Genomic DNA, 221,022 nt, shown 5'->3' on the forward strand with positions numbered 1-221,022 from the left:
ACGGCGCGATCACCGCCGAGGTGCCGAACCGCTGAACCTTCCGCCACCGGCCCCTGTTGTCATTCCACCGCCGTTCCCGTCTGATGGCGGTGGAACGATCAACGGTGGAGAGGGTTCGATGCATCTCTGGCATGGCATCTGCGCAGGCGTGCTTCTCGCGACAGCGGCGACGACCCAGGTCGCCGCCCAGACCGCCCCGGCACCCGCGCCGCTCGCAAGCGCGCTCGACGGCACCTTCGCCCCGCATGCGATGCCGAAGCTCGGCGGCGGCATCGAGGGGTTCAACGTGGATCTGGCCGAGGAGATCGGCCGTCGCCTCGGCCGCCCGGTGACGATCGACGCGCTCGGCTTCGCGGGCCTCATCCCCGCGCTCAATGCCGGGCGCTTCGACTTCCTCGCCGCCCCCACGACCGTCACGGCGCAGCGGTCGGAGAACCTGCTGTTCAGCGAACCCTATCTCGACACCAACATGCAATTCGTCGTGCTTCGCGGAGCGACGCTCACAGCGCTCGAGCAGTTGCGCGGGCAGACCCTCTCGGTGAACAAGGGTTCCCTCTACGACACCTGGGCGCAGCAGAACGCGCAGCGCTACGGCTTCCGCGTCAACGCCTTCGACACGCAGTCCGACGCGATCCAGGACGTGATCGCACGCCGCTCCTTCGCAAATCTCGCCGGGAACACGGCGCTTGCGTTCGCGGTGCGGCGGCTGCCGGCCCTGCAGCTCGGCCTCGAGCTCGAGACGGGGCAGTACTGGTCGATCCCGGTCCGCCGCGACAACCGCGCGCTGCGCGACGACATCGACTGGGCGATCGAGTGCATGAAGCGCGACGGCGTGATCGCGCGCATCTACGAGAAGTGGTTCGGCATCGCACCGCGGCCGGGCACGGCGTCGGTCACGGTGTTCGCCGGTCGCGGCACGCCCGGGTTCGATGGCTACGATGCCACGCCGCAGACACGGCCCTGCACCTGACGGACGGGCTCCGCCCCCCCGTCGCGCGCCAGCAGCGCGCGGCCGGGGGCGGCCAGCGTCACCGCGCTGCCGGCGACCGTGACGAGGCCTGCGTCGAGCGAATCCTCCCAGACCGACAGGCGTGGGCAGGAGCTTCGCCAGGCCTCCATTGTCTCGGCATGGCTGCGCCCGTCCTCGCCGATCCAGGCGAGGAACTGCAGCATCAGCAGCGCGTGGGGATCATGTGAGATTTCGTGCATCGTCCGGCCCTCCGCGAGCCGTCACCTGGGTTCGCTGGCCTGATGCTACGACACGCGCATTTCGCGCGTGTTTCACCGGGGGAGGATCGTCGTGTTCGAAGGGTTCAGCCTGGCCGATGTCGGGCTCGAGACGGGCGTCACGCTCCGCGTCCGCAGCGGCGGGTCTGGCCCGCCGCTGCTGATGCTCCACGGCAACCCGCAGACGCATGCGATGTGGCATCGCGTGGCACCACGCCTCGCCGAGCGCTTCACCGTCATCTGCCCTGACCTTCGCGGCTACGGCGGCTCATCCAAGCCTTCTGCCTCCGCCGACCACGCGGCCTACGCCAAGCGGGCGATGGCAGCCGACATGGTGGCCCTGATGCGCAGCCTCGGGCATGACCGCTTCCTGCTCGCCGGCCACGACCGCGGCGGGCGCGTGGCCCACCGCCTCTGCCTCGATCACCCGGAGGCGGTGGAGAAGGCCGCGCTGCTCGACATCATCCCGACGCTGGAGCATTTCGAGCGCACCGACATGGAATTCGCCATGGGCTACTATCACTGGTTCTTCCTGGCCCAGCCCGCGCCCTTCCCCGAGACGATGATCGCGGCCGACCCGCGCTTCTGGCTGCTCAGCCACAGCGGCAAGCACGGCGTGCCGCCCGATTTCTTCTCCCCCGAGGCGCTGGCCGACTATCTCGCCGCCCTCGACCACCCCGGCACGATCACCGCGATCTGCGAGGACTATCGCGCAGCGGCCACGATCGACCTGGTGCATGACCGCGAGAGCCGTGCAGCGGGCACGCGAATCACTGCCCCGCTCGCCGTGCTATGGGGATCAAAGGGCCGCGTCGGCGGCTGGTACGATGTGCCCGCGATCTGGCAGGGCTACGCGACCGACCTCCGCCTCGCCGAGGCGGTGCCATCAGGCCACTACCTGGCCGAGGAGGCACCGGAGGCGGTGCTGGACGCGTTCACCCGCTTCTTCGGGTGACGCCCGAAGGCATCCCCTACTCGATGCGCTTCCACCAGTAGCCTTCGTCGACCGGCTCTCCCGTCGGGCGGATCGCGTAGCCGGGAATGACGCCCACGAAGGCCCAGCCGAGGGACCGCACGATCGTCTCCGCCGGCCCGCCGGGCCAGGTGCGGAGGACAAGGATGCGCCTTCCATGCGCGAGCGCCGCCTGGTCGATCCGCGCCATCAGCTCGCGTCCCACGCCACGGCGGCGGAACTCGGGGTGGACGAGCAGCTGCCGCACCTCGGCGCGGTGCGTCTGGTTCTCCGGCACGTCGAGGTCGAGCTGCAGGCACCCGCCGATCTCGCCATCCACCCAGGAGGCGAGGATCACGCGCTTGGCGGCCGCGACCTCGGAGCCGCGCTCGCGCCAGAAGGCGCGCGCCTTCTCGATCGGCAGCGGTGCCAGGAACCCGACGACGGCACCATCGTCGACGCACGCCTTCAGCACCTCGGCGAGCCTGCGCTCGGCCGAGACGGCGGCGGCGGGGTCGAGCACCTCGACGACCGTCCCGGTGATCGGCTTGGCGTAGCGGAACTCGAGCGAGCGGGAGCGGTCATCGAGCACGCGGATGGAGCCGGCGCGGACGTAGGAGTTCTTCTCATAGAACTTATGCGCCGCCTCGAAGCGCGTATCGGTCCAGAGCACCATGCGCTTGGCTCCCGCCGCGCGCGCATGCCCCTCGGCCTTCCGCAGCAGTTCGTTCGCCAGCCCCGTGCCGCGGTGGCTCTGCGCGACGTACATGCGCGAGATCTCCCACGCCTGGTCGTGGTTGAGCGGCACGGCGGCGATCATGCCGACGACAGCGCCCGAGACCTCGGCCGCCCAGAGCGCGCCGCCGCGGCCAGCGACGTGGGTGGCAAGCGCGCGAAGCTCCGGCGCCTCGTTGTCGACGTCGAGCACGCAGCCCGGATACTCGCCCCAGCACGCGCCGATGAGCGAGATGAAGCCGGCCGCGTCACTGTCGCGGCCGGGCCGGATCACCCCGGCGGTCGTCATGTCAAGCAAGGGAGCCGCAGAAGGCCTGGATGCGGCGACAGGCCTCGCGCAGCTGCTCGGTGCCGGTGGCGTAGGAGACGCGGAAATACGGGCTCATTCCGTATGCCCCGCCATGCACTGCCGCGACATGCTGTTCCTCCAATAATGCCATGACGAAATCGAAATCCGTGTCGATGCGCCTGCCGCCGGCGGACGTCTTGCCGAGGCATCCGGCGATGTTCGGATAGACGTAGAATGCCCCCTCGGGGCGGTGGCAGACAACGCCCTTCGCCTTGTTGAGCTCCACGACCACGAGCTCGCGGCGGGCGAGGTAGAGTGCTGCGCGCTCCTTCACCACATCCTGCGGCCCGTCGAGGGCGGCAACCGTCGCTGCCTGCGCGACCGTGCAGACGCCGCTGGTGAGCTGGCCCTGCATGTTGACCATGGCCTTGAGGAGCGCCTTCGGCCCGCCGCAGAAGCCGACGCGCCAGCCCGTCATCGCGTAGGTCTTCGACGCGCCGTTGACGGTCAGCACACGGTCCTTCAGGTCGGGGCAGACCTGGGCGAGGGTCGCGAAGGCGAAGTCGCCGTAGACCATGTGCTCGTACATGTCGTCCGACATCACCCACACATGCGGGTGCTTGGCGAGCACCGCGCCGATCCCGCGTATTTCATCGGCCGAGAGCGCGGCACCCGAGGGGTTGTTCGGGCTGTTGAGCACCAGCCATTTGGTGCGCGGGGTGATGGCGGCGTCGAGGTCCTCGGCGCGCAGCTTGAAGCCGTTGTTCTGCGGGCATGGCACGAACACGGGCTTGCCGCCGGCGAGCCTCGCCTGGTCGGCATAGCTGATCCAGTAGGGTGACGGAATCACCACCTCGTCGCCCTCGTCGATCGTCGCGAGAAAGGCGTTGATGATGATCTGCTTGCCGCCATTGGCGACCATGATCTCGTCGAGCGCGTAGTCGAGCCCGTTGTCGCGCTTGAACTTGCGCTGGATCGCGGCCTTCAGCGCGGGCGTGCCGTCCTGCGGCGGGTAGTGGGTGTCGCCCGCGAGGGCAGCGGCGTGCGCCGCCTCGACCGCATGCGTGGGCGTGTCGAAATCAGGCTCGCCCACGGCAAGGCTGATCACCGTATGCCCGGCCGCGGCGAGCGCGCGCGCCTTCGCGGTCATGGTGACCGAGGCGGCGATCTCGACGTCCTTGAGGCGTGCTGCGAGGGCGGGCGCGGTTGCGGCCATGATCGCTCGTTCTCCACACATGTCGATGCGCGGCCGACACGCGGCCGACGCGAGGGATGCGACTAACGCAGGCCTTCGCAGAAACGCTTGATCCGTGCACAGGCCTCGCGGAGGCTCTCGGTGTCGGTGGCGTAGCTGATGCGGAAATGGCCGGGTGCGACGAAGGCCGAGCCATGCACCGCGGCAACGCCCTCCTCCTCGAGCAGGGCGACGACGAAATCCTCGTCCGTCTCGATGCGCGCACCGCCGGCCGATGTCTTGCCGAGGCAGCCATGGATGCCCGCGAACACGTAGAACGCGCCTTCGGGCTTGCGGCAGATGATGCCGGGGCAGGCGTTCAGCGCGTCGACCACCAGGTCGCGCCGGGCCTTGTAGGCCTCGACCATGACCTTGATCGTGTCCTGCTGGCCGGTCAGCGCCTCGACGGCAGCGGCCTGGCTGACCGAGGAGGTCGAGGAGGTGGACTGGCTCTGCAGCTTGTCCATCGCCTTGATCAGCGCCTTCGGGCCACCGGCGAAGCCGATGCGCCAGCCGGTCATGGCATAGCCCTTGGAGCAGCCGTTCATCGTCAAGGTGCGGTCCTTCAACCGCGGCTCGACGCCGACGATCGTGGCGGGCTTGAACCCGTCATAGGCGAGGTGCTCGTAGATGTCGTCGGTGAAGATCCACACGTGCGGATGGCGCAGCAGCACGTCGGTGATGGCCTTCAGCTCCTCCGCCGAATAGGCCGCACCGGTCGGGTTGCAGGGGTTGTTCAGGATGAACCACTTGGTCTTCGGCGTGATCGCCGCCTCGAGGTCCTCGGCGCGCAGCTTGAAGCCGTTGTTCTGCGGGCAGGGCACGAAGACCGGCTTGCCCTCGGCAAGCTGCACGATGTCGGGGTAGCTGACCCAGCACGGGGTCGGGATGATCGCCTCGTCGCCCGCGTCCATCGTGGCCAGCATGGCGTTGAAGATCACCTGCTTGCCGCCGGTCGAGACGATGATCTCGTCCGGGGCGTAGTCGAGCCCGTTGTCGCGCTTGAACTTGAGGCTCACCGCCTCGCGCAGCGCCTTGGTGCCGGCGACATCGGTGTACTTCGTGTCACCCTTCTCGATCGCGGCGATGGCGGCGCGCTTGATGTTGTCGGGCGTGTCGAAATCGGGCTCGCCGGCGGAGAGGCTGATGATGTTCCGCCCCGTGGCCTGGAGTGCGCGCGCCTTCTGGCTGATCGCGATGGTCTGCGATGGGCTGATGCGGTCAAGCCGCTCGGCTGTCAGGGACATGTTTCTTCTCCGCGCAGCGCCCCGGCGCTGCCTCCGTTTTCCTAGACGCGTGCCGCGGCGCTTGCAACCCGCCCCAAACGCAGGGCGAGAAAGAGGGCCACGGTAACCAACGCGATGATGATTGTCGCCAATGCGAAGAGTTCGGGGGTGAGACCGAGTCTCATCGCAGAGAACACGACCATAGGAAGTGTCGTGGCACCAGGGCCGGACGTGAAGGAGGCGATCACCAGGTCGTCGAGCGAGAGGGTGAAGGCCAGCAGCCAGCCAGACGCCAGGGCCGGGGCGATCAGCGGCAGGGTGATGGTGCCGAACACCGTCCACGGCCGTGCGCCGAGGTCCATCGCCGCTTCCTCGAGGCTCTCGTCCACGTCGGCGAGGCGGGACTGCACCACCACCGCCACATAGGCCGCAGCGAAGGTGACGTGGGCGATGGTGATCGTCGTCACCCCACGCTCGCCAGGCCAGCCGACCGCTTCGGCGAGGGAGACGAACAGCAGCAGCAGCGACAGCCCGGTGATCACTTCCGGCATCACGAGGGGGGCGGCCACCATCGCGCCGAACAGCGCGCGGCCACGGAACAGGCCGAAGCGTGCGAGAACGAAGCCCGCGAGCGTGCCGAGCACCAGCGCACCCGTGGCACTGACCGTGGCGATGCGGAGCGAGAGCAGTGCCGCGCTGACGAGCGCATCGTTGTTCCAGAGTGCGACGTACCAGCGGAACGAAAACCCGGTCCAGCTCGTCACCAGCCGGCTGTCGTTGAACGACAGCAGCACAAGCAGCGCGATCGGCAGGTAGAGGAAAGCATAGCCCGCACCGAGTGCAAGCGAGAGCCACGGGAGCCGCCGCCTCATCGGCGCGCCGCCAGGTGCTGGAAGACGGCGATCGGGATCACGAGAACCAGCAGCAGGGCGACGGCAAGGGCGGAGGCCATCGGCCAGTCGCGGTTCTGGAAGAACTCGACCCAGAGCACGCGGCCGACCAGTTGCGCATCCGGCCCGCCGAGCAGCTCGGGGATCACGAACTCGCCGACGGCCGGGATGAACACCAGCATGAACCCCGCAACGATGCCCGGCAGGGAGAGTGGCAGCGTGACGGTGACGAAGGCCCGGAACGGCCGCGCGCCGAGATCGGCGGCGGCCTGGAGCAACACGGGGTCGAGCCGCGCGAGGGTGGCGTAGAGCGGCAGCACCATGAACGGCAGGTAGCAGTAGACGATGCCGACATAGACGGCGAAATCGGTATAGAGCAGCCGCAGCGGCTCATCGATCAGCCCGAGCGACAGCAGCGCGCCGTTCAGCACGCCCTGGTCCTGCAGGATGCCGATCCACGCCATGACGCGCAGCAGGAAGCTCGTCCAGAACGGCAGGATCACGAGCAGGAGGAGGAGGTTCCGCCGATGCGCGGGCGCGAGCGCGATCGCGTACGCCATCGGGTAGCCGAGGAGCAGGCAGAGCAGCGCCGACACGAACGCGACGTTCAGCGAGCGCAGGTAGGCATCGACGTAGAACGGATCGTCGAACAGCGTGGCGAAGCTGCCGAGGTTGAGAACGAGGGTGAGCACGTTCTCCTCGGTCCAGCGCAGCAGTGGCGCGTAGGGCGGGATGCCCAGCGCCGCTTCCGACAGGGCGATCCGCGCGACGATCAGGAAGGGCCCGAGGAAGAACAGCAGCAGCCACGCATAGGGCAGGGCAACGACAAGCCTGCGGCCGATGCGCTGCGTGCCGGTCATCGGGGCTGGTTCATTGCGCGAGGACAACGGTGGCGAAGTCCTGCCAGCGCACCGTCACCGCATCGTTCCACGTGATCGGCAGTTCCGTCATCCGCGTCTCGGTCGGGCGGCTGACGCGCACGAGCGAGCCATCCGGCAGTGCGACGACATACATCACGAAGTCGCCGTAATAGGCGATGTCGCGCACGAGGCCGCTGAGCGCGTTGGTGCCGTGCGCCGTGCCCTCGGCGGATTTCTCGATGCGCATCTTCTCCGGCCGCACCGCGACGAAGACGCGCCCGCCTTCGGGCTTAGGCGGATCGGTGTCGCTCGCAAAGAAGGCATCGAAGGCCGTGCTCTCGACCAGCGCGCCGGCCGCACCCACACCACTCCCCTGGGCACGCTTGACGATGCCCTCGAACACGTTGGCGGTGCCGAGGAATCCGGCGACGAAGCGACTCGCGGGATACTCGTACACCTCGGCAGGCGTTCCCACCTGCGCGAGGCGCCCATCCGTCATCACCGCGATGCGGGTGGCCATTGTCATCGCCTCCTCCTGGTCATGCGTGACCATGATGAAGGTCGTGCCGGTACGCTCCTGGATGTTCACGAGCTCGAACTGCGTCGCCTCGCGCAACGACTTGTCAAGCGCGCCGAGCGGTTCGTCGAGCAGCAGCAGCTTGGGCCGCTTGACCAGGCTGCGCGCGAGTGCGACGCGCTGGCGCTGCCCACCCGACAGCGCCTGCGGCCGCCGGGCGCCGAGGCCGCCGAGCTGCACGAGTTCGAGCATCTCCTCGACACGCCGCGCGATCTCGGCCCGCGCCACACCCTCGCGCCTGAGGCCATAGCCGATGTTGTCGGCAACGCTCATGTGCGGGAACAGCGCATAGGACTGGAACATCATGTTCACCGGCCGCTCATAGGGCGGCACGGGGGCAAGGTCCTGCCCCTCGAGCGTGATGCTCCCCTCGTCCGGCCGCTCGAAGCCCGCGAGCATGCGCAGCAGCGTCGACTTGCCCGAGCCCGATCCGCCCAGCAGCGCGAAGAGCTCACCCCGGTAGATGTCGAGGTCGATCGCATCGACCGCGACAACGTCGCCGAACCGGCGCGTCAGCCCACGCAGGCGGACATAGGGCTCGGCTTCCGGATCGCGCCAGGGCTCGGGTCCGCGCTCGGGCGCGCGTGGCCGTAGCCCTGGCGGCTGGGTCTGCATCGGCGGCCTGCGGGCGCGATCAGCGGCCCGCCTTGAACCTGGCCCAGGTGCGGTTGCGCGCGCGGTCTGCCGCCTGCGGCACGCCCGAGACGGTGAAGAACCGCGCGAAATCCTCCTCCGTCGGATAGACGTTGCGGTCCGACGTGATCGCCCGGTCGATCATTGGTTTCGAGGCAGGAACGGCGTTCGGGTAGCGCACCGCGTTGGTGATGGCGGCCATCACGTCGGGCTGCAGGATGAAGTTGATGAAGGCGTGCGCGTTCTCCGCGTTCGGCGCGTCGCGCGGGATGGCCATCACGTCGAACCAGAGCTGCGCGCCTTCCTTCGGCGCGACATACTGCACTGCCACGCCGCGATTGGCCTCGGCCGCGCGCACCTGTGCCTGGATCACGTCACCGGAATAGGTGAGCGCGAGGCATGCCTGGCCGGAGGCGAGCTGCTCGAGCGCGCCGCCCGAGGCGAAGCTGCGCACGGCGGGGCGGATGCCGAGCAGCGTCTGCTCGACGCGGCGGAGATCCTCGTTGTGGGTGCTGTTCTGGTTCAGGCCGAGATAGCGCAGCACCGTCGGCACCACGTCGGTCTGGCTGTCCATGATGGTGATGCCGCAGCGGGCGATGGCGCGGGCGTTCTCCGGCTTGAACAGCAGGTCCCAGCTGTCGAGCGGCGCGTTGGGCGCGAGCGCGCGGATGCGCTCGACGTTCAGCCCGAGGCCGATCGTGCCCCAGAGATAGATCAGCCCGTGGCGGTTGCCGGCGTCGGAACTGTCGAGGCGGCCCATCAGCGCCGGGTCGAGCCCGGCCGCATTCGGGATCCTCGACCGGTCGAGCGGCATCAGCGCACCCGCCGCGATCAGTCGCGAGAACGTCGGCTCCGAGGTCGGCACGATCACGTCATAGCCCGACCGCCCGGCCGACATCCTGGCTTCCAGCGTCTCGAGGCTGTCGAACACGTCATAGCGGACGCGGATGCCGGTCTCCGCCGTGAACCGCTCGACCACCTTGGGGTCGATGTAGTCGGTCCAGTTGAACACGTTCACCACCCGCTCCTGCGCCGCCGCGGGCATGGCGGCGAAGGCGCAGGCGAGCAGGGCGGCGCCAAGCTGGCGGAAACCCATGGGCATTGCGTGTCTCTCCTCGGCGATTTCGAACGCGGGGAGGACGGTAACACGCACGCGTATCGTGGCCAGCGCGGGTTGATGGCGCGCCGGCGCGTGCTGTGACGATTTTCCTTGACTATATTCCTACTACACGGCATCGTCCGTTCCGTCAGCGGGATGCGTGCGTCCGCCGCGCTGCACCCCGCTTCCGAGACACCCCTCCACCGCCTGCCCCACCCGCCCTGCGCATGCAGGGCGGTGGCGCAGCATGCGCGGAAAGGTCACCGCAACATGGCGTTCGATCCAAGGAACCTCGGCGTCCTCGCCTACGCCGCCGGTTTCTCGCTCTGGCAGTACCGAAGCCTCGTCGACAACGCCGCGACCATCGCGGGCCCCGGCCACATGGACCCCGTGGCTGCGATGCTCAGGCCCGATGACGTGATCCTCGCCACCGCGGCCGATCGCGGGCTGCTGCTCCGCGTCGTCTCGCTGAACGGGGGCAGCGTTACGCTCGCCGAACTCGGCTCCGGCACGGTGCAGCCGCCGAGCGTTCCCCTCACCGCCATTCTCGACATGGCCGACCAGCCGATCCTCGACGAGGCCGGCGCCTTCATCCTGCAGGAGTAGAGCGATGCCCCGTATCTCCAAGTACCCGGCCGCCGGCGCGGCAGCCGGAACGGACGAACTCGTCGCCAACCAGTCGGGCACGACCCGCAAGCTCACGGTCACGCAGCTGCGCAATGGCTTGCAGCCGTCATCGGGCGCGCTCACGGCACTGGCCGGCGTTACCGGCACGGGCGTGATGCGGCGCACGGGCGCCGACGCCTTCACCGCGGGCCCGCTGCCGCTCGGGCAGATCGAGCAGGGCGGGGCTGCGTCCGGCCAGGTGCTGAAGTGGAACGGCACCGCCTGGGCGCCCGCGGCCGATGCCACGGGCGGCGGCGGCTTCACCGGTGATTTCGGCGGCGGCCAGGCCTCGAACTATCTTGTCTCCGTGACGGAAAGTTCCGCCACCGCCATGACGCTGGCGGCGGGCCAGAGCGGCACGACGATGCGCCTGACCGCTGGCAGCACCGTGACGGTGACACTGCCGGCCGCGCTGCCCGTCGGGTTCAACGTCACCTTCATGCAGGCCGGAGCCGGCCAGGTGCAGTTCGTCACCGCCGCGGGGGCCACGCTCGTCAACCGCAGCGGCCATGTGCGCACGGCGGGCCAGCACGCGATGGTCTCGGTCATCGTCGGGGCGAACACGGGCGGCGCGGCTGCGATCTGGACGCTCTCCGGCGACACGGTGGCCTGATGCCAACCGCATACACGATGGGCGTGCGGGCACGGCGCTTCACCGTCGTCCCGCCGCAAGGCCCGGCCCAGGCGACGAGCCTTGCCTGGACCGTCGACAGCACGCTCACGGCAAGCGCTGCCGGCCTCGGCAACAACGAGATCAGCTACCGCGACGGGCTCTATGATTTCCGGGCGGACAACGACCTCCTGGTCACCACCGCGAACGGAGCCGTCTCGACACTTGCCTCCGGCCAGGGCTTCACCGGAACGCTGACGCAGGCGACCGCCGCGAACCAGCCAGCGCACAGCAGCGCGACCAGGACGATGAGCTTCGCGAGCGTCAGTGAAACCGACCTGGCGGCGGGAGACTGGCTCTCCCTGCCGCAGCTTGCCTCCTATGTCGGGACGAGCGGCAGCAACCGCCTCGGCGTCGCCTACATCCTGTTCCGCCGAACCGGCGCGTCGCACGCAACGACGCTACTGCGGGTTGGTGCCAACAACAGCACCTACGCAAGAGAGACCGCGCGTGCCTACCGCATCCGCATCGGCGGTACCAGCAACGTCACGCTGTCGCGCGAAGGCGACACCAGCGGCACGTATCTGGAGGCCGCGACGGCAAACAACCTCAGGACCGATGGCACCTGGTACGCGCTGGCGGCCGTGCTGAACGATGATCGCGACGAGAACGGTGCCCCCGACCAGGTCAGCCGCCTGTTCATCAAGGCATGGCCTGGCACCGACGTGAACTACCAGACGATGTTCATCGCGCAGACCGCGGCCACGACCAGCGTGACGAACCAGGCACAGGTCGCCGAAGTCAACCGCAGCCGCTGGAACAACAATGGCAGCGTGGCAGGCATCGGCACGAACCTCCAGGTGCACTCCTTCGGGTTCGACCGACTTCCGCCGATCACGAACGCCGGCATCGAGAACAACCTGGACAAGCTGCTCGCCCGGGTCTCGTCATGACCGCACGCTTCGGCAACGTCATGGTCGTCATCGGCGCGCAGTCGAAGGCGATCATGGCGCTGAGCGGTTCGGGCGAGACCGTGGACACGCCGATGCAATCTCTGCCAGCCGCCTCGCAGCGGCTGTTGTCGTTGCTGCAGGGCTTCATGCCGGCCGTTACCGTCGCCGTCGAAGGGCGGTCTGATGGCGGGCAGCCGGCGGGTGGCTGGACGGCGGTGAGCGATACCGCGGTCATGCGGTCGTACCAGTGGAGCTTCGGCAACGCATTCTGGCACGACACGAACAATGCGTTCGATGTCCACGGCGTCGCGACACGCGACTACCTGGTGGCACGGGCCAGTCCAAGCCGCCTCTGCATCTACGTGCACTACATGCCGAGCACGGACTTCGCCAACGCGAACACCAACTGGTCGGCGAGCCACTACGCCGACCATCTTGGTCGGTTCTACGACGCGCTCAACGCCGCCTGCGCGCCTGGCTTCGGCGAATTCCGCATCCTGCCCGTGCCGCAGGCAAGCCGCACCTCGGCCGATGCGCCACGCGTCGGCGAGGGCCGCGCGGCGATGGAGGCGCTCGCCGGCGGGCCGGCCTTCGCCGGCCTCGCCCGGCGGCCCTTCGTACTGAGGCCCGTGCATGTCGGCTCCGCCGTGCCGCGCGGCGGGTATGTCGAGGGCTCGAGCGACTTCCTGCACGACATCCGCTCATCCGCCTGGCGCGCGATGGCGCATGTCGCGGTCAGGATCGCGGGCCACAACGGCTTCGTGCCCGAGCAGATCGACCAGCCGCGCCTCGTCAGGGCGGTGCGGATCAACGCGACGACCGTCCGCGCGTTCATCGCGTCACCGCAGCGGCTGCCGATCGTCAGGCAGGGAACGAACCCTGGCTTCGACCTGACCCTCGGCACGGTGACCGCAGCCGCGGCCGTGGACAACAGCGCCGTTGCAACGACCGGCTACGCCACGGTCGACCTCGCCGTGTCGAGCCTCGCGGCGACGTCGCGGCTGCGCTATGCGGCCGGCGGCGGCCAGTACACGAGCTTCGCCAACGGGACGACGCCGCCTCGCGGCGTGCTCTCGCGGGCGATGTGGGCCAACCCGGGGCCCATCACGGCCATCACCGAGGCCGCGGAGGATGCGCTGAGCCCCGTTCCGGTCATGCACGTCGCGCCGCACGAGGCCGGCGTTCCCGTCGAACTCTAAGGAAGCAGATCCATGCCAAGCAACCTGACCACCGCCGGCGCGGCGGCGGCACTCGCTGCCGTCAGCGGCAGCTATTTCGTCGGCCTCGGCACCGGGCAGAGCCCATCCGGCCTCGTCGGCGAGGCGGCGAGCGGCGGCTATGCCCGCCAGCCCGCGACGCTGGTCCCGACAGGGACGACGGCGACCAACGGTGCGGCCGTCACCTTCGCCGGCTTCACCACGACGCTCGGCTCCTTCACCCATGCCGGGCTGTTCACCGCCGCGACCGGCGGCACGTGCCTCTGGGTGGGTTCGCTCACTGCCGCGGTGAACATCACGGCCGGGGGAAGCATCACCTTCCAGGCCGGCGACCTCGACACCGCGATCGCCACGGCCGCCTGAGCCGCACTGACGTTCTCTATCGCTCCACCTTCCCCCTGGTCCAAGGAACCGATCCGATGCCCTTCGACGTCCAGAAGCTCAGCGTGCTCGCCTATGCCAACGGCTTTACGCTCTGGCACTACCGCAACGACGCCGACAGCCGCGCGGCGATCCTCGCACCCGGCTATTTCGATTCGAGCGCGCACCTGCTTCGCCGCGGCGACATGCTACTGACGCGTTCGTCCGACAGCTTCGCGATCCTGCACGTGACGACGAACACCGGCACCTCGGTCAGCGTCTCGGCGATCGTCTGAGGCGCGGCCCCGACCAGGCGGCGGGGGGGACGGCAGCGGTGCCGCGCTTCCCCGCCGGTGCCGCGGCACAGGCCGGGGGTGCGCATGGTGCTGCTGGACAGGATTGAACTGTCGACCTCTCCCTTACCAAGGGAGTGCTCTACCACTGAGCTACAGCAGCGCCGCCGGGTTCCTGCCACAGCGGCGGCCGCCAGACAAGGCGCACGCAGCAAGGGGCGGCGCCCGGCCGCCAACGACGGATGCCATTGACGTCGCTGCCGGGACCAGCCAGGACCGTGCGATGCAGGACAGCGAAAGCCCCGGACGTCCCCGCGGGAAGCCCCCCTCCCCGGTATCCTCCCCAGCCCTCACCGAGGCGGGCCGCGAGGCCCGTGCAGCACGCGATGCCCGCAGTGCCGCGGCGCTGCGCGAGAACCTGATCCGCCGCAAGGCCCAGGCCCGCGCCCGCACCGGCCCCGCCGAGCCGCGGCAGGGCAGCTAGCCGCCCCGCGCCTGGCGGCGGTTGAGCCGCCCCACTCCCTCCGCTACATCCTCGGGCATTCCTGACACCGCCGTGGAGTCGCGCCCGATGGGCATCATGCCCGACCACTGGATCCGCCGCATGGCGACCGAGCGCGGGATGATCTCGCCCTTCGTCGAGAAGCAGACGCGTGACGGCGTGATCAGCTACGGCCTCTCCTCCTACGGCTACGACGCGCGCGTCGGCCCCGACTTCAAGCTCTTCACGAATGTCGAGAGCGCGGTGGTCGACCCCAAGAACTTCACGCCCACCTCCTTCGTCGACCGTACGACGGATGTCTGCGTGATCCCGCCCAACTCCTTCGCACTCGCTCACACGATCGAGTATTTCCGCATCCCGCGCGACGTGCTCGTGATCTGCCTCGGCAAATCAACCTATGCGCGCTGCGGCATCATCGTGAACGTCACCCCGCTCGAACCCGAGTGGGAGGGCCAGGTGACGATCGAGATCTCCAACACCACGCCGCTGCCCGCGCGCATCTACGCCAACGAGGGCATCTGCCAGTTCCTGTTCCTGCAGGGCACGGAGGTGTGCGAGACCTCCTACGCCGACAGGCGAGGCAAATACATGGGCCAGCGCGGCGTCGCGCTGCCGAAGCTCTAGAGGGGCGCGCGCGATGGACCGTATCCGCATCCAGGGCGGCCGGCCGCTCGAGGGCACCATCCGCATCGGCGGGGCCAAGAACGCCGCGCTGCCGCTGATGGCCGCGGGCCTCCTCACCGATGAGCGGCTGACGCTGACCAACGTGCCTGCCTTGGCGGACATCGCGACGATGGCCGCCCTGCTGCGCACCCTCGGCGTCGCGGTCGATCCTGTGGGGAATGACGGTCGCGTGCTTGCCATCGGCGGCGCGATCACCTCATCCGAGGCGCCCTACGACATCGTGCGCAAGATGCGCGCCTCGGTCCTCGTTCTCGGGCCGCTCGTCGCCCGCACCGGCGAGGCCCGCGTGTCGCTGCCCGGCGGCTGCGCCATCGGCACGCGGCCGATCGACCTGCACCTCAAGGCGCTCGAGGAACTCGGCGCCGAAATCACGCTCGAGGCAGGCTACGTCACCGCCACGGCCCGAAAGGGACTGAGGGGGGCCAACGTGATCTTCCCCTTCGTCTCGGTGGGTGCGACCGAGAACCTGCTGATGGCCGCCACCCTCGCCGAAGGCACGACGGTGATCGCCAATGCCGCGCGCGAGCCCGAGATCGGCGACCTTGCCGCCTGCCTCACCGCCATGGGCGCGCGCATCGAGGGCGTTGGCACCGACCGGCTGACCGTGCATGGCGTGACGAGCCTTCACGCCGCCACCCACCCCATCATCCCCGACCGCATCGAGACCGGCACCTATGCTTGTGCGGCCGCCATCACCGGTGGTTCCGTGCTCCTCGAAGGCGCCAAGCTCGAACATCTCGGCGCCGTCATGCGCACGCTGCGCGAGGCGGGCGTCGAGGTCGCGGAGGCTGCGGGCGGGCTCAGCGTGAAGCGGCTGAACGGGCTGCACGGGGCGGATGCGATGACGGAGCCGTATCCCGGTTTCCCCACCGACATGCAGGCGCAGTTCATGTCGCTGATGAGCGTCGCCGAGGGTGCGTCGATGGTGACGGAGACGATTTTCGAGAACCGCTTCATGCACGTGCCCGAGCTCTCGCGCATGGGGGCCAACATCGTCGTCCACGGCGCCTCGGCGATCGTCCGCGGCGTGCCAGCCCTCTCCGGCGCGCCGGTGATGGCGACAGACCTCCGCGCCTCCGTCTCTCTCGTGCTCGCAGGCCTCGCGGCGAAGGGCGAGACGATCGTCAACCGCGTCTACCACCTCGATCGCGGCTATGAGCGCGTCGAGGAGAAGCTCGCCGCCTGCGGGGCGGCGATCGAACGCATCCCCGGCTGAGAGCCCGATTGACAATGCTACTGTCACGGCCGCCTGGCTTTGGTGTCCTGCGCTTCCGGTGCTCACGGCCCTTGAGGCCGCTGCGCGCCGGTTCTCGGACACCGCGCCATCCGGCTCATGACAGCGCATTCTCAAACGGGCTTTGAGCCTGAAGCGGGACGATGCGCTCACTCGTCCGCACCAACCGCGACATCCGCGTCGATTTCTTCCGCGGCTTCGCGCTCTACTGCATCTTCGTCGGCCACATCCCCGACCATGCGCTCTGGGTGCTGACCCTGCAGGTGCTCGGGCCCTCCGACAGCACCGAGAGCTTCATCTTCCTCGCCGGCTACGCGGCCGCCTTCGCCTATGGCCGCGCCTATGAGCGGCATGGCTGGGCCTATGCGGCAGCGGCCGTCGTGCTGCGGGTCTGGTCGCTCTATGTCATGCACATCTTCATGTTCGTGGCGTTCGTGGCGCAGGTGTCGTGGTCGGCCGCGCGCTTCGCCAACCCTGCCTATATCGACGAGATCAACATCGGCGCGTTCCTCGACGAACCGCACATCGCCGTGCTCGATGCGCTGTCGCTGCGCTTCCAGCCGGCGTTCATGGACATCCTGCCCCTCTACATCGTCATCCTGCTGATCTTCGCGCTGATGCTGCCGCTGATCCGGCGTCCTCTCGTGCTGCTCTGCGTCTCCGGCGGGCTCTACCTGTTGATCAGGGTGACGCGCTTCAACCTCACGACCGCGCAGGGCGAGTGGTTCTTCAACCCGCTCGCCTGGCAGTTCTTGTTCGTGGGCGGTGCCGCCGTCGCGGTGATGCCTGATCGCGTGAAGGCCGCGCTGCAACGCGCCGGCCCCGTGCTGCTGCCGTTTGCGATCATGGGCGTGCTGGCGGGGTTGTTCATCAGCGCCGTCTGGCGCATCCCCGCGGTCTATGGCGCGCTGCCCGAGCCGGTCGCGGCGATGATCTACACGACGATCGACAAATCCGGGCTGCACCCGATCCGGCTGCTGCATTTTCTCTCGCTTGCCTACCTCGCCGCGCGGCTGGTGCCGCCGGGGGCGCGCTGGCTCACCTCCTGGGCGGCGCTGCCCTTCACAATGCCGGGCCAGCACGGGCTGGTGGTGTTCGCGCTTGGCGTATTCCTCTCCTTCCTCGGCCGACTGGTGATGCAGGAGTGGGACGCGACCTTCGCGACGCAGCTCGTCATCGCCATCGTCGGCTGGGCTGTCTGCGTCGCGATCTCGGCTTTCCAGGCCTGGTATGACGGCAAGGGCCGTGGCGGCCCGGGTACGAGGGAGAAGGCGACGCTGCCTTCTCCCTTGGCGCAACCATCGTCACCTGATAGCGGTGCTTCATGACCGGTTGCCGCAGGCTCTTCGCCGCGCTGGCCCTGCTGGCCATGGCCGCGCATCCTCTGCCCCTCGCCGCCTCGGTGACGGGGGACAGGTGCGCCGCGCCCGCCGAATTCACCGTCGCGAGCGGTGCCCTGCCCGCCACCGCCGCCGCGGTGCGTAACCGGCGCACCCTCCGCGTCCTCGTCGTCGGCACAGGGTCATCGACCAATGGCGGCACCTCCGGCCAGGGCAGTTCCTACCCCCAGCGGCTGGAGAAGGAGCTCGCCTCCGCGTTTCCAGGAATCACCGCCACGGTGCAGACGCGCGGCGGGCGCGGGCTGACGGCGGCCGACATGCTGCCGATGGTCATCGAAGGACTGGCCGAGTTCAGGCCTGATCTTCTCGTGTGGCAATCGGGCACGGTCGATGCCGTGCGAGGCCTCGACCCCGACGGCTACGGCGCGACGGTGGCCTCGGGCATCGAGAAGGCGGTGCGCCGTGGAGCCGACGCGGTGGTGATGGACATGCAGTTCAGCCGCTTCTCGCGCGCCACGCTGAACTATGGCCCGTTCCGGCATGCGCTCGAGACGGCGGCGGCGGCAACGCCGGGTGCCGCGATGTTCCAGCGCTACGAGCTGATGCGCTTCTGGGCCGCCGCCGGGCAGATCGACCTCGAACGCGCGCCCAGGCCGGAATGGCAGAGTGCGGCCGACCAGCTGCATGCCTGCATCGCGCGAAAGCTGGCCGAGCTCATCCGCGATGGTGTGCGCCAGACCACGCGCTGAGACGCGTGCGAGGCGCCTGCCGGCGGCTTGTTGCCCCTTCCCCCCGATGCTACCACCCGCGCCGTGAACGCGACCAGCACCACCGGCTTTTCCACCCCCACCCTCGCGCGCGCAGCCGCAGCACCACTCGTGCTCGCCCTGCCGAAGGGGCGGATCATGGCCGAGCTGTCGCCGCTGCTCGCCCGCGCCGGCGTCGTGCCCGACGCCGACTACGCCGACGAGGACAGCCGCCGCCTGCGGTTTGCCACTGCCGATGCCGGGCTCGACGTCGTCCGCGTGCGCCCCTTTGATGTCGCGACCTTCGTCGCCTTCGGGGCTGCCGCGATCGGCATCGTCGGCTCCGACGTGCTGGCCGAGTTCGACTATCCCGAGCTCTACGCCCCACTCGACCTCGGCCTCGGCCTCTGCCGCCTCTCGATCGCGGCCCCCGCGGCCGATGCGCATGGCGAGGGGACCTGGGCCGACGATCCCTCGCGCTGGAGCCAGGTGCGGGTGGCGACCAAGTATCCCAACACCGCCCGCCGTCACTTCGCCGCGCGCGGCGTCACGGCCGATGTCGTCCACCTGTCCGGCGCGATGGAGCTTGCACCCTCGCTCGGCCTGTCCCGGCTGATCCTCGACCTGGTGCAGACCGGCTCGACGCTCAGGGCCAACGGCCTGGTCGAGGTGGAGCATGTGGCCGACGTCTCCTCCCGCCTGATCGTCAACCGCGCTGCGCTCAAGACGCGCCCCGAACTGCTCGGCGGGTGGATCGCGCGGTTCCGCGCCGCCGCCGCCGCGGCATGAGCGACGTGCGCAGGCTCGCCACCACCGATCCCGGGTTCGAGGACGGCTTCGCCGCCCTGCTGGCCGACCGCGCCGAGGCGAACGTCGATGCCGAGGCCGCAGCCGCTGCGATCATCGCCGAGGTTCGCGCCCGCGGCGACGCGGCAATCGCCGCGTACACGCAGCGGTTCGACCGCGTGGCGATCACGCCCGACCGGTTCCGCGTGACGGAGGCCGAGATCGCAGCTGCCGATGCCGCGACCTCGCCGGCCCTTGCCGCCGCGCTCGACATGGCCGCTGCCCGGATCGCGGCATTCCACCGCGCGCAGATGCCCGCCGACCTTGCGACGCGCGATGCGTCGGGCGTTCACCTCGGCATGCGCTGGGGCGCTCTCGATGCCGTCGGCATCTACGTGCCTGGCGGCAAGGCGGCCTACCCCTCCTCGGTGCTGATGAATGCGATTCCCGCGCGCGTGGCGGGCGTGTCTCGCGTCGCCATGGTCGTTCCCGCACCCGATGGCGTGCTGAACCCGCTCGTGCTTGCCGCGGCGAGGCGGGCGGGGGTGAGCGAGATCTGGCGCATCGGGGGCGCGCAGGCCATCGCGGCACTTGCCTACGGCACCGAGACGATCGCGCCCGTCGACCGCATCGTCGGCCCCGGCAACGCCTATGTCGCGGCCGCCAAGCGCCAGGTGTTCGGCACGGTCGGCATCGACATGATCGCCGGTCCCTCAGAGGTCGTCGTGGTCGCCGATGGCCTGAACGACCCGCGCTGGATCGCCGTCGACCTGCTGGCCCAGGCGGAGCATGACGAGGCGGCACAGGCGATCCTGGTCACCGATGATGCCGGCTTCGCCGACCGCGTCGCCGCCGCGGTGCAGGATGAGCTCACCCTCAGCCCGCGCGCGGCGATCGCCGGCGCCTCCTGGCGCGACCATGGCGCCATCGTGGTGGTGCGCGACCTCGGCGAGGCGGCTGAGCTGGTGAACCGCCTCGCACCCGAGCATCTCGAGCTTGCGGTAGCGGAGCCGGCCGCCCTGTTCGGACGCATCCGCCATGCGGGGGCGGTGTTCCTCGGCCGCCACTGCCCCGAGGCGCTGGGCGACTACGTGGCGGGGCCGAACCACGTCCTGCCCACCTCGCGCACCGCCCGCTTCGCCTCTGGCCTCTCGGTGTTCGATTTCCTCAAGCGCACGACGTGGGTGTCGGCCGATGCCGCGGCACTGGCCGCGATCGGCGCAGCGGCGGTGGCCCTCGCGGAAGCCGAGGGGCTGCCGGCCCATGCCCGTTCCATCGCGCTCAGGCTTGGATAGGGCAAGGCGCGCGCCCGGCTCAGCTTGACCCGTCTTCCGGCGGGGATCATGTTCCCGCCGCAACACGGAACGCCCCCGCTCGGCGGGGCAAGATCACGGGGTTCGATGCCGAAAGAAGACATGATCGAGTTCGACGGCATGGTGACGGAGCTTCTGCCCAACGCCATGTTCCGCGTGAAACTCGACAACGACCACATCATCCTCGCCCACACCTCGGGCAAGATGCGCAAGAACCGCATCCGAGTTCTTGCCGGCGACAGGGTCAAGGTCGAGATGACCCCGTATGACCTGTCCAAGGGTCGCATCACCTTCCGGTTCAAGTAGCCGGCCAGGCGGCGTCCCGTGCGGCCGCCCCTCGTTCTCGCCTCCGCCTCGCCGCGGCGGCTGGACCTCCTGCGCCAGATCGGCCTGGTTCCCGACGCGGTCGACCCTGCCGCGATCGACGAGACGCCACGCCCCCGCGAGCTGCCGGCCCGGCTTGCCGCGAGGCTCGCCGCCGCCAAGGCGGACGCGGTCGCAGCGCGCCATCCAGGCGCCTTCGTGCTCGCCGCCGATACCGTCGTCGCCCTCGGCCGCCGCACACTCCCAAAGGCCGAGACGGAGGAGGAGGCGCTGGCCTGCCTCGCCGCCCTCTCGGGCCGGCGGCACAGCGTTCTCGGCGGCATCGCCCTGGTCGGCCCGGACGGGCGGCGGGCCGAGCGGCTGGTCACCACCGCCGTGCGGTTCCGCAGGCTCGACCGGCGCGAGATCGTGGCCTATCTCGCGCTGGGTGAGTGGCGCGGCAAGGCGGGTGGCTACGCCATCCAGGGCATGGCGGCGGCCTTCATCCCCTATCTCGGCGGCAGCCACAGCAACGTCGTCGGCCTTGCGCTGGCCGAGACGGCATCGCTGCTCGCCGGCCTCGGCTATCCCGGACCATGGGCGACGCCATGGACACCGACAGGCTCCTGATCGCAGCAAGTCCCGGTGAGCGGCGGCTCGCCCGCCTCCGCGCCGGGCGGCTCGTCGCCTACACGATCGAGCGGACCTCGCAGGCGGACCTCGTGGGCGCGCTCTGCCACGCCCGCGTGACTGCGGTCGCCCAGGCACTGGCGGGTGCGTTCATCGCCATCGGTGGTGGTGCCGTCGCCTTCCTCCCGGCAGACGAGGCCGACCCGGCACGGGCTGACGGCACGCCCGCACGCCCGATCGGCGCGATCGTCACGGTCGGACAGGCCCTCCCCGTCCGCATCACCCGGGCGCCGATGGGCGGCAAGGGGTCGCGAGCCAGCGCGCGCCTCGACGCGGCAGACCGCGAGGCAGCGCTGCGGGTTCCACCCCCCGCCCTCGTCTCGCCAGGCCCAGGTGCCGTCGCCCGCGCGCTGGCCGACCCGCCGGGCGCGATCGTGACCGATGACCCAGACCTCGCCGCGACCCTCCGCGCCGGCTTCCCAGCACTTGCCGGGCGGATCGCGACAGCCCCAGCCCCGCTGTTCGACGCGGCACTGGAGGAGGAGATCGAGGGGCTTGGAGCGCCCGAGGTACCGTTGCCGCGCGGCGGCAGGCTCGCGATCGCGATCACGGCGGCGGTGACGACGATCGACATCGACACGGGCAGTGGGGGCGGTGGCGGGGGGGGCGGCGCACGCGCCGTGCGCGAGGCGGCGAACCGCACGGGGCTTCTGGAGGCGGCGCGCCAGGTGGCGCTGCGCAGCCTCTCGGGCAACATCGTGATCGACCTCGCCGGGCTTCCCGGCGGCAAGGGCGGGCGCGCGGCGCTGCTTGCCGCCGCCGAAGCCGCCTTCGCCGCCACGGTGCCCGACGCGCGGGTGCTCGGCTTTTCCCGCCTCGGGCTGCTCGAGGTCGTTCGCCCACGCATCCATCCAGCCCTGGCCGAATTGCTGGGCACGCCAGCGTCTGGCGTGGTTCCCTCCCCGCTCAGCGAGGCGCTGGCTGCGTTCCGCGCGGCGCTTCGACTGGCGGCCGAGCCGGGTGCGGCACCAAGGCTCGTCGCCTCCCGTGCCGTGGTCGCCGCTGCACGGAGCGGTGAAGCGCTGGCGGCCTATGCTGCGAAGGCCGGTCGGCCGCTGGCCCTCGTGGAGGAGCCGGGCTTGCCCGACGCGGCCTGGCGTGTGGAGGATGGCCGCCGACGATGAATGCACCTCGACGCCAGCTCTGCCCGATCTGCCGCCGCCCGCTCAGCCCCGCACCCGAGGCAGCGCGGCTCCGGCCGTTCTGCAGCAAGCGCTGCGCTGACATCGACCTGCACCGCTGGCTCTCCGGTGGCTACCGCGTCGAGACCGACGAGACGACAGGCTCGACGGGGGATGACGGCGGCGATGAGCGCTGAACTCAAGCTCTGGTGCGGGGGGTGATGGACAGGTGCGGCGCGGTCTTGTATCACCGCCCGCCTCTGCTGGTGCCCAGGTAGCTCAGTTGGTAGAGCATGCGACTGAAAATCGCAGTGTCGCTGGTTCGATTCCGGCCCTGGGCACCATTTTATTCAAATGTCCCGGATCGAGCGCACCGGGTAGCGGTCCAGCGCGAAACGGGGAGCCGATCAGCCTGTCGCGTCATGAGGTTCTCCCGACCCATGACCTCATTCGCCACGGACGCGGGCTTGGCTGCCGTCGAGGCCGGCATGGCCCCGCCGCGCCGCCGCCGCAGCCCTGCCCCACAGCAGCGCGTAACCTGTCCGCCACCGACCGCGAAAGGATTGGGAACGTCCGGGAGCACGCGCATGGGTTCAGGGGTTGCCGGTGATCAATCGTCGCGTGGCTTTGCGCAACGCTCCGCCCCAGGCCCAGCAACAGCCGCTGTCTGGCCCAATGCCGCTTCGATTGAGAGGGACGGGGCGGCGCTCGCAGCGAAGGCTGCCTCGCAGCTTTGGTCGGCTGAGTGCGACATCGATTGGCGTCTCGCGCCGGTGCGGCCCTGGTGGCTGCCGCGGCGCAACCACGTGATGTTGGCCAGCCAGTTCCTGCATGGCGAACGGGCGGCACGATCGGCGTGCGAGGCTCTCCTACCGCTGCTGCCGGACGGCGCGCTGCGGCTTGCCCTGGCAACCCAGATCACGGACGAGGCACGGCATTGCGAGGCCTACGAACGCTATCTCGCTCGTCTCGGCGACATCAGCCCACGCCGGACGCTCCTGGCCGACGCGTTCAGCCGGATCGCCGACTGGAAGGGCCCAGCCGGGGGTCTGGTTCTCGCCACGCACGTGGTGCTGGAGAGCGAAGCGCTGGCAATCCAGCAGGACCTCGTGCGCGACTTTCCCTGCCCGATCCTCCAGCGCATCTGCCAGCTCGCCGGGCGTGACGAAAGTCGGCATCTCGCCCTGGGCCGCATTCTGCTGAAGGCAGCTGACCTGGCCGCCCGTCCGATCGATGAACGGCTGGCGCTGCATCATGCGTTGCATCGCTTGTGGCAGGACTGCGCACAGGCCGTCGTCGAGGACCACGGCGTGATCCTGTGGCGTGCTGTCCCACGCTCGCGGCTGGACGCCGGCTGGCGCCGCCTGCAGGTGACGTTCCGGCGGGTGGGGCTCATCGGCCACGGCGAGGCGCGGGCCTTCGGTGCCGCCGAGGCCGCGGTCCCTGCCGGATGATCTCGGTCGTCATCCCGGCATTGAACGAGGCCGCGCGGCTGCCGGGCTTGCTGGCGCAACTGCGCGCGGATGCACCGTTGCACGAAATCCTCGTCAGCGACGGCGGCAGCGTCGATGACACGGCTGCGGTCGCGGCTGCCAATGGCGCCCGTTGCATCGGTGGCACGCCCGGCCGTGGCGTGCAGCTGGCACGCGGGATTGCCGCATCGCGCGGCAGCGTCGTTCTGATGCTGCATGCCGATTCGCGCTTCCCGCATGGCGGCCTCGCCGCGATCGAGGCCGCCCTGTCGGCGCGGCCAGAGGCCCAGGGCGGCAATTTCCGCCTGCTGTTCGATGGCGATGATCCCTTCTCTCGCTGGCTAGAGGGGTTCTATGCGCGGCTGCGGCGGCACGGCGTTTATTACGGCGACAGCGGCATCTTCATCCGTCGTTCCGCCCTCGACGCGATCGGCGGGATCAGGCCGATCGCGCTGATGGAGGATTTCGATCTTGCCCGCCGCATGGAGCGTGCCGGCCCGACCGTCACCATAGCGCAACCCGCCCTGACCACGTCGTCGCGCCGTTTCGTCGGCCGCGGGCCACGGGCGATCGTGACGGGGTGGATAAGGCTGCACCTTCTGCATGCGCTCGGCGTGTCGCCCGATCAGCTCGCCCGGATCTACGATTCCGCTCGCGAGCGGGTGCGATGAGCACGCCGCGGCGGAGCCTGCCGGCGATGCTCGCGGCCCTCGCGATGCCACGTCCCGTGCACGCCGATACGACAGACCCGGCACGCGACCCCGCCGGGTGGCAGCGTCTCGACGTGCCGGGGCGCGCGCCGGTGCGGTTCTGCCTGCTGTCGGATGGGGTGGTCACGATCGACGCCGAACGCGCGGTCGGCTTCCTGCTGCGCCCGATCGCGCCGGGCGAAGTGCCGTCGCCCGGCTATCGCATGGTGTGGCGCTGGTGTGTCATGGCCACCCCGCCAGCCAGCGACGCGACGGCGATCGGCGCAGACGACCGACCGGCCAGCGTCCATCTGCTGTTCGCCGGCGCGGGAAGCGGCGGCGGGCTTGGTGCCGTGCTGCGGCGGGGCCTGAGACGCGGCCTGCTCGGCAGCGCCTTCTCCGGCCGCGCGCTGAGCTATGTGTGGGGCGGGCGGGCGCCAGCGGGAACCGTGATGCCCAACCCGCACCTCGCGCCTGACGGCATCCTCCTGGTCAGGAAGGGGCCTGACGCGCCGCTTGGCACCTGGTGTGACGAACGGGTGGACCCAGCTTCTGACTATCGCGCGGCGTTCGGCGATGCCGCACCGCCGCCGACGCACCTCGCGCTGTCAGCCGACACCGACGATCTCGGTGGGCGCGCCGCCGTCGCACTCCTGCCACCCCGGTTCGTGGCGGGCTGATCCCGCCGGGAGCCCGGGGGCGCTCGGCTCAGGCGAGCGTGCCGCGGATCGGGTAGTTCATCTCCTGGATGCGCTTCGCCCCACGCGCGATGCCGCCGAGGTCTGGGCGGGCGAAGGGCGCGTTGGAGATGTCGATCAGCTGCGCCTGGCCGGCGGGATTGATCAGGAACAGCCCGGGCTCGGCGAAGGGACGGTCGGTCTCCTGCGGCGAGCGCGGGTGCGAGATGTAGAGGCCCATCGCCTGCATCTGCGGCACGCTCAGCCCGTAGCCCAGCGGAAAGCGCCAGCCGAACTCGGCATGATCGGCCGCTGCCTTCTCCTCCGGATCGGCAGAGATGGCAGCGACCGCGACGCCGGCCGCGGCAAACTCATCGAGCAGTGAGTCGAGCGTGCCGAGATAGGGCTTGCAGAGCGGGCAGTGCTTGCCGCGATAGACCACGAGCAGCCGCCAGCCCTGCATCGTGGCGGGCGCGATCTCGCCGCCGCCCAGGCGCGGCACCGCGATGGCCGGGAATGCCTCGCCCGCGGCGAGCTTCGTCGATTGGGTCATGGTCGGCTCTCTCCCGTTCATGGTGATGTCGCGTCCTGATCCCGCCTGACACGCCGATGGGCGGACGAGGAGCATCGCCTCGCTCGCATCGTGCACGCCGGGTCTCCGTGCGCGTCCGCCGGTGCCGCGCCGGGTGATGTGGTCGCGGGCGTGCTCATGCGCCGAAGCAAGGGCTGCGCCGCGCCATGCCGCCGTGCAGGTCGAGCAGGCGTTCGCGCCAGACCAGCACGACGTCGCCCTCCTCCAGCAGCGACAGCGGGCTCGTGCTGCGCGCCCACATGAAGCTGCCGAACACGATGTAGTCGGCGTAGTCGGGCGCATCGCCGCCGAGGAATGGCCCGTGGGCGAGCGCCAGGCGCAACGGCTGCAGCGTGGCGCGGAAGGCCGGCAGCTTCTGCTCGCGGTCGGCGGTGACCTGGTCGAGCGTCATGCCGAACCGCTTCTCGCGGCTTGCCACGAAATAGCTCCGCTCCGCCTCGCGCAGCAGGGGCGGGATGTCGGAGACGATCAGCCGCGCGATGCCGGGCTGAAGAACCGCATCGTTCCACGCCGCGACGAAGCGATAGGGCTCTGGCCGCCCATGCAGCAGGCTCGGCCGGTCGGGATAGGCCTCGTCGAGGTAGCGCGCGATGGTCCAGGAATCGGCCACCGTCCGGTCGCCGTCCACCAGCACGGGCACCTTGGCATGCTGCGCGAAGGCGAGGCGGTCCGTCTCGGTGAAGCGCCAGGGGATGCTCTCGAAGTCGAGGCCCTTGTGCGCCAGTGCCATGCGGCTGCGCCAGCAGAACGGGCTGAACACGCGGTCCGGGTCGGCACCGCAGAGTTCGTAGAGGTGACGTGCCACGGTATCAGCGCCCCTTCACTGTCGTTGCGGTCTGGCCGAACAGCAGCGCTGCCGAGGCGGCGGTCACGGTCGGTTCCGTATTGACCTCGGTGGCGCGCGCATAGGCACGCGCCGTCGCTGGCCGCGCCGCGATGGCTGCGAACCACCGCGCGATGTGCGGGAAGTCGGCGAGGTCCTGGCCCTGGCGTGCGTGCGGCACGACCCATGGGTAGCAGGCCATGTCGGCGATCGAGTAGTCGGGGCCGGCGATGAACGCACGGTCGGACAGGCGCTTGTCGAGCACGCCGTACAGGCGCCCTGTTTCGTTCACGTACCGATTGATCGCGTAAGCGATCGGCTCGGGCGCGTAGTGCGCGAAATGGTGGTTCTGCCCGGCCATCGGGCCAAGCCCGCCCATCTGCCAGAACAGCCATTGCAGCACCTCCGCCTGCCCGCGGATGTCGGTAGGATGCGGCATGAAGCGGCCGGTCTTCGCCGCGAGGTAGAGCAGGATGGCGCCGCTCTCGAACAGCGGCACGGGCGCGCCGCCATCGGCCGGGGCATGATCGACGATGGCAGGGATCCGGTTGTTCGGCGCGATGGCGAGGAACTCGGGCTTGAACTGGTCGCCCCGCGAGATGTTCACCGGGATGATGCGGTAGGCGAGCTCCGCCTCCTCGAGGAACATCGTGACCTTGTGGCCATTGGGCGTGGTCCAGTAGTGCAGGTCGATCATGCGCGGTGCTCCGGGGCGGGGGGATCGAGGAGGGCAAGGGCCTGGCGCGCGGCACCGCGCAGCAGCGCGGCATCGGCCCTGGCGCGGGACAGCACGCGCAGGCCCATCACCGTGCACAGCAGAAGCCGCGAGAGGTCGTGCGCCGATGGCTGCGGCGCGATCGTGCCGTCGCGCTGGCCGGCCAGCACGCAGCGGCGGAAGAAGCCCTCCAGCTCGGCCAGCCGGGCCGCCACGACGGCGCCGATCGCCTGATCGTGCGGGCCGACTTCCAGCGCGGAATTGACCAGCAGGCACCCGCGCGGATCAGCCAGCGATCGCGTGACGATCTCGTTCAGGAAACAGGTGATCGCCGCGTGCGGTGGGCGTTCTCGCTCCAGCCGCGCGATCCTCTCCCGCATGTTCCGATCGAGGTAGCGATCGAGGCAGCGGGTGAACAGCGCATGCTTGTCGCCGAACGCGTTGTAGAGGCTCGCCGGCACCAACCCCATCGACCGGCCGAGGTCGCGCACCGACGTTCCGGCATAGCCATGCTGCCAGAACTGATCGGTGGCGGCGTCAAGCACCGCGATCTCGTCGAACGCACGCGGGCGCGCCATGCGGCCGCATCCCCTCGGCTGGAGGCATCACTTGTTTTAGAGCGACTGTTATAGAACATCCACAAGGCGTGGCAAGAGGCCGATCTCCTCATGTCAGGCGCGGGTTGCCTTCGCTATTGCAACGGCTGCGGCGCGCCACCCACCGCCCGTGATCGGCGGAGCGGATCGCAGCGTTCCGGAAACGGCGCGATGATGGAGATCGACGCCCTCAGCGCCGCGCCGTCACGATGGTCGTGCAGGCGCTCTCGAGCTTCGGCAGGTCACGCTGCGGCGCCATGCGGATCCGCAGCCGCCGGTCATCGCCGCGCACCACCGGGCAATAGGGGTCCGGCTCGTCCAGCGCCTCCATCAGCCGCCGGCGCCCCGCGCAGCCGCCGCCGCAGGTGGCGCGGTGCGCGCAGGGCTCGCAGGCAGGCGGCACCGATCGCGCGGCGACGAAGGGCGCGCTCTCCACGATCGCCTCTCCGGCACCGAGCAGCAAATCGAGCGGCGCGCCGCCGCCCGGCCAGTAGACGCAAGGCTGCACCGTGGCGCGCGGCGTCACCCGCACCGTCGCCACGCCGCAGCCGCCCTGGCGCGGCGGCAGCCCCGCCATGGCGCGCACCAGCGGCTCTCCCACGGCGATTGCGTCGGTCTCGGCGAACAGCCTGGCGAAGCCGTCCCAGTATTCGTCATAGGTGAGCGCGTAGCTGTCGCTGCGCACCGACTGGTACACGTTGAGGCGCAGCGGCGCGTCGAATGCGGCAGCGACCTCGGCGATCTCGGCGAGGCGCAGGTGGTTGCTGCGCATCATGACCGCGATGATCGTGACGCCAACGCCCATTTCCCGGCAGCGGCGCGCCTGGCGCTGGATCAGGTCCCAATTGCCGTCCCCGCGCTGGGCGTCCTGCTCCTCGCGTGTCGGGTAGTCGAGCGAGAATTCCACGTCGGCGAAGCTGCGCAGCTCGGCATCATCCAGCACCTCGATCGAATGGCCGTTGGAGGTGATGGTGAGCTTGACCGGCTGGCTGCGGAAATAGCCGAGCATGTCCCGGAACTCCGGGTGCATGCCGTTCTCGCCGGTGCCGAGGTTGACCGAGCGCACCGGCAGCCGGTCAAGCACCGACCGCACCTGGTCGAGGCCCAGGCGATCGGTCCGCGTCGGGTCGCGGTAGCAGAAGGCGCAGGCGAGGTTGCACTCGTTGGTCAGCCCGAGCCCGAGGGCGAAGCGCCGCTCCGTGGCGACCTGTCCCTCAACGGTCATGGTGTGCGCTCCCCGCCACGGCTACGCTTCGACGATGCATCCAACGTCCCCCTCCGCTCTGCCCACGCCGAGCTCCCCCGATCCTCGCATGCCCGAGGCCGTGCCGGCGACCCTCCAGCCCGACCAGGACGCCGCCCGCTGGGACCGGCATGCCGAAGCCTACGAAGCCGTGTTCGAAGGCCTCACCGATGCCTTCGCAACCGCAGCGCTCGATCTGCTCGAACCGCTCCGCGACGCGCGCCTGCTCGACCTCGCCGCCGGTGCGGGCGGCGCGGCCTTGCAGGCGGCCGCGCGCGGCGCCCACGTCACTGCATTCGATGCATCGGCCGCCATGGTTACACGCATCCGGCACCGTGGTGCCGGGGCTGCGATCCTGGCCGAGCAGGTTGATGCCCGGCTGCCCCTGCCGCGGCCGGATGGCGCCTTCGACCTGGCGCTGTCGTGCTTCGGCGTCGTGCTCCTGCCAGACCCCGTCCCGGCCTTGCGGGAGCTGCATCGGGTGCTGCGGCCCGGTGGGGTTCTGGCCGTGGTGACCTGGACCGAGCCTGGCCGCTACGAGCTCGCCGCGAGGCTCCGGTCAGCGGTCGAACGGGTCAGCGGGGCCCCGCCGCCGGCAGGGCCGATCCCAGCGCAACTCCGCTACACCGAGCCGGCGGCGCTGGTGGCGCTGCTCGACGCAGGCGGGTTCGGCGCCGCCAGGGTCATGCGGGTGGAGGCGACGCTGCACGCCGCCTCGGCCCGCGCGCTCGCCGCCGCGCTCGACTTCGCGCCGGGAATGGCAGCGCTGCTCGATGGCCTCGGACCCGACCGCACGGCGGTGGAAGCGGCCTTCGCCGAGGCGCTCGAGGCCGACCAGGGCGTCGGGCCGGTCGCGCTTGGCGCGGTCGCGCAGATCGGCGTCGCGATGCGGACGTAACCTTTCGTCGGGCGCTGGCGAAACCTTTCGATAATCGGGAGACAAGCATGCACAGCCGACGCCCCCTGCTCGCCCTGCTCGCCGGCAGCGCCATCGCACGCCCGGCGCTGGCGCCGCCAGCTGTGGCCCAGGCGCCGGCCCGCCTGGTGTTCACCGCAATCCCCGACCAGGACGAGACGCGCCTGGTCGAGCGTTTCCGGAGGGTCGTCGGCTATCTCGAGCGCGCGCTCGGCGTGCCGGTCCAGTATGCGGCGGTGAAGAGCTATGCGGCCGCGGTCACCGCCTTCACCAACAACCAGGTGCAGCTCGCCTGGTTCGGCGGGCTGACCAGCAGCCAGGCGCGCCGCGCCGTGCCGGGTGCCGAGGCGATCGTGCAGGGGGCCGAGGATGCGGCGTTCTTCAGCTACTTCATCGCCAATACCAGCACCGGGCTTGCCCGGTCTGACGCCTTCCCCGCGGGCATCGCCGGGCGAAGCTTCACCTTCGGCTCGCGCGCCTCGACCTCGGGGCGGGTGATGCCGGAACACTTCATCCGCCAGAATCTCGGCCGCGCGCCCGACCAGGTGTTCTCCCGCGTCGGCTTCTCGGGCGATCATTCGCGCACCATCCAGGTGGTGCAGTCCGGCGCCTTCGAGGTCGGCGCCGTCGACTTCACCGTCTTCGACCTCGAGAGCCGGCTCGGGCGGGTGGACCCGGCGAAGGTGCAGTTCATCTGGCAGACGCCGCGCTTCCCAAATTACAACTGGACCATCCGCGGCGACGTCGACCAGCGGTTCGGGCCTGGGTTCAAGGAGCGGGTCAGGGCAGCGCTGCTCGCCATCGAGGATCCGGCGATCCTCGAGATCTTCCCGCGCTCGCGGTTCATCCCGACATCCAACGCGGAATACGCCCCGATGGAAGCCGCCGCGCGGGCCCTCGGGGTGCTCGACTGAGCATGCCGGCACCGCTGCTCGACCTGCGGGACGCCACGGCGGGCTATGCCGGGCGGGCGGTGCTGCACGGGCTCGACCTGACCCTGCGCGCGGGCGAACACGTCGCCGTGCTCGGGCGGTCAGGCGCGGGCAAGTCGACCCTGCTGAGCCTGCTGCATGAGCGCCTGAGCGACCGCGCGGCGCTGATCCCGCAGGCGGCCGCGCTGGTCGGGACGCTCAGCGTGTTCCACAACGTCTACATGGGCCGGCTTGACCGTCATTCCGCCTGGCGCAACCTGCGGATGCTGGCTTTCCCCGTGCGCGCGGAAGTGGATGCGGTGCGCGGCGTCCTCGGCGGCGTGGGGATGGAGGAGTATGTGTTCCGCCGCGCCGGCGCGCTCTCGGGCGGGCAGCAGCAGCGCGTTTCGGTGGCGCGCGCACTCTACAACGGCCGGCCGGTGGTGATCGGTGACGAGCCTGTCTCGTCGCTCGACCGGCTCCAGGGTGCCGAGGTGCTGCGCCGCCTCGCCGCGCGGCACGAGACGATGGTGCTGGCGATGCACGACATCGGCCTCGCCCTCGCCCATGCGCACCGCATCCTGGTGCTCGATGACGGGCGCATCGTGCTCGACGCGCCGGCCGAGAGCCTGACGGTCGGCGACCTGCTGCCGTTCTATGGCTGAGCCGGCACGCCTCGGCTACGCCAGCGCGACACGCTGGTTCCTGCTGGCGGCGGTCGTCTCGCTGGTGGCAGCCGACATGGCGGTGGCAGCGCTCGATCCCTGGGCGGAGATGCGCCGGCTGCTCGCCGGCATCCTGTGGCCCGACTGGGCCGCCGTGGCGGGGCGCAGCGTGGTGCTGACGGTCGCGTTCGCGGTGCTGGGCGTCTCTCTCGGAGCCAGCGCGGGCCTGCTCTTGTCGCTCGTGTTCCACCGGTTCGGCGCGGTCCGCGCGCTGGCCGCGGCGCTGCGCTCGGTGCATGAGCTGTTCTGGGCGCTGCTGCTGATGCAGGTGGTGGGGATCTCGCCGGCCACCGGCATCCTCGCCATCGCCATCCCCTATGCCGGCATCTTCGCCAAGGTGTTCTCCGAGATCATCGAGGAGGCAGACCTCAGCGCCGACCGGGTGTTGCCCGCCGGCACGGGCGTCGTCTCGCGCTTCGCCTATGCGCGCATCCCGGTGCTGGCCGGGCCGTTCGGCACCTACCTGTTGTATCGCCTCGAATGCGGCATGCGCTCCACCCTGGTGCTCGGCTTCATCGGCCTGCCGACCATGGGGTTCGAGCTCGAGAGCTATTTCCGCCAGGGACGCTACGCGGAAGCCGCCGCCTTCGTCGCGGTGTTCTACGCGCTGATCGGCTCACGCCGGCTGTGGGTGCGGCCGGCGACGCTGCCCTTCCTCATCCTCGGCAGCATCCTGGCGCTCGGCTGGCTGACCGAGCCGCTGCTGGGCGACAGCCTGTGGCAGAACCTCGCGCGCTTCCTCGGCAACGACATCGTGCCGCGGCCGCTGCGCGGGGCCGATCTCGCCGCACCTTCCACCTGGAGCGCCCTGCTGGCCTGGCTGCTGCCGATCCTGCGTGACCAGGCGCTGCCGGGGCTGGTCAACACGCTGGTGCTCTCCCAGGTCGCGCTGGTGGCGAGCGGCATGCTCGCACTGGTGCTGTTCCCGCTGGTGTGCCGCCGCTTCGCCGGCGCCGCCGGCCGGCCGCTCGGGCGCGTGCTGCTCGTGGTGATGCGCTCGACCCCGGAATACATGCTGGCCTACGTCCTGCTGCAGACGCTTGGCCCCTCGATGCTGCCGGCCGCGATTGCGCTCGCGCTGCACAATGGCGGCATCATCGGCTACCTGCTCGGCCGCCACGCCGATGCATTGACCTACCGGGCGGATGCGCCGCACGGGCTGAACCTGTACCTGTACGAAACCGTGCCGCGGCTCTACGGCCAGTTCCTGGCCTATGCGCTCTACCGATGGGAGATCATCGTGCGGGAAAGCGCCATCTTCGGCATCCTTGGCGTGCTGACACTCGGCTATCACATCGATGCCGCGATCGCCGAGCTCCGGCTCGACACCGCCGTGGTGCTGATCGTCGTCACCGGCCTGCTCTCGCTCGGCATCGATGCGCTGTCGCGGACCTTGCGCCGCGGGCTCAGGATCGAGGATCGGCCGGTGCGCCTTTCGGTCGCGACGGTCGCCGTGAAAGGAGCGCGCGCATGCGCATGAATGCTGGCCCGGTGGTGAAGGACGTGGTGCTGGTCGGCGCCGGCCATGCGCATGTCGCGGTGTTGCGGAACTTCGGCATGACGCCGCTGCCCGGCGTGCGCCTCACCCTGATCACGCGCGAGGTCGACACGCCCTATTCCGGCATGCTGCCCGGCCACATCGCCGGCCACTACGCCGCGGACGAGATCCATATCGACACCGGCCCGCTGGCGCGCTTCGCCGGCGCGCGGCTCTACCAGGACGAGGTGGTCGGCCTCGATGTCGCGGGCCGTCGCGTGATCTGCCGTGACCGGCCGCCCGTGCCCTACGATATCGTCTCGCTCGACATCGGCTCGCGCCCCAACACCGCCGACATTCCCGGCGCGGCCGAGCATGCACTGCCGGTCAAGCCGATCGATGGCTTCCTGCCGCGCTTCGCTGCGCTGCGCGCGCGCGTGCTGGCGGGAACCTCACGCCATGTGCTGCTTGTCGGCGCCGGTGCGGGCGGGGTGGAACTGCTGCTCGCCACCGAGCACCGGCTGCGGCGCGAGGTGGCAGACCCGGCCGCGCTCCGCTTCACGCTCGTCGCCGGCAGCGGTGGCGTTCTGCCAGGCTTCCCGGCAGCCTTGCGCGCCCGGTTCCGCGCCGTGCTCGCCGCGCGCGGCATCGCGGTGGAGGCGGGAGCGCGCGTTGCTGCGGTGGAGGCTGGCGCGATCACCCTGTCCGACGGCCGCCGGATCGCGGCAGACGAGATCCTGTGGACGACGCAGGCGGCACCCGCGGCCTGGCTTGCCGAGACAGGGCTCGCCCTCGACGAACGTGGCTTCCTCCGCGTCGATGCGATGCTGCGCGCGACAGGGCGGGAGGATGTATTCGCCGCCGGCGACACCATCGCCTTCGATCCCGCGCCGATCCCGCGCTCCGGCGTCTATGCGGTGCGTGCCGGCCCTGTTCTCGCCGACAACATCCGCGCCACGCTGACCGGCGGGGCACTCCGCCCCTACAGGCCGCAGCGCGACGCGCTCTACCTCATCTCGACCGGTGACCCGCACGCGGTCGGCACCCGCAACGGCCTCGTCCTCGGCGGCAGGTGGGTCTGGCGGTGGAAGGACTGGATCGATCGCCGCTTCATGCGTCGCTTCCGCGACCTTCCGGCGATGCCGGGGGCTGCTTCCGGGCCCGCCGCCGGGCCTGCCTCGCCGCTCGCCGACAAGGCAGCACTGCGTGACATCTCGGCGATCGCGATGCGCTGCGGCGGCTGCGGCGCCAAGGTGGGCGCGACCGTGCTGTCGCGTGCGCTGGGCGCCATCGCGCCCTTCCCGCGCCCGGAGGTGCTGGTCGGCCTCGCCGCGCCGGACGATGCGGCGGTGGTCGATACCGGCGGGCCGCGGCTGTCGGTGCAGACGGTCGACTACTTCCGCGCCATCGTCGACGACCCGTGGCGCTTCGGCATGATCGCGGCGAACCACGCGCTTGGCGACATCTACGCCATGGGCGGCGAGCCGCAGACAGCGCTCGCAATCGCCACCGTTCCCTATGGGCTGGAAGCCAAGGTCGAGGCCGATCTGTCGGCCATGATGGACGGCGCCAACGCGGTGCTGCGCGAGGCCGGCTGCGCGCTGGTCGGCGGCCATACCAGCGAGGGCGCTGAACTCTCGCTTGGCTTCGCCGTCAACGGGCTGGTCGCGCGCGACGCCTTCCTGCGCAAGGGCGGGCTCAGGCCCGGCGATGCGCTGGTGCTGACCAAGCCGATCGGTACCGGAACGTTGCTTGCCGCCGACATGCGCGGACTGGCGCGCGCCCGCTGGGTGCAGGCGGCGATCAGGCACATGTGCGTCTCGAACCGCCGCGCCGCCGAGGTGCTCGCACACCACGACGTCAGTGCCGCGACCGACGTGACCGGCTTCGGCCTGCTCGGCCATCTCGTCGAGATGACGCGCGCGAGCGAGGTGGATGCGCGCCTCATCCTCGACCGCATCCCAGTGCTGGACGGCGCGCGGGAAAGCGTCGGGCGCGGGGTGTTCTCCTCGTTGCAGCCGCAGAACGTACGGCTGCGCCGCGCCGTGCGCGACCTCGACCGCGCGCAGGCGCTCTCCGACTACCCGCTGCTGTTCGACCCGCAGACCGCCGGCGGGCTGCTCGCGAGCGTGCCCGCCGCGCGCGCCGAGGCCTGCATCGCCGCACTGCACGAAGCGGGATACGCGGCCGCTTCGGTGATCGGCCATGTGCTGGCGCGCTCCGACGCGCTGGAGCCGATCGTGCTGGTGCCGAGCGAGCCCGCTGCCAGGCCGGCCGCGCGCGAGGCCGTGCCCGCATGACCTCACCGCTGCTCGACGCGAAGGATTTCGGCGCACCATCCGTATTCCAGCCGGCGGCGCTGCTGCGCGAGGCACGGCGGCAGAAGACCCTGCCCGAGATTGCCGTGCCGCCCGCCTGCCTGCTCGACCCGGACGGCGACATCGTAGCGCACCTGCTACGCACGGGGCGGGCGCGGCCGCATCCGGGCTGGGCCTGCTACCATACCGACCTGTTCACCTTCGATCTCCCCGGCGTCGCGCACCCGGTCGGCGTGATCGGGCGCGCGGTCGGCGCTCCCTTCGCGGTGCTGCTGGCCGAGCAGCTCTTTGCCAGCGGCTGCGCCACGCTGCTCAGCATCACGTCGTCAGGCCGTATCGCCAAGGATCTGCCCGCCGCACCGCATTTCCTGCTGATCGATCGTGCGCTGCGCGACGAGGGCACCAGCCACCACTACCTGCCGCCCAGCGCCTTCGCCGCCATGCCGGAACCCGCGCTGATCGAGGCGGCCGCCGTGCGCTTGGCCGCAGAGGCGCCGGGGATCACCGTGCTCCGCGGCGCGACATGGACGACCGACGCGCCGTTCCGCGAGACGGCAGCGGCGATCGCCACCGCGCGCGCCGCAGGCTGCCTAGCGGTCGAGATGGAAGCCGCTGCCCTCTACGCGTTCGCCACCGCCACGCGCCGCCGTGTCCTGTGCGTCGCTCACGTAACGAATGCCATGGGTCAGGACGAAGGAGATTTCGAGAAGGGCGAGGCGGACGGTGCGGCCGATGCGCTGCAATTGTTGTCGGTGTTGATCCGCACGGTCTTGCCATTGGCTGAGAACGGTACCTTGCCTGCCAACAGGGAGTGACTTCCGATGCGGACCAACCCCTTCACCGACACGTTCCAGTTCCTGATCGGCCAACAGCCCGACCAGCTGACCCTCGGCCTCTTCGGCTGGGTCTTCCTCGCGCTGTTCTGGGCTCTGCTGATCGGCAGCGTCGTGATCGCCGTGCGCAACTGGCAGGCCGATCCGGCGCAGCGCAGCGCGGCGCATCTCTGGACCTGGGTGGCGCGCACCATGATGGGAGCGATGTGGTTCCAGGGCGCGCTGTGGAAGCTGCCCTTTCCGCAATCGCCCGGCTTCTTCCACTGGACCAGTCAGATCGCCGAGCACGCAGCCTTCGGCTGGCACCGCGCTCTGGCAAGCGAGGTGATGCTGCCGCTGCTGCCGCTGTTCCAGGCGGTCGCTTTCTTCGGCGAGATGTTCTTCGCGATCAGCCTGATGCTCGGCCTCGCCGTCCGGCTGTCGAGCCTGCTGGCGATCGGCTTCGTGGTGCAACTCTGGCTCGGCCTCTACCGCGTCAGTTTCGAGTGGCCGTGGCTGTTCTGGTTCATGATCTTCACGCTCGGCTGGTTCATCGTGCACCGGGCGGGGCGCAGCCTTGGGCTCGATGCAGTGCTGCTGCGCGAGCGGCGCCTCTCGCCGCCGCTCGCACGCTGGCACGCGCTGGTCTCGTAGGGCCCGGTCAGCCGCGCCGCAGCGCGGCGGCCAGGCGCAGGAAGGTGGTGGCGATGCTCCAGCTCGCCGCCGCCACCGCGCGCGGATTGCCCGACACCTTCGAGACGCCACCGAACCGCCGCCGCTGCCCCACCGCGACCTCCTCGGAAGCAATGCCCGCCGCGGCGACGCGCATCAGCATCTCGAGGTTCCAGCCATAGGTCTCCTCGCGCATGCCGAGGCGCGCGAGCGCGTCACGGCGGATCGCGCGGAAGGGCGACATATCGGAGAAGCGCGCGCCATAGAACAGCCTCAGCAGCACCTGCGCGATGCGCCCGGCGGCCACCTGCTGGGGGGAGAGCGCGCCCGGTTCGCGTTCGCCCTTCACACGCGTGCCGTGCACGAAGTCGGCGCGGCCGGCCAGGATCGGCGTCAGCACATCGGGGATGCGTTCCGGCGGGTCACTGCCATCGCCATCGAGGAACAGCACGATCGCGGCATCCGGCGGCAGCGCGGCGATCCCCGATTGCACCGCGCGGCCGTAGCCGCGCCGCGTCTCCTCCACCACGGTCGCACCCGCCATGCGCGCCCGCGCCACGGTGGCATCGCGCGACCCGCCGTCCACCACGATCACGGTCGCGACCCCTTGCGCGCGCACCCCTGCCACCACCTGCCCGATCGCCGCTTCCTCATCCAGGCAGGGGATGATCGCGGCGACCGCGCCCATTTCAGGGCCCGTCAGAGGCTCCACCGCATCCCGCATCCCGCGCAGCTGCCGGGTGGTGTGTCGGAGAGGAGTGCGGTGCGGAAATCCTGGTAGGCCGCGCCGTTCCAGATCTCGCTGAGCGTCTGCTGCGTGGCGTCGCCCAGCGTGTAGTTCTCGTAGCCGCGCTGCGAGAACGGCGCGATGCAGCAGGGCAGCGCGCGGCCATTGGCGGTGAAGTACATCACCGACCACGGGCGCCGGCACAGCGACCATGGATTGGCGTCGGCCTCGCGCTTCAGGCTCATGCCCGGCTCGCTCGCGGCACCGGAGGCGCTGAAGTGCATGCCGAGCGCGGCCGCGACGTGAGCGGCCTCGTCGAGATGCACCGCCTCCTCGCGCGACATGCGCTCGAACAACGCCTGGTCGGGGCGGGCATGGCCGATCGCGTCGTCCTCGAAGAACACCAGCCGCTGCAGGTAGACCTCCTTCACCCCGGCCTCGTGCGCGACACGCACGAAGGCGGGCAGCTGCTCGATCGTCTCGCGCAGGCCCGTCAGCCACATCGAGACGCGCGGCTTCTCCAGCCCCTCGCGCGCCTGCATCTCGGTGAAGGCGCGCACGTTGCGCAGGATGCGCGCGAAGAAATCCTTGCCGCGGACCTCCCGGTACGTCGCGGCGTCGGCGGCATCGAGCGAGACACGAAGCTCGTCGAGCCCGGCCTCGGCGAGGTCGCGGCCCTTGCGCGGGGTCAGCAGCGTTCCGTTGGTGTTGAACAGCACATAGGCGCCGCGGTCCTTCAGGTAGCGCACCTGGCGCGGCAGGTCCTTCACCAGCATCGGCTCGCCGACGCCGTGCAGCACCACGCGGGCGATGTTCGGCACCTGGTCGACGATGCCGGTGAACATCTCCCAGCTCATGTCCGCCGGCGGCTCGAGCTCCTCATAGGTGCGCGGGCAGGTGGTGCAGAGGAGGTTGCAGCGGTTCGTCGTCTCGAGGTAGAGGCAGACGGGCGGGGCCTTTGCGACCGGCCCGTCGGGGCTGACCGCCTCGTGGTAGCGGCGCGGGTCGATGCGTGGCGGTTCGGCCACGGACGTGTTCGTCTGACCGGTGCTCATGGCGTGGCTCCTGAGGTGGCAAGCGTGTGGGCCGCACGGCGCCGGCGCAGCGCGAGCGGTAGTGTCGCAAGGATGGCGAGGTGCAGCGCCGTGTCGCGCAGCATGAAGTCCACCTCGAAGCCCTCGTCGATCACGTCGTAGAGCACGAAGGCACCGATCGTCGCCGCCCAGCCGGGAGCGAAGCCGGTCAGCGCCACGAAGGGCAGCAGGATCAACCAGTACCAGGGATAGTCCGGCGAGAGCAGGAAGACGAAGGCGAAGACCGCCCAGCAGAGGCGCGTCAGCACGGCCTCGGGCGTGCGGTCGGTGTGCAGCGCGACACGCAGCGCCAGCGCACCGACGATGCCGACCGCGAGCGCGAGATAGATCGGCGTCGCAAGGCGCAGAGGACCGAGCTGTGCCTTCAGCAGGGAGACCATCCAGAAGCCCTCGGCGGTGGCGATGCGTTCCTCGCCCAGATATCCCGGCAGGAAACCGAGCACGCCGGAGCCCACCGAGAGATACGGAAGGTACAGTGCCACCGCGACGGCGATGGCGAGAGCCGGCGCGCGCCAGTCCCAGGCGCGCCAGGTGACGGCCAGCGCGATCGCCGCCGGCGGCTTGACCAGCGCCGCAACCGCCAGCACCGCCGCCGCCAGCAGCCGCCGTCCCGCGACCAGCGCGATCCAGATCCCGCTCATCATCATCGCGATCATTGCCGCATCGAGATGGCCGCTGCCGGCGATCTCCCACACCGCCAGCGGATGCCACGCATAGGCCAGCACGCGCACGGCCGGCTGCCTGATACGCCGCAGAAGATCGAACAGCACCGCGACGATCACCACCTCGCACAGCACGAAGGCAAGACGCATCGCGAGCAGCGTGTCGCTGATCCGCGCGACCAGCTGGAACAGCATCTGCGCCGCTGGCGGATAGATGGTCGGCGCATAATCGGCGCGGTTGATGTTCGGGAAGATCGCCGCGTCGCGCAGCGCCTCCAGCGCGGGGTCGGTCGGAATGTAGCGATACGGGTTGATGCCGGCCGCCTGCACGCGGCCATCCCAGACATAGCGATAGGCGTCGGTCGACAGATGCGGATCGACCGGCAGCACGACGAGCCGCAACGCCACCGCGACGACGGCGATCACCGCCAGCGCCGGCCCCGGCGGGCAGCGCAGCGCGAGGCGCAGCGCCAGCAACACCATGAGCCCCTGTGCGACCGCAAGTGCCGAGAAGGCGATGTCGCCGATGCCGAGATGCAACGATTGGCCGACCCACGTCGTCGCGACCAGGACCAGCCCGATCGCGGCAAGCAGGGCGAGGGAGCGGGACGGCGTCACGCCGCCCGGCCGCCGCTGCCGGCGGCAAGCAACGCGCGCGTGTGCCGCGGCTCCGCGCCGACGATGCCGGGCGCGGCGAAGGCAGGCTGCGTCCCGGCGAGTTCCGCTTCCAGGACGCCGAGGGTCTCGGCGTCGTCCACGTCGTACCAGGTCGGCAGCAGGACGACCGGCAGGCTGATCTCGGCCGCCCGCTCCCGGCTCTCTGCCAGAACCGTCGGCGTGCTCCAGGCGATGTCCTCGAACAGGCGGGCATGCGACCGCTTCAGCCCGATGAGGTAATAGCCGCCATCGCTCGCCGGGCCGAACACCGCACGGTCGCCCGGCGCGCGCAACGCCGCGACCGCCTGCTCGACCAGGCCGGCCGGTAGGGTCGGACTATCGGCGTTCACTACCAGGGCGCAATCATGACCCTCCGCCAGGAAGGCGGTAGTGCTTGCGTGCAGCACCTCGCCGATCGTCGCGGCCTGCTGGAAGTGCAGGCGCCAGAGTGGCGGCAGCAGGGGCCGCAGCGCATCCTCCGACCCGGCGGGGCTGTAGATCGCGATCCGGCTGCCGCCGATCGCGGGCGCGAGTGCGTCGAGCGTGGCGGCGATGTCGCGGATGAAGCAGGCCGAGAGCGCCGCCACCCTGTCCGCGCCGAGCACAGGACGCAGGCGCGACTTCCCACCGCCGACACCCGGCGTCTTGCAGACGATCGCAACTGCTGCGCCCTTACCCATCCGGGAGCCCCTCTCCGCCAACTCCCCGTTCGCCGGGGGGGCGCCAAAGGTTACACTCCACCGATCGGCGGTGCAGGTCGTTTTGGTGACACGGCGGCCGTGTCGGGCAGGCCCCGGCAAGGAAGGGGGCGCGCAATTTTTGGCAACACAGCATCACGAACCAGCGCCCTCACCTGCCACGGGCATGCGACGGCTCTTCCTGCTCCGCCACGGGGAGGCAGCACCCGCTGCGCAGGACGGCCCCAGCGCAGACCCATGGGTAGCGCCGCTGACGCCGCGCGGGCGCGCGCAGGTCGCCGACCTTGCCGAGGCCCTGGCGGCGCTCAGCCTCGACCTCATCGTCACCTCGACGGTGCCGCGCGCATTGGAGACGGCCGCGATCCTGGCCCATCGCACCGCCCTGACACCCATCGCGGATGATGGCCTCGACGAACTCCGCCCCGGCCGGGTGGTGGCAGGACCGCCGGAGGCGGTGCGGATGGCCGTGCGTCAGGCCTATCGCGATGCCGGGCAGCCGGGCGCCCGCTTCCTCGACGGCGAGGCCTTCGCAGCCTTCGGCCTACGGGTCGACCAGGCGCTGGCCCGCATCCTCTCGCGGCCGGGCTGGAGCCGGGCAGCCGTGGTCACGCACGAGCCTGCGCTGCGCTATGTGCTCGCGCGCTGCCACGGCCTCGGCCTCGCTGGCCTCGATGCCTTCGAGGCAGCGAATGCCTCGGTCACTGTCCTCGATTGCTCGCCCGGAGTGATCGCCTGGGACGCAGCCGCACTTCGGCTGGCGAATGGCACGGGAGACGAAGCCACGCGACTGAAGTGACGGCACTGGCCAGGGACGTATCGCCAGCAGGGCTTGGTATCTGCGTTGGCATGCGTTCGACCTGCGCAGTTTTGTGCTCGCCATTCAAAAGCATGGCGCAGATGTGCGATTCCGGCCCTGACACCATTTCCCCTGGCGCGATGCCCGCCAACCCATCGCGCCGGTGCGATTTCGCTCCGCCCAACCGCACCATTCTGCCTCTGGAATAACGCACTTTACCTGCGTGGTGCGTCCGATCAGCGCGCGACTGATCGAAGGTCAGACTGGCGGACGGGCCACGCTGCAAAGGCAACGGGCCACCGCTGCAAAAGCATAGGCCGTCGGCGGCGCACGCCCGAGCCTCTCCGCCCATGTGCCGCAGCCGCCGGTTCAAATGATGCCAGGCCCCAGCGACCTCACGCGCTTCATCCACACCGAGGCGCTGGATCAAGCGCCGCTGCGGCAGGCGATCAGCGGCACGAACCTTGTCCACCCGGGGGCGCGGCATCCAGAGTCGCATCAGGTTGAACCGGCGCGCTGGCGCTCTGCGTTCGTTCCGCGATCATTCCGGAAGTCAATCGCGGCTGGGCGAAATTCCATCCCACGACAATCAGACCACGCCTCACCGACCTTCGAGCCATCGCCACGCCGCCAGCGAATGCGTACGGAGGACGTGCAGCACCTCGTCGACCCGCACGCCTTCGTCGATGCCGGCCATGCCTTCCGGAGAGGGCCCGTACACGAAGGCCGGAACGCCGCGCCGCCGCCAGAATCGGCAATCGGTGCCGCCCAGCGAAATCACTGCCGCGGGGCGTGCGCCCATCAGCTCCTCCGCCGTGTCCTGCAGGATGCCGAGCATGGGGTGGTTCGGGTCCGACAATGTCGGGTCGACCGGCATGCGCGGCGGGAGCTCGATGCTGACTTCAGGGAAACGGCTGGTGATCCGCCTGACCGTCTCCAGCATCTCCGCCGAGGTGATCCCCGGCGGCAGGCGGATATCGACGCCGATGTCGCACTCGCCCGGCAGCATGTTGACGAGCACGCCGCCCGACAGCGTACCGATGTTGAGCGTCACGCGCTGCGCCACGTCGGCCGCTCCTCTGCCGAGGCCGCGATCGTAGGCTGCGATCACCTCTGGCTTTGCGAGCATGCTCACGACGTGCTCGGGCATCCGCGCGCGAACGGTCTCGACCTCCGTCAGCGCCTCGATCACCGACGCTGCGATGCGCGTCGCACTCGCCGAGAGATGAGGATAGGCGCCATGGCCGCCCTGCGTGCGCACCTTGAGCTTCAGCCAGAACATGCATTTCTCGCCGAAGCGCACCGTGTGGGGGGATGACGGTTCTGCGTTCAGCACGCAATCACCCAACACCTCGTCACCCAGCTCTGACGTCAGGTAGTCCGCGCCCCATCGACCGCCCGTCTCCTCGTCCGACACCACCGTGAGCGTCAGCTTTCCGGCCGTCTCGCCGATCAGGCGCGAAAGGTAGAGATAGGTGAAGATCGAGGCTGTGGTGCCGGCCTTCATGTCCACGGTGCCGCGGCCCCAGACGCGGCCATCGGCGAGTTCGCCGCCAAGCGGGTCGCGCGTCCAGCGCGAATGGTCACCGATCGGGAAAACGTCGATATGGCCGTTCAGCACCAGGTGCTTCTTCGGAGCGGCGGATGCGACGGCGGCGACGAGGTTCGGGTTGTCCTGCTTCGGCGCAACGGTGCGGAAGCTCAATCCCTCCTTCTCGAGGAAGTTCGCGACATAGGCAGCGCCCGCGCGCGTGTCACCTGGTGGGTTGGAGGTGTCGATCCGCGTAAAGCCCTGCAGGAAGCCGATGACCTTGTCGCGGTCCTGCTCGATCCAGGAAAGAAGCGTGTCGCGCGCGCCCATGGTCAACCCTTTCCGACGTTGAGGTAACGCGCCGCGGCGAGTGTGTGGGTGCGGAGGATGTGGAGAAAGTCATCAACGGGAATGTTCTCGTCAGCCGCGGCCATGCTCGCTGGTGAAGGGCCGTACACGTAGGCAGGCACACCGTGATATCGCCACAGCCGGGTATCGGTGGCGCCGAGCGTGATGACGGGAACCGGTGCCGGGCGGCCGAGCTCCCGCACCGTGTGACGGAGAATGCCCATCATCTCGCCATCGGGGTCGGACCAGTTCGGCACGTCCTCGGGCGGGGAGAGCTCCTCGAGCGTGGCTTCGGGAAACTGCGCGACGATACGGGCCACCTCGGCGCGGACGGCCTCGCGCGTGAGCCCGATAGGCAGGCGGACATCCGCCTCGATCCTGCATTCCGAGGGCAGCACGTTCATCTTGAGCCCGCCGCTCATCCGCCCGATGTTCAGCGTGATCTCGGGGATCACCGCGGCGTGGCCTTCGCCACACCCTTCGTCAACCTGCCGCGCGATCGCCGTGTCACGGAACATCGCGACGACGTTGTCAGGAGCGCGGACCTCGAGCCCCCTCACCTCCTCGAGCGCTGTCGCCACGCGCGCGGCGATCTTGGTCGCGGAGGCGGATGAGTGTGTGTAGGCGCCGTGGCCGCCCTTCGTGCGCACCGTGATCGCGACCCAGTAGGGCGACTTCTCGCCGAAGCGGATGCATTGCGGCGAGGAAGGCTCGCCCGACAGCAGGCAGTCGCCCATCATCAGGTCGCGCTGGTGCTCGAACATCCAGCGCGCGCCCCAGGGGCCGAATGTCTCCTCGTCGGAAACGGCCGTGAACGTCACGCGGCCCGCGAGCCTGTCGCGGTGGCGATGCAGGTGCAGGAAGGCGAGCAGGAGCGAGGCGAGCCCGCCCTTCATGTCGCATGCACCGCGGCCGTAGATCCGCCCCTCGGTGATCTCTCCGCCCCAGGGGTCGCGTGACCATTCATGCGCGGCGACCGGGAAGACATCGATGTGCCCGTTGAGCACGAGGTGCCTGCCAGGCCGACCACCGTCGAAGCGCGCAACGATGTTGGGCAGCTCCGGATGGGGTGAGAACACCATCGGTTCGAGGCCGGCCTTCGTCAGCGCATCGATGAGGAGAGCCGCGGCGGCACGCGTATCGCCAGGCGGGTTCGGGGAGGGCGCACGCAGCAGCGCCTGCAGGAATGCAATTGACCTGTCCTGCTCCGCCTCGAGGCCCGCCAGGAGGTCGTGGGAAAGTGCATCCATCGCCGTCACTCCCCACCCAGATAGGCTGCCGCCGAGAGCGTGTGCACCCTCACGACGTTGAGGAACTCCTCGAGCGCTACGGACTCGTCGTAGGTGCCGACGAGGTCGAATGCGCAGCCGTAGATGTAGGCGGGCACGCCGGCGTTGCGCCAGAACCGCGCATCGGTCGCCGCCAGTGTAATGACCGGCGCAGGCGTGATGCCGGCGATGCGCGTCGCGCGGTCCTGGATGATGTGCAGCATTTCGCCCTCCGGGTCGCACCAGTTCGCCCCCTCCTCCTCGGGAATCGATTGTTCCTCGACCGTGACGGAGGGGAAGTCCTGCATGATCTCGCGCACCATTGCCCAGATTCGCGCCTTGGGAACGCCGACGGGAAGCCGGATATCGGCCTCGACGCGGCATTCGGAGGGGATCATGTTTGTCTTGAGTCCTCCCTCGACCATGCCGATGTTCAGCGTCACGGCCGCGACCGTATCGGCTGCGCCAACGCCCAGGCCGGTCTCGAGTGCCTGTCGCACGGAGGGTTCGGCCAGGTTGCGGGCGACCTTCCCCGGCATTTCAGGCTTCACCGCCGTGACCGCCTCGAGACGGTCGATCAGCGCGGCGGCAATCTTGGTAGCACTCTCGGAGAGGTGCACATAGGCGCCGTGCGCGCCCCGCGCACGGGCGGTGAACACGAGCCAAAGCGGTGCCTTCTCGCCATATCGGACCGTGTAGGCCGAGGATGGTTCGCCGTTGAGGCAGCAGTCGCCCATCACGAGGTCTGGGTGGTTGGCGAAGAGAAACCCCGTTCCCCAGCGCCCGCCCGTCTCCTCATCCGACACGGCCGTAAGGGTGAGCCGCCCGCGAAGCCTGTCGCGATGCTTCGCCAGGAGCGAGTAGGCGATGAACGACGCCGAGGTTCCGCACTTCATGTCGGCGGTGCCGCGGCCGTAGAGCCGTCCGTCCTCGATCGTGCCGGACCAGGGTGAGCCATGCCGCCATCGCGCCGGATCGCCGGCGGGGAACACGTCGATATGGCCGTTCAGCACGAGGTGCCGGCCGGGCCTCTCGAAACGGTGGTCTGCAACGATGTTGGGCCATTCCGGTACCGGTGCGATCACCTGGTAGGGAAGTCCCCGCGCCTCGAGGAAGGCACGGAGGAAGGCCGCCGCCTCGCGCGTCTCCCCGGGCGGGTTGGGCGTGGCGATGCGCGTGAAACCCTGGAAGAACGCGATCAACTCGTCTCGCGCCGCGTCGATGTCGGCGAGCAGCGTTGCCTCGAGCGATGTCACCGGTTTGTTTCCTCCGTCAGGTAGTCGAGCGCGGAAAGCGCATGGACCCGGACGACCTTCAGCCACTCGGCGAGGTCGGTGTTCTCATCCGGCATCGCGACGTTCGTCGCGGTCGTGCCGTAGGTGAAGGCCGGCACGCCACGCTCGCGCCACAGGCGCGAATCGGTGCCGGCGAGGCTCGGGATCGGCCGCACCGCCCAGCCCGCCACCGCCGCGGCGTTGCGCTGAATGTGGCCGACCATCGGGTGGGCAGGATCGGACCAGCGCGGCGTCTGCTTCGAGATCACGCGCAGCGTCGTACCTTCGTGGCGGCCGACGATCTCGTTCGCGCGCGCAACGATGGCATCAGGGTCGATCCCCCAGGGCACTCGGATATCCGCTTCGATGGCGCAATGGCCGGGGAGCATGTTCACGATCACCCCGCCCTGCCAGGTGCCGATGTTGAGCGTGACCGCGCCCATGGTCCGTGCTGCGCCGGGAAGGTGCACGCGGTCGATCTCCGCAGCCCCGGCCGCGATCGCCTCCGCGACGGCGCGGGGAAGAGGCACCTCGGTGTCCTCGAGCGCAGCAAGCTCCTCGATGATCGCAGCCGCTATCTTGGTCGCGCTCGGGCTCTTGTGCGTGTAGGCACCGTGGCAGCCCATCGTCTGGACTTCGATGCGGAGCCAGAGCGGGGATTTTTCCGCGAACCGCACCGTCGTCGGCGCGCCGGGCTCGGTGTTCAGCAGGCAGTCGCCGAGCACCTCGGCCGCGTGGTGCTCGACGAGGTAGCGCGCGCCGTTCGGCCCGAAGGTTTCCTCGTCCGAGACCGCCGTCAGGGTCAGGCGCCCGGCGAGCCTGTCGCGCATCGCATGCAGCCAGCAGAACAGCGCGACCAGCGAGGCCGTTCCCTGCTTCATGTCGCTCGCCCCCGTGCCATACAGCCGGCCACCGACGACGGCGCCGCCGAGCGGGTCCTCGGTCCAGCGATCGGCGGCAACGGTGGGGAATGTGTCGATGTGGCCATTCAGCACCAGATGCGGGCCTGGTCGCGCGCCCTCGAAGCTCGCCAGGATGTTCGGCATGGCCGGATCCGGCCCGACCACGCGGAAAGGCGCGCCATGCCGGTCGAGCCAGGCCGTCAGCACCCCAGCGGCGTCGCGCGTGTCGCCCGGCGGGTTTGGTGAGGCGGCGCGCACAACGTCGCCCAGCAGGCCGATCAGGGCAGTCTCGTCGCTGGTGATCCGGGCCAACAGCTCATCGCGCGGCGTCATCATCGTGCGGCCTCCGCGTGGAGCCAGGAATGCGCCGCGAGGGTGAGCGTCTTCACGACACCGATCCACTCGGCGATGTCGGTGTGTTCGTCGGGCATCGCAACGTTGGTCGCGGTCGTTCCATACGTGAAGGCGGGAACGCCCTTGCCGCGCCACTTCCGTGCATCGGTGGCGGCGAGGGAGGCGATCGCACGCGGGCGGAAGCCGCAGGTCTCCTCGCAGGACGCCGCAAGCGCCGTGACCATGGGGTGGTTCGGGCTTGACCACGTCGGCTCGCTCAGCCCGGTGATCTCGATCGAGGCTTCGGGGAAGCGGCCGACGATCCGCTCCACTTCGGCAAGCACCGTGGCACTCCGCTCACCGGGCGGGATGCGGATGTCGAACGCGAGGTCGCACGCGCCCGGCAGCATGTTCACCTTCGTTCCGCCGCGCACCACGCCGAGATTGAGCGAGAAGCGGCGCATCACCGCGGCAGCACCGGGGAGGTGGATCCTGTCCATCTCCCGCGCGCCGGTCTCGAGCGCGTGCTCGACCTCCGGTTCCATCGCGACAGGCAGGTCGGTGATGGCCTCGAGTTCGCGCACCAGGCGCGCTGCGATGCGGGTGGCGCTTGGGCTCTTGTGGGTGTAGGCGCCGTGACAGCCAGGCGTGCGGATGGAGATGCCAAGCCGGAGGATGCCCTTCTCGCCGAAGCGGATCGTCGTCGGCGCACCTGGCTCGGCGTTCAGCAGGCAATCGCCGAGCACCTCCGGGTGGTTGTCGACGAGATATTGCGCGCCCCAGGTTCCGCCCGTCTCCTCATCGGACACCGCCGTCAGCGTCACAGTTCCAGGAAGCGTGTCGGCAAGCCGCGCGAGCCATGTGTGGGCGAACAGCAGCGCCGCCGTGCCGTTCTTCATGTCGGAGACGCCGCGGCCATAGACCCGCCCCTCCGTCACCTCCCCGCCCCATGGTGCGTGCGTCCAGCGATGCGCATCGTCGCAGGGAAACACATCGATGTGGCCGTTGAGCACGAGATGCTTGCCGGGACGGCCACCGTCGAGGCGCGCGACGATGTTCGGCGCCTCCGGCAGGGGCGCGATCAGCCGGTAGGGAAGCCCTGCTTCGCCGAGCCATTCGGTGAGCACGCCGGTTGCCTCGCGCGTGTCGCCGGGCGGGTTCGGGCTTGCCGCGCGCGTGAAGCGTGAGAGAAACGCGACGAGGCTCGGCGTTTCCGCCTCGATCCAGTGAAGCAGCCTTGCCCGCTCACCAGCGACCGTCATGGGGCGATCTCCTTGTGGCGGATGCAGGCAACGCTGTGCGCGGGCCCGGCCGGCTCGAGTACGGGATCGATCGTCTCGCACTCGGCGACCGCTGCGCTGCATCGCGGAGCGAACCGGCAGCCGCCCGCGACCGGCGCACCACCCGACATGAGCTTCGCCGGCAGCGGCGTGGGCGCCACGGTAGGATCAGGAACCGGCACCGCGGCAATCAGCGCGCGCGTATAGGGATGCACCGGCCGTTGCAGCACGTCGCGGACGGGGCCGTGCTCGACGAACCGGCCGCGATACATCACCGCGAGTTCGTCGCACACCGAGGCCACGATCGAGAGGTCGTGGGTGATGAACACCATCGCCATCTCGCTCTCGTGAACCAAGCGGTTGAGCAGCCTCAGGATTCCCGCCCGCACCGATACGTCGAGCATCGAGACCGGCTCGTCCGCCACAAGCAGGCGTGGGCGGAGAACGATGGCGCGCGCAATTGCCACGCGCTGGCGCTGGCCACCCGAGAGTTCGTGCGGATAACGGTCCATGAAGGCCTCGCCGGGGCGAAGCTCCGCCTCATCGAGCGCCGCTACTGCGCGCGCATGCCGTTCCGCTGGCGAACCGAGGCGGTGAATCAGCAGTGGCTCGCCGACCGTGTCGCCCACGGTAAAGCGCGGATTGATGGAGCCGAACGGGTCCTGGAACACCATCTGCACGCTGCGGCGGAAGTCAGCATCAGGCTTGCGGCCGAGTGGCCGCCCGCCGACCGCGATCTCCCCGCCTGTCGGCAGTTCAAGCCCGACGAGCAGGTTCGCGATCGTCGACTTTCCGCTGCCGCTCTCGCCCGCAATGCCGAGGACGCGCCCCGGCGCGATCGTGAACGACACGCCATCGACGGCGTGGACCGTGGTTCCGCCACCGAACAGCCGGCGTGAGGCGACGAAGGTCTTGCGCGCATCGGTGACTGAGACCGCCATGCTCATGCGGCAGCGTCCCACAGGGCAGGATCGCGTGCCCGGTCGCGGAGAGCTTCCGCATCGGCCGCGAAATGGCACGCGACGGCCCTGCCATCCGGGCCGGCAACGAGCGACGGGACGGTGTTGTGGCACAGCGGCTGGGCGAACGGGCAGCGCGGCGCGAAGGGGCAGCCCTGCGGTGGCGCCGAGAGCCGCGGCGGATGCCCGGCGATGGAGACGATCGACCGTTCCGGATGACGGATGTCGGGAAACGCGCGCTGCAGGCCCATCGTATAGGGATGGTTGGGAAGCGAAAACACCCTGTCCGTCGCGCCGCTTTCCATCACCTTGCCGGCGTAGAGCACCGCGACATGGCTGCAGAGCTCGGCCACGACGCCGATGTCATGGCTGATGAACAGGAGCGCGAGGCCATCCTCGGTTCGCAGGTCACGCAGCAGGTCGATCACCTGGCGCTGCACGATCACGTCGAGCCCGGTTGTCGGCTCGTCGGCGACGAGGAGCGACGGGCCGAAGAGCAGGGCAAGCGCAATCATCGCGCGCTGCCGCATGCCGCCCGAGAGTTCGTGGGGGAACCGGTCGAGGATGGCGGGGTCGAGCTCGACACGCTGGAACAGTGCAGCGGCACGCTCATCGGCCGCGGCACTGCGCATCCCGTGCGCCGCGGCCGTGTCGCGGAACTGCCTGCGCAGCGAATGCACCGGCACCAGGGCGTTCTGCGCGCTCTGCGGGACATAGGCCATGCGCGTCCAGCGGAGCCTGCGCAGCTTCGCCTCCGGCAGCGTGGCGAGATCCTGCCCCTCGAGCCGAACCGCGCCGCTGGAGAGCCGCGCCTCCGGCGGCAGGAGCGAGAGTGCCGCGAGCGCGAGCGTGCTCTTGCCGCAGCCCGATTCTCCGACGAGCCCGAGAGAACCGCCCACCGGAAGGTGCAGCGTCACACCCGAGACGGCCTGCACCGGCCCGCTCCGGGCAGCATAGATGATCGAGACGTCATCCAGCGCGAGCATCAGCGCAACCTCGGATTGGCCAGCCGCTCATATTCGCGGCCGACGAGGAAGACCGCGATCACGAACAGCGACAGCGCAGCACCAGGCGGAACCGTCCACCACCATGCCTGGCGGATCGAGCCCGAGACGTAGGCCAGGTAGAGCATCTGGCCCCAGCTCGTCTGATGCGGGTCGCCGAACCCGAGGAAGCTGATCGAGGCCTCGGCGAGAACGGCCCAGGCGATGTCGAACGAAACGTAGAGGAGCGCCATCGGCAGCACATTGGGGAAAATGTGGACGTAAAGGATGCGCATGTCGGAGGCACCTGCAATCCGCGCGGCCTTCACGAAGCCACGCTCGCGCAGGCTCAGCACCTGGGAGCGGATCACCCTCGCCGTGCTGCGCCACATCAGGAAGCTGATCGCGATGATCGTGTTCCAGAGAGACGGGCCGAGCAGTGCGACGAGCACGACAGCGAACGGAATGAAGGGAACGCCGAAGGCCAGGTCGGTCGCACGCATCAGCACGGTGTCGACGCGCCCGCCGTAGTATCCGGCGATGAGGCCGATATTGGTGCCGATCAGGGCGATCAGGACCGCACACGTGATGCCGACGATCAGCACGATGCGCGTGCCGTGGATCAGCTGCGAGAGCACGTCGAGCCCGTAATAGGTCGTGCCCAGGAGATGCGCGGCCGAAGGTGGCGCGAGGCGGCGAAGCTGGCCGGCGGCATCGAAGTTGTTGACGAGCGGGTCGTAGGGCGAGAGCCAGGGCGCGAGCACCGCGATCAGCACCACCAAGGAGAGGAAGATCGCGCCAAACCCGCCAGACCACGACGCGAAGGGCGACATCGCACTGCGCCACACCGAATCCCTGCGCGCTGGGCGAGCGGCTGCAACGCTGGCATCACTCACTGCCTGATCCTCGGATCAAGCCACCCATAGGCGAGGTCGACGAGGAGATTCAGCGTGACGACGGCAGCAGCCATCAGGAAGAACGTCGCCTGCGCCACCGGATAGTCGCGCTGGCTGACGGAGTTCACCATCAGCCTGCCGATGCCTGGCCAGTTGAAGACCACCTCGAGGAGAACCTGCCCGCCGAACGCGAAGCCGACCATGATCGCAGAGTAGGTGAGCACGGGCAGGAAGGCCGTGCGCCGCGCGAGCCGCCTCTGCGCCCTCTCGGTCAGGCCTCGCGCACGCGCATGGGTCATGAAGTCCTCGTGCTTCACCTCGATGAGCGCCGTGCGCTGGATCATCAGCGGGTCGGCCATCGAGGTGAGCACGCCGGCCGCGACCGGAAGCACGAGGTGCCGGGCCACGTCGAAGAAGGGCAGCTCCTGATACCAGGTCTCGGGGAAGAAGAAGGCCTGGCGCATGCCGCCGATCGGGAACCAGCGGAGCTCGTAGGCGAACAGTGCGAGCAGCACGATGCCGATCCAGAACACCGGCAGCGCACGCGGGATCAGCGCCAGGATCGCGCCGATCTCCTCGATCCGCTCGCCCCGCCTCCAGCCAAGCCAGGTGCCGATGACGACGCCAAGCACGATGGAGATCACGACGACGGGCGTCATCAGCACGAGCGTGTTCAGCAGCATCGGCCAGACGATCTCGATGACCGGCCGACGGAAATAGAACGACATGCCGAGGTCGCCCGTCAGCAGGTTCCCGGCATAGGTGACGAATTGCTGCCACTGGGGCCTGTCCAGACCCCAGAGCTCGCGCAGCCTCTGCTGCGCCTCGAAGGGCAATTCCCCCGTGCCGAGCATGATCGTCGTCGGATCGCCCGGCACGAGGCGGAACAGCACGTACATGAAGACAAGGAGCAGCACGAGCGTGACGGCGGTGTGCGCCGCACGCCGTGCCGCATAGAGCCAGAATGCCATCAGGCGGCGGGCATCACGAGGCGCCCCTGAGGGTTCCAGGTAAAGCCGGCGTCGCGGAGTACCGCGCGCGCCCTGTCGACGGAGACTTCGGGCGCGCTGATCGCCGGATTGGCCCAGTTATCGAGCGCCGGCGTGATCGGTGCGCCGTTCGAGACGACGCCCGCGCCGGAGAAGATGATGTCGAGGAGCTTCTTGCGGTCCGTCACATGCTGGAGCGCGCGACGGAATGCCTTGTTGTTCGTCGGCGCCATCCCGAGGTTCAGCCGCACCTCATGCTGCCCATGTGTCGGGGTACGGACGACCTCGAGTTCAGGGTTGCGGCTGATGCGCGCGCCGAGCGTCATGTCGAGGTTCCAGGCCAGCATGTCGGAGTCGCCGCGCTCGAGCATGCCCACCATGCTTTCCATCTGAGGCACCGGCAGCACCACCATGCCATCGAGCTTCGGCTTCATGAAGAAGTCGGGATTGGCGGCGAACTGGAGGTACTCGGCCTTCCGCCACTCGACGAACTTCCAGGGGCCGCTGCCCACCGGCTTGTCGTTCGGCCAGTCAGCAGGCGTGGCAAGGTTCGATGGGACCCGCTCCCAGATGTGCTTCGGCGCGAGGAAGGCGTAGCCAAGCACGTTCGCCGTGAAGGGTGCCGACGGCATCCGCAGCTTGAGACGCACCGTCAGGTCGCCGGTGATCTCGGCGCTCTCCACCGTCTCGTAGATCCGCGACAGCGCCGGGAAGCGATGCCTGTTGATGAAGTCGAAGGTGAACTTCACGTCCTCCGCCGTCGCGGGGCGGCCGTCGTGGAACTTCGTGTTGCCGCGCAGCGTGATGTCGACGGTCGTGGGATTGACGATGTTCCAGCGCTCGAGCGCCCAGGGCATCACGTCGGCCTTCTCGTCGCGCGTCGTGAACGTCGCGTAGATCAGCCGCAGCGTCGTCGAATTGTAGATCTCGGGGGTGAGGAACGGGTTCAACGATGCGATGTCGTAGATCGACGTGAGCCGTATGAATTTCCGCGGCGTCAGCGGCGTGATGTCCATGTAGGAGAGCGGCATGTAGGGAAAGCCGATGCCATTGCCGAGGATCGGCTTCATGCCGGAGAAGCGCCGCTTGTTGTAGGCGTGGATGATGTCGCGATGGAACAGCACGATCGAGGGGCTGTCCTCGACGATATGTGTCTGGGCCTCGCGCACGAGTTGCTGGCGCTTCGCCGGGTCCATCTCGCTTCGCTGCGCATCGGCCAGCTTGTCGAACGCTTCGTTGCGGTAGAAGCCGAAATTCAGGCCGCCGCGGGCCGTACGGCGGCTGTGGAACATCTCAGACAGGAAGTAGTCCGGATCAAGCCTGTCGGGTGCACCGCCCCACGACATGCTGCCCATGTGCGGCAGCTTCTGCTCCGCGACGATCTGCGAGACGAAGGTGTCGAGCGTGCCCTGCTGAAGGTCGAGCTCGATGCCGATCGCCTGCCACTCGCGCGAGAGCTGCCGCCACAGCTCGACCTGGTCGGGCCAGTTCGGCAGATAGACGCCCAGGCGCGGAACGGGCTGCCCGGCGGCGGCCTGCGCCGAGGCGGATTTCAGCGCGCCATCGATCGCGGAAACGAGAGCGGCGGTCGGCACGGTCAATCCGAATCCGCCGAGGAATCGCAGAACCTCGCGGCGACGAGCGCGCAGCCGGCGCCCTTCGGCAGGCGAAACGTCGCTATTGCTTCCCATCAGGGCCTCCTTCGGGGTGTGCCGTGCAAACGATCCGGTCCCGCACCATTGAGGTGCATTTGTTACAAGGCAAGGGTATGCACGCGTGGCATCGAGTGGCAAGACACTCTCGAAACAAAGCCGTTCCGCGCACCGATTCATCGCGGTTCGATACAGAAGGAGGCCTCCGGCAATGGCGACGAAACACGAACTTTCGGCGATGATCGACCGGGACAGGGAGGAGATCATCGACTTCCTCTGCCGTTTTGTCCGCGCACCGTCGCCCAATCCGCCAGGCGACACGCGCGAGGCCACGTCGGTGATCACAGCCTTCCTGGACAGGCACGGCCTGCCATGGCGGACGGTTGCGCCGGTTCCGGAGTGGCCGAACATCATCGGCACCTTCGGCGGGGCCCGCGAGGGCAAGCACCTCGTTCTCAACGGGCACATCGATGTCTTTCCCGTCGACGAGACCGAGGCGTGGACGCACGCGCCCTGGTCGGGCGCGATCGCTGACGGCAAGATCTGGGGCCGCGGCGTGACCGACATGAAGGCAGGCACGGCGGCGATGGTGATGACCTACCGCTATCTCCACGTGCTGCGCGACCAACTCGCCGGCAAACTGACGCTCACCTGTGTTTCCGACGAGGAGACCTTCGGCCCCTATGGCGCGCGCTGGCTTGTCGCCAAGGAACCGGAAGTTCTCGGCGACTGCGTGCTGAACGGCGAACCGTCCTCGCCGTTCACGATCCGCTTCGGCGAGAAGGCGCCGTTCTGGATCCGCTTCACGGTGCGCACGCCAGGAGCACACGGCGCCTACACGCACCTGAGCGAGAGCGCGACAATGACCGCCGCGCGGCTGATCTGCGAGCTGCAGGCAATCACCGGTGACGTCGTCGCACCGCCTGGCCGCATCGGCGAAGCGCTCGTGATCGGGGCCGAGGCAGCCGACCGCGCCATGGGCCGAGGTGCGGCCGACACGGTGCAGCGCTATACGCTCAACATCGGCACGATCCAGGGTGGGCTCAAGGTCAACATGATCCCCGGTGCATGCAGCTTCGAGGCCGATTTCCGACTGCCCGTAGGCGGCAGAAAGGAAGAGCTTCTCGCCCGCATCGGCAAGGTCCTGGAGCGGTTCCCAAGCGCCGCGATGGAGGAACTGAACTTCACCGAGCCCGCCGCCTGCGATCCGTTCCACGAGATGGTCGGCTTGCTTCGCGAGAATGCACGCACCGTCGCCGGCATCGACCCGCAGCCCATCCTGTCACTGGGCGGGTCGGATGCGCGGCTCTGGCGACAGCTTGGCATTCCAGCCTTCATCTATGGGCCGCATCCGCGGGGAATGGGGCAGAAGGACGAGAACGTCGACATCGAGGAGTATCTCCATGTCGTGAAGGTGCATGTGCTGTCGGCCTTCGATTACCTTCAGGGGCCGTAGCGCGGCACGGCGCGCCGTCTCGCAGGCAGGGGACGCGGCGTAAGGTCGGCACGCATGCCCATGCATGCGCCGCGCAGCAAGGCCGGTGCGCCGTCTCGCCCGGAGCGGGCAGGCCATCGCTGCCGGCCAGGTTCGGCGCCGACCGGACCCCGGGCGATGCACCGGCCCCTCGTGCAGCACGCGCAGGATGAAGAACGTGGGGGAGTTCACGCCTCACATCGCCGTTTCGCCCTCGTGCTGGCGTGCCGCAGGACGCAGGACCGGACCATCCCCCCTCGACATCCCACCGGATGGCAAATATCTGCATCCGATGTTCTCGCGCCGCCTCCGTCTCGCGTTTCTCCTGATGGGTTCGCTCGCGGTCGCCCTGGGCGCCATGGCCTGGTGGGTCGCGCGCGAGGCCGATCACCGTGTCCTGCGCGGCCGCCTCGCCGCCGACCTGCAGGCCGGCCTTCTCGAACTCTCGACGGAGAAGCTCCGCCTGCAGACCTGGTCGCTGGAAATGCTGATGGGCGCTGCGCCCGATCCGACGATCGGCGAGGCCATCACCGGCTCCATGATCGAGCGGATCGCGGCCCTGCGCGCGACCAGCGACACGGCCGAACGGCTCGACCGGGCACGCGGCAAGGACCCTGCGCAGCACGCCAGGCGCAGGGCCGCGCTGGCCACGCTGCAGGAGGCCGTGCTCTCCCTCCGCGCGCAGGTCGCTGCCCTGCCCGGCCAGCTGCCGCCGCACGATCTGCTGGCGGCCTGGGGGCGGCTCGACGCGCTGTTCAGCACGGCCGAGGCGACCGACCTGCGGCAGATCCTGCGCGCGGGGATCCGCGCCGAAGCCGCCTCCGTCGCCGAGGAGCGCGTAGCGGCCGATGCGTCGCTGCGCCGGGTGCGCGTGATCGTCGCGGCCGGCACGGCAACGCTCGTGACACTCGCCCTCGCCCTCGCCCTGCTGTTCACCGCCGCGCTGCGCCGCCCGGTCCAGCGGCTGCGCGATGGGGCGGCGGCCCTTGCGCAGGGCGATCTCGACCATCGCATCGGCGGCATGGCCGAGGATGAATTCGGCGAACTGGCCGCGTGCATGAACCGGATGTCCGCCGACCTTGCGCGCAGCCACGCAGCCGAGCGGGCGCTCCGCGCCGGGCTGGAGCGCGAGGTGGCGTCCCGCACGCAGGACCTGTCGCACGCGCTCGATGAACTGGCCCAGGCCGAGACCCAGCGCCGCCAGCTGCTCGCCGATATCGGGCACGAGCTCCGCACGCCCGCGACCGTGATCCGCGGGGAAGTGGAGGTGGCGCTCCGCGCGCGGTCGATGGACGAAGCCGGCCATCGCGAGGTCCTGGCGCGCATCCGGGAGACGGCGCTCGAGCTCGGCGTGCTGGTCGAGGACGTGCTGGTGCTGGCAAGCGCCGAAGCCGCCGCGCTGTCGGTCGACCTCTCCGAAGTGCAGGCAGGGCCGCAGGTTCTGGCCGTCGTCCAGGCAGGCCGGGTCAAGGCGCGTGACCGCAGCGTGGCGTTGCGCCACATCCCGGCGCGCGAGAACGCGATCCTGCTGGCCGATGCCGGCAGGCTGCGCCAGGTGGCGGGCATCCTGGTCGACAATGCCATGCGCTATGGCCGCACGGGCAGCGAGGTCGTGGTGAGCGAGACGATCGACCACGCCACCGCGACCTGGCGGCTCGAGGTTCTCGACCGCGGCATCGGCGTGGAGGCGGAGGAGGTGCCGCGGCTGTTCGAGCGCGGCTACCGCTCCGCCGCCGCACGCGAACACCGGGCTGACGGAACGGGCCTCGGCCTCGCGATCGCGCGCGCCCTGACCGACAGGCTGGGCGGCGAGGTCACCCTCGCCCCGCGCGAGGGCGGCGGCACCGTCGCGCGGCTCAGCCTGCCCGTGATCCGGCATGAGGCAGCGGCATGAACGTGCTGATCGTCGAGGATGATCCGCGCGTGGCCGGGTTCCTGGAGCGCGGCCTGCGCGCCGAGGGCTACCGCATCCGGCTGGCGCGCAACGGCGCCGATGGGCTGGAGCAGGCGCGCAGCCTGGCGCACGAGAGCGCCGAGACGGCCCAGGCGGCGATCGTGATCCTCGACCTGAACCTCCCCGGCATGTCGGGGATGGACGTGCTGGCAACGCTCCGGGCAGAGCGCAACGCGCTGCCCATCCTGGTGCTGACGGCGCTCGGCAGCACCGCCGCACGCGTCGCCGGGCTGCGCGGCGGGGCGGACGACTATCTCGCCAAGCCCTTCGCCTTCGAGGAACTGCTGGCCCGCATCGAGGCACTCGGCCGGCGCGGGCGCGACACCCGGCCCACGCGCCCCGACAGCCTGCGCGCCGGCGAGCTGGAGCTCGACCGCGCCCGCTGCGTCGCCCGCCGGGCGGGAACGGAGATCCGCCTCACCGCGCGGGAGCTCGCCGTGCTCGACCTGCTGATCTCGGCACCCGGCCGCGTGTTCAGCCGCGAGCGCATCCTCGCCGCCGTGTGGGGGGCGAGCGCCGACCCGCTGACCAACATCGTCGATGTCTACATCCGGCGCCTGCGCGCCAAGATCGACGACCCTTTCGCCACCCCGCTCATCGAGACGGTGCGCGGCCTCGGCTATCGGCTGGAGGCGGCCCCGGCGGCTGGGAGCAACGCGCCGCCGGGGACCTGACGCTCAGCGCGTGTGCGGCAGCGAGGAGTGGTGCAGCACGATGCGGACGACGCCCGCATCGTCACGGTGGAAGCCCCAGGTCTTGTCCACCGTGGTCACGCGGCCCTGCCCGTCGGTCAGGCGGACATTGCCCTGCGTCACGGCCGTGCGGCCCTCGATGAAGATGGCGGCGTTCTGCACCTCGACGCCGGTCCAGCCATTGAACGCGAAGCCGGTGTCGTTCGGGAAGGCGGGGTTGCCGCCGGCGAAATAGGCCAGCGCACCCTCGCGGGTGGTGCGGAAGGTCTGCGGCGCGAGGGTCAGGGTCGGCTTGAACAGCACTGGGCCACTCGCATAGCCATAGGCGGCATCGAGCACCTGGCCGGCAACGGCGCGGCCGCGCTCCGCCCCGCCTTCGCGATGCGCGGTGGCGATGCTCACCAGGCCCCGGCCCCAGGCCTGCTGCGCCGCGAGGACCTGCTCGAGGGTGATGTTGTCGTTGCGCGCAGGCGTCTGGGCCGAGGCGCCGACGCCAAGTGTGGACAGGCCGAGGGCGAGGCCGACGCCAAGGGCGAAGCGGCGGGCGGAAAGGGTCATCGTCAGGTCTCCGTGTTCATGGGGCGATTGCACGCCGTGTCCACGAGAGATGGCGAGGCACCATGGCAGGCGCCTTTCAGGATGATGAAGGCAGGCCGCGATCCAGATGAAGGGAAGATGAACAGGGCAAGCCTTGCCGCGCCCTGCCCCTCCTTTCCGGACAGCCCCGGGGCTGCGTCACGCGTGTGGCGCGAGCGGCTGGCAGGCGGCGCCGGCCGGCCTGATCGCCCATACGTCGAGGCCCACCCGCGCGCCGCCCCAGAGGGCAGCGACGCCGATCGTGTTGCGGGCGGGAAACGGCTCGGTGACATCCTCGCGCATGATCGCGTCCATCTCGGCACAGCGGCCGATGCCGGTCAGCGACACCGTGACGCGGATGATATCGGCGAAGCCGCACCCGGCCGCGCGCAGCACCGCATCGATGTTGTCCATCGCCCGCCGCATCTCCGCCGCGAAACCACCGGGCACGACGCCCGAGCAGATGCGGAAGATCCACGGGCCGGAGCACATCAGGACCGGCGGTGGCATCTTCTACGCCACACGCCGCATGGCCATATCGGCGACCCGAGCCTCGCCTCCGCCGAGACGGGCGAGCGGGGCTGTGACGTGATCGTCGACTGGATCGCCGGCGTGCTCGCCCGCGACTTCTTCGTGACGTCACCGCGTGACCCGCTCAACCGCTGCGCCGGCGGCTGGCCCGCATGGCGCGCTGGCGGAACGATCAGCGCGAGGGCTGGAAGCGCGAGATCTTCGAACCCTGCAGCCCGAGCCCGCCCATGATGCCACTCTGGCCGAAGATGAAGGCGAGCACGTCCTGCGTCACGGTGGTGCTCGACATCCGCTTGGCCATGCCCTTGTCCATCAGCACCACGCTTGGGCCGGTGCCGACCTCCCAGCCGTCCGACCGGTCGATGTAGCGCCGCGCCTCGGGCGTCATCAGCATCATCACGTAGCTGTAGCGCTGTGCGCCTGCCTGCAGCCCGTAGGAGGCGGCCGTCAGCCGGTAGTAGCCGACGGTGTTGCGCCCCTCGCGCAGCGCGCCCTCGCCATACTCGCCGCCGATCATCAGCCCCGCCTTCAAGATCTCGGGGAAAACGAGGATGCCCACGGCGCGCTCCGCGAGGGCCTTGGCCTCGGGCTCCGCCCGGAACAATCGGGCGAGCGTCTCGTCGACGCCGCGGTTGATCTCCGCGCGCGTCTTGGCCGCGGCGTGGCGCGGCAGGAATGCCAGCGCCGCCGCTCCGCCAATCAGAATGCGTCTGCCAATTCCGTCCTGCATGTCCATCGCTCCTGGCTTATTGCGCCACACTCTGCCTGCCGGGGCCGGGTCGCAAGCCTCAGCGCAGGTAGACCGCCTCGAGGCGCGCGAGCGGCCTGCCATCCGCTGCCAGCAAGGCCAGCCTGGTACCGTCGAGGCGGTACGACGCGGTCTCGCGCAGCAGCGCTCCCAGCGCGCGTTCGGCGGCATCGAGCGGCGGCGGGCAGGCCATCATCGTGGAGGGGCCAGACTGGAAGCGGAGCGTCGTCGCGGTGGTCTCGACGCCGCCGATCATCTGGTTGCAGCCAACGGTCGCGGCGAAGCGCTGTGCCTCGCCGCTCAGGAGCAGCGAGGCCTCGCGACGTCCAGGCGCCGTCGCGAGCGTGGTGCCGCCGATCGAGACGATGCGCCAGTAGGTGTTGCGCAGCGTGGTCGCGGGCGCGGGCCTGTCGCAGCCCTCGCCAGGGTGGACGGAGACGAAACGATCGACCACCACGGTGGCCATCGTGTCGTCGCCTTCCATGCGCGGGCGTTCGGCGATGCGGGCCTCGACCCGCGCCATCACCGGCGTCTGCGGGGCCTGGCGCCCGGCCAGGTAGGCGCGCTGGAGGGCAACGAAGTCCCCCTCCATCGCAACGGGCCAGCTGCGGCCGGAGACGCATTCGGTGAGGCGCGCCGCATCGGCGAAGTAGAGGAACATCCCGCGCAGGGCGAGCTTCGGGGTGAACGGCGCGAAGCTGTCCGCGCGGCTCAGCGTGTAGGGCAGCGCACTCTCGATCCGCTTCCCGTCCTGGTCGAGCAGGCGGAGATTGCCGTTGCCGAGGATCTCGAACGCCGGCGCCTGGCCGCCCGCTGCCGTCAGCACGAGCGCCCGGCGATCGGGGTCGACATGCCAGCGGCCCAGCATGTCCTCCTCCGTCGTGGTGCCGATCCAGCTGCGGCGAAGCTGGAACACCTGGTCGGGCCAGAGGTCGAGCACGTGGCGGATGCCGGGGCCGCTCGCCGCCGGCAGGTCGCCCATGAAGCTGCCGGGCAGCATCAGCCCGTGCGCGCCGGCCCGCGGCTCCGGCTGCGCCCCGGGCGCCTGCGCGCGGGCCGAGCCGGGCGGAGCGAGAAGCGCTGCCGCGCACAGCAGCAGGATCATGGCAAAGGCCACGCGGGGATGTTTCATCCGGCTTCTCCCTAAAGGGCACACAGCCTACCTCGGCGCCGCAGCAGCGCGACAGGGGCGCGCGTCAATCGAGCATGCCGCGGGGCAGGTACAGCACGATGTCGGGGAAGGCGATGATGAGAGCGAGGCCGATGACCTGGAGCACCATGAACGGCGTGACACCCCAGTAGATGTCGCCCAGCGTGACAGACTTCGGCGCGGTGCCCTTGAGGTAGAAGAGCGTCGCGCCGAAGGGCGGCGAGAGGAACGAGTTCTGCAGGTTCACGGCCAGCAGGATGGCGAACCAGAACATCTGCTCGTTCTTCGCCACATGCCCGCCGAGGTCGAGGTTCTGGAAAATGGTGTAGAACACCGGCAGGACGATCAGCAGGATCTCGATCCAGTCGAGATAGATGCCGAGCAGGAACACGATGACCATGATGCCGACGAGGATGCCCCAATCCCCCACCGGCATCGCCTGCATCGCATCGCGCACGAGATCATCGCCACCGAGGCTGCGGAACACGTAGGCAAAGCAGGTCGCGGCGACGATCAGCATGAACACCATGCCGATCGTCACGGCAGAGGCATCGAGCACCGACCGCAGCGTGGGCAGGGTGAGCCGCCCGTTCGCCCAGGCCAGCAGGGTCGCTCCCAGCGCGCCGACGCCGGAGGCTTCCGTCGGCGTGGCGAAGCCGCCGAAGATCGAGCCGAGCACGAACACGATCAGCGCCGTCGGCGGCACCAGGCCCTCGACCACGAGGCGCACGAGCGCCATCCCGCGTGGGCCTTCCCCGGCCGCGAGCGGCGGGGCGAGGGCAGGGTTCCACCAGCACACTGCCAGCACGTAGACGACGTAGAGCACCGCAAGCAGCAGCCCCGGCACGATCGCCGCGACGAACAGCACGCCGACCGAGAGGTTCATCAGGTCGCCCATGATCACGAGCATGATCGAGGGCGGAATGAGGATGCCGAGCGTTCCTGAAGCCGCGATCACGCCGGTGGACAGGCGCTTGTCGTAGCCCTGGTTGACCATCATCGGCAGCGCGAGCAGCGACAGCATGACCACCGAGGCACCGACGATCCCGGTGGTGGCCGCAAGGATCGTGCCCATCAGGATGACGGCAAGCGCAAGCCCGCCCGGCACGCGGCGGAGCAGCACCTGCAGGCAGTAGAGCAGCTTCTCGGCGATGCCGCTGCGCTCGAGCATCAGCCCCATGAAGATGAACAGCGGCACGGCAACGAGCACGATGTTGTCTGCCGCCTGGCCGTAGATGCGCGGCCAGAACGTGTAGAACTCGACCAGGCGGAACACGTCGTACCACCAGCCGATCAGCGCGAAGATGATGGCGCTGCCGGCCATCACGCCGGCGACTGGAAAACCGCAGAACACGAACACGGCGAGGAACACGAACATGCCCGCCGGCAGGAGGTCCTCGATGAACATCGGCCCTCCTCAGATCCCGTCGGCGCGGTCGGCGGACAGCGGGAACACCTCCCGCTCGAAGCTCAGCCCCGGGCGGGGCGAGACGAGGGCGGCGACCGCCCGCAGCAGCACCGCGAGCGTCGCGAGCGTGACCAGCACGAAGCCCGAGACGAGCAGCCCCTTGATGACGAACCGCGCACCGACGCCGCCGACGGCCGGCGAGGTCTCTGCCGTGCGGAACGAATGCTCGACGAAGCCGAAGCCGTAGCCGAGCAGGATCGCGTTCAGCGGCATCAGGAACAGCAGGATGCCGAGGATCTCGATCCAGAGCTTCATCGTCTTGGACCGCCCCTCGCGCAGGAGATCGATCCTGACCTGCGCGTTGCGCAGATAGGCATAGCCGAGCACGGCGCTGAACAGCACCGTGTGGACGTGCCACTGCAACTCCTGCAGCCGTGTCGAGGACACCGCGTTGCCGAGCATGTTCTGCCACACGTGGTAGCTGAAGCCCGGAATGGCGCGCGTGACGATGTCGAGCATGATCAGCCCGAGCAGCAGCAGGAACAGCCAGGCCGCCGCCCGCCCCGTCGCGGCGACGATCGTTTCGAGGATGTCGGCGACCTGCCTCATCGGATGGCGGGGCGCGCGCGGGCTTGCCACGCGCGCCCCTGTGCCTCAGCCGAAGTTGATCTTCTGGTAGGAATAGGCGAGGTCGGCGAAGGCGTTGTAGCGCGCGAGGAACGCCTGCAGGGACTCCCAGGTTTCCTTGAACTTCGGATCGCGCGCGATGTTCTCGGCCACCACCTCCTGCCAGGCACGGTGGGCGGCCCGCGTGACGTCCTCGGGCATGGTCGCCACCGTCACGCCACGGTCGCGGAAGCGTTGCAACACGGGGCCCTGCACGGAATTCGACATCGCCACCTGCTCGATCGAGCTGGCGTGGTTGAGCCTGGTGAACAGCTTCCGCTGCGGCTCGGTGAGCGCGTTCCACCGGTCACGGTTCACGATGAAGCAGGCGAGCGAGAACGGCTCGTGCCAGGACGGGAAGTAGTAGTGCTTGGCGATGCGCCAGAACCCTGCCTCCTCGTCGTTCAGCGGGGTGGAGAACTCGGTGGCATCGATGGTGCCGAGCTCGAGCGCCTGGTAGATCTCTCCCGGCGGCAGCAGCTGCGGCGAGACGCCGAGCTTCTGCAACACGGCACCCGCATAGCCGAACACGCGCATCCTGAGGCCGCGCAGGTCCTCGACCGAGTTGATCGGCCGGCGGAACCAGCCGAGCCCCTGCGCGCCGATCATCCCCGAGACGACGCCGACGACGTTGAACTCGGCCAGGTACTTGTTGAACAGCTCCGTGCCGCCGCCCTGCGTCATCCAGGCGTACTGCCCGACGGCGTCTGGCCCGAAGGGGATCGAGGAGAACAGCGGTGCGACGGAGAACCGGCCGGCGAAGAAGCCGGGCGAAATGAAGGCGCAGTCGATCGCGCCACGGCCCACCGCCTCGAGGAACTCGGCCGTCGGCACCAGCGTGCCAGGCTCGTTCCAGCGGATGCGGAAGGAATTGTCCGTGGTGGCGGCGACATCCTCGGTCACGCGGTGCGCCCAGGCACCGATCAGCTGCGTGTTCTGGCTGATGAAGCTCGCACACCGCCAGTTGACCCGGCCCTGGGCCTGCGCCGGGCGGATCGCCGGCGCGGCGACGGCGCCGGCAGCGCCGAGCGCGGTGGCGCGGATCATGGTGCGTCGTGAAGGTCGTTCCGTCATCGTTCTCTCCCGTGTTCGTCGTTGCGATGAATTCAGCGGCCCGCGGGCTTGCCTGCCCGTCTCATTCCCTCCGCGCGGCGGAATACAGCGCGGCATTGCGCGCGAGCCTGCCCAGGAATTCGGGATGGTCGGACACCTCGCGGTTCAGCAGGCCCTTCGGCACCTCGCCCCGCATCACCGCGAGGCAGGCGGCGACATCGACCGCGCCGTTGCCGGCGAAGCACTGGTCGGTCCAGCAGAGCGCGTGCGGGGCGACGATCACGTTCGGCATGGCAAACAGCGGGTTGTCGGCCGGCGAGGGTTCCACCTCGAACACGTCGAGGCCGGCGCCTGCGATCCTGCCCTCGCGCAGTGCAGCGACCAGCGCTCTCTCGTCGACCACGGGGCCACGCGCGGTGTTGATGAGGAAGGACGTCGGCCGCATCAGCGCCAGGCGCCGCGCATTGACGAAGTGGTGCGTCGCGGGCGAGAGCGGCACGCTGATGGAGAGGAAATCGCTATCGCGGAACAGCGTCTCCTCGTCGACCATCGTCACGCCAAGCGCGGCGGCAGCGGCGGCATCGACAAAGGGATCATGCGCGATCAGCCGCATGCCAAAGGGTGCGAGCAGGCGGATCACCTCCGCCCCGATATTGCCGAGACCGAGCTGCCCGAACGTGCGGCCGACGAGGCCGAGGCCCATGAACCGAGCGCGCTGGGCCCATCCCTCAGGCCCCAGCCGCGTCAGCCGGTCCTTGACCAGCAGGTGCTGCGACAGCGCGAGCAGGAACGTCACGATCGACACAGCCACCGGCCGCCGCACGCCGTCGGGCGTCGTGACGAGGGCGATGCCTGCCTCCGTCAGCGCCGGCACCTCCACCGTGTCGTAGCCAACGCCGAGGCGCGCGACGAGGGCGAGCCGCCCGTCGCGGGGGATCGAGGCGCGGTCGAACCGCGGGGCGAGCAGCACGAGCGCGTCATGCCCGGCCAGGTCCTCGGCCCGCATCCTGCCCTCGACGGGTGCCACGAAGCTGACCTCGATCCGCGGATCGGCGGTCAGCGGCGAGAGATCGATCATCGGGTAGGCGAAGCTGCCATCGGCCCGGCGGAAATCGCCGCTGAAGGCGACGCGGAACGGAGCGCTCACAGCGCCCCTCCGAGGCCGGCGCGGATGCCATCGATCCCCTGCCTGAGCGCCCCCTGCAACAGCCACACATCCCCGCCGTAGCAGAGCCAGTCGAACCCGCGGGACCCCTCGCGCACGCCTTCCTCGACCGAGGTGACGAGGCGGCCCATGCCCTTGCCGTTGCGCTTCGCCGCCGCGACCACGCGGTCGACCGCGGCGTTGAAGTGGGGATGGTCGAACTGCCCCGGGATGCCCATGGAACAGGTGAGGTCGAAATGCCCCATCCACAGCACGTCCACCCCCTCGACCGCGGCGATCTCGTCGACATTCTCGACGCCAGCGGCCGTCTCGATGAGCGGGATGAACACCATGCGGTTGTTCAGCGCCGCGAGCTTCGAGAGCACCGGCCCGTCGCGGTAGTCGTCATGCGCGAGCGCAAGCCCGACGCCGCGATGCCCGCGCGGGGTGTAGCGGATGTGCCGCGCGCATTCGGCGGCCTCCTCGGCGGAGGAGACCATCGGCACCATGATGCCCTCGGCTCCGATGTCGGCGGCACGCGCCATCAGCTGGTAGTCACGCCCCGGCACGCGCACGAAGGTCGGCAACCCCGCCGCCTGGGCGTAGCGGACGACCGATTTCACGGTCTCGAAGCTGAAGCCGGAATGTTCCATGTCCAGGAACATGAACTCGGCGCCGGTCGCGGCCAGGACATGGCCGATGCCAGGTGTCGCGAACTCGAACACGGCGTGGCCAAGCTTCGGCTCACGCCTGGTCACGAGGTCTCTCAAGGTTCCCGCCATTCCCGTTCACTCCCTGTCGCGGGGCTGCGCCGCCGCTTTCGTTGCCTCGCCCGCCCGCCGCGCCGATCCGCGGCGGCGCCCGCGGGCGACCTCCGCCCAGTAGGTGTCGGTGACGGAGGCGAGATGGTCGCGCATCGCCTGGTCTGCCGCGTCGCCGTCGCCGGCAAGGACGGCATCGAGGATCATCCGGTGCTCCTGCACCGTCCTCTCGCGGGATGTGCGGCTGACGCTCGTGGTCGTGCGCTGTTCGGTGAGCCAGCCGCGCATCGCCTCGCCGAGCGCGGCGATGATGGGGTTGGCGGCCACCGCCGCGATCTCGCTGTGGAAGGCGACGTCGGTGCGGGAGAAGGCGGCGGGGTCGGCCAGGGCGTCGCGGTTCACCTGCCAGGCAGCCTCGATCCGCGCGCGGTGCGCCGCATCGGCGGCGATGGCGGCATGGCGGGCGATGCCGCCCTCGAAGAACTGCCGCGCCTGCTGCAGGTGCCGGACGTTCTGGGGCTCGGCCAGGAGCAGCCGCACGGGGGCGGAAAGGCTCTCGATCAGCCCGTTCGCGGTTGGACGCGCGACCCGCGCACGCTCGCCGTTGGCGACCCTGACAAGGCCGGTGCGCTCGAGCGTGAGAAGCGCCTGCCGGACCGCCGGGCGGCCGACGCCGAAACGTTCCATCAGCTCGCGCTCGGAGGGCAGCGCCTCGCCTTCGCCGAGATGCGCCGACAGGATCAGCGCCTCGAGCTGGGCGGCAACCTCGTCATGCACCTTGCGTCGTTGCACCGGTGCAAGCGGCAGGGACGCGCTGGACACGCGGCACCGCTCCTTGTTCGTTTCACTCCAGGCTATATCCTAGGTTCAAAGGCCAGGGCGCCGCAAGCTCCCCGGGCGCCAGCGGGCGCCCCCTCGCCAAGCGGGCGCGCCCGGTTCATCCTCGCTTCACCAGCAGCTTCTCCCGAGGAGACCGAGAACCGATGCAGACCCCCGTGATCGAGGGCGTCAGCGCCTGGGCTGACGAGCTCACCGCGATCCGCCGCGACATCCACGCCCACCCGGAAATGGGGATGGAGGAGCACCGCACCGCGGCACTCGTCGCCGCGAAGCTCAGGGAATGGGGCGTCGAGGTCACGGAAGGCGTCGGCAAGCTCGGCGTCGTCGGCACGGTGAAGGGCACGCGGCCGGGGCAACGCGCCATCGGGCTTCGCGCCGACATGGATGCGCTGCAGATCCCGGAGGCGACGGGCGCGCCCTGGGCCTCGACCAACCCGGGCGTGATGCATGCCTGTGGGCATGACGGGCACACCACCATGCTGTTGGGCGCTGCCCGCTGGCTCGCGCAGAACCGCGATTTCGCCGGCACGGTGCACCTGATCTTCCAGCCGGCCGAGGAAGGCCGCGGTGGTGCGCGCGCGATGCTGGCGGACGGGCTGTTCCAGCGCTTCCCGTGCGATGCCGTCTATGGCCTGCACAACAAGCCGACGATCGCGGCCGGCCGCTTCGCCACCCGCAAGGGCCCGACGCTGGCCGCGGCAGACCGCTTCGCCGTCACCTTCAAGGGAACCGGCGGGCATGGCGGCTCCACCCCCCATCTCGCGACCGACGTGACGATCGTGCAGGCGCATTTCGTGCTCGCGTTGCAGACCATCATCGGCCGCAACGTGCCGGCACTCGAGAGTGCCGTGCTCAGTGTCGGGTCGATCGCTGGCGGCTCGCCGCTCTCGTCGAACGTGATGCCGGCGGAACTCGTCGTCACCGGCACCTCGCGCAGCTACAGCCCCGCCGTGCGCGAGCTGCTCGAGCGCCGGATCGGCGAGCTGGCGCAGGGCCTGGCGTTGGCCCATGGCTGCACGGCGGAGGCGGTGTATCGCCGCGGCGTCTCGGCCACCGTGAACCACGCCGAGCAGACCGACGTGGCACTCGCCGTCGCCGCCGGGCTGGTGGGCGAGGAGGCGGTGAACGGCGCGATGGTGCCCGTGACGGGGGCGGAGGATTTCGGCCTCATGCTCGAGGCCTGCCCTGGCAACTTCATGTTCATCGGCGGCGGCACGGGGGCGGACGGCACCTCGCCCAACCTGCACACCCCGCATTTCGACTTCAACGACGCGATCATCCCCCTCGGCGTTGCCTACTGGGTCGGCCTGGTCGAGCAGGAGCTCGGCTTGCAGCGCCAGGGGTGAGTGTACTGCCTGACGGAACGCCCCCCGGCGCCGTCTCAAAGTGCGTGACACAGGCAAAAGGGAGTGCCGAAGCCTGTCGCAGTGCTGTAGCATCCGTGCAAAGGCCGGATGGGTGACATGCGCGCAGCGGTGACGCTGTGGCCGCCCCTTCCGGTGGGGGGCTACCAATCGGGAGACTGAGCATGACCGAAGACGATCTTCGACAGCTGATCGGCCGCGTGAAGCGTGGCTCACTGTCACGCCGTGGCTTCATCCGCCGGATGGCCGCCGTTGGCCTGACCGCGCCGATGGCGACGCAGATCCTCGCCGTGGCCGGCGCCGCGCCCGCCATGGCGCAGAGCGTTCCCGCCTATCGCCCGACGCGTGCGGGCGGCGGCGGCGCGCTCAAGATTCTCTACTGGCAGGCCTCGACGCTGCTGAACCCGCATTTCGCGGTCGGCACCACGAACCAGGATTCGAGCCGCGTCTTCTACGAGCCGCTCGCCGGCTGGGCGGCCGACGGCACGCTGCACCCGATCCTGGCGGCCGAGATCCCGTCGGTCGACAATGGCGGGCTCTCGGCGGATGGCCGCTCCGTCACCTGGAAGCTGAAGCGCGGCGTGAAGTGGCATGACGGCCAGGATTTCTCGGCCGACGACGTCATCTTCAACTACGAATACGCGCGCAACCCGGCCGTAGCCTCGACCAGCTCCGGCTCCTACCGCGACGTGAACGTGACGAAGGTCGACGATCACACCGTGAAGGTGGAGTTCGCGCAGCCGAACCCGTTCTGGGCCGACGCCTTCGTCGCCTCCGTCGGCATGCTGATCCCCAAGCACCTGTTCAAGGACTTCGCCGGCTCGAACGCCCGCGATGCGCCCACCAATCTCCGCCCGGTCGGCACGGGCCCCTACAAGTTCACCTCCTTCGCGCCGGGTGACCTGCTGCGCGGCGAACGCAACGAGAACTACCACCTGCCCAACCGGCCCTTCTTCGACACGATGGAGATCAAGGGTGGCGGCGATGCGGTCTCGGCCGCCCGCGCGGTGCTGCAGACGGCCGACTATGACTATGCCTGGAACCTCCAGGTCGAGGACGAGATCCTCAAGCGCCTCGAGGCGGCCGGCCGCGGCAAGGTCAACGTGATCGAGGGCGGTGCGATCGAATTCATCCAGCTCAACGCGACCGACCCCACCCGCGAGGTTGACGGCGAGCGTGCGCATATCAGCACCGAGCACCCCGCCTTCCGCGACCCCGCGGTGCGCCGGGCGATCGCGCTGCTGCTCGACCGCAAGTCGATCGAGGAGTTCATCTACGGCCGCGGCGGCCCGGCGACGGGCAACTTCCTCAACAACCCGCCGCGCTTCCGTTCCCCGAACATGCCGATGGAATTCAACGTCGACCGTGCCAACCAGGTGCTCGACCAGGCAGGCTGGGTGCGGGGGCGTGACGGCGTGCGCGCCAAGGACGGGGTGCGGCTGCGGTTCGTCTACCAGACCTCGGTCAACGCGCCGCGTCAGCGCACGCAGCAGATCCTGCAGCAGGCCGCGCGGCGCGCGGGCATCGAGCTCGAGCTCAAGTCGGTCACGGCTTCGGTGTTCTTCTCGTCGGACGTGGCCAACCCAGACACCTTCGGCAAGTTCTTCGCCGACATGCAGATGTACACGACGACCATGCCGCAGGCCGATCCGCAGCGGTTCATGAACCAGTACGTCTCGTGGGAAGTGTCGCAGAAGGCGAACTCGTGGCAGGGGCGCAACATCGTCCGCTGGCGCAGCGCCGACTATGACGCTGCCTTCCGCGCGGCCGAAGGCGAGCTCGACGTGGTGAAGCGGGCCGCCCTCTTCATCCGCATGAACGACCTGATCGTCGGCAGCAACCACGTGATCCCCGTGGTGATGCGCCCGACGGTCAGCGGCAGCCTCAACACGCTCAGGCCTGCCATCAGCGGCTGGGACCTGACGATGTGGCTGCTGTCCGACTGGTACCGCGAAGGCTGAGACCGCAAGCGCGCGCCGCGTGACGCAGTATCTCATCCGACGTTTGCTGATCGCGATCCCGAGCCTGCTCGGGATCAGCGTCATCCTGTTCACGGTGCTGGCGCTGGCTCCCGGAGACCCCTTCGAGGAGCTGGCGACCAACCCCGCGATACCGCCCGAGGTGCGCATGCAGCTGCGTGCGAGCCTCGGGCTGGATGACCCGATCCACATGCGCTACTTCGCCTGGCTCACTTCGATGCTGCGGGGCGAGTGGGGCTTCTCCTTCGTCAGCCGCATCGATGTCGACCAGCTGATCATGCAGCGCCTGCCGACGACGCTGCTGGTCATCGGCACCTCGCAGATCGTCGCCCTCGCCGTCGCGCTGCCGGTCGGCGTGCTGGCGGGAACCCGCCCCTACTCGACGTTCGACAAGGTGGCCAACACGCTCGCCTTCGTCGGCTTCTCGTTGCCCACCTTTTTCACCGGGCTGCTCTTCATCCTGTTCTTCTCGGTCTATCTCGGCTGGCTGCCCTTCGTGTACCGCACCAACATCGCCGGAAGCGGGCTGCCCTGGGTGTGGGAACACATCAAGCAGATGATCATGCCGGTGATGGTGCTCGGCCTGTTCCAGGGTGCCGCGCTGGTGCGCTTCGTGCGCTCGGCCGTGCTCGACGTCATCCGGCTCGACTACGTCACCACCGCGCGGTCGAAGGGCCTGGCCGAGCGGCGGGTGGTGATGAAGCACGTGGTGCGCAACGCGCTCATCCCCGTCGTCACCCTAATCGCGCTGCAGATGCCGATCGTGTTCGGCGGCGCGATCGTGACCGAGCAGATCTTCCGCGTGCCCGGCATCGGCTCGCTGCTGATCAGCGCGATCCTGTCGAACGATACGCCCGTGATCATGGCCGTGACGTTCGTGTTCTCGTGCCTCGTCATCTTCTTCAACCTCATGGCCGATGTGCTCTATGGCTGGCTCGACCCCCGCATCAGCTACCGCTAGCGCCCCGGCCGTCGACGCGGGCCATGGCGCTGGCACGACGCCGGCAGGCGCATCGGCGCGCCCGCGCGTCTCCCCGTGGGAGGAGGCGTGGCGGCGCTTCCGCAAGCACAGGCTCGCCGTGGCGAGCGCGGTGGTGCTGTCGTTCATCATCCTCGCCGTTCTGGTCGGCCCGCTGTTCTGGACCGTGGCGATCGACGAGATCGACTTCCGCGCGCGCCTCCAGGGCCCCTCCTTCGCCCACCCGCTTGGCACCGACGATCTCGGGCAGGACCTGCTCGCGCGCATGCTCTATGGCGGGCGGATCTCGCTCGCCGTCGGCTTCGCGGCGATGCTCGTTGCGGTGCTGCTCGGCACGCTGATCGGCTCGCTGGCGGGCATGGCGTCAGGCCCTGTCGATGCCGCGCTGATGTGGCTGACCGACCTGTTCCTCTCGCTGCCCGAGCTGCCGCTGCTGCTGCTTGTGATCTACCTGTTCCGGGAACCGCTGCGCCAGGTGGTGGGGCCCGAGATGGGCGTGTTCATCCTCATCGTCGGCGTGATCGGCGGGTTCCGGTGGATGCCGGTCGCACGCCTCGTGCGCGCGCAGTTCTTCTCCCTCCGCGAGAAGGAGTTCGTCGAGGCGGCACGCGCGCTCGGCGCCTCGACGCCACGGCTGGTGCTCCACCACATCCTGCCGAACGCGCTTGGCCCCGTGATCGTTGCCGCCACGATCGACATCGCGGCCGCGATCATCGCCGAGAGCACCCTCTCCTTCCTCGGCCTCGGCTTCCCGCCTGACGTGCCGACCTGGGGCCGGCTGCTGTTCGACGCCAAGGACAACCTCGATTTCGCGCCGCACTGGGCGCTGTTCCCGGGGCTTGCGATCTTCTTCACGGTGTTGACCATCAACTTCGTCGGCGACGGTCTGCGCGATGCGCTCGACCCGAGGAGGGTGATCTGACCGCGCCGACCCTCGCCGCGGCACCATCGCCGCAGGCCCCCGCCACGCCGGCCGATACGCTGCTCGATATCCGCGGCCTCAAGGTGCATTTCCGCACCGATGACGGCTGGGTGCGCGCGGTCGATGGCGTCGACATCCGAATCGGCCGCGGCGAGACGGTCTGCGTCGTGGGCGAGAGCGGCTGCGGCAAGACCGTCACGGCCATGACGGTGCTGAAGCTCATCGCCATGCCGCCGGGCAAGATCGTCGAGGGCCAGATCCTCTGGCAGGGGCGCGACATCGTGCCGCTCAGTGCCGACGAGATGCGCAAGATCCGCGCGCGCGAGATCGGCATCGTGTTCCAGGAGCCGATGACCTCGCTCAACCCCGTCTATACGGTGGGCGAGCAGATCGCCGAGGTGGTGCAGCAGCACGAGAAGCTGGGCAAGCGCGCCGCGATCGACCGTGCGGCCGAGATGCTGAAGCTCGTGAACATCCCCAACCCGCAGCGGCGCGTGCACGACTATCCACACCAGTTCTCTGGCGGCATGCGCCAGCGCGTGATGATCGCCATGGCGCTCTCCTGCAACCCGAAGCTCCTGATCGCGGACGAACCGACCACCGCGCTCGATGTCACCATCCAGGCGCAGATCCTCGACCTGCTCGACGAGATGAAGGACCGCCTCGGCATGGCGGTGATGCTCATCACCCATGCCATGGGTGTTGTCGCCGAGGTCGCGCAGCGCGTCATCGTGATGTACGCGGGCAAGGTGGTGGAGGAGGCGCCGGTGGAGGAGCTCTTCGCCAACCCGCGCCACCCCTATACCCAGGGCCTCATCCGCTCGATTCCGCGGATCGACCTCGCGGCGCTCAAGAAGACCAGGCTCGAGGCCATCCCCGGCAGCGTGCCGAGCCTGCTTCGCCCGCCCACCGGCTGCCGCTTCGCCGCGCGCTGCCGCCACGCGATGGACGTCTGCCGCGAGGCTGAGCCGCCGCTCGTGACCGACGCGAACGGCCACAAGGTCGCCTGCTTCCTCACCGCCGCCCCATGAGCCCGATGCAGGACGCCTCGCCGATGACCGAGCCGCTGCTGCGCGTCCGCGACCTCGTGAAGCGCTTCGCCGTGAAGGGCGGCATCCTCCGCCGCACCGTCGATGAGGTGCATGCCGTCAGCGGCGTCTCGTTCGACCTCCAGGCCGGCGAAACGCTCGGCCTCGTCGGCGAATCGGGTTGCGGCAAGTCCACCACCGGGCGCCTCATCCTGCGCCTGATCGAGCCCACCTCCGGCGAGGTGCGGTTCGAGGGCCAGGACGTGACGGCGCTGTCGCGCGAGCAGATGGGCCCGCTCCGGCGGCACATGCAGATCATCTTCCAGGACCCGTTCGCCTCCCTGAACCCGCGCATGACAGTGGGCACGATCATCGCCGAGGCGCTGGTGATCCATAAGCTCTCCGGCAACGCCCGCGGGCGCGAGGACCGCGTGGTCGAGCTGCTCGAGACGGTGGGCCTCAACGCCGATCACATGCGCCGCTTCCCGCACGAGTTCTCGGGCGGCCAGCGCCAGCGCATCGGCATCGCCCGCGCTCTCGCCGTGTCTCCCAAGCTGATCATCTGCGACGAGCCCGTCTCGGCGCTCGACGTCTCGATCCAGGCGCAGGTTGTGAACCTGCTCGAGGACCTGCAGGAGAAGTTCGGCCTCACCTTCCTGTTCATCGCGCACGACCTCTCCGTGGTCGAGCACATCAGCGACCGTGTCGCGGTGATGTATCTTGGCCGGATCGTCGAGATCGCCTCGGCGCGCGACCTCTACACCACGCCGCTGCACCCCTATACCGAGGCGCTGCTCTCGGCCGTGCCGATCCCCGACCCGAAGGCCAAGCGCAACCGCATCCGGCTGCAGGGCGACGTGCCGAGCCCGCTGAAGCCGCCCTCAGGCTGCCACTTCCACACGCGCTGCCCGATCGCCAGGCCCGACCCGTGCGCCACGCAGGTGCCGGAACTGCGCCAGACCAGGCAAGGCCACTGGGTGTCCTGCCACCTGAGGGACTGAGCGCGCCCTCAGTCGACGTCGAGGGCGAGATGGGCGACGCAATCGCCCCTCTCGCAGCGGGCGGGGTGGCGCTGGCACACCACGATGCCGTCGCGCTTGAAGAAGCACTCCGTCGGCGGGCGTGCGGGATCATCGACGAAATGCACGCGGCCGCAGAGGTCGCCCTTCCGCACCGCATCGCCGATCTCGGTGGCTGGCTCGAACACGCCGGCATCGGGCGCGTAGACGAAGCAGGCCTGGTCGGGCACTTCCATCATCCGCGTCGGCCGCGGCTCAGGCGGGCCGCCGGGGAGGATGCCCATGAAGCGGAGGTGGCGGATCAGCCCCTCCTCCGCGAAGGCGAGGCCGGCGCGGTTGAGCGAGCCGCCGCCGCCGAACTCGCCGCCGAGCGCCGCCACGCCGCGCTTCATCGCCGCCCCCGGCGAGTAGCGCGGGTCAGCCCCCTGGCGCCAATGCAGAGAGACCGGGGCGGCGAAGGCGCGCAGTGCCGCCATGCCGCGCGCGTTCACGGCCGCATCGGGCCCCTCATGCGTCGAGGCGAAGGGAAGATAGGCGAGCGACCCGCCACCGGAGTGGAAATCGTGGAACAGGTCGGCCAGCGGGAACAGGACGCTGTCGACATAATGCGCGATCTGCGACGTGACCCCGCCATCGGGCGAGCCTGGGAACGAGCGGTTGAGGTTGCCGCCATCGATCGGCGACACCCGCGTACCCGCCATCGCCGCCGGGAGGTTGAGCGCCGGCAGCATGATGACGCGGCCACGGATCGTTTCGGGCCGAAGCTCGCGGATCAGGTTGCAGACGGCGACCTGGCCCTCGTACTCGTCGCCATGGTTGCCGGCGGAGAACAGGGCCGTCGGCCCCTCGCCGTTCTTCACCACAGCGACCGGAATGGCGATCGTGCCGTAGGCAGACCGCGTGACGGAGTGCGGCAGGTGCAGCCAGTCGACCTGGCGGCCATCCCGCGCATAGTCGACATCCGTCCAGAGCCGCGTGCTGCCCCCCGCCATCTGCCCCGCCACCGCTGCCTCCCCGCGCTGTTTCGTTGCGCCATCTTCCGATGCAACCCGCTGCGCGACAAGCCTCGCCGTTGCCCTCGGCGAACGGAGGTGCTTTCATCGCGCGAACAACGGGAGGCAGAAGAACGTGCGTTTGTTCACCGCAACCCTCGCGACAGAATCGAACACCTTTGCGCCAATGCCGACCAGCCTCGCCGCGTACAAGGAGGGCGTGTTCCTGCGCCCCGGCGAGCATCCGGACGATGCACCGCGCATGTGCACAGCACCCCTGTTCGTGGCCCGCCAGCGTGCCGCGGCCGAGGGGTTCACGCTGATCGAGGGAAGCTGCTTCGCGGCCAGCCCCGCCGGCACCACCAACCGCGCCGATTACGAGATGATGCGCGACGAGATCCTCGATCAGCTCAAGGCCGCACTCCCTGTCGATGGCGTGCTGCTCGGCCTGCACGGCGCGATGGTCGCGCACGGCTATGACGATGTGGAAGGCGACATCATCACCCGCGTGCGCGACATCGTCGGGCCCAAGGTGGTGATCGGCGTCGAGCTCGACCCGCACTGCCACCTGACGAAGGTTCGCGTGAAGGCGGCCGACATCACCATCCTCTACAAGGAGTTCCCGCACACCGACGTGTCGGAGCGTGCGGAGGAGGTGTTGACGCTCGTGCTCGCCACGCTGCGCGGCGAGGTCAAGCCGGTGACGAGCGTGTATGATTGCCGGCAGATCAGCTCCTACCCGACGACGCAGCCGCTCATGCGCGCCTTCGTCGACAAGGTGAAGGCGATGGAGGGCCGCGACGGCATCCTCTCCATCTCGATCGCGCACTGCTTCCCCTATGCCGATGTCGAGGAGCTCACCGGCCGCGTGCTCGTGATCACGAACAACGACAAGGCGAAGGCCGATGCGGTGGCGACAGCGCTCGGCGAGGAATTCGTCTCGATGCGCGGCAAGACGATTCCGCCGTATGAGTCGGTCACGGGCGGCATCGCCACCGCGCGCGGCCACAATGCCGGGCCCGTCGTGGTGGCCGATCCGGCCGACAATGCCGGCGGCGGCGCGCCGACCGACAACACCACCATCCTCCGCCACCTGATCGAGACGAAGGCTGAGAGCGCGGCGCTCGCCCCGATCTGGGACCCGATCGCGGTGCGCCTCTGCTTCGATGCCGGCGTCGGTGCGACGTTCCCGCTCCGCTTCGGCGGCAAGATCGCGCCGAGCTCGGGCCAGCCGATCGATGCGATGGTGACGGTGACGGCACTCGCCCCCGATGCCTGGCAGAGCTTCGGGCCGACCAAGGTGCCGCTCGGCGATTGCGCGGCGATCAAGGTGGGCGATGTCGAGGTGGTGCTGATCGCCAACCGCACCCAGGCGCTCGGCCTCGAGATCTTCCGCAACCTCGGCATCGAGCCGACCGAGCGGAAGATCATTGTCGTGAAGTCGACCAACCATTTCATGGGCGCGTTCGGGCCGATCGCTGCCAAGGTGATCTACATCGACAGCGACGGGCCGCTGTCGCGGGATTACCGCAAGCTTCCCTACACGAAGGTCGCGCGCCCGATCTGGCCGCTCGACGAGGTGACGCAGCCTGGACTCATTCTCTAAGCAGAACCGGAACGGCAACAGGGAGAACCGGACAATGAAAACGACACGCAGGACCCTGATGGGCGGAGTGGCCGCCGCGGCGGTCACGCCTGCCATCGTGATCGCGCAGCCGGCGCCGCCGGCCAACCGCACCGTGCGCGCCATCCTGCACGGCGACATCCCCACCTTCGACCCGATCTGGACGACGGCCAACATGGCCGCCAACCACGGCGCGCTGGTGTACGACACCCTCTTCGGCATCGACGAGAAGGTCACGGCGCAGCCGCAGATGATCGGCCGCCACGGCTTCTCCGACGACAAGCTCACGCTGACCATGGAGCTGCGCGACGGCCTGAAATGGACCGACGGCACGGACGTGACGTCGCGTGACTGCGTCGCCTCCATCCGCCGCTGGGCGGTGCGCGACGGTGCCGGCCAGCACATGATGCAGCGCGTGACCGACGTGTCGCCCGGCGATGCGCGCACCATCGTCATCAAGTTCAGGGAGCCCTACGGCATCGCCCTCGATGCCATGGCGAAAACCTCGACCCCCTTCTGCTTCATGATGCGCGAGAAGGAAGCGTTGACCGACCCGATGCAGAAGATCGAGACCACGGTCGGCTCCGGCCCGTTCATCATGAACGAGCGCGAGACGCGGCCTGGCACGCAGTATGTCTACGACAAGAACCCGAACTACCGGCCGAGGAGCGAGCCGCCGTCATGGATCGCCGGCGGCAAGGTCGCGCATGTCGATCGCGTGATCATCCAGAACGTGCCGGATGCACAGACCGCGATCGCTGCGTTGCAGGCGGGCGAGGTCGACTATGTCGAGACACCCTCGCTCGACAGCGTGCGCGACCTCGAGCGTGACCGCGACATCATGCTGGCCCCGCGCAGCCCGCTCGGCGATGTGGGCTGGATCAGGCTGAACTTCCTGCACCCGCCCTTCGACAACGTGAAGGCGCGCCAGGCCGTGCTGTGGGCGGTGAACCAGGAAGCCCACATGCGGGCCTCCTTTGTCGACCCGCGCTTCTACCAGAAATGCGGCGCGTACCTCACCTGCGGCACGCCGATGGAGAACGATGCGAACACGGAGTGGTTCAGGAACGGACCGAACCCCGAGCGCGCGCGCCAGCTTCTGCGCGAGAGCGGCTACAACGGCCAGCCGGTGACGCTCATGCAGGCGACCAACATCGTCTACATGAACAACACCGCGCAGATCCTGGCCCAGGAGCTTCGCGGCATCGGCTTCAACATCCAGATGGTGCCGATGGACTGGTCGGGCGTGGTGCAGCGCCGCGCGTCGAGGGCAGCGCCGGACCAGGGCGGATGGAACATCTTCCTCACCTCCGCCGACGGTCTTTCCTCGGGCAACCCGATCTGGGCCGCAGCGCACGCGGCAACGGGCGAGCGCGGCTGGTTCGGCTGGCCGTCGGACGAGAAGCACGAGCAGCTGCGCAACGCCTGGGTTTCCGCCCCCGACCTCGCCGCACGGCAGAAGATCGCGCGCGAGATGCAGGAGAATGCCTGGAACTTCGTGCCAACCGTCTATTACGGCCAGTGGAAGCAGCCGGTCGCGCATCGCCGCAACGTCACCGGCTGGATCGCAACACCGGGCTGCGTGCCGTTCTGGAACGTCCGCAAGACCTGATGCAGCGTTCCGTTCCGTTCCCCCTTCCCGCAGCGATGCGGGAAGGGATTTCCCTGTGTGACGGGCGCGGCGGATGATCGCCTACATCATCCGCCGCCTCATCGCGACGATCCCGGTGATGTTGCTGGTCGCGATCATCGTGTTCCTGCTCGTGCATCTCGCGCCCGGCGACCCGGCGAGCGTGATCGCCGGCGACAATGCGACGTCCGACCAGATCGCGGCGATCCGCGCGGCCCTCGGGCTCGACCGGCCCTTGTGGGAGCAGTTCGCCATCTGGATCGGCAACGTTCTGCAGGGCGATCTCGGCCACTCGCTGTTCTGGAACCGCTCGGTGTCGGAGCTGATCCTCCAGCGCGCCGAGCCGACCATCTCGCTCGCGATCACGACACTGATCCTCGCGGTGACGATCTCGATCACCCTCGGCGTGCTCGCTGCCTGGAAGGCCGGCTCCGGCCTTGATCGCGCGGTGATGGGCGTTGCCGTGACGGGCTTCTCGGTGCCGGTGTTCGTGGTCGGCTACCTGCTCGTGTTCGTGTTCGCGATCCAGCTCGGCTGGCTGCCGGTGCAGGGCTACCGGCCGATCGCCGAGGGCCTCTGGCCCTGGCTCGAGCGGCTGATCCTGCCCTCCATCGCGCTCGGCCTCGCCTATGTCGCGCTGATCGCGCGCATCACCCGCACCACCATGCTCGAGGTGCTGGCCGAGGACTACATGCGCACGGCGGAGGCCAAGGGCGTTGCGACGCGCCCGATGCTGCTGAAGCATGCGCTCAAGAACGCCGCGGTGCCAATCGTCACCATCGTCGGCATCGGTGTCGCGCTGCTGATCGGCGGCGTCGTGATCACCGAGACGGTGTTCAACATCCCTGGCATCGGCCGTCTCGTGGTGGACGCGATCGCCAGGCGCGACTACCCGATCATCCAGGGCGTGATCCTGGTGTTCTCGGGCGTGTACGTGCTGGTCAACCTCGCGGTCGACATCTCCTACACCTTCTTCGATCCCCGGGTCCGCTACTGATGGCGGGCGCGGCAGCAGAGGCGCCGATCGCCGCGCGGCCAGGTGGGGCGCGCGTGTTCATCCGCCGCAACCCGACGATCGTGATCGGCGGTGCGCTGCTCGTCATCATGCTCATCCTCGCCGTGCTCGCCCCCTTCATCGCCGGCGATCCGCTGCACGTGAACCCGGTGAACAGGCTGCAGCCACCCGACCTCGCGAAGCTCTTCGTCCCCGGTGCGGTGGATCGCTTCGGGACCGACAATCTCGGGCGCGACGTGTTCGCGCGCACCATCTACGGCGCGCGCGTGTCGTTGCTCGTCGGCATCTTCGTGGCGTTCTTCTCCACCACGATCGGCCTCTTCGTCGGGCTCGCCGCCGGCTACTACCGCGCGCTCGACACGGTGATCATGCGGCTGATGGATGCGCTGATGGCGATCCCGGGCATCCTGCTCGCCATAGCACTCGTCGCACTCACGCGCGGCGGCGTGCCGGTGGTGATCTTCGCCATCACCATTCCCGAGATCCCGCGCGTGGTGCGCCTTGTCCGCGCCGTCGTTCTCACGGTGCGGGAACGCCCCTTCATCGACGCGGCCGTCTCGGTCGGGTCGCGGCCGAAGAAGGTGATCCTCCGCCACATCCTGCCCAACACGCTCGCCCCGCTGATCGTGCAGGCCACCTATGTCTGCGCCTCCGCCATCCTCGTCGAGGCTGGCCTCTCCTTCCTCGGCGCCGGCGTGCCGCCCGAGATCCCGACCTGGGGCAACATGATCGCGCAGTCGCGCCTGTTCCTCTCCCGCGCGCCGTGGACGGTGTTCTTCCCCGGCGCGTGCCTCGCCATCGTCGTCCTCGCGATCAACCTGGTGGGCGACGGGTTGCGCGACAGGCTCGACCCGCGGCTTGCAAGGCGGATGCGGTGATGGACGCCGACGCACCACCCCTCCTCTCGGTCGAGGACCTGCAGACGCATTTCTTCACCGTCGATGGCGTGACGCGCGCGGTCGATGGCGTGAGCTTCACGGTGGCGGCGGGCGAGACCCTCGGCATCGTCGGCGAGAGCGGCTGCGGCAAGTCCGTCACCGCACTCTCGATCCTGCGCCTTCTCCCCCAGCGCATCGGCCGCATCGTCGGCGGCCGCGTGGTGTTCGAAGGCACGGACCTGCTCGGCCTCGACATCGGGGCGATGCGCGAGATCCGCGGCAACCGCATCGCGATGATTTTCCAGGAGCCGATGACGAGCCTGAACCCGGTGCTCACGATTGGCGAGCAGATCGCCGAGGCCGTGCGCATCCACCAGGGGGCCTCGCACGAGGCAGCGCTGGCGCGGGCGGAGGAGATGCTCACGCTGGTGCGCATCTCGGATGCGAAGCGCCGCCTCGGCGACTATCCGCACCAGTTCTCGGGCGGCATGCGCCAGCGCGTGATGATCGCCATGGCGCTCTCCTGCAACCCCAAGCTGCTCATCGCCGACGAACCGACGACGGCGCTCGACGTCACCGTGCAGGCACAGATCCTGAAGCTGATGATCGAGCTGAAGGAACGCACGGGGGCAGCGGTGATGCTGATCACGCACGCACTCCCGGTCGTGGCCGAAACGTGCCAGCGCGTGATCGTGATGTATGCCGGCCGCATCGTCGAAACCGCCGAGGTGACCGACCTGTTCGACCGCCCGCTGCACCCCTACACGCGCGGGCTCATGTCCTCGATCCCGCGCCTCGGGGCGGCAGCGCGCCAGCGGCGGTTGACCGAGATCCCGGGCCTCGTGCCCGACCTGCGCCAGCCCGTCATCGGCTGCGCCTTCGCGCCGCGCTGCCCGCTTGCCGATGAGCGTTGCAGGCGCGAGGCACCGCCGCTCGCGGCACACGGCAACGGCCACAGTGCTGCGTGCTGGAAGCCGGGCGAGGCCGCATGACGGAACCCGTTCTCGCCGTCGAGGGACTGACCAAGCACTTCCCGGTCGAGCGCGGCATCCTTCGCCGCGCGGTGGCCTGGGTGCGCGCGGTCGATGGCGTCGACTTCGCGATTGCGCCGGGAGAGACGCTCTGCCTCGTCGGCGAGAGCGGCTGCGGCAAGTCGACCGTCGCGCGCATGGTGCTGCGCCTGACCGAGCCGACCTCCGGCGCGATCCGCCTGGGCGGCACCGACATCACCACGCTGTCGGAAGCCGAGATGGCGCCCTTCCGCCGCCGCGTGCAGATGGTGTTCCAGGACCCCTACGCCTCGCTGAACCCACGGCTTCGCGTCGGCCAGATCGTCGGCGAGCCGCTCGAGAATTTCGAGACGTTCAGTGCCGCCGAACGCACCGCGCGCGTCGGTGCGATTCTCGCCAAGGTCGGCCTTCGCCCCGAGGCTGCCGGCCGCTACCCGTTCGAGTTCTCCGGCGGGCAGCGCCAGCGCATCGGCATCGCGCGTGCGTTGGCGCTGCGCCCCGAGCTCATCGTCGCAGACGAGCCCGTGAGCGCGCTTGACGTGTCGGTGCAGGCGCAGGTGCTGAACCTGCTGATGGACCTGCAGGAGGAATTCGGCCTCGCGTTCCTGTTCGTCAGCCATGATCTTGCGGTGGTGGAACATATCGGCCACCGGATCGCGGTGATGTATCTCGGCCATATCGTCGAGATCGGGCCGAAGGACGAGGTGCTGAGCAACCCGCAGCACCCCTACACCCAGGCGCTGATCGCCGCGGCCCCGATCCCCGATCCGCGCGCGAAGCGCGAGCGGATGGTGATCGAGGGCGACGTTCCAAGCCCGCTGAACCCACCCTCGGGCTGCCGCTTCCACACGCGCTGCCCCTTCGCCTTCGCCCGGTGCAGCGAGGAGAAGCCGGCGCTGCGCGAGATCGCACCTGGCCGCCGCGCCGCCTGCCACCTGCTCGACCAGCCGGGATGAGCGTTCTCGATCGTTTCGGCCTTACGCGCCGCATCAACGCCGCGGGCACGTTGACCCGCCTCGGCGGGCGGCCGATGGCAGCGGAGGTGGCCTCCGCGATGGCGGAAGCCGCCAGCCTCTCGCTTGACATCGCCACGCTCCAGCAGGTGGCGAGCGAGCGCATTGCCGGCCACCTCGGCGCCGAGGCGGGCATGGTCACGACCGGTGCCGCCGCAGCGCTCACGCTTGCCGCCGCAGCCTGCCTCGCGGGCAGCGACTTCGCGCGGATGGCAGCGCTGCCCTTCGCCGACGGGTTCCCGAACGAGATCCTGCTGCCGCGCACGCACCGGACGATGTATTCCCGCGCGCTCGCCGCCGCCGGCGCGCGGCTGGTCGATCTCGGCCACAACGACCGCGGCACCGGGGCGGGCGTGCGCGGCCTCGAGGCGTGGGAGATCGATGCCGCGATCACGCCCCGCACCGCCGCCTTCGCCTTCACCGCCACGCCCGAAACGATCGCGGCGCTGCCCGGCATCGCAGCGCATTGCCGCGCGCGCGGCCTTCCCGTCATCGTCGATGCGGCAGCGCAACTGCCGCCGCGCGACAACCTCCGCCGCCTGCTGGCCATGGGAGCCGATCTCGTTGCCTTCTCCGGCGGCAAGGCGATCGGCGGGCCGCAGGCCTCCGGCATCCTCGCCGGGCGCGCCGATCTCGTCGGCTCGGCACTCGCGCAGCAGCTCGACATGGATATCCGCGCCGAGGCGTGGTCACCGCCCGCCCTGCTTGCGCCGATCATCCGCGGTGCGGCACCCCCGCACGGCATCGGCCGCGGCTTCAAGGCGGGGAAGGAGGAGATCATCGGCCTCCTCGTCGCGCTCGAACGCTTCGCCGGAACCGACGAGGCGGCGGAAACCGCAGCGCTGGCGGCGCGTCTCGCGGGGATCGGCGCGGCACTCGCGGGGCTGAACAGCGTGCGGACGGAGCTGGGCCACAGCGGCCGCGCGCCGGTGCTTGCCGTCACCCTCGATCCGCCCTCGCGGGCGGCAGGGGCGGTCGCTGCTCTCCTCGCACATGATCCGCCGGTGCATGTGGGTGAGCGGCGGGTGGCGGACGGCGTTCTCCTGATCGACCCGCAATCCCTCGCGCCGACGGATGACGCAACCCTCGCCGCGGCGCTGCGCGCTGCCTGCGCCTCGGGCTGAGGGATCGATCCGGGATTGTGACGTCACCGTCACGCAGCGGTACGGAACAACGGCGCGGCTTCGCCTTCATGGCGGCAGCGATGGCGCTGTTCGCGAGCCAGGATGCCCTCGCCCGCCATTTGGCCGACCAGGCGGGCGTGCTCTCCATCCTCACCATCCGCTACTGGGCCTTCGCACTGTTCGTCACGACCTATGCCGCGCAGGCGCCAGGCGGGCTTCTGCGCATCGTCCGGTCGCGCCGGCCCGTGATGCAGGCGGGCCGCGGCGTGCTGCTCGCGGTGCAGGTGCTGATGATGATCGAGGGGTTCACGCGGCTGGGCCTCGTCGCCACGCATGCGCTGTTCGCCGCCGCCCCGCTTCTCGTCGTCGCCATGTCCGGCCCGCTGCTCGGCGAGCGCGTCACGCCGCGGCGCTGGCTCGCCATCCTGGCCGGTTTCGGCGGGGTGCTGTTGGTCCTCCGCCCCGGCGGGCAGGCGATCAGCGCCGACGCGCTCCTCGTGCTCGCCGCCGCCGTGATGTTCGCCTTCTACGCGCTGATGACCCGCCTGGTCGCTGCGCATGACAGGCCGGAGACGAGCCTGTTCTACACCGCAGTCGCCGGCGCCGCCGCTCTCACGCTCGCCGCGCCCTTTGCCTGGCGGCCGCCGCCGGTGGCGGATTGGGGCTGGATGGGCCTGCTCTGCGTCATCTCGGCCACGGGGCATCTCCTCTACATCCGCGCCCTGGCCGCGGCGGAGGCGAGCCGGCTGCAGCCGCTTGCCTATCTCCACCTCGTCTTCGCCTCCGCCTTCGGCGTCGTGCTGTTCGGCGAGGCGCTGGCGCTCGCGACCGTGATCGGGGCCGCCATCGTCATCGCAGCCGGCCTTGCTGCAATGCGGCCGGAGCGGCGCTGAGCGACAGCCGCCATGGCATGGTATGGTTGACCAACGGAGGAACGCGGGACGGCACGGATGCGCCTGGCCTTCTCCTCGTGCGAGCTTGACCTCGACCGGCAGGAACTCTGCCGCGCCGGTGCGCCTGTGCATGTCGAGCCGCAGGTGTTCGACCTCATCGCCCATCTCGTGCGGCACCGTGACCGGGTGGTGTCGAAGGATGAGCTGATCGACACGATCTGGGGCGGGCGCATCATCTCCGAGGCAGCGCTGTCGAGCAGGATCAACGCCGCGCGCCGCGCCGTCGGCGATACGGGCGAGGACCAGGCGGTGATCCGCACGGTGCACAAGCGCGGCTTCCGGTTCGTCGCCGACGTGCGCGAGGCGGAACCGGCCGCGTCACAACTGCCAATCGCGGCGGCGCCGCCCGCACCAGCACCGGTCGGCCGCGCCTCGATCGCCGTTCTGCCCTTCGCCAATGACAGCCCTGACGCAGATACGGAATATTTCGCCTATGGACTGACCGAGGACATCATCCGCCTGCTCGCGCGCTATCGCTGGCTCACCGTGCTCAGCCGCCACAGCACCTTCCCGTTCCGGGGGCGTGACATGCAGCCTGCCGAGATCGGTGCCGCCCTCGGCGTGAGATACCTGCTCCAGGGCTCCGTGCGCCGACGGGGAGAACGTGTGCGCATTACCGCCGACCTCGTCGCGGCCGGGAGCGGCACGCAGCTATGGTCGGAGGCGTTCGAGCATCGGCTGACCGACATCTTCGCGATCCAGGATGCCATGGCCGAGGCAATCGCTGCCGTGATCGAGCCCGAGCTCGCCACGGTCGAGCGTGAGCTCGCCGTCAGGCGCCCGCCCGACAACCTCGATGCGTGGGACTGCTACCAGCGCGGCCTGTTCCACCTCTGGGGCTTCACCGCACCTGGCTTCAGCGAAGCCGAGGCCTGCTTCCGCCGGGCGATCGACATCGAGCCAGGGCTCGCGCGCGCGCATGCGGCGCTGTCGTACGTCAACCTTCAGCAGGTGCTCGCGGGCGAACCGGAACGGCGGGTCGAGCGCCTTGCAGCGGCAATGTCCGCCGCGCAACGGTCCGTCTCACTGGATGAGCGTGATTGCATGTGCCACTGCGTGCTGGGCCGTGCATTGACCATGCATCGCGCCTACGCACCTGCGGTCGCCGCGCTCGAACACGCGGTCGCGCTCAACCCCTCCTTCGCGCAGGCGCATTTCGCGCTCGGCTTCACGCTGATCTGGTGTGGGCGGGCGGAGGAAGCCATCTCGCTCTCGGAGCGTGCGGCTGAACTCAGCCCGCGTGATCCGCATCTCTGGACGTTCCACACCATGCGCTCGACCGCGCACCTCATGCTGGGCGAGCTCGATGGCGCGATCCTGTTCGCCGGCATGGCGCTGAGGCACCCGAATGCGAGCCACAGGCCGCTGGCCAACCTCGTCGCCGCGCTCGGACTTTCCGGCCAGCACGACGCGGCGGCTGAGAAAGTGGCGGAGATGCTCCGCCGCAAGCCGGGCTACACGATCGCGGTGGCATGCGACGAGCTGTTCTACTGCGCCGACGAGGACTACATCGCCCGCTTCGCCGATGGGCTCCGCCGCGCCGGCCTGCCGGAGGCGGATTAGGCTGCGGCGCGCAGTGCGAGACCGGCGTGGCCAGGCCCTCGCAGCAGCGCGTCACGCACGCCTGGCATGGCAAGCGCATGCGTGGCGAGATGCTCCGCTGCCTCGGTCGTCACGCCGTCATCGAGCGTGAGCACGAGACGGGTCGGCCCGCTCCGACCGGAAGGCGGGGCGAGAAGCCAGGACAGCAGGTCAGCCGGCTGGCGCAGCACCTTCGCCCGCGCCACCTGCGCCAGCCAGTTGCGCAGTACGAGATGCGCCACGGGCCGCCAGGTTGGCTCACGCGCAGCACCGAGTGCGAGGCCTGCCGGCGGGAAGGCCGGGCGCGCGGCGGCACGGTCACGCAGGAACTCGGACAGCAGCGTGTCGCCGTCATACTCGAGATGGTCGAGCAGCATCGTGTGGCCGCGCGCTGCATCGGCCGCGATCGACACGCCGGTCGCGGCCGACGCGGCCAGCACCTCCGCGCCCCCTGCCGCGACGTCAGCCGCCAACACCGTGGCATGTCGCGAGACCGGCACGGCGAAGCGCGGCCCGATGCCCTGCATGAGCGGATCGCCCGGGCGCTGGACCGCCTGGGCATAGAGCCCGAAGGCCTTCCGCGGGAGCGTGTGCTTCGCCACCCCATGGAAATGATGGAGTGCCGCCATCGCCGCCCAGCAGACCGAAAGGGTGGGGATGGATGAGGCAGCCGCGTGGTCAAACAGCGCCGCGAGCGCGGGCCAGTAGCGCACCTCGTCGAATGGGAGCGTCTCGACCGGCGCGCCGGTGACGATCAGCCCGTCGAGCGGACCCGTCGCCGCGTCCTCGATCGGCCGGTAGGCGGCAGGCGACGCGCCGCGCGCGGCCGAGAACAGCGAGAGCGACACGGTCTCTGGCGCGGCACCGAGCAGCCTGCCCCATTGCTGTTCCGCCCGTGCCCTGTCGGGCATCAGGTTCACGAGGCCGATGCGCAGCGCTGCATCGGGCACGACAGTCGTTTCGGTGACGGGCACGCCCTCCGCCCGCAGCATCTCGGCTGCCGGAAGGCCCGGTTGAAGCAGGATCGGCATGGCACACTCTCCCGCTGGCACGTGCCCCCCGGGAATGCAGCGGGGGGATGGAGCTGGGGATGGCGGGGTGCTGCCAGCCGGCACCCCGCCTCCCATCACGCAACTCAGGCAGCGACCAGCGCCGGCTGGGCCGCGGCGAGCGCCTGGTCGAGGTCGCCCAGGATGTCGTCGATGTCCTCGAGCCCGACGGAAAGGCGCACATAGCCCTCCGTCACGCCGGTGCGCAGTTGTGCCTCGGGGTCGAGCTGGCTGTGCGTCGTGCTCGCGGGGTGAATCGCGAGGCTGCGCGCATCGCCGATGTTGGCCACGTGGTAGAGGAGTTTCAGCCCATCGATGAAGGCGCGGCCCGCCGCCATGCCGCCCTTCAGCTCGAAGCCGACGAGCCCGCCGAAGCCGCCTTCGAGATACGCCATGGCCTTCATCGCCTGCCGGCCCTCGAACAGGCCCGGGTACACGACGCGTGCGACCGCCGGGTGGGAGGCGAGCCAGCCGGCAACGAGGGCAGCGTTCGCGCAGTGCCGCTCCATGCGCAACGACAGCGTCTCGAGGCCCTGGAGGAACAGCCAGGCGTTGAACGGGCTCATCGCGGCACCGCCGTCACGCAGCATCGTGACGCGCGCCTTGATGATGTAGGCGACGGGCCCGATCGGCTTCACCGCCTCCGTCCACACCGCACCGTGGTACGAGGGATCGGGCGTGGTGAGCATGGGGAAGCGCGCGGCGTGCTTCTCCCAGTCGAACGCGCCGCTGTCGACGATCAGGCCGCCGATCGCGGTGCCGTGGCCGCCGATGTATTTCGTTGCCGAATACACCACGATATGGGCGCCATGCGCGAAAGGCCGGCACAGCAGCGGGGCCGCGGTATTGTCCATGATCAGCGGCACGCCGAGGGCGTTGCCGATCGCCGCCACCTCGGCGATGGGGAACACCTGAAGCTTCGGATTCGGCAGCGTCTCGGCATAGTAGGCGCGCGTCCGCGTATCGGTCGCGCGGCGGAAGTTCTCGGGGTCCGACGGGTCGACGAAGCGGCAGGTGATGCCCATCGTCGCGAGCGTGTTGGCGAGCAGGTTCCACGACCCGCCGTAGAGATCCGTCGAGGCGACGATGTTGTCGCCGGCGGAGGCGATGTTCTGGATCGCGATCAGCGTCGCCGCCTGGCCGGAGGCAACGGCCAGTGCCGCTGCACCGCCCTCCATCGCGGCGACCCGCTTCTCGAGCACGTCCGTCGTCGGGTTCATCACGCGGGTGTAGATGTTCCCGAACTGCTTGAGCGCGAACAGGTCGGCCGCATGCGCGGTGCTGTCGAACTGGTACGACGTCGTCATGTGCAGCGGCACGGCCACGGCGTTCGTGGCGGGGTCGGCCCTGTGGCCGGCGTGCAAGAGGGCGGTCGCGGTTTTCATCCCAGGCTCTCCTTCGTCATGCCGCGCCGGGACGGTGCGGCCGTGGGGAGACCCTACGGAGAGGCGGGTGTTGAGACTTTCAGGGAAGCTTGTGGGCGGCTTGAGATTACCGTGAGACGTGCCGCGCCCGCGGGCATCAGGCTGAAACGAATCTCCGGCGTGCGGCGGCGAGGCCTGCAATGCCACCGACCAGGAGCAGCCAGGTGGCAGGCTCCGGCACCGGCACGGGCGGCGGCGTTGGCGGGGCGATGGAGGTGAGCGAGAAGCTCGCGATGTCGAACCCGTCGAGATTGGCGCCCCGGGTCGGCGACACGTCGAGCAGGCGGAGCGAGTTGAAGCTGCCGTCGAGCACGGTGAGCGTGAACCCGGTCGCAGCCCCGGGCGTGGTGAGGGCGAGGGTGGCGACGGTCGGGTTCACGTTGGTGACGGTCGAGCCGAGCTCCTGGTTCAGCAGGTCGCCGATCTCGATCCAGCCGCCGAGGTCGTTGCCGAGGAAGAGGCGCGCCCGTTCCTTGTGGCCGGAGCCGAGGTTGGTGAGCTCGAACGTGCTCGCCCCGGTGATGCTGTTCTCCTCCGGCGCGATCAGGAAGGCGATGCTGCCGCCGAGGCCGAGGGAGAGCATGGTCGAGTTGGTGGCGTCGAACATGTTGCCGAGCACGCGGCGGCCTGCGGCAACTTGGCCGAGGGTGCTGTTGATGCCGGGCGTATAGACGATGGAGGCGAAGGAGGCCTCGCTGTCGTGCAGGATTGGCGCCGCGACAGCAAGCGATGCGTGAAGGAAGCCACCCACGGTCGCACTGACGAAAACCTGTGCTCGGAACATGCGATGGTGCCCTTGAACGTTTTCTGTAATTCTAGACGAAGCCCATGATGCCACAGGCCACCCTCACGACAAAGTCGTATTATTTGGACGTCGTCTGCACCGAACGACCCGACCTCGCCTCGACGCATGCCGGGTGTCCCATCGCTACATGTGCTTCCACAGCACCAGCCAGTCATGCAGCCGCGGTGCCCAGGCGCTCATGCGGTACTGGCGGTAATACATCCCATCCTGCACGCGGAACACGCAGTCGGGGTCCTCGTCGACGCCGGCCATCGGGTCCATCGCACACATCCAGATGGCGTCGACCCCGTAGACGACGACGGTGTGCCACCAACCGCCAGGCCACTTGCTGTAGCTGAGCACGACATGGCTCTTGGAGAGGGCCGCGCCCAGATAGGCGATCGAGAGCGTGTCGCGGCTGATCGTTCCCTCGTCCTGGGTTGGCGAAGTGCGGCGGGCCCGCTTTTCCTTGTCGCGGTTCACCTGGTCGCTCATCAACCGAAACTCGCTGTTGAGGAAGCCGTGCGTCCGCGCGCGTGACCGGCGGCCCATCTTGAGGCCACCGGCACGTGGGCCGGTGAGGTTGACGCAGTTGTGCCCCCTCATGCGGCGGCCGACGTCGTCAGCCGTCCGGTCGGGGACGCCGGCGGTCGCCCGCGTGAACGACGAGATCGCCGATTTCCAACAGGTCTCGTAGGAGTCCTGCGGGTCCCAGGGCGGCCGCATGCGCCACGTGCCCATCGCCTAGACCCTTCCTTGTTGCCCGATATGGCAGACATTATCATTTCGATATCGTAATAGCAAGGCGAAGCGCCGTGCGACTGCAACAACCCTAGGTTGTGGCGCCTCGGGCACCCAAGCCGCTTGCCGGGCTTGGTCGCTGAACCGTCATCCGCTAGAACGCTTCAGCAGCGGGCGGCAGAGACCGCCCCGCGAACCTTGGGGAGATTTCATCGATGCGAGCTGTCCTTCTGGCCGCCACGGCGGCCGTTGGCGTGTTCATCGCCGCGGGCGCGGCTGATGCGCGCACCGTCCGCTGGTCCGCCAGCGGCGATCCCAACACCATGGATCCGCATTCGCAGAACCTCGGCACCGTCACGAAGGTGCTGAGCCAGATCTACGAGCCGCTGATCATGCGCGACGCCGCGCTGGCGCTGGAGCCGGGGCTGGCCACCGCCTGGCGCCAGGTCGAGCCGAACCGCTGGCGGTTCGAGCTCCGCCGCGGCATCAAGTTCCACGACGGGGCCGATTTCAACGCCGACGACGTGGTGTTCAGCATCACCCGCGCGCTCGCGCCCACCTCGAACTACGGCATCTTCGTCGACACCGTGGGCCAGGCCGTGAAGGTCGATGACTTCACCGTCGATATCGTGACCAAGGTGCCCGATCCGATCCTGCCGTCCAAGATCGCCTCGCTCTACATGATGGACAAGGAGTGGTCGGAGAGGAACAACGTCACCGCGCCGCAGAACACGCGTGCGCGCGAGGAGACGTTCACGGTGCGCAACACCAACGGCACCGGGCCGTTCCGCCTGTCGGTGCGCGAGCCCGACGTGCGCACGGTGATGGTGCGCAACGATGCCTGGTGGGGCTGGGCCGACACGGCGAAGAACACCAGCAACGTCACCGAGATCATCTATCGCCCGATCACCTCTGACGCGACGCGCGTCGCGGCCCTGCTCTCGGGCGAGGTCGACTTCGTGCTCGACCCGCCGCTGCAGGACCTCGAGCGGCTGAAGCGCGCGCCGAACATCTCGGTGCTGGAAGGGCCGGAAATCCGCACGATCTTCTTTGCCTTCGACATGCACCGCGACGAGCTTCTCTACTCGTCGGTGAAGGGCAAGAACCCGTTCAAGGACCTCCGCGTCCGCCAGGCGCTCTACCACGCGATCGACATCGAGGCGATCCGCACCCGCGTGATGCGCGGCCAGGCGATCGTGACCGGAACGTTCTTCCCGTCGCAGGTGAACGGCTACGCGAAGGAGGAGGATGTCCGCCTTCCCTTCAACGCCGACCGTGCCCGTGCGCTGCTCGCCGAGGCCGGCTATCCGCAGGGCTTCGAGGTCACGCTCGACTGCCCGAACAACCGCTACATCAACGACGAGGCGATCTGCCAGGCGGTGGCGGCGATGTGGACGCGCATCGGCGTGCGCACCAACCTCAACGCCATGCCGCTGGCGAACTTCTTCCCCAAGATCCAGCGCGAGGACACCTCCCTCTACCTCCTCGGCTGGGGCGTGCCGACGCTGGACGCGCTGTACTCGTTCCAGTCGCTGCTCGCCACGCGCGATGGCGCGCAGGGCAACGGCATCTGGAACTACGGGCGCTACTCGAACGCACGGATGGATGAGCTCGTGACCGCGATGAAGAACGAGCTCGACCCCGCCAGGCGCAACGCCGCGATCCGTGAGGCGCTGAAGATGTACCGCGAGGACGTGCCGCACATCCCCATGCACCACCAGATGATCCCCTGGGCCGTGCGGTCGAACATCACCATGCCGCACCAGCCGAACAACCAGCCGCAATTCCGTTTCGTTCGCGTCAACTGACACAACCATAAGCGAAGGACGCCCCGCGTGGAGCCATCCCGGCACCACGCGGGGCGGTGACCCGCCCATGTTCGCCTTCATCGTCTCGCGGCTGTTCCAGGCCCTGCCCGTGATGTTCACGGTTAGCCTCATCAGCTTCGCCATGTTCGCCTATGTGGGCGACCCGGTGGCGATCATGCTCGGGCAGGACTACACCGAGGCGCAGCGTGCGGCGCTGATCCAGGACCTCGGCCTCGACCAGCCCTTCTTCGTGCAGTTCTTCGCGTTCCTCGGCAACGCCATCCAGGGCGAGTTCGGCCTCTCCTACCGCCTCGCCCGGCCGGTGTCGGACCTGATCCTCGAACGCGCGCCCGCGACGCTCGAGCTCTCCTTCACCGCGGCGTTCCTGGCGCTGGCGGTCGGCGTGCCGATGGGCGTCTACACCGGCCTCTATCGCGAGAGCTGGCTGTCGCGCTTCTTCCTCACCATCTCGCTGATCGGCGTGTCGTTGCCGACCTTCCTGATCGGCATCCTGCTGATCCTGTTCTTCGCCGTGATCCTCGGCATCCTTCCCTCCTTCGGACGCGGCGACACGGTGATGCTCGGCTGGTGGAGCACGGGGTTCCTCACCACCTCGGGCCTGAAGGCGCTGATCCTGCCCTCGATCACGCTCGGGCTGTTCCAGATGACGCTGATCATGCGGCTTGTGCGCGCCGAGATGCTCGAGGTGCTGCGGACCGACTACATCAAGTTTGCCCGCGCGCGCGGGCTTTCCAACCGCGCCGTCCATTTCGGCCATGCGCTCAAGAACACGCTCGTTCCCGTCATCACCATCACCGGGCTGCAGCTTGGCGCGATCATCGCGTTCGCGATCGTGACGGAGACGGTGTTCCAGTGGCCGGGAATGGGGCTGCTGTTCATCCAGGCCGTGTCGAACGCCGACATCCCGATCATGGCGGCCTACCTGATGATGATCGCGCTGCTCTTCGTCATCATCAACCTGGTGGTCGACCTGCTCTACTACCTCGTCGATCCGCGGCTGCGCGGCTCTCTGTCGGGGAGCGCGCGCTGACATGGACGCCGCACGCACGATGGGCCCGATCGGCCGCTTCCTCGACAGCGACATCTGGTACAGCTTCAAGCGCTCGCCGCTCACCGTCGGCTCCGCCGTCGTCGCGCTGTCGATGATCACCGCCGCGGTGTTGGCGCCGCTGATCGCGCCGCACAACCCGTTCGACCTCGCGACCCTGAACCTGATGGATGCCTTCAACCCGCCCGCCTGGGTGGAAGGCGGCAACCCGGACTTCCTGCTCGGCACCGACGATCAGGGCCGCGACGTGCTCTCCACCATCATGCACGGCGCGCGGATCTCGCTGTTCGTCGGCTTCTGCTCGGTCATCTTCGCGCTCGTGCTCGGCGTGACCATGGGGCTGGTCGCTGGCTTTGTCGGCGGCACGACCGATGCGGTGCTGATGCGCATCGCCGACATCAAGCTCACTTTCCCCGCCATCCTCGTGGCGCTGCTGGTCGATGGCCTCGTGCGCGCCGCCCTGCCGCGCGAGCTGCATGACCGCATCGCCATCTGGGTCGTGATCTTCGCCATCGGCATCTCGAACTGGGTGCAGTACGCGCGCACCGTGCGCGGCTCGACGCTGGTCGAGAAGAACAAGGAATACGTGATGGCGGCCCGCGTCATCGGGCTGTCCTCCACGCGCATCATGGTCAGCCACGTGCTGCCGAACGTGATGGGGCCGGTCCTGGTGATCGCCACGCTGAACCTCGGCTTCGCGATCCTCGCCGAGGCGACGCTGTCGTTCCTCGGCGTCGGCGTGCCGCCGACGCAGCCCTCGCTCGGCACGCTGATCCGGATCGGCAACGACTTCCTGTTCTCCGGCGAATGGTGGATCACGGTGTTCCCCGGCATCACGCTCGCACTCATGGTGCTGTCGGTGAACCTGCTCGGCGATTGGCTGCGCGACGCGCTGAACCCGCGCCTGCGCTGAGGAGACGATGACGATGCCGCTTCTCGAGGTCCGCAACCTCCGCGTCGAGTTCCCCACACGGCGGGGCATCCTCACCGCCGTCGATGATGTTTCCTTCTCGATCGACGAGGGCGAGGTGCTCGGCGTCGTCGGCGAGAGCGGGGCGGGCAAGTCGATCACCGGCACCGCCATCATCCGCCTGATCGAGCCGCCAGGCCGCATCGCCGGCGGCGAGGTGCTTCTGTCGGGCCGCAGGATCGACAACCTCGCGGCCGAGGACATGCGCCATGTGCGCGGCAAGCAGATCGGCGCGATCTTCCAGGACCCGTTGACCACCCTGAACCCGCTCTACTCCATCGGCCGCCAGCTCGCCGAGACGATGCAGGCGCATCTCGGCCTGTCGGACCGTGATGCACGGGCGCGTGCGATCAAGTGGCTCGAGGACGTGGGCATCCCCGGCGCCGCGCAGCGGATCGATGCGTACCCGCACCAGTTTTCCGGGGGCATGCGCCAGCGCGTGGTGATCGCCCTTGCCCTCTGCGCCGAGCCCAAGCTCGTGATCGCCGATGAGCCGACGACGGCGCTCGATGTGTCGATCCAGGCGCAGGTGATCGCACTGTTGAAGCGCCTCTGCCGCGAGCACGGCACGTCGATCATGCTCGTCACCCACGACATGGGCGTGATCGCCGAGACGGCCGATCGGGTCGCGGTGATGTATGCCGGGCGCATCGCCGAGATCGGCCCGGTGCGCGACGTGGTGAAGGGCGCGCGCCACCCCTACACGGAAGGGCTGATGGGTTCGATCCCGTCGCTGGCGCACAAGGTCGAGCGGCTGCGCCAGATCGACGGCTCGATGCCGCGGCTGACCGACATTCCCCGTGGCTGCGCCTTCAACCCGCGCTGCACCAAGGTGTTCGACCGTTGCCTCATCGAAAGGCCTGACCTGATGGCGACCGATGGCGCCTCGCGCGCCGCCTGCTGGCTCTATGCCGGACCGAAGGAGGCGCGCGATGCCGCTTGATGCCCCCCACTCCTCGTCCGCCGCCACGACCCGGCCGCTGCTCGAGGTCGATGACCTCGCGCGTGACTTCGATGTCTCAAAGCCCCTGCTGTTCCGCCTGTTGCAGGGGGAGAAGAAGCGCATCCTGAAGGCCGTCGCCGGCGTCAGCTTCGCCATCCCGAAGGGCACCACGCTCTCGCTCGTCGGCGAAAGCGGCTGCGGCAAGACGACCGTCGCGCGCCTCGTCGTCGGCCTCTACGCGCCGACGCGCGGTTCCATCCGCATCGACGGCACCGACATGGCCACGCTGACCTCGCGCGCCGCGCAGGCGCCGGTGCGGCGGCGGATGCAGATGATCTTCCAGGATCCCTACGCCAGCCTGAACCCGCGCTGGCGCGTCGGCGACATCATCGCCGAACCGATCCGCGCCTTCGGGCTGCTGAACGATGCGCGTGCGATCGCCGACAGGGTTGGGGAACTGCTCACGCAGGTCGGGCTGTCGCCGAAGGACCGCACGAAGTTCCCGCACGAATTCTCCGGCGGCCAGCGCCAGCGCATCTCGATCGCGCGCGCGCTGTCCTCCAACCCCGAGTTCCTGGTGTGCGACGAGCCGACATCCGCGCTCGACGTCTCGGTGCAGGCGCAGATCCTGAACCTGATGAAGGACCTGCAGCAGCGCCTCGGCCTCACCTACCTTTTCATCAGCCACAACCTCGCCGTCGTGCGGCACATGTCAGACCGCATCGGCGTGATGTATCTCGGCAAGATCGTCGAGCTTGCCCCCGGCGAGACGCTCTTCGCCACACCGAAGCATCCCTACACGCGGCTCCTGCTCGAGGCGATCCCGGACCTCGACATGACCGGCCGGGCCCGCACCCCCGTTGGTGGCGAGGTGCCCTCGCCCATCAGCCCGCCCTCGGGCTGCGCCTTCCACCCGCGCTGTCCCTTCGCGAATGATCGCTGCAAGGCAGAGGCGCCGAAGCTGGTCACGCGCGGGCCAGCGCAGGTCGCGTGCCATGCGGTCGAGGAAGGGCGCATCGCGGCGTGACACCGCGCGGCCGCTGACTGGGGCAGCGGACGACTCGCCCGAACCACGGATAGTCAGACCACGTTGGTCGGCCCACGTGTCCGTTGATGCAGCACCTGGCGCCGGCCGAACGCCGCAGCCGGTGCAAACAGCGCCAGCATGGTCAGCACCAGCGCGCCACCCGAAGGTTCCGGGATCACACGGGCGACGATGATCGCCTGGTTGATCGGCACGTCCGGAGGGCCGGATGTCGGGTCCCAGCCCGGGGGGCCGACGAGCGCACGGAAGACAACCGCGTTGCTCTCGTAATCGACGCCCTGGTGGAAGATCGGTCCGAGATAGCCGTCCGGAAGGAACGGTGAGTAGCCGTAGTAGGCAAGCCCCGTCTCGCCCAGCAGGTCGCCGAGGCCGACGAGCTTCACCGGCACGGCAACCGGCACGCCTGCGGGCTGGCCCAGGGTCGTGTAGATCGCAGGGTCGGGCGAGCCGGCCTGCCCACCGTAGGCGAGCAATCCGAGATCGAGCGCCGGCCACATGTCCGGCAGCGGACCGTTGATCTCGACGCCGCCTCCTGCCGCCGGCACGTAGTAGAGCTGGCCCGTGTAGGGGCCTCCAAAAGCAGGCGCCGTGCGTGCGCTGAACGCGAGGTTGCCGGCGCTGATCGTCGGGCTGAAGCCGTAGGACGTGTCGCTGCCCGGTGGGCCGAAACTGGTCCGATCGGCACGGACGGCAATGATCCCGGACGCATCGGCGACGAAGATGCCCTGGTTCGTCGGCCCCGGCGCGGTGCTGGCACCGTTGAAGGCGACAACGCCGTTGCTGATCGTCGGATAGGTGGACAGGCCGTAGAAGGTGCCGGTATTGCCAGGCACAGGCGTATTCATGTTGGCCACCAGCGTCACATCGGGAGGATTGCCGGACGTGGGCACACGCGCCCTGTAGATCCCCTCGTTTCCGGCGCCGTCGAGGCCGCTGAACACCACCTCGCCATCCGCCATGAAGGGTGGGTTGAACTGCGTGAAGGTGCCGCTTCCCCGTGGCGCGGGAGTGGCCGTGTCAGCCAGTGCAGCGACAGTGTAGCCAGCACCGCCGAATACCGGCGTCGCGATATAGATGCCGGTCCGTTCGCTGCCGTCCGGCATCTGGCCGGTGCCGACGAATGCGACACGCCCGCCATCGACCGAGGGCACGCCGAGAAACCCGAGGAACGGCGCGCCGCCGCCAGCTGGCATGGGTGTCACCCCTGCCTGCGCGACCAGTTGGCTTGCGCCAGTGGCAGCCTCTGCGGCCATCACGCGCGTGTAGATCGGCATCGGCGGAGGGAACGGCGGCAAGTCGCCCGCGGCGGTGCTGAGATAGGTGACGACGCCGCCATTGATCGACGGCGCAGACACCTCCGTCTGCGCTCCGCCGAGCGGGCTGATGATCGAGAACTCGATCCGTGCGGCGATCGCTGGCGAAGGCGCGGCGACCACCAATGCCCCCAGCGCAACAAGAACGGCCAAGGGCGCCCTGGGCCTGCGTGATGTCTGGCGCTCGCTGTGCACGGCAGTTCCCCCGAACAGGATAGGCAACCATCGCAACGTCTGCGACCCGACGCCCTGATCGAGATCAACGGCGGGCCGGGGCCGGGGACAAGGCCAGCCTCTCGCGACTGACCGCGCGTTAACCCATCGCCGCTAGCGTGCGACGCTCCGAACCACGCGGCATTGAGGGCGGGCGATGGCATTCGACGGCTTGGCAGCGGGCGAGGCAACGGTGGTGGCGATGGCCCGCCACCTCGACGGCCTGTCGTCGGAGGTGGCCGACATCGCCGGCGCTGTGGCAGAGGTGCAGGCCCGGGTCGCCGCCGCGGCCACGGAAGCGGAGACCCTGGCCACCACGGCCGGCAGGCTCGGCGCCGCCGCCGATCGTGCCGCCGATGCCGGGCGTGATGCCGCCGCGGCCGTCGCCGCCGCCCGTCATGACGCTGACGCCGCGGTCACCGCGGGCCGCGAGGCGTCGGACAGGATCGCCACGCTGGCCGAAGGCATCGCCGACACAGCGGCGAGCCTCGCGGCACTCGACCAGGCGCTCGCCCGCGTCCGGCGCGTGGCCGGCGGCATCGCCGTGATCGCTGGCCAGACCAACCTGCTCGCGCTGAACGCCACGATCGAGGCGGCACGCGCCGGCGAGGCGGGGCGCGGCTTCGCCGTGGTCGCCAAGGAGGTGAAGGACCTCGCCGGCAACACCCGCCAGGCAACGGCGGAGATCGAGCAGACCGTCGCGGCACTCGACCAGGTGGTCGCTGGCCTGCGCGCGGCCTCGACGCGCCATGCGCACGAGGCGGAGGAGGCGGGCACGGGTGCGGCGCGGATCGCCCACAGCCTCGGCGCTCTCGAGGCCCGCTTCTCCACCCTCGGTGCCGGAGCGTCGGAGACCGGCGCTGCGGCAGAGGAGGCGCGCGGCGGGGCAGGCACTGTCGCGGCCGCGGCCGAGGCGACCGCCCATGGCGCCTCGGTGTCAGCCGCCTCGCTCGGCGAAGCCAGCCGCCGCCTCGACAGGCTGCGCGACCTCGCCGAGGAGGCGATGGGGCTCGCGCTCGGCTCAGGCGCAGAGACGCCCGACAGCCCGATGATCCGCGCGGTCACCACGGCAGCGGGCGAGATCGCCGCACTGTTCGAGGCCGCCGTGGCCGACGGGCGCATCACTCTCGAGGCACTGTTCGACGACACCTACGTACCGGTCCCGGGCAGCAACCCGGCCCAGGTGATGACGCGCTTCACCGCACTCACCGATGCGCTGCTGCCCCAAGTGCAGGAGCGCCTGCTCGCCCTCGACCCCCGCGTGGTGTTCTGCGCCGCGGTCGACCGCAACGGCTACCTCCCGACCCACAACCGGGCATTCAGCAAGCCGCAGGGCAACGATCCTGTCTGGAACGCCGCGAACTGCCGCAACCGGCGCATGTTCAACGACCGCACCGGCCTCGCCGCGGGCCGGAACACCCGGCCGCATCTGCTGCAGACCTACCGCCGCGACATGGGCGGGGGGAAGTTCGTGCTGATGAAGGACGCCTCCGCCCCCATCACCGTCCGTGGCCGGCACTGGGGCGGGCTTCGCCTCGCCTATCGCAGCGGCTGACGCAGCGAGGGCTGGCCGCGTGCCACGGGCCGCATCGCGGCCTGAGGGCAGCGCCGAAGGGTTGTGTGAACCATATGACATGCGCGCGCTCGTTGCTTAACTTGTCCCCTGCGCGGCATGATTCTGGAGGCAGGCGGTGACGATCTGGCGGACGAAATCCAACAGCGCCCCCTCCGGCGACCCCGCGATCCACGTGAAGTACAGCGGCCTCTGGCTCTCGAGCGACCGGAAGGACCAGGCGACCGATGCCGTCTCCCGCGCCCGCTACATGGTCACCTATGTCGCGGCGGTCGTGAGCTCGCTCCCCTCCGCCCAGGCCTCGGGCGCGGTGCAGGACTACGGCGAGTACTATTTCCAGACGGGCGGCGGCCTCGGGCAGGCGGAGCTCGACATCATCCGCCCGGTGCTCGTTCTCATCCAGAACGGGCTCACCCAGGCCACGAACGTGAAGGTGATCAGCGGCCGCGACGGCACGGCTGGCTACGTGAACCCGCACGCGTCACTCAAGAAGATGCGCTGGACAACGGGCACCAAGATGCGCGACCGCAAGGGCAATCTCGTCACCCAGCGCACCGTCCATCGCGGCGACATCCACATCAGCGCGCGCCGGCTCAGGCAGGGCATCTGGCTTGCGGCCAAGACCATCATCCACGAGGCCTCGCACAAATTCGCCTCCACCGCCGATTTCGGCAAGCGCGGCTACACCGACGACGACAGCGGCCTGTTCTGGGCAGCCGGGCTCACGGCCGACGAGGCGCTGAACAACGCCGAGAGCTATGCCCGCTTCGTGCTCCACGTGTTCGACGACGAGTGCGGCTGGTAGGCCCGATCGCGGCACGCCTCGCCTATCGCGGCGGCAGCTGACCCGGTCCCTGGTTGCGGCAGGACTGGAACCGCAGGTCGCCCAGCCGCGCATCGATGCCTGAGCCGGTGTCGTCGCCATCGGCGCTGATCGCGAGCTCGGTCACGAAGCCCGTCGGCGCGATGCCGAAGGCGGCCCGGAAATGTCCCGACAACGGCACCTCATGCTCGAACCACGCGCCGGTCGCGGTGCCGGCCGGGTGAAGCACCAGCGCGCGGCCGACGCCGCCTGTCTGCGGCGCGCGCGTCCACGGCTGTTCCTTGCCCGTGCCGCCATGGACGTAGAGCAGGATGAACCCCGGCACCATGCGCGGGCCTGACAGCAACCCCGCCATGCCGAGCAGGTAGCGCTGCAGCAGGTCCATCCGCTCGGCGTCGGCCTCGAAGCCGACCCAGAGGGAGAGGCCGAGGTCGCCGCCGCTGCCGCGGGAGAGGTTGGTCGGCGGCGGGCCGGCATCGACGCGCCAGCGCCAGGCGAGGCAGGTGTCCGGCCCCACCGGGACGCGCATCGGCTGGTAGGCGATGGCCACCCCGCCCTGGCCGCGGATGCGGAGGGCAGTCTCGCCATCCTGCTCGACGATGAGCGGCGTGCGGCCGGCGAGGGTGATGCTGCGCCAGCCCTCCGAGGCGAGCGCCTGGTCGACCGCCGCCGATGCCCCCCCGGGAAGGGCAGCAAGACCCAGCAGGAGGGCGATGAGCCGGCACCGTGCCATGAGGGCATTCTAGCCCGCTCGGCGCACGCCCGGTATGGTCGCGTGCGAACACGTCACCGGGGGACAGCCACGCCATGGCCGAGATCACGATCAGCGCGACCGACGGGTCAGGCGGCTTCTTCGCCCATGTCGCGATGCCGAAGGGAACGCCAGCGGGGGCCGTCGTCGTCATCCAGGAGATCTTCGGGGTGAGCGACAGCATCAAGGCGATCGCCGCCGGGGTGGCTGACCAGGGGTTCATCGCGATCGCGCCCGACCTCTTCTGGCGCATCGAGCCCCGCGTGAACCTGACTGACCGCACCCAGGCCGAGTGGGACAAGGCCTTCGCGCTGTTCAACGCCTTCGATCAGGAGAAGGGCCTCGAGGACCTGAAGGCCACGCTGGCCACCGCCCGCACGCTCCCTGGCGCCAACGGCCGGGCCGGCACGATGGGGTTCTGCCTTGGTGGGCGGATGGCGGCGATGATGGCGCTGAAATCAGACGCTGACTGCAACGTCTCCTACTACGGCGTCGGGCTGGAGGGGCTGTTCGCGGAGGGCGCGTCGGGCGTGACGAAGCCGTTCCTCGTGCACATCGCCGAGAACGACAAATTCGTGCCGAAGGCCGCGCAGGGCACCACGCTGGCCGCCCTCGCCCCAAACCCGGTCGTCGAGGCGCATGTGTACCCGCGCGTCGACCATGCCTTCGCCCGCGTCGATGGCCAGCACTGGGACGGGCGCGCCGCCGCCATCGCCAATGGCCGCACCGCTGCCTTCCTCGCCCGCTGGCTTGGCTGAGCGTCAGGCGAGCGCGAACAGGTCGGCATCCGGATCGGGCAGGCCGAGGACGGCGCGCTGCAGCATCTGCGCCGCGATCATGCTGTAGGTGATCCCGTTGCCACCGAAGCCGAGCACGGCGTAGAGCCCCTTCGCACCCGGCACCGGGCCGATCGCCGGCAGGCCGCTGGCACTCTGCCCGAACGCCCCGGCCCAGGCGAACTCCGCCTCGGTGTCAACGCCTGGCAGTAGCGCGCGCAGCTTCGCGGCGATCCGGGCAGTCTTCGCCGGGATCAGCGCATCGCGCGCATCGCTGTCGGAAAACGCCTCGTCCTCGCCACCCGCGACAATCCGCCCATCCGACGTCGTCCGCGCATAGATGTAGGGGTCGGCCGCCTCCCAGATCAGGCAGCGGGATGGCCAGAGGGCGCGCGGCTGGGGCTTTGTCGCGATCGCAAAGGTCGAGATGACCGTGTAGCCGCGTGGGCGCAGCATGGCGGAGAGTTCGTACCCGGTCGCGAGCACCACGTGCTTGGCGCGGATCGTCGCACCGCAGGCGGTGCCGAGCGTCACGCCACGACGGCCCGCGTCGATCGCGGTGATGTCGACGGGCGCATGCAGCAGCGCCCCCCGCGCCGCGGTTGAGCGCCAGAGGCCGCGCACGAGCTGTGCGGGGTCAACCTCGGCACCACCACGCGACCAGATCGCGCCGGGACGGTCGAGTGTCGTCAGCCGCCGCAATGCGTCGCGGTCGATGAAGGTGGAGCGGAGACCGATTCTCTCCCGCTCCTCCGCCTCATGGCGCAGCGCGCCGAGGTCAAGCATGTTGCCTGGCAGGTAGGCGCTCGGTCGTTCCTTGAAGGCGCAGCGGAGGCCGAGATCGGCGATGCGCCCGCGAAGCTGGTCGACCGCGGCGGCGGAGCGCCACCACGCGCGGGCAGCGCGGGCCTTGCCAATGCGCTGCCCGAGCTTCGTGAGCGGCTGGTCGATCTCGAACTGGAGCAGTGCGGTGCTCGCCGGTGTCGAGCCGCGGACGAACCCGCGCCGGTCGAACGCGGCAACGGTCTTGCCGGCCTGGAGAACGGCATCAGCCACGAGCGCCCCGCTCACACCCCCGCCGAGGATGGCGACATCGACCGTGAGCGTGCCATCGAGCGTGCGGCCAAGCTCGGCACCATTGCCGCGCCGCAGCCAGACAGGAACGCCGGTGCGAAGGTCGCGGCGCGTGGTCTCCTTGGCCGTTGCGGCCCCTGGGCGGTCTGGCATCGGATGGATCTCTCCACGGCGGTAACGGGGGCGGCGGATTGGGAACGGGGCTTGTGTGCGGAACGCGACACCATCGCCGTGGTTGCGGCGCGCGCCGCCCCTCAGGCCTTCTGGCCCTTGGACCGTGGCTGGGGCAGGATATGGTTGGAAAGGATCCGCCCCATGATGCCGCCCGTCCTCGCCCTCGATGCGCTTGCCGCCCGCGTGCCGGATGGCGCGATGGTGGCCCTGCCGCCCGACAACTCCCTCTGCCCGACGGAGCTCGTCCGCGCACTGATCCGCCGCGGCGTGCGGAACCTGCACATGCTCGGCGTTCCCGTCTCCGGCTTCGCGACCGACCTGCTGATCGGCGCCGGTGCGGTGGCGAAGCTGACGACGAGCGCCGTGACGCTGGGCGAGGCCGGCTTCGCGCCACGCTTCACCGCCGCGATGAAGGCGGGGTCGCTGCCGATCACCGACGCCACCTGCCCGGCGGTGCACACGGGGCTCCAGGCCGCCGAGAAGGGCGTTCCCTTCATGCCGCTGCGAGGCCTCATCGGCTCCGACCTCATCGCCGCGCGCAACGACTGGCGGGTGATCGACAACCCCTTCTCCGATACACCTGACCCCATCGTGCTGGTTCCCGCGATCATGCCCGATGTCGCGCTGATCCACGCCGTCTGCGCCGACCGTCGCGGCAATGTCTGGGTCGGCCGCAGGCGCGAGCTCGCCACCATCGCCCACGCCGCGCGCACCACGCTGGTGACGGTCGAGCATCTGGTCGATGGTGATCTCACCGAGGACGAGCACATGGCCCCGGGCACGATCGGCTCGCTCTATGTGTCCGCCGTCGCGGTCGCCGCGCGGGGGGCCTGGCCGCTCGGCCTGCTCGATCATTACGGCGCCGACCAGCCGCATCTCGACGCCTATGCCCGCGAGGCGCGGACGGACGAGGGGTTCGCCGCGTATCTCGCCGCCCACGTGCTGGCCCGGCGCGCCAAGGCCGCCGAATGAGCGCCGTGACGCCCGAGGAGAGGCTGGTCGCGGCGATCGCCGACCTGATCGCCGCCCCTCACCCGCACCCCGTGCGCCACGCGGCGGTGGGGGCGGCAAGCCCGATTCCTGCGCATGCGGTGATGCTCGCGGCCCATCGTGGTGCCGAGATCCGCCTGTCGCTGCTGCAACGCCGTGTCGGCAACCCGTTCACCGAGGGCACGCGCGAGCTGTTCGACCTCGCCGGCCAGGGACGGATCGACCTGTTCTTCCTGGGCGGCGTCGAGATCGACGGGGCGGCCAACATCAACCTGCTCGGCACCGGCGACCCGCCGGGCTCGCAGGCCAGGCTTCCCGGCAATTTCGGCGCGCCGTTCATGTACTTCACCATCCCCCGCACCATCCTGTTCCGCGAGGAGCACAGCCCGCGCGTGCTGGTGCCGAAGGTGGCCTACGTCACCGCCCCCGGAACCTCACCGCCCGGAACGTTCCGACGAGGCAACGCGCAGGCGCTGGTCACCGGCCGCTGCGTGTTCAGCTTCGATGCCGCCCGCGCGCGCTTCACCCTCGCCAGCCTGCATCCTGGCGAGACGGCCGAGAGCATCCGCGTCGCGACCGGCTTCGACTACGACGCGCCCGATGGAGTGCCAGAGACGCGCGGCCCATCGGCGAGCGACCTTGCCGCCCTGCGCGGTCCCATCCGAGCCGCGCTCGAGGACACCTACCCCAATTTCTGCGCCCGCGTGTTCGGCGCGAAAGCAGCCTGAGGAGAACGCATCATGCCCATGCCATCAGCAGGCGCCCTCGCAGGGCTGAAGGTGATCGACCTCACCCGCGTGCTCGGCGGTCCCTACTGCACCATGGTGCTGTCCGACCACGGCGCCGAGGTGATCAAGATCGAGCCGCCGCAGGGCGACGAGGTGCGCGACTGGGGCCCGCCGTTCCATAGCCATGAGGAAGGCGGGCGCGATGCCTCCTACTTCATCGGCGTGAACCGCAACAAGAAGTCGCTGGCCCTCGACCTCGCGCAACCCGAGGCGCGCGAAGTGCTGCTCACCCTGCTGCAGGGTGCCGACGTGCTGACGGAGAACTTCAAGCCCGGCACGATGGAGAAATGGGGGCTCGGGTACGACACGCTCTCGAAACGGTTTCCGCGCCTGATCCATTGCCGCGTCTCGGGCTTCGGCGCCGAAGGGCCGCTCGGCGGCTTCCCTGGCTACGACGCCATCGTGCAGGCGATGGTCGGGCTGATGAGCATCAACGGCACGCCAGACAGCGGGCCGACGCGGCTGGCCACACCCGTGGTCGATATCGGCACCGGCCTCTTCAGCGCCATCGCGATCCTGATGGCGGTGGTGGAGCGGCAGCGCTCCGGCCAGGGCCAGTTCATCGACATGACGCTGCATGATTGCGGCATGGCGCTGCTTCACCCGCACGCGGCCAACTACTTCCTCTCGGGCAAGCGGCCGGTGGCGACAGGCAACCCGCACCCGAACCTCGCGCCGTATGACAAGTACCGCACCGCGACCTGCGAGATCTTCATCGGCACCGGCAACGACGCGACGTTCCGGCGCATGTGCGTGCTGCTCGGCAACCCCGGCCTCGCCGATGATCCGCGCTTCCGCAGCAACGCGGACCGCATGGGCAACCGGGCCGAGCTCTCGGCCATCGTGCAGGAGATCGTGGCGGGCGAGGATGGCCACGCGCTGTGCTCGCGCCTGCTCGCCAACGGCCTGCCCGCAGGCCCCGTGCTGTTCTTCGACGAAGTGGCCGCAGCCCCGCACACGGCGGCGCGCGAGATGGTCGCCGAGATCGGCTGGTACAAGGGGCTGAATACGCCGATCAAGTTCGGCCGCACGCCAGGCGGGGCGCGGGCAGCACCACCGCGCTTCGGTGCCGATGGCGAGGCGGTGCTTGCTCGCCACGGCTTCACCGAGCAGGAGATCGCCGAGCTCAAGGCAGCGGGCGTTCTCGTGACGGAACGACGCGGCGGTGCGGCACCGAAGGCCCAGCCGAAGGCGGCCGAGTAGCCGCGGCGCGGCGCCGGAAGGTGCCGCGCGGGGAGAGGTGATGCTTCGGCAGTTCCTGGCCTTCTACCGGCCGCACAAGCGGCTGGTCGCGCTTGATTTCGGCTGCGCGGCGCTGTCGGGGGTGCTCGAGCTCGGCTTCCCCATGGCCGTGCGCGGCTTCGTCGACCATCTGCTGCCCTCGGGCGATCTCAACCTGATCGTGCTCGCGGTGCTGGTGCTGCTCGCCGTGTACCTGGCCAATGCCGGGTTGATGGCGGTGGTCACCTACTGGGGCCACGTGCTCGGCATCGCCATCGAGACGGAGTTGCGCCGCCGCGCCTTCGACCATCTCATGACGCTGCCGCACCGGTTCTACGACAACGTCAAGACCGGCCACCTCGTCGGCCGCGTGACCAAGAACCTCGAGGACATCGGCGAGGTCGCGCATCACGGGCCGGAGGACCTGCTCATCGCGATCCTGACATTCCTTGGTGCCTTCGCGCTGATGCTCTACGTCAACCCGGCCCTTGCCGCGCTCACCGCGCTCATCGTTCCGATCGTCGGCTGGGTCGTCGCGCGTTACGGCGGGCGGATGACGCTGAACTGGCAGGCGCAGTTCGGCCGCGTCGGCGCCTTCAACGCGCGCATCGAGGAAGCCGTCGGCGGCATCCGCGTGGTGAAGGCCTTCGGGCGCGAGGCACATGAACGGGCGCTGTTCGCCGCCGACAACGCGCAGTACCGCGCGACCAAGCTCGACGCCTACCGCATCATGGCGGTGAGCATGACGCTGAACTACCTCGGCATGCGGCTGGTGCAGGTGATGGTGATGCTCGCTGGCAGCGTCTTCATCGTGCAGGGGTCGATGAGCATCGGCGATTTCGTTGCATTCCTGCTGCTCGTCGGCGTGTTCTACCGCCCGCTCGAGAAGATCAACGCAGTGATCGAGACCTACCCCAAGGGCATCGCTGGGTTCCGCTCCTACCTCGCACTCATGGCCACGCCGTCGGAGATCGCCGACCGCCCCGATGCGCGCGAGGCAGGCGCGCTGAAGGGCGAGGTTCGCTACGAGAGCGTCACCTTCGGCTACACGCCCGATCGCCCGGTGCTGCGCGACCTCGACCTCACGGTCGCTTCCGGCACCACGATCGCTCTCGTCGGCCCCTCAGGCGCGGGCAAGACGACGATCTGCTCGCTGCTGCCGCGCTTCTACGACGTTGGCGGTGGGCGCATCACGATCGATGGCATCGACATCCGCGACATGACGCTCGCCTCGCTGCGCGGCCAGATCGGCGTGGTGCAGCAGGACGTGTTCCTGTTTGCCGGCACGATCCGCGACAACATCGCCTATGGCCGCCTCGGCGCGTCGGACGGCGAGATCATGGAGGCGGCAGGGCGCGCGCGGCTCGACGCGCTGATCGCCGAGCTTCCCGATGGCCTCGACACGATGATCGGCGAGCGTGGCGTGAAGCTCTCGGGCGGGCAGAAGCAGCGGCTGGCGATCGCGCGGATGTTCCTGAAGAACCCGCCGATCCTGATCCTCGACGAGGCGACGAGCGCGCTCGACACCGAGACCGAGCGCGCCATCCAGGCCTCGCTTGCCGAACTCGCCCGCGGGCGGACGACGCTCGTGATCGCGCATCGGCTGGCCACCATCCGCGATGCCGATCGCATCGTCGTCGTCACCGAGGACGGCATCGTCGAGCAAGGCGCGCACCCCGAGTTGCTCGCGCGGGGGGGTGTCTACCGCACCCTGCACGATGCGCAGTTCGCGCCGGCAGAGGCGGCCAGGCCGGCGTCCTGAGGCGGCCGAGCGCCGTCAGGCCGCGCCGGCCTCCGTCGACGGGCGGTCCTCGTCGCGCGCGGTGACGGCCATCGCCTCGGCTTCCGCGCGGAGGCGGTTGTAGCTGCGCACGCCGAGCGGGATCAGCCCGGCATAGACGAGGCCGATCAGCGCGAACGCCGCCCAGGGCTCGCTCACCAGCAGCGCGATGAACGCACCGGCCCCGAGCAGCAGCGGCAGCACCACCGCCTGCGGCACCTTGAAGTTCTTGAAGCTCCAGGTCGGCACCGTCGAGACCATCAGCGCGCCGACGGCCAGCAGCACCAGCGCCGAGAAGGCGGGGTAGCGGATGATGTCGACCACGGCGGAAAAGCCCATCGCCTGGGCCTGCAGCGCGACGAACAGCGGGAACAGCGCCAGCCCAGCCGCTGCCGGCGCCGGAACCCCGGTGAAGAAATTGTAGGTGTAGGCGGGCTTCGGCGCGCCATCGATCGCGGCATTGAACCGCGCCAGGCGAAGGGCGGCGCAGACCGCGTACATCAGGCACGGCGCCCAGCCCAGGCCCCCCCAGGTCGAGAGCGTCCAGAGATAGAGAACGAGGGCCGGGGCGACGCCGAAGCAGAGGAAGTCGGCCAGGCTGTCGAACTCGGCGCCGAACCGGCTGGTCGCCTTCAGCAGCCGCGCGATCCGCCCGTCGAGCCCGTCGATCACGGCGGCGATGACGATGGCGGTTACCGCGGCGTCCCATCGCTCGACCAGGGCGAAGCGGATGGCCGTGAGCCCGGCGCAGAGCCCGACCAGCGTCATCAGGTTCGGGATCAGCCTGTTGAACGACAGCCCCTTGAAGCGCGGCCGCGAGCGACGGCGAAGCCGCTGCCGCCAGCGATCGACGGCGGGAGGACGGGGCGGCTTCACCGCGCCCTGCTCATCGCACGACGCCGATGCGGCGCGGCTCGGCCGAGTCGAGATCGGCGATCACGGTCTCTGCCCCGATCGTGAGCTGCCCCTCGGCCACCAGCGGCACCACCCCGTGGGGGAGGTAGAGGTCCGTGCGGCTGCCGAAGCGGATGATGCCGAAGCGCTGGCCGGCGGCGAGCACCTCGCCCTCCTTCACCTCGCAGACGATCCGCCGCGCGATCAGCCCGGCGATCTGCACCACGCCGAGGGTGCGGCCATCGGCCAGCACGAGGGCGAGGCCGTTGCGCTCGTTCTCGTCGGACGCCTTGTCGGCGGCCGCGTTCACGAATTTGCCAGGGTGGTAGGCGATGCGCGTCACGGTCGCATCCACGGGGCTGCGGTTCACGTGCACGTCGAGCACCGAGAGGAAGATCGCCACCCGCCAGCGCTGCTCCGGCCCTAGGCCGAGCTCCACCGGCGGCACGGCTTCGGCCACCGAGACGATGCGGCCATCGGCCGGCGCGACCACGAGGCCGGCGCGCGTCGGCGTCGTTCGCGCAGGGTCGCGGAAGAAGTAGGCGCAGAACAGCGCGAAGGCGAGCGCCAGCCACATCAGCGTCTGGGAGAACAGCCCAAACACGAGGGCGGCGGCAGCCGCACCGGCGATGAACGGGATGCCGGCGCGGTGCGGCGGCGAGAGGACGGAGCTGAGAGCGTCGAGCATGGGGCGCGTTATAGATGCGTTTACGGGCCCTGCGCAAAATTCCCGTCATGAACGCATCCGTCTCCTCGCTCGAGCCCGTCGGCGCCATGGCTGGCACTGCCGCCGCACCCATCACCATCGGCAAGCTGGGGCCCTTCGCCGTCAGCCTCGACGGCACACTCGAGCCGAACGACCCCGAGATCGCGCCACGCTTCGGGTTCCGCTGGCGTGGGCGCCGGGTCGCGGCGCGGATGCTGGCCGGCTGGCAGGTAGAGTTCGACGTGATCGCCGCGCATGTGCCGTTCACGGCGGAATCGACATCCGCCCGCCCGCGCGTGCTTGCTGCCGTCGCCGCGCTGCGCGATGGGCTGCCGCCGGGCTGGCGGCTGAGGCTGGCGCCTGATCACTCGGTGCACCTCGAAACCGTCGCTCCGCTCGGCGGTCCGGCGACGGCGACCAAGCTGGTCACCGCCGCCACGACGTTCGTCCTCGCGCTGGCACCCTGCCTCGACCTGCTCGATGACGAGGGCGCCCGCGCCGCGTGAGGCCTGGAGCGCGTTCCGAACGGCTGGAAACAATCGGCCGGACCGTCGGGCGCTGCCCTAGCGCGGCGGGGCATCCTCAGCCGGCAGGGCAAAAACCTGGCCGGGAAAGATCATGTTCGGGTCGCGGATCACGTCGCGATTGGCGGCGTAGATGACCGAGAAGCGCACCCCGCGCCCGTAGGTCTGCCGCGCGATGCGCCAGAGATTCTGCCCCGGCTGCACCACCACGGTTCCCTCGCGCAGCGCCTCCGGCGGGGCTTCGGCCCGCTGGAACGGCATCTGGACACGCCCCGTCACGCGGCCCGCCGTGTCGACCCTGTCGGCACGTAGGTCGAACACGCCTGGCGGGATAGGCTCAGCCGGGCGAAGGTTCCAGCGGCCCTCCGGGTCAGCCTGCGCATCGCCGATATGGCGGTTATCGAGATAGAGCCTGACGGAGCCGCCTGGATTGGCGCGCCCGGCGAACTGCACGTCCCCCCCCTCGGCATAGTCGACGGCATCGACCGAGACGCCCCCTTGCGGCCTGCCCTGCGGCACGGTCGGCGATTGCGCCGCTGGCGCGGGGGGCGATTGCGCCGCTGGCGCTGGGGGTGATTGCGCCGCTGGCGCGGGGGGTGATTGCGCCGCTGGCGCGGGGGGTGATTGCGCCGCCGGCGCGGGGGGTGACGGCGCCGCCGGCGCGGGGGCTTGCGTCGGCGCCGCCGGGGGCGCTGGCAGAGCCTGGACAGCGGGAGCCTGGAGCACCCGTAGCTCGCCCTGCCCCTCGCGCGGCACCAGCAGCGCAATCGGCGCCTGCGGCGGGATAGGCTGTGGCGCCAGGGCTTCTGCGCGGGCTTCTGCCGGGGCTTGCTGGGGCGGCGGCGGCGCGGTCGATGTCGGGGCAGGGGCCGGCGGCAGGGCGGCGACCTCAGGCCCCGGCACGATCAGCACGACAGTGCTCGCCGCATCCGTCACGCTGCCGTCAGGATTGCGGGCACGCAGCGACAGTTCGCGCCCGCCCGGCCGCATCGGCGTCGCGGCAACGAACACCCACTCTCCCCGCGCATCGGCACGGGCGCTGCCCACCTCTGCGTCACCATCGAGGATGATGATCTCCGCCCCGGGGGCAGCGCGGCCCGCCATGACCGCACCGCCGCCCGCGCCGATGCGCACGACATCGAAGCTCGGCCGCACAGGCAGCGGGGCCTGCTGCGCGACGGGGGCCGGTGGTGTCGGCGTCGGCGCCGCGGCACGGTTCTCCGCCGGTGCGGCCGGTGCCGGTGCGCTCGATGCCGATGCGCCAGGTGCCGATGCAGGTGCAGGCGCTGCAGCTGGCGGCGGCAGTTCGACCACGGGTTCGTTGAACGCATCGCGGCCGACCCACACGACGGCCCCGAACGCCACCATACCCATCAGACCGAGAACGACTGCGCGCATCGCGACCTTTTCCAAAAGACGACCCAGTGTAGATGAAAAAGTGATGACACGCAGCGGCCCTTGCCGGCTCAGCGTGCCCCGGCGAGCAGGAACGCAAGCCCCGCGAGTGGCAGCCCGGCAGCGAGCGTACCCAGCATGCCGCCGGCGATGCCGCCAGGCGCAAGCCCCATCGCGGCCGCGGCACGGAAGCCCGCCGCGAGTGCCATCAGCGGCGCCGCGGCCGCGGCCCAGCTCGCCGGCGCGCGCATCGCAAGTCCGGCGGCAACCGCCACCCCGCCAAGCCCTGCGGCGAGCGCCAAGGTGCCGGCAAGCCCAGCCCCGGCGCCCACCCTCATCCATGTCACGATCAGCAGCCCCGCACCTGCGGCCACGACGAGCATGGCGAGGCCGACGAACACCGCCGCGCTGCCGGCGAACCAGAGCCCCGCCGCGAGCACGAGGGCCGCCGCCGTCGTGAGCGCGGGCGCGACAGGCCCTGCGCGCACCGGCACGAGCCGCCATGCCGGGATGGCGAAGGCGGCGAGCACGGGCAGGGATTCCGCCAGGACGCGGGCAAGGTCAGGCACCACGCGCGGGGCTCCAAGCATGAACCACCCGGCAGCAACGGCGCCGATGGCAGCGACCGCGCCCGCCAGCCGCCCGCGCAACCCGACCAGGTCGCCGGCAAGACCGAGGGCGGCGGCCCCGAGAACGAGCCAGGGCAGACGCTCCGGCAGCATGCGCGGCGTCACCATCCGCGCGCCGAACACCAGGAACAGCGTGACAACGAGCGCCGCCGCGGCGCCAAGCCCCGCCACGCGAGGCCGTCCGGCAAGCACGAGCAGGAGCGGGAGGGCAAGCGACAGCACGAACGCGACCAGCGGCGGCTGGTACGCCGCGGCGATCCAGGTCTCCGCCCAGGACAGGGGAAGCATCGCGCTCATCATCCCATCGCCTCGCGCACGCAGCAGCGCACGTCAAGCGGCGCCGCAGGCTGTCACGCGTGGCGCGCGCCGGGCATACTCACGCACGATACAGCAGGAGCGATGCATGGCCGAGCACGATCGCAGCACCGAGGGCGCCGCCCTCCGCCCCGTCCTGGTCTGGGACCTGCCGACGCGAATCGTGCACTGGTCGCTCGTCCTGCTCATGATCGGCAGCTTCGTCACCGTGCGGCTTCACGTGATGGACCTGCATGCCCTCTGCGGCTACGCGATCCTGACGCTGGTGATCTTCCGGATCCTCTGGGGCCTGCTCGGCAGCGAGAATGCGCGGTTCTCGCATTTCCTCCAGGGGCCGGGTGCCGTGATTGCCCATCTCGGCCACATCGTCACCCGAAAGCCGGACAGGGAAACGAGCCACAACGCGCTCGGCGGCTGGGCGGTGATACTGCTGCTCGGCCTCGTGGCCGCGCAGGCAACGACGGGGCTGTTCGCGAATGACGACATCCTGTTCCGCGGCCCGCTCTCGCGCACGGTGGGCAAGGCGATGTCGGACAGCATCACCGGCTGGCACTACCTGATCTCGGACCTGCTGCTCATCGCCGTCGGCGTGCATGTCGCCGCCGCGCTGTTCTATCGGCTGTTCCTGCGCCACCGCCTCGTCGAGGCGATGGTGACGGGCCGCAAGGCGCTGCCGGCCAATGTGCCGGCGCCGCGGCTGGCCGGAATCGGGCGGGCGGTGGTGCTGCTCGCGCTGTCGGCAGCGGCGGTGCGGGGGGTCGTGACCCTGGTCTGAGCCACGCCCCCCGCTCACGTCACCGCGCCGGGGCGCGATAGGGGCGGTGGCACACCCCGCAGGCCTGGCCCGTCGCCTGGAGCGCGCTGCTGAGAGTCCCGGCATTGCCGCTCTCGGCCGCCGCGACCAGCGCGTTGGCCTGCGTCACGAACCCATCCGACACGCGATCGAACCCGGCACGGTCGGACCAGATGGCGGGAAGCGCCCGGGTCTGGCCGCTATCGCTGCCAGGCGGGAACAGCGTCTTGATCCTTGGCGCATGCTCGGCGATCGCCCGCGCCGGCGCGACGGCGCCTGCCGTCGGCTGGCGGCCTTCGACGATCCGCTGGATCGCCTCCATGTTCCCGGCCATCGCCTTGAACCCGTCCTTCCGCTGCGTCAGGACGTCACCCTGGGCGAGGGCGAGCGGCACGGCAACGACGGCAGCCAGAGCCAGGCCGGCGGCAATACGTGCCGGCATCGAGAACAACAGCATGCGGATCAATCCTTCCCTCGGGGTGGTGCGGCACGCTTCCTTGCCGCATCGACACAATGGCGGACCGGCCGGGGGCCGCAAGGTCACGACGGCGTCAGCCTGTATCCGCGACGCTGATGATGCCGATCACGCGCGCTGATGCAATCATGCAGCGATGAACGCCCACCCGATGAACGCACCAGGAGCAACCGCATGCCGCACCCGTTCAACGCCGTTGCCGTCTTCTGCGGCTCACGCTTCGGCACCGACCCGCGCCACCGCGAGGCAGCGGTCGCGCTCGGCCGCGCGCTCGCCGGGGCCGGCATCCGCCTCGTCTATGGCGGCGGGCGCGTCGGGCTGATGGGCGTGATCGCCGATGCCACTCTCGCCGCCGGCGGCGCGGTGACCGGCGTTATCCCGAGTTTCCTGGCCAAGCGCGAGGTGGAACACCAGGGCGTGACCGAGCTGATCGAGACGGCGTCGATGCATGCCCGGAAAACCATCATGACCGAGCGGTCCGACGCCTTCGTGATGCTGCCGGGGGGCCTGGGTACCTTCGACGAGACGATCGAGATCATCACCTGGCGGCAGCTTGGCCTGCACGACAAGCCGATCATCCTCTGCGACGTCGCGGGCTCGGCGCGGCCGCTGATCGCCGCGCTCGAGGCAGCGGTGGACATGGGTTTCGCGGGGGCAGAGACGCGCCGGCTCTATGCCGTGGCGGAAGGGGCCGAGGGGGTGCTGCCGCTGCTCGCCACCCTCCAGCCAGGCGGCAGGGCGGCCGCCGACCTGACCTGAGCGCAGCCCTCCCGCGCCCTGCCCCTTGCCCGCGTGGCACCACCCCCGCTTGCCGGGGCCGCGCCTCTCCGCTAGACACGCGCCCTGCCCCCGGGGCGCTGCCGGAGTGTAGCTCAGCCTGGTAGAGCACTGTGTTCGGGACGCAGGGGCCGGAGGTTCGAATCCTCTCACTCCGACCAATGATTACAAGGCCTAGGGGCGGCGGGGCGGTCAGGTACACACTGACCGCCCCGTTCATTTGAACCGGCCAGCGTCTCCGGCGCGGGGTGGCACACATCGCAACACCAGCCGCCGCGGGTCACGTGGCGGGCGGCGACGCCGCAGCAGGTGCAGCGGAGATCCGCCGCCGGCAGCTTGCCGGTGCCGCTCGGGCCGATTCGCCCCGGCGCGTAGCTCACCCCTCGACGGCCGCGCCGCCGCCGCGCCATGCGGCATGCTCGGGGAAGTTCACCGCCACCTGGCGGTCAGCGGGCGCCGCGCCGGCGTCGAGTGCCAGCTCGCCGGCGATCGCGGCATAGCCTACCGCGTCGACGTAGTGGTCGCGGAACCCGGCCTGCCCCTGCACCGAGCGCGCGATCTTGAGCAGCGCCATCATGTGCGCGACATCGACCGACCCGATCGGCCCGCCAGCCTTCCGCGCGGAGAGGTAGGCGTTCCACAGCCCGGCGATCGCGGCGAAGCTCCGCTCCTTGTCGCCGTGCTGCGCGTTCCTCGCACCCTCGACGATGTCCGCCGCCTCGCGCGCGATCGCGCCTGCCATTACGCCGCTCGTCACTGGTCGTTCTCCTCGTTGTCGAAACAGGCCCGGATCAGCCCGGCCGTCACGGCCGCGGCCTCGGGAATCGGGATCGTCACCACGGTGCCCGTCGGCGTCTGGCCGATCACCACCGCGACGGCGCAGCCCTGCGCGATCAGCCGCTCGGCGGCCGCGCGCACGGCCTCGCCGAAGCCGATCTCGACCGGCGGCGGCTCATCGGCCGCCCCGCCGCTGACGACGACAAGACGCTTCGGCATGGCCTACCCCTCCTGCTGGCGCGCCGGCACGCGCACCCGCGGGCGCGGCGGCAGGTTCACGCGGTGGCGCATGATCTCGCCGTGTGCCGCGTGGAAGGTGATGGCCGAGAGGCTTTGCCCGGCGCGATAGCCGGCCGCGGCGTTCCAGGCATCACGGCCCGCCGGCGTGTTGAAGCTCTCGACACGCACGGGCCCGACCTCGCGGGCGCTCTCGCTGTGCACATGACCGAAGAAGAAGTGCCGGTGCGCCGCCTCGCCCCAGTCCTGCGGCCTGTCGGCGGCCAGCATCATCGCCATCCGGTCAGGCTTCATCGTGTGCCCGTGCGTGGCGCCGAGCAGCACGGCGCCGTGTCGCCGGTACCAGGTGAGCCCGGGCTCATCGTGCACGCGGATCCGCTCATGTCCGCCGTAGAACATCGCGAGGCTGACGGTGAGGCACGTCGCCGCGTCGGGGTCATGGTTGCCGGGCAGCATCACCAGCTCGAGCCGCTCATGCCGCGCGGCGAGCAGATCGACCAGCGCCACCACCAGCCGCGCCCCGGCGGCGTACACGCGCGGCCAGCGGCCGTCGACGTCGAGGCGGTGCTTGCTGGCCGGCGTCGCGGCCGACTGGTCGTTCTGGTGGAAGTAGTCGCCGAGGCCTAGCAGCACCGCATGCCGCGAGGGCGGCGACTGTGCCAGGAGCCCGCTGACCATCTCGATCGTGCGCGCGACGGCAATGTCGGTATCGTAATTGTCGCCGGTCTCACGCCCCCAGGCGTAGAGGCCGACGTGCAGATCCGGCAACGGGTACACGGTGAGCAGCTCGGGCACCGGCAGCGCAGGCGGCGCCGGCACGGCAGCGGCACCACGCTGCGCGGCGAAGGCCTCCTGCAGCGCCTCGACCAGCCCGGCGCCGACGGCACCCTCGCGCGTCTTGATCCACTTCTGGACCAGCCGGCCCTCGGCGTCCACAAGCGCGCTCTCGCCCTTGATCGCGTAGCCGGCGGGCGCCTGGTAGGGCTCGCCCAGCTCGGGCCGCGTCTCGACGGAGTGAGAGACGACGTCGCCGTGCTTGTCGACGCGCACCGCCTCGCGGCGGACCTCAAAGCCGGCGGCAGGGCGCAGCGCCTCGGGCAGGTGAGCACCGGCGCGGCCGTGCAGCGGCGGCCAGGGGAACGGGCCCAGCACACGCTCAGCGGCACCGAGCCAGGTGCGCATGCCGCCGCGCGACCAGCCCACCGAATCGCACGCCATGCGCAGCGCGCCACGCTCGCCGCGGCGCTGATTGATGGCGTGGAACGGCGGCTTCCCGCCGGCATCGAGGGCGGCGTGCACGGCCGCAAAGCGCCGCTCCGCCTCGCGTCGGCTGATCGGCGGCGAGGGCATCAGCGCACCGTCACAGCTGCTGCACGAAGATCAGCGCGCTGCGCTCGATCGAGATCCAGGCCGAGGCCGTGGCCGCGACGACGGAAGCGACCTCGGCCACCGTCGCGCCGCTGTAGGGGATCTGCGCGGCGAGCAGCTCATAGGCTTCCGCCGTCGGCGCGGGGTCGGCGAGGCAGGCGAGCGCCTGCTCGCGGACCAGGCCGTAGATCGCATTGCGGCACGGGCCGGGGCTGGCCCATTGCTGGCAGGCCGTCTCGGCCAGGTCGTCGACCTGCTTGCGCGCGGCGAGCCTCGCGCGGGCGAGGTCACTCATCCCGGCCCGCCGTGTCGCGGTAGCCCTGCACCTGCAGGCGGAAGAACGCGGCCGAGGTGCCGCGGCTGAACACCTGGCGCGAGGCAGATGCCCGCTTGATGCTGAACGCCACGTTGAGCGCGCCGGCGCCGCCGCTGCCGTCCGGCATCGGGGCGGCCGTCGCGGAGGGGGCAGCGTCAGGCTCATCGGCGGAGGTCAGCGCCACGTAGGTGAAGCCGCCAGCACCGTTGATGTGCTTGAGCCGCGCCATCGCCCGCGCCGGCACCGGGATGGTGTGCGCAGTTCGGCTGCCGGTGCTCAGCGTCACGTCGACGTCGAGCACGTTCGTCGTGTACTCGACCTCGTCGCCGAGCTGCAGGAAAGCGCGGATGTTGCCGCTGGCGTCGGTGGCCAGCCCGCCGCGGAGACGGCGGCTCTTGGTGTAGCCGGCGGGCAGGGTCGGCGATGCCTCGCTCAGGCTCAGCAGCACGTCGGTGACGCCGGCGCCGACGTTTCGGATGGCGTGCGCATAGTAGAAGCTGCTGTTTGCTTTCGACCCGGTATCGAGGCCGCCTTGGTTGGTGCCGACGGCCCATGCCGCGTCGAGGCGCTTGGTGATCGGCGCGGCGAGGAGGATGTCGGTCGTGTCGTCGCTTGAGCGCGCGGCACCGGCAGCGACGTCGACGTCGTTGGCCGCGTCGGCGAGGTTGTTGGACAGGCCGAAGCCGAACAGCGCGCGCGTGCGCAGCGATTCCGTGGCCGTCGTCATCTTGGACGGCAGGCGAACGTCGAGCACGCGCCAGCCAGCCGCCGTGCGCGTGACGAGCATCAGCGTGCCGGCCTCGGTGGTGACGTTCGCCGCACCGGGCAGAACGAGGCTCGAGGAATGGTTCACGGTAACGACGCCGGCGAAGAGCAGCACCTTGCGACGCCCCTCGGGCGCCGTGGTGCCGAAGCTGGAGATGCCGGCGGTGCCGGTGATCTCGACCAGCCCCGCACCCGCGGCGCCGGCGGCATCGATGTCAGTCGTCGCCGCCGAAGCGATGGAGGGAAACGCGCCAGCCTCGCCGAGCAGCCCGGCATACACCGTCAGCTCGGCGCGCATGTTCACAAGCTGGATCTCGCCGGGGTTCGGCAGGATCGTGGTCCAGTTCGTCATTACTCGCCTCCGCCATCGCCGCCACCATCGGCGCCGCCGCCTTCGCCACCACCACCGCCACCGCCTTCGCCTGGCGCGCCGGTACTGCCATCGCCGCCCGTGCCACCCGTGCCCGCCGTGACGGCGATCGGCCCGACAGGCGCGCCGGCGACGCCGAGCGCGCTGATCGGCCGCAGCCAGACATTCACCGCGCCGGCCGAGGCGCTGACATCCGCCGGCGCCGTCAGGTCAGCGCCGACTTTCGTTGCAGACGCGAACACACTGCCGGCCGACGAGAACACCTGAACCCGCGGCGCGCCCGACCACGTGACGAAGTAGCCGGCCGCGGAGCCCGTGACCGACCAGTCGCTCAGCGCCGCGGGGAACGGCGCGTCGGTCCAGTTGCCCACCTCCGCGGCGGCGTTTCGGGCGCGCACGCGGAACGAAGCGCGGTCACCCGTCGTGATCGTGGCCGAGGTGCCGCCCTGGCTTGTCGCGGTCCACGCGGTTGCGCCGGGCAGGCGCCAGTCAAGGTCGTAGGCCGTGGCACCCGGCACCGCCGACCAGGCGACGGCAACGGAGGCCGGCACCGGGACCGCCGGCGGCGTTACTGTCACGGTCGGCGCGCCGAGGATCGCGCCGTCGGGCAGCGCGAGCCCCGGCACATTGCCGAGCGGCTGTTCCTCCGCGACCGACCAGTCGAAGATCGATGCCTCCCAGCGGTCTAGCGTCAGCGTCACGCCGGTGGCGTTCTCGCCGATGCGCAGCTCACGCACCCGCCAGGTCGCGGTCTCCAGATCGGGCAACGTGACGGTCACGGTCTCGCCGGGCACCACCAGCAGGCCGCGCAGGTTGCAGGGCAGCGTCAGCGTTCCCTGCACCCGATTCTGCCGCAGCGCGATCTTCATCAGCCGCTGCACGGTGAAGCCCGACGTCGTGAACGGCAGCTCGAGGTCGAGCGTCTCCTCCTCGCCGTCATCCTCGGCGAGGGCGGCGAGATCCTCGATCACCGGCGCGTCGGTCACCTGCCAGTTCGCCTCGGGGCGGAGGTAGGTCGCGCGCACCACGTTCACCAGCTCATCGAGCGGGCGGTCGGGCGCGTGCTCATAGCCATCGGCCAGCCAGTCAGCGTCGATCGTGGTCACGGGCGGGCGCCAGGCGCCGGCGTTGATGCGCCACAGCCCATCCTGCGCCGGCTGCGCATCGCCAGCCATGGCGGTCAGCAGCTTGCCCAGCACCTCGGCACGCGGCTCGCTTCGGTTGAAGCTGCCGTTGCAGGTGTAGCGCCGCTCGGTCGCGCCGCTGGCGAGCGTCACCGGCTCATCGCAGATGTTTGCCGCGGCGATCAGGCTCGGCTCATGGATGCGCGCCCAGGGCAGGCCGAAGCCGTAGGGCACGCCCGCCGCGTCGCGCGCCGTCAGGAACCAGGCGACGATCAGCGCAGGGTTCGTGCTGTAGCCAGTGACGCCGGTGCGCGGATCGTAGATCTCGCTCAGCCATTCGCCGAGGGCGCGGACGATGGGGCGAGACCCGCGCCACACGCTCTCGTCATACTTCAGTTCGGTGCCGACCAGCACGCAGCCACGGCCGCGGTGATCGGTGCTCCATTCGCCGCCCGTGCCCGACACGATCAGGTCGAGGGCGCCTTGCGTCGGCGTCCCGAGCTTCCATTCGGCCCTGGCCAGCGCCGAGAACTTCGCGGCCGACAGCGGCTCGTCATTCAGGAAGATTTCCAGGATGCGGTTCGATCGGTGCCCGGCCATCGCGTGCACCTGGTAGAGCAGGCCGTTTTTCAGCGAGCCGGCCGGGCGCTCGCTGACATAGGCGAGCGTTCCGGCGGCGCGCAGCCGGCCGATCAGCACGGCCTGGGGCTGCGCCGTCTCGACCAGCTCCTCCGTCAGCCCGGCGACGATTGAGGCGAGCGGTGCTGCCTGCGGCGCCTTGGCCTTCTGCGCGAACGCGGCGTTGATCGCGAAGCTGGCGAGCCCGCCGGCGATCGAGGTTGCCGCCGTGGCGAGGAACGCGCTGCCGAGGATCGTGCCGCCGATGACGGCACCGGCGCCGGCCGAGACGGCAGCACCGGCCACCGCCGCGACGAGGGGAACCGCGACCGCCACCTAGATCGCCCATGCCTTGCAGGCGGCGGTAATCGGATCGGCGACAAGGCCCAAGGCACCGGGGCACAACGCCCGCTCACCGGCGCAGACGGCCAGGCGGCATTCAGCCTCGCGCGGCCGCGACAGCAGCAGGATGTCGCCGCGCCGTGCTGACAGGGCCGGCACGCGCGGCCAGCCCTCGCGCTGCGCCATGATCTCGACCGCCGCGTCGATGTTCGGCCGCCCGACGAAGCGGTCGAGCGCTCGGCGCGCGCCTTGGTCGCACGACCACGTGCCGCGGATCGCCGCGATCGGATCGCGCCCGGTGATCGCGGCCACCGCATCGGCGGCGAAGGTCACGCAATCCTGCGTGCCCCAGGCGAACGGGGTTCGCGCGTGCAGGGCGATGAGGCGCGCGAAATGCGCCTCCCAGTGCGGCATGCGTCGATACGGGGCCGAGATCATTCCGACGTTCCCCACTTGATGCGGCGGCCCTTCAGCGACGGCACGAACTCGAAGGCACGGTCACCGGGGAAGGCCTGCTGCTGGTCACGGTCGGTGTAGCGGCGCGGGCGCGGGCGACGCTGGGCGAGCTGCTCGGTCTCGATCGTCAGGCGGAAGCTCGCGGTGGTGCCGCGGCTGTGCGTCAACGTGTCCATGCGGGCGGCGCCGAGGCTGATCGGCTCGCCGATGATGTTCGCCCGCGCGTTGTCAAACACGACCATCCACACCGCGGCGGCGCGGCGCTTCCACGTGTCGGCGTTGGCGATGGCGATCATCTCGTTCGGCACGCCCGACAGCGTGAGGTCGAACCCCGTCGCGCGCTGATCGGTGGTGAAGGTGATCTCGCCGACGCCGGCAAGGTCACCGGCCCCGGTGAAGGTGCGGCCGGCCCAGACGAGATCACCGAGGCCCGACCAGAGGCGCATCGGGCCGGAGGCGAAGTCGAGCTCGACCAGGATCGCGTTCGGCACGATCCTCGAGTTGACGACCGCCGCCGTCTCGGGATGCAGCGCGGTCATCCTGCCTCCGGCAGCGCGTCGCGCGCGAGGAGGCCGCGCGGAGCGCGCATGAATGACACACTCACGGCACGCTCTCCTCGAGCGTGATCGTGTAGCTGGCGAAGCCGCCGGGGCGGGTCGGGTTCTCGATGCCGCCGTCGTCGCGCAGGCGCATCCGCAGGCGCGGGCGGTCGAGCACCAGCGGCACCTCGGCGGCCACCGCCGCACGCAGGCGCGGGGCGATGGCGATCACGGCGTTGCCGGCGCTGTCGGGCACCACGTCGGCCGTCACGATCGCGAGCAGGCCGCCCAGGCCGATGTAGTCGCCGGCCTTGAGCACCACCTCGGCCGGGCGCCAGCCTTCGGTGCTGATGCTGTCGGCACCTTGCGCCGCCGCCACGCGCACGCGCGGCGCTTCCGGCGGCTGGTAGCTCGGCCAGGTCGTGCCGGCGGGCCATGTGGTGCCGGCGGGCCATGTCGTCGGGATCGCGGCGCCCATGCCGTAGCCGCGGCCGGTGCCGCGCGGCAGCCGGCGCATGAACGGCCACACGCGCACCTCGCCGGCGGCACCGTCGAGGCGCGCCAGCAGGGCATCGAGGCGGGCCGACATCTCGGCGTCAGCCGTGCCGAACGCGACGGTCGCGCGCCAAGTGGCGGGGCCGCGGATCTGCACCTGCTGTGCCCGCGAGAACGGCGAGCGGCTGACGAGCGTGTTGGGCACGAAGAAGAACGACGCTTCCTGCGGCACCAGGTCGATCGGCCAGTCGATGGGAGTCGCCATCACGCACGCCCCTGCGCGAGCGCGCGCATGCGGGGATCGCGGCGGAAATCGTCACGCACCAGCGCGCGCGCCTGGCCGATGCCGGCGATCACGGCCGCGCGCAGCTCAGCCGGGCCGATCGACGAGCCCCGCGCATCGACCGAGACGTTGATCGTTTCGCTTCGCCCGCCGAAGCCGCCATTCGGGATGATCTCGCCCGACCGGCCCGGCGTGAACAATTCCGGCCCCCTCTCACCGACCAGATACGTCGTGCCGCCGGCGACAGGCCCGCCCATGGCGCGAGGGCCGCCGAAGCCGAAATTGACGCCGAGCAGCCTTTCGAGCAGCGTGCCGCTGGCCGCGCCGGCGACGATGCTCGACCCGCCGCCACCGCCGCCAGACCCGCCGAGCCCGAAAAAGCTGCCGATGCTGGCGCCGATGCCGCTGACCGCCTGGCTGGCCGCGTTGGCGAGCGGCTCGGTGATGCTCCGCCGCACGATCAGGCGGGCGAGGTCGGCCGAGAGGCCTTTGAGCACGTCGCTGAATTTCTTGCCGCCGACCACGGCATCCTCGAAGGCGGAGGAGAAGGTGAGCCCAAGCTCGCGCGCCGCCTCGGCGCCGCGGTTGGTCTGCCGCTCGGCTGCGGCAAGGCCCCGCTGCAACGCCTCCGCCTGGCGCTGGATCACCGTCTCGGCGCCCTGCTGGCCATACAGGCCCTCCAGCGCGGGGCGCAGCTCGCCCAGGCGCTCGAGGCTTTGCTGGTACCGCTCCAGCGGCGTGAGCACGCCCTGGTAGATGCCGCGGGCCTCCGCCACCTGCTCGTTCAGCACTCGCTGCGCCTCGGCCGAGGCCTGCGCCGCCGGGCTGTTGCGCAGGCGGGCGAGCACCTGCTCGAGCGTCTCTGCCGCCGCGGCGGCGTTGCGCAGCCCGGCACCGGCAGCGGCGGCGGGTGCGTTGACGGCACCGAGGCGCTGCCCGAGCGTGGCGAGGCGTTCATTCAGCCGCTCGATGTCGGCGGTGATCTCGCGCTCGACGTTGCCCGTGCCCTGGAGCGCCTGCCCGACGGCGCCCTGCCGCAGCGTGCCGCGGCGGGCCGGCGTCTGTGCCTGGCGGGCCGCCTCGGCGGCGGCCGATTGCGCGAAGGCAAGATCGGCCTGCCGTTGTGCGACGGCCTCCTGCAACGTCGCCTGCGCGGCCACGATGGTGGCGGCGGCCTGCGCGCGCTTCTGCCGCTCCAGCTCGGCCGACGCTTCGGCCGCGCTGCGGGCGAAGGGCTCGGAAAGCCGGAGCGCTTCCTGGTACTGATCCTCGGCGGTCGACACGGCCTGCGTCGCGGGCGCGAGCAGGCGATAGGCGCCGTACAGCGCCGTGGCACCGGCAACGACGGCGCCCAGCACGGGCACGATCGAGGCGAGGCCGACGCCGGCGGCGCCGCCGCGGGCGACGGTGGTCAGCGTGCCGAACGCATCGGCGACCGCCGCGAGCGTGCCGGTGATCGGCGCGAGCTGCCGCGCGACGCTGCTGCCGCCCGATCCGAACAGGGTCAAGGCGCCCGTGGCATCACCCAGCGCGCGGTTGACGCGCTTGATGCCGCCCTCGACCGCATCGAAGCGCTGCCCGGCACGATCGACGGTCGCCACCGCGCGGTTCATCCGTGCCGTCGTGCTTTCGACCGCACGCGCGGCCTGGCTCATGTCGGCCTGGAACTGACCGACATTCGCCTCGACGGTAACGGACAGCGTCATAAGGTGCCCTCGATGCGACGGTTGTGGTCACGCGCCCAGGCGATGAACCCGGCGAGGCCGCCATCCGGCGGCGCGGGCGGCTTCGGTGCCAGCGGCATGAAGTCTGACGGCTTGAACGGCTTGGTCCGTTTCGCGTCGCGATTGGCGTTGGCGATGGTGGCGGCGACGATGCCGGCGGCGAGGTCGAGGCGCTCGCCGCCGATCGGCTCGACGGCGTCGAACTCCTGCCAGGCGAGGAACTCCCTGGCGGTCATGCGCTCGCCCAATTCCGCGAGCGTCATGCCAAGCGCGAGCGCGAGGCGGTAGCGGAACCGCCCGGCCCGCGTCGTCAGTTTCCCGCGACGTCGTCCCGGCTGGCGGTGTCGAGGCCGTTCAGCTTCAGGATGGCATCGACGAGCGGCTTCAGCACGACCGGCGGCTGATAGCGCAGGAAGCCCATGTCGTCGGCGCTGATGAACATCGGCTGGTCACCGTCACGCACGCTCAGCGCGATCAGCGTCGCGACGCCGAGGCCCGGCGTCTTGTCGTCTACGGCCTGCACCGCGCGCCACTCCTCGAGGTCGGCGGCGGACAGCGCCACGATCGTGACGCTGCCGCCCCAGCCGGGCACCTCGACATCGGCCGTCGGCTTCTGCACCGCGACGATGTCTGACCTGATCAGCCGGGGCATGCTCACGCCCCGACGCCGCTGATCGGGCCGGTGACGCGCAGCGTCAGCTCCCCGGTGCGCGGGTTGTCGACCTCGAAGTTGAGGCTGACCGCCAGCACCAGCGCGTCGAACTGCACGTCGAGCGTCGGGTCGAGCAGCGAGGTGATGCGGAACCGCGCGACGCGCTGTGCGTTGCGGGCGCGCATCGCCTCGATCTGCCCGGGGTCGGCGAGCTGGCGGATCACCAGTGCCACCGAGACCTCGCCCTCGTCACGCAGGCCGGAGCGGAACTCCTTCGCCGCGGAGTCGAGGCTGGTCACGTCCTGCACGGCCGCCTGGCCGCCGCCGAGGCCGCTGATCGTGCCGGCCTTCTGGATCTGCACCCAGGCGTTGCCGAGGTCGCGGATGAACAGCTGCGCGCCCTGGCTGATTTCATTGCTCATGTCGAGCGTCCTTTCCTGGCTGCGCCGTTACGCCGTTGCGCCGATGATGATGACCTCGTACTCGACCGACGTGCCCGCGCCGCTGTTGGCGATCTGGAGCAGATCCGCCGTGCCGGCCGTGACAGGCCAGCCGGTCGCGTCGGCGCAGGCGAAGGCCACCATGCCGCCGGGGCGCACGCTGGCGGTGTGTGCCGCCGCGCCGAAGGGGCCGACGAAGCCGTTCGATCCGGCGCCGCCGACAATGACGTTGTTGGTGTTCGCCGCCGACGCCCGCACGATCAGCACCTTGACGCGGGCAAGCGCGATCGTGTCACCGAACGCATCGAGCAGCACGCCGGCGAGGTCGAGGTTTTCCGTCGCGCTCGCGGCCAGGGTGCGGCGATCGGCGAACACGCGGTTCGCCTGGTTCGCGCCGGTGCCCTCGGCGAGGCTGACGGTGAACTTGGCCTGCACCGGCGCGGAGGCCGATTGCAGGTCGAGGATCTTGGTGTAGAGCGCGGCGACCGAGAGGTCGACCGTCGAGGTAAGGGGCATTTCGTTTCACTCCTTGATCATGATGACGACATCGACAGCACGCCCGGTCAGCTCGACGTCGCGGTCGAACACCTCGGTTTCCGCCTCGACCTTCACGTGCGGAATGTCGGCGGTGGCATAGCCGTCGAGCAGCGCGCGAACGGCGTTCGCGGCGGCCCGCGCCGCCGTCGCATCATCGGCCCAGCAGGCGATCTGCATCCGCACGCGCGCCCAGCCGGTCGGCGCATCGAGCGCGGCGATCCGCTGGGCGTTGACGCGGGTGTAGACGATGTAGGGCGTCGGGCAGCTCGCCGGCGCCACCACGGGATGGATGCGCGCGGCGACCAGCGCCGAGACCGACGGCGTCATCGCCAGCAGCGTGTGCAGCCTCTGCTCGAGCGTCATCGGCGGCGCCCGCGCAGTCGCGTGCCGAAGTCGAGCCCGACCTGGCTGCCGAGGCGCCGCGCGGCACCCTCGATCGCCTTCTGGATCTCGACGTTCAGGATGTCGACGGTGCGCAGCGCGGCGCGCCGCACGGCAGGGTCGAACCAGGGGCGTGGGGCGACCTGCTTGATCTTGCGCATCGCGCCGTCACGCAGTCGCCGCGTCAGCGTCCAGCCCTTTTCCACGAAGGCGCCCCAGAAGGCGTTGCCGGTGCTCACGTAGCTCGCGCCCTTCTGGCGGCGCGAGCGGCCGCGGCGGATGTTGTCGCGCAGCCGCCCATAGTCGGCGCTGACCACCTGGCCGCCGCGCGAGCGGCGCGTGCGCAGGGTCGGGCCCGTGCCGACGGGTGCGGCGTTCTTGACTTCCTTCACCAGCTCGTTTGCCGCCTTGAACGTTGCCGATTGCAGGGCCGAGCGTTGCAGCTCCGGCGTCAGGCGCCGGAACACGTTGGCGAGCGGTGCGGCGTCACTGACGCGCACGCTGATCAGGCCGCCTGCCATCGGTGTGCCTCAGACGTTCGGGTCAGCGGTGCAGCGGAGCTCGTAGCCCTCGCGGCGGCCGATCTCGGCCACGCTGCGGATGTCGTACACGCGCCCGCCGTCGATGAGGCGCCAGCGCGGCGTCGGCACCGCGTCGTCATGGTGGCGGATGGTGTAGAGCGTCTCGACCTCGGCCTGCAGGGCCTGGGCCGCGACGTATTCCCGCCCGCGCGGATCGCGGCGGCCAGCCCACACATCGGCGGCATCGGCCCAGGTCTGCGTGACGGTGCCGGATGCATCCTGCACGTCGGTCGGGCGTTGCAGCGTCACGCGGCGATCGAGCCTCCCGGCGCGCATCATGCGCGCCGGGCCCGTCGAAAAGGTTTGGCGCGCATCACGGGTGCCTTGCCTCGCGGATCGCTTCCTTCAGCGCGTGCAGCGCCTGGAGCGTTTCACGGTGAAGCGTGTCGAACTTGTCGTCGCGCTCCCTGAGCCGCTTCCAGAGCTGCCAGCACATGAGCCCGAGAACCGGCACCGTGACCAGGGTGCCGGACACCACCCGCTCCATCAGCGCCGCCGTTACGCCGTCCATCGTTCCGCTCCTCACCCGAAGAACACCACGCGGCGTCGCGCGCCGGCACCACCGCCGCCGCCAGCGTCAGGCGCGAGCGCAAACATGCCGCCAAGCCAGCCTTCGTTCGTGCCATCGGATGCACCGGAAAACGAAAACGTAGCCGCTCCCGTCGTGCCAGCAGCCGCGATGTCTTTCACGAACACTGCCGCCGTGATCTGCGACGAAGCGCTTGTGTTGGTGTTGTGGTTGAATCCGGTCGCCGTCCAGCCCGAGCAGGTGAGCCGCGATCCCTCGCCGCCGCCGAGCACAAACCCCGTCGTGTAGAGCATCCACGCCACGGCAACGCAGCCGGCCTGCGTCGTGGTGATCGCCGGCACCACCATGTCACCGTTGGCGCTTGGCGCTTGGTTCCCAGATGCGAGCGAACCGCTCTGTACGTCAATCGGCGAGGAGAGATTGACGCCGAGGCAGCGGAGACGCAGGCCAAGCCTGACCACGGCTGCGCTGTGCGTAACCGTAACCGATCCCGGTGAAGCGGCAGCGGATTTGTACCAAACCCGCCCATCGCCCGAGATGGCAGCGGCGCCGTTGATGGCGTTGCCGCCTTGCAGGTCGGTGAACGAGCCGCCATCCGTGCCGATCGTCTGCGTGCGGTCGGCCGCACTGTCGCGGATGAAGCTGAAGATCAGGTCAAGGTCGCCGGTCGTCATTGACGCTGGAGCGGACAGCACCGTTGTCGTGGCCGTCGTGCCGCCTGAGTCGATGATCGTGCCCGCGCCGGTGGACGGCGTGCTGAAGGTGATTGCCATCGTCTATCTCCTCACGCCGGCCAGCGAATGCGCCACTGCGGCGCGGCGTTCCACGCGGTTTCGGCGAGCGAAAGCCCCGTTTCGTGCGTTGACATGTAGCTGCGCCCGCTTGTGCCGCCCGTGATGGCCAGACCGTGCGCCACTTCCGCGACGCACTGATTGATCGTCGGGCGCGTATGCCCTGCTGCGTAAGCCTCGAACGTGCCCGCAATGTTGTTCTGGCCGCTGGTCGGACACGTGCCGGAAGAGCCTGCGTTGTCGCTGATGACCTTGACTTGCGTGCCGGTGTATTGCGACGCGCTGCCGCCATCGCCGCCGCCGTAGACTTCGCCGAAGTTGGCCGCAAGAGCGGCGCTGTTTGTCGGCTGGAACCCGGCGCGGATAGCAACGCGATCCAGCCCCATGGCGTGGTATGGGCACGAGTTGAGAAGGCCGAGACACCACCGCTCGACGTGCAACACCGCCTTGTGACTGCCGCTGATCTGGCCGCGATTGAGCGCCTGCATGATGGCAAGCGCTCTGTAATTCTGCATCCATGGCGCGACGGCAATTCCGGAGGCAGTCCCTTCCGTACCGAGGTAAATTCCCATGGCGTCGGCGGTCGTGTGATTCCATGTGCCAGACTGCTCGAACGGCGCGGTCATCTTCTCAGTGACGACTTGCCACGAGACGCTGTTGATCTCGCGCATGTAGGCAGCGCAAACGTGATTGTCCGGGATGGTCCAGTCGATCAGGCCGCAGGTGTGCATTGCCCACCCGTGTTCGCGCGACGTGTCGCGGTTGAAGTTTGCGCCGTAGTACTGATTTGAGTTGATCAGCGGGTTGCGCGCGAACGTGGCGGCGCTTGGCGTGCTGCCGCCCAGGGCAGAAACGGACAGTTGGATCAGACGATCAAGCCACCACTCCCACCCGGTCACCATCCATTGCAAGGCGGAGTAATGAGGGCGATGCGACCAGTCTACCGGATCGCTTGTGCTGCTGCCGCCTACTGAACTTCCGGTGTTCGTGATCGTCGCACCGCTTCCCCATCCGACAGTGGTTTGCGGCGAGGTCAGGCCCGCGCCCGTGTAGTCGGTATTGGTGAGAACGGGCGGTTCCCCGGTTTCGGCGCGAATGTACCAGCCGGGGTTTTTGCAATTCTGCGCCAGCGCGTTCACGCGGTCGTTGCGCCACCGCGTCTTGTCGCCAGACAGCAGCGCAAAGGCGCTCCATGTCGGGATGACGCCGATCCATGCGCTTGCGCCGCCAGCGTTGATGGTCCCGAGATCGCCCACCGCGTTCGGCGAATAATTCAGCGCCGTGCCGCTGCCGATCCCTGCCCGCTGTGTGCTGGTCGAGAAGATGTTCCACTCCAGCTTTTTCTCATGCAGGTACAGCGCCGACGCGCGCGGCTGGAAATGCGTGGCGTTCGCCGACCACACCGGCAGCCCGTCAGCGCCAACCAGCGCGACGCACGTGTGATGGTAAAACGTGAAGTCGGTCGTGTAGAGCTGTAGCGACGTGACGCCGTTCAGCAGCTCGATTTCATCGACGGTATATGCCTCGCCGTTGCTGACGCGGCCGTTGATCACCTCCGCCCAGACCGTGATCGTGTTGTCGCTCCAGACGTAGCTGTAAAAGCGCGCCTGGAGCTGGCCGTGATCGGTGTCGCTGCCGCCCTCGCCGTTTCGGAGCACGCCCCAGTGCTTCCACGCGCGCACAGCGCCGCCGGCCCTGATCTCGCGGTAGTTGCCCGCCGCATCGCAGTTGTCGAGCAGGCAGAAGTAATTCACGCCGCCGATGCGCACGCGCACCTTGTAGTCCTGCGCCGTCAGCGTGCTGCGCGCGATGCTGGTCGAGTTGCTGAACGAGCCGCTGACCTTCCACAGTGCGAGGTCAATCGCTGCGTTGTCGGCCACGCTGCCGGCGGCGGGCTTGCAGGAGAAGATCGCACGGCGCAGCGATCCGTCAGCATGCAGCACGCGCCCGTCCGCTTGCTGTAGCGCGATCGCCGAACCCGCATAGCGGATTTCGACGCGCGAGCCCGAAGGGACGTCGCCCGCCTCGAAATCGCGCGCGAAGGTGATGTACGGGTCCGTGCGCGCCGCACCGGAGAAATTGTCGAGCGTGACCGTCTCGATCAGCGCGTCACCGCCGGGCGGAGGCGTGAAGGTGCCGACGCGCCCCGCACGACGACCGGAGCGGGGGGAGGCGCGCATCATCACGACAGGCACTCAAGCTCGAGCGTGAGGTTGCCCGGCGTGCCGGACGGGCTCGTCATCACAACCTGAAGGATGCGGTCGGTCGTGCCGGTCTTGGCCATGGTGTTTGCGCCACTGGCGGTCGAGCGCGCGGGCGTGGTCGTGACCGCGATCGCCGACAGGCCGGTGATCGACGCGGCATTTGTCGCGGTCCAGTCGGCCGCGCCGGTCTTGTCGGCGATCTGGACGTTCGCGGTCACGCTCCCGGTGTCGGTGTAGGCGATGGCGGCGATGATCGTGCCGATGCTGACATTTTCCAGCAGAATGCGATCGGTGCGCGCGGTGGGCGCGGGTATGTCGATGCGCACGGTGAAGGGGCGGCCGGGCATGTCGCGAAGCGCATCGCCGCGCACGCGCTTCGGGCGCCCCGCGTCGTCAGCATCGGAGAAGGCAAGGAAGTCAGCCGCCGGGTTGATCGTGGCGTCAGGCTCGCCGGCGGGATCGTAGACGCCGACCAGGCGATGCAGCGCCACGGCGCCGCTGCCGTCGGTGTGGATCTCGGTGTCGACGAACAGCAGGCCGCCGGAGGCGATCGTGCGTGCAGGGTTGACCCCGCCGCCCAGCACGAAGCCGGAGAAGCTCGGCGTGCGATCCGCGCCCGTGGCCGTCAGCTCGTAGCGGACGCCGTAGACGCTGTTTGCGGCCAGACCGGTGACGGTCGGCGCGCTGATGGTGGTGTTGCCGCCCAGCGCGAGCTTGATGACGGTGCCGCCGGTGAGCCCCGTCGCCTGGTAGGTGGCTGTCGGCGAGGCGGAGACGATCGGCGCGGCAGCCGATGCACCGATCGCCGCCTTGCCGTCGAGGGCGCCTTGCAGCCCCGCAACGTCGGCGATGGTGGCAAGGCCCAGCACCTGCGCGACGGTGCGGCGACGGCTGTTCGTGCCGTCGTCGGTCTCGATCTGGTCGGTGCGGGCGGCGCTTCCGGTCGCGAGAAGATCGGCAATCGTTACGTCTGGCATGGCTTACCTCGTCACCCGGCGGTCGCCGGTTCGGGTTACACGCGTGTCGGCGGCGCGCGTCACGCGCACATCGGCAGGAGGCGGCGCCCCCGGGTCTGGCGGCGGCGTGGTGGCGACCACCAGGCGCTGCGGCACCAGCGTGCGGATGCGGGGCCGAGGCGCGTAGAGATGCAGGTGATCCTTCGTCAGCCCTGGATTGCCCGCGGGCACTTCGTGCGGCACGCTGATGACCGTCTGGCTGCCGCTGTACGTTGCCACGTACTTGTCTGTGGCGAAGTGCAACGTCGCCGTGTCGATGATGTTCGCGCTGAAGGTCAGCGGGATATCGACGAAGCCCAGCGCCTTGAACGTCGTGTCGACCGTGCCAACACTCGGGTACACCCAGCCGGTGCCGTTCCATGCGCGCCACAGCCCGTTGTTGTGCGTGCCGGGCGCGGCGATGAAGTCGTTCGCCGCATCGCCGAGCCGGACGCGGGCGCGGATGACCTGCGCGGCGCTTCGCCATGCCGTGACGAGGCGAGGCGCATCGTCAGCCAGGCCCCAGCGATGCAGCATGGCGAGCGCGAGCTCGCGCCCCATGCCCTGGAGCACGCCGATCGGGTAGTGAATGCCGTCGCTGCTCGATGTGCGCGTATCGCCCAGCACGAGGCCGGCGCGATGACAGGCGGCGTAGAACCCGGGAATGGCGGTCTCGCTCGCGTCAGCCTGGTCGCCGGTCAGGATCAGGGTGCGCCTGATCTTGTTCGCGCTGTCGCTGTCGGTGTTCCAGCGGTTGCCGGGCACCATCACCCACACCTCACGATCGCGCGCGGGATACGCCGCATCGAACTGCGCGAGCGCCGCCTCGACAATCCGCCGATGACGCAGGATGAAGCTGTCCGTCGAGAGGTTCACCGCCTCCCTTGACCACTCCTGCACGGCACAGAAGATCAGGAAGATGCACTTGGCAGTCGGGTTGCTGCCTGCGGCGGAAAGCCATGACGTGATCGCTGATTGACCCGCTGCGGTAATGGCGGTGTCGGTCGCCCAGTGGCTGATTCCGGTGCCGGCCTGCACGGTTCGGGCAAAGGTGATCGGCAGGGCGGGGATGGCCGCCTGCAGCTCCTGCGCCCACACGCTTCGGCCGTCGACCGTGCGCAGATCGACCGGCAGCGCATCGGGCCCGCGCGAACCATCCTCGTGGGTCGCGGCGTTGTTGCCGTCGAACATGGCGAGATGCGACGGGCCGATGGCGCGGACGACGAGCGCGGTCGGCGCGTCGCCCGGCGGCTCCGGCTCGGGCGGCGGCGCTGACGCCAGCACGGGGCCGACGACAGCACTCGTCGCCGTTGCCACGCCCGCGCTGTTCGTGAGCGTTTCCTCGAGCTGCCAGTACTGGCCGAGGTCGGCGCTGACGCCGAGATAGGTCGGGCCCGTCGCGCCCGCGATCGGGGAGAACGCGCCGCTCATCGACGCGCCGCGCAGCCAGCGATACGCGCGGGTGATCGGCTCCGTGCCGCGCGCGATCGCGGCCTCGGCGCTGACCGTGCCGCCGACCTGGACGGTGCCGGCGATCTCGGGCGGGCTGACAAAGCTCGGCGGCTCGGCCGGGAAGAACGCGGTGTTCAGTGCGGGGCGCCAGTCGCTCGTCACCGTGCTCGCGGGATCGTTGATGCGGCGGGCCGCGCCGGTGGTCCATGCCCACATCAGGGTCGCGACGCCACCGCCGATGTCGGCGATCTGCTGCGGCGTCAGCAGGAAGGGCAGGTTCGTCGCCAGCGCCTCGCGGAACGTGAGAAGCTCGGTGATGCGCAGCGGGTTGTCGACCGCGTAGCCCTCCGTCGTGCCTGCGGCGTTGGCGATGTCGATTTCGCCGAAGAACACCGGCACGGTGTAGCCGTGGATCTGGCTCAGGCGCCGGATCTGGTTGGCGACGAAGAACGGCTTGCCGTACCAGGTCGCGCTGCCGTCGCGCGTCGTGTCATAATCATGGATGTCGACGGCGACGCGGCGGATGCCGGCGGGGAGAACGAGGTTCGCGACATCCCAGATCCGCCCGCTGTCGCGGCCCGAAATGGCGATCCAGTGATCGGGCGCGCCGGCGCGGATCGCGGTGATCGCTTCAGCCGCCAGCGCGTTCACCTGCGCCTGGCTGTATGCGCCAGCACTCTCGTTCCATGGCTGGATCACTACCTCGTCCGGCGTGTAGTTCGCCGCGATCCAGGCGGAAAACGCGGTCCAGTACGCCTGGCGCACCGCGGGCGCCATCAAATGCGGGTCCTGCGTTCCGGGGCTGCCGGGGATGATGCAGTAGAGCACCGTCATGCCGGCGGCGAGGAAGTGATCGATCGAGGTGCGCAGCCGCCCGAAATTGCCGTTGGCATCGGGGTTGGCCGGGAACAGCACGTTCAGGTCGGCGCCGTGCCCGAGGTCGTTGGTGCTGGCGGGGAACACCCGCACCGAGTGCGCGTGGCGCGCCATGTTCTCGGCGACGCCGAGCGGCACGCCGATGCCGCTGCTGTTGCCGATGAGATAGTTGCGCTCTGGGTTGATGCCGAAGTCGCCGCCCAGCGGCCAGGGCACGTCGGCGACCGACGCGCGCCCGAAGCCGTCATGCACGCCGCCGCGCAGCGATCGGCGGGCGCCGGGAAAGCGGGCAGGCTGGCGGCGTGGGAGACGAAGAACCATCGTCACGCGCTCCAGAACAGCAGGTAGGGCGACAGCAGGCGGTCAACGGCCGGGCTCAACTGGATCGCCTGGCCCTGCATCGATGCCTCGCGCGACTCGTACAGCTCACCCAGCAGCAGCAGGATCGCGGCCTTCAGCGCAGCCGGCACATCGGCCGCGGCGCCATAGCCGGCGGTGAAGCGGATGCGGAACGAGCCGCGGGCGGCACGCGCCGCGGGCCAGGCGGCGCCGTAGGCAAGCGCGAGCGTGCCGCGCGGGGCGGTGTCACCGGCCGGCGCCTGCACGACATAGCTCGTCGGGCTCATCGTCTGTGCGACGCCGGCGGCGTCGTCATAGGTGACCGAGAGCACCGCGAGCAGCGGCGCCTTCGGGATGGTCAGCGCCGCGATCGGCGCGGTCACGCCGAGCGGGTCGAGCAGCTCGACCGGCAGGCGAACGCGGTTCGACGTCGGCGCGCCATCGAGCTGCCATTCCCAGGTCTGCGTCAGCAGCGCGCGGCCGGTATGCGCCTCGACCGTCTGGCGGGCCGAGGCGAGCTGCGCGCCGATCAGCACGTCGTCCGACGTGTGATCGACGCGCAGATGCGCCTTCGCGTCGATGAGGGAGACAGGCTCTCCCACCGGGGCGACGAGACGGGTGAGCACGATGTGTGCTCAGACCGGCGGGTTGGCGCGCGGCAGCATCTCGGCATGGCCGAGGATCGCGACGGCCGCGAGCACGGCAGCGCTGGCGTTGCCGACCGGCGTGATGGTCATCCGCACATAGCGGCGCGCACCGCGGTAGCCGATCTTGCGCACCTCGTCGTCATCGTTGAAGACGAAGGCGGCGAGCGCCTCGGTGCCGATCAGGTCGTCATCGGGCACCGGCACGCCGCCCGACATGTTCGACGCGTCGCTGTGCTCGACCAGGACCGTGAAGGTCACATCGGCATCGGCGATGCTGCCGGTGGCGATGACGAAGGTCAGGCTGCCGTAGCCCTGGCGGTCGATGATCTGGCTCACCTGGTCCGTGTTGTCGGCCACGCTCACGGGGCTGATCGCCCGCGCGACGTGGATGTTGCTCATCAGATCACGCATCGCGTGAACTCCCTCTCTGCATGCGAAGGGGGCGAGGCCTCGCGGCCCCGCCCCCCGTTATCGGCAAGAGGGGCGGGGGCGTGCGGCGCCCCCCCGGGTGCACTCACTCAGCCGTCAGCGATCAGCTGCCGAAGCGAACGAACTTCAGCGCCTCGAACTGCACCACGGCCCCGCCGACGCGGCGGAAGACGTGGAACTTCACGAAACCGGGCTGGGTGATCTCGTCGCGGATGACGCGGAGGCCGAGGCGATCGACCACCTGGTAGGCAACGCCGAAGTTGCCGAACGCCATCGAGAGCGAGCCCGCCGCAAGTGCCGGCATGTCCTCGGCCTTCACCACCGGGAAGCCCAGCAGCGTCGGCGGCTGGCCCTGCGCCAGGCCGGGCTGCCAGAGGTAGGCGTTGGTGGTCGCCTCCTTCATCTTGCGGATCAGCGAGATGACGGAGCGGCGGGTTACCCAGGTGCAGCCGTCGCGGTAGCCGTCCTTCATGGCCTCGACCACGACGATCAGCACGTCAGCCGGGTTCGATGCGCCGAAAGCGCCGCTCGCCGTCGTGTTGATGTGCTCGAGCGTGCCCCAGGCGCGGGAACCGTCGGCGGTCGCGGCCGTCGGGTAGGTGGTGAAGCCGCGCGGGCGGGCGATGCCGTTGCCGGCGACGAAGGACTGGCCCTCGGCGCGGGCGAAGCGCTCCGCCGCCTTGCCTTCCAGCCAGGCGCCGACATCGACGACGGCGTCGTCAAGCAGCTTCCGCGTGGTGCGCGGGTAGGCGTACATCTCTTCCGCCTGGATGCGGTACTTACCCAGGTTCGGCGTGGTGGTTTCGGCGCGCGCCTCGGTCTCGCCGACCCAGGCGAAGCCCGCCTCGTCATAGTCGGCCAGGCCCTCGAGCGCGTCGGCGCTGATCGCCTGCACCGCGGAGATGGCGCGGATGGGCGAGAGGTCGAACACGCGGGTGATGATGCGGCCGGTCATGTCGGCCGGCACCAGGTACCCGCCGTCGGGATCCGCGCCGACGCTCATCGCCTTGCGCTCGCCGTCGAAGAAGGCGTCGCGGCCCTTGCGGAGGAACGTGTCGAGGCCCGCCTTGTAGGCGCGCAGCCCATCATGGTCGAGGGCGGCGAAAGCGCGCTTCTGCTCGGCCGCCTGGGCGCCCAGCATGGCGTTGAAGGTCTTCAGCTCGGCCGCGGCCTTGTCCTCGCCGCCGGCGCCGCCGAGGCCCATGCGGTTGAGGCGCTTCTCGAGCTCGTCGGCCCGCTTGGCCTCCGCCTCGATCTGGGCCTTCTGGTCCTCGAGACGATCCATCGTCTCGTCGAGCTTCCGCAGCTTCTCCTCCAGCACGACATCGTGCTTTTTCAGCGCGACGTCGTTGGACTTCTTGAACTCCTCGAACGCGCGGCCCAGGCCGTCGACGATCTCGGTCATTTCGGGGGGCATGTCAGATGCTCCGTGTGATTGTTGCGACAAGGCGCTGCAGCGCATCCGCAGCACCGTCATCGCCCGCGTCATCGGCATCGCGCAGATGGAGGGCATCGAAGCCAGCGGCGACGATCGCCTTGGCTTCGGTTCGGGAGAACCCGGCGTCGCGCAGGGCCCTCTCGGCATGGGTGATGGTCAACCCCGACGCGCTCTTCACCTGGCCGACGCGGGCACGCGTGTTGGCCGGGAACGTGACGAGGGAGACCTCGAACAGGTCGATCTTCTTGAGGCTGCGGCGCGGCTCCTCGGGGCGGGAGCGGGGCGACCATTCCTTCGCGATGTAGCCGATCGAAAGCCCGTCGATCGCGGGCCGCGGCGTCATCTTCATCAGCGCATAGGCCTCGCGGCCGCGCGGCGTGTCGGCGAGCTTGCCTTCGACCTTGAGGCCCACGCCGTCCTCGCCCATCTCGGTCCAGATCCCGATCGGCGTCATGTCATCGGCGCTCACGCCCATGCCACCGTGCTGGAGCAGCATCGCGGGCCAACGGCCGGACGATTTCGCCTGCGCCAGCGTGTCGGCGAAGGCGCCGGGCTGGATGACATCGCCATAGGCGTCGACGTTGCCGAACACGGCGCCGTAGCCGGCGAAGGACATGTCGGCCTCGACCTCGGCGAACTTCAGCTCGGTGAGGCCGACCGCGGTGCGCTGCATCACTCATCCTCCTCGCGCGAAGGCGCGGTGGGTTCGTCGGGCTGGTCCTGCACGCCATCGGCGCGCGCCATGTTGAGCGGGCTGCGGAGAACGTCGCCGCCCGGCAGCGGGTTCAGCTCCTCGCGGCCGCGAACCTCGTTCGCGGTCATCCAGCCGTCGTTGAGCGCCGCGCCGTAGAACGACGCGCGATCGGCCGCGGCACCGCGCAGCAGGCCGGCGTCGATGAACTTGGTGTAGAGCTCGGGCTCACGCTCGGCGTCGAGCAGCGTCATGTCGGCCGACTGCTCGATCGCGGTGTACCAGGGGCCCAGCGTGTGAACGACGTGGTGCAGGAAGAACTGCTCGGCCGAGGCATAGGTCGCGGTCTTGTCGGGCGCGCCGACCAGCATCGGGGCGACGCGGAACAGGCGGCAGATCTCCTCGATCTGGAAGCGGCGGCCCTCGAGCAGCTGCGCCTCGACGGAGGTTTGCGCCAGCTTCTCGAAACGAAGCCCGCCGAACAGCACGGCGACCGAGCCGGCACGGCGTGCGCCGCCATAGTCTGCCTGCCAGGCGGCGCGAAGATCCTTCACCTGCGCGTCGGTCAGCCCCTTCTCGGTGGTCAGCAGGCCGGAGATGGCGGCACCGCGCGCGAAGGTGTTCGCGCTGTGGCGCTCCATCGCCATGTTGAGGCCGAGCGCCTCGCGCGCCTGGCGGATCGCATCGAGGCCGGCGACGCCATCCCAGGACAGGCCGCGCAGGTGCCAGATGGCATCGGGCGGCAGTTCGATCTGTGCATCGCCGGCGGAACGGACGAGGTAGCGCGGCGGCTCCATTCCGTTGCCGGGCTCGATCGTCACCCGCTCCGGCTTGATCGGGACAAGCTCGACAATGCGACGATTCCGGCCGGCACCGGCGCGGTTGACGAAGACGAAGGCGTTGCCGGTGAGCGCGCGGTGCAGAACCAGCGTCGCGCGGAAGTCGAATGAGCTTTGCCAGCCGTTCGGCGCGGTGTGCAGCAGGCGGTACAGCGGGTGGTCACGCGCCTCCTCGCGCGTGCCGCTCGGCCCGCGGCGGTAGAGCTTCCACGGCACCTGGGCGACGCCCTCGGCGAGCACGCGCACGCAGGCGAGCACTGTGACGATGCGCAGCGCGCTTTCGCGCGTGACAGCCTCGCCCGACGCGGTCTCGACGCCGCCCATGAGGATGCGGACGACATCGGGATCGGACGTGATCGATTTCCGCCCCAGGAGGCGATCGAGCAGCCGCATCACGCCTCCTTCAGGGCCGATCAGGTGAGCGAGATCAGGCCGACATGGCCGGCCGACGCGTCATGCGCAGAGGCCAGGCCGAGGCCCATGATCGCGGCGACGATGCCGTCGATCCGCCCCGTGCTCTTGTCCTTCGCCGGCTTGATGTTCTCGGCCGGGTCCGTCATCGAGGCGACGTTCGCTGCCATCCAGCGCAGCACCGGACAGTCGCCATGCCGGAGCGCGCGGCCGAGGACGAGCTTCTCCAGCAGTTTCGACGGCGACGACATCGACGCGAAGCCCTGGCCGAAGGCCTTGACCGCCACGCCGTCACCCATCAGCCAGGTCGACATCTGCGTCGCATTCCATCGGTCGATCGCCAGCTCGCGGATGTCGAAGCGTTCGACCAACGCGCGGCCGTCACCGGGCAGCGACGCCGACTGCCCGAGGCCGACGATGCCGGTGATCTCGGCGCGGATCAGCTCATAGTCGATGACGTTGCCAGGCGTCAGCGTGACGAGGCCGCGGCGGGCCCAGTCACGATAGGGCACATGGTCGCGACGCTCGGCCCGCTCGACCGTTTCCTCGGGCATCCAGTACCGCATCAGCAGGTCATAGCCGCCGGCATCGTCGGGGAAGACGAGGGCGAGCGCGCTGATGTCGGTCGTGCTCGAGAGGTCGAGGCCGGCGAAGCAGGGGCGGCCGTCGAGATCCTCGCGGCGGGCAGCGGCGGCGTCCCAGTCCTCCATCGGCAGCCAGCGGACGGACTGTTCCGTCGGGATGTTCAGGTGCAGGCGCTTGAAGGCGTTCTCGTAGCGCGGCAGCTGCTTGGCCTTCGCCGCTTCCTTGGCCAGGTACTCGGCCGGGATGGTCACGCCGAGATTCGGGTTCGCCTTCGCCCAGGTGGAGGGGGAGGCGATGTCGTCATCCTGGTCGGCGGCGAAGATCAGGGGCAGCAGCTCATAGTCGTCGACCCGGCCGTCACGCACGGCGATCGCGTGCTCGCGCGTTTCCCACCAGATGGAGTGCCGGTCGATGCCGGCGGTGGTGGTGATGATCTCCAGCGGCTGCGTGCGGTTGCCCATCGAGGTGTGCATGACCTCGAACAGCAGGCGGTCGCGCATCGCGTGGAACTCGTCATAGATCACGCAGTGAGCGTTCAGGCCGTCCTTGTTGCCGGCGTCGGCCGAGAGGACCTTCCATGAGCTCGCGGTCTTCGGCACGACGAGGGCGCGCTTGAAGGCCTGGCTGCGGTCACGCAGCTGCGGGGCGCGGGAGCGCATCCGCACGGCCTCGTTGAAGCAGATCGCGGCCTGGTCAGTGTCGGTCGCGACCGAGTAGACCTCGGCGGCGGCCTCGCCATCGCAGAACAGGGTGTAGAGACCGATGCCGGCGGCGAGCTGCGTCTTGCCGTTCTTGCGGGCGACCTCGAGGTAGACCAGGCGGAAGCGGCGGGTGCCGTCAGCCCGCTTGCAGCCGAAGATGGCGCGAACCGCGCTGATCTGCCAGGGCTGCAGCGCGAACGGGTGGCCGACGAAGCGGCCTTTGGTGTGCCGCAGGTACATCGGGAAGAAGGCGGCGGCGAGGTCGGCGGCGCGGTCGTCGAACCAGTCGCCCTCGCGGGACGTCGAGGCGGCCCAGGCACAAGCGTCCAGCATTCGTCAAGCCAGGTTGAAGTCAGCGTCGGAGAAGGTCGCGAGGTTCGGGACGGGCGAGGCGGCGGGCTGGTCAGGGGCAGGGATGCCCGGGAGCATCGGCTGGTCGGCCGCGCCCTGCTGGACGCGGGAGCGAGAGGAGGGTGTCGCGCCGAACTCGGCGGCGTATTGGCGCATCAGGCGCTCGCACTCGGCGGCGATCTGGACCTCGGGGCGCTTGCGGATGAGCCCGTTGCCGGTCTCGTAGGTCAGGCCCTTCTTCGCGACGACGCGCTTGGCGGCGCACCAGCGGGCCCAGGCTTCGCAGTAGGCCTCGAATGCCATCCGGTCGATCGTGGTCAGCAGGCCGAGCTGGTCGAAGGTCTTGGCGAGCTCGCGCCACTTCGCGGCGGCGGCTGCGGAGAGATGCGGCGCGGGGTCGAGGGGGCCGCGGGGGGGCTTGGGCTCGCGCTTGTTCAGGGCGCGCTTTCCGGGGTTGCCGGCGAGCTGTTTGAGCGCCGTCGGCTTCGGCTTGCGCCCCGGCATTGGTGATCCCTACTCCATTGCGCGGAAAACATTTTTTCCATTTCGCGGCCACGCAGAACGACTTTGGGCGCGGTCCCGGCGGGTATGAGGCCAGAGATTGACACCCCCCCCACCCCTGCGCCCGACGCACTGCTTCGGGCGCATGCGGCGCGTCAGCCTATGCGCCTGCCGAATGACTGATCGCGGGCCGTCCTGGCCGAATGGCACGAGTGGCACAGCGGCCTCAAGTTCGACCGCGCGTTGTTCCTCGCATCACCATCGATGTGGTCGACATCGCGCGCCGGCGCGACCCGCCCAGCCTCACAGCACATGCGGCACAGTGGCTCTTCAGCCAGAACCGCGAGCCGAAGCCTGCGCCACGCCGCATCGTATCCACGCGATGCAGCCGACCCGCGTTCCCGATCCTTCTCGGCTCGCGACGGTGATCCTGCTGGTCGGAATGTCGGGGGGCGATGTGGCACTACAGGCGCACGTATCGCTGCGGTCGCTTGTCAACCACTTTGCTTACGACGTCAAGCACAATCCACCTCGGGCGGGATCGGATGCCACAGCGTGAGCCGTGCTGCCAGGTGCAGCGCCAACGTCACCAGCCGCAGCCCACTCACCCACCGCGCATGCTCAGCCTCGACAGCCGCGATGTACGCGAGGCTTGGCCCCCACGTGATCGGGCAGTGCCCATAGTTCCGACCCTTGTCGTTGACCTCATGCACCACCAGCGGCTTGCCCCGGATGTTCAACTGCGGCACAGCACGAGGCAGCACCTCTGCAGGCGGCCGTGTCGCTGCCTTGGCGTGCTGGATCAGCAGGGCCGACAGCCTGATCCCCTGCTGCCTGTCATCGAGCGACGACACGACGTGATGGATCACCTCGGCATCCGGGTGGCAATCCGTCGCTGCCATCCCGCCACCATCGACGCGCACGCCAAGCTCTGCGATCGCCGCTACCCGCGCATCGCTTGCCCGCGCACATGGCTCGACGCCCATCATCTCGCGTTCCTGGAGATGCAACCCGATTCCCCTGTCGATCACCACATCCGCCCGCTGCCGGCGATAGGTCCATTCCAGCAGGCTCGCGATCTGGATCGGCCGCTTCACGCTCATGCCGCCCTCGCTTCGCCGCGCCCCTGCGCCCTTGCCGAGGCCAGCGAGGCCGACATCACCGGCCCCGGCCCGTAGCCGTGGTAGGCATCCATCGCCGCGCGCCAGGCCGGATAGTCCGGGTGCGACATCCACGCCGGTTCAGCCTTCGGCGGCACCGGCACAAGCGCTGACGCCGCGTCCTTCATCGCCTCGGTAAAGTAGCCGAGGCTCCGCGGCGCGGTGTACGTGCTCCGCCCCGCCACGCGCTGAACCGTGGCGAGGATCGTCTCGGCATCGAGCCCCATCGCCAGCCAGCCCGACACGGCGCGGAAATCGCCCATCCACTTCGCGTCATCGATCAGGGCGGCATCGAGCACGGCACGGCCGAGCTGCATCAGCGTCGTGGCTTCCTCGCGCGGCTTGCTTGCTTGCTTGTTGCTTAGCTCTTCAGAAGAAGAAGCAGCAGCAGTCGCCCGCGAGAGGGTTCCGGTTTCGGTTCCCGTGGGTTTCCCGCCCGCGATCGGCAGCATGATCTCACCCTGCCGCCTGGCGCGCGCATCCTCCGGCCTCTCACCCTTGCGCGGGCGCCCGCCGAGGCCGCCATTTGCGCGGGCAGCCGCCGATTTCCGCCCTGCCTCCCGCAGCGGCGGGCACGCCAGCACGTCGCCCTCGCGGACGAGCACGCCACGCGCGACGAGGGTTTCGACGTGGGTTTCCAGTTCGGTTTCGTTGATGGCAACCGCGATGGAAACCTCCTTGAGGTTTCGGATCGCGGAACCGAACGCGAGAAACCCATCGGAACCCATCACGGCGGCAAGGCGCATGAGGCGAACGAACACGTGGCACGCCGCCGGCCCGGCGAGCATCAGCCGCGGATCGGTCTCGGTCATGTGCAGCAGGCGGTCAGCGAGGCAGCGGCGGGGCATGATCGCGCTCCGTTTGGTTCCGTGGGTTTCTCAGTGAGCGGAGGCAGGCGCGCGACGCTTGCTCGCGGTCGCGACCGCCGCCTCGCCGAGTGGCGTGTCGCCGAGCATGCCGAGCGCGCGGCGGTACAGATCGCGCAGCGCCTCCGCCTCGCGCAGCTCGTCCTGGTCGCGCTTCCGATCCGCGACGGTCCCGCGCAGCACCTTGGTATCGAACCCGGCCGACTTCGCCTCGGCGTAGATGTCTTTGATGTCGCCAGCGAGCGCCTTGCGCTCTTCCTCGAGCCGCTCGATCCGCTCGACGAGCGAACGCAGCCGATCGGCCGCGATTTCGTTGCTCATATGATCGTTTCCCTGTTGACTGCTTCGTTGCACAACGCCAGGCTGCCGCCATGACACATCGCATCATCCCCGCCGACGCTGTCGGCTACATCGCCCGCCGCAACGACCGGCCCGAGCGCCTCGCGCTGTTCCGGCCCGATGGCACCCTTTCGAACAGCTTCAGCAGCAACGAAGGGCTCGACGCCATCCGCGCCGCGCTCGCCGCGCAGGGGCTGGCCGTCGACGCTGCCGGCATCGTCCGCACGGCGTAGCGCCTCGAGCCGCAGGATCGTGCGGCCGATCATCGCTACAACGGCAGGGACGACTGCGTTGCCGAGACACCGCAGGCGGTCCACCCGATAGGGAATCCCTGCAACCACTCGACCCACATCGGGTTCAGTTGTCCACCAGCCCACTCTGACAGCGTCGGCCCCGCGGTGCGGCCTCGCTCCTCCTGTGTCGCTTGAGCGCCCGACTTCCAGTCGCGCGCTGTCGGCGTCGGACAGCCGGCAGGCAAGGAACCACACACGCTGGCGCGGATGCGGCGCGGCGGCATGCGCAGCACCCACCACGAGCGGCCAGCAGGCGTAGCCGCTCGCTTCCAGGTCAGCGAGCACCGCGTCAGCCGCGATGCCTCGGATGCCAGGAACGTTCTCACCAAGCACCCATCGGGGTCTGAGCTCGGCGACCAGCCTTGCGAATTCCGGCCAGAGATGGCGCTCATCGTTCTCTCCCATTTGCGGACCGGCCACGCTGTAGGGCTGGCACGGGAACCCGCCACAGATCAGGTCAGGCGCCGGCACGCCCCGCGCCGCCAGCGCCCGCGCCGACAGCCTCGTCACATCCGAAAACACCGGCACGCCGGGCCACCAATGCCGCAGCACGGCGCTCGCGTAGGGGTCGCGCTCGCAGAACGCCACCGTCTCCATCCCGCACGCCTCAAGGCCGAGCGAGAAGCCACCAACGCCGCTGAAGAGGTCAAGCACGCGCAGGCTCACGCGCCCATCCTCCTCTGCGGCCCGAGCGCGTGCGGGATCGCATCGCTGTAGCCGCCGTGTTCGCTCTCGTCGGTGAACCAGGTCAGCGCATCGGCGAAGCGCAGCCGGCACGGGCCGATGCGCCCGCCGCGCTGCTTGGCGATGATCACCTCGGCCCGCCCCTGCTCGCGCAGCACGGCCTCGTGCCACTGCCGCTCGCGCTCCTCGAACTGCTCGCTTTTCTCCTTGCCCGTGCGCACCGGGCGCGAGCGGGCGAGGTAATAGTGTTCTCTGTGCAGGAACAGAACGACGTCGGCCTCCTGCTCGATCTCGCCGCTGTCGCGGAGGTCGCTCATCCCCGGCCGCTTGTCCTCCCGCGCCTCGACGCCGCGGTTGAGCTGCGACAGCAGCAGCACGGGGATGCCGAGCGCCTTGGCCGTCGCCTTCATGTCGCGCGCGATCTCGCTGACCTCGTGCACGCGGCTGTGCATCCGCCGCGTCTCGTCGGTCGCCTGCACCTTGCCCAAGTAATCGACGACCAGGAGGTCAACCCCGCCCTTGCGCATCGCGCGCCTGGCGGCGGTGCGGATCGCCGCCACGCTGGCGGTCGGCGCGTCATCGATCATCAGCGGCAGCTTCGCGATCTCGGCCTGCGCATCGACCAGCCGCCGCGCCTCGCCCTGCGTCAGCGCGCGGAACCCGTCGCCATCGCCGCGCCCATCCTCGGCCGGCATCCGCCCGCGCACCATCACCTGCGAATCGAACCCAGCGACCGCCGCCACCAGCCGCCCGGCGAGCTCGACCGCCGGCATCTCGATCGAGATGAACAGCACGCGATGTCCCGCCGCCGCCGCACGCGCCGCACAGCCGACGGCGATCGCCGTCTTGCCCATGCTCGGACGCCCGGCGAGCACGATCAGCTGCCCCTTGCGCCACCCCGCAGTCATCCGATCCAGCGCGGCGTAGCCGGTGGTGACACCCACCAGCCCGTCACCACGCCGCGCCGCCTCCTCCGCCGCGCCGATCGCGTCCGACACCGCATCGCCGATCGGCAGCAGCGGCCGCGCCGCACCACCCTGCGAGCCGAGCGCGAATAGCACCTCCTCAGCCTTCTCGATCTGCGCCGCGGCGGCCACGCCCTCCGGGTCGTGCGCGGCGTTGACCACCTGCTCGCCGAGGTCGACGAGCTGCCGCCGCACCCAGCAATCGCGGATGACGGCGGCGTACTCGCCGACGTTGACGATGCCCACCATCGCCGCGACGAGCTGCGCCAGGTACGCCGCCCCGCCGACCTCCTCGAGCGCGCCGGCGTTGTCATACTCGGCCTTCAGCGTGACGGCAGAGACGGGCCGGCCCTGGTCGATCAGCCGCGCGATGTCGCGATAGATCCGCCCGTGCACCGCGTCGGCGAAGTGTTCCGGCTTCAGGATGTCCGACACGCGATCGAACGCCCGGTTGCTGGCGAGCAGCGCGCCGAGCAGCGCCTGCTCCGCCTCCAGGTTCGCCGGCGGCACGCGCAACCCGAGGCCCGCGAGCGGATCGGTGCGGTTGCTCACGCCGCCACCTCGTCACGCAGCGGGCGGCGGGTGTAGGCGATGGCGTGGTGCGACGGGCAGTAGCTGCCCTGCGCGCCGACAGGCAGCGGCGGGTCGCAGAATCGGAACCCTGCCTCCTTCGGATGCCCGATCGGCCAGGCGCAGCATCGCCCGGGCCCGCCGGAAAAAGCCGCCCGCGACGGGAAGGGCCTGGGGAGGCTTTCCGTCGCGGGCGCAGGTGGCGCGGCGCCGGGGGAGGCCGCCGCGCGTGGAACATCCGGGAGAGACGTCGATGATGACGTCAGACACTGCACGGCGATGGTCTGCCGTGCCTCAGGCGCGAGGGTGCGCGCCGGAGCTGGTCGCGACCGCGGGGGTCGCGTGGGAAGGTTGCCGCGCGGCATCGGCGAGCGCTTGACGGGGTTGCGGATCGGGTTCTGCAGGCCGGCGCGGTTCCAGATGCCGATGATCTGGTTCTTCGTCTTGCCCAGACGGTCGCCGACTTGCTTGAACGTGAGGCCCTGCATGCGCAGCGCCTTGATCTCCGCGAGCAGCGGATGCTCGCCCTTGCCGCTCACGCCTGGTCTCCCGCCAGGGCGGCGAGCACGGCGTCGCACTCGTCGCGGGTGGCAACGGCGCGTGTTGCGATGCCGATGCGTTCGACCTCTGTCAGCGAACCATCGGCGATCGCCGCACCAACCTCGACTGCGACCTGCCCGCCCGCCTGCATCAGCCGACCCGCCGCGGTGACGACCGAGGCCGGCGCGACATCGCCCTGCCCTACCGCCTCGAGGCGCCAGCCGGCCGCGCGCGCCATCGCCTCGGTGATGCGGGGCCGCGGTGCCACGGCTTCGAGCGCGAGCACCTGGTCGAGGCTCGGCAGGTCGTTCGGCTTGGCGTGGTTCTGCCAGTCGCTCACCCGCGACACGGCCCGCCCGACAACCGAGGCCGCCGCCTCGACCCCGCCGATCTCGCGGATCAGCACGCGCAGCGCCGTCTTGATCGCGGCGGGCATCACTCGCACCCCCGCCCGACGCGTGAGCCCGTCTTATCGGTGAACTCCCGCCAGTGCCGCCAGCCCTGCGGGCACCAGAAGCCCCACTCGCGCACCCGCGGCCCAGTGATGAACAGCGTCCACACCGGCAGCTCGAAACCCTCGTCGAGCAGCAGTTCGACGCGATGCGCAGCCGTGGCCCCGCGCGCGATCACCGCGCCGCACCGCCGCCACGGCGCCGAGCCGTCAGCCAGGTGCTCGCGGTATCCAGGCCCGTGGAGGATGACGGAGATCGACCACCACGGATGGTCATGCAGCGCGCGGTCATCGTCGCTGCGGCGGAAGTGGTGGAAGTACACGTTGAACCACCGGTTCCGCGGGATCACCCACCAGCGCAGCAGGTACGGGTTCTCCTCACCCCCGATGACGAAATCCGCCACGCGCCGCGCGGCCATTGCGTTCAGCCGGCGCAGCAGCGCCCGCCGCAGCCAGTCGGGGATCCTCATATCATCGTCCCTACGAAACGGTTTCGGATGACGGCACGAACGCCGTTCGCCATGATCGGCGCATCGGAACCGGGGAGAATCTGATGCGACCACTCATTGCCGCCCTCACCCTCGCCCTCGCCGCATGCACGGCGGCCGACCCGCACACCGCCGCGGCACTGCGCGAACGCGGCCAGCTGGCCGTCACGCCCGGCGAGCGCCCTGGCACGTACCGCGCGACGCTCAAGGGCGTGTGGGATCACACCGGCATCTGGGACATGCGCCGGCCGGAGGACCGGATCGCGGTGCTGCGCAACGCCACCGGCTGCCAGCGCCTGCGCATCGACGAGGAGCGCCAGCGCCGCCTTCCGCCCGAGCTGATCGACAGCGCCCCGGTGCAGTTCGAGATCTGGGCCACGTGCCCGGCGGAGGGCTGAGCGATGAACGAATGGCTTCTGATGAGCGCGATGGTCGTCGTCATCGTTGGAGCTTGGCTCGCATTCCGCCCGCGGGCGGAGGAGCCGCACGCACCACCCGCCGACAGCCCGCACCATCGCATCGCGCAGCAGCCGGTCGCCCCACCGCCGAAGACCTTCACCGAGCTCGCGGTCGAGCTGCTCGACGCCATGGCACCGGAGGACATCGCCGAACTCGCCGACGTTGCCGACGCCGCGCTGGACTTCGGCGAGCCAAGCATCACGATTCACGCAGTGCAGCCTGATGGCAGCAAGAAAGCGCTCGTTCTTCCCGCTGCGTTTCTCGAAGACTTGCTGGACCAGATCGTCGTCCGCCGCCCCGACCTTCAGGCCATGATCGATGCGCCGCGAGAGCGGCCGCATCGGAAGCGCTCTGCACGCTCGCTTCCCCCGGCGCTGGCCAGCGGCCTCACGCATCGCGTCGCGATGCACTATCGTGACGCGAACGGAGCGGAGACTGACCGCCGCGTCACCGTCCGCAACGTGCTCGGCCGCGACGGCGCGGCGACACACATCAATGGGCGCTGCCACGACCGCCGTGCATCCCGCAGCTTTCGCCTCGACCGAATCGCGGAACTGCAGGACGAAGAGACGGGCGAGGTTCTGGCTACGACCGCTGCCATCGAAGCGTGGGCCACCGATCTGGTGGCAGCACGTAGCGGCACCGCCCATGGCTAGGCCGCCCCCGCGGGGGCGAGCGTGAGCCCGCCGGAACGCGGCGGCGCCCAATTGACGCCGGCCGCCTTGCAAGCTTCCCAGAAGGGCACCTGGAACTCGGCCGGAACGCTGTCGCGCGAGCCCCAGGCCCAGACCTGCTTGACGTTGGCGCGGACCCGCTCCGCCACAACGGAGGGACCCCCAAGCCGATCGATTGCCGTGCGCACGTCCATGGACCGTAGCATTCTACGTTCCATAGAACTTTGCAAGCACCACGATAAACGGGGGGCGCTTCCAGCGCTCCAGGCACAACGTCTGCCCATGAGCGGACGCGAATATCCTGCCTACAACAAGGCCGTCGGGCGCAGGCTACGCGCGCTCCGCACGTTCTACGGGAAGTCGGTCGAGTTCCTGGCTGAGTACCTCGGGGTGTCCGACAAGACTGTCTACGGCTACGAGAGCGGCCAGAACCTCATCGGCGGCGAGGAGGCGGGCAAGCTCGCCGAGCTCTACGAAGTGTCGCTGGACTACATCTACCGCGGCATCGTCGCCAACCTGCCGGACGATCTGATCCTGCACGACCAGCGCGTTCAATCGCCGCCACCTGCTCCGCGCATTGCGCGCAAGCGCGCGCTGGCGGAAGACGTGGCCCACCCACCGGCTCCACGGGCCAGGCGCTACACGCTGCATGACGAGGCGCCGATTCCGACCCGGATCGTGCCATCAAAGGGTCACTGATTTTCTACGGGTCGTAGATTTCTGTTGCGTCTGTTCCACGATTTGTAGAAGCTAGCCCCCGCCGGCATCCCGCCGGCCATGGGGGCACCGATGCCAGACACCACCTCATCCCAGCCGCCACCGCAGCCCGAGCTTCGCGTGACGATCATCGTCCCGCTGCCCGCTGATCCGTTTGATCAAGCCGAGGTGCTGGAGAAGCTCCGCCCGGTCATCGATCGGGCGCAGCACGATCTGGACGACAACGTCGACACGCCGATCACCGTCGACCGCCGCATCGTCCGCCCGAAGCCGGCGAAGCCGGCCGGCGGTGCGGCATGACCCGCGCCCTCACACTCGCCGGCGAGATCGTCGACGCTGCCGGCCTCGCGCTCATCGTCGCCGCCGTGCTGCTGCTCGCCGGCTGCGGCGTCGCCACGACCGAGCCTGACTGCCTCCGCGAGCACCCGACATGCATCGTCGTCGAGAGCCTCGACGGCGGCGCCGGCAGCGAGAGCGGCGGCGGCGAGTGGGGTGCGCCATGAGCCCCATCGTCGCACAGCTTCCGCTGCCGCCAGCGCTCGACAGCCTGGTGTGCAGCCTGAAGGCGAGCCACCGGAGCGGCGTGCTCAGCGAGGACGATCTCAAGCTGATCGTTGACCAGCTGCACCAGGCCCGCTGGTACGCGCGCGTGACCGGCGGCCGTCACGCGACGATCGCCGAGGTCGACCTCTCCGTCGCGACCGAGCGCCTCGCCAACGCGCTCACCCCGCAGACCGAACGGGTGCCGGCATGAGGCGCGAGCGTGACCGCGCCCCCCGCGCGCGGCTCACCAGCCGCGGCGAGCGGATCTGCGCGGCCATCGTCTACGCGATCGGCGCTGCGTTGCTGCTGCTGCTCGCGGTCGCCGCCGTGTCGAACCCAGGATGATGCCAATGACCATGCACCCCGACACCTGGCCGCCCCGCCGCGCCGGCCTGCACCGGCTCGACGACGGTGACCTTCCGCCGATCGCGCACCCCGAGCGCCCAGCGGCGAGCATCGCGGCCGCCCCGCGCAGCCGCAGCGCGGTGTGGCGGACGCTGGCGCGCGACTTCGCCGCCAACGCCGCGCTGGGCTTCGCCACCATGATGGTCGCCCTCGTCGTCGGCATCATCGCCACCCTCGCGGTGATGGTGGCGATCGACGTTGTCGGCTGGGTGACGGGAGGGCCGCGATGAGCGCGCTGTTCTTCGGGCTTGGCGGGACAATCATCGCGCTGGTCGTGATTGCTCTGCTGCTGACCTTAGCTGCCTTGCTCTGCGGCTTTCCGCGCGACAAGGCCAAGGAGGGCATGGTCGCTTCGCTCGGGATGCTTTTGTTTGGCGTCTCGCTGCTGATCGGCGGCTGGGTTGCGCAGGTGCTGTCATGACCGCCGCCATCATCCCCATGCCCGGCCTCGCCTCGCGCGCGATGCGCGTGCAGGCGGCGCACGAGTCGGCGATCGCTGAGGCGCGGCAGCGACAGGCCCACCCCGTTGCGCATCGTTTTACCTCCGGCTCATACTGGCGTGACCTGAAGCGCGGCGGCGTCGTCATCGCGCACGGCGTCACCGTCGGAATTGGTGACCGTGCGATCTGGGTCACCGTCAGCCGCCCCGGCGCGCCGCTCGGCCAGGATGCCATCCGCATGCCGTGCGAGCTGGCGCCGCTGTACAGCGACGAGGTGCACGCATGACGGCACTGGCGCCAACGCCCGAGCTAGCGTCGCTCCCAGCAGCGACGCGCGACGCACGGATCATGATGCTGTGCGACGACGCCATCCAGCGCCTGGGCGACGCGCGCGACGTGGAAGAGGTCATGGGCCTGCGCAACGCGGCCGAGGCGTTCAGCCTCTACACGCGCAAGATGAAGGCCGCCGTCGAGGCGCAGAACCAGTGCCAGCTTGTGGTGCTGCTGGCCGAGGCGCGCATCGGCGCGGAGCTGAAGGCCGCGCAGGAGCGGGGCGAGGTGGCGACGCAGCAAGCGGGCCGCCCAGTAAGTGTCCGAGCCGCGGACACTTCTCCGGCCACCCTTCCCGACATCGGCATTCCGCGCCAGCGCGCGGCCGAGATGAAGAAGCTTGCCGCCATGGGCGAGCCGCGCATTCGCGCCGAAGTCGCCGCCGCCACGCGCGAGCGTCGCGCGCCGTCGCGCCGCCGCATCCTCGACGCCATTCCCTCGATCGCACGGAGGCCACCCGAATGCACACAGTTCACCCTCTGGCTTCGCACGGGCGCAAACCTGGTGCCGACGCTCGGCAGCGCCACGGCGTTCCGCGCGCTGCTGGCGGAACACCGGATGCACCTCCCACCCCAGGAGGTCGCGATGGTGTCGGCCTTCCTCAGCGCCCTCGCGACGGAGGCCGCGCCATGAGGATCGAAGCGATCCTAAAACAGCGTGTTTCAAGCACACCGTGGAACGCCGTGGTGACGATCACGCCGGAGCAGGCCAAGGCAATTCTTGAGCACCAGCCCACCCAGCGCCCAATCAACCAGAAGGCCGTCGACGGGTACGTCGCCGAGATGCGCGCCGGGCGGTGGCAGGTCACGCACCAGGGGCTGGCATGCGACGAGAAGGGCCTGCTTTTCGATGGTCAGCACCGCCTCTGGGCGTGCTTTTTGAGCGGCGTTCCCCTTGTCACTGCAGTGTTCTTCAATCAACCGCGTGTTCAGTTTGACGTGATCGACACAGGCGCGCCTCGCACCATCGCGCAGCTATCCGTCATGAAAGGGCACTTCTCGGATGGCGCCGACGCGAACAGCGGCACGGCGGCTCTGCGGTTTCTCTGGGCTTACGATCTCGGAAAGAATCCCACGCTCGCCTATAAGACGCCCGGTTTCTCCGCCGGCGTCGCCGATGATGTTCTGAGCGCGCATCCCGGCATCAGCGCAGCACTGGACAACGTCGGCCGGGCACGGCTGCGTCGGTTCAGCTTGCCGCGCGGTGCATCGGTGGCGCTGTTCACGATGTTCACTGAAGCGGACGAAGCCGTCGCCTCGGAGTTCATGCACGAGATCGCGACGGGTCAGCGCCTGACGGATGGCGATCCAGCGCTGACGCTGCGCAACAGCGGCATGCAGGAGGGCGCGCGAAAGAAACCATCCGCACGCGACATGATCTATCGACTTGCGCGCGCGTGGAACGCTCGCGTCGAGAGACGCGCGCTGAAGCGGCTCTACGGCGCAGTGTCGCCAGCCGGTGAGCGCGGGCGGTCTGATGGCATAGACTTTTTCCCGGAGATCATCGGCTATCGGCGGCCAGGGCAGCGCGCATGAGCCGCCTCCGCTGGCAGGCCGAGCATTCCGCCGTCCCGCTCGACGATCCCGATCCGCGTGACCGCGTGCGGATCCGGGGCCGCGTCGTGCTGATGCCGCGCGCGTGGCGCCGCTGCGCCGGCCACTACCGCGACGGCTGGAAGGTTGCCGGCACTGCGGCGGAGAAGAAGCGGGCGGTGACGCTGATCGTCATCGACAGCAGCGACGGCTCCATCAGCGAGTTTGAGAACGTCGTTGGGGCGGTGGAGAACGGCCAGCCCGCCGGCAAGGCGTTGCACGACAAATGGGAGCAGGAGCGCGCCGAGAACCAGAAGCGACGCGAGGCGCAGATGCTCGACTCCGCCAAGGTCAGGGCCGACATCGAGGCGCGCAACCCGGCCGAGCTTTTCCTCCTGCTGTCGACCATGCCAGCCTGCGCGACGCGCGAGATTGTTCGGTACATCGCGCGCGAAATCGAGCCGATGCCGGAATGGGGCCGCGAGACGACGGCGCACAGCCCAGCGGTGATGCTGCTGCGCCGCCTCCTCGGCGTCGAGCTCCCGGCGTGGCTGGTGATCGACACCAACCTCGAGAACGACGACGAGGACGACACCGCCGCGCGGGCGCATCTCGCCGCGCTCGAGGCCGGCACATACTCGACGGCCCATCGGCGTCGCGCCGCAGCTTTGGCCGAGGCGCTCGACCTGCCGAGCACGGTTGAGGGGCGCGACGACTCAAGTGTTGCCGAGCCGGAACCACTGCCCGTCGCGACGACTGCCTGCACCATGCGCAGCAAGCCCCTGCCCCACGAGCGCTGCCACTACCTCGAGTGCCCGCAGAAGCACGCATCGGTGGCAGCATGAGCGACGGCACCGGCATCGAGTGGACTGACGCGACGTGGAACCCCGTGCGCGGCTGCACCCGCGTGTCGGAGGGCTGCCGCCACTGCTACGCCGAGACGCTCGCCGCCCGCTTCTCCGGCCCCGGCCAGCCCTACGAGGGCCTGGCCGGACGCGTCACCCACCCCGACGGCACAAGCGAGGCGCGGTGGACGGGCCGGGTTCGCTCCGTCAAGGAGCTGATGGGCGAGCCGACAAGGTGGAAGAAGCCGCGCAGGATCTTCGTCAACTCGATGTCCGACCTGTTCCACGAGGCCGTTGACGAGGCCATCATCGACAGTGTGTTCGCGGTGATGGGGCTGGCGCCGCAGCACACGTTCCAGATCCTGACGAAGCGCCCGGAGCGCATGGTCCGGTACTTCAAGAGCCGCCCTGCCGACCATGGGCCGTGGCGGCTCGCGAACGTGTGGTTGGGCGTCAGCGTCGAGGACCAGGCGACGGCCGATGCTCGCATCCCGCCGCTGCTGCAGACGCCAGCGGCGAAGCGGTTCATCAGCGCGGAGCCACTGCTGGGGCCTGTTGATCTGGATCGCATTGCCGCTCCGCAGCACACTCCGGAAGATAGCGGATGGGCGTTCGATTGTCTTGCCACCGGCGACACATATCGTCTGTTCGAGGAGGACGGTCGCTACAGCAACAGCGGCGACGGCCCTTATCGCGATCACCGCCTCGACTGGGTGATCGTCGGCGGCGAGAGCGGCCCAGGCGCGCGGCCGATGCACCCGGACTGGGCCCGGAGCCTGCGCGACCAGTGCGCGGCCGCCGGCGTGCCGTTCTTCTTCAAGCAATGGGGCGCGTGGGCGCACGAGGATCAACATCTGCCGAACGGCCGCCTCGTGCTGGACGACTTCACCGGCGGCGGCAGTGACGGTCAGGGCGGGCTGCATTGGTGGCCTGACGGATCGTGGTCGGTGCACCTGCGCAAGTCGCAGACCGGCGCCCTCCTCGACGGCCGCGAGCACAAGGAGTTCCCGACATGAGCGGCCTCATCACCCTCCGCGCCCGCGCCGAAGCCCTGCGCTGGGCCGCCGACCAGGTCGAGGACTGCGACCCCGTCGACGCCGCAGGTTTCCTGCGGGGCCTTGCTGGTGCGACCGAGGCAGCGCTGGCGATCGTCAGCCCCGACTATGGCGAGGAGCCGCCACCCGCCGAGGCCGAGCAGGCCGAGGAGCCGGAGGAGCCCGACGCCGACGAGCCGCTCGCGGAAGAGCTCGCCGCGTTGACCGAGAGTGAACCATCAAGCATTGCTTGTGAGTTGCCGCGCGCGGCACCCGCTGCCCCGCCGCGCGCGTTCGCCATCAACGCGCCTGCCGAGCCGCCCCGCCGTTTCGCGCGCTGGACCGAAGATCAGATCGAGGAGCTCCGCCGCGCAGTCCGCACGCTGCCGAAGGCCGAGGCTGTGCGGCTGATCGCCGATCGGTACGGGTTCACCACGCAGCGCGTCTACGACAAGATCAAGGACGACCCCACCCTGCGCGGCCCCGCCCGCGCGGTGCGGCTGACCAGCCCGGTCGAGCGCCAGCTGGCGGAGGAGGCCGCGAGCGCCGAGGTGGCCGACGCTGACATCGGCACCATCCGCGCCTGGCTGGCCGCGAACGGTGGCGGCCCGGTGCCCGATGGCCTGACGCTCGAGCTGATCGCGGCGCAAGCGAACGAGCTGCGCCTCCGCCTCGGCCTGCCCGCCTTCCGGCTGGTGCGCCACCCGATCGGCGCCATTCCCCAGCCCGAGCTTGCCCGCATGGCCAAGGCCGGCGAGGTGGCGGCATGAGCGAGCGCAGCGAGAGGACCGGCTACGCCAGCGGCCTCGATCACGTGGTGGCGCGGTTCATCGAGAGCGCGACCTACGCAGCGAAGGAGGTCAAGCCGCGCGATCGTTGGGTTCTGCTGATGCTGTTCGCCGAGGCGCACGAGCGCGCCGGCGCCGCCATCAAGGCGCTCGCGCAGAAGGAAGCGGGCAGATGACAACCCTCGCCCTCTGGCTGGTCACGGCCCTCTACCTCGCGCAAGCGATCATCGAGGCAGCGCGCGGCAACGCCCCGGCGGCGATGATCCTCGCCGGCTACATCATCGCCAACACAGGCCTGATCTGGAGCCTCCGCCCATGACAACCACGGATCGTTCCGCTATGAGCGCGGCTCATTTGAGCGCGGAGGCGACTGGTGGTCGTCCTGTTCTTCCTGGTGTGGACGACGGCCGCCGGCGAGGTTCGCGAGATCGGCCCGTTCCGCTCGCTTGCCGCCTGCGAGGAAGCGATCGCGCACGCCCGCGCCGCGCCACAGAGCCGCGCCTGGCGCCTGCCTCGCAACGCGCGCTGCGTGGAGCGCCTCGCGCCAGGCTGACCGTCGCGAGGGCGGCATGAGTGAGCGCCCGATCATCTTCAGCGCGCCGATGGTCCGCGCAATTCTCAAGAACCGGAAGACGCAGACGCGGCGGATCGTCAAGCCGAGCCGGAAGCAGATCGCGGAGTGGGGCGCCGACCTTTCCGTCTGCACAGCCGCGCGCGTGAGCGGTCGTGGCGACGGCGGCGACGACACATGGCTTGCATTCGATCACCCGAAAGGCGGCCCCTACACGGCGGTTCGATCTCCGTTCGGCAAAGGCGACACGCTCTGGGTGCGCGAGGCGTGGGCGCATCTGCCGCGCTCGGCTTATGCGCTGCCGAAGACGGTTGATCCTGCCGACGGTGACATGGCCGCCTACTACCGCTGCGATTTCGACCGCAGCGGCAAGCCCCGCTGGCGCCCTTCCATCCACATGCCCCGCTGGGCGTCGCGCATCACCCTCCGCGTCACCGCCGTGCGCGTCGAGCGGCTGCACGACATCAGCGAGGACGATGCGCGGGCGGAGGGTGTTACGCCAAGCGAGGAGCCGCCAACCGCTGCTGCGCTTATGACGGCGGTCGGGCGCGGCGTCGTGTTCAGGCCGCACGTCAGTGCATTCGCCAATCTATGGAACAGCCTTCACGGCCCCGTGGCCTGGGACGCAAACCCGTGGGTTGTCGCGGTCGATTTTAAGCGCATCGAGGCGCCCGATGCCTGACAGCCTGACCACCGAGCAGAGAATCTACCTCTTCCACGCGCCCTACACGGCCGTCGCGCTCATCGCGCACGCGGCGCTGTTCTACGTGGCCACCACGCTCGGCACTGGGGACTATGCCTGGCCGCTGCGCCTCCCGGCGCTTGCACCGGAAACACGCGGCGGGCTGGCGATTCTCTATGCGACGACAGCGCCGGTCGCTGCCGCCATCGCCTGCTTCACTGCATCGCAGGCCGCCGACGACATTGAGCGCGCCGCGCGCGAGGAGCGCCGCCGCGATGCCTGACACCCCGCCCCCCTTCACGCCGGTGACCCTCGGCGATCGCTGGCGGTGCAGCCCCGGCTTCGTCCGCTCCCTCTGCCGCCAGGGCCGCCTGCGGCACTTCACGATCGGGCGCGGGCAGTACAGGATACCCGCCACGGCCGTCGAGGCATTTGAGCGGGGGGATGCGTGGGGCAGCGGCGGGGAGACGAGCCCAGGCTCAAGCTCTACAGGGGGCGATGGTACGCCGTCTGGTCAGAGGCCGGCGAGACCCGCCGCCGCGCGCTCCGCACCGCTGATCGTGGCGCCGCGCTAAGGGCGCTGGCGGCCTTCGCCGCTTCAGGGCCGAGCACCGAGGAGATCGCCACCGTGGCTGAGGCATGGGAGCGCTACCGGGCCGAGAAGGGCACACCCCGCGCCATCTGGGCCTGGCTGCGCCTAGCGCCGCATTTCGGCCACCTGGCCCCGACCGCCGTCACCCCGGCCGCCTGCCGCACCTACGCCCGCGCCCGCGCCAAGGCCGGCGCGACCGCCGGCACCACCTGGACGGAGCTCACCTTCCTCCGCGCCGCGCTGCGGTATTGCAAGCTCTGCCCGCCGGCCGAGGTGGCGCTGCCGCCGAAGCCGCCGCCGCGCGATCGGCACATGAGCCGCGCGCAGTACGCGGAGCTGCTCGCCGCGTGCGAGACGCCGCATCTCCGCCTATTCGCGCAGCTCGCGCTCGCCACCGGCGGCCGCGCCGGCGCCATCATCGAGCTGACCTGGGATCGGGTGGATTTTGAGCGCGGGCTGATTCGCCTCGGCCTCGGCGAGCAGCGCCGCAAGGGCCGCGCGACTGTGCCGATGACCGATTCCCTCCGCGCCGCGCTCGAGGCCGCGCACGACGCGCGCACGAGCCCCTATGTCGTCGAGTACGGCGGCGAGCCGATCGCGTCGGTGAAGGGCGCCCTGCGCCGTGCGGCGGCGCGGGCCGGCATGCCATGGATCACGCCGCACGTGTTCCGGCACACGGCAGCCGTCTGGATGGCCGAGGCCGGCGTGCCGATGGCGCAGATCGCGGCGTTCCTGGGCCACACCGACAGCCGCGTGACAGAACGTGTCTACGCGAAGTTCAGCCCCGATTTCCTCCGCGGCGCCGCCCGGGCGCTGGAGGCGTGACACACAGTGACCGGCGGTGCAGATGAACCGACGCCGGCCGCTGATCGGCCTCGCACCGTGCCCCCGCAGACCGCCGGAAAGCACACAACGCCTTGATGCGACACGCAACACCGCGTGTTCGGGACGCAGGGGCCGGAGGTTCGAATCCTCTCACTCCGACCATCGGTCGGGGACCATCCCGGGGGTCTGCGCGGCGCGAGGCCGCGATACGCGTGAGGGGCGGTGGCGCAGGCTGCCGCCCCTTTTGCATGCCGGCAGGCGGCCCGTGCTTTCCCCTCGCCTCGCTCCAATCGCGAGATGCGGTCGCCAGATTCGACCGCCAGATTCGACCGCCAGATTCAATCACCGGATTCAGTCACCAGACCGCACACGCAATCACGGGGCCGCATTGTGTGCCGTTGCTGCCCTCGCCCCCGCGCACGAAGGCGTCCCACCCATCCGTCACCCACTGGGCATAGGCCTCGCGCTCGGGCTCGCCAGCGCGGCGGGTGCTCCCTTGCCCTCGCCCCGCCCGCGCGGGAGCATGGCCGGAACGTTTCGCCTGACGCACGCACCGGGGAGGCCGCCATGACGACCATCATCGCCAACACCATCATCGCGACCGTCGATGACGATGACCGCGTCCTCGCCGACGCGGCGATCGCGATCGAGGGACCGCGCATCGCCGCGATCGGGCCGACGGCGGAGGTGCGCGCGCGCTTCCCCAACGCCGATGTCGTCGACGGCCGGCGCCACATGGTGATGCCGGGCTTCGCCAATACCCACACGCATTTCAGCCTGATCATCGCCCGCGGCATCTACGAGGACCTCTCGCCCCCGCACAAACCGCCCTTCTACTCCGGCCTCTCGCCCATCCCGGTGCCGGAGCTCTCGGTGGAGGAGAACGCCGCGATCTGCACGGTGGGCGCCGTCGAGGCGATCCGGTCAGGCACCACGCTGGTGCTCGAGGATGGCGCGCGGATCGCGGCGTACGCATCGCTGATGGCGCAATCGGGCCTGCGCTACGTGCTGGCCGAGCGTGCGTGGGACAAGGCGAAGGGCTCGATCGGCGACCAGCTTCCCTTCGAGGTGTCGGATGCGCTCGCCGATGACGGCATGCAGCGGATCAGTGACCTGCACGCGGCCTGGCACGGCAGGGAAAGCGGGCGGATCGCCGTCGGCATCGCCGCCTGGGCGCCCGACATGTGCTCGCCCGGCCTGCTGCGCCGGCTGACCGACCTGCAATCCTCGCTCGACTGCCTCTCGACCATCCACCTCAACCAGGTATGGGGCGAGGTGGAAGCGGTGAAGGCCACGCGCGGGCGGCTGCCGACGCAGTATCTCGCCGACAATGGCTTCCTCAACGAGCGCGTGGTGTGCGCGCATTGCCGCTGCATGACGTGCGAAGAGGAGCGCCTGCTCGGCTCGACCGGTGCGACGGTGGCGTTCAACTCGGCCATCGCCGCGCGCCGTGGCCTCTCGCCGCGCATCCATGATCTCGAACAGGCCGGCTGCACCATCGCGATGGGCAGCGACAACATGGCAGAGGACATGGTCGAGGTGATGCGCACGGGCCTGTTCATGGAGCGCATCCGCCGCCAGGACGGGCGCAACCCGACGCCGGAACAGGCGCTGCGCTGGGCCACGCGCAACGGCTATGCGGCACTTGGCGTTCCCGATGGCGGCTGGCTCGCCGAGGGCAACCGCGCCGACCTCATCATGGTGCGCACCGATCGCGCGCATCTCGTGCCGCTGATGCGCCCCGTCTCCACCTTCGTTCACCAGGGCCAGGCCGGCGACGTCGATGCCGTGATGGTCGATGGCGCCTGGGTGATGAGGGAGGGGCGCGTGCTGACCCTCGACGAGGCGGATGTCGTTGCGCAGGCCGATCGTATGGGCCGCGGCGCCTGGGCACGCCTGCGCACCGCACGCCCCGACCTGCCGTGGCCTGGCGGGTTCGTTCCGCCGGCCTGAGCGACATGTCGGCGCGTGCTGGCGAAGACGATCGCAGTCAGTGTCCGCGATGATGGACACGTTTGCGCCAGCACGAGCTCGCAATTGTTTCGCTGTACGATCAACAATGGTACATGAACGTCATTGGGCGTCTGCGGCTGAGAACGGCTTGCGGTGCTCGCTGGAGTTGTATCGGAGACGGACCCGTGACAAAGCGCATTGCTCTCATCCTCGGCGCGGCCCTGCTGTGCTCTCCAGCCCATGCCAGCTACACCATCATGTTCGAGCGGAACATCGATGCGGAAGGCGGCAACGAGGTCGGCTTCCGGACCTATCCCACCTTTGACGACCTGCTGGCCAACACCAACGCGGGGCCGTTCATTTTCTCGCCAACCGATGTCAGCCCCGTCTTCAATACCACCGGCCTCACCTATGACGGCAGCCGCTTCATCTTGATGTTCGAGCGGAACATCGATGCGGAAGGTGGCAACGAGGTCGGCTTCCGGACCTATCCCACCTTCGACGACCTGCTGGCCAACACCAACGCGGGGGACTTCGTTTTCTCGCCAACCGATGTCAGTCCCGTCTTCAATACCACCGGCCTCACCTATGACGGCAGCCGCTACATCATGATGTTCGAGCGGAACGTCGATGCGGAAGGCGGCAACGAGGTCGGCTTCCGGACCTACGCCACCTTCGACGACCTGCTGGCCAACAACGCCGAGGGGCCGTTCGTTTTCTCGCCGACCGATATCAGCCCGTTCTTCGATACCACCGGCCTCACCTATGACGGCATCCGCTACACCATGATGTTCGAGCGAAACGTCGATGCGGAAGGCGGCAACGAGGTCGGCTTCCGGACCTACGCCACCTTCGACGACCTGCTGGCCAACAACGCCGAGGGGCCGTTCGTTTTCTCGCCGACCGATATCAGCCCCTTCTTCAATACCACCGGCCTCAGTTTCAACGGCCCATTCGCCGGCGGAGGCGGGAATGGCGGCGCCACCCCCGTCCCGGAACCGGCCAGCCTCGCCCTTTTCGGTCTTGCCCTCGCAGGGCTGATGGCCGCGCGACGCCGCCGCGCCTGAACACCGGCGTTTTCATTCCGCTGCCTGTCGCATAGGCAACCCGCACAATCGTTGCGCATGTTTGACGAATGTTTCGTGAAGGGCCTACCCTTCCTCTCTCGCAACCATGACCGGGGAGGTGGCGATGACCATCCGTCGCAGAGATGTCGTAGCAGGCCTGGCGTCGGCGCCGGCCATCCTTCACGCAACGACCAGGCAGGCCGATGCGCAAGGCGCGCGAAAGGTGATCCGCGCCGTTCCGATCGGCGATCTTCGCGCGCTCGACCCGATCTGGACCACCGCCTACATCACCCGCAACCACGCCTACATGGTGTGGGACACGCTGTTCGCGATGGATGCCTCGAACACGCCGCAGCCGCAGATGGTGGGCGAATACGGCGTCTCCGGCGACCAGCTCACCTGGACGTTCCGGCTGCGCGACGGCCTGCTCTGGCATGACGACACGCCCGTCCGCGCGGCCGATTGCGTCGCCTCGATCCGCCGCTGGGGGGCGCGCGACGGCATGGGCCGCGCGCTGCTCTCCGTCACCGACAGCCTCACCGCCCGCGATGACCGCACCTTCGTTCTGGTGCTGAAGCGGCCCATCGGCTTCGTTCTCGAGGCCCTCGGCAAGATCGACAGCAACGTGCCCTTCATGATGCCGGAACGCCTCGCACGCACCGACCCGAGCACCCAGATCGGCGAGATCATCGGTTCGGGACCGTTCCGGTTCATCCGCGAGGAATGGATCGCGGGCGTGAAGGTGGTGTACGAGAAGAACACGCGCTACGTGCCGCGCAGCGAACCGCCCTCTCAGGCCGCAGGCGGCAAGGTGGTGAAGGTCGATCGCGTCGAGACGCTCTACACCCCCGATTCGGCGACAGCCGCGAACGGGCTGATGGCGGGCGAGCTCGACATGCTCGAGAATCCCGCACCAGACCTCGTGCCCCAGCTGACGCGCCACCGCGACGTGATCGTGGCCCCCAACGATCCGCTCGGCTACCAGCTGTTCCAGGTGATCAACCACCTGCATCCGCCCTTCGACAACGTGCTCGCCCGCCGTGCGCTGCAGACCGCGATCAGCCAGTCTGACTTCATGAACGCGACGGTGGGTGACCGTACGCCCTGGCGCGAGTGCGGCGGCATCTTCGGCTGCTTCGGCGAGGACACGCAGAAGGCGGCGCTTGGCTGGCCCGCGCAGAACCTCGCGCGCGCGACCGCGCTGTTGCGCGAGAGCGGGTATGACGGCAGGCCCATCGTCATCCTCGACCCGGCCGACAACGCCACGCTCCATCCAGCCGCGCTGGTGACGGCCGATACGCTCCGGAAGATGGGTGCGAATGTCGACCTCCAGGCGATGGACTGGAGCGCGTTGGTGCAACGGCGCAACAACCGCGCCGCCCCCAACGCAGGCGGGTGGAATCTCTTCATCACCAACGCGACGATCACCGGCATCGCCAACCCGCTGCTGAACATCTTCACGCGCCATTGCGAGGAGGCGTGGTTCGGCTGGCCGTGCGACCGCCGCGTGCCGGAACTCATGACGGCCTGGACCTTCGAGGGCGATGCGGCGAAGCGCAACGAGATCATGATGGCGCTGCAGAAGGTGCACGTGGAGACGGTGACGTCGATTCCCCTCGGACAGTACCGCTCGGTCATCGCGCACCGCCGGGCGCTCCGCGGCGTCATTCCGGGTCCGGCGCTGTTCTACTGGAACGTCGAGAAGGCGTAGGACGCGCCCCCCTGCTTCCCCCTCTCCCGCCGGGGCGGGAGAGGGCCGGGGTGAGGGTGGGGGGCCGCGACGCGCTCCTCCGGCCAAGCGCATTCTTCGCATCACGACCCCCCTCACCCAACCCTCTCCCCCGCAAGCGCGGGGGGAGAGGGAAGAGCAATGGGATGCGCGACTGCCCGGCGTCAGCGAACGCTCAGTCCTCGCCGAACGCGGGCGGGCCCTCGGCCACGCCGAGGCCCGCCAAGGGCGTGACGTCGGGGTCACGCGCGATCAGGCCGTCGTCGTCCTCGCGCACACCGTTGACGCGCGTCGAGACGGGCCAGATGCGGAACGCCGCGCCATCCATCGGCCGCAGCACGGAGGCAGCGTCGCCCTCCACCTCGCGGAGCCAGAGCGGCCAGGCCTCCGGCGGCAGCACCACGGGCATGCGGTCATGCAGCGGCACGAGCCGCGGCGCGGCCGGGCAGGTGACGACGGTGAAGGTCCGCAGGATCGACTGGTCGGGCGCGCGCCATCGCTCCCACAGCCCCGCGAGCACCATCGGCGCGCCGCTTTCCATCGCGACGGCATAAGGCTGTTTCCGTTTCTCTCCCGGAATCTCCGCCCATTCGTAGAACCCGTCGATCGGCACGAGGCAGCGTCGCTTGGCGTACGCATCGCGATAGGCGGGCTTCTCGGCGAGGCTCTCGGATCGCGCGTTGATCATCCTGCTGCCGATCGCCGCGTCCTTGGCCCAGAGCGGCACGAGGCCCCAGCGCAGGAGGTCGAGGTGCCGCGCACCCGTCTCGGGGTTGCGGCGCACCACGAGGCTCGTCTGCGTCGGTGCGACGTTGAACCGCGCCGGATGGTTCGGCACGGGGTCGACGGTGCGGAACAGGCGCGCGAGCGCCGCGGGGGGGCGCGTGAGGAAGTAACGACCGCACATCGCTTAGGGAGGCCCGGTCAGATCGAGGGGCGGCGTGAGCGGCTGCCCGAGGCCTCCTCGATCGCATGGCCCGCGGCAAGCACCGTCGCATCGGCGAAGGGCGCGCCGATGATCTGCAGCCCGAGCGGCAGGCCGTTCGGCGCGAAGCCAGAGCACACCGACATCGCAGGTCCTGCCGAGATGTTGGCCGGTGCCGAGTAGGTCGGCCGCGAGAGGCCCTCGTCGAGCGACTGGTCTGCCAGCCGGGGAGCGGGGCCTGGGGTCGAGGCCGTCACCAGCACGTCGAACCGCTCGAACAGCGCGTTGAACTCGGCGGCGAGGCTGCGGCGCTGGCGCTGCGCCTGGATGTAGTCGGCCGCGCGCATCACCCCGCCTGCCATCACGCGCACGCGGAAGGCGCGGCTGTAGGCCTCGGGCCGGGTGGTGAGGTCGGCCTCGTGCAGCGCATAGGCTTCGGCCGAGATGATCAGGCGGTTGGCAGCGTTGAAGGCGATCAGCGGTGGGCAATCGGCGGTACCGACGGTGCAGCCGAGCTCCTTCAGCATCCGCTCGGCATCCGCCATCTGCTCCTGCACCTCGGCGGAGGCGGGAAGGTCGGTTTCGTAGAAGCGGCGGAGCACGCCGACCCGCAGGCCCTTCACCCCGCGCCGCGCCGCGGCCGCATAGCCGCCGGGCGGGGGCGTGGAGGGAACCGAGGCAGGGTCGGCCGGGTCGTAGCCGGCGATGGCGTCGAGCAGGATCGCGCAATCCTCGGCCGTCCATGCCATCGGGCCTGCGGTGTCGAGGCTCGGCGACAGCGGGACGATGCCGCGGCGGCTGACGAGGCCGGCGGTCGGCTTGATCCCGGCGATGCCGCAATAGGCGGCGGGGAAGCGGATCGACCCACCCGTGTCGGAGCCGAGGCTGCCGAGTGCCAGGCCGGCCGCGACCGCGGCACCCGATCCGGAGGAGGAGCCGCCGGTGAAGCGCTCCGTGTCCCAGGGGTTGCGGGCGGGCGGCCAGGGCAGGTCGAAGGCGGGGCCGCCGATGGCGAACTCATGCGTCGCGAGTTTGCCGAGCATCACCGCGCCGGCGGCGCCGAGCCGCCGCACGGTCTCGGCATCCTCGGCCGGCACGTTGTTCTCGAGGATCCGGGAATGCGCCGTCGTGCGCACGCCGGCGGTCGCGTAGATGTCCTTGTAGGCGAGCGGGATGCCGTGCAGCAGGCCCTTCAGCGCGCCCTGCATCATCGCCTTCTCGGCGGCCCTCGCCGAGGCGATCGCGGCCGCGTCGGTCACGGCGAGATAGGCATCGATGCGGGGGTTCACCCGCTCGATCCGATCGAGCAGCGCGCGCGCAAGCTCGACCGGCGAAAGGCGGCGGGAACGGATCATTCCCGCGGCATCGGCGATGCTGAGATGGTGCAGCGTGTCGGCCGACCTCATCGGCGGCGCGCCCGGGGTGCGGACTTTGCCGGCTTGCGCGGCGCTGCCTTCGCCGCAGGCTTTGCCTTGGCGGCCAGCTTGGCCTTCGCCTTTGGCGCAGGCTTTCGCGCGGGCGTGGGCGCGGGCTTGGGCGCAGCCTTTCGGGCTCGCTCGGCCCGCTTGACGGCTGGGGGCTTCGCCGCCTCCGCCGCCGGTGCGGCACGGGCGGGCATGGAAGGGTGGAACACGAAGGCCGGCTCGTCGAACAGGCTGCGCGCCCGCGGCAGCTTCGCGGCCAGCGTCACGAGGTGTTGGAAGGAGACGGCGAGGTCTGCCTTCTGCCCGGCATTCAGTGTCAACCCGGCGCGGCGGATCAGGAGGTCGATCTCATCCCGCGTGACGGAGGGCGGCGGGGGCGACGGCATGGCGGCCGGGGGCGGCGCAGGCTCAGGTGCCGGCGCCTCGGCGCGTGGGTTCGGTCGCGCCTGGCGGTTCACCGGGCCACCGGTGCCGGGAGGGGGGAGAGGTTGCCCGCCTTGCGGGCGGCGAGGACGCGCGGTGCCATCAGGGCCATATTCCTTCCGAGCAGCACGGAGATGGAATGGCCCGGAGTGTTACCGATCGGCGGCCAGATTGGCAACGGACGCGGCCTGCTCCGCCCGGCGGGGGATGTGCTGCCCCTCCGCCCTCCGCCCCGTGCCGGCATCGAACACGTGCAGCGACAAGGACGGCAGGGTGACAGGCAGGATCGAGCCCGGCAGCGGCGAGGAGCCGGTGAGCCGCACCGTCATTTCCTCGCCCGACGGCAGCAGGCCGTGCACCAGGCTCTCGGCGCCCAGCGGCTCGACCAGGTCGACGCGCAGGCCGAGCCCGCCCTCCCCGCCCGCGACGATGTGTTCCGGGCGGATGCCGATGGTCAGCCCGGCCCCGGCCGGCATGTCGCGCCGCCCGTCGAGGAAGGGAAGCGTCGGGCCGGCCTTCAGCACCGCCGCCTCGCCGCCCGGGGCAAGCCTGGCTTCGAGGAAGTTCATCGCCGGCGCGCCGATGAACCCGGCGACGAAGGTGTTGGCCGGACGCGACCACACCTCCATCGGCGAGGCCACCTGCTCGGCCCGCCCCTCGTGCATGACGACGAGGCGATCACCCAGCGTCATCGCCTCGACCTGGTCATGCGTGACGTAGAGGGAGGTGACGCCGAGGCGGCGCTGCAGCCGCTTGATCTCGGCGCGCATCTGCACGCGGAGCTTGGCGTCGAGGTTGGACAGCGGCTCGTCGAACAGGAACAGCTTCGGCTCGCGCACGATCGCGCGGCCCATCGCGACCCGCTGGCGCTGGCCGCCGGAGAGCTGCCGCGGCCGGCGCTGGAGCAGCGCGCCGAGGCCCAGCAGGTCGGCGGCCTGCTGCACGCGGGCGGCGATCTCAGCCTTGGGCAGGCCACGGATCTTGAGCCCGTAGGCCATGTTGTCGAACACCGTCATGTGCGGGTAGAGCGCGTAGTTCTGGAACACCATCGCGATGTCCCGGTCCTTCGGCTCGAGGCGGGTGACGTCGGCGCCGTCGATCAGGATGCGGCCGCCACTCGCCGTCTCAAGCCCGGCGACGATGCGCAGCAGCGTCGACTTGCCGCAGCCCGACGCGCCGACGATCACGATCATCTCGCCCTGGCCCACGGCCAGGTCGATGCCGTGCAGCACATGCGTCGTGCCGAAATCCTTGCGCACGCCCTCGACGGTCAGCGTCGCCATCAGAATCCCCTCACTTGTCGGCCTCGACCAGGCCCTTCACGAACCACCGCTGCATCAGGATCACGACGGCCACGGGCGGCAGCAGCGCCATCACCGTCGTCGCCATAACGATGTTCCACTCCACGTTCGCCTCGGTGCCGAGCATCTTGACGATGCCGACGACGATCGTCTCGATCTCCCCGCCCGTGGTGATGAGCAGCGGCCACAGATACTGGTTCCAGCCGTAGATGAAGAGGATGACGAACAGCGCCGCGATGTTGGTGCGCGACAGCGGGATCACGACATCGAAGAAGAACCGCATCGGCCCCGCGCCGTCGATCTTCGCCGCCTCGATCAGCTCGTCCGGGATCGTCAGGAAGAACTGGCGGAACAGCAGCGTCGCGGTCGCGGACGCGATGAGGGGAACGATCAGCCCGGCATAGGAGTTGATGAGCCCGAGATCGGACACGACCTGGAAGGTCGGGAAGATGCGCACCTCGACCGGCAGCATCAGCGTGATGAAGATCGCCCAGAACGCCAGCATCCGGCCGGGGAAGGAGAAGAACACCACCGCATAGGCCGACAGCAGCGAGACCGCGATCTTGCCGACCGCGATGCAGAGCGCCATGACGAAGCTGTTGAACATCATGGTCGCGACCGGCACGGCGACCGTGCCGCGCGCGCCGACGCCCCAGGCGGCCGCGTAGTTTTCGAGGCCCTGCGCCCCGGGGATGAGCGGCACCTCGCCGCGGCCCACCACCGCCGCCTCGTGCGTCGAGCCGACGATGACGATCCAGACGGGCAGGAAGAACAGCAACACGCCGAACACAAGGATGGCGTGGGTGAGCCAGTCCAGCCGCCGGCGCGCGCTGTCGGCGGCAACCGCGGCGGCCTCGGCGCGGGCGAGGTCGGCCGTCGTCAGCGGTGCGTGCATGCGCCGCCCTGCCGTTCGAACCCGCCCCCGTGACCCATCGCGCTCCCTCGCCGCCTGTGGCTGCTTCTTCCTGCCGGTCCTCACCGCGCGGCGCAACCGGGATCGCGACGCGGGCGTGTTGCCGGACGATGATATTACACGCCCGGCACGGTGGACGACATGCCTCGCCGCCGTATTGCTTCGTGGTTGCGAAGGATCAATGACGCCTGCGGCCATGGCTGCAACCCTTCGTCATCGCGCGGGAAAAGGCGCGGGGCGGGGAAGGGAAAGAGATGGCACTCAGGATCTCGTTCGGGCAGGGCGGCGCGCCGACGCAGTGGTACCTGCCGGGGACCGACACGACGCTGCTGCCGCCTGGGCCCCCGGGGGGCCAGCCTCCGGTGGCCGATGCGCTGACGGACGGTCCCTACGCCCCTGGCTGGGACGATACGCCCCTGTTCGGCGGGCTGGTCGAGGCCGACACGGTGGGCGGCACGGCGCACAGCTTCGATGTGGTGGGCGGCTGGAACAGCGTGAAGAACGCCTTCGCCCAGTCGGATGAAGCCGAGGAACTCCGCTTCGACGGGTTCGTGCAGGTCGACATCGCTGTCGGCAGCGGCGATCCGGGCGGTGCGTCGATCATCACCGTGATCGGCGCCAAGCGCGGCAACATCGTCACCGGCGCGGGCGACGACATCATCCGCGTGGAGGTGCTCTCGAACGAGGGAACCTGGAACAACGAGTTCCGCATCAACGCAGGCGCGGGCGACGACGTTGTCACCATCACAGGACTCGACCGTGACCGCGAGCTTGCCGGCGGCGACACGACCTATGCGTCGTTCGTCGGCACGGGCGGGACCTGGAACACCAGCGGTGGCACCACGGCCACCTTCGTCGATCTCGGCGACGGCAATGACCGCTTCATCGGCCATGGCAGCGACGACACGGTGACGGGCGGCGCGGGCGACGACCTCGCCGATGGCGGCGGTGGCACCGACGTCTGGGTGCTCACCGGCACGCAGGACGGCTACCGCATCGCGTGGATGGACGGGCGATATATCGTTACGGACATCGACCATTCCGCCAACGGCAATGACGGGCGCGACGATATCGGCGGCTTCGAGCGGGTGCGATTCGGCGACGGCACCGAGCTCACGCTCACGCCCCCGCCGGGACTGACGCTGTGGAACCGGCTCGGCGATGCAAGAGAGGCGGTGGAAAGCGAGATCGGGCCGGACGGCACGCTTGCTGGCGGCACGTTCGTCCCGGGCGTGTTCGGCGGCGCCTGGCGCGCCACGAGCACGGAGGCGACAGAGGACAGCGTCGCCGTGATGCCGATCAGGGGCGTGTCCTTTCCGTCATCCGTGATCAACGCGGCATCCGGAACGATCGAGTTCTGGGCGCGTCTCGAAGGGTTCAGCGGCGGGATGGGCGCCAATGCCCATCCTGGCCTCATCACCACCGCACCGATCTCCCCCGGCGACGGAACCGGCCACTGGAACATGGGGTTCACGGGCAACGACGGCGGCGGTGGCTACGGCTTCGTCGGGCAGGCCGGTGACGCCAACTTCACCGGAACGAACGCGCGCTTCTCGCCGCCCACCTTCGAGGAGATCCTCGGCGGCCAGCCAGCGGATTGGCATCACTTCGCACTGTCCTGGACCAGCGACGGCTTCGGCGCGCTCGGCCAGCCCGACCGCGAGACGATGCTGTTCATCGACGGTGTACCGGTCTCGGAACATTGGGAGGAGCGTGTGCTGCGCGGCTTCACGCCCGAGGGTGAGCCGCTATATGGCACCGGCGCGCTCGTGCCGCCGTTCGGTGACACGCTCGTCCTCGCGTTCACGAGCGGCCCCGGCTGGCCGTCAGACTCGGCGATCGAGTTCGACAACCTCAAGGTCTGGAACATCGCGCGCACCGACTTCAGCGACCGGTTCGACGAGGATGCGGGCGCGCCACCACCGACCGACACCGCCAGCCTCACCTTCGCCGACATCGCCAACGGCGTCGGGGGGTTCAAGGTCATCGCCGAAACGACGGACCTCTATCCGTTTCGCGAGCTCGAATCGATTGGCGACCTCAACGGCGATGGACGTGGCGAAATTCTGATTGCAGGAGGCGGCGCGGCGTATGTCGTCTGGGGCAAGACTGACGGCGTTCCGGTCGCGCTCGCGGACGTCGGAAACGGCATTGGCGGCTTCAAGGTTTACCATGACGACTTCTATCCCTTCTTCGCCGCCTCGGTCGCTGCGATCGCCGACCGCAACGATGACGGCCTGCAGGAGTTGCTGATCGGAGAGGCCGGCATGGACGGCGCGGCCTACGTCGTCTGGGGGAAGGGCGATGGCGAGGCCATTACCCGCGAGGACATCTGGAACTACGACGGCGGCTACACCGCATTTCGTGGATACCTGATGGACTATGCGGGCTTCGGCGTCGGCGCCATCGCAGACCTTGGCGGCGATGGGCTGGAGGAACTGATCATCAGCGCCTGGCCGAACCTCGAGGATTTCCCGACGCCCGGCCTCATCTACGTCGACGGCGATGGCGGCTTCCGTGTGGTGGGGTCGAACGAGGGCGATGGCATCACCTACGAGGCGACGCTCGGCGACACCAACGGCGACGGACGCGAGGACCTGCTCGCCAACGGCTACCACGGCGCGTATGTCGTCTGGGGGCGGTCGGATCGGAGCGATGTGTCGACGAACGACCTCGCGGCCGGGACGGGCGGGTTCGTGATACCCGGCGCGCAGGGCAGCGGCGGCATCGACGACCTGAACGGTGACGGGCTGGCCGAGATCCTCGCGGTGGATGCCCAGAATGCCTACGTCATCTGGGGCAAGGCCGATGGTGCCGCCGTCGCTCTTGCCGACATCGCGGCAGGCAATGGCGGGTTCGTCGTGACGGGGGCGCGGTCACTCGCTTCTCTCGGCGCCGATGTCAACGGCGACGGGCGCCACGAGCTGCTCGCCCACGATGCAGCCGCGAGCTACGTGCTCTTCGGCAAGGATGACGGCGATGCCGTGAGCCTCGCCGACGTCGCGGCTGGGATCGGCGGGTTCCAGGTCTTCGGCGATGGGGCGGCTTTCGCCCCGTCAGGCGACATGAATGGCGATGGTGTGCCCGAGCTTCTGACGTCGATGCCGGCAGGCGCAGACCCGGCCTCGGCCTTCGTTCTGTTGTCGACCGCTGCGTGGCTGCACGAGGGGTGACAGCCCGCTCAGTAATGCACCCGCCGCTCGATGTAGCGGAACTGCACCACCGTCAGCGCGATCACCACCGCCATCAGCACGACTGACTGCGCCGCCGACGAGCCGATGTCGAGGTTCACGCGGCCGTCGATATAGGCGCGGTAGATCAGCGTCGTCGTCGCCTGCCCCGGGCCGCCCTTGGTCAGCGCGTCGATCACGCCGAACGTGTCGAAGAAGGCATAGACGAGGTTGACCACGAGCAGGAAGAAACTGGTCGGCGACAGCAGCGGGAAGATGATCGTCCAGAACCGCCGGCTCGCGCCGGCGCCGTCGATCGCCGCGGCTTCCAGCACGCTTTTCGGGATGGCCTGGAGGCCGGCAAGGAAGAACAGGAAATTATACGACACCTGCTTCCAGGCGGAGGCGAGAATGACGAGGGTGAGCGCCTGGCCGCCATTCAGCTTCCAGTCGAAATTCACGCCGGCCGCCATGAACATCCGCCCGAACAGGCCGATCGACGGATGGAACAGGAACAGCCACAGGATGCCCGCTACGGCAGGTGCGATCGCGTAGGGCCAGATCAGCAGCGTGCGGTAGACGTGGGAACCCTTGATCTGCCGGTCGGCCATCACGGCAAGCAGCAGCGCCGTTCCCATCGCCAGCACGGTGACGGAGACCGAGAACACCACCGTCGTCCAGATCGAAGCGCGGTAGAGCGGATCCTCGAACAGGATGATGAAGTTCTCGAGGCCGACGAAGGTGGTGCGGATACCGAACGCGTCCTGCCGCTGCAGCGACTGGATGACCGCCTGTCCGGCCGGCAGGAAGAAGAAGATCGCGGTGATCGCGAGCTGCGGCGCGAGCAGCGCGTAGGGCAGGGCCTTGTTCTTGAAGATCACGCGCCGCTGCATCGGGCCCCCATCATGACGGACATGGCCGCCGGTGCGCTGCGCACCGGCGGCCGCGCCCTCATGTGTCTAGCACGAGCGCCAAAATCAGGAACGGTTGGTGCGCTCGAACGTCCGCAGCACGGCGTTGCCGCGGCGGTTGGCGTTCTCAAGCGCCTGTTGCGCGTTCTGCTGGCCCTGGAACGCGCGCTCGAGCTCTTCCTGGATGATGTTGCGGATCTCGACGAAGCCGCCGAGGCGGAAGCCCTGGCTCTGCGGTGTCGGCGAGGCGCGGTTCAGCTGGATGATCGCCGAATCCGAGCCCGGATTGCGCGCGTAGAAGCCATCGGCCTTCGACTTCTCGTAGGCGGCGATGGTCAGCGGGACGTAGCCGGTGATCTGGTGCCACCACGCATCCTGGTCGGTCTGGCTGATGAACCGGTAGAACTCGGCCACGGCCTGGTACTCGGCCGCGGTCCGGTTGCGAGCGGTCAGCGTCCAGAGGCTCGCGCCGCCGATCACGCCGTTGCGCGGGCTCTCGATCACGTCGTGGTGGTAGGGCAGCGGCACCGAGGCCCAGCGGAACTTCGCCTCGTTCACGATGCGCGCCCGCCCGGCCGAGGAGTTGAAGCTGATCGCGCACTCGCCGTTGGGAAACAGCGGCTCGGCCGCGGTGTCACGCCCGGCGTAGCGGAACAGCCCCTCGCGCTGCATCTCGAGCAGGAAGTTCACGTGCTTGAGGAAGAAGGGGTCGGTCAGGTTCAGGGTCGCATCCATCCCCTCGAAGCCGTTCGCCTTCGTGGCGTAGGAGACGTTGTGGATCGAGGCCATCTGCTCGAACATCACCCAGGTCGGCCAGGCGGTGGTCACGGCGCAGGCCTGCGGGTTCTGCGCCCGCACCTTGCGCGCGGCCTCGCGCACCTCGGCCCATGTCCGCGGCGGCGTCGTCACGCCGGCCTTCTCGAGTGTGTCGAGGTTCAGCCACATCACCGCCGAGGAGGAGTTGTGCGGCATGGAGACGAGGCGGCCCTGCGTGTCGCTGTAGTAGCCGCGCACGCCGGCGAGGTACTGCGCGGGGTCGATCGCGACGCCGGTTTCCTGCGAGAGCTGCCACACCGGCTTGATCGCCGGCCCCGCCGCCATCATCGTCGCGGTGCCGACCTCGAACACCTGGGCGATGTGCGGCGGGTTGCCCGCACGCCAGCCGGCGATCGCGCCAGTCATCGTCTCGACGTAGCTGCCCTTGAAGGTGGCGACGACGGTGAAGCGGTTCTGGCTGTCATTGAAGCGCTTGACCTGCTCCTGCACGCGCTCGCCGAGCGCGCCGCCGAGGCCGTACCAGAACTGGATCTCGGTGCGCTGCTGGGCGGCCGCCGGCCCGGTCGGGATGGCGGCGACGATCGCGCCTGCAATCAGGCAGGCTCCCGTCAGCAATGTCCTGCGAAGCATGGTGGCTCTCCCCGTTGGTGGATCTTTGGCTCAGCCCGAAGGTGGAATGGGGCATGTAGCGGGCGCATGTTACGCGACGGTGACAGAACCGTGAAGCTTCCAGGTCAGTCCTTCCGCCCGGGAGAACCGGATCAACCGGCTGGTCGTCCCGCCACCACCCAGCGCATCAGCCGTGCCGCCGGAAACGCCCAGGCGATCCCGGCGATCGCGAAATAGACGAGGTCGATCGCCCAGTGATGCCCCGTCGCCAGCTCGGCGAGTTCCAGCACGGCAAAGAGGTAGAGGGCGAGGCCGACGATCCCCGCCAGCCATGCGATGGCGGCGCGGCTCATCGGGAGTGGCCCGTCGACAGGGGAATGGTGGCGTCGTTGTTCATGCCTGCCGATATAGGTGGCCGCCCGGCGGAGCGTCAGGTCCCGGCGGATCAGCCGGGATGACGCTCCCCTCTCCCCTCGGACGCGAGAGGGCCGGGGTGAGGGTGGGGGCCACCGGACCTGCCCCGATTGCGCAGGGCACTCTCCCTCCGGTAGCATTTGCGTGATCGGCATGACCGCGGAGCGAGGAGCGATCGCCCATGGACCTCCGCGACCATATCCGCGGCATCCCCGACTTCCCGAAGCCCGGCATCCTTTTCTATGACATATCGACCCTGCTGGCCCACGGCGAGGCCTGGGCCGTCGCGATGTCGCGGATGGCCTCCCTCGTCCGCCGCCACCAGCCTGACCTTGTGGCCGGGGTGGAGAGCCGGGGGTTCCTGGTCGCCGCCCCGCTCGCGCTCAAGCTCGGCTGTGGCTTCGTCATGCTGCGCAAGCGCGGCAAGCTCCCTGGCCGCGTGCTCGGCCATGACTATGCCCTCGAATACGGCAGCGACCGGATCGAGGTGCAGGAAGGCATGGTGCCAGCCGGCGCCCGCGTCGTGGTGGTCGATGACCTGCTGGCCACCGGCGGCACGATGGCGGCTGGAATCACGCTGCTCCGCCGCGTCGGCGCCGTGGTGCCGGCAGCCGCCGCGCTGATCGAGCTCTCCTTCCTCGGCGGGCGCGCGCGGCTCGACGTGCCGTTCGAGGCGCTGGTCAGCTACGAGGCATGAGCCCGGAATGACCGGCGTCGGCGGCAGGTCGGAGGCGCCAGGCGGGACCGATGCTGCTCTCCTCGCCGCCGCCATCGCCGCCACGCCGACCGGCATCGTCATTTCCGACCCAGCCCTGCCTGACTGCCCCATCGTCTTCGCCAACCCGGCCTTCACCGCCATCACCGGCTATGGGCCGGACGAGGTGATCGGCCGGAATTGCCGGTTCCTGCAGGGCCGCGACACCGACCCCGAAGCGGTTGACCGTGTCCGCCGTGCGATCGCCGCCTCACGGCCGGTGACGGTCGAGATGGTGAACTACCGGCGCGACGGCACGCGGTTCTGGAACGAGCTCCGCATCGCCCCGGTCTTCGGGGCCGACGAGCGGCTCAGCCATTTCATCGGCGTGCAGCATGACGTGACGGCACGACACCGCGCGGAGGAGGGGCAGAAGCGCGCCCGCCGCGCGGCCGATCGGGCGAACCGCACCAAGTCCGACTTCCTCGCGACCATGAGCCACGAGATCCGCACGCCGATGAACGGCATGCTGGGCACGCTCTCGCTGCTGTCGGAGACCGGGCTGTCATCCGAACAGCGCGCCTATGCCGAGACGGCGCTGCGCTGCGGCCAGGACCTGCTGGCCATCATCAACGACATCCTCGATCTCTCGCGCATCGAGGCGGGCATGCTCAGGCTTGGCGAGGCCGCGTTCAGCCTTGCCGACACGCTGCGGGCGGTGCTCGACCTCGCCGCGCCGGCGGCAGCGGCCAAGGCGATCGGCCTGTCGGTGATGATCGACCCTGCCCTTCCGCCGGTGCTGCGGGGCGATGCGCAGCGGCTGCGCCAGGTGGTGCTCAACCTCGTCGACAACGCGGTGAAGTTCACCGCCATCGGCGGCGTCACGATCAGGGCGGATGCGGCCGGCGCCGTGGCCGACGGCACGCTCCAGCTTCGCATCGCCGTCATCGATACCGGGATCGGCATTCCCCGCGCAGTGCAGGCGCGGCTGTTCCGGCGCTGGACGCAGGCCGATGCCTCGATCGCTGGACGGTTCGGCGGCTCCGGGCTTGGGCTGACCATCTGCCGCCGGCTGGTCAAGCTGATGCGGGGCGCGATCACGCTGGAAAGCGAGCCTGGGCACGGTGCTACCTTCACCGTCACCCTCCCGCTCGCCGTCGCGCACACCTCCACGACCATCCCGCCGGAGGGGCGCATCCTGCCGACGCCGACGCCGATGCCGGCCGCCACCGAGACGGCCAGGGGGACGGGGCAGGGTGCCCGGATCCTGCTGGCCGAGGACAGCCGCGCCAACCAGATCGTCGCCGCCGCCATCCTCCGCCGCGCCGGCCATGTCGTGACCGTCGTCGAGGACGGCGAGGAGGCCGTCGCCCGCGCCGCCGGGGGCGGGTTCGACCTCGTGCTGATGGACGTGCAGATGCCGCGCCGCACCGGCATCGAGGCGACCGAGGCGATCCGCGCCCTGCCCCCGCCCGCCGGCCGCGTGCCGATCGTGGCGATGACGGCCTCCGACCTGCCGGAGGACCGTGACCGCTGCCTCGCCGCGGGGATGGACGGCTTCATCACCAAGCCGGCCAATGCCGCGACGCTGCTGGCCGCCGTCACCGGCACGCTCGCCGCGTCGACGCCTGCCGTGTCGACCGATGCGCCGCCGCCGAGCGGCCTGATCGATGATGGCGTGGTGGCCGAGATGGAGGCCGCCGTTGGCGCTGTCCGCATGCCGCAGCTGATCGCCATCTTCGCCGAGGAGACCGAGAGCCGCCTCGCCCGGCTCGGCCAGGCGATCGCGGCGTGTGACCGCGCGACGATCGCCCACCTCGCGCATGGCATGCGTAGTGCCGCCGGCACGTTCGGTGCGACCGCGCTCACCCAGGCCGCGCGCGCCCTCGAGCAATGCTGCGCGGAGGGGAATGAGGCAGCGCTGCGGGGCGCCTATGCCCCGGTTCCCGGCCTCGCGGTCGCGAGCCTTGCCGCGCTGCGCGCCCGAACGACTTCCTCCGGCCAGGACCCGACAGGATCGTGAGCGGGGCCCGCATGCAGCAGCGGTTGCGCGCAAGGCGCGGTTGAGCCTAGGACATTCACGCCTGGGCAAGCCATGCCTGCCATGCTCCGCCACGCGGGGTGGTGAGCCTGGCTGCAGGACAAGCCGCAGAAGGAGCATCGGCAGACCGTGACGGGCATGTTGTGACAGGCGTGATCGACCAGGGCGGCGCCAGGCGCGGAGGCGGCGGCACCGGCTCGGCGCAGGAGGTGATCGCCGGGTTCGGCCCGCGCGCCCTGCCGCTGCTGCTGCTCGCGGGCGCGGTGGTGCTTGCCGTTCTCTCCTGGCTTCAGCCGAGCATGTTCATCCGGACGCTGATGCCGCTGCTGTTCATGCTGCCGCTGGCCCTGGTGGCGCTGATGCAGCCCTCGCTCGCGACCGCTGGCGTCGTGCTTCTCGTCGCACTCGGGCCGACCACCCTGCTGCCCGTCGGCGCGAGCCAGGCAACGGCGCTCACCAAGGTCGCCGGCATCGGCGTCGCGGGGCTCTGCGCGCTCCGCTACGGGCTGTCGCGGCAGTTCAACGGGCCTGGCCTCGGTTTCCTGGCAGCGACGGCACTGACCGCGGCCCTCGGCACGCCGCTGCCCGGCGTCACGCTCGGCGAGAACGTGCGCAGCCTGATCGGCGGCATCGCCCCGTTCGCCTTCATCAGCGCCCGCTATGACAAGCGGGCCTACCGCATGCTGACCCTCGCGGTGCTCGCCGGACCGCTGGCGAGCGTGGTGATCTCGATCCTGCTGGCCCCGCTCGGCATCGGCAACGGGCCGATCGTGAACGGCCGGCTCGACGGCATGGTTCACCCAGCCAACCTCGCGAGCCTCTCCGTCACCGCGATCACGGCAGCGACCCTCGAGCTCGTGCGCGGCGACCGGTCGGGCATCATCTGGCTCGGCATCAACACGCTCATCCTGTTCGGCTCCGGCGCGCGCGTGCCGCTGCTGCTCACCGTGCTGTTCGGGGTGAGCATCCTGCTGCTCAGCCGCACCAGTCATTTCCGCTTCGGCCAGAAGCTGCGGCTGACCGCGCTCGCGCTGCCGGTGGCCCTCATCGGCGCGGCGATCTTCGGCCAGCGCATCATCGAGCGCAGCTTCACCGACCATTCCGGACGCGCCGGCTTCCAGGCCTCAGGACGCGACATCATCTGGGAACTGTTCATCGTGGCGATCTCGCGCAGCCCCTGGTTCGGCCAGGGCGTCGGCGCCGGCCGCTTCGCCGTCGACATCGAGGACGTGGCGCTGCTCGGCACCAACGCCGCGCACAACGAGTATCTCCGCCTCGCCGTCGATTTCGGCGTCATCGGCACAGGCCTCATCTTCCTCGGCTTCTTGGTCTGGATCGCGCGCGAAACGCGGCGGATGCCCTCTGGCGAGGCCGTGGTGATGCGGGCTGCGGGCGTGGTGCTCGCGCTGCACAGCATCACCGACAACACGCTGATCGCGCTGACGATGATGGTGCGCATGTTCTGGTTCGCCGTGGTGTTCGACCGTGCGCGCAACGAGCGCGCGGCGCGCATGGCGCTCAGTCGGTCATCCGGTCGATGGCAGGGTGCACGCGGAACAGCGTGAGCTTCACGATGATCGGGCCGAGCGTTCCGGCCAGCATCAGCACCGGGAAGAACAGCAGGAAGTTCACCCCGTCCCACGGCATCACCCGCAGCATCACGCCCTTGGCGACGCCGATCGCGATCGTGTTCAGCAGGTAGATCGCGAAGGTGAAGCGCCCGAACACCTGCGACCATGCAGGCGCCTGGCCGTGCACCGCGAGCACGGTGCCATGGATCGCGGGGATCGACAGCAGCGCCGTCGCGAAGGCGATCGCGTCCCGCCAGGCGCCCGGCGCGAAGCCCCAGGCGACCAGCAACACGGCGAACACCGGCGCGATCACCGGCCCGAAGCGTCGCAGCGGCGCATCCAGCCGCTCCGCCCTCTCTCCCGCCAGCGCGCCGAGAGCGAAGTAGAGCGCCACCTCCGCCGCCTTGTTCAGGTAGACGCGCTGCGGCAGGCCTGTCGCCAGCAGCACCGCGCCGATGGCGAGGTGCGGCCAGTATCCGGCACCCAGCCGGAACAGCGGCGGCGTGACGGCGAGGAACAGGAACAGGCAGAACATGAACCAGACCGAGCCAGACGGGCTCTGCCCCGTCGTCCAGAACAGGTCGACCAGCCCGTCGAGGAAGCCCGCCGGGCGGTTGTCGACATGGATCACGTGCGCGGCGAGCATCTTGCCCAGCAGCACGATGAGGCCGAAGGCGAAGAACGGCACGAGCAGCCGCACCGCGCGCGATCGCAGGTAGGCGCCGTAGCGGTCCATCGGCACGGCGCCGAGGGCCTTGTAGCCGGCGACGTAGCCCGACAGGTACATGAAGAACGGCATGTGGAATCGATAGACCGCCGCGCGCGCATGGTCGTACCACGCGTTGTCGAGCGGGCTCTCGCGCGCGACGATGTGGCCGAACACCACGAGCAGGATCGCGATGCCCTTGGCATTGTCGATGTCGAATCGCCGCGCCGCCATGTCGTTCCTTCCTGTCACGCGCGGTCCTACCCGAACCAGCCCCGGCCTGTCATGTCCCGAGCCACCCTTTCCAATGCCTCGGTTTGGCGCAATCCTGCAGCCACGGCACGAAGGAACAGCAAACGGGAGGGTGCGCCGCGATGCGCGACGAGGCGGAGGCCGGGCAGCCCGGCAGCGAGGTGCTCGCCGCGATGCTCGCCGGCTATGGCGTCAGCCACGTCTTCTTCGTCGATGCCATCCTCCGCCGCACCCTGATCGCGATGGAGGGCCACGGCATCCGCCGCATCCTCGCGCACAGCGAAAAGGCCGCCGCCTACATGGCCGACGGCTACGCCCGCGCCTCCGGCCGCGTCGGCGTGGTGATGGCGCAGAGCGTGGGTGCCGCCAACCTCGCCGCCGGGCTGCAGGATGCGTTCCTGCACCGCGCGCCCATCGTCGCGCTGACCGGCCGCAAGGCGCCCGCCGCACAAGCCCGCAACGCCTACCAGGAGATCGAGCACCGCCCGATGTTCCGGCCGGTGACGGTGTTCGACGCCGATGTCGATGCGCCCGACGAATTCCCACGCCTGCTGCGACAGGCGTTCCGCGCGGCAACGGGCCCGACGCCGCGGCCAGCGCATCTCGACCTGCTCGGCCTCCAGGGCGAGGGCATCGAGACCGCAACGATCACCGCTGACCGGTCGGTCGAGCCGCGCCACGCCGCGGTGCCGGCGCATCGCCCGCCGCCCGCCGCCTCCGACATCGCCGCTGCCGCGGCGGTTCTCGGTGCCGCACGACGCATCGCGATCGTCGCCGGTGCGGGTGCCTTGCTGTCGGGCGCGGGAGAGGCGCTGGCCGCCCTCGCCCGGCGCCTCTCTGCCCCCGTCGCCACCAGCCTCGGCGCGCGCGGCATCATCGACACGCGTGACGCGCTCAGCGTCGGCACCGTCGGCACCTATGGCGCGCCGCCGGCCAACCGCATCGTGCATGCCGCCGATGCCGTGCTGTACGTGGGCACCCATGCCGGCGACCAGCCGACGATGGATTGGCGCGTGCCACGGCCCGGCATACCCATCGTACAGATCGACGCCGACGCGACCGAAATCGGCCGCGCCTACCCCAACACCACCGCGGTGCCGGGCGACCCGCGCCTGGCAATCGAGGCGCTGCTCGCGGCCCTTCCCGCCACCCCGCGCGCACCGGACTTCGCCCAATGGGCCGCCGGCATCGTGCATGACTGGCGCGCGGCGATGGCACCACTCATGGCCTCCGATGCCTCGCCCATCCGCGTCGAGCGCCTCTGTGCCGAGATCACCCGCGCGCTGCCGGAGGATGGCATCCTCGTCGCCGACACGGGCTATTCCGGCATCTGGACGGCGACCTGCGTCGACCTCTCGCCGCGCCAGACCTATCTCCGCGCCGCGGGCTCGCTCGGCTGGTCGTTCCCCGCGGCGATCGGCGCAGCACTCGCGCAGCCAGGGCGGAAGGTGGTGTGCTTCTCGGGCGACGGTGCGATCTACTACCACCTGACCGAACTCGAAACGGCACGGCGGCACAACGTTCCGCTCGTGCTCGTGATCAACAACAATAGCGCCTTCGGCCAGGGCCTCGTGAACGTGCGGCGGATGCAGGGCAACCGGCCTGGGAACCCTGACGAGATCATCCGCTTCGGCCCGACCGATTTCGCCGCGATCGCGCGCGCCTTCGGCGTGCACGGCTTCAGGGTCGAGCGTGCGGGCGACATCGCCGCCGCGCTGGCACAGGCCGTGGCGATCAACGGCCCCGTCGTCGTCGATGTCGTGACCGACGCAGAGCCACGCGCACCAGAACCCTGGGTCCCGGGAGTGGAGGAATGACGATGCAGGTTGCCGTCCTTGGCGCAGGCCTCATGGGCCACGCGCTTGCCCTCGTTCACGCCCTTGGCGGCTGCCGCGTGCGGCTGACCGATACGCATGCACCGACGCTCGCGCGTGCACCGTCGCTCATGTCAGCCGCGCTCGCCACGCTGCGCGAGGCAGGCGAGACACCGCACGATGATGCCTGGCTTGCCCGCACCATCACCACCCACGCCGATCTCGGCGAGACGCTCGAGGGGGCCGAGCTCGTCGTCGAGGCGATCACCGAGGACCCCGATGCCAAGCGCGCGCTGTTCGCCGCCGTCGACGGGCTTGCGCCGGCCGACGCGATCATCGCCTCGAACACCTCCTATCTCGATCCCTTCCCCCTGATCCCTGAGGCACGGCAGCACCGGGCCGCGATCGCACACTGGTACACGCCGCCCTATCTCGTCGACCTGGTCGATATCGTTGCGGGCCCGTCATGCGACCCGACGATCCCGCTCGCCTTGCGCGACCTCTACGCCGGCATGGGCAAGCGGCCGATCGTGATGCGGAAATTCGTGCCCGGCTTCATCGCCAACCGCATCCAGGCCGTGGTGAGCATGGAGCTCTACGCGCTCCTCGATGACGGGGTGGCCGATGCGGCCGAGATCGACGCAGCCGTCATCCACGGCCTGTCGCTGCGCATGCCGCTGCTCGGCCACATGATGAAGGCGGATTTCACCGGGCTCACGCTCACCCAGAAGGCACTTGCCACCGCGATGGTGCCGCCGCCCCCGCAGCGGAAGGCCAGCACGACGATCGATGCGCTGATCGCCGAGGGTGCGACCGGGGTCGCTTCCGGCCGTGGCTTCTACGACTATGGCGGCCGCACGCCGGCCGACCTCTTCGCCGAGCGTGACCGCAAGCTGCTGGCACTCAAGCGCGCGCTGCGCGACATCGGGAGCATGGTGCCATGAAGCTTTCCGGCCACACGGCGCTCGTCACCGGCGGCGCCTCCGGCATCGGGCTCGCAACGGTCGAGCAGCTCGCACGCCTCGGCGCTGCCGTTGCGCTCAACCACCTGCCTGGCGACCCGGCAGGGCCAGCAGCGGTCGGCCGCCTCTGCGCGGAGGGATACGCCGTGATCGCCGCCCCGGGCGACGTGTCCGACCCCACCTCGATCGCGGCGATGGTGGGCGATGCGATCGCGGCCCTCGGGCGGCTCGACATCCTGGTCAACAATGCCGGCACGCCGGCGACGCGCGCGCCCATTCCGCCGGCCGAGCTCGAGGCGATGACCGATGCGTTCTGGGAACGGATCATCGCCACCAACCTGCTCGGCCCCTTCCGCTGCACGCGCGCGGCAGCCACGGCGTTGCGCTCGTCGAAGGGCGCGGTGGTCAACACCGCCTCGATCGCCGGGCTCACCTCGCTCGGCTCGTCGATCGCCTATGGTGCGTCGAAGGCCGGGCTGATCAACCTCACCGTCAACCTCGCCCGCGCACTCGCACCCGAGTGCCGTGTCAATGCCGTCGCACCCGGCGCGGTGGACACGCCCTGGCAGAAGGACTGGCCCGAAAGCCGCAAGCGCGCGGCGGAGGAGAAGGCGCTGCTGAAGCGACGCTGCACCGCCGACGATATCGCCGAGGCGATCGTGTTCCTCGCCACCACCCCGGCGCCGATCACCGGCCAGACGCTGGTGGTCGATGCAGGATTGACGCTGGCGTCGTAGGTCTAGCCGTCCCTGCGGAGCGGTGCTGTGAGACAGCGCGGCCCACCCCCGCCCGCCGTGAACACGGACAATTCCGGATCAAGAACAACCAGCCCCTCCGCCTTGAGCGCTGCGTTGATGCGCACGGAGCCGCGCGCCGACAGCACGCGCCCGTCGCCGAGCGCAAGAACGTTGCCCGCCAGCGCCATCGCCTCGCGGTAGGTGGACGAGATCAGCCGCACGCCGTGATCGCCGAGCCAGGCGATGAACCCATCCTCCAGCACGTCGGTGCAGGCCACAGCGACACCTTCGGCAGCCATCGCGAACAGCAGGTCGAGATGCAGGAAATGCTCCGGAAAACGAACCGTCCGGACTTCCCATCCCTCGTGCGACAGCCAGCGCGCGAGCTGTGCCGCGCCTGCCTCGTCGGTCCTCCCCCCCGAGACGCCGATCGCGGCAAGGCCCGGGCGGATGAGGTGGATGTCGCCACCTTCGAGCGTGCCCGCGCTCGCCATCTGCCACACCGGCACGGCATGCTCCTCGAGCACGCGGAGGACCGCTGCGTACTCGCCCCGACGCTCCGGCCTCGCGAGCTGCGTCAGCACGGCGCCGCGATGCGTCATCTGTACGGCATCGCGCGTGTACACCTGGTATGGAAGATGCTCTTCCGGAACAACATGGCGGAGGCGGACGCCGGCGCCGGCGAGCGCATCCTCGAGCTCGGCGTGCTGCGCCGCGGCGGCCGTGGCATCGGCCGCAGAACCGGCATCGAGCGTGGCGCGCACCACGGCATTCGTGGGGATCCAGCGATAGTGCACCGGCCGCGCCAGGAGCACCTCCGACAACACACCCGTATCGGAGGCCGCGCCCCAGGCGATGCTCATCCGTTCCCTCCAGCCGCCCCCCGCCCTGCGATACGCCCGAGCGCGACCGCGGTGAGAAGTCCGTTGCCGGAAAGATAGCCCGCCGCCGCTGGGCCTGACAGACCTACAGCAGCCCCTCCGGTGGCAAACAGATTGGGCAGACGCGACCCATCCGCCCGCAGCACGCGCGCTTCGCGGTCGATCGCCAGCCCACCCTGGGTATGGAACAGCGCACCGGTGACGCGCACGGCATGGAACGGGGCCGCGAGCGGTGCCGTGGCCGACCAGTCTCGACCGAAACGATCCGTGCCGCGTGCAGCCTCCGCCTCTCGCATCAGGGCAGCTTCCGGAACGCGCATCGTGAAGGCGAGCGCGGGCAGCGTCGGCGCCGAAAGGATCGCGCCCGCCGCCTCGGCGCTGCGAAAATCCTCGAACTGCCGCGCGATGGCGGCGATGCGCGCATCGAACACGCTCCACGCAATGCCGCCAGGCTCGGCCAGCACCTTCGCTGCCTGCTCGGAATAGCCTTCGGTCTCGTTGCTGAACCGAACGCCGGCCGTGTTGACCTGGAACCCACCCTCCATGATCACAGCCCAGGTGATCAGGATGCCGTGCGGGTGCGCCACCGAACCATGGCCCTGGTGGCCGGAGAGATGCGCGCTCGCTGCACCAAGCGCATCGCCCCAGGCCAGCGCGTCGCCGGTGTTGCCGGCATGACCGAACCAGAGCGCATCAGCCAGCGCCGGGATGTGCCGGCGGACCAGGTCGGGATTGCCGCCATAGCCGTTGCAGGCGAGCACAATGGCACGCGCGCCGATGCGCTCGCTTCCAGTCTGCCGCTCCGCGGCGGGCCCACCCGTCCGCGCGGCCGCGATGCCGTGCACGGTGCCGTCGGCACCGGCGAACAGCGTCTCCACGCGCGCGCCGGTCAGCAGCGGGATGCCTTCCGCCTCCACCGCCGCGCGCAGCCTGTCGATCAACTCGGCGCCGGAACGGCTGGGCAGGCCGTGCATGCGGTGCACGCTGTGGCCCGGATAGCGAAAATCGGTGATCACGTCGAAGGGCAGGCCATGGCGTTCCGCCAGCCACGCGAGCGTGGGGCCGATCGCCTGCGTCACGGCACCGAGCACCGCGTGGTCGACCTGGCCCTTCGCCTTCGCGGCGATGTCGGCGGCGAAGCGTTCCGGGCTGTCATCGATTCCGGCGGCAGCCTGGAACGGTGTTCCGGCAGCGGGGATGAGGCCGGCCGAGAGAGCGGTCGAGCCGCGCGGAACGGCATCGCGTTCGAGCACGACGACCGACGCACCAGCCTCCGTCGCCGAGAGGGCAGCGACAAGGCCCGCCGCACCGGCGCCGATGATGACGACATCGGCCTCCGCCGCGAAGGCAACACCCTCGACCGGGAGAACACCCGCGCTCATGCGCGGCGCATCACCAGGTTGCCGAAGCGATCCACCGTCGCTTCGAGGTCAGGGTCGACCACGATGGTCGCGTCAGGCTGTTCGAGGATCGCGGGGCCGGGGATCGACGCGCCGACGGGAAGTGCGAGGCGCGCGTATACCGTCGCCTGATGCCAGGCGCCGTCGAACCACACGCGGCGCGAACCGGTGCGTGCGGCAGCGACCGACGCATCCGCACCAGGGGCGAGCATGGCGAGGTCGATCACCGGGCGCCGGCCGATCGCGACCGTGCGCAGTGTCGCGACCCGCACCGGAATGCCGGGCAGCAGGCGCGAGAACGCCGCCGTATACGCTGCCTCGAACGCCGCGCGGATGGCCGCCTCGCTCGCCATCACCATCCCGCCGTTCACCGCGAACGGCAGTGGGACCGACACGGCATGCGTCTGTCCGACATAGTGCATGTCAGCCTCGAACAGGATGTCGAGGCCGGCAAGCGCGAGGCCTGCCGCATCGACGACGCCGCGCGCCTCTGCTGCCATCGCACCGAGGCGCGCGCCGAGTGCTGCGGCATCGACGCCATCGAGGGCGAGGTTCACCGTCTGCACCTGGTCATGCCGGATGTCGGCGATGACGCAGCCAAGCGCGCTCGTGACACCCGGGAAGCGCGGCACGAGGGCAGCAGCGAGGCCAAGGTCCTTGATCAGCGCGCCGGCATGCAGCGCGCCGCCGCCGCCGAAGGGCATCAGCGCGAAGCGTGCGGGGTCATGCCCGCGCTCGATCGATAGCAGCCGGATGGCACCGGCCATGCGCGCATTCGCCACGCGCACGATCGCCTCTGCCGCGGCCATCGCATCGAGCCCGAGCTTGTCGCCGACATGGATCGCGATGGCGCGCGCGGCAGCATCGGTGTCGAGCCGCGCCAGCGCACCGCCGATCGGCCGTTCGCCGTTGATGCGGCCGAGAACGAGGTTCGCGTCCGTCAGCGTCGGCCGGTCGTTTCCGGTACCGTAACACACAGGGCCTGGCCTGCTGCCGGCACTCTCCGGCCCCACCTGGAGCAGGCCGCCCGCATCGACGCGGCAGATCGAGCCGCCGCCGGCCCCGATGGTCGTGATCTCGACCATCGGCGTGCGGATGACGAGACCGAAATCCACGGCGGCCTGCGCGGCGAACGATGGCCTGCCGCCGGCGATCAGCGACACATCGAAGCTCGTGCCGCCAAGGTCGCCGGTGATCACATCGGCGAAGCCCGCCGCCTCGGCGATCGCTGCGGCGGCGATCACGCCGGCGGCGGGGCCGGAGAGGGCGGTGCGCACCGGCAGGCGGCGCGCGGTGGCGGTGCTCATCACCCCGCCGTTCGACTGCACGATGTGGAACGCGCCCTGGTAGGACCGTTCCGCCAGCGCACCCTCAAGCCGGCCGAGATAGGCGCCGACGACGGGCTGCAGATAGGCGTTGAGCGCGGTGGTCGAGGTGCGCTCGAACTCGCGGATCTCGGGAAGGATCTCGGACGAGCAGCAGACATGCGGGGTAGGCCAGAACGCGCGCAGGGCCGCCACCGCAGCACGCTCGTTCGCCGGGTTCGCATAGGCGTTGATGAAGGCGACGGCCACCGCCTCGGCGCCCGCGGCAAGCAGGGCGCGGCCCGCCTCCTCGACCGCGGCGAGGTCCACCACCTCGCCGATCGTGCCGTCAGCGAAGGTGCGCTCTGCCACCTCCAGCCTCAGGTTCCGCTCGACCACGGGGACGAAGTCGCCCCAGAGGCCCCATGTGCGGCGACGGTCACGCCGGCGCATCTCCAGCACGTCGCGGAAGCCCCTGGTCGCGATCAGCCCGATGCGCGCGCCCTTGCGTTCGAGCAGCGCGTTGGTGCCTACGGTCGTGCCATGGACGATGGCCGCGAGTGCTGCGGTGCCGCCGACGCTGTCGAGGCCGGCGAGGAAGCCCTGCGCCTCGTCACCGCGCTGGCTCGGCACCTTGCCGACGCGGAACGTTCCGGTGTCAGGATCGAGCGCGAACAAGTCGGTGAACGTACCGCCAACATCGACGCCGACGATCGCCCCGCTCATGCGCGCTCTCCCCGCGCCTGGGTGGTCGCGGCATCGTCGACGCGATCAGCGGTGATGACCACGCCGTAGTCGCGCCGTGCTGCCTCGGCCGAGACGTAGCCGCAGGCCACGTCACGCGCGACAGCGGCAGGATCGCGCGAGAACGGATCGCCCCAGCCACCGCCGCCAGGCGTTTCGAGCCGTACCGTCTGCGATCCCGCAAGCGCGATGCCGAAGGCCTTGGAGGTCATCGTCGGCGCCTCGCGATCATCCCCTGTGCCATAGGTGAAGCGGTTCGGCGCGGCATCACCGCCGCCGCTGGCACCGAAGGGCGGGAAGCGCCCGCGCTCGCCGAGCAGGAACGCCTCCGCCGTCACGCCGTCGCGCAGCCCGACCTCGTAGATCGCGCCGCACCCGCCACGGTGGAGGCCGGGGCCGGCGCTGTCTGGCCGCAGCGCCCATTGCCTGAACGCGACCGGATAGGCCGCCTCGATGATTTCGAGCGGCGGAATGGTCGCGGTGCTGATCGGGTTGTTGCCGTGGTTCAGCCCATCGCTCTCAGGGTTGCCGCCAAGGCCACCGCCAAAGAAGCAGAACATCACCCAGCGATGGCCCCTGCCCCGCCAGCCGCTGATCGAGAGCGCGTTGATCGTGCCGAAGGGGGCGGCGGTCGCGCGGTCGGGGGCGGCTTGCGCGAAGCAGCGGAACACCGTGTCGATCACCCGCAGGATCGTTTCGGTATAGCCACCAACGGGCTTGGGCGGCCCCGCGCCGAGGATCGAGCCGTCCGGCACGACGAAGGCGATCGGGTGCAGGCAGCCGCCGTTCGACGGCACCTCGGGGAACAGGTGCTTCAGCGCCACATAGCAGCAGGCGATGGTCGTCGCACGGCTGATGTTCAGCGGCCCCGCGCAGCCCTCGGCAGAGCCGGTGAAGTCGAGCGTCATCACACCGCCCGCGATCGTCATGCGGAGCCGCACCGGCAGCGGCGCATCCACGATGCCGTCATTGTCGAGGAAGTCCTCTGCCTCGTACACGCCATCGGGCAGGGCCGCGATCTCGCTCCGCATCAGCGCGGCGGCGCGTTCGGTCAACGCGGCAAGTGCTGCGGCGATCATCGCGTCGCCATACTCGTCGAGCAGCGCGGCGAGGCGCTTCTCGCCGAGGTCGAGCGCGTTGATCTGGCCGTTCAGGTCACCCCAGTTCGACTGTGCCACGCGGCTGTTCGCGCCGAGGATGGCAACGATGCCGCTATCCACCACGCCATCGCGCATCAGGCGCACGGGGGGAATGCGCACGCCTTCCTGGTGGCTGTCGGTCGCGCGCGGATTGTAGCCACCAGGCACGTTGCCGCCGATGTCGAGCCAATGGCCGACGGAGGCGAGCCAGCAGAACAGCCGGCCCGCGCGGAAGAAGGGCCGCACCAGGCGGAAATCGTTGAGATGCGTTCCGCCGTCATACGGGTCGTTGAAGATCCACGTTTCGCCTGGCCTTGCGCCGCCCTCGCGCGCGGAAGCGTCGATCACCGCCTTCACCGCGAACGCCGTGGCGCCCACGAAGATCGGCAGCCCCGCCGTTCCCTGCACCAGCGTCTCGCCGGTTTCGGCATCGTAGAGACCGTGCGAGAGGTCGCGCGCCTCGGCGATGATCGGGTTGAAGGCAGAGCGCGCGAGGGTCGCGTCCATCTCGTCGGCGATCTGCTCGAGGCGGCCCTTCAGAACCGCGAGCGTGACGGGATCGAGCATCGTCATTCGTATCGCTTTCCGGCGGCGAGCATCGCTGGGGTTCCGATCACGTCGTTCAGCCCCGTCAGGTCAAGCATCCGGTTCCGGAACGGTTCGGTCGTGCCGGCCTGGTGGAGCGAGGCGTAATAGTCACGCGCCGTGGCGGCCAGCGCGCGCACGATGCCGCCGGGGAAGATGACGAGCGAGAAGCCGATCGCCTCCAGCGTGACGGCCGGCAGCACCGGCGTCTTGCCACCCTCGACCATGTTGGCCAGCAGCGGCAGCCGGCCGCCGAGTGCCTTCGCCACGGCGGCGAGATCATCCTCCGTGCGCGGCGCCTCGACGAACAGCACATCCGCGCCGGCTTCGGCGTACATCGCGGCACGGTCGAGCGCTGCGTCGAGACCATCGATCGCCGCGGCGTCGGTGCGTGCGACGATCAGGAAACGATCCGATGCGCGCGCATCCACCGCTGCGCGGAGCTTGCCCACCATCTCGGCGGCAGGGATCACGCCCTTGCCGTCGAGGTGGCCGCAGCGTTTCGGAAACGTCTGGTCCTCGAGCTGGATCGCGGCCGCACCGGCACGCTCGAACGCGCGCACGGTGCGTTGCACGTTCAGCGCGTTGCCGTAGCCCGTGTCGCCATCGACGATCAGCGGCAGTGCGACGCGATCGGCCAGCAGGGCGACATGGTCGGCCACCTCCGCCATCGAGACGAGGCCGATATCGGGGCGCCCGAGCTTCGTGTAGGCGATCGCGGCACCTGACACGTAGAGCGCCTCGAACCCCGCATCGGCGGCGATGGCGGCGGTGAGCGCATCGCACACGCCAGGGGCGATGACGATGGGTTTCCGCGCCAGCCGCGTTCGGAGATCGGTCACGGAACGTTCCTCCCCAAGACCAGCCTAAAGGCCGAGATAGGCTTTCTGGAGCGCCGGGTCAGCCGCCAGCGCCTCGGCCGCGCCCGACAGCACGATCTCGCCCTGCTCGATGATGTAGGCGCGGTTGGCGAGGCCAAGTGACTGCATCACGTTCTGCTCGACCAGCATGATGGCGAGCCCTTCGGCGTTGATGCGGCCGATCAGCGCGAACATCTCCTCGACCAGCAGCGGCGAGAGGCCGAGCGAGGGTTCGTCGAGGATCAGCAGCCGCGGCTCCGCCATCAGGCCGCGGCCGATGGCGAGCATCTGCTGTTCGCCGCCCGAGAGCGTTCCGGCAGCCTGGCGGGTGCGTTCGGCAAGCCGCGGGAAGGTCGCGAACACACGATCGAGATTGGCCGCGCGGTTGCGCTTGGCCCGCGCGTAGCTGCCCATGATCAGGTTGTCGCGCACGCTCATGTTCGGGAAGATGCGCCGGCCTTCGGGAACATGGATCAGCCCGCGCGTGACGATCGCGGCGGGCTTCGACCCGGCAAGCTCCTCGTCATCGAAACGGATCGATCCGCCGCGCACGCCGATCACGCCGCTGATCGCGCGGTTCAGCGTCGTCTTGCCCGCACCGTTCGCGCCGAGCACCGCGACGATCTCGCCCGCCCGCACGGTGAGGTCGATGCCACGCAGCACCTCGGCGGGGCCATAGCCGGCGCGGAGGCCCGATACCTCAAGCATGCGCGTTGCCCTGCAGCCGCGCGGCCGCACCGTGGCCGAGATAGGCCTCGACCACCGCCGGGTCGCGCGCCACCGCATCGGGGCTGCCGCGCGCGATGATGCGGCCCTCGGACAGAACGTGGATCTCGTCGGCCAGCGCCATCACCGCCTGCATCACATGCTCGATCATCAGCACCGTGACGCCGCCGTCACGAATCGCGCGGATCACGGGGATCACGTCACGCACCTCGGAGGGGTTGAGGCCGGCGAGCACCTCGTCGAGCAGCAGCAGCTGCGGCTCTGTCGCCAGCGCCCGGGCGAGCTCGAGACGCTTCCGCCCCGCGACGGTGAGCGACGCTGCGGGAAGGTTCAGCAGCGCCGACAGCCCGACGCGATCGGCCACGGCATCGGCCGCCGCAAGCGCCTCGGCCCGGCCCGCGTGGCGGAGATGGGCGCCGACGGCGATGTTCTCCCGCACCGAGAGGCCGGCGAAGGGCTGCACGATCTGGAAGGTGCGCGCGATGCCGAGTGCTGCGCGCCGGTGCGGAGCAAGGGCGGTGATGTCCTTGCCGCGAAAGCGGATGCGGCCGGCATTCGGCTTCTGGAAACCGGCGATGGTGGCGAACAGCGTCGTCTTGCCAGCGCCGTTCGGCCCGATCAGACCGACGATGCGCCCTTCCGTGACCGGAACGGACGCATCGTTCACGGCAACGAGCCCGCCGAAGCGGACCGTGACGCCCATGGCCTCGGCGATCAGCTCAGCCACGCGCCACCCTCCGCGGACGGGCGCGACGGATGAGCCCGACGATCCCCTCCGGCGCGAAGCGGACGACGATGATGAGCACCGCCCCGAACAGCACGAGCCCGAGCCCAGGCGCATCGCCGCCGAGATGCTTGCCGAGTTCCGACAGCGCCTGCAACACGAGTGCGCCGAGCAGCGGGCCCCAGACCGTGCCGATGCCGCCGACGATGGCCGTCAACAGCGCCTCGACGCTGATCCACGGGCCGTAGGCGAGGCCGGCATCGAGGTAGAGGAAGGTCTGCGCGTAGAAGCCGCCGGCCGATGCGGTGATGCCACCCGAGAGCGCGATCGCCATCAGCTTCACGCGCAACACGTCGACGCCGAGCGCCTTGGCAGCATCCTCGTTCTCCCGCACGGCGACGAGCTGCGCGCCGAAGCGTCGCCCCTCGATCGCGCGCGCGAGCGCCATCGCGAGGCCAAGCAGCGCGAGAACGAACCAGTAGCCCTCGGCCCGGCTGCCGAATTGCAGGTTCGCCACGCCCAGCTTGAGCGGGATGAGGATGCCAGCACCAGCGCCGGTGAGCGGCCAGACGGAAGCGATGATGCGCGCCACCTCGGCAAACGCGAGCGTGACAAGGGCGAAGTAGGAGCCGCGCAGGCCAGCGCGGAAGGTGAGCCAGCCGATCGCGGCACCAACCAGGGCGCCGAGCGCGATGCCCGCCCCGAACGCCACCCAGGCATTGATGCCGAAGCGCACCTGCAGCACAGCGGCCGTGTAGGCGCCCGTGCCGAAGAACACCGCATGCCCGAAGCTGAACTGCCCGCCATAGCCGCCGAGCAGGTTCCACCCCGTTCCCGCCAGCGCGAGCATGAGCGAGACCTTGAGGAAGTTCAGCGCGACGTTGCTCTCGATCACCAGCGGCAGCGCGGCGAGCATGGCGAGGACGATGAGCAGGAGGCGATAGGGGCGCATCACGCTTTCGCCCCGAACAGCCCCTGCGGCCGCACGAGCAGCACCAGGATGAAAATGATGAAGATGCCGAGCTGCCCCAGCGTCTCGCCGTAGATCAGCCCCGTCATGCTCTCGACGATGCCGATGACGAAGCCACCCGCCAGCGCACCAGGCACGCTGCCCATGCCACCTAGCACCACGATGGTGAAGGCGACGAGGACGAAGGCGTTGCCCACCTGCGGCGTGACGTAGAACGACGGCAGCAGCAGGCACGCGGCCACCGCAAGGCACGCCGTGCCGAGGCCGAAGGTGACGCCGTAGATATGCGCGACATCGACGCCCGAAAGCTCCGCCCCCAGCCGCTCCTTCGCCACGGCGCGGATCGCGCGGCCGGTGTCGGTCAAGGCCAGGAACAGCCCAAGGGCTGCAGTGACCGCAAGTGCTGCGAAGAACGCCACAACCCGGGTCGTCGGCAGCAGCATGGTGCCGAGCTCGATCACCGCGAAGCCGAAGGGATGGTCGATCGTGCGCGTATCGGAGCGGAAGTTGAACAGCAGCCCATTCTCGATCATCACCGCAAGCCCGAGCGTGACGAGCAGGATCGCGCGATCCTCCCCCCGGCTCGCGGGCCAGATGACCATGCGCTGCAACAGGTAGCCCAGCGCGAAGAAGGCGGGGGCGAGCGCGAACACCGACAGCCACGGGTCGATGCCTAAGCCGCGATCGGCGTAGAAGGCGGCAAACAGTGCGGCGGTGAGCAGCGCGCCGTGGGCGAAGTTGATGATGTGCAGCACGCCGTAGATGAGCGTGAGCCCGAGCGCGATCAGGGCATAGATCGCGCCCGTGAGCAGGCCGTTCGCGACGGCCTGGACCAGGATGTCGGGGGAGAGGATCATCGTGCGTCACGCGGGGCCGGGCGAACCCGACCCCGCGTGTCATGTGCCAATCAGGACGATCAGGCCGGAACCGGGAACACGGCCGGTGCTTCCGCCACCGCGGCGGGGAAGATCACCTTGATGTCGTTGTCGAGCACCTGCGTCACCACCGGCACCGAACCGGTGTTCTGGCCGTTCTCGAACTTGGTCGGCCCGTACGGCATGAAGTGGCCGGAGAAGGTCGAGCCTGCCAGCGCCTCGGTCAGCCTTGCCTTGTCGGCAGACCCGGCACGCTCGAGCGCATCGGCCAGCAGCATGACGTTGGCGTAGTTGAGGAACAGCTCGTAGGTGAAGAACTGGTTCGCGGCATCGACCTTGCGGCGAAGCGCCTGGGCGGCAGGGTTGCGGCCATCGACCCAGTGGTTGCAGTCCATGATGAAGCGGGCCGCATCGGGGAACTCGCGCACGAAGCGGAAGTTCGAGGCGGCACCGCCGAGCACGGAGAAGATCGCCTTCGGCCGCACGCGCTGCTGCTGCATGGTGCGGGCGAGCAGCACGTACTCATTGTAGTAGCTCGCCGGGATCACGAGGTCCGGATTGCGGCTGCGGATGCGGAGCGCGACGTTCGCGAAATCGCGCGTCGGCGTCGGGTGGGCGATGGTCTCGAGCACCTCGAAGCCGCGGCCCGGCAGCTCGCGGTTCAGCAGGCCGGCGAGGCCGGAGCCGAACAGGCTGTCCTCGTGCACGATGATCACGGTGCGCGCGGGCTTGCCGGCCGCATCGTTCATCGCGACCAGGTTCTCGATCGCGACGCGGCTGATCACGCCGAAGCCCGGGCCGAAGCGGAAAGTGTTCTTGAGACCCCGCGTGACGATGCCGTCAGCCACCCCGACATCGACGAGGTAGGGCAGGTCATACCGCGAGGCGGCCTGCGTGGTGGCAAGCACGATGCCGGAGGCGAAGCCGCCGATGATCGCGGCGACGTTCGCCGCGGCCATGCGCTCGACCTCCGCCACGCCGCCTTCGGGCGTCGAGCGTGCGTCACCCAGCACGGCTTCGAGGCGGGCACCGCCCATCGCCTTGATGCCGCCCGCGGCGTTGATGTCGGCGATCGCCATCTCGGCGCCGATGCGGCCTTGCGCGCCGGAGAAGGCGACAGCGCCAGTCACCGGGTGCAGCACGCCGATGCGGATGGCGGCGGCCTGCGCCCGCAGCGCGGGTGCGCCGAGCGGCAGCGTGGTGGCGGCAACGCCTGCGGCAAGCACGGAACGCCGGCCAAGGCCGGCACGCGAGTTGGTCATTGGAAAACACCTCCCCAGGGGTTCGCACTGTCCTTAGCGGCAGACCGCCCGGGGATAAAGCCCATTCGGACATCGAATTCCCAGCATCTGCGGAGACGCGAATCGCTCTGCTTCGCTATCATCTGCAGATCCAACGCTGCGAGGCACCGTTATGAATGACGCAGTATTTCAAGTTCCAAGGCTGACAGATTCGAAAGTAATCGCAATCTTTCGGAGACTGCAGGCCGAGCTTCAATTTAGCGAGCCCAGCTTGCAGCTGACGGTCTCAAGTACAAATGTGCCTTTATCTTCCGGTATCGTTGAGGAATCCTCTGATGCAGATAGCAGTTTTATCAAATCTGTCAGCTCATCGCTCCAGGTAAATAGCCCCCATCAGAATGGCCATATCACTATTTCGTTTCAAAGAGGAAAGCCTGTTGCATCTCAGAACGGTAGCATTTCATTTGAGCCATCAATATTCTTCGATGGAATTCGTGTGAACCATAGTGGCCCCATCGATCAAGAACTTGCTGTCAAGGTGTCACGTTTCATAGATCGTGAAATATCTAAAAACATTGACAGCTCTGAAATTTCAATATTAAACCCTAACGTAAAGGATATGTTTGAAAATCATTCTCATATAATTAAGCTCGCACATGAACAGATTATTCAAGTCGGCAATAAATTTGCAGAAAAGCGTATTGAGCTAGAAGAAGAGTTTTCAAATCGCGTTAAACTACTCAATGAAGGGATGCGTGAGAAAGAAGTTGTATTAAACAACTCATTTGCGACTGAGCGTGACGCATTAAAAGCGCAAAAAGCAGAACTAGAAAGTCGCGCTAAGACGCTTGATGACCGCGATAACACACACGTTCGCAGAGGCATACGGAAAGACATTAAGGATCAAATAAAGTCTTTTAAGGAGAAGTTTTCCCTTACGCAAGAAACTAACCGTTTACGAAGCACAACACGATTAGCAGTCTATGGCGCTCTGGGTGTATGCCTTTCTGGAATTTCAATCTTTTCATGGACCTCATTCTCTACGACAGATACGTTCACCGTAATCAGCGCGGCGCTAAAGGCCGTCACCTTAACCGTGTTCGCCGCAGGGCTGTTTGCTTGGTACCTTCGTTGGGAAACACGGTGGTCAGACAGGCATGCAGATGCCGAGTTCACTCTCCATCAGCTCGAACTAGATATGGATCGCGCGAGCTGGATCGTAGAGACCGCGTTTGAGTGGAAAGTCAGCCAGAACTCTCCAATACCGCCGACGCTACTCGAATCGCTTTCGCGAAATTTGTTTAAAGTCGGGACAGAAACACGAGAACGTGACTCGAGTGCTTTGGACGATCTTGCGTCGGCCCTACTTGGCGAGGCATCAAGGGCCAGACTGAAGATTGGAGAGAATGAATTCGAGTATTCCCGGAAAGATCTCGCTCGTCTTTCGCGTACGGAAAGCCGATCCGCATCCGAATAAGCATTCTCTTTGCGAACTCGTTTAGACCACGTTCCGCTCGACCAGGGGGCGGTTCTCGCCAAGCCGCGCGGGCGACAGCGGCGCGAGATCGAGCGAGACGAACCGCCCATGCGCGGCAAGCTCCGCCAGCCCACGGCCCACCGCCGGCGCCTGTTGCAGACCATGGCCCGAAAACCCGCAGGCCAGCAGCAGGTTGGCGATGCCCGGTGCGGCCCCTGCGAAGGCGTTGTGGTCGAACAGGTTCATGTCGTAGTGCCCGGCCCAGGCACGCTCCATCCGAAGCCGCTCGAAGGCCGGCACGCGGGCGGCAAGCGTCGGCCACACCACCTCCTCGAACAACGCATGGTCGACCACGAAGTCATCCGCCGCCACGTCAGGGTCAGCCTCCTCCGGCGGGGCGACGCCGCAGATGAAGCCGGCCCCCTCGGGCCGGGCATAGACCCCCGAGGGATCAATCAGCAAAGGGAAGCCGGGCAGCGCCTCGGGGCAGCGCACGTAGAAGATGCAGCGCTTGCGCGCGCGCACGGGAAGGTCGAGCCCCGCCGTGGCGAGCAGCGGGGCGGCACCGGTGCCGGCGGTCACGACCACGGTTCCAGCCTCGATCTCCGTTCCGTCAGCCAGCACGACGCCCGTGGCAGCCCCGCCTGCCGTGAGCAGCCGCGCCACCTCCGCCTCGCGCCAGGTGACGCCGGCCGCCCGGCTCGCCCGCCGCATCGCCTGCATCACGCCGAAGCCGTCGAACCAGCCTTCGCCTGTGCGGCCCCAGGTGCCGGCGGCGAGGCCATCGACGTTCATCCAGGGGAACTGCGCGGCGAGCGCCTCAGGCTCCAGCCAGGCGATGTCGGCCCCCTCCTCCACCTGCACGGCGTGGTTCTCGCGCAGGATCGGCCGCCCGGCCTCGGTGGCGAGAAAGAGGTAGCCGCCCTCATGCAGCCCGGCATCGGCGCCGAGCAATTCCTTCGCCTCGCGCAGCAGCGCGATGCCGTAGCCGGAGACGCGCACGTTGATCGCGGTGGAGAACTGCCGGCGGATCGAGCTCGCCGACAATGCGGTTGCCGCCGTCGCGTAGGTCGCGTCCCTCTCCAGAACGAGAGTCGAGCCTTTGAAACTCGCGTCACGCGCGAGATGCCAGGCGACAGACGCGCCAACCGCAGCGCCGCCGACGATCACGACATCGAAGCGTTCGTTCATGGTGGCAGGGTAGCGCGGCTTGAGGCTGGGGAAAGCCCCGTCCATCATGAATCGATGCAGATCATAGACGCCGCATCGCTCGCAGAGCTCACCCCCTATCCGGCCCTGGTGGATGCGCTCGCGCGCGGCCTCGCCCACCCGGTGACAAGCCCGCAGCGCATGCATCTCGACCCGACGGGGGAAGGTGATGCACTGCTGCTGATGCCCGCCTGGAGAAAGGGCGGGTTGATGGGGGTGAAGCTCGTCACCGCCTATCCCGGCAACGGTGCGCGTGGCCTGCCGGCGATCGCGGCGAGCTACACGGCGTTCGAGCAGGCGACGGGCGAGGTCGTCGCCGTGCTCGACGGCACGGAGCTGACGGCACGGCGCACCGCGGCCGCAGCGGCACTTGGCGCGAAGTGGCTCGCGCGGCCCGATGCGCGGCGTCTGCTCATCGTCGGCACGGGCGCGCTCTGCCTGCCGCTCGCGCGCGCGCATCTCGCCGTGCTGCCAACGCTTTCCGAGGTGCGCGTCTGGGGCCGCGTGGCGGCGAAGGCAGCGCGCGTGGCGGGCATGCTGGATGTCGAGGGCATCGCCGCCGCTCCCGCCGGCGCATTGGCCGACGAGATCGCGGCGGCCGACGTGATCGTGACGGCAACGACGGCGCGCGAGCCCATCATCGCCTCGGGCTGGGTGCGCCCCGGCGCGCATCTCGGGCTCGTCGGCGCCTTCACACCGGCGATGGCGGAGGTCGACCCTGCGCTGCTCGCGCGCGTGTTGCTGTATGCCGATGAGCGCGACGCCGTTCTCGCCAAGGGCGGCGAGGTGGTGCAGGCGATCGCCGCGCGCCTGATCGGCCCCGAGGCGGTGCTGGGCGACCTCGCCTCCCTCGCGCGCGGCGGCGTGCCGGTGCGCGAGCGGGAGGCGATCACGGTGTTCAAGTCGGTCGGCTTCGCCGCCCTCGACCTGATCGCGGCCGAGCTCGCGCTCGGCCGCCTGCCAGGGTGAGGGATCGCGTCAGGCGAACACGACGTCGAGGCCCGCGACGAGCCCGGCGGCCGCGGTGAAGCTGCCGATGGCGGCCCCGCCGCTCTCGATCGTGTAGCTGCCGCCAGGCCCGGCAACGAGGCCCGCCCCGTTCCCGAAGCCGAGCAGTCGGATCACGTCGCCGGACGCGAAGTCGGTGATCACATCCGCCTGCGCCTCGCCGGCACGGAGGATGAACACGTCGTTCCCGCCGCCGCCAGTGTAGATGTCGGTTCCCGCGCCACCATCCAGCACGTCGTTCCTCGCGCCGCCGACCAGCGTGTCGTTGCCCGCACCGCCCTTGGCGACCAGCCGCACGGCGGTTGCCGTCACCGTGTCGTTGCCCTCGCCGAGATCGACATCGAGCACTGAGAAGCGCCCGTCATAGTTGCTGCTCCAGAACGAGCCGTTGCCGGGGCTGGCGTTGTTGGCGAGATAGGCCTCGTCCTCGCCGGTGAGCGAGACGGTCGTTGCGATCACGACATCGTCGCCGGCACCGGCGGAGACGGCCATCGTGTTGTTCCACGTTCCCTCGTTGCTGTGGAACACGATGCGTGCTGCGTCGTTGCCGTCGGCGAGCAGCAGCTCGCCGCGCTTGATGCCGACCAGTGCTACGGAGAGATCGACGCCGAGCGCATTGGAGAAATCCACCCGCGCATCGACGAAGTTCACCACCGCCACGTCATCACCGACCGGCGGGGTCCAGGCAGCAGGGCCGGTGAAGCTGTTCTTCGGGTTGTTCCAGGCCTGTGTCGATTCGATGACGAGCGTTCCCGCCACATCGCCGACGGTGACGCCACTGTTCACCGGGCTGCCGGACGGTGCCTGGCCATTGTTCACCGAGCCGTTGCTGAACGTGAAGCCGAGGCCCAGCGGAGGGGGCGGCGGCGGTGGGGGCGGAGGGGGCGCGGCCCCGACCGTGACCGCCACCGTCGCCTGGTCGCTCAGGCTGCCATCGCTGAGCGTGTAGACGAAGGAGGCAGCACCGCTGAAACCGGCGGACGGCGTGAAGGTGACGAGGCCGGCATCGAGCGACACGGTGCCGCCCAAGGCATCGCCCACCGCGGTGATGGAGAGTGCCGGCCCGTCAATGTCGCCATCATTGGCGAGCAGGTTCGCGACAGGAAGAACGAGCGCCACCTGGAACGCCGTGGCGAAGGCATCATCGCCAGCCACCGGCGCATCGTTGACCGGGGTGATCGTGAGCGAGACCGTCGTGATCCCGCTGTCCAGCGCGCCGTCGCTGACGCGGTAGGTGAAGCTGTCGGCGCCGGAGAAATCCACATTCGGCGTGTAGGCGAAGCTGCCATCAGCGTTCAGCATCAGCGTGCCATTGGCGGTACCTGACGCGAGCACGGCCGTCAGCGCATCGCCATTCGCATCCGTGTCGTTGGCAAGCACGTTGCCGGCAAGCACCGTGTCCTCATCGGTGCCGAAGCCATCGTCGACGGCAACCGGCGCCTCGTTGAACAGCTCCGCGCGCGAGAAGGTGCCATCCTTGAAGCGGAACAGCTCGACATTGGCCAACGTGTCGGTTCCCTCGTCGTCATCGAGCGTCGGTGCGACATCGGCGATGGTCACGGTCGCGCCGCTGGCGGTGATGACATAGTCGGCCCGGTTGCCGGCGAACACGGCCGTGTCGGTGCCGGCGCCGCCATCGATCGTGTCGTCGCCCGCCTGGCCGGCGATCGCCTCGTCGCCTGCGGTGGCGATGATCGTGTCGCTGCCGGCAGATCCGGTGAACAGGATGACGCCGGTGACCTTGCCGCCCGACGCATCGAGCGTGCCGGCCGTGGTCAGGCCGAGCGATGACCCGCCGCCAGCACTCACCACCGCATCGACGGCGGCGAACTGCTCGGCCGTCATCAGCACGTCGGCGTCGAATTCGAGCGCGATGCGCTCGATGTTCGCGAACGCGAGCGGTGAGAGATCGTAGACGACCGCACCAGCGGGGAACGGGCCGATCAGCTGGATCGTGTCGATCCCCTCGCCACCGTCGATCTCGTCGCCCGCGACATGCGATGCGTCGATGTAGGTGAACACGTCATCGCCATCCTCGCCGGCGAGCCAGTTGGCCTCGGCGCTCGCGATGATGCTGTCGTCATGATCGCTGCCGCGGATCGAGGTGATGCCGACGAGCGTATCGGTGTTGCCAAAGGTGTCGGTGACCTGGCCGTTCTCCTGCGTCAGGTCGGCGATGATGCCGAACCCGTCGCCGTTCACGTCGATGTCGTCGCGATAGTCGGCCGCCACCTGCTTCGGCCCGCCATTGCCTGCGCGCAGCGTGTCGTTGCCGCCACGGCCAGACAGCAGCGTGGGATAGACATCGCGCGCCTTGCCCTCGAGATCGTCGCCAAGGCTCGTGCCGATCAGCATCTCGATGTCGTTGAACGTGATCGTCTCGGCATTTCCGAACGGATCGGTGATCTGCCCCGTCGTCAGGCTCGCGACGACGCCCTGGAGCGGCGTGCCGTCGCTCTCGAAGTTGATCCAGTCATAGCCGTCGCCACCGCGATAGGTGTCGGCGCCGGTGCCGCCGCGCAGGCTGTCGTTACCCGCGCCACCATCGAGGGTGTCATTCCCGCCGCGGCCCCAGAGGATGTCGTCGCCATCGCCGCCCATCACGGTGTCCTGGCCGGCCTCGCCGTCAAGAACATCGGCCCGCGCGGTGCCGAGGATGACATCGCCGTGGTCGGAGCCGCGAACGGCCTGGATGTTGACGAAGCTGTCGGTGAAGCCCCAGCCATCCCGCGCCGTGCGGGCCGCGAGCGTGACGCCGCCGAGCACCTGCTCGCTGGCGGACAGGTTGACGAGAACGCCCGCGGGATCGGTGCGGTACTCGACCGTGACGGAGGTATCGACACCGGGCGCGCGGAAGGTGTCGTTGCCCTGAATGCCGCGCAGCTGGGTGCGCGTTCCGTCGCCCAGCACCGCGCCCGTGAGGTCGTCGGCCTGTGAGCTTCCGACGATGCGCTCGATGCTGACCAGCGTATCGGTGCCGCCCCATGGGTCGGTGACGATGCCCGTGGTGAGGTTCCCGACGATGCCGGCGGTCAGCGGAAAGCTGCCGACCGGCGAGAAGGTCGCCGCACCGCCCGAGAAGCTGGTGGCATATGAAACCGTATCGTAGCCGCCCCGCCCATCGACGACATCGTTGCCGGCGAGGGGGCGAAGGTCGTTGTCGGCGTCGTCGCCACGCAGCGTGTCGGCGTCGTTCGTGCCGACGGCGGCCTCGATGTTCGTGAAGGTATCGGTGCTGCCATCCGCCACCTTGAAGGCCGTGCGGGCCGCAAGGTCCACCACCACGCCGCCGACGATGTCCATGTAGCGGATCGCGTCGAACCCACCGCGACCATCGATCACGTTGGTGCCGAGGCCGGGCAGCAGGAAGTCGTTGGCTTCGGAGCCGAGCAGCGTGTCGTTGCCCGCGCCGCCGCGAAGGCCGCGGACATTGACCAGCGTGTCGGTCTCGACCAGCCCGCCACCGAGATCGATCGTGACGATGCCAGCGACCAGGTCGGCCACGATCGGAAGCGGGCGGTCTGCGTAGTCGGCGAAGGTGGTGATCTGCTCGCCGCCGGGTGTCACCACGATGGTGTCGTTGCCCGCGCCGCCATAGAGGTAGGTGAAGAAGCCGTTCTGGTTGAACCCGGCTGTCAGTGTGTCATCGCCCGCGTCACCATGGAGGAACTCGTTGCCGGTGATCGTGGCGCCCGTGTTCAGCGTGTCGTTGCCGGCCCCGCCGCGGATCGTGTCATTGCCTGGCCCGCCATTGATCGCGTCATTGCCGGCACCGCCGATGATCAGGTCATTGCCGCCGAGGCCGTTGATCGTGTCGCCGTCATCCGTCGCGTTGGGCAGGCCACCCAGGCTGCCGCCCGCCGCTGCCGTGCGGATCGTGTCGTTGCCATCGGTGCCGTTGATCGTCGCCATGAAGTCCCCCGCCTGCGCTTCGCCGCCAGTTCACGGCGCGGCGGAAGGGTGGCGACGCGGCACAGGCTCAGTCTGTGCGCTGGCGCACCTGTCGGATCGGCAGCGCCGCTGTCAGTCAGCCCACGCCGCCGCGCGCGCCCAGGCGGCACGCTTCGCGGGCGGGGTGGCGAAGCGCTGCGTCGACCACGCCAGCGCCGCGGCGAGAGCGCCACGATCGCCCGCGGCCATTGCGGCATCGGCGAAGGCCTGCCACAGCACGTCCTGCTGCGCGTGGGAGCCACCGAGGGCATGCATCCGACCGAGCACGGGGCGCATCAACGCAACCGCCCGCGCAGCCTGGCCGCGGGCTGCGAGCAGGATCGCTTCCGACACCGGCAGCGCCACCTCGCGCACCAGCACGTCGTTCTCGCCCTCGCCAGAGGCCGCAGCCCGCCCCGCCTCGAGCCAGCGTGCCGCCGCGTCCCATCGCCCGGTGGCGACAAGCGCCATCATCCAGTGCGGCAGGGTGAATGCCGACAGCACGTCACCCATCCGCGCCTCGGCCTTGTCGGCGAGTTCCTCCCACCGCGCGCCGCCCTCGACGCCGACGCGCCGCAGCCGCCACAGCATCGCCGCGGCGTTCTGCACGTCGACATAGAGATCGGGGTGCGAGGCGGTGAGCGGTGACGCCACGTTGCGGAACTGCGTGTCGTAGAGGTCGAGCACCGTCGCGGTGTCGCCCTGCTGGAAGTGGTAGAGCGCGCGGTGCCACCAGAGGTGATGCGTGATCTGGTTGCCGCCCGACCAGTGGCGCGAGAGCCCCTCCGTCCAGGCGATGCCCTCGGCCTCGCGCCCGGTCATCTCGAGCACGTGCGCCACCGCGTGCGCGGCCCAGAGGTCGGTCGGGTCTGACGCCACCGCCAAACGGCCATCGTGTTCCGCCCGCACCCGCTCGCCGCATTCCTCGGCGGCGAAGGCGAAGCAGCCGAGCATGGCGGGATAGGCCGCCACCCCATCGCTCCACGCCGGCCGAACCTGGGCTGCGGCCGACGCCATCTCGCGCGGGCGGCCGAGCCAGAAGGCAACGAAATGGTGCAGCCGGAACGCCACCACGTCATGCGGATGATCGGCAAGGATGCCGCGCCAGAGCCTGAGCGCGCGGTCGAGCGCACCATCGGCCCAGGCGGCAAGCGCTGCGGCATGTGCCTGCTCGCGCGTCGTCGCCGTCACTGCAAGCCGCGCAGCCTCTGCCGCCGCCGCGCGGGCGGCCGGGACGTAGGCTGCGTTGAAGGCGAGCATGCCGAAGGACCCCTTCAGCACATGCGCCATCGGCGCTGCCGCGTCAGCCGCGAACAACGCCTTCAGCCTGGCAGGCGCATCGGCCCGGTAGCCGAGATAGCCCGCCACCGCATGGTCCCACGCCGCCGCCCCTTCCGGCGAGGCGATGGTCAGCCCCAGGCCCTGCGCATCCTTCGGCATGGCACACGTCTCCCAATCATCGGCACGGCGGATGCGCATCATCATCCGAACCAGCGTTCCGTGATCGGGGGTAGCGTGGCACATCCCGCGCCACGCCACAGTCCCCCTTCACAGGAGCATCGTCCCATGGCCTCGATCGCCATCGTCTTCCACAGCGGCTATGGCCACACGGCAGCGGTTGCCGAGAGCGTGCGCGCCGGTGCTGCCGCCGTCGCCGGCGCGTCGGTGCAGTTCATCGCCGTGCAGAAGGACGGCACCGTGTCGGACGCTGCCTGGGCCGCGCTCGACGCCGCCGACGCGATCGTGTTCGGCGCGCCCACCTACATGGGCGGCGCCTCGGGCCCTTTCAAAACCTTCATCGACGCCACCTCGAAGGCGTGGATGAAGCAGGCCTGGAAGGGCAAGTTCGCGGCCGGCTTCACCAACAGCGGCTCCTACGCCGGCGACAAGCAGGTGACGCTGATCCAGTTCGCCACGCTTGCCGCGCAGCAGGGCATGCTGTGGATCCCGCTCGGCATGATGCCTGGGTTCAACAGCAGCAAGGGCAGTGTGGCCGACCTCAACCGCACCGGGCACTATCTCGGCCTCGGCACCCAGGCGAATGTCGACGAGGGGGCGGACGTGACGCCGCCGGCCTCCGACCATGAGACGGCCAAGGCCTTCGGCCGCCACATCGCCGAGACGGTGGTGAAGTACAAAGGCTGAATTGACACGCGTGTGGCCGGGTGGCTTTGCTGCCCGGCCATGAACGTAATCACCCCTCCCGCCGATGCGGCTGCCGTCTTCGCGGCGCAAGGCGCCGCCGCGCGCGCCGCCTCCCATGTGCTTGCCCGCCTGCCGGCGGAGGTGAAGGCCGAAGGTCTCAGGGCCGCTGCCTCCGCCATCCGCCGCCACGCCGGGGCGATCCTAGCCGCCAACGCCACCGACCTGGCCGCGACGACCGATCGCCCCGCCGCCTTCATCGACCGGCTGACGCTGACGCCCGCGCGGGTCGAGGCGATGGCGCGCGGGGTCGACGAGGTCGCTGCCCTTCCGGACCCGGTGGGCGCCGTGCAGGCTGAGTGGACGCGACCGAACGGCCTCGTCATCCGCCGCGTCGCCACGCCGCTCGGCGTCGTCGGCATGATCTTCGAGAGCCGTCCGAACGTGACGGCCGATGCCGGGGCCATCTGCGTCAAGAGCGGCAATGCCGTGATCCTGCGCGGCGGCTCGGAAAGCCTCGCGAGCGCACGCGCGATCCATGCGGCGATGGCGGAGGGCTTCGCCGAAGCCGGGCTGCCGGAAGCCTCGGTGCAGGTCGCCCCCACGGCGGATCGCGCCTTCGTCGCCGCCATGCTCGCCGGCGGCGGGGTGCTTGACGTGATCATCCCCCGCGGCGGCAAGAGCCTGGTCGAGCGTGTGCAGGCGGAGGCGCGCGTGCCGGTGCTCGCCCACGCCGAGGGGCGCTGCCACACCTATGTCGATCGTGCCGCCGATATCGCCAAGGCGCGCGCGATCGTTGTCAACGCGAAACTGCGCCGCACCGGCGTGTGCGGTTCCACCGAGACGCTGCTGGTCGACCGCGCGGTGGCAGCGACCCACCTGCCGCTCATCATCGCCGACCTTGCGGCGGCGGGCTGCGCCTTCCGCGCCGATGCGGCGTCACGCGCGATCTGCCCCGACCTGCCGGCAGCGACCGAGGCCGATTTCGACACCGAGTGGCTCGATGCGGTGCTGTCGGTCGCGGTGGTCGATGGCGTGGCAGGCGCGGTTTCCCACATCCTCCGCCACGGCTCCGAGCACACCGATGCCATCATCACCGAGGACGCGGCGGCGGCGGAGGCGTTCCTCGCCGGAATCGACAGCGCGATCGGCGTGGTGAATGCCTCGACGCAGTTCGCCGATGGCGGCGAGTTCGGCTTCGGCGCGGAGATCGGGATCGCCACGGGCCGCCTCCACGCCCGCGGGCCGGTCGGGCCGGCGCAGCTGACGACGTTCCGCTACCACGTGCTCGGGTCGGGGCAGATCAGGCCCTGACCTGACCGAGGGCGAACAAGCCCAGGCTCAGACGGCGGCTGCCGCACCCTGCCGGCGCAGCAGCATGAGACCAGCCAGGCCCATGCCGAGCAAGGCGAGTGACATCGGCTCCGGTACCTGAACCGGCGTGAGGAACCCGCGGATCTCACCGGTGGTGAAGGTGCTGCTGTGGATGTTGATGTAAGCCCTGCCGGCACTCATGTTGGCGATCAACCTCGCCTCCGCACCTTCGAGCGTCCCGCCGGATGCGGTGATGAAGCCAGCCGTGTAGGTGGCCGCATCGTTCGTATCGAAGATGTTCGAATACGAACCCGACGTCAGGCCCGCCTGGAAGCCGACGAGCGTGGCGGGCGACACGGCGACTCCGGCGGTGCCCGCGCCGGGAACGGAGGTACAGCAGTGGATATGCGCGACCGTGCTCATGCCCGACAGCCCGTCGTACGTGAATGCGATGGATAGGGTGTTCGCGTCCGGGTCGACGATGACCGTACCGCTTCCAGAGCCGGTCGCCCCTACCAACTCGGGCTCGAACACTGCCGTGAAGGTGATCGGGGCAGCCCTGGCGACACCGACTGCGCTGAGCGCCATCAACGTCGCCGCCGCAATGATCCTGCGCATCCAGGCCTCCTGTGCCCTTGGTGACGTTCCAGCAACAACGCGTTTCAGACCGAAACCGTAATGGCCGGCGGGATACGCGGCAAGCAGCCGTTGCGTGAATGCCGCCTCAGCAGCCTGCGACCGCCTCAGCAGCCCGCCACCGCCTCACTCCACCGTCACGCTGCGCCCGAAGATCAGGTTGTCGGCGCGGTGGGTCATCTGCACGCCCGCCTTCATCGCGAAGGGGATCATCAGGTGATACAGCGGGATGTGCCCGAACTCGCCGTTGTGCACGCGCTGCGCCTCGTGGATGAGCGCGGTGCGCTTGGCCGGGTCGGTCTCGGCCTCGACCTCGCGGACCAACGCATCGACCCGCGCGTTCGAGTAGCCGCCCCAGTTCCATGAGCCGCCGCCGGCCAGGGCGCGCGTCATCATGATGCCGCGCAGCGTGTAGAGCGCATCGAAGGTCGGCACGCCCCAGGTCAGGCCGTAGAACGACGTGTCCTGCTGCTGCAGCTTCCGGAAGAACACCGCGTTCGGCATGGTGTTGAGCCGCACCTGGATGCCGATCTGCGCCAGCATGCCCGCGATCGCCTGGCAGCTCTCGTCATAGGCGCCGACGGGGCAGTCGAGCGTGATCTCGAACCCCTGCGCATAGCCGGCTTCGGCGAGCAGCCGCCGCGCGCGCTCACGGTCAACCGCCGGGCGGCGGGCGAAGGCCTCGTCATAGCCCGTGACGAACTGCGTCCACATGCTGCCGGTAGGCACCGCAGTGCCACGGAGAACGCGCGTGCGGATCGCCTCGACATCGATCGCGATCGCAATCGCCTCGCGCACGCGCACATCCTTGAACGGGTTGCGGCCCTTCACGTTGGAATGCACGAGCTCGTCCCGCGCCTGGTCCATCGCGAGCCACATCGTGCGGTTCTCCTGGCCGACGAGAACCTTCAGCCGCGGATCGCGCTGCAGCCGCACCACATCCTGCGCCGGAACGGTGTGGACGAAATCGACCTCGCCCGAGAGCAGTGCGGCGATGCGCGTCGCGTCGGAGGAGATGGTCACATGGTGCCACTCCGTCACGTCGTTCGGCCCCGGCGCACCGCCCCACCAGCGCGGGTTGCGGGTGAGCACGGTGCGCTGGTCCGCCTCGCGCGAGCGGAGCACGAAGGGGCCGGTGCCGTTGGCGTTGCGCGCGGCGAACAACTCCTCGCGGTCACGCAGGTTCTGCGGCCGCTCAGACCGGTTCGCCTCCGACCATTCCTTGTCCATGATCAGGATGCGGGTGAGCTTGTCGGCGATCACCGCGTCGGGCACGCGCGTGACGATGTCGACGACGTGTGACGACACCTTCTCCGCGTGACTCACCGTATCGACATAGATTGTGAAGTTGGAGGTGGGGGCGAGCGTGCGCGCGATGGTGAACACCACGTCATCGGCGTCGAAGCCGTTGCCGTTGTGGAACGTCACGCCCTCGCGCAGCCAGAAGCGCCAGCGCGTCGGCTCCACCTGCTCCCAGCGGAGTGCCAACGCCGGCTCGAGCGTGAGCCGATCGTTGCGGTGGATCAGGCTCTCGTAGATCTGGCCAGTGACGAGATAGGTGGTGAAGGCGTTGTTGGCGTGGGGATCGACCGTCACGGCATCCGAGGTCGTGGCGAAGCGGAAGGTCTTCGCGTCCACCGGCTGCGCCAGCAGCGCAAGACCGAGACATGCAGCGCCGAGCGACGTGATGATCCGCATGGTGCCCCCTGCTTCGCTTCGTTCCGGCGACCATCGTCGATCGTTGCGGCCAAGCCCGCAAGAGGGAAGCTGCTACGCGCGTGGAACGATCACCGCAAGTGGCGCTGCCTGGTCATCCACCACCACGGGCGTCCGGCCGACCAGGTCGCCGTCGGCCTGCACCGGCAGCCCCGCTGGGCCGAGCACCGCGAGCGTCGCCGCTGGCCCGGCCGAGAAGCCCGGCAGGCGCGCGAGGAGGCCGAGAGGCAGCGCAGCGCCCGCGAGCGCCGCCGCACCAGGCCCGCCGCGATCGAACACGCAAGCCATCACGCCAGCGTGATCGGGCGCCGCCCCCGGGGCGAGCAGGAATCGCCCGCCGTAGAACCTTCCCTTGGTGGCGATCACCTGCGCCGCGTCCCGTGGGACGCCGTCGATCGCGAGCGACAGGCGCGGGAACCGCCAGGAGGCGAGCTGGCGCAGTGTCTCGACCACATACGCGCCCTTGCCGATGCGCCGTTTCAGGGCCGTATCGAGCGCGGCAACCACGGCGGCATCGAACCCGACGCCGAGCATCTGGATGAACAATCGCGTGCGGCCATCGTCGAAACATGCGCGGCCGGGGCGGACGACACGCGTGCGCCGAGCCGCGAGCATCGCGGCGATCGCTGCCGGCGCAAAGGGAAGGCCGAGCTCATGCGCGAACACGTTGGCCGTGCCGATCGGGATCACGCCGAGCGAGGCATCGGTGCCGGCAATCCCGTTGGCGACCTCGGCGATCGTGCCGTCACCACCGGCGGCAACGACGATGCGCTCGCCCTGTGCCACGGCCTCGCTGGCCAGCCGCTCCGCATCGCCGGCGGCAGCCGTGTCGGCGACGGTGAAGCGGACGCCCGTTTCCGCCAGCGCACCGGCGACGCGCTCGAACCGCCGGCGTCGTCGTGCGCCTGCGGCGGGATTGAAGATCAGGAGCATGGAGGCCGGCCGGGTTCGGGCAGTGGGGCGCGCGAAGGTGTCAAGATATCCACAGATCGTTACAGCGCGATGACAGGAGCAGGACCACTTCATTACATCGTTTTCTTCATCCGTTTCATGAAATGTTCATGGCAACTGCTGGAAATCAGGTCGTACAGGAGGTCATCGAAGGCAGACCGAGGTGCGTGTGCGCATGACAGTCCAGCCGCTTTCCCGACGCTACCGGGCGATCTTCATCAGTGACCTGCATCTCGGGACGCGCGGCTGCCGCGCCGATTTCCTGGCCGATTTCCTCCGTCGCACGGATTGCCAGAGCCTCTACCTCGTCGGCGACATCGTCGATGGCTGGCGGCTGAAACGGTCCTGGTACTGGGACGAGACGCATGACGAGGTGCTGCGGCTGATCCTCGCCAAGGCCAAGAACGGCACGGAAGTCACCTACATCCCCGGCAACCATGACGAGCTGTTCCGCGCCTGGATGCCCATGGAATTCGCCGGCGTGAAGCTGCGCGCCCATGCCGAACACACCACGGCGGATGGCCGCCGCCTGCTCATCATGCATGGCGATGAGTTCGACAGTGTCGTGCGCTACGCCCGCTTCCTCGCCGTGCTGGGGGATTGGGCCTACACCGCGGCGCTGGTGGTGAATCGCTGGTTCAACGCCGCGCGCCGCCGCCTCGGCTACCCCTACTGGTCGCTGTCGCAGTGGTTGAAGCGCCAGGTGAAGGAAGCCGTGAAGGCGATTGACAGGTTCGAGCGCGCGCTCGCCCAGGAGGCCCGCCGCCGCGGCTTCGACGGCGTGGTCTGCGGCCACATCCACCACGCCGAGATGCGCGAGGTTGACGGCATCCTCTATCTCAACGACGGCGACTGGGTGGAGAGCTGCACCGCCCTGGTCGAACACATGGACGGGAGACTCGAATTGATCGACTGGGCAGCACTGAACCGCCTCTCCCACTGGCGTGACCAACCCGCTCAGCGCGCCCTGCCGGCCGCCGCGTGAACGGCGCATCGATCGACGAACACGGCCTGCCCTTCTTCACGCCACCGGGTCCCGTGAAAATCCTCATCGTCTCCGACGCCTGGAAGCCCCAGGTCAACGGCGTCGTCCGCACGCTGGCCACTGTGCGCGACGAGCTCGTCGCCATGGGCCATGCGGTGGAGGTGGTGGGGCCCGACAGGTTCATGACGATCCCAGCCCCGTCGGAGCCCGATGTGCGGCTTGCGCTGTTCCCGGGACGACGGCTTCGCCGCATCGTCGACGATTTCGCTCCCGATGCGATCCACATCAGCACCGAAGGGCCGCTCGGCCTTGCCGCGCGCAGGCTCTGCCTCCGCCGCGGCTGGCCGTTCACCACCGCCTTCCACACGCGCTTTCCCGAATACCTCAAGGCGCGGCTTGGCGTTCCCGAGCGCATGACCTGGGCGCTGATGCGCCGCTTCCACCGCCCCTCCTCCGCCGTGCTGACGGCCACCGCCTCGTTGCGCGAGGAGCTGGTGTCGAAGGGTTTCGCGAATGTCGCCGCCTGGACACGGGGGGTCGATCTCGGCCTGTTCCGGCCGCGCGAACGGGGGCTGCTCAACCTTCCCCGACCCATCTTCCTGTATGTCGGGCGCGTGGCGGTGGAAAAGAACATCGAGGCGTTCCTCGCGCTCGACCTGCCAGGCTCGAAGGTGGTGGTGGGCGACGGTCCGCAGCGTGCCGCACTCGAGAAATCATTCCCCGAGGCGCATTTCCTGGGTGCCAAGTTCGGTGAGGAGCTCTCGGCCGCCTACGGCGAGGCAGACGTGTTCGTCTTCCCCTCGCTCACCGACACGTTCGGCCTTGTCATCGTCGAGGCGCTGGCCTGCGGCACGCCCGTTGCGGCCTATCCCGTCACCGGGCCGAAGGACGTGATCGACAGCACCGCCGTCGGCGCGCTCGACAGCGACCTCCGCATCGCCGCGCTCGCCGCCCTCGGGCTCGACCGCGAGGCGTGCCGGCGATTCGCCGAGGGCTTCTCGTGGCGGCGGACGGCCGAGATCCTGATCGAGCGCCTGGCCCCGATCGACCGCCCGGTCGCGCCCGCGCCGGCGCCCGCCTACCAGCCGAACCGGTAGGCCAGCGCGAGGCCGACGAAGCCCTGCGTCGATGAGCCTGCCTGGTTCACGATCGGGCTGTCGGCGGCGTCGTTCAGCAGCTCCTTCACCTCGGCGATCCCGGTCAGCGCCAGCTGGTCGGTGATCAGCCAGGTGACCGAGCCGCCCAGGCCGACATCCTTGAAGCCCCCACCCGGGTTGTACGGCGCGTAGCCCGAGCGTGCCGCCTGGCTCTGCGTGATGCCGAAGAAGCTCTGCATGTAGTTGTCCGACGCCCAGGTGATCGAGGGGCCGATCGAAAAGCGCCACCGCTCGGCCAGACGCGCGTTGTAGGAGGCATCGGCCCTCACCTCGGCGCCACGGTGCCCGCCGCCGTTGAGCCCCTGCCCACCCTTGATGCCGAAATTGAAGCCATTGATGCGGTAGTTGGCGAAGAGCCCTGCCTCGACCGTGGTGCCGACGTCGCCAAGCCCCCGCAGCGCATCGTTGTCATCCTGGTCGCGGCCGAAGCGCCAGCGCAGCAGCGGGCCCGCGCTGAACCCGCCGATGCGCACGACCGAGACGCCAAGACCGTCACGGGAGGAGAGGAAGGCGATGTCGCGGTAGCGCAGGTCGATCAGCGGCGCGCCGAGGAAGCGATAGTCGTTCGAGCCCTCGTAGTCCGGCGTCGCGGCGCCGAGGGCGCCGACGGTGAGCGACCATTTCGTTGTCGGCGGCGCGATCCGGATCGATTCGCCACGCTCCAGCAGCGCCTGCGCCCTGGCCCCGCCGGCGGGAACGACAGCGGCAAGGCTCAACGCGGCAAAGCCAAGCGAAGCGAAAATGGCGGCGCGAATCGGCATAACTGGCTCCCGGACCGTTACAACGCTGCGGTATGGCACGAAGTGGACACGTGTTCACTTGACGAACGCGGCAGTAATGGCATTCATTTTTGCATGACCAGCCTGATCGAAGCCAAGCTGCCCGACGATCATCCCGATGGCCCTGACTGGTCCCTCATCCGCGCCTTCGCCGCCGTGATGCGCACCGGAAGCCTGACCCGCGCGGCGGACGAGCTGGGCCAGACCCAGCCCACCCTCGGCCGGCAGATCCGCGCCCTCGAGGCGGCGCTTGGCGAGACGCTGTTCGACAGGCTGCCATCCGGGCTGGTGCCGCGCGAGCGTGCCGTCGCACTCTACGAGCGTGCGCAGGCGATGGAAGCGGCAGCCGCCGGCTTCGCCCGCGCCTTCGCGCGCATGCCCGAGGCGCTGTCGGGAACCGTGCGCGTCACCTCGTCGGAGGCGTTCGGCACGGCCGTGCTGCCCCGCCTGCTGGCCTCCTTCACCGCCGCCAACCCCGCGATCTCGATCGAGGTGGTCGCTGCGAACGTGACGCTGAACCTGATGCGCCGCGAGGCTGACATTGCCGTGCGCTTCGTCCGCCCCGACCAGCCGGACGTGATCGCCCAGCGGCTGGGGGAGGTCGAGCTCGGGCTCTTCGCGCATCGTGACTACATCGCCGCGCACGGCACGCCGGAGAGCTTCCCCGATCTGGCGAGGTTCCGCCTCATCGGTCCTGACCGCGACGAGATCGCGCTGCGCTACGCCGCGAAGCGTGGCGTGGCGATGACGCGCATGGGCTTCGTGTTCCGCAGCGATTCCTGGGCCGCCCAGCATGCCGCCGTGCGGGCGGGCATCGGCATCGGGCCGATGCACACCTGGATGGCGCGCGGCCACCCCGATCTCGTGCGCGTCCTGCCTGGCGAGTTCGCCGAGCGGCTCGAAGTGTGGATCTGCGCGCATGAGGACCTCCGCCGCTCACGCCGCGTCAGGGCGGTGTACGACCATGTCAGCGCCGCGCTGCGCGTCTCGCTCGCCGCCGAGTTACGGCCCTGAGGCACCCCCTTTCCGGCAGCCGGGGCGCGCGGCGCTCAGCCCGCACGGCGGCGACGCGTGGCGACCATGCAGGCCAGCCCGAGGCCGAGCAGCGCCAGCGATGCTCGCAGCGGCCCGGTATGCGACAGCCGCGCCGGACGCGTGCCTTGCGTCGCGTCGGCTGTTCGGTCAACTATTCCGCACTGAAAACAATCCGATGGAGATGGCGATGGCCGTGGTCGTATCCCCCCTTCAGTGGGCCCAGCTTCAGGACATCGACGATGTCGAGCCGCTGAACGACAGCGACAGCGCGTGCCTCGCGGAGCTCAGGGACGTGCTGAAGCGCCACGATCGCCTGGAGAGGTTCGGCGTCGCACTCCTGCATTCCCATTTCGAGATGGCCGAGGACGAGATCCTGATCGAGACGAGCGACGAGACGTCGCGCACGCTCACGCTGAGGCCGGCGAACGCAGCGGAAGCCGAGGAGCGCGGCATCGGCACGGTCTGGATGCTTCGCGACGGCGCGCCGCAGACGATGACGGCGTGCAAGCTGGTCTGCATCCCGCAGATTGGTCGCAGCCACAAGCATACGGACAAGCACGAGAAGGACAGGTAGGACAGATCCGCGCGGCGGAGGCCTCGGCGCATCCAGCCTCGGGCATGGGCGGCGCCTGCGGTCGATCGCGCGGCGCGCGGCGACGTCGGTGGTACGGCCTGGCCGATCGCGATGCACCGGATCGCGCCGGAGGCCGGTTTGTCAGTCCCGGCGCCGCCGTGCTAACGCCGCCGCCATGCCGTCCCGTCGTGCCGCCGCCCGATCGGCGGCGCCCCCCCCCAGCCGATGCTAAAGCGCATCCTGCGCCACCCGCGCACCCTTGCCCTCGGCGCCGCCCTGCTCGCCTGCCATCTCCGCCTCGTCGGCGCCACCACGCGCTGGACGGTGGAGGGGAAGGAGGGGGCGGCCGCGCTGGCGGGCCGGCCGGTGATCGGGGCCTTCTGGCATGAGCAGCTCGCCCTCGCCCACGCCATCGCCTGGAACTGGTCCGGCTCGCGCACCGACACGGGGTTCACCGTTCTCGTGTCGCAGCACCGTGACGGGCGGCTGATCGGCGATGTCGTCTCGCGCCTCGGCATCGGGGCGGCACACGGCTCATCCCGCCGCGGCGGGGTGGCGGTGTTCCGCGAGGCGCAACGCGTTCTGACGGAAGGCCGATCGGTCGCGATCACGCCCGATGGGCCGCGCGGGCCGCGGCGCATAGCGCAATCGGGCGTGGCCCGGCTCGCGCGCCTCGCCGCCGTGCCGGTGATCCCCGTCGGTGTCGCCGTATCGCGCGCACGCCGCCTCGGCTCCTGGGACCGGATGATCTTCCCCCTGCCCTTCTGCCGCGGCGCGATCGTCTATGGCACGCCACTCGGCCCCGGCGACGCGCCGACCGAGGAGGCGCTGCGCGAGGCGATCGCCGCTGCCATGACGGAGGTGGCCGAGCGTGCGGCGAACCTTGCGGGGATGCGCCGATGACGCTGGCACTCACGCTCTGGCGCGCCGGCGGTGCTCTGGCAGCCCCGCTCCTGCCGCTCTGGCTCGCGCGGCGGGCACGGCGCGGCAAGGAATTCCCCGCCCGCCTCGGCGAGCGGCGCGGCATCACGGGCCTCGACCGGCCGCGCGGCACGCTGCTCTGGCTGCATGCGGCGAGCGTCGGCGAAAGCCTCTCCGCCCTGCCGCTGATCGAGGCGCTGCGCCGCGCGCGGCCGGGCCTCTCCGTTCTCGTCACCAGCGGCACCGTCACCTCCGCCCGGCTGCTCGCCAGCCGGCTTGGCGGGACGGCGGCGGCGCCGGACACCTCGGGCGCGATGCCGGCCTCGCCATGGCTCACGCACCAGGTCGCCCCGCTCGACGTTCCGGCCTGGGCCTCACGGTTCCTTGACCACTGGCGGCCGGATGCCGCCGTGTTCGTCGAAAGCGAGATCTGGCCCGCGATGCTCGCCGCCCTTCGCGCCCGAAAGGTCCCGTCCGCCCTCGTCAACGCCAGGCTCTCGGCCCGCTCGGCTGCGCGCTGGGCATGGGCGCGCGCGGCCGCGCGCGAGGCGCTCGACACGTTCGAGGTGATCCTCGCCCAGACGGGCGCTGACGCGGACCGCCTCTCCGCGCTCACCGGGTGGCCGGTCACCTCGCCCGGCAACCTCAAGAACGCCGCTCCGCCGCTCCCGGCCGATGCGGTCGAGCTTGCGCGGCTCCAGGCGCTGCTCGGCGACCGGCCCGCGTGGGTCGCTGCCAGCACGCACCCGGGCGAGGAGGAGCGTGTGCTCGCCGCCCATGCCATCGCATGCGCCGATCGGCCCGACCTGCTGCTGATCCTCGCACCCCGCCACCCGGAGCGCGGCGAGGCGGTCGCAGCCCTCGCGGCCCGGGATGGGCACCCGGCAGCGCGCCGCGCACCCCGTCGTTCGCTGGGGCAGGACCCGTCGGGCCCCGTCTGGGTGGCGGATACGCTGGGAGAACTCGGCCTCTGGTACCGGCTTGCCCGCGGCGCCTTCCTCGGCGGCTCGCTGGTCCCGCATGGCGGGCAGAACCCGCTCGAACCGGCGAGGCTCGGCCGCCCCGTCGCCTTCGGGCCGCATACCGCCAATTTCGCCGAGGTCACCACGTCCCTGCTCGCCGCGGGAGCAGCGACACGCGTGGCGGACGAGGCAGCCCTTGCCTCCTGGGTTGAGAAGCTTATCTCGAATGGAAACTGGGCGGCGAAGGCCGGCGCAGCGGGGGCGATGGTGGCTGGTGGCGGGACGGCGGGGCGGGAGACCGCGGCGCTGGACCAGACCCTTGCCGCGCTGCTACGCCTTCTGCCCGAGGAAGGCTGCACGGCGGGGTAGAGGACATCATGCTGCGCGCACCTGGGTTCTGGCTTCCTGGCGGAGGCGGGCTCGCCCCCTTCCTGCTCACCCCCGTCTCTGCCCTCTATGCACGCGCCACGGCCCGCCGCGTCGCGCGCGCCGGCTGGACCGCCCCCGTGCCCGTCATCTGCTGCGGCAACGTCACCGCCGGCGGGGCAGGCAAGACGACCGTCGCGCTTGACCTGATCGCACGGCTGGCGGCGGCCGGCGTGGGCGCTCATGCGCTGCTGCGCGGCTATGGCGGCAGCGCGCGCGGCCCGCTCCGCGTCGATCCAGCCAGGCACGACAGCCGCGTGGTGGGTGACGAGGCACTGCTGCTCGCCGACCTCGCCCCCACCTGGGTCGGCGCCGACCGTGCCGAGACAGCCCGCCGCGCGGTGGCCGATGGGGCTGGCGCGATCGTGATGGATGACGGGCTGCAGAACCCGACGCTGGAGAAGACGCTGGCGCTGCTGGTGATCGACGGCACCTTCGGCTTCGGCAATGGCCGCGTCATTCCATCCGGGCCCTTGCGCGAGCCAGTGGCAGCCGCCGCCGCCCGCGCCCATGCCGCCGTGCTGATCGGCGATGACGAAACGGGCGCGACCCGCCTGCTGCCCGATCACCTGCCGGTGCTGCGCGCCCGGCTGGTGCCAGGCCCAGGCACGTCCTCTCTCGCCGGCAGGCCCGTGCTCGCCTTCGCCGGCATCGCCAACCCGCGCAAGTTCTTCGACACGCTGGCCGAGGCCGGCGCAATCATCGTCGGCCGCCAGACCTTCGCCGACCACTACCCCTACGACGATGCCGACATCGCGCTGATCCTGGCCGAGGCGGAGAAGCTCGCCGCGGTGCCGGTGACGACACGGAAGGACATCGTGCGCGTGCCGCCGCGCTTCCGCGACGGCATCGCGGTCGCCGGCATCGGGCTGGCGTGGGAGGATGAGGTCGCGCTCACCGCCCTCCTTGCCCCGCATCTGCCTCCCCTCCGGCCAGCCGCGCAGGCGCTGCCAGCCGGAACGTCGGATCCGACGACAGACACGGCCACCTGCACGGCATGACCGCTGCGCCGCTCGGAACGCGCCTGCGCTGGGCAGCGGAGGCGGCGATCGCTCGCGCGGTGTTCGGCCTGTTCCGCATGCTCGGCCCCGCGCGCGCGTCGAACCTCGGCGGCGCCATCGCGCGCACGATCGGCACACTCCTGCCCGTCAGCCGCGTCGCGCTGCGCAACATCGCGATCGCCTTCCCCGACCGTGACGAGGCGTTCCGCCGCGCGACGCTCACGGCCGCGTGGGACAATCTCGGCCGCGTCATCGCCGAGTATCCGCACCTCGCGTCGCTGAAGCGCACCCCGTCAGGCCCAGGCTGGGAATTCGATGGCGATGCGATGATGGCCGGCATCGCGGCCACGGGCGGGCCGGTGATCTTCGTCTCCGGCCACATCGCGAACTGGGAGCTGCTTCCCCCCGTCGTCGCTCATTTCGGCATCGCGATGAGCTCGGTCTATCGTGCGCCGTCGAACCCGCTGGTCGATGCGATCATCCTGCGCTACCGCCAGGCGGCGATCGCCCCGCTCGACGCCGCCCTGTTCCCGAAGGGAGCGGAGGGCGCGCGCGCCACCCTCGCGCATCTCAGGCGCGGCGGCGTCCTCGGCATGCTTCTCGACCAGAAGATGAACGACGGGATCGCCGCCACCCTGTTCGGCGAGCGTGCGATGACGGCGCCCGCGCTAGCGCAACTCGCCCTCCGCTACCGCTGCCCCGTCATCCCGGGGCGCGCGATGCGCGTTGGCCCCGCGCGCTATCGTTTCGCGGCCGAGGCGCCGCTTGCCCTGCCCGACAGCGGCGACAAGGCAGCCGATGTCGCGGCGCTGACCCAGGCCGTGAACGACACGCTCTCACGCTGGATCACCGACCGGCCGGCGGAGTGGCTGTGGTTCCACCGCCGCTTCGACAAGGCGCTGTACCGCCAGGATTAGGCAGCCCGCACGCGGCCGACGAAGGCATCCAGGCGCGTGGCGAGTGCGTTGGCGGTGGCGGAAAGCGCCTGCGCGCTTTCGCGCGTGCGCGCCGCCACGGCAGCGTTCTCGGCGGTCGCGGCCGACACGCCCGCGATCGCGCCCGTGCTGTCCTCGGTGCCGCGCGCGGCGGCGTGCACCGCGCGGCCGATCTCGGCGATCGCGGTCGACTGCTCCGTCATCGCCGCGGCGATGGCGCTCGCGATGCCGTCGATCCGCCGCACCACGGCCACCACCTCGGCCACCACATCGCCGGTCTCGGCGGTGGCGGCCTGCATCGCGCCGATCTCGCGCGCGATCTCCTCCGTCGCCTTTGCCGTCTGCGCGGCAAGACCCTTCACCTCGTTGGCGACGACGGCGAAGCCCTTGCCCGCCTCGCCCGCCCGCGCCGCCTCGATCGTGGCGTTGAGGGCAAGGAGGTTCGTCTGCCCCGCCACGCCGCCGATCATGTCCGCAACCGTGCCGATCCGCCGCGCCGCCTCGGCGAGGGTAGCGACCGTCTGCTCCACCGCACCAGCCCGCTTGGCGGCATCGCCCGACACGGCAGCCGCCTCGCCGATCTGCCGCGAGATCTCGGCGACCGAGGCCGTCATCTCCTCGACGGCCGCCGAGGCGCTCTGCACCGCCATGGCCGAGCGGGACGCGGCATCGGCCGCGGCGGCAGCCTCCGCATCGGTGCGTGCGGCCGATCGCGCCAGGCGCTCGGCCGTCTCGTTGATCGCCGTTGCGGTGCTCGCGACCTCGGCCGTCACGCCGCCCATGCCGGCCTCGAACTCATCGGCGAGCGCGCGCGTGGCCGCGCGCTTCTCCTGGTCGGCCCGGGCGGCTTCCGCCTCGCGCGCGGCCGTCAACCCCGCGACCGCCTTTGCCCCCTCCGCCGCATCGCGCACCGCACGCTCGGCGGCGGGAAGGGCTGCCTCGACCCGGTGCGTCAGCCACACGAGCGCGCCAGCCTCAACCACGACGATCACCGCGTGCACGATGACGCGGCCAAGATCGGCCCCCTCGGGAAAGACGAGCGCCGCGAGGAGGACGTTCAGCGAGAGGTGGTGCACCGCGATCACGCCGGCGCCGAGCACGATGCAACGCCAATCGGCATAGACGGCCAGGACCGCGAGCACGGCGAAGAACGCCATGTGCATGTCGATCTGCCAGGGATGGCCGGCAAGTTCCGACACCATCAATGACGGCATGGCAACGGCTGCGACCGTCACGGTCGCGCGCGTCGCAGGGCCGGCCGGGTCACGCCACACGGCCATCGTCGCCGCTGTGGCGAAACCCGCGGCGATGGCAAGGGGGAACAGCACCGGCATGCCGACGACACCCGCGATCAGGCCGACCAGAGGTACGTTCAGCCAGATGATGGTGAGCAGGATCCTGCTCGCCATGGCGCGGAGCAGCCCCAGGGCATCGTCAGCGGGAACGTCGGATGAAGAACCCATCATCACGGTCATCCTCTGGCAGGGAAAAACAGGACGGCACAGCCCAGGAGCGCATCGGCGCGCAGGACGAGCCACGCACCCGAAGCGGCAAGCCTGGCGGCAAGCGCAGGATCGTCGCCGCGCACGAGCACGGACCCGAACGGCCCTTCGATGACAGGCAGGCCGCCCGCGGCGACGGCGTGCAGCGGGGCGGCGCCATCGGTGAAGAACGCGAGCAAGGGCGCGCCGGGAACGGGCCGCAGCGCGATAGCGGCGGACGCAAGCAGCGAGACGGCGACCAGCGCCGCAGGAAGCGCAACGGTTCGGAGGTCGATCATCTGCGGAGGCTACCGACGACGGGTTAACCGCTCGCTTCCACCGTCACCGCGCGACGCGCGGAAGACCCCCGCGCGTGGTCGGGCGCGCCTCAGCCGTCGCCGAACCCCTTGCCCGCAACGCGATACTCGGGCCGTGGCGGGCTGAAGATGTCGAGCACCTTCGCGCCCTCCGGCCCCGCGCGCATCGTGTGCGGCACCCCGCCCGGCGTGCGCCAGAAATCGCCCTTCGTCACCGCGATTTCCTCGCCGCCCTGGATGCGGATCGCGGAGCCTTCGAGCAGGACGCCCCACTGCTCCTCCGGGTGGTGGTGCACCTTCCCCTCGGTGTTCGGCGCGATGGTCACGACCGAGAGCATCGCCTGTTCGCCGGCGAAGATGCGCGTCGTCACGCCGGGGGCGAGCTCGCGGAACAGTCCGTCGGCCTCGTTGGCGAGCTTATGGAATTCCTTGGCCTGGCTCACGTTCCGCTCCCTTGCATGGTCATCCCCCGGCTCATGACTCCGGCATCGGCGGCAGCGCCGTCTGCGGGTCGACCGGCGTGCCGAGCCAGCCGATCTCGAAGTGAAGATGCGGCCCCGTCACCCGCCCCGTCGCGCCGATCGCCGCGATCGTCTCTCCCCGCGCCACGCGCTGGCCGACGCGGACGTCGATCCGCGACAGGTGGAGGTAGGAGGAGGACACGCCGTGGCCGTGATCGAGGATGACCGTTCCGCCCTGGAAATAGAGATCCGCCTCCGCCAGCCGCACGATGCCCGGTGCCGCGGCAGCGACCGGCGTGCCTGTGGGGCGGGCGACATCGACGCCGAGATGCGGTGCGCGCGGCTCACCGTTCAGGATGCGGCGTGAGCCGAACACGCCCGAGATCCGCCCCGTCGCCGGCCACATGAAACCCGTGGCGAAGAGCGGCTCGGGCGTGTCGTGCCGGCGTGCGGCGCGCACCGCCTCGCGCTCGCGGCCGATGCGCTCGAGCGTCTCCGGCGGCGGTGTCACCATCGCTGGCGGAAGGCCGGTGATCGGCTGTTCGAGCCAAGCGCGCTTCTCGACCGAAAGCTTCCGCGCCTCCGCCTTGCCGCCCGGCGGGGTGATCGACAGCACGCTGTCGGGCTTCGCATCGCGGCCGAAGCCGAACGCGAACTCGCCGCCACGTCCGACGCGCACCGCCGTTCCGTCAAGCGCGAGGCGCGTGCCAGGCTCGGCGCGGCCCGAGACGAACCCGCCCTGCGCGACCGGGCCTGTCCAGGAGAGCGCACGTGCCTCGCGCGCCGCGACGAGGCAGAGCGCGCAGCCGAGCACGCCACGGCGGGAGAGAAGCGTCACAGCAGGCTCCCTTGCGTCGGTTTCGGTGCCGGCTTGCGGGCAGCTCCCTCGGCGGCCACGCGTACCGTTCCATCGGCGAAACGCAAGCCGAGGCGCGCACCGGGCGTGACGGAGGATGCTGCCGTGACGGCCGTGCCATCGGCATCGGTGACGAGCGCGAAGCCGCGCGACAGCACCGCCGCGTACGAGGCCCCCTCGAGCCGTGCCGAGAGCGCATCGAGCCGCGTGCGGCCTTGCGCGAGTGCCGCGCGCAGTGGCTGGTCGGACAGGCGCACGCGCGCGAGGGATGTGTGCCGGCGCTGCGCCAGTGCGGCGAGGGCGGCAGGCAGGCGCTGGGCGAGCAGCGACAGCGCATTCCGCCGCGCCGCCACCCCTTCGCGCGGATGCGGCAGGCGGCCGCTGAGCGTCGAGAGGGCAAGTCGCCGCCGCTGCACGAAGCCGGGCAGCGCGGCGGCGAGGCGGAAGCCGCGGTCATCGAGCCGCTGCCGCGCGGTGGCGAGGAGCGAGGGCAGGTCGGGGATCGCGCGTGCGGCGCGTTCGAGGCGGAGCCGCCGATCGTTCATCGCGCGCGCAAGCCCGCCCGTCAGCCGCGCGTCGAGGCCCTTGATCTCGCGCAGCATGTCGAGCCGCACGGGAACGGCGAGTTCCGCCGCAGCCGTCGGCGTCGGTGCGCGAAGGTCGGCGGCAAGATCGATCAGCGTCGTGTCGGTCTCGTGCCCGACAGCGCTGATCAGCGGAATGGCGGAGGCCGCCGCCGCACGCACCACCGCCTCCTCGTTGAAGGCCATCAGGTCCTCGAGCGAGCCGCCGCCGCGCGCGACGATGATCACGTCAGGCCGCGGCACGGGCCCGCCTGGCGCGATCGCGTTGAACCCCGCGATCGCCGCCGCCACCTGCTCCGCAGCGCCCTGGCCCTGAACCGCCACGGGCCACACCAGAACGTGGCGCGGGAAGCGTTCGGCGAGGCGATGCAGGATGTCGCGGATCACCGCACCGCGCGGCGACGTGACGACGCCGATGACGGCAGGCAGGCGCGGGATCGCGCGCTTGCGCTCGACCGCGAACAGCCCCTCGGCGGCAAGGCGCTGCTTCAGCATCTCGATGCGCGCGAGCAGCGCACCGGCGCCGGCATATTCCAGCCGGTCGATCTGCAGCTGGTACGACGACCGGTCTGCGTAGGTGGTGAGCTTGCCTGTGGCGATGACCTCGACGCCGTTCTCGGGGTCGAGGCCGAGACGCGGCACGGCAGATTTCCAGATCACGGCGGCGAGCTTGGCGTTCTCGTCCTTCAGCGACAGATAGATGTGGCCGGAGGGGTAGCGCTTGCACTCGGTGATCTCGCCGCGCACGCGCACGCGGCCGAACCTGTCCTCCAGCGCGCGCTTGATCGCGCCCGCGATCTCGCCGACCGAGAATTCGGGGATGTTCGGGCGCTCGGCGGGCGCTGGGGGTGCCGTCTCTTGCATGCGCGCCGATCCTATGCGATCCGCCCGCAGAGGTTAAGCGAGGGATGGTGCGGCATGCGTGTTCTGCTGGTCGGCGGCGGTGGGCGGGAACACGCGCTGGCGGAGGCGATCGCCACCTCGCCGGCACTGTCCATGCTCTGGTGCGCGCCAGGCAATGCAGGCATCGCCGACATCGCGGCCACCGTGCCGATCGCAGCCGATGACGTCACGGGCCTCGTCGCCTTCGCGCGCGAACATGCGGTCGACCTCGTGGTGGTGGGGCCGGAGGCGCCGCTGGTCGCAGGGCTGGCCGATGCCTGCACGGCCGCCGGCATTGCCTGCTTCGGACCTTCGGCAGCGGCAGCACAGCTCGAGGGCAGCAAGGCCTTCACCAAGACGATCTGCGCCGAGGCCGACGTGCCGACGGCCGCCGCCGCCACGTTCGATGACGCAGCCTCGGCCCTCGCCCATGTGCGCGCGGTGGGTGCGCCGATCGTGGTGAAGGCCGATGGGCTCGCCGCCGGCAAGGGCGTCGTGGTCGCGGCGACCCTGTCGGAGGCGGAAGCCGCGATCGTTGCGATGATGACCGATCGCGCGCACGGCACGGCCGGTGCGCGCGTGGTGATCGAGGAGTGCCTGGTCGGCGAGGAGGTGAGCTTCTTCGCACTGTGTGACGGCGAGCGCGCGATCCCCTTCGGCGCGGCGCAGGACCACAAGCGCGTGGGCGAGGGCGATACGGGGCCGAATACCG

227 protein-coding genes, 3 tRNA genes and 1 pseudogene (2 of these 231 only partly in view) are annotated in these 221,022 nt (G+C 69.8%); 110 read left to right on the forward strand and 121 right to left on the reverse strand.

Translation table 11 applies throughout. The features are described 5' to 3' along the window. Both Q0C38_RS03595 and Q0C38_RS03600 read left to right on the forward strand, forming a co-directional pair. Positions 1-35, forward strand: partial view of a carbon-nitrogen hydrolase family protein gene (locus Q0C38_RS03595; protein ID WP_291295690.1) — the end only. Its footprint begins 784 nt before the window's first position; only the last 35 of its 819 coding nucleotides appear in the window; its start codon lies off the left edge, out of view; it ends in the stop codon at positions 33-35. 83 nt (positions 36-118) lie between these two features. Next, on the forward strand, positions 119-970 hold the full coding sequence (locus tag Q0C38_RS03600) for a transporter substrate-binding domain-containing protein (RefSeq protein ID WP_291295691.1): 852 nt from the start codon (positions 119-121) through the stop codon (positions 968-970). On the opposite strand, the gene Q0C38_RS03605 is transcribed toward Q0C38_RS03600, so the two are convergent. Continuing rightward, complete coding sequence (locus Q0C38_RS03605; protein WP_291295692.1) at positions 934-1,209, reverse strand: hypothetical protein; 276 nt, start codon at positions 1,207-1,209, stop codon at positions 934-936. The two genes, Q0C38_RS03600 and Q0C38_RS03605, sit on opposite strands and share 37 nt — an antisense overlap. 91 nt (positions 1,210-1,300) lie before the next feature. On the opposite strand from Q0C38_RS03605, the gene Q0C38_RS03610 reads away from it, so the two are divergent. After that, positions 1,301-2,182 (forward strand): alpha/beta fold hydrolase, encoded by an 882-nt coding sequence (locus tag Q0C38_RS03610; protein WP_291295693.1) that lies wholly within the window; start codon positions 1,301-1,303, stop codon positions 2,180-2,182. 16 nt (positions 2,183-2,198) lie between these two features. On the opposite strand, the gene Q0C38_RS03615 is transcribed toward Q0C38_RS03610, so the two are convergent. The 7 genes from Q0C38_RS03615 to Q0C38_RS03645 all read right to left on the reverse strand — a co-directional run bounded on the left by Q0C38_RS03615 (position 2,199) and on the right by Q0C38_RS03645 (position 9,725). Then, entirely contained in the window at positions 2,199-3,203 is a 1,005-nt protein-coding gene (locus tag Q0C38_RS03615; RefSeq protein ID WP_291295694.1) for a GNAT family N-acetyltransferase, read from the reverse strand. Position 3,204: 1 nt separating this feature from the next. Then, the gene (locus Q0C38_RS03620; RefSeq protein WP_291295695.1) at positions 3,205-4,419 is read right to left on the reverse strand and encodes a pyridoxal phosphate-dependent aminotransferase; all 1,215 of its coding nucleotides are present in this window, start codon (positions 4,417-4,419) and stop codon (positions 3,205-3,207) included. A gap of 62 nt (positions 4,420-4,481) precedes the next feature. After that, complete coding sequence (locus tag Q0C38_RS03625; RefSeq protein WP_291295696.1) at positions 4,482-5,684, reverse strand: pyridoxal phosphate-dependent aminotransferase; 1,203 nt, start codon at positions 5,682-5,684, stop codon at positions 4,482-4,484. A 41-nt stretch (positions 5,685-5,725) separates the two neighbouring features. Then, positions 5,726-6,535: an ABC transporter permease subunit gene (locus Q0C38_RS03630; RefSeq protein ID WP_291295697.1), complete on the reverse strand. Its 810-nt coding sequence runs from the start codon at positions 6,533-6,535 to the stop codon at positions 5,726-5,728. Beyond that, a complete protein-coding gene (locus Q0C38_RS03635; protein ID WP_291295698.1) occupies positions 6,532-7,413 on the reverse strand; it encodes an ABC transporter permease subunit in 882 nt (293 codons plus the stop codon). The genes Q0C38_RS03630 and Q0C38_RS03635 overlap by 4 nt, the downstream gene beginning before the upstream one ends. 10 nt (positions 7,414-7,423) lie before the next feature. Then, positions 7,424-8,605, reverse strand: a complete 1,182-nt coding sequence (locus Q0C38_RS03640) for an ABC transporter ATP-binding protein (protein WP_291295699.1) — start codon at positions 8,603-8,605, stop codon at positions 7,424-7,426. 19 nt (positions 8,606-8,624) lie between these two features. Continuing rightward, positions 8,625-9,725: a polyamine ABC transporter substrate-binding protein gene (locus Q0C38_RS03645; RefSeq protein ID WP_291295700.1), complete on the reverse strand. Its 1,101-nt coding sequence runs from the start codon at positions 9,723-9,725 to the stop codon at positions 8,625-8,627. Positions 9,726-9,992: 267 nt separating this feature from the next. Here Q0C38_RS03645 and Q0C38_RS03650 point away from each other — a divergent pair, with 267 nt between their 5' ends. From Q0C38_RS03650 to Q0C38_RS03675, 6 genes are read left to right on the forward strand one after another with little or no spacing between them, the layout of a single operon-like run. Beyond that, positions 9,993-10,328: a hypothetical protein gene (locus Q0C38_RS03650; protein WP_291295701.1), complete on the forward strand. Its 336-nt coding sequence runs from the start codon at positions 9,993-9,995 to the stop codon at positions 10,326-10,328. A gap of 4 nt (positions 10,329-10,332) precedes the next feature. Continuing rightward, the gene (locus tag Q0C38_RS03655) at positions 10,333-11,001 is read left to right on the forward strand and encodes a hypothetical protein (RefSeq protein WP_291295702.1); all 669 of its coding nucleotides are present in this window, start codon (positions 10,333-10,335) and stop codon (positions 10,999-11,001) included. Beyond that, positions 11,001-11,951: a hypothetical protein gene (locus tag Q0C38_RS03660; protein WP_291295703.1), complete on the forward strand. Its 951-nt coding sequence runs from the start codon at positions 11,001-11,003 to the stop codon at positions 11,949-11,951. Before Q0C38_RS03655 ends, Q0C38_RS03660 begins: the two co-directional genes overlap by 1 nt. Then, the gene (locus Q0C38_RS03665) at positions 11,948-13,150 is read left to right on the forward strand and encodes a hypothetical protein (protein WP_291295704.1); all 1,203 of its coding nucleotides are present in this window, start codon (positions 11,948-11,950) and stop codon (positions 13,148-13,150) included. The genes Q0C38_RS03660 and Q0C38_RS03665 overlap by 4 nt, the downstream gene beginning before the upstream one ends. A 12-nt stretch (positions 13,151-13,162) precedes the next feature. Continuing rightward, complete coding sequence (locus Q0C38_RS03670) at positions 13,163-13,531, forward strand: hypothetical protein (protein WP_291295705.1); 369 nt, start codon at positions 13,163-13,165, stop codon at positions 13,529-13,531. A 56-nt stretch (positions 13,532-13,587) separates the two neighbouring features. Beyond that, a complete protein-coding gene (locus Q0C38_RS03675) occupies positions 13,588-13,824 on the forward strand; it encodes a hypothetical protein (RefSeq protein WP_291295706.1) in 237 nt (78 codons plus the stop codon). An 85-nt stretch (positions 13,825-13,909) separates the two neighbouring features. Here Q0C38_RS03675 and Q0C38_RS03680 read toward each other — a convergent pair. Next, a tRNA-Thr gene (locus Q0C38_RS03680) sits at positions 13,910-13,984 on the reverse strand. 120 nt (positions 13,985-14,104) lie between these two features. Here Q0C38_RS03680 and Q0C38_RS03685 point away from each other — a divergent pair. The 15 genes from Q0C38_RS03685 to Q0C38_RS03755 all read left to right on the forward strand — a co-directional run bounded on the left by Q0C38_RS03685 (position 14,105) and on the right by Q0C38_RS03755 (position 25,381). Further along, positions 14,105-14,305 (forward strand): hypothetical protein, encoded by a 201-nt coding sequence (locus Q0C38_RS03685; protein ID WP_291295707.1) that lies wholly within the window; start codon positions 14,105-14,107, stop codon positions 14,303-14,305. Between the two features lie 87 nt (positions 14,306-14,392). Beyond that, positions 14,393-14,947, forward strand: a complete 555-nt coding sequence (dcd, locus tag Q0C38_RS03690) for a dCTP deaminase (protein ID WP_291295942.1) — start codon at positions 14,393-14,395, stop codon at positions 14,945-14,947. Between the two features lie 13 nt (positions 14,948-14,960). Further along, positions 14,961-16,223: a UDP-N-acetylglucosamine 1-carboxyvinyltransferase gene (gene murA / locus Q0C38_RS03695; RefSeq protein WP_291295708.1), complete on the forward strand. Its 1,263-nt coding sequence runs from the start codon at positions 14,961-14,963 to the stop codon at positions 16,221-16,223. Positions 16,224-16,384: 161 nt separating this feature from the next. Next, positions 16,385-17,569: an OpgC family protein gene (locus Q0C38_RS03700; protein ID WP_291295709.1), complete on the forward strand. Its 1,185-nt coding sequence runs from the start codon at positions 16,385-16,387 to the stop codon at positions 17,567-17,569. Then, positions 17,566-18,330, forward strand: coding sequence for a hypothetical protein (locus Q0C38_RS03705; RefSeq protein ID WP_291295710.1), 765 nt, complete (start codon positions 17,566-17,568; stop codon positions 18,328-18,330). Before Q0C38_RS03700 ends, Q0C38_RS03705 begins: the two co-directional genes overlap by 4 nt. 63 nt (positions 18,331-18,393) lie before the next feature. Next, complete coding sequence (hisG, locus tag Q0C38_RS03710) at positions 18,394-19,116, forward strand: ATP phosphoribosyltransferase (protein WP_291295711.1); 723 nt, start codon at positions 18,394-18,396, stop codon at positions 19,114-19,116. Between the two features lie 5 nt (positions 19,117-19,121). Further along, positions 19,122-20,408: a histidinol dehydrogenase gene (gene hisD / locus Q0C38_RS03715; RefSeq protein ID WP_291295943.1), complete on the forward strand. Its 1,287-nt coding sequence runs from the start codon at positions 19,122-19,124 to the stop codon at positions 20,406-20,408. Positions 20,409-20,513: 105 nt separating this feature from the next. Further along, entirely contained in the window at positions 20,514-20,732 is a 219-nt protein-coding gene (infA, locus tag Q0C38_RS03720; RefSeq protein WP_291295712.1) for a translation initiation factor IF-1, read from the forward strand. 18 nt (positions 20,733-20,750) lie between these two features. After that, on the forward strand, positions 20,751-21,359 hold the full coding sequence (locus tag Q0C38_RS03725; protein ID WP_291295713.1) for a nucleoside triphosphate pyrophosphatase: 609 nt from the start codon (positions 20,751-20,753) through the stop codon (positions 21,357-21,359). After that, on the forward strand, positions 21,338-22,543 hold the full coding sequence (locus Q0C38_RS03730; RefSeq protein ID WP_291295714.1) for a ribonuclease E/G: 1,206 nt from the start codon (positions 21,338-21,340) through the stop codon (positions 22,541-22,543). Before Q0C38_RS03725 ends, Q0C38_RS03730 begins: the two co-directional genes overlap by 22 nt. Next, positions 22,540-22,737, forward strand: a complete 198-nt coding sequence (locus tag Q0C38_RS03735) for a DNA gyrase inhibitor YacG (protein WP_291295715.1) — start codon at positions 22,540-22,542, stop codon at positions 22,735-22,737. Before Q0C38_RS03730 ends, Q0C38_RS03735 begins: the two co-directional genes overlap by 4 nt. 71 nt (positions 22,738-22,808) lie before the next feature. Next, positions 22,809-22,884, forward strand: a tRNA-Phe gene (locus Q0C38_RS03740). A 465-nt stretch (positions 22,885-23,349) separates the two neighbouring features. Continuing rightward, positions 23,350-23,994 (forward strand): ferritin-like domain-containing protein, encoded by a 645-nt coding sequence (locus tag Q0C38_RS03745; RefSeq protein ID WP_291295716.1) that lies wholly within the window; start codon positions 23,350-23,352, stop codon positions 23,992-23,994. Next, positions 23,991-24,683 (forward strand): TIGR04283 family arsenosugar biosynthesis glycosyltransferase, encoded by a 693-nt coding sequence (locus Q0C38_RS03750; RefSeq protein ID WP_291295717.1) that lies wholly within the window; start codon positions 23,991-23,993, stop codon positions 24,681-24,683. Before Q0C38_RS03745 ends, Q0C38_RS03750 begins: the two co-directional genes overlap by 4 nt. After that, positions 24,680-25,381: a DUF3047 domain-containing protein gene (locus Q0C38_RS03755; RefSeq protein WP_291295718.1), complete on the forward strand. Its 702-nt coding sequence runs from the start codon at positions 24,680-24,682 to the stop codon at positions 25,379-25,381. Before Q0C38_RS03750 ends, Q0C38_RS03755 begins: the two co-directional genes overlap by 4 nt. 28 nt (positions 25,382-25,409) lie before the next feature. Here Q0C38_RS03755 and Q0C38_RS03760 read toward each other — a convergent pair whose 3' ends face one another. The 5 genes from Q0C38_RS03760 to Q0C38_RS03780 form a co-directional block, all read right to left on the reverse strand. Continuing rightward, the gene (locus Q0C38_RS03760; protein WP_291295719.1) at positions 25,410-25,931 is read right to left on the reverse strand and encodes a redoxin domain-containing protein; all 522 of its coding nucleotides are present in this window, start codon (positions 25,929-25,931) and stop codon (positions 25,410-25,412) included. Between the two features lie 154 nt (positions 25,932-26,085). Further along, positions 26,086-26,775 carry a glutathione S-transferase family protein gene (locus tag Q0C38_RS03765; protein ID WP_291295720.1) on the reverse strand — a complete coding sequence of 230 codons (690 nt, stop codon included), beginning with the start codon at positions 26,773-26,775 and terminating at the stop codon, positions 26,086-26,088. A gap of 4 nt (positions 26,776-26,779) precedes the next feature. Beyond that, the gene (locus tag Q0C38_RS03770) at positions 26,780-27,490 is read right to left on the reverse strand and encodes a glutathione binding-like protein (protein ID WP_291295721.1); all 711 of its coding nucleotides are present in this window, start codon (positions 27,488-27,490) and stop codon (positions 26,780-26,782) included. Next, positions 27,487-28,086, reverse strand: coding sequence for a TetR/AcrR family transcriptional regulator (locus tag Q0C38_RS03775; RefSeq protein WP_291295722.1), 600 nt, complete (start codon positions 28,084-28,086; stop codon positions 27,487-27,489). The genes Q0C38_RS03770 and Q0C38_RS03775 overlap by 4 nt, the downstream gene beginning before the upstream one ends. 208 nt (positions 28,087-28,294) lie before the next feature. After that, the gene (locus Q0C38_RS03780) at positions 28,295-29,329 is read right to left on the reverse strand and encodes a radical SAM protein (RefSeq protein WP_291295723.1); all 1,035 of its coding nucleotides are present in this window, start codon (positions 29,327-29,329) and stop codon (positions 28,295-28,297) included. A gap of 100 nt (positions 29,330-29,429) precedes the next feature. On the opposite strand from Q0C38_RS03780, the gene Q0C38_RS03785 reads away from it, so the two are divergent. The 7 genes from Q0C38_RS03785 to Q0C38_RS03815 are packed head-to-tail and all read left to right on the forward strand — an operon-like array spanning position 29,430 to position 37,160. Further along, complete coding sequence (locus tag Q0C38_RS03785) at positions 29,430-30,245, forward strand: class I SAM-dependent methyltransferase (RefSeq protein WP_291295724.1); 816 nt, start codon at positions 29,430-29,432, stop codon at positions 30,243-30,245. 47 nt (positions 30,246-30,292) lie between these two features. Further along, positions 30,293-31,177: a putative selenate ABC transporter substrate-binding protein gene (locus tag Q0C38_RS03790; protein ID WP_291295725.1), complete on the forward strand. Its 885-nt coding sequence runs from the start codon at positions 30,293-30,295 to the stop codon at positions 31,175-31,177. 2 nt (positions 31,178-31,179) lie between these two features. Continuing rightward, a complete protein-coding gene (locus Q0C38_RS03795; protein WP_291295726.1) occupies positions 31,180-31,839 on the forward strand; it encodes an ATP-binding cassette domain-containing protein in 660 nt (219 codons plus the stop codon). Continuing rightward, on the forward strand, positions 31,832-33,379 hold the full coding sequence (locus Q0C38_RS03800) for an ABC transporter permease (RefSeq protein ID WP_291295727.1): 1,548 nt from the start codon (positions 31,832-31,834) through the stop codon (positions 33,377-33,379). Before Q0C38_RS03795 ends, Q0C38_RS03800 begins: the two co-directional genes overlap by 8 nt. Further along, positions 33,370-35,676, forward strand: coding sequence for a selenide, water dikinase SelD (selD, locus tag Q0C38_RS03805; protein ID WP_291295728.1), 2,307 nt, complete (start codon positions 33,370-33,372; stop codon positions 35,674-35,676). The genes Q0C38_RS03800 and selD overlap by 10 nt, the downstream gene beginning before the upstream one ends. Then, positions 35,673-36,509, forward strand: coding sequence for a nucleoside phosphorylase (locus Q0C38_RS03810; RefSeq protein WP_291295729.1), 837 nt, complete (start codon positions 35,673-35,675; stop codon positions 36,507-36,509). The genes selD and Q0C38_RS03810 overlap by 4 nt, the downstream gene beginning before the upstream one ends. 6 nt (positions 36,510-36,515) lie before the next feature. Beyond that, a complete protein-coding gene (locus tag Q0C38_RS03815) occupies positions 36,516-37,160 on the forward strand; it encodes a hypothetical protein (RefSeq protein WP_291295730.1) in 645 nt (214 codons plus the stop codon). Between the two features lie 7 nt (positions 37,161-37,167). On the opposite strand, the gene Q0C38_RS03820 is transcribed toward Q0C38_RS03815, so the two are convergent. From Q0C38_RS03820 to Q0C38_RS03835, 4 genes are read right to left on the reverse strand one after another with little or no spacing between them, the layout of a single operon-like run. After that, entirely contained in the window at positions 37,168-37,866 is a 699-nt protein-coding gene (locus tag Q0C38_RS03820; protein ID WP_291295731.1) for a glycosyltransferase family 2 protein, read from the reverse strand. An 11-nt stretch (positions 37,867-37,877) separates the two neighbouring features. Further along, entirely contained in the window at positions 37,878-38,960 is a 1,083-nt protein-coding gene (locus Q0C38_RS03825; protein ID WP_291295732.1) for a radical SAM protein, read from the reverse strand. Then, complete coding sequence (locus Q0C38_RS03830; RefSeq protein ID WP_291295733.1) at positions 38,957-40,279, reverse strand: glycosyltransferase 87 family protein; 1,323 nt, start codon at positions 40,277-40,279, stop codon at positions 38,957-38,959. The genes Q0C38_RS03825 and Q0C38_RS03830 overlap by 4 nt, the downstream gene beginning before the upstream one ends. Then, the gene (locus tag Q0C38_RS03835; protein WP_291295734.1) at positions 40,276-40,998 is read right to left on the reverse strand and encodes a TIGR04282 family arsenosugar biosynthesis glycosyltransferase; all 723 of its coding nucleotides are present in this window, start codon (positions 40,996-40,998) and stop codon (positions 40,276-40,278) included. Before Q0C38_RS03835 ends, Q0C38_RS03830 begins: the two co-directional genes overlap by 4 nt. Before the next feature lie 184 nt (positions 40,999-41,182). Here Q0C38_RS03835 and Q0C38_RS03840 point away from each other — a divergent pair, with 184 nt between their 5' ends. Next, positions 41,183-41,812, forward strand: coding sequence for a histidine phosphatase family protein (locus Q0C38_RS03840; RefSeq protein ID WP_291295735.1), 630 nt, complete (start codon positions 41,183-41,185; stop codon positions 41,810-41,812). 601 nt (positions 41,813-42,413) lie between these two features. On the opposite strand, the gene Q0C38_RS03845 is transcribed toward Q0C38_RS03840, so the two are convergent. The 10 genes from Q0C38_RS03845 to Q0C38_RS03890 are packed head-to-tail and all read right to left on the reverse strand — an operon-like array spanning position 42,414 to position 54,266. Next, positions 42,414-43,673 carry a M20/M25/M40 family metallo-hydrolase gene (locus Q0C38_RS03845; RefSeq protein ID WP_291295736.1) on the reverse strand — a complete coding sequence of 420 codons (1,260 nt, stop codon included), beginning with the start codon at positions 43,671-43,673 and terminating at the stop codon, positions 42,414-42,416. Positions 43,674-43,675: 2 nt separating this feature from the next. Then, complete coding sequence (locus Q0C38_RS03850; protein ID WP_291295737.1) at positions 43,676-44,941, reverse strand: M20/M25/M40 family metallo-hydrolase; 1,266 nt, start codon at positions 44,939-44,941, stop codon at positions 43,676-43,678. Between the two features lie 5 nt (positions 44,942-44,946). Next, complete coding sequence (locus Q0C38_RS03855) at positions 44,947-46,215, reverse strand: M20/M25/M40 family metallo-hydrolase (RefSeq protein WP_291295738.1); 1,269 nt, start codon at positions 46,213-46,215, stop codon at positions 44,947-44,949. Next, positions 46,212-47,471, reverse strand: a complete 1,260-nt coding sequence (locus tag Q0C38_RS03860) for a M20/M25/M40 family metallo-hydrolase (protein WP_291295739.1) — start codon at positions 47,469-47,471, stop codon at positions 46,212-46,214. Before Q0C38_RS03860 ends, Q0C38_RS03855 begins: the two co-directional genes overlap by 4 nt. After that, on the reverse strand, positions 47,468-48,730 hold the full coding sequence (locus tag Q0C38_RS03865; protein ID WP_291295740.1) for a M20/M25/M40 family metallo-hydrolase: 1,263 nt from the start codon (positions 48,728-48,730) through the stop codon (positions 47,468-47,470). The genes Q0C38_RS03860 and Q0C38_RS03865 overlap by 4 nt, the downstream gene beginning before the upstream one ends. Beyond that, positions 48,727-49,689, reverse strand: a complete 963-nt coding sequence (locus tag Q0C38_RS03870) for an ABC transporter ATP-binding protein (RefSeq protein WP_291295741.1) — start codon at positions 49,687-49,689, stop codon at positions 48,727-48,729. The genes Q0C38_RS03865 and Q0C38_RS03870 overlap by 4 nt, the downstream gene beginning before the upstream one ends. 2 nt (positions 49,690-49,691) lie before the next feature. Next, positions 49,692-50,693, reverse strand: a complete 1,002-nt coding sequence (locus Q0C38_RS03875; RefSeq protein WP_291295742.1) for an ABC transporter ATP-binding protein — start codon at positions 50,691-50,693, stop codon at positions 49,692-49,694. Continuing rightward, positions 50,693-51,523, reverse strand: coding sequence for an ABC transporter permease (locus Q0C38_RS03880; RefSeq protein WP_291295743.1), 831 nt, complete (start codon positions 51,521-51,523; stop codon positions 50,693-50,695). Before Q0C38_RS03880 ends, Q0C38_RS03875 begins: the two co-directional genes overlap by 1 nt. A 59-nt stretch (positions 51,524-51,582) precedes the next feature. Continuing rightward, positions 51,583-52,557: an ABC transporter permease gene (locus Q0C38_RS03885; protein WP_291295744.1), complete on the reverse strand. Its 975-nt coding sequence runs from the start codon at positions 52,555-52,557 to the stop codon at positions 51,583-51,585. Next, positions 52,557-54,266 (reverse strand): ABC transporter substrate-binding protein, encoded by a 1,710-nt coding sequence (locus Q0C38_RS03890; RefSeq protein WP_291295745.1) that lies wholly within the window; start codon positions 54,264-54,266, stop codon positions 52,557-52,559. Before Q0C38_RS03890 ends, Q0C38_RS03885 begins: the two co-directional genes overlap by 1 nt. A 172-nt stretch (positions 54,267-54,438) precedes the next feature. Here Q0C38_RS03890 and Q0C38_RS03895 point away from each other — a divergent pair, with 172 nt between their 5' ends. The 3 genes from Q0C38_RS03895 to Q0C38_RS03905 all read left to right on the forward strand — a co-directional run bounded on the left by Q0C38_RS03895 (position 54,439) and on the right by Q0C38_RS03905 (position 58,329). Then, positions 54,439-55,683 (forward strand): M20/M25/M40 family metallo-hydrolase, encoded by a 1,245-nt coding sequence (locus Q0C38_RS03895; protein ID WP_291295746.1) that lies wholly within the window; start codon positions 54,439-54,441, stop codon positions 55,681-55,683. A 346-nt stretch (positions 55,684-56,029) separates the two neighbouring features. Beyond that, positions 56,030-57,595 carry a cell wall metabolism sensor histidine kinase WalK gene (locus Q0C38_RS03900; RefSeq protein ID WP_291295747.1) on the forward strand — a complete coding sequence of 522 codons (1,566 nt, stop codon included), beginning with the start codon at positions 56,030-56,032 and terminating at the stop codon, positions 57,593-57,595. Continuing rightward, positions 57,592-58,329 carry a response regulator transcription factor gene (locus tag Q0C38_RS03905; protein ID WP_291295748.1) on the forward strand — a complete coding sequence of 246 codons (738 nt, stop codon included), beginning with the start codon at positions 57,592-57,594 and terminating at the stop codon, positions 58,327-58,329. Before Q0C38_RS03900 ends, Q0C38_RS03905 begins: the two co-directional genes overlap by 4 nt. 3 nt (positions 58,330-58,332) lie before the next feature. Here Q0C38_RS03905 and Q0C38_RS03910 read toward each other — a convergent pair whose 3' ends face one another. The 10 genes from Q0C38_RS03910 to Q0C38_RS03955 form a co-directional block, all read right to left on the reverse strand. Then, positions 58,333-58,905 (reverse strand): hypothetical protein, encoded by a 573-nt coding sequence (locus tag Q0C38_RS03910; RefSeq protein ID WP_291295749.1) that lies wholly within the window; start codon positions 58,903-58,905, stop codon positions 58,333-58,335. Positions 58,906-59,082: 177 nt separating this feature from the next. Then, positions 59,083-59,433 (reverse strand): RidA family protein, encoded by a 351-nt coding sequence (locus Q0C38_RS03915; RefSeq protein ID WP_291295750.1) that lies wholly within the window; start codon positions 59,431-59,433, stop codon positions 59,083-59,085. 193 nt (positions 59,434-59,626) lie between these two features. Beyond that, positions 59,627-60,184 (reverse strand): YSC84-related protein, encoded by a 558-nt coding sequence (locus Q0C38_RS03920; RefSeq protein ID WP_291295751.1) that lies wholly within the window; start codon positions 60,182-60,184, stop codon positions 59,627-59,629. A 58-nt stretch (positions 60,185-60,242) separates the two neighbouring features. Continuing rightward, the gene (locus tag Q0C38_RS03925) at positions 60,243-61,334 is read right to left on the reverse strand and encodes an META domain-containing protein (protein WP_291295752.1); all 1,092 of its coding nucleotides are present in this window, start codon (positions 61,332-61,334) and stop codon (positions 60,243-60,245) included. Between the two features lie 64 nt (positions 61,335-61,398). After that, complete coding sequence (locus Q0C38_RS03930) at positions 61,399-62,760, reverse strand: TRAP transporter large permease subunit (RefSeq protein WP_291295753.1); 1,362 nt, start codon at positions 62,758-62,760, stop codon at positions 61,399-61,401. Positions 62,761-62,769: 9 nt separating this feature from the next. Further along, on the reverse strand, positions 62,770-63,369 hold the full coding sequence (locus Q0C38_RS03935; RefSeq protein ID WP_291295754.1) for a TRAP transporter small permease subunit: 600 nt from the start codon (positions 63,367-63,369) through the stop codon (positions 62,770-62,772). A 45-nt stretch (positions 63,370-63,414) separates the two neighbouring features. Next, the gene (locus tag Q0C38_RS03940) at positions 63,415-64,500 is read right to left on the reverse strand and encodes a TRAP transporter substrate-binding protein (RefSeq protein WP_291295755.1); all 1,086 of its coding nucleotides are present in this window, start codon (positions 64,498-64,500) and stop codon (positions 63,415-63,417) included. A gap of 61 nt (positions 64,501-64,561) precedes the next feature. Beyond that, positions 64,562-65,626 (reverse strand): D-isomer specific 2-hydroxyacid dehydrogenase family protein, encoded by a 1,065-nt coding sequence (locus Q0C38_RS03945; RefSeq protein ID WP_291295756.1) that lies wholly within the window; start codon positions 65,624-65,626, stop codon positions 64,562-64,564. Beyond that, positions 65,623-66,381 carry an HpcH/HpaI aldolase/citrate lyase family protein gene (locus Q0C38_RS03950; RefSeq protein ID WP_291295757.1) on the reverse strand — a complete coding sequence of 253 codons (759 nt, stop codon included), beginning with the start codon at positions 66,379-66,381 and terminating at the stop codon, positions 65,623-65,625. Before Q0C38_RS03950 ends, Q0C38_RS03945 begins: the two co-directional genes overlap by 4 nt. A gap of 30 nt (positions 66,382-66,411) precedes the next feature. Further along, entirely contained in the window at positions 66,412-67,206 is a 795-nt protein-coding gene (locus Q0C38_RS03955) for an FCD domain-containing protein (RefSeq protein WP_291295758.1), read from the reverse strand. 161 nt (positions 67,207-67,367) lie between these two features. Here Q0C38_RS03955 and Q0C38_RS03960 point away from each other — a divergent pair, with 161 nt between their 5' ends. The 6 genes from Q0C38_RS03960 to Q0C38_RS03985 all read left to right on the forward strand — a co-directional run bounded on the left by Q0C38_RS03960 (position 67,368) and on the right by Q0C38_RS03985 (position 74,497). Continuing rightward, complete coding sequence (locus Q0C38_RS03960; protein ID WP_291295759.1) at positions 67,368-68,570, forward strand: M20 aminoacylase family protein; 1,203 nt, start codon at positions 67,368-67,370, stop codon at positions 68,568-68,570. Positions 68,571-68,752: 182 nt separating this feature from the next. Next, on the forward strand, positions 68,753-70,549 hold the full coding sequence (locus Q0C38_RS03965) for a peptide ABC transporter substrate-binding protein (RefSeq protein ID WP_291295760.1): 1,797 nt from the start codon (positions 68,753-68,755) through the stop codon (positions 70,547-70,549). Between the two features lie 19 nt (positions 70,550-70,568). Next, positions 70,569-71,528: an ABC transporter permease gene (locus Q0C38_RS03970; protein ID WP_291295761.1), complete on the forward strand. Its 960-nt coding sequence runs from the start codon at positions 70,569-70,571 to the stop codon at positions 71,526-71,528. Continuing rightward, positions 71,494-72,468, forward strand: coding sequence for an ABC transporter permease (locus tag Q0C38_RS03975; protein WP_291295762.1), 975 nt, complete (start codon positions 71,494-71,496; stop codon positions 72,466-72,468). The genes Q0C38_RS03970 and Q0C38_RS03975 overlap by 35 nt, the downstream gene beginning before the upstream one ends. Before the next feature lie 83 nt (positions 72,469-72,551). Next, complete coding sequence (locus Q0C38_RS03980; protein ID WP_291295763.1) at positions 72,552-73,499, forward strand: ABC transporter ATP-binding protein; 948 nt, start codon at positions 72,552-72,554, stop codon at positions 73,497-73,499. A gap of 23 nt (positions 73,500-73,522) precedes the next feature. Continuing rightward, positions 73,523-74,497, forward strand: coding sequence for an ABC transporter ATP-binding protein (locus Q0C38_RS03985; protein ID WP_291295764.1), 975 nt, complete (start codon positions 73,523-73,525; stop codon positions 74,495-74,497). 8 nt (positions 74,498-74,505) lie between these two features. On the opposite strand, the gene Q0C38_RS03990 is transcribed toward Q0C38_RS03985, so the two are convergent. Then, complete coding sequence (locus tag Q0C38_RS03990) at positions 74,506-75,507, reverse strand: succinylglutamate desuccinylase/aspartoacylase family protein (protein WP_291295765.1); 1,002 nt, start codon at positions 75,505-75,507, stop codon at positions 74,506-74,508. A gap of 136 nt (positions 75,508-75,643) precedes the next feature. On the opposite strand from Q0C38_RS03990, the gene Q0C38_RS03995 reads away from it, so the two are divergent. From Q0C38_RS03995 to Q0C38_RS04035, 9 genes are all read left to right on the forward strand, one after another. Continuing rightward, positions 75,644-77,113 carry a M81 family metallopeptidase gene (locus Q0C38_RS03995; RefSeq protein ID WP_291295766.1) on the forward strand — a complete coding sequence of 490 codons (1,470 nt, stop codon included), beginning with the start codon at positions 75,644-75,646 and terminating at the stop codon, positions 77,111-77,113. 34 nt (positions 77,114-77,147) lie between these two features. Next, positions 77,148-78,743 (forward strand): ABC transporter substrate-binding protein, encoded by a 1,596-nt coding sequence (locus tag Q0C38_RS04000; protein WP_291295767.1) that lies wholly within the window; start codon positions 77,148-77,150, stop codon positions 78,741-78,743. Positions 78,744-78,816: 73 nt separating this feature from the next. Beyond that, positions 78,817-79,758 carry an ABC transporter permease gene (locus Q0C38_RS04005; protein WP_291295768.1) on the forward strand — a complete coding sequence of 314 codons (942 nt, stop codon included), beginning with the start codon at positions 78,817-78,819 and terminating at the stop codon, positions 79,756-79,758. Beyond that, on the forward strand, positions 79,758-80,654 hold the full coding sequence (locus Q0C38_RS04010) for an ABC transporter permease (protein WP_291295769.1): 897 nt from the start codon (positions 79,758-79,760) through the stop codon (positions 80,652-80,654). Before Q0C38_RS04005 ends, Q0C38_RS04010 begins: the two co-directional genes overlap by 1 nt. Further along, complete coding sequence (locus Q0C38_RS04015) at positions 80,654-81,646, forward strand: ABC transporter ATP-binding protein (protein ID WP_291295770.1); 993 nt, start codon at positions 80,654-80,656, stop codon at positions 81,644-81,646. The genes Q0C38_RS04010 and Q0C38_RS04015 overlap by 1 nt, the downstream gene beginning before the upstream one ends. Further along, complete coding sequence (locus tag Q0C38_RS04020) at positions 81,643-82,620, forward strand: ABC transporter ATP-binding protein (RefSeq protein ID WP_291295771.1); 978 nt, start codon at positions 81,643-81,645, stop codon at positions 82,618-82,620. Before Q0C38_RS04015 ends, Q0C38_RS04020 begins: the two co-directional genes overlap by 4 nt. Beyond that, the gene (locus Q0C38_RS04025; RefSeq protein ID WP_291295772.1) at positions 82,617-83,801 is read left to right on the forward strand and encodes an aminotransferase class V-fold PLP-dependent enzyme; all 1,185 of its coding nucleotides are present in this window, start codon (positions 82,617-82,619) and stop codon (positions 83,799-83,801) included. Before Q0C38_RS04020 ends, Q0C38_RS04025 begins: the two co-directional genes overlap by 4 nt. Before the next feature lie 68 nt (positions 83,802-83,869). After that, complete coding sequence (locus Q0C38_RS04030; RefSeq protein ID WP_291295773.1) at positions 83,870-84,694, forward strand: DMT family transporter; 825 nt, start codon at positions 83,870-83,872, stop codon at positions 84,692-84,694. A gap of 57 nt (positions 84,695-84,751) precedes the next feature. Continuing rightward, entirely contained in the window at positions 84,752-86,317 is a 1,566-nt protein-coding gene (locus Q0C38_RS04035) for a winged helix-turn-helix domain-containing protein (protein WP_291295774.1), read from the forward strand. Here Q0C38_RS04035 and Q0C38_RS04040 read toward each other — a convergent pair. The 4 genes from Q0C38_RS04040 to Q0C38_RS04055 form a co-directional block, all read right to left on the reverse strand. Beyond that, the gene (locus Q0C38_RS04040) at positions 86,314-87,366 is read right to left on the reverse strand and encodes a homoserine O-succinyltransferase (RefSeq protein ID WP_291295775.1); all 1,053 of its coding nucleotides are present in this window, start codon (positions 87,364-87,366) and stop codon (positions 86,314-86,316) included. The two genes, Q0C38_RS04035 and Q0C38_RS04040, sit on opposite strands and share 4 nt — an antisense overlap. A gap of 104 nt (positions 87,367-87,470) precedes the next feature. Further along, positions 87,471-88,769, reverse strand: a complete 1,299-nt coding sequence (locus Q0C38_RS04045; RefSeq protein WP_291295776.1) for an O-acetylhomoserine aminocarboxypropyltransferase/cysteine synthase family protein — start codon at positions 88,767-88,769, stop codon at positions 87,471-87,473. A gap of 136 nt (positions 88,770-88,905) precedes the next feature. Continuing rightward, the gene (locus Q0C38_RS04050; protein ID WP_291295777.1) at positions 88,906-89,559 is read right to left on the reverse strand and encodes a PEP-CTERM sorting domain-containing protein; all 654 of its coding nucleotides are present in this window, start codon (positions 89,557-89,559) and stop codon (positions 88,906-88,908) included. A 177-nt stretch (positions 89,560-89,736) separates the two neighbouring features. After that, a complete protein-coding gene (locus Q0C38_RS04055; protein ID WP_291295778.1) occupies positions 89,737-90,198 on the reverse strand; it encodes a hypothetical protein in 462 nt (153 codons plus the stop codon). 350 nt (positions 90,199-90,548) lie between these two features. Between Q0C38_RS04055 and Q0C38_RS04060 the strand changes: the two genes are divergently transcribed. From Q0C38_RS04060 to Q0C38_RS04080, 5 genes are all read left to right on the forward strand, one after another. Next, positions 90,549-92,141, forward strand: a complete 1,593-nt coding sequence (locus Q0C38_RS04060) for an ABC transporter substrate-binding protein (RefSeq protein WP_291295779.1) — start codon at positions 90,549-90,551, stop codon at positions 92,139-92,141. Between the two features lie 67 nt (positions 92,142-92,208). Beyond that, entirely contained in the window at positions 92,209-93,192 is a 984-nt protein-coding gene (locus Q0C38_RS04065; RefSeq protein WP_291295780.1) for an ABC transporter permease, read from the forward strand. Between the two features lies 1 nt (position 93,193). Further along, on the forward strand, positions 93,194-94,123 hold the full coding sequence (locus Q0C38_RS04070; RefSeq protein WP_291295781.1) for an ABC transporter permease: 930 nt from the start codon (positions 93,194-93,196) through the stop codon (positions 94,121-94,123). Between the two features lie 13 nt (positions 94,124-94,136). Continuing rightward, entirely contained in the window at positions 94,137-95,123 is a 987-nt protein-coding gene (locus tag Q0C38_RS04075; RefSeq protein WP_291295782.1) for an ABC transporter ATP-binding protein, read from the forward strand. Beyond that, complete coding sequence (locus Q0C38_RS04080; RefSeq protein WP_291295783.1) at positions 95,113-96,150, forward strand: ABC transporter ATP-binding protein; 1,038 nt, start codon at positions 95,113-95,115, stop codon at positions 96,148-96,150. The genes Q0C38_RS04075 and Q0C38_RS04080 overlap by 11 nt, the downstream gene beginning before the upstream one ends. A 53-nt stretch (positions 96,151-96,203) precedes the next feature. On the opposite strand, the gene Q0C38_RS04085 is transcribed toward Q0C38_RS04080, so the two are convergent. Further along, positions 96,204-97,604: a hypothetical protein gene (locus Q0C38_RS04085; protein WP_291295784.1), complete on the reverse strand. Its 1,401-nt coding sequence runs from the start codon at positions 97,602-97,604 to the stop codon at positions 96,204-96,206. Positions 97,605-97,851: 247 nt separating this feature from the next. Between Q0C38_RS04085 and Q0C38_RS04090 the strand changes: the two genes are divergently transcribed. Together Q0C38_RS04090 and Q0C38_RS04095 are read left to right on the forward strand one after the other, a co-directional pair. After that, positions 97,852-99,249, forward strand: coding sequence for a methyl-accepting chemotaxis protein (locus Q0C38_RS04090; RefSeq protein WP_291295785.1), 1,398 nt, complete (start codon positions 97,852-97,854; stop codon positions 99,247-99,249). A gap of 136 nt (positions 99,250-99,385) precedes the next feature. Continuing rightward, complete coding sequence (locus tag Q0C38_RS04095) at positions 99,386-100,072, forward strand: hypothetical protein (RefSeq protein WP_291295786.1); 687 nt, start codon at positions 99,386-99,388, stop codon at positions 100,070-100,072. Positions 100,073-100,094: 22 nt separating this feature from the next. On the opposite strand, the gene Q0C38_RS04100 is transcribed toward Q0C38_RS04095, so the two are convergent. Next, on the reverse strand, positions 100,095-100,823 hold the full coding sequence (locus Q0C38_RS04100) for a DUF3047 domain-containing protein (protein WP_291295787.1): 729 nt from the start codon (positions 100,821-100,823) through the stop codon (positions 100,095-100,097). A gap of 74 nt (positions 100,824-100,897) precedes the next feature. Between Q0C38_RS04100 and Q0C38_RS04105 the strand changes: the two genes are divergently transcribed. Further along, positions 100,898-101,599 carry a dienelactone hydrolase family protein gene (locus Q0C38_RS04105; RefSeq protein ID WP_291295788.1) on the forward strand — a complete coding sequence of 234 codons (702 nt, stop codon included), beginning with the start codon at positions 100,898-100,900 and terminating at the stop codon, positions 101,597-101,599. A 3-nt stretch (positions 101,600-101,602) separates the two neighbouring features. Here Q0C38_RS04105 and Q0C38_RS04110 read toward each other — a convergent pair whose 3' ends face one another. Beyond that, positions 101,603-102,844 carry an FAD-binding oxidoreductase gene (locus Q0C38_RS04110; protein ID WP_291295789.1) on the reverse strand — a complete coding sequence of 414 codons (1,242 nt, stop codon included), beginning with the start codon at positions 102,842-102,844 and terminating at the stop codon, positions 101,603-101,605. 162 nt (positions 102,845-103,006) lie between these two features. On the opposite strand from Q0C38_RS04110, the gene Q0C38_RS04115 reads away from it, so the two are divergent. The 4 genes from Q0C38_RS04115 to Q0C38_RS04130 are packed head-to-tail and all read left to right on the forward strand — an operon-like array spanning position 103,007 to position 107,626. Continuing rightward, positions 103,007-103,837: a CoA transferase subunit A gene (locus Q0C38_RS04115; protein ID WP_291295790.1), complete on the forward strand. Its 831-nt coding sequence runs from the start codon at positions 103,007-103,009 to the stop codon at positions 103,835-103,837. Next, complete coding sequence (locus Q0C38_RS04120) at positions 103,834-104,583, forward strand: CoA-transferase (protein ID WP_291295791.1); 750 nt, start codon at positions 103,834-103,836, stop codon at positions 104,581-104,583. Before Q0C38_RS04115 ends, Q0C38_RS04120 begins: the two co-directional genes overlap by 4 nt. Positions 104,584-104,595: 12 nt before the next feature. Further along, positions 104,596-105,846, forward strand: a complete 1,251-nt coding sequence (locus tag Q0C38_RS04125) for a CaiB/BaiF CoA-transferase family protein (RefSeq protein WP_291295792.1) — start codon at positions 104,596-104,598, stop codon at positions 105,844-105,846. A gap of 40 nt (positions 105,847-105,886) precedes the next feature. Then, positions 105,887-107,626 (forward strand): ABC transporter ATP-binding protein, encoded by a 1,740-nt coding sequence (locus Q0C38_RS04130; protein ID WP_291295793.1) that lies wholly within the window; start codon positions 105,887-105,889, stop codon positions 107,624-107,626. A gap of 15 nt (positions 107,627-107,641) precedes the next feature. On the opposite strand, the gene Q0C38_RS04135 is transcribed toward Q0C38_RS04130, so the two are convergent. Both Q0C38_RS04135 and Q0C38_RS04140 read right to left on the reverse strand, forming a co-directional pair. Beyond that, complete coding sequence (locus Q0C38_RS04135; protein WP_291295794.1) at positions 107,642-108,520, reverse strand: phosphatidylcholine/phosphatidylserine synthase; 879 nt, start codon at positions 108,518-108,520, stop codon at positions 107,642-107,644. Between the two features lie 10 nt (positions 108,521-108,530). Beyond that, positions 108,531-109,226: a phosphatidylserine decarboxylase gene (locus Q0C38_RS04140; protein ID WP_291295795.1), complete on the reverse strand. Its 696-nt coding sequence runs from the start codon at positions 109,224-109,226 to the stop codon at positions 108,531-108,533. Positions 109,227-109,273: 47 nt separating this feature from the next. Here Q0C38_RS04140 and Q0C38_RS04145 point away from each other — a divergent pair, with 47 nt between their 5' ends. After that, positions 109,274-109,750: a hypothetical protein gene (locus Q0C38_RS04145; protein WP_291295796.1), complete on the forward strand. Its 477-nt coding sequence runs from the start codon at positions 109,274-109,276 to the stop codon at positions 109,748-109,750. Positions 109,751-109,807: 57 nt separating this feature from the next. On the opposite strand, the gene Q0C38_RS04150 is transcribed toward Q0C38_RS04145, so the two are convergent. Then, positions 109,808-111,166 carry a LysM peptidoglycan-binding domain-containing protein gene (locus tag Q0C38_RS04150; RefSeq protein ID WP_291295797.1) on the reverse strand — a complete coding sequence of 453 codons (1,359 nt, stop codon included), beginning with the start codon at positions 111,164-111,166 and terminating at the stop codon, positions 109,808-109,810. Between the two features lie 68 nt (positions 111,167-111,234). Beyond that, positions 111,235-112,089: a hypothetical protein gene (locus Q0C38_RS04155; protein ID WP_291295798.1), complete on the reverse strand. Its 855-nt coding sequence runs from the start codon at positions 112,087-112,089 to the stop codon at positions 111,235-111,237. 106 nt (positions 112,090-112,195) lie between these two features. Between Q0C38_RS04155 and Q0C38_RS04160 the strand changes: the two genes are divergently transcribed. Beyond that, positions 112,196-112,882: a cytochrome b/b6 domain-containing protein gene (locus tag Q0C38_RS04160; protein ID WP_291295799.1), complete on the forward strand. Its 687-nt coding sequence runs from the start codon at positions 112,196-112,198 to the stop codon at positions 112,880-112,882. 19 nt (positions 112,883-112,901) lie between these two features. On the opposite strand, the gene Q0C38_RS04165 is transcribed toward Q0C38_RS04160, so the two are convergent. Beyond that, the gene (locus tag Q0C38_RS04165; RefSeq protein ID WP_291295800.1) at positions 112,902-113,357 is read right to left on the reverse strand and encodes a cytochrome c; all 456 of its coding nucleotides are present in this window, start codon (positions 113,355-113,357) and stop codon (positions 112,902-112,904) included. A 192-nt stretch (positions 113,358-113,549) separates the two neighbouring features. On the opposite strand from Q0C38_RS04165, the gene Q0C38_RS04170 reads away from it, so the two are divergent. Both Q0C38_RS04170 and Q0C38_RS04175 read left to right on the forward strand, forming a co-directional pair. Continuing rightward, positions 113,550-114,134, forward strand: coding sequence for a TIGR00730 family Rossman fold protein (locus tag Q0C38_RS04170; RefSeq protein ID WP_291295801.1), 585 nt, complete (start codon positions 113,550-113,552; stop codon positions 114,132-114,134). 102 nt (positions 114,135-114,236) lie between these two features. Beyond that, positions 114,237-114,313 (forward strand) — tRNA-Pro (locus tag Q0C38_RS04175). 215 nt (positions 114,314-114,528) lie between these two features. On the opposite strand, the gene Q0C38_RS04180 is transcribed toward Q0C38_RS04175, so the two are convergent. The 38 genes and pseudogenes from Q0C38_RS04180 to Q0C38_RS04365 all read right to left on the reverse strand — a co-directional run bounded on the left by Q0C38_RS04180 (position 114,529) and on the right by Q0C38_RS04365 (position 146,274). After that, positions 114,529-114,909, reverse strand: a complete 381-nt coding sequence (locus Q0C38_RS04180; protein WP_291295802.1) for a DUF6378 domain-containing protein — start codon at positions 114,907-114,909, stop codon at positions 114,529-114,531. Further along, positions 114,906-115,148, reverse strand: coding sequence for a hypothetical protein (locus Q0C38_RS04185; protein WP_291295803.1), 243 nt, complete (start codon positions 115,146-115,148; stop codon positions 114,906-114,908). The genes Q0C38_RS04180 and Q0C38_RS04185 overlap by 4 nt, the downstream gene beginning before the upstream one ends. A 3-nt stretch (positions 115,149-115,151) precedes the next feature. Further along, entirely contained in the window at positions 115,152-116,516 is a 1,365-nt protein-coding gene (locus tag Q0C38_RS04190) for a hypothetical protein (RefSeq protein ID WP_291295804.1), read from the reverse strand. Positions 116,517-116,526: 10 nt separating this feature from the next. Beyond that, entirely contained in the window at positions 116,527-116,829 is a 303-nt protein-coding gene (locus tag Q0C38_RS04195; RefSeq protein ID WP_291295805.1) for a hypothetical protein, read from the reverse strand. Beyond that, positions 116,822-117,967, reverse strand: coding sequence for a hypothetical protein (locus Q0C38_RS04200; RefSeq protein ID WP_291295806.1), 1,146 nt, complete (start codon positions 117,965-117,967; stop codon positions 116,822-116,824). Before Q0C38_RS04200 ends, Q0C38_RS04195 begins: the two co-directional genes overlap by 8 nt. After that, positions 117,967-120,063 carry a phage tail protein gene (locus Q0C38_RS04205; RefSeq protein WP_291295807.1) on the reverse strand — a complete coding sequence of 699 codons (2,097 nt, stop codon included), beginning with the start codon at positions 120,061-120,063 and terminating at the stop codon, positions 117,967-117,969. The genes Q0C38_RS04200 and Q0C38_RS04205 overlap by 1 nt, the downstream gene beginning before the upstream one ends. Then, a complete protein-coding gene (locus tag Q0C38_RS04210) occupies positions 120,064-120,507 on the reverse strand; it encodes a DUF6950 family protein (RefSeq protein WP_291295808.1) in 444 nt (147 codons plus the stop codon). After that, on the reverse strand, positions 120,504-121,064 hold the full coding sequence (locus Q0C38_RS04215) for a hypothetical protein (RefSeq protein ID WP_291295809.1): 561 nt from the start codon (positions 121,062-121,064) through the stop codon (positions 120,504-120,506). The genes Q0C38_RS04210 and Q0C38_RS04215 overlap by 4 nt, the downstream gene beginning before the upstream one ends. Before the next feature lie 61 nt (positions 121,065-121,125). Further along, positions 121,126-121,824: a hypothetical protein gene (locus Q0C38_RS04220; protein ID WP_291295810.1), complete on the reverse strand. Its 699-nt coding sequence runs from the start codon at positions 121,822-121,824 to the stop codon at positions 121,126-121,128. After that, the gene (locus Q0C38_RS04225) at positions 121,824-123,548 is read right to left on the reverse strand and encodes a hypothetical protein (RefSeq protein WP_291295811.1); all 1,725 of its coding nucleotides are present in this window, start codon (positions 123,546-123,548) and stop codon (positions 121,824-121,826) included. Before Q0C38_RS04225 ends, Q0C38_RS04220 begins: the two co-directional genes overlap by 1 nt. Beyond that, positions 123,545-123,802: a hypothetical protein gene (locus tag Q0C38_RS04230; protein ID WP_291295812.1), complete on the reverse strand. Its 258-nt coding sequence runs from the start codon at positions 123,800-123,802 to the stop codon at positions 123,545-123,547. The genes Q0C38_RS04225 and Q0C38_RS04230 overlap by 4 nt, the downstream gene beginning before the upstream one ends. 74 nt (positions 123,803-123,876) lie before the next feature. Then, entirely contained in the window at positions 123,877-124,218 is a 342-nt protein-coding gene (locus Q0C38_RS04235) for a hypothetical protein (RefSeq protein WP_291295813.1), read from the reverse strand. Between the two features lie 2 nt (positions 124,219-124,220). Continuing rightward, positions 124,221-124,640 carry a hypothetical protein gene (locus Q0C38_RS04240; RefSeq protein ID WP_291295814.1) on the reverse strand — a complete coding sequence of 140 codons (420 nt, stop codon included), beginning with the start codon at positions 124,638-124,640 and terminating at the stop codon, positions 124,221-124,223. 27 nt (positions 124,641-124,667) lie between these two features. After that, positions 124,668-125,174, reverse strand: a complete 507-nt coding sequence (locus tag Q0C38_RS04245) for a hypothetical protein (RefSeq protein ID WP_291295815.1) — start codon at positions 125,172-125,174, stop codon at positions 124,668-124,670. A gap of 6 nt (positions 125,175-125,180) precedes the next feature. Beyond that, complete coding sequence (locus Q0C38_RS04250; protein ID WP_291295816.1) at positions 125,181-125,558, reverse strand: DUF3168 domain-containing protein; 378 nt, start codon at positions 125,556-125,558, stop codon at positions 125,181-125,183. Next, positions 125,555-126,097: an HK97 gp10 family phage protein gene (locus Q0C38_RS04255; protein WP_291295817.1), complete on the reverse strand. Its 543-nt coding sequence runs from the start codon at positions 126,095-126,097 to the stop codon at positions 125,555-125,557. Before Q0C38_RS04255 ends, Q0C38_RS04250 begins: the two co-directional genes overlap by 4 nt. Before the next feature lie 9 nt (positions 126,098-126,106). Then, on the reverse strand, positions 126,107-126,436 hold the full coding sequence (locus Q0C38_RS04260) for a phage head closure protein (RefSeq protein WP_291295818.1): 330 nt from the start codon (positions 126,434-126,436) through the stop codon (positions 126,107-126,109). A gap of 34 nt (positions 126,437-126,470) precedes the next feature. After that, a complete protein-coding gene (locus Q0C38_RS04265; RefSeq protein WP_291295819.1) occupies positions 126,471-126,668 on the reverse strand; it encodes a hypothetical protein in 198 nt (65 codons plus the stop codon). A gap of 11 nt (positions 126,669-126,679) precedes the next feature. Beyond that, positions 126,680-127,459 (reverse strand): hypothetical protein, encoded by a 780-nt coding sequence (locus Q0C38_RS04270; protein WP_291295820.1) that lies wholly within the window; start codon positions 127,457-127,459, stop codon positions 126,680-126,682. 11 nt (positions 127,460-127,470) lie between these two features. Further along, positions 127,471-129,660 (reverse strand): hypothetical protein, encoded by a 2,190-nt coding sequence (locus Q0C38_RS04275; protein ID WP_291295821.1) that lies wholly within the window; start codon positions 129,658-129,660, stop codon positions 127,471-127,473. Continuing rightward, positions 129,660-130,658, reverse strand: coding sequence for a hypothetical protein (locus Q0C38_RS04280; protein ID WP_291295822.1), 999 nt, complete (start codon positions 130,656-130,658; stop codon positions 129,660-129,662). The genes Q0C38_RS04275 and Q0C38_RS04280 overlap by 1 nt, the downstream gene beginning before the upstream one ends. 3 nt (positions 130,659-130,661) lie before the next feature. After that, positions 130,662-133,325 carry a cellulase family glycosylhydrolase gene (locus Q0C38_RS04285; RefSeq protein ID WP_291295823.1) on the reverse strand — a complete coding sequence of 888 codons (2,664 nt, stop codon included), beginning with the start codon at positions 133,323-133,325 and terminating at the stop codon, positions 130,662-130,664. A gap of 2 nt (positions 133,326-133,327) precedes the next feature. Beyond that, positions 133,328-133,969 carry a head-tail connector protein gene (locus Q0C38_RS04290; protein ID WP_291295824.1) on the reverse strand — a complete coding sequence of 214 codons (642 nt, stop codon included), beginning with the start codon at positions 133,967-133,969 and terminating at the stop codon, positions 133,328-133,330. 9 nt (positions 133,970-133,978) lie between these two features. Further along, positions 133,979-134,389, reverse strand: a complete 411-nt coding sequence (locus tag Q0C38_RS04295; protein ID WP_291295825.1) for a hypothetical protein — start codon at positions 134,387-134,389, stop codon at positions 133,979-133,981. 133 nt (positions 134,390-134,522) lie between these two features. Then, positions 134,523-135,836: a phage major capsid protein gene (locus Q0C38_RS04300; RefSeq protein ID WP_291295826.1), complete on the reverse strand. Its 1,314-nt coding sequence runs from the start codon at positions 135,834-135,836 to the stop codon at positions 134,523-134,525. A gap of 1 nt (position 135,837) precedes the next feature. Continuing rightward, the gene (locus Q0C38_RS04305; RefSeq protein ID WP_291295827.1) at positions 135,838-136,530 is read right to left on the reverse strand and encodes an HK97 family phage prohead protease; all 693 of its coding nucleotides are present in this window, start codon (positions 136,528-136,530) and stop codon (positions 135,838-135,840) included. Beyond that, entirely contained in the window at positions 136,530-137,780 is a 1,251-nt protein-coding gene (locus tag Q0C38_RS04310; RefSeq protein WP_291295828.1) for a phage portal protein, read from the reverse strand. Before Q0C38_RS04310 ends, Q0C38_RS04305 begins: the two co-directional genes overlap by 1 nt. A 20-nt stretch (positions 137,781-137,800) precedes the next feature. Continuing rightward, positions 137,801-139,417, reverse strand: coding sequence for a terminase large subunit (locus Q0C38_RS04315; RefSeq protein WP_291295829.1), 1,617 nt, complete (start codon positions 139,415-139,417; stop codon positions 137,801-137,803). A 3-nt stretch (positions 139,418-139,420) separates the two neighbouring features. Continuing rightward, complete coding sequence (locus tag Q0C38_RS04320; RefSeq protein WP_291295830.1) at positions 139,421-139,939, reverse strand: phage terminase small subunit P27 family; 519 nt, start codon at positions 139,937-139,939, stop codon at positions 139,421-139,423. Between the two features lie 152 nt (positions 139,940-140,091). Next, on the reverse strand, positions 140,092-140,250 hold the full coding sequence (locus Q0C38_RS04325) for an HNH endonuclease signature motif containing protein (protein WP_291295831.1): 159 nt from the start codon (positions 140,248-140,250) through the stop codon (positions 140,092-140,094). Positions 140,251-140,451: 201 nt separating this feature from the next. Further along, positions 140,452-141,039 carry a hypothetical protein gene (locus Q0C38_RS04330; protein ID WP_291295832.1) on the reverse strand — a complete coding sequence of 196 codons (588 nt, stop codon included), beginning with the start codon at positions 141,037-141,039 and terminating at the stop codon, positions 140,452-140,454. Further along, positions 141,036-141,908, reverse strand: a complete 873-nt coding sequence (locus Q0C38_RS04335) for a hypothetical protein (RefSeq protein ID WP_291295833.1) — start codon at positions 141,906-141,908, stop codon at positions 141,036-141,038. Before Q0C38_RS04335 ends, Q0C38_RS04330 begins: the two co-directional genes overlap by 4 nt. 141 nt (positions 141,909-142,049) lie before the next feature. Next, positions 142,050-142,283 (reverse strand): annotated as a pseudogene (locus Q0C38_RS04340) (DUF2312 domain-containing protein); the annotation flags it as partial. Beyond that, the gene (locus Q0C38_RS04345; RefSeq protein WP_291295834.1) at positions 142,280-143,260 is read right to left on the reverse strand and encodes a DNA cytosine methyltransferase; all 981 of its coding nucleotides are present in this window, start codon (positions 143,258-143,260) and stop codon (positions 142,280-142,282) included. The pseudogene Q0C38_RS04340 and the gene Q0C38_RS04345, both read right to left, overlap by 4 nt. Then, positions 143,257-144,795, reverse strand: a complete 1,539-nt coding sequence (gene dnaB / locus Q0C38_RS04350; RefSeq protein ID WP_291295835.1) for a replicative DNA helicase — start codon at positions 144,793-144,795, stop codon at positions 143,257-143,259. Before dnaB ends, Q0C38_RS04345 begins: the two co-directional genes overlap by 4 nt. Then, positions 144,792-145,352, reverse strand: coding sequence for a GcrA family cell cycle regulator (locus Q0C38_RS04355; RefSeq protein ID WP_291295836.1), 561 nt, complete (start codon positions 145,350-145,352; stop codon positions 144,792-144,794). The genes dnaB and Q0C38_RS04355 overlap by 4 nt, the downstream gene beginning before the upstream one ends. After that, entirely contained in the window at positions 145,349-145,789 is a 441-nt protein-coding gene (locus Q0C38_RS04360) for a hypothetical protein (protein WP_291295837.1), read from the reverse strand. The genes Q0C38_RS04355 and Q0C38_RS04360 overlap by 4 nt, the downstream gene beginning before the upstream one ends. Further along, positions 145,789-146,274: a hypothetical protein gene (locus Q0C38_RS04365; protein WP_291295838.1), complete on the reverse strand. Its 486-nt coding sequence runs from the start codon at positions 146,272-146,274 to the stop codon at positions 145,789-145,791. The genes Q0C38_RS04360 and Q0C38_RS04365 overlap by 1 nt, the downstream gene beginning before the upstream one ends. An 83-nt stretch (positions 146,275-146,357) precedes the next feature. Here Q0C38_RS04365 and Q0C38_RS04370 point away from each other — a divergent pair, with 83 nt between their 5' ends. Then, positions 146,358-146,690, forward strand: a complete 333-nt coding sequence (locus Q0C38_RS04370; protein WP_291295839.1) for a hypothetical protein — start codon at positions 146,358-146,360, stop codon at positions 146,688-146,690. Positions 146,691-146,711: 21 nt separating this feature from the next. Then, positions 146,712-147,407, forward strand: coding sequence for a WYL domain-containing protein (locus Q0C38_RS04375; protein ID WP_291295840.1), 696 nt, complete (start codon positions 146,712-146,714; stop codon positions 147,405-147,407). On the opposite strand, the gene Q0C38_RS04380 is transcribed toward Q0C38_RS04375, so the two are convergent. Continuing rightward, positions 147,404-147,619 carry a hypothetical protein gene (locus Q0C38_RS04380; protein ID WP_291295841.1) on the reverse strand — a complete coding sequence of 72 codons (216 nt, stop codon included), beginning with the start codon at positions 147,617-147,619 and terminating at the stop codon, positions 147,404-147,406. The two genes, Q0C38_RS04375 and Q0C38_RS04380, sit on opposite strands and share 4 nt — an antisense overlap. A gap of 88 nt (positions 147,620-147,707) precedes the next feature. Here Q0C38_RS04380 and Q0C38_RS04385 point away from each other — a divergent pair, with 88 nt between their 5' ends. The 22 genes from Q0C38_RS04385 (at position 147,708) to Q0C38_RS04490 (ending at position 161,460) form a co-directional block, all read left to right on the forward strand. Further along, positions 147,708-148,124: a helix-turn-helix domain-containing protein gene (locus Q0C38_RS04385; protein ID WP_291295842.1), complete on the forward strand. Its 417-nt coding sequence runs from the start codon at positions 147,708-147,710 to the stop codon at positions 148,122-148,124. Positions 148,125-148,262: 138 nt separating this feature from the next. Further along, positions 148,263-148,442, forward strand: coding sequence for a hypothetical protein (locus tag Q0C38_RS04390; protein ID WP_291295843.1), 180 nt, complete (start codon positions 148,263-148,265; stop codon positions 148,440-148,442). Further along, on the forward strand, positions 148,439-148,645 hold the full coding sequence (locus Q0C38_RS04395) for a hypothetical protein (protein WP_291295844.1): 207 nt from the start codon (positions 148,439-148,441) through the stop codon (positions 148,643-148,645). Before Q0C38_RS04390 ends, Q0C38_RS04395 begins: the two co-directional genes overlap by 4 nt. Then, a complete protein-coding gene (locus Q0C38_RS04400; RefSeq protein ID WP_291295845.1) occupies positions 148,642-148,896 on the forward strand; it encodes a hypothetical protein in 255 nt (84 codons plus the stop codon). The genes Q0C38_RS04395 and Q0C38_RS04400 overlap by 4 nt, the downstream gene beginning before the upstream one ends. Next, on the forward strand, positions 148,893-149,030 hold the full coding sequence (locus Q0C38_RS04405) for a hypothetical protein (protein WP_291295846.1): 138 nt from the start codon (positions 148,893-148,895) through the stop codon (positions 149,028-149,030). Before Q0C38_RS04400 ends, Q0C38_RS04405 begins: the two co-directional genes overlap by 4 nt. A gap of 5 nt (positions 149,031-149,035) precedes the next feature. Continuing rightward, complete coding sequence (locus Q0C38_RS04410; RefSeq protein WP_291295847.1) at positions 149,036-149,320, forward strand: hypothetical protein; 285 nt, start codon at positions 149,036-149,038, stop codon at positions 149,318-149,320. Further along, positions 149,317-149,511 (forward strand): hypothetical protein, encoded by a 195-nt coding sequence (locus Q0C38_RS04415; protein ID WP_291295848.1) that lies wholly within the window; start codon positions 149,317-149,319, stop codon positions 149,509-149,511. The genes Q0C38_RS04410 and Q0C38_RS04415 overlap by 4 nt, the downstream gene beginning before the upstream one ends. Beyond that, positions 149,508-149,816 carry a hypothetical protein gene (locus tag Q0C38_RS04420; protein ID WP_291295849.1) on the forward strand — a complete coding sequence of 103 codons (309 nt, stop codon included), beginning with the start codon at positions 149,508-149,510 and terminating at the stop codon, positions 149,814-149,816. The genes Q0C38_RS04415 and Q0C38_RS04420 overlap by 4 nt, the downstream gene beginning before the upstream one ends. Then, positions 149,813-150,493, forward strand: a complete 681-nt coding sequence (locus Q0C38_RS04425) for a hypothetical protein (protein WP_291295850.1) — start codon at positions 149,813-149,815, stop codon at positions 150,491-150,493. The genes Q0C38_RS04420 and Q0C38_RS04425 overlap by 4 nt, the downstream gene beginning before the upstream one ends. Beyond that, on the forward strand, positions 150,490-151,395 hold the full coding sequence (locus tag Q0C38_RS04430; protein ID WP_291295851.1) for a hypothetical protein: 906 nt from the start codon (positions 150,490-150,492) through the stop codon (positions 151,393-151,395). Before Q0C38_RS04425 ends, Q0C38_RS04430 begins: the two co-directional genes overlap by 4 nt. Next, complete coding sequence (locus Q0C38_RS04435; RefSeq protein WP_291295852.1) at positions 151,392-152,237, forward strand: hypothetical protein; 846 nt, start codon at positions 151,392-151,394, stop codon at positions 152,235-152,237. The genes Q0C38_RS04430 and Q0C38_RS04435 overlap by 4 nt, the downstream gene beginning before the upstream one ends. Further along, entirely contained in the window at positions 152,234-153,253 is a 1,020-nt protein-coding gene (locus Q0C38_RS04440) for a DUF5131 family protein (RefSeq protein ID WP_291295853.1), read from the forward strand. The genes Q0C38_RS04435 and Q0C38_RS04440 overlap by 4 nt, the downstream gene beginning before the upstream one ends. Next, positions 153,250-154,041, forward strand: coding sequence for a hypothetical protein (locus tag Q0C38_RS04445; protein ID WP_291295854.1), 792 nt, complete (start codon positions 153,250-153,252; stop codon positions 154,039-154,041). The genes Q0C38_RS04440 and Q0C38_RS04445 overlap by 4 nt, the downstream gene beginning before the upstream one ends. Then, positions 154,038-154,235 (forward strand): hypothetical protein, encoded by a 198-nt coding sequence (locus Q0C38_RS04450; RefSeq protein WP_291295855.1) that lies wholly within the window; start codon positions 154,038-154,040, stop codon positions 154,233-154,235. The genes Q0C38_RS04445 and Q0C38_RS04450 overlap by 4 nt, the downstream gene beginning before the upstream one ends. Then, a complete protein-coding gene (locus Q0C38_RS04455) occupies positions 154,232-154,378 on the forward strand; it encodes a hypothetical protein (RefSeq protein WP_291295856.1) in 147 nt (48 codons plus the stop codon). Before Q0C38_RS04450 ends, Q0C38_RS04455 begins: the two co-directional genes overlap by 4 nt. 54 nt (positions 154,379-154,432) lie before the next feature. Continuing rightward, a complete protein-coding gene (locus Q0C38_RS04460; protein WP_291295857.1) occupies positions 154,433-154,612 on the forward strand; it encodes a hypothetical protein in 180 nt (59 codons plus the stop codon). A gap of 16 nt (positions 154,613-154,628) precedes the next feature. Next, positions 154,629-155,312 (forward strand): hypothetical protein, encoded by a 684-nt coding sequence (locus tag Q0C38_RS04465; RefSeq protein ID WP_291295858.1) that lies wholly within the window; start codon positions 154,629-154,631, stop codon positions 155,310-155,312. Then, positions 155,305-155,595, forward strand: coding sequence for a hypothetical protein (locus Q0C38_RS04470; RefSeq protein WP_291295859.1), 291 nt, complete (start codon positions 155,305-155,307; stop codon positions 155,593-155,595). Before Q0C38_RS04465 ends, Q0C38_RS04470 begins: the two co-directional genes overlap by 8 nt. Before the next feature lie 165 nt (positions 155,596-155,760). Next, complete coding sequence (locus tag Q0C38_RS04475; RefSeq protein ID WP_291295860.1) at positions 155,761-156,729, forward strand: site-specific integrase; 969 nt, start codon at positions 155,761-155,763, stop codon at positions 156,727-156,729. A gap of 567 nt (positions 156,730-157,296) precedes the next feature. Then, positions 157,297-158,682, forward strand: coding sequence for an amidohydrolase family protein (locus Q0C38_RS04480; RefSeq protein WP_291295861.1), 1,386 nt, complete (start codon positions 157,297-157,299; stop codon positions 158,680-158,682). A 113-nt stretch (positions 158,683-158,795) separates the two neighbouring features. Continuing rightward, positions 158,796-159,749 carry a PEP-CTERM sorting domain-containing protein gene (locus tag Q0C38_RS04485; RefSeq protein ID WP_291295862.1) on the forward strand — a complete coding sequence of 318 codons (954 nt, stop codon included), beginning with the start codon at positions 158,796-158,798 and terminating at the stop codon, positions 159,747-159,749. A 223-nt stretch (positions 159,750-159,972) separates the two neighbouring features. Then, complete coding sequence (locus tag Q0C38_RS04490) at positions 159,973-161,460, forward strand: ABC transporter substrate-binding protein (RefSeq protein WP_291295863.1); 1,488 nt, start codon at positions 159,973-159,975, stop codon at positions 161,458-161,460. 193 nt (positions 161,461-161,653) lie between these two features. On the opposite strand, the gene Q0C38_RS04495 is transcribed toward Q0C38_RS04490, so the two are convergent. From Q0C38_RS04495 to ugpE, 5 genes are all read right to left on the reverse strand, one after another. After that, a complete protein-coding gene (locus Q0C38_RS04495; RefSeq protein ID WP_291295864.1) occupies positions 161,654-162,385 on the reverse strand; it encodes an SOS response-associated peptidase in 732 nt (243 codons plus the stop codon). 17 nt (positions 162,386-162,402) lie between these two features. Next, complete coding sequence (locus Q0C38_RS04500) at positions 162,403-163,809, reverse strand: amidase (protein WP_291295865.1); 1,407 nt, start codon at positions 163,807-163,809, stop codon at positions 162,403-162,405. Beyond that, a complete protein-coding gene (locus tag Q0C38_RS04505) occupies positions 163,806-164,213 on the reverse strand; it encodes a hypothetical protein (protein ID WP_291295866.1) in 408 nt (135 codons plus the stop codon). The genes Q0C38_RS04500 and Q0C38_RS04505 overlap by 4 nt, the downstream gene beginning before the upstream one ends. 189 nt (positions 164,214-164,402) lie before the next feature. Further along, entirely contained in the window at positions 164,403-165,533 is a 1,131-nt protein-coding gene (gene ugpC / locus Q0C38_RS04510; protein ID WP_291295867.1) for a sn-glycerol-3-phosphate ABC transporter ATP-binding protein UgpC, read from the reverse strand. 10 nt (positions 165,534-165,543) lie between these two features. Then, a complete protein-coding gene (gene ugpE / locus Q0C38_RS04515; protein WP_291295868.1) occupies positions 165,544-166,446 on the reverse strand; it encodes a sn-glycerol-3-phosphate ABC transporter permease UgpE in 903 nt (300 codons plus the stop codon). A gap of 272 nt (positions 166,447-166,718) precedes the next feature. Here ugpE and Q0C38_RS04520 point away from each other — a divergent pair, with 272 nt between their 5' ends. Next, on the forward strand, positions 166,719-169,637 hold the full coding sequence (locus Q0C38_RS04520) for a VCBS repeat-containing protein (protein WP_291295869.1): 2,919 nt from the start codon (positions 166,719-166,721) through the stop codon (positions 169,635-169,637). An 8-nt stretch (positions 169,638-169,645) separates the two neighbouring features. Here Q0C38_RS04520 and ugpA read toward each other — a convergent pair whose 3' ends face one another. The 3 genes from ugpA to Q0C38_RS04535 form a co-directional block, all read right to left on the reverse strand. Continuing rightward, on the reverse strand, positions 169,646-170,527 hold the full coding sequence (gene ugpA, locus Q0C38_RS04525) for a sn-glycerol-3-phosphate ABC transporter permease UgpA (RefSeq protein WP_291295870.1): 882 nt from the start codon (positions 170,525-170,527) through the stop codon (positions 169,646-169,648). An 84-nt stretch (positions 170,528-170,611) separates the two neighbouring features. Beyond that, positions 170,612-171,952 carry a sn-glycerol-3-phosphate ABC transporter substrate-binding protein UgpB gene (gene ugpB, locus Q0C38_RS04530; RefSeq protein ID WP_291295871.1) on the reverse strand — a complete coding sequence of 447 codons (1,341 nt, stop codon included), beginning with the start codon at positions 171,950-171,952 and terminating at the stop codon, positions 170,612-170,614. 131 nt (positions 171,953-172,083) lie between these two features. Then, on the reverse strand, positions 172,084-172,284 hold the full coding sequence (locus Q0C38_RS04535; protein WP_291295872.1) for a DUF2842 domain-containing protein: 201 nt from the start codon (positions 172,282-172,284) through the stop codon (positions 172,084-172,086). A 242-nt stretch (positions 172,285-172,526) separates the two neighbouring features. Here Q0C38_RS04535 and Q0C38_RS04540 point away from each other — a divergent pair, with 242 nt between their 5' ends. From Q0C38_RS04540 to Q0C38_RS04550, 3 genes are all read left to right on the forward strand, one after another. Next, a complete protein-coding gene (locus Q0C38_RS04540) occupies positions 172,527-173,042 on the forward strand; it encodes an adenine phosphoribosyltransferase (RefSeq protein ID WP_291295873.1) in 516 nt (171 codons plus the stop codon). Between the two features lie 7 nt (positions 173,043-173,049). Further along, complete coding sequence (locus Q0C38_RS04545; RefSeq protein ID WP_291295874.1) at positions 173,050-175,062, forward strand: ATP-binding protein; 2,013 nt, start codon at positions 173,050-173,052, stop codon at positions 175,060-175,062. A 101-nt stretch (positions 175,063-175,163) separates the two neighbouring features. Then, the gene (locus Q0C38_RS04550; RefSeq protein ID WP_291295875.1) at positions 175,164-176,645 is read left to right on the forward strand and encodes an O-antigen ligase; all 1,482 of its coding nucleotides are present in this window, start codon (positions 175,164-175,166) and stop codon (positions 176,643-176,645) included. On the opposite strand, the gene Q0C38_RS04555 is transcribed toward Q0C38_RS04550, so the two are convergent. After that, positions 176,599-177,591, reverse strand: a complete 993-nt coding sequence (locus tag Q0C38_RS04555) for an acyltransferase family protein (RefSeq protein ID WP_291295876.1) — start codon at positions 177,589-177,591, stop codon at positions 176,599-176,601. The two genes, Q0C38_RS04550 and Q0C38_RS04555, sit on opposite strands and share 47 nt — an antisense overlap. Before the next feature lie 140 nt (positions 177,592-177,731). Here Q0C38_RS04555 and Q0C38_RS04560 point away from each other — a divergent pair, with 140 nt between their 5' ends. Genes Q0C38_RS04560 through Q0C38_RS04570 form a run of 3 tightly spaced genes read left to right on the forward strand, consistent with a single transcriptional unit; the run spans position 177,732 to position 181,122 of the window. Next, a complete protein-coding gene (locus tag Q0C38_RS04560) occupies positions 177,732-179,426 on the forward strand; it encodes a thiamine pyrophosphate-binding protein (RefSeq protein WP_291295877.1) in 1,695 nt (564 codons plus the stop codon). Then, the gene (locus Q0C38_RS04565; RefSeq protein WP_291295878.1) at positions 179,423-180,367 is read left to right on the forward strand and encodes a 3-hydroxyacyl-CoA dehydrogenase family protein; all 945 of its coding nucleotides are present in this window, start codon (positions 179,423-179,425) and stop codon (positions 180,365-180,367) included. Before Q0C38_RS04560 ends, Q0C38_RS04565 begins: the two co-directional genes overlap by 4 nt. After that, positions 180,364-181,122: an SDR family NAD(P)-dependent oxidoreductase gene (locus Q0C38_RS04570; RefSeq protein WP_291295879.1), complete on the forward strand. Its 759-nt coding sequence runs from the start codon at positions 180,364-180,366 to the stop codon at positions 181,120-181,122. The genes Q0C38_RS04565 and Q0C38_RS04570 overlap by 4 nt, the downstream gene beginning before the upstream one ends. 2 nt (positions 181,123-181,124) lie before the next feature. On the opposite strand, the gene Q0C38_RS04575 is transcribed toward Q0C38_RS04570, so the two are convergent. From Q0C38_RS04575 to Q0C38_RS04620, 10 genes are read right to left on the reverse strand one after another with little or no spacing between them, the layout of a single operon-like run. Beyond that, positions 181,125-181,985 (reverse strand): dimethylarginine dimethylaminohydrolase family protein, encoded by an 861-nt coding sequence (locus Q0C38_RS04575; RefSeq protein ID WP_291295880.1) that lies wholly within the window; start codon positions 181,983-181,985, stop codon positions 181,125-181,127. Further along, the gene (locus Q0C38_RS04580; protein WP_291295881.1) at positions 181,982-183,385 is read right to left on the reverse strand and encodes an FAD-dependent oxidoreductase; all 1,404 of its coding nucleotides are present in this window, start codon (positions 183,383-183,385) and stop codon (positions 181,982-181,984) included. The genes Q0C38_RS04575 and Q0C38_RS04580 overlap by 4 nt, the downstream gene beginning before the upstream one ends. Next, positions 183,382-185,433, reverse strand: a complete 2,052-nt coding sequence (locus Q0C38_RS04585; RefSeq protein WP_291295882.1) for a hydantoinase/oxoprolinase family protein — start codon at positions 185,431-185,433, stop codon at positions 183,382-183,384. Before Q0C38_RS04585 ends, Q0C38_RS04580 begins: the two co-directional genes overlap by 4 nt. Next, the gene (locus tag Q0C38_RS04590) at positions 185,430-187,163 is read right to left on the reverse strand and encodes a hydantoinase B/oxoprolinase family protein (RefSeq protein WP_291295883.1); all 1,734 of its coding nucleotides are present in this window, start codon (positions 187,161-187,163) and stop codon (positions 185,430-185,432) included. Before Q0C38_RS04590 ends, Q0C38_RS04585 begins: the two co-directional genes overlap by 4 nt. Next, positions 187,160-188,017 carry an oxaloacetate decarboxylase gene (locus tag Q0C38_RS04595; protein ID WP_291295884.1) on the reverse strand — a complete coding sequence of 286 codons (858 nt, stop codon included), beginning with the start codon at positions 188,015-188,017 and terminating at the stop codon, positions 187,160-187,162. The genes Q0C38_RS04590 and Q0C38_RS04595 overlap by 4 nt, the downstream gene beginning before the upstream one ends. 24 nt (positions 188,018-188,041) lie before the next feature. After that, positions 188,042-188,743: an ABC transporter ATP-binding protein gene (locus Q0C38_RS04600; RefSeq protein WP_291295885.1), complete on the reverse strand. Its 702-nt coding sequence runs from the start codon at positions 188,741-188,743 to the stop codon at positions 188,042-188,044. After that, entirely contained in the window at positions 188,736-189,488 is a 753-nt protein-coding gene (locus Q0C38_RS04605) for an ABC transporter ATP-binding protein (RefSeq protein WP_291295886.1), read from the reverse strand. The genes Q0C38_RS04600 and Q0C38_RS04605 overlap by 8 nt, the downstream gene beginning before the upstream one ends. Next, positions 189,481-190,437: a branched-chain amino acid ABC transporter permease gene (locus Q0C38_RS04610; protein ID WP_291295887.1), complete on the reverse strand. Its 957-nt coding sequence runs from the start codon at positions 190,435-190,437 to the stop codon at positions 189,481-189,483. The genes Q0C38_RS04605 and Q0C38_RS04610 overlap by 8 nt, the downstream gene beginning before the upstream one ends. Next, on the reverse strand, positions 190,437-191,312 hold the full coding sequence (locus tag Q0C38_RS04615) for a branched-chain amino acid ABC transporter permease (protein WP_291295888.1): 876 nt from the start codon (positions 191,310-191,312) through the stop codon (positions 190,437-190,439). Before Q0C38_RS04615 ends, Q0C38_RS04610 begins: the two co-directional genes overlap by 1 nt. 59 nt (positions 191,313-191,371) lie before the next feature. Then, a complete protein-coding gene (locus Q0C38_RS04620) occupies positions 191,372-192,592 on the reverse strand; it encodes an ABC transporter substrate-binding protein (RefSeq protein WP_291295889.1) in 1,221 nt (406 codons plus the stop codon). 151 nt (positions 192,593-192,743) lie between these two features. On the opposite strand from Q0C38_RS04620, the gene Q0C38_RS04625 reads away from it, so the two are divergent. After that, on the forward strand, positions 192,744-194,048 hold the full coding sequence (locus Q0C38_RS04625; RefSeq protein WP_291295890.1) for a hypothetical protein: 1,305 nt from the start codon (positions 192,744-192,746) through the stop codon (positions 194,046-194,048). A gap of 21 nt (positions 194,049-194,069) precedes the next feature. Here the strand turns inward: Q0C38_RS04625 and Q0C38_RS04630 are convergent, their stop codons facing one another. After that, positions 194,070-195,239, reverse strand: coding sequence for an FAD-binding oxidoreductase (locus Q0C38_RS04630; RefSeq protein ID WP_291295891.1), 1,170 nt, complete (start codon positions 195,237-195,239; stop codon positions 194,070-194,072). Positions 195,240-195,293: 54 nt separating this feature from the next. Between Q0C38_RS04630 and Q0C38_RS04635 the strand changes: the two genes are divergently transcribed. Beyond that, positions 195,294-196,226, forward strand: coding sequence for an ornithine cyclodeaminase family protein (locus Q0C38_RS04635; RefSeq protein WP_291295892.1), 933 nt, complete (start codon positions 195,294-195,296; stop codon positions 196,224-196,226). Between the two features lie 9 nt (positions 196,227-196,235). Here the strand turns inward: Q0C38_RS04635 and Q0C38_RS04640 are convergent, their stop codons facing one another. Together Q0C38_RS04640 and Q0C38_RS04645 are read right to left on the reverse strand one after the other, a co-directional pair. Then, positions 196,236-200,177: an Ig-like domain-containing protein gene (locus tag Q0C38_RS04640; protein ID WP_291295893.1), complete on the reverse strand. Its 3,942-nt coding sequence runs from the start codon at positions 200,175-200,177 to the stop codon at positions 196,236-196,238. 111 nt (positions 200,178-200,288) lie between these two features. Next, positions 200,289-201,635, reverse strand: coding sequence for a hypothetical protein (locus Q0C38_RS04645; RefSeq protein WP_291295894.1), 1,347 nt, complete (start codon positions 201,633-201,635; stop codon positions 200,289-200,291). Positions 201,636-201,761: 126 nt separating this feature from the next. Between Q0C38_RS04645 and Q0C38_RS04650 the strand changes: the two genes are divergently transcribed. Then, the gene (locus Q0C38_RS04650) at positions 201,762-202,340 is read left to right on the forward strand and encodes a flavodoxin family protein (protein WP_291295895.1); all 579 of its coding nucleotides are present in this window, start codon (positions 201,762-201,764) and stop codon (positions 202,338-202,340) included. Between the two features lie 39 nt (positions 202,341-202,379). Next, on the forward strand, positions 202,380-203,651 hold the full coding sequence (locus tag Q0C38_RS04655) for a glutamate-5-semialdehyde dehydrogenase (protein WP_291295896.1): 1,272 nt from the start codon (positions 202,380-202,382) through the stop codon (positions 203,649-203,651). A 27-nt stretch (positions 203,652-203,678) separates the two neighbouring features. Here the strand turns inward: Q0C38_RS04655 and Q0C38_RS04660 are convergent, their stop codons facing one another. From Q0C38_RS04660 to Q0C38_RS04670, 3 genes are all read right to left on the reverse strand, one after another. Beyond that, the gene (locus tag Q0C38_RS04660; RefSeq protein WP_291295897.1) at positions 203,679-204,269 is read right to left on the reverse strand and encodes a CHRD domain-containing protein; all 591 of its coding nucleotides are present in this window, start codon (positions 204,267-204,269) and stop codon (positions 203,679-203,681) included. Between the two features lie 144 nt (positions 204,270-204,413). Beyond that, the gene (locus tag Q0C38_RS04665) at positions 204,414-205,985 is read right to left on the reverse strand and encodes an ABC transporter substrate-binding protein (protein WP_291295898.1); all 1,572 of its coding nucleotides are present in this window, start codon (positions 205,983-205,985) and stop codon (positions 204,414-204,416) included. A gap of 72 nt (positions 205,986-206,057) precedes the next feature. Further along, positions 206,058-206,936, reverse strand: a complete 879-nt coding sequence (locus Q0C38_RS04670) for a diacylglycerol kinase family protein (RefSeq protein WP_291295899.1) — start codon at positions 206,934-206,936, stop codon at positions 206,058-206,060. 193 nt (positions 206,937-207,129) lie between these two features. On the opposite strand from Q0C38_RS04670, the gene Q0C38_RS04675 reads away from it, so the two are divergent. Together Q0C38_RS04675 and Q0C38_RS04680 are read left to right on the forward strand one after the other, a co-directional pair. Beyond that, a complete protein-coding gene (locus Q0C38_RS04675) occupies positions 207,130-207,939 on the forward strand; it encodes a UDP-2,3-diacylglucosamine diphosphatase (protein ID WP_291295900.1) in 810 nt (269 codons plus the stop codon). A 53-nt stretch (positions 207,940-207,992) separates the two neighbouring features. Continuing rightward, a complete protein-coding gene (locus Q0C38_RS04680) occupies positions 207,993-209,036 on the forward strand; it encodes a glycosyltransferase family 1 protein (RefSeq protein WP_291295944.1) in 1,044 nt (347 codons plus the stop codon). Here Q0C38_RS04680 and Q0C38_RS04685 read toward each other — a convergent pair. Beyond that, positions 209,018-209,857: a MipA/OmpV family protein gene (locus Q0C38_RS04685; RefSeq protein WP_291295901.1), complete on the reverse strand. Its 840-nt coding sequence runs from the start codon at positions 209,855-209,857 to the stop codon at positions 209,018-209,020. The two genes, Q0C38_RS04680 and Q0C38_RS04685, sit on opposite strands and share 19 nt — an antisense overlap. A gap of 93 nt (positions 209,858-209,950) precedes the next feature. On the opposite strand from Q0C38_RS04685, the gene Q0C38_RS04690 reads away from it, so the two are divergent. From Q0C38_RS04690 to Q0C38_RS04715, 6 genes are all read left to right on the forward strand, one after another. Continuing rightward, a complete protein-coding gene (locus Q0C38_RS04690; RefSeq protein WP_291295902.1) occupies positions 209,951-210,889 on the forward strand; it encodes a LysR family transcriptional regulator in 939 nt (312 codons plus the stop codon). A gap of 100 nt (positions 210,890-210,989) precedes the next feature. Continuing rightward, complete coding sequence (locus Q0C38_RS04695) at positions 210,990-211,484, forward strand: hypothetical protein (protein ID WP_291295903.1); 495 nt, start codon at positions 210,990-210,992, stop codon at positions 211,482-211,484. A 225-nt stretch (positions 211,485-211,709) separates the two neighbouring features. Beyond that, on the forward strand, positions 211,710-212,387 hold the full coding sequence (locus Q0C38_RS04700) for a lysophospholipid acyltransferase family protein (protein WP_291295904.1): 678 nt from the start codon (positions 211,710-211,712) through the stop codon (positions 212,385-212,387). Beyond that, positions 212,384-213,736, forward strand: coding sequence for a 3-deoxy-D-manno-octulosonic acid transferase (locus tag Q0C38_RS04705; protein WP_291295905.1), 1,353 nt, complete (start codon positions 212,384-212,386; stop codon positions 213,734-213,736). The genes Q0C38_RS04700 and Q0C38_RS04705 overlap by 4 nt, the downstream gene beginning before the upstream one ends. Positions 213,737-213,747: 11 nt before the next feature. After that, positions 213,748-214,794, forward strand: coding sequence for a tetraacyldisaccharide 4'-kinase (gene lpxK, locus Q0C38_RS04710; RefSeq protein WP_408870004.1), 1,047 nt, complete (start codon positions 213,748-213,750; stop codon positions 214,792-214,794). Next, a complete protein-coding gene (locus Q0C38_RS04715) occupies positions 214,791-215,711 on the forward strand; it encodes a lysophospholipid acyltransferase family protein (protein ID WP_291295907.1) in 921 nt (306 codons plus the stop codon). Before lpxK ends, Q0C38_RS04715 begins: the two co-directional genes overlap by 4 nt. Here Q0C38_RS04715 and Q0C38_RS04720 read toward each other — a convergent pair. The 5 genes from Q0C38_RS04720 to xseA form a co-directional block, all read right to left on the reverse strand. Next, positions 215,708-217,195: a methyl-accepting chemotaxis protein gene (locus tag Q0C38_RS04720; protein ID WP_291295908.1), complete on the reverse strand. Its 1,488-nt coding sequence runs from the start codon at positions 217,193-217,195 to the stop codon at positions 215,708-215,710. The two genes, Q0C38_RS04715 and Q0C38_RS04720, sit on opposite strands and share 4 nt — an antisense overlap. Before the next feature lie 5 nt (positions 217,196-217,200). After that, positions 217,201-217,509 carry a hypothetical protein gene (locus Q0C38_RS04725; protein ID WP_291295909.1) on the reverse strand — a complete coding sequence of 103 codons (309 nt, stop codon included), beginning with the start codon at positions 217,507-217,509 and terminating at the stop codon, positions 217,201-217,203. 89 nt (positions 217,510-217,598) lie between these two features. Then, positions 217,599-217,970, reverse strand: a complete 372-nt coding sequence (locus tag Q0C38_RS04730; RefSeq protein ID WP_291295910.1) for a cupin domain-containing protein — start codon at positions 217,968-217,970, stop codon at positions 217,599-217,601. Positions 217,971-218,001: 31 nt separating this feature from the next. Continuing rightward, positions 218,002-218,826 (reverse strand): M23 family metallopeptidase, encoded by an 825-nt coding sequence (locus tag Q0C38_RS04735; RefSeq protein ID WP_291295911.1) that lies wholly within the window; start codon positions 218,824-218,826, stop codon positions 218,002-218,004. Further along, entirely contained in the window at positions 218,823-220,292 is a 1,470-nt protein-coding gene (gene xseA / locus Q0C38_RS04740; RefSeq protein WP_291295912.1) for an exodeoxyribonuclease VII large subunit, read from the reverse strand. Before xseA ends, Q0C38_RS04735 begins: the two co-directional genes overlap by 4 nt. A 54-nt stretch (positions 220,293-220,346) precedes the next feature. Here xseA and purD point away from each other — a divergent pair, with 54 nt between their 5' ends. Further along, positions 220,347-221,022, forward strand: the 5' portion of a protein-coding gene (gene purD, locus Q0C38_RS04745) for a phosphoribosylamine--glycine ligase (protein ID WP_291295913.1). Its footprint extends 587 nt past the window's final position; the window shows 676 of its 1,263 coding nt (coding positions 1-676); its start codon is at positions 220,347-220,349; its stop codon lies beyond the right edge, outside the window.

Source organism: Elioraea sp. (genome assembly GCF_022842375.1).
Lineage (GTDB): Bacteria > Pseudomonadota > Alphaproteobacteria > Acetobacterales > Acetobacteraceae > Elioraea_A.

What these genes read in the sequence shown, in the direction of transcription:
- Q0C38_RS04125 (WP_291295792.1), top strand. Translation starts at nt 104,596, where the DNA reads ATGCCCATGCCATCAGCAGGCGCCCTCGCAGGGCTGAAGGTGATCGAC.
- Q0C38_RS04025 (WP_291295772.1), top strand. Translation starts at nt 82,617, where the DNA reads ATGAGCGTTCTCGATCGTTTCGGCCTTACGCGCCGCATCAACGCCGCG.
- Q0C38_RS03985 (WP_291295764.1), top strand. Translation starts at nt 73,523, where the DNA reads ATGACCGAGCCGCTGCTGCGCGTCCGCGACCTCGTGAAGCGCTTCGCC.
- Q0C38_RS04140 (WP_291295795.1), bottom strand. Translation starts at nt 109,226, where the DNA reads ATGCTCGACGCTCTCAGCTCCGTCCTCTCGCCGCCGCACCGCGCCGGC.
- Q0C38_RS03640 (WP_291295699.1), bottom strand. Translation starts at nt 8,605, where the DNA reads ATGCAGACCCAGCCGCCAGGGCTACGGCCACGCGCGCCCGAGCGCGGA.
- Q0C38_RS04165 (WP_291295800.1), bottom strand. Translation starts at nt 113,357, where the DNA reads ATGCTGTTGTTCTCGATGCCGGCACGTATTGCCGCCGGCCTGGCTCTG.
- Q0C38_RS04070 (WP_291295781.1), top strand. Translation starts at nt 93,194, where the DNA reads ATGGACGCCGCACGCACGATGGGCCCGATCGGCCGCTTCCTCGACAGC.
- Q0C38_RS03790 (WP_291295725.1), top strand. Translation starts at nt 30,293, where the DNA reads ATGCACAGCCGACGCCCCCTGCTCGCCCTGCTCGCCGGCAGCGCCATC.
- Q0C38_RS04055 (WP_291295778.1), bottom strand. Translation starts at nt 90,198, where the DNA reads ATGAGGGGGCACAACTGCGTCAACCTCACCGGCCCACGTGCCGGTGGC.
- Q0C38_RS03735 (WP_291295715.1), top strand. Translation starts at nt 22,540, where the DNA reads ATGAATGCACCTCGACGCCAGCTCTGCCCGATCTGCCGCCGCCCGCTC.
- Q0C38_RS04105 (WP_291295788.1), top strand. Translation starts at nt 100,898, where the DNA reads ATGGCCGAGATCACGATCAGCGCGACCGACGGGTCAGGCGGCTTCTTC.
- Q0C38_RS04470 (WP_291295859.1), top strand. Translation starts at nt 155,305, where the DNA reads ATGCCTGACAGCCTGACCACCGAGCAGAGAATCTACCTCTTCCACGCG.
- Q0C38_RS03890 (WP_291295745.1), bottom strand. Translation starts at nt 54,266, where the DNA reads ATGGGAAGCAATAGCGACGTTTCGCCTGCCGAAGGGCGCCGGCTGCGC.
- Q0C38_RS03770 (WP_291295721.1), bottom strand. Translation starts at nt 27,490, where the DNA reads ATGATCGACCTGCACTACTGGACCACGCCCAATGGCCACAAGGTCACG.
- Q0C38_RS04160 (WP_291295799.1), top strand. Translation starts at nt 112,196, where the DNA reads ATGGCCGAGCACGATCGCAGCACCGAGGGCGCCGCCCTCCGCCCCGTC.
- Q0C38_RS03875 (WP_291295742.1), bottom strand. Translation starts at nt 50,693, where the DNA reads ATGCTCGCGCTGGATGACGTCTCGATCATCTATGCTGCCCGGAGCGGG.
- Q0C38_RS04415 (WP_291295848.1), top strand. Translation starts at nt 149,317, where the DNA reads ATGAGCGCGCTGTTCTTCGGGCTTGGCGGGACAATCATCGCGCTGGTC.
- Q0C38_RS04615 (WP_291295888.1), bottom strand. Translation starts at nt 191,312, where the DNA reads ATGATCCTCTCCCCCGACATCCTGGTCCAGGCCGTCGCGAACGGCCTG.
- Q0C38_RS04590 (WP_291295883.1), bottom strand. Translation starts at nt 187,163, where the DNA reads ATGACGATGCTCGATCCCGTCACGCTCGCGGTTCTGAAGGGCCGCCTC.
- Q0C38_RS04145 (WP_291295796.1), top strand. Translation starts at nt 109,274, where the DNA reads ATGAACGCATCCGTCTCCTCGCTCGAGCCCGTCGGCGCCATGGCTGGC.
- Q0C38_RS03650 (WP_291295701.1), top strand. Translation starts at nt 9,993, where the DNA reads ATGGCGTTCGATCCAAGGAACCTCGGCGTCCTCGCCTACGCCGCCGGT.
- Q0C38_RS03635 (WP_291295698.1), bottom strand. Translation starts at nt 7,413, where the DNA reads ATGACCGGCACGCAGCGCATCGGCCGCAGGCTTGTCGTTGCCCTGCCC.
- Q0C38_RS04715 (WP_291295907.1), top strand. Translation starts at nt 214,791, where the DNA reads ATGACCGCTGCGCCGCTCGGAACGCGCCTGCGCTGGGCAGCGGAGGCG.
- Q0C38_RS03960 (WP_291295759.1), top strand. Translation starts at nt 67,368, where the DNA reads ATGCAGACCCCCGTGATCGAGGGCGTCAGCGCCTGGGCTGACGAGCTC.
- Q0C38_RS04080 (WP_291295783.1), top strand. Translation starts at nt 95,113, where the DNA reads ATGCCGCTTGATGCCCCCCACTCCTCGTCCGCCGCCACGACCCGGCCG.
- Q0C38_RS04380 (WP_291295841.1), bottom strand. Translation starts at nt 147,619, where the DNA reads ATGGACGTGCGCACGGCAATCGATCGGCTTGGGGGTCCCTCCGTTGTG.
- Q0C38_RS03835 (WP_291295734.1), bottom strand. Translation starts at nt 40,998, where the DNA reads ATGGGTAAGGGCGCAGCAGTTGCGATCGTCTGCAAGACGCCGGGTGTC.
- Q0C38_RS03910 (WP_291295749.1), bottom strand. Translation starts at nt 58,905, where the DNA reads ATGACCCTTTCCGCCCGCCGCTTCGCCCTTGGCGTCGGCCTCGCCCTC.
- Q0C38_RS04430 (WP_291295851.1), top strand. Translation starts at nt 150,490, where the DNA reads ATGAGGATCGAAGCGATCCTAAAACAGCGTGTTTCAAGCACACCGTGG.
- Q0C38_RS03930 (WP_291295753.1), bottom strand. Translation starts at nt 62,760, where the DNA reads ATGTTCATCGAGGACCTCCTGCCGGCGGGCATGTTCGTGTTCCTCGCC.
- xseA (WP_291295912.1), bottom strand. Translation starts at nt 220,292, where the DNA reads ATGCAAGAGACGGCACCCCCAGCGCCCGCCGAGCGCCCGAACATCCCC.
- infA (WP_291295712.1), top strand. Translation starts at nt 20,514, where the DNA reads ATGCCGAAAGAAGACATGATCGAGTTCGACGGCATGGTGACGGAGCTT.
- Q0C38_RS04660 (WP_291295897.1), bottom strand. Translation starts at nt 204,269, where the DNA reads ATGCGCAGGATCATTGCGGCGGCGACGTTGATGGCGCTCAGCGCAGTC.
- Q0C38_RS04370 (WP_291295839.1), top strand. Translation starts at nt 146,358, where the DNA reads ATGCGACCACTCATTGCCGCCCTCACCCTCGCCCTCGCCGCATGCACG.
- Q0C38_RS03745 (WP_291295716.1), top strand. Translation starts at nt 23,350, where the DNA reads ATGTTGGCCAGCCAGTTCCTGCATGGCGAACGGGCGGCACGATCGGCG.
- Q0C38_RS04240 (WP_291295814.1), bottom strand. Translation starts at nt 124,640, where the DNA reads ATGAGCAATGAAATCAGCCAGGGCGCGCAGCTGTTCATCCGCGACCTC.
- Q0C38_RS03935 (WP_291295754.1), bottom strand. Translation starts at nt 63,369, where the DNA reads ATGAGGCAGGTCGCCGACATCCTCGAAACGATCGTCGCCGCGACGGGG.
- Q0C38_RS03750 (WP_291295717.1), top strand. Translation starts at nt 23,991, where the DNA reads ATGATCTCGGTCGTCATCCCGGCATTGAACGAGGCCGCGCGGCTGCCG.
- Q0C38_RS03820 (WP_291295731.1), bottom strand. Translation starts at nt 37,866, where the DNA reads ATGGGCGCGGTCGCCGCGATCATCCCCTGCCTGGATGAGGAAGCGGCG.
- Q0C38_RS04610 (WP_291295887.1), bottom strand. Translation starts at nt 190,437, where the DNA reads ATGCGCCCCTATCGCCTCCTGCTCATCGTCCTCGCCATGCTCGCCGCG.
- Q0C38_RS04310 (WP_291295828.1), bottom strand. Translation starts at nt 137,780, where the DNA reads ATGCGGCTGCTCGATCGCCTCCTGGGGCGGAAATCGATCACGTCCGAT.
- Q0C38_RS03850 (WP_291295737.1), bottom strand. Translation starts at nt 44,941, where the DNA reads ATGGATGCACTTTCCCACGACCTCCTGGCGGGCCTCGAGGCGGAGCAG.
- Q0C38_RS04665 (WP_291295898.1), bottom strand. Translation starts at nt 205,985, where the DNA reads ATGCGGATCATCACGTCGCTCGGCGCTGCATGTCTCGGTCTTGCGCTG.
- Q0C38_RS04295 (WP_291295825.1), bottom strand. Translation starts at nt 134,389, where the DNA reads ATGAGCAACATCCACGTCGCGCGGGCGATCAGCCCCGTGAGCGTGGCC.
- ugpC (WP_291295867.1), bottom strand. Translation starts at nt 165,533, where the DNA reads ATGGCGACGCTGACCGTCGAGGGCGTGCGCAAGGATTTCGGCACGACG.
- Q0C38_RS04670 (WP_291295899.1), bottom strand. Translation starts at nt 206,936, where the DNA reads ATGCTCCTGATCTTCAATCCCGCCGCAGGCGCACGACGACGCCGGCGG.
- Q0C38_RS03885 (WP_291295744.1), bottom strand. Translation starts at nt 52,557, where the DNA reads ATGGCATTCTGGCTCTATGCGGCACGGCGTGCGGCGCACACCGCCGTC.
- Q0C38_RS04635 (WP_291295892.1), top strand. Translation starts at nt 195,294, where the DNA reads ATGCAGATCATAGACGCCGCATCGCTCGCAGAGCTCACCCCCTATCCG.
- Q0C38_RS04075 (WP_291295782.1), top strand. Translation starts at nt 94,137, where the DNA reads ATGCCGCTTCTCGAGGTCCGCAACCTCCGCGTCGAGTTCCCCACACGG.
- Q0C38_RS04725 (WP_291295909.1), bottom strand. Translation starts at nt 217,509, where the DNA reads ATGATCGACCTCCGAACCGTTGCGCTTCCTGCGGCGCTGGTCGCCGTC.
- Q0C38_RS04035 (WP_291295774.1), top strand. Translation starts at nt 84,752, where the DNA reads ATGCGCCTGGCCTTCTCCTCGTGCGAGCTTGACCTCGACCGGCAGGAA.
- Q0C38_RS03920 (WP_291295751.1), bottom strand. Translation starts at nt 60,184, where the DNA reads ATGCAGGACGGAATTGGCAGACGCATTCTGATTGGCGGAGCGGCGGCG.
- Q0C38_RS03755 (WP_291295718.1), top strand. Translation starts at nt 24,680, where the DNA reads ATGAGCACGCCGCGGCGGAGCCTGCCGGCGATGCTCGCGGCCCTCGCG.
- Q0C38_RS04440 (WP_291295853.1), top strand. Translation starts at nt 152,234, where the DNA reads ATGAGCGACGGCACCGGCATCGAGTGGACTGACGCGACGTGGAACCCC.
- Q0C38_RS03730 (WP_291295714.1), top strand. Translation starts at nt 21,338, where the DNA reads ATGGACACCGACAGGCTCCTGATCGCAGCAAGTCCCGGTGAGCGGCGG.
- Q0C38_RS04210 (WP_291295808.1), bottom strand. Translation starts at nt 120,507, where the DNA reads ATGATCTCGGCCCCGTATCGACGCATGCCGCACTGGGAGGCGCATTTC.
- Q0C38_RS04600 (WP_291295885.1), bottom strand. Translation starts at nt 188,743, where the DNA reads ATGCTTGAGGTATCGGGCCTCCGCGCCGGCTATGGCCCCGCCGAGGTG.
- Q0C38_RS04000 (WP_291295767.1), top strand. Translation starts at nt 77,148, where the DNA reads ATGAAAACGACACGCAGGACCCTGATGGGCGGAGTGGCCGCCGCGGCG.
- Q0C38_RS04250 (WP_291295816.1), bottom strand. Translation starts at nt 125,558, where the DNA reads ATGACGCTCGAGCAGAGGCTGCACACGCTGCTGGCGATGACGCCGTCG.
- Q0C38_RS03915 (WP_291295750.1), bottom strand. Translation starts at nt 59,433, where the DNA reads ATGCCACCGCCGGTCCTGATGTGCTCCGGCCCGTGGATCTTCCGCATC.
- Q0C38_RS04420 (WP_291295849.1), top strand. Translation starts at nt 149,508, where the DNA reads ATGACCGCCGCCATCATCCCCATGCCCGGCCTCGCCTCGCGCGCGATG.
- Q0C38_RS04330 (WP_291295832.1), bottom strand. Translation starts at nt 141,039, where the DNA reads ATGAGCGTGAAGCGGCCGATCCAGATCGCGAGCCTGCTGGAATGGACC.
- Q0C38_RS04305 (WP_291295827.1), bottom strand. Translation starts at nt 136,530, where the DNA reads ATGCAGCGCACCGCGGTCGGCCTCACCGAGCTGAAGTTCGCCGAGGTC.
- ugpA (WP_291295870.1), bottom strand. Translation starts at nt 170,527, where the DNA reads ATGCAGCGGCGCGTGATCTTCAAGAACAAGGCCCTGCCCTACGCGCTG.
- Q0C38_RS04655 (WP_291295896.1), top strand. Translation starts at nt 202,380, where the DNA reads ATGAACGTAATCACCCCTCCCGCCGATGCGGCTGCCGTCTTCGCGGCG.
- Q0C38_RS03630 (WP_291295697.1), bottom strand. Translation starts at nt 6,535, where the DNA reads ATGAGGCGGCGGCTCCCGTGGCTCTCGCTTGCACTCGGTGCGGGCTAT.
- Q0C38_RS03685 (WP_291295707.1), top strand. Translation starts at nt 14,105, where the DNA reads ATGCAGGACAGCGAAAGCCCCGGACGTCCCCGCGGGAAGCCCCCCTCC.
- Q0C38_RS03825 (WP_291295732.1), bottom strand. Translation starts at nt 38,960, where the DNA reads ATGAGCACCGGTCAGACGAACACGTCCGTGGCCGAACCGCCACGCATC.
- Q0C38_RS04325 (WP_291295831.1), bottom strand. Translation starts at nt 140,250, where the DNA reads ATGTGCTGTGAGGCTGGGCGGGTCGCGCCGGCGCGCGATGTCGACCAC.
- Q0C38_RS04225 (WP_291295811.1), bottom strand. Translation starts at nt 123,548, where the DNA reads ATGACGCTGTCCGTTACCGTCGAGGCGAATGTCGGTCAGTTCCAGGCC.
- Q0C38_RS04575 (WP_291295880.1), bottom strand. Translation starts at nt 181,985, where the DNA reads ATGAGCATCGCCTGGGGCGCGGCCTCCGATACGGGTGTGTTGTCGGAG.
- Q0C38_RS03700 (WP_291295709.1), top strand. Translation starts at nt 16,385, where the DNA reads ATGCGCTCACTCGTCCGCACCAACCGCGACATCCGCGTCGATTTCTTC.
- Q0C38_RS04570 (WP_291295879.1), top strand. Translation starts at nt 180,364, where the DNA reads ATGAAGCTTTCCGGCCACACGGCGCTCGTCACCGGCGGCGCCTCCGGC.
- Q0C38_RS04405 (WP_291295846.1), top strand. Translation starts at nt 148,893, where the DNA reads ATGAGGCGCGAGCGTGACCGCGCCCCCCGCGCGCGGCTCACCAGCCGC.
- Q0C38_RS04395 (WP_291295844.1), top strand. Translation starts at nt 148,439, where the DNA reads ATGACCCGCGCCCTCACACTCGCCGGCGAGATCGTCGACGCTGCCGGC.
- Q0C38_RS04315 (WP_291295829.1), bottom strand. Translation starts at nt 139,417, where the DNA reads ATGCTGGACGCTTGTGCCTGGGCCGCCTCGACGTCCCGCGAGGGCGAC.
- Q0C38_RS04400 (WP_291295845.1), top strand. Translation starts at nt 148,642, where the DNA reads ATGAGCCCCATCGTCGCACAGCTTCCGCTGCCGCCAGCGCTCGACAGC.
- Q0C38_RS04220 (WP_291295810.1), bottom strand. Translation starts at nt 121,824, where the DNA reads ATGGCGACTCCCATCGACTGGCCGATCGACCTGGTGCCGCAGGAAGCG.
- Q0C38_RS03905 (WP_291295748.1), top strand. Translation starts at nt 57,592, where the DNA reads ATGAACGTGCTGATCGTCGAGGATGATCCGCGCGTGGCCGGGTTCCTG.
- Q0C38_RS04170 (WP_291295801.1), top strand. Translation starts at nt 113,550, where the DNA reads ATGCCGCACCCGTTCAACGCCGTTGCCGTCTTCTGCGGCTCACGCTTC.
- Q0C38_RS03990 (WP_291295765.1), bottom strand. Translation starts at nt 75,507, where the DNA reads ATGGCGGGGGGCAGCACGCGGCTCTGGACGGATGTCGACTATGCGCGG.
- Q0C38_RS04645 (WP_291295894.1), bottom strand. Translation starts at nt 201,635, where the DNA reads ATGCCGAAGGATGCGCAGGGCCTGGGGCTGACCATCGCCTCGCCGGAA.
- Q0C38_RS03625 (WP_291295696.1), bottom strand. Translation starts at nt 5,684, where the DNA reads ATGTCCCTGACAGCCGAGCGGCTTGACCGCATCAGCCCATCGCAGACC.
- Q0C38_RS04045 (WP_291295776.1), bottom strand. Translation starts at nt 88,769, where the DNA reads ATGAAAACCGCGACCGCCCTCTTGCACGCCGGCCACAGGGCCGACCCC.
- Q0C38_RS04560 (WP_291295877.1), top strand. Translation starts at nt 177,732, where the DNA reads ATGCGCGACGAGGCGGAGGCCGGGCAGCCCGGCAGCGAGGTGCTCGCC.
- Q0C38_RS03900 (WP_291295747.1), top strand. Translation starts at nt 56,030, where the DNA reads ATGGGTTCGCTCGCGGTCGCCCTGGGCGCCATGGCCTGGTGGGTCGCG.
- Q0C38_RS04115 (WP_291295790.1), top strand. Translation starts at nt 103,007, where the DNA reads ATGATGCCGCCCGTCCTCGCCCTCGATGCGCTTGCCGCCCGCGTGCCG.
- Q0C38_RS04455 (WP_291295856.1), top strand. Translation starts at nt 154,232, where the DNA reads ATGACAACCCTCGCCCTCTGGCTGGTCACGGCCCTCTACCTCGCGCAA.
- Q0C38_RS03605 (WP_291295692.1), bottom strand. Translation starts at nt 1,209, where the DNA reads ATGCACGAAATCTCACATGATCCCCACGCGCTGCTGATGCTGCAGTTC.
- Q0C38_RS04040 (WP_291295775.1), bottom strand. Translation starts at nt 87,366, where the DNA reads ATGCCGATCCTGCTTCAACCGGGCCTTCCGGCAGCCGAGATGCTGCGG.
- Q0C38_RS04625 (WP_291295890.1), top strand. Translation starts at nt 192,744, where the DNA reads ATGAATGACGCAGTATTTCAAGTTCCAAGGCTGACAGATTCGAAAGTA.
- Q0C38_RS04215 (WP_291295809.1), bottom strand. Translation starts at nt 121,064, where the DNA reads ATGACCGCGCTGCATCCCGAGACGGCGGCGGTCGTCAACTCGAGGATC.
- Q0C38_RS04010 (WP_291295769.1), top strand. Translation starts at nt 79,758, where the DNA reads ATGGCGGGCGCGGCAGCAGAGGCGCCGATCGCCGCGCGGCCAGGTGGG.
- Q0C38_RS04520 (WP_291295869.1), top strand. Translation starts at nt 166,719, where the DNA reads ATGGCACTCAGGATCTCGTTCGGGCAGGGCGGCGCGCCGACGCAGTGG.
- Q0C38_RS04110 (WP_291295789.1), bottom strand. Translation starts at nt 102,844, where the DNA reads ATGCCAGACCGCCCAGGGGCCGCAACGGCCAAGGAGACCACGCGCCGC.
- Q0C38_RS03655 (WP_291295702.1), top strand. Translation starts at nt 10,333, where the DNA reads ATGCCCCGTATCTCCAAGTACCCGGCCGCCGGCGCGGCAGCCGGAACG.
- Q0C38_RS04060 (WP_291295779.1), top strand. Translation starts at nt 90,549, where the DNA reads ATGCGAGCTGTCCTTCTGGCCGCCACGGCGGCCGTTGGCGTGTTCATC.
- Q0C38_RS04410 (WP_291295847.1), top strand. Translation starts at nt 149,036, where the DNA reads ATGACCATGCACCCCGACACCTGGCCGCCCCGCCGCGCCGGCCTGCAC.
- Q0C38_RS04335 (WP_291295833.1), bottom strand. Translation starts at nt 141,908, where the DNA reads ATGACCGAGACCGATCCGCGGCTGATGCTCGCCGGGCCGGCGGCGTGC.
- Q0C38_RS03795 (WP_291295726.1), top strand. Translation starts at nt 31,180, where the DNA reads ATGCCGGCACCGCTGCTCGACCTGCGGGACGCCACGGCGGGCTATGCC.
- Q0C38_RS04255 (WP_291295817.1), bottom strand. Translation starts at nt 126,097, where the DNA reads ATGGCAGGCGGCCTGATCAGCGTGCGCGTCAGTGACGCCGCACCGCTC.
- Q0C38_RS03600 (WP_291295691.1), top strand. Translation starts at nt 119, where the DNA reads ATGCATCTCTGGCATGGCATCTGCGCAGGCGTGCTTCTCGCGACAGCG.
- Q0C38_RS04365 (WP_291295838.1), bottom strand. Translation starts at nt 146,274, where the DNA reads ATGAGGATCCCCGACTGGCTGCGGCGGGCGCTGCTGCGCCGGCTGAAC.
- Q0C38_RS03860 (WP_291295739.1), bottom strand. Translation starts at nt 47,471, where the DNA reads ATGATGACGCCGCGCGATGAGCTGTTGGCCCGGATCACCAGCGACGAG.
- Q0C38_RS04185 (WP_291295803.1), bottom strand. Translation starts at nt 115,148, where the DNA reads ATGCCGAAGCGTCTTGTCGTCGTCAGCGGCGGGGCGGCCGATGAGCCG.
- Q0C38_RS04690 (WP_291295902.1), top strand. Translation starts at nt 209,951, where the DNA reads ATGACCAGCCTGATCGAAGCCAAGCTGCCCGACGATCATCCCGATGGC.
- Q0C38_RS04695 (WP_291295903.1), top strand. Translation starts at nt 210,990, where the DNA reads ATGCTCGCAGCGGCCCGGTATGCGACAGCCGCGCCGGACGCGTGCCTT.
- Q0C38_RS03810 (WP_291295729.1), top strand. Translation starts at nt 35,673, where the DNA reads ATGACCTCACCGCTGCTCGACGCGAAGGATTTCGGCGCACCATCCGTA.
- Q0C38_RS03880 (WP_291295743.1), bottom strand. Translation starts at nt 51,523, where the DNA reads ATGTCGCCCTTCGCGTCGTGGTCTGGCGGGTTTGGCGCGATCTTCCTC.
- Q0C38_RS03925 (WP_291295752.1), bottom strand. Translation starts at nt 61,334, where the DNA reads ATGAAACATCCCCGCGTGGCCTTTGCCATGATCCTGCTGCTGTGCGCG.
- Q0C38_RS03780 (WP_291295723.1), bottom strand. Translation starts at nt 29,329, where the DNA reads ATGACCGTTGAGGGACAGGTCGCCACGGAGCGGCGCTTCGCCCTCGGG.
- selD (WP_291295728.1), top strand. Translation starts at nt 33,370, where the DNA reads ATGCGCATGAATGCTGGCCCGGTGGTGAAGGACGTGGTGCTGGTCGGC.
- Q0C38_RS04585 (WP_291295882.1), bottom strand. Translation starts at nt 185,433, where the DNA reads ATGAGCGGGGCGATCGTCGGCGTCGATGTTGGCGGTACGTTCACCGAC.
- Q0C38_RS04640 (WP_291295893.1), bottom strand. Translation starts at nt 200,177, where the DNA reads ATGGCGACGATCAACGGCACCGATGGCAACGACACGATCCGCACGGCA.
- Q0C38_RS03675 (WP_291295706.1), top strand. Translation starts at nt 13,588, where the DNA reads ATGCCCTTCGACGTCCAGAAGCTCAGCGTGCTCGCCTATGCCAACGGC.
- Q0C38_RS03940 (WP_291295755.1), bottom strand. Translation starts at nt 64,500, where the DNA reads ATGACGGAACGACCTTCACGACGCACCATGATCCGCGCCACCGCGCTC.
- Q0C38_RS04195 (WP_291295805.1), bottom strand. Translation starts at nt 116,829, where the DNA reads ATGAGTGACCTCGCCCGCGCGAGGCTCGCCGCGCGCAAGCAGGTCGAC.
- Q0C38_RS04540 (WP_291295873.1), top strand. Translation starts at nt 172,527, where the DNA reads ATGGACCTCCGCGACCATATCCGCGGCATCCCCGACTTCCCGAAGCCC.
- Q0C38_RS04450 (WP_291295855.1), top strand. Translation starts at nt 154,038, where the DNA reads ATGAGCGAGCGCAGCGAGAGGACCGGCTACGCCAGCGGCCTCGATCAC.
- Q0C38_RS03665 (WP_291295704.1), top strand. Translation starts at nt 11,948, where the DNA reads ATGACCGCACGCTTCGGCAACGTCATGGTCGTCATCGGCGCGCAGTCG.
- Q0C38_RS04545 (WP_291295874.1), top strand. Translation starts at nt 173,050, where the DNA reads ATGACCGGCGTCGGCGGCAGGTCGGAGGCGCCAGGCGGGACCGATGCT.
- Q0C38_RS04465 (WP_291295858.1), top strand. Translation starts at nt 154,629, where the DNA reads ATGAGTGAGCGCCCGATCATCTTCAGCGCGCCGATGGTCCGCGCAATT.
- Q0C38_RS04245 (WP_291295815.1), bottom strand. Translation starts at nt 125,174, where the DNA reads ATGCCCCTTACCTCGACGGTCGACCTCTCGGTCGCCGCGCTCTACACC.
- Q0C38_RS04020 (WP_291295771.1), top strand. Translation starts at nt 81,643, where the DNA reads ATGACGGAACCCGTTCTCGCCGTCGAGGGACTGACCAAGCACTTCCCG.
- Q0C38_RS03965 (WP_291295760.1), top strand. Translation starts at nt 68,753, where the DNA reads ATGACCGAAGACGATCTTCGACAGCTGATCGGCCGCGTGAAGCGTGGC.
- ugpB (WP_291295871.1), bottom strand. Translation starts at nt 171,952, where the DNA reads ATGCTTCGCAGGACATTGCTGACGGGAGCCTGCCTGATTGCAGGCGCG.
- Q0C38_RS04360 (WP_291295837.1), bottom strand. Translation starts at nt 145,789, where the DNA reads ATGCCCGCCGCGATCAAGACGGCGCTGCGCGTGCTGATCCGCGAGATC.
- Q0C38_RS04150 (WP_291295797.1), bottom strand. Translation starts at nt 111,166, where the DNA reads ATGCGCGCAGTCGTTCTCGGTCTGATGGGTATGGTGGCGTTCGGGGCC.
- Q0C38_RS04280 (WP_291295822.1), bottom strand. Translation starts at nt 130,658, where the DNA reads ATGCCAGACGTAACGATTGCCGATCTTCTCGCGACCGGAAGCGCCGCC.
- Q0C38_RS04485 (WP_291295862.1), top strand. Translation starts at nt 158,796, where the DNA reads ATGAACGTCATTGGGCGTCTGCGGCTGAGAACGGCTTGCGGTGCTCGC.
- Q0C38_RS03645 (WP_291295700.1), bottom strand. Translation starts at nt 9,725, where the DNA reads ATGCCCATGGGTTTCCGCCAGCTTGGCGCCGCCCTGCTCGCCTGCGCC.
- Q0C38_RS04650 (WP_291295895.1), top strand. Translation starts at nt 201,762, where the DNA reads ATGGCCTCGATCGCCATCGTCTTCCACAGCGGCTATGGCCACACGGCA.
- Q0C38_RS04685 (WP_291295901.1), bottom strand. Translation starts at nt 209,857, where the DNA reads ATGCCGATTCGCGCCGCCATTTTCGCTTCGCTTGGCTTTGCCGCGTTG.
- Q0C38_RS04275 (WP_291295821.1), bottom strand. Translation starts at nt 129,660, where the DNA reads ATGATGCGCGCCTCCCCCCGCTCCGGTCGTCGTGCGGGGCGCGTCGGC.
- Q0C38_RS04445 (WP_291295854.1), top strand. Translation starts at nt 153,250, where the DNA reads ATGAGCGGCCTCATCACCCTCCGCGCCCGCGCCGAAGCCCTGCGCTGG.
- Q0C38_RS04505 (WP_291295866.1), bottom strand. Translation starts at nt 164,213, where the DNA reads ATGCCGTCGCCCCCGCCGCCCTCCGTCACGCGGGATGAGATCGACCTC.
- Q0C38_RS03775 (WP_291295722.1), bottom strand. Translation starts at nt 28,086, where the DNA reads ATGGCGCGCCCGCGTGCGTTCGACGAGATCGCGGTGCTTGACGCCGCC.
- Q0C38_RS04375 (WP_291295840.1), top strand. Translation starts at nt 146,712, where the DNA reads ATGAGCGCGATGGTCGTCGTCATCGTTGGAGCTTGGCTCGCATTCCGC.
- Q0C38_RS03845 (WP_291295736.1), bottom strand. Translation starts at nt 43,673, where the DNA reads ATGGGCGCGCGCGACACGCTTCTTTCCTGGATCGAGCAGGACCGCGAC.
- Q0C38_RS03760 (WP_291295719.1), bottom strand. Translation starts at nt 25,931, where the DNA reads ATGACCCAATCGACGAAGCTCGCCGCGGGCGAGGCATTCCCGGCCATC.
- Q0C38_RS04200 (WP_291295806.1), bottom strand. Translation starts at nt 117,967, where the DNA reads ATGACGAACTGGACCACGATCCTGCCGAACCCCGGCGAGATCCAGCTT.
- Q0C38_RS03840 (WP_291295735.1), top strand. Translation starts at nt 41,183, where the DNA reads ATGCGACGGCTCTTCCTGCTCCGCCACGGGGAGGCAGCACCCGCTGCG.
- dcd (WP_291295942.1), top strand. Translation starts at nt 14,393, where the DNA reads ATGGGCATCATGCCCGACCACTGGATCCGCCGCATGGCGACCGAGCGC.
- murA (WP_291295708.1), top strand. Translation starts at nt 14,961, where the DNA reads ATGGACCGTATCCGCATCCAGGGCGGCCGGCCGCTCGAGGGCACCATC.
- Q0C38_RS04260 (WP_291295818.1), bottom strand. Translation starts at nt 126,436, where the DNA reads ATGATGCGCGCCGGGAGGCTCGATCGCCGCGTGACGCTGCAACGCCCG.
- Q0C38_RS04005 (WP_291295768.1), top strand. Translation starts at nt 78,817, where the DNA reads ATGATCGCCTACATCATCCGCCGCCTCATCGCGACGATCCCGGTGATG.
- Q0C38_RS04235 (WP_291295813.1), bottom strand. Translation starts at nt 124,218, where the DNA reads ATGCCCCGGCTGATCAGGTCAGACATCGTCGCGGTGCAGAAGCCGACG.
- Q0C38_RS03975 (WP_291295762.1), top strand. Translation starts at nt 71,494, where the DNA reads ATGGCTGGCTCGACCCCCGCATCAGCTACCGCTAGCGCCCCGGCCGTC.
- Q0C38_RS04705 (WP_291295905.1), top strand. Translation starts at nt 212,384, where the DNA reads ATGACGCTGGCACTCACGCTCTGGCGCGCCGGCGGTGCTCTGGCAGCC.
- Q0C38_RS04090 (WP_291295785.1), top strand. Translation starts at nt 97,852, where the DNA reads ATGGCATTCGACGGCTTGGCAGCGGGCGAGGCAACGGTGGTGGCGATG.
- Q0C38_RS04620 (WP_291295889.1), bottom strand. Translation starts at nt 192,592, where the DNA reads ATGACCAACTCGCGTGCCGGCCTTGGCCGGCGTTCCGTGCTTGCCGCA.
- Q0C38_RS04065 (WP_291295780.1), top strand. Translation starts at nt 92,209, where the DNA reads ATGTTCGCCTTCATCGTCTCGCGGCTGTTCCAGGCCCTGCCCGTGATG.
- Q0C38_RS03895 (WP_291295746.1), top strand. Translation starts at nt 54,439, where the DNA reads ATGGCGACGAAACACGAACTTTCGGCGATGATCGACCGGGACAGGGAG.
- Q0C38_RS04265 (WP_291295819.1), bottom strand. Translation starts at nt 126,668, where the DNA reads ATGGACGGCGTAACGGCGGCGCTGATGGAGCGGGTGGTGTCCGGCACC.
- Q0C38_RS04190 (WP_291295804.1), bottom strand. Translation starts at nt 116,516, where the DNA reads ATGCCCTCGCCGCCGATCAGCCGACGCGAGGCGGAGCGGCGCTTTGCG.
- Q0C38_RS03800 (WP_291295727.1), top strand. Translation starts at nt 31,832, where the DNA reads ATGGCTGAGCCGGCACGCCTCGGCTACGCCAGCGCGACACGCTGGTTC.
- Q0C38_RS03705 (WP_291295710.1), top strand. Translation starts at nt 17,566, where the DNA reads ATGACCGGTTGCCGCAGGCTCTTCGCCGCGCTGGCCCTGCTGGCCATG.
- Q0C38_RS04630 (WP_291295891.1), bottom strand. Translation starts at nt 195,239, where the DNA reads ATGAACGAACGCTTCGATGTCGTGATCGTCGGCGGCGCTGCGGTTGGC.
- Q0C38_RS04435 (WP_291295852.1), top strand. Translation starts at nt 151,392, where the DNA reads ATGAGCCGCCTCCGCTGGCAGGCCGAGCATTCCGCCGTCCCGCTCGAC.
- Q0C38_RS04120 (WP_291295791.1), top strand. Translation starts at nt 103,834, where the DNA reads ATGAGCGCCGTGACGCCCGAGGAGAGGCTGGTCGCGGCGATCGCCGAC.
- Q0C38_RS04285 (WP_291295823.1), bottom strand. Translation starts at nt 133,325, where the DNA reads ATGGTTCTTCGTCTCCCACGCCGCCAGCCTGCCCGCTTTCCCGGCGCC.
- Q0C38_RS04130 (WP_291295793.1), top strand. Translation starts at nt 105,887, where the DNA reads ATGCTTCGGCAGTTCCTGGCCTTCTACCGGCCGCACAAGCGGCTGGTC.
- Q0C38_RS04555 (WP_291295876.1), bottom strand. Translation starts at nt 177,591, where the DNA reads ATGGCGGCGCGGCGATTCGACATCGACAATGCCAAGGGCATCGCGATC.
- Q0C38_RS03865 (WP_291295740.1), bottom strand. Translation starts at nt 48,730, where the DNA reads ATGACGGTCGCTGGTGAGCGGGCAAGGCTGCTTCACTGGATCGAGGCG.
- Q0C38_RS04500 (WP_291295865.1), bottom strand. Translation starts at nt 163,809, where the DNA reads ATGAGGTCGGCCGACACGCTGCACCATCTCAGCATCGCCGATGCCGCG.
- Q0C38_RS04700 (WP_291295904.1), top strand. Translation starts at nt 211,710, where the DNA reads ATGCTAAAGCGCATCCTGCGCCACCCGCGCACCCTTGCCCTCGGCGCC.
- Q0C38_RS04535 (WP_291295872.1), bottom strand. Translation starts at nt 172,284, where the DNA reads ATGAGCCGCGCCGCCATCGCATGGCTGGCGGGGATCGTCGGCCTCGCC.
- Q0C38_RS03615 (WP_291295694.1), bottom strand. Translation starts at nt 3,203, where the DNA reads ATGACGACCGCCGGGGTGATCCGGCCCGGCCGCGACAGTGACGCGGCC.
- ugpE (WP_291295868.1), bottom strand. Translation starts at nt 166,446, where the DNA reads ATGCACGCACCGCTGACGACGGCCGACCTCGCCCGCGCCGAGGCCGCC.
- Q0C38_RS04230 (WP_291295812.1), bottom strand. Translation starts at nt 123,802, where the DNA reads ATGACCGCCAGGGAGTTCCTCGCCTGGCAGGAGTTCGACGCCGTCGAG.
- Q0C38_RS03815 (WP_291295730.1), top strand. Translation starts at nt 36,516, where the DNA reads ATGCGGACCAACCCCTTCACCGACACGTTCCAGTTCCTGATCGGCCAA.
- Q0C38_RS04030 (WP_291295773.1), top strand. Translation starts at nt 83,870, where the DNA reads ATGGCGGCAGCGATGGCGCTGTTCGCGAGCCAGGATGCCCTCGCCCGC.
- Q0C38_RS04480 (WP_291295861.1), top strand. Translation starts at nt 157,297, where the DNA reads ATGACGACCATCATCGCCAACACCATCATCGCGACCGTCGATGACGAT.
- Q0C38_RS04580 (WP_291295881.1), bottom strand. Translation starts at nt 183,385, where the DNA reads ATGAGCGCGGGTGTTCTCCCGGTCGAGGGTGTTGCCTTCGCGGCGGAG.
- Q0C38_RS04565 (WP_291295878.1), top strand. Translation starts at nt 179,423, where the DNA reads ATGACGATGCAGGTTGCCGTCCTTGGCGCAGGCCTCATGGGCCACGCG.
- Q0C38_RS04495 (WP_291295864.1), bottom strand. Translation starts at nt 162,385, where the DNA reads ATGTGCGGTCGTTACTTCCTCACGCGCCCCCCCGCGGCGCTCGCGCGC.
- Q0C38_RS04320 (WP_291295830.1), bottom strand. Translation starts at nt 139,939, where the DNA reads ATGCCGGGGCGCAAGCCGAAGCCGACGGCGCTCAAACAGCTCGCCGGC.
- Q0C38_RS03870 (WP_291295741.1), bottom strand. Translation starts at nt 49,689, where the DNA reads ATGGCGGTCTCAGTCACCGATGCGCGCAAGACCTTCGTCGCCTCACGC.
- Q0C38_RS03620 (WP_291295695.1), bottom strand. Translation starts at nt 4,419, where the DNA reads ATGGCCGCAACCGCGCCCGCCCTCGCAGCACGCCTCAAGGACGTCGAG.
- Q0C38_RS04270 (WP_291295820.1), bottom strand. Translation starts at nt 127,459, where the DNA reads ATGGCAATCACCTTCAGCACGCCGTCCACCGGCGCGGGCACGATCATC.
- Q0C38_RS03670 (WP_291295705.1), top strand. Translation starts at nt 13,163, where the DNA reads ATGCCAAGCAACCTGACCACCGCCGGCGCGGCGGCGGCACTCGCTGCC.
- Q0C38_RS04300 (WP_291295826.1), bottom strand. Translation starts at nt 135,836, where the DNA reads ATGCCCCCCGAAATGACCGAGATCGTCGACGGCCTGGGCCGCGCGTTC.
- Q0C38_RS04385 (WP_291295842.1), top strand. Translation starts at nt 147,708, where the DNA reads ATGAGCGGACGCGAATATCCTGCCTACAACAAGGCCGTCGGGCGCAGG.
- Q0C38_RS03660 (WP_291295703.1), top strand. Translation starts at nt 11,001, where the DNA reads ATGCCAACCGCATACACGATGGGCGTGCGGGCACGGCGCTTCACCGTC.
- Q0C38_RS04720 (WP_291295908.1), bottom strand. Translation starts at nt 217,195, where the DNA reads ATGATGGGTTCTTCATCCGACGTTCCCGCTGACGATGCCCTGGGGCTG.
- Q0C38_RS04015 (WP_291295770.1), top strand. Translation starts at nt 80,654, where the DNA reads ATGGACGCCGACGCACCACCCCTCCTCTCGGTCGAGGACCTGCAGACG.
- Q0C38_RS04675 (WP_291295900.1), top strand. Translation starts at nt 207,130, where the DNA reads ATGACAGTCCAGCCGCTTTCCCGACGCTACCGGGCGATCTTCATCAGT.
- Q0C38_RS04155 (WP_291295798.1), bottom strand. Translation starts at nt 112,089, where the DNA reads ATGAGCGCGATGCTTCCCCTGTCCTGGGCGGAGACCTGGATCGCCGCG.
- Q0C38_RS04425 (WP_291295850.1), top strand. Translation starts at nt 149,813, where the DNA reads ATGACGGCACTGGCGCCAACGCCCGAGCTAGCGTCGCTCCCAGCAGCG.
- Q0C38_RS04100 (WP_291295787.1), bottom strand. Translation starts at nt 100,823, where the DNA reads ATGGCACGGTGCCGGCTCATCGCCCTCCTGCTGGGTCTTGCTGCCCTT.